Genomic DNA, 223,629 nt, shown 5'->3' with positions numbered 1-223,629 from the left:
TTCGGCGCCGAAGATCGTGGTGAACGTGGTCACGCGCGCCAGCAGCGCAGAGGTGCGGATCTGACGCGAATCGGTGATCGCGTTGCGGCGCTCTTCCACCGTGTTGATGACCAGCGCAATCTCGTTGTTCTTGATCATGTCCACGATGTGCGGGCGTCCTTCGGTCACCTTGTTCACCGTCGCGCATTCGATGCCGGCGGCGCTGATGGCGGCCGCCGTGCCCTTGGTGGCGATCAGCTCGAAGCCCAGCTTGGCCAGCCCGCGCGCCACTTCCACCGCGCGTGCCTTGTCGTTGTTCTTCACCGAGATGAAGACCTTGCCCGACTTCGGCAGGTGCGTACCGGCACCGAGCTGCGACTTCACGAAGGCTTCGCCGAAGGTCTTGCCCACGCCCATCACTTCGCCGGTCGACTTCATCTCGGGGCCGAGGATGGTGTCCACGCCCGGGAACTTGACGAACGGGAACACGGCTTCCTTCACGCTGAAGTACGGCGGCGTCACTTCCTTCGTGATGCCCTGCGATTTCAGCGATTGGCCAGCCATGCAGCGTGCCGCCACCTTGGCGAGCTGGATGCCGGTGGCCTTGCTCACGTAGGGCACGGTGCGCGAGGCGCGCGGGTTCACTTCGAGCACGTAGATGACGTCCTTGCCGTCCTTCTGCTGGATCGCGAATTGCACGTTCATCAGGCCGACCACGTTCAGCGCGGCCGCCATCGCGGCGCTCTGGCGCTTCAGTTCGGCCACCGTGTCTGCGTTCAGGCTGTAGGGCGGCAGCGAGCAGGCGGAGTCGCCCGAGTGCACGCCGGCCTGTTCGATGTGCTCCATCACGCCGCCGATCAGCGTGCCGCCTTCGGCGTCGCGGATGCAGTCGACGTCGCACTCGACGGCGTCGTTCAGGAAGCGGTCGAGCAGCACCGGCGAATCGTTGCTGACCTTGACGGCTTCGCGCATGTAGCGCTCCAGGTCGCGCTGCTCGTGCACGATTTCCATCGCGCGGCCGCCGAGCACGTAGCTCGGGCGCACCACCAGCGGATAGCCCAGTGCCGCCGCCTTTTCGAGGGCTTCGGCTTCGGTGCGCGCGGTGGCGTTCGGCGGCTGCAGCAGCTTGAGTTCATGCAGCAGCTTCTGGAAGCGCTCGCGGTCTTCGGCCGCGTCGATCATGTCGGGCGAGGTGCCGATGATCGGCACGCCGTTGGCTTCGAGGTCGAGCGCGAGCTTCAGCGGCGTCTGGCCGCCGTACTGCACGATCACGCCGAGCGGCTTTTCCTTGTCGACGATCTCGAGCACGTCCTCGAGCGTGAGCGGCTCGAAGTACAGGCGGTCCGAGGTGTCGTAGTCGGTCGACACGGTCTCGGGGTTGCAGTTGACCATGATGGTCTCGTAGCCGTCCTCGCGCATGGCGAGCGCGGCGTGCACGCAGCAGTAGTCGAACTCGATGCCCTGGCCGATGCGGTTGGGACCGCCGCCGAGCACCATGATCTTCTTCCTGTCGGTCGGATCGGCTTCGCACTCGTCTTCATAGGTCGAGTACATGTAGGCCGTGTTGGTGGCGAACTCGGCCGCGCAGGTGTCGACGCGCTTGTAGACCGGGCGCACGCCCAGGGCGCGGCGCTTCTCGCGAATGGCCGTGTCGGTGGTCTTCAGCTGGCGCGCGAGGCGGCGGTCGGAGAAGCCCTTCTTCTTCAGCGCGAGCAGCGTGTCGCGGTCGATGTCGTCGAGCGACTTGGTTTCCAGCTCGAGCTCGATCTTCACGATCTCTTCGATCTGCACCAGGAACCATGGGTCGATCTTGGTCAGCGCGAACACTTCGTCCACGCTCAGCCCCATGGCGAAGGCATCGCCCACGTACCAGATGCGCTCGGGACCGGGCTCGCCCAGTTCCTTTTCCAGCACTTCGCGGTCCTGCGTCTTCTCGTTGAGACCGTCGACACCCACCTCGAGGCCGCGCAGGGCCTTCTGGAACGATTCCTGGAAGGTGCGGCCCATGGCCATCACTTCGCCCACCGACTTCATCTGCGTGGTGAGGCGCGAATCGGCCTGCGGGAACTTCTCGAAGGCGAACCGCGGGATCTTGGTGACCACATAGTCGATCGACGGCTCGAACGACGCGGGCGTGGCACCGCCGGTGATTTCGTTGCGCAGCTCGTCGAGCGTGTAGCCCACGGCCAGCTTGGCCGCGACCTTGGCGATCGGGAAGCCGGTGGCCTTGGAGGCCAGCGCCGACGAACGCGACACGCGCGGGTTCATCTCGATGACGACCATGCGGCCGTCCTTCGGGTTGATCGAGAACTGCACGTTCGAGCCGCCGGTGTCGACGCCGATCTCGCGCAGCACGGCCAGCGAGGCGTTGCGCAGGATCTGGTATTCCTTGTCGCTCAGCGTCTGCGCGGGAGCCACGGTGATCGAGTCGCCGGTGTGCACGCCCATCGGGTCGAGGTTTTCGATCGAGCAGACGATGATGCAGTTGTCGGCCTTGTCGCGCACGACTTCCATCTCGTACTCTTTCCAGCCGAGCAGGGACTCTTCGATCAGCAGCTCGTTGGTGGGCGAGGCTTCGATGCCGCGCTTGCAGATGGTCTCGAATTCTTCCGGGTTGTAGGCGATGCCGCCGCCGGTGCCGCCGAGCGTGAAGCTGGGGCGGATGACCGTCGGGAAGCCGACGCTCTTCTGAACCGCCCAGGCCTCTTCCATCGAGTGCGCGATGCCGGAGCGGGCCGAGCCCAGTCCGATCTTGGTCATCGCGTCCTTGAACTTCAGGCGGTCTTCGGCCTTGTCGATCGCCTCGGGCGTGGCGCCGATCAGCTCGACGGGCTTGTTGGTGGCCGCGCCGGTGTACTTGTCGAGCACGCCGTTGCGCCAGAGGTCGAGCGCGCAGTTCAGCGCGGTCTGGCCGCCCATGGTCGGCAGGATCGCGTCGGGGCGTTCCTTGGCGATGATCTTCTCGACCGTCTGCCAGGTGATGGGCTCGATGTAGGTGACATCGGCCGTGGCCGGGTCGGTCATGATCGTCGCGGGGTTGCTGTTGATCAGGATGACCTTGTAGCCCTCCTCGCGCAGCGCCTTGCAGGCTTGCACGCCGGAATAGTCGAACTCGCAAGCCTGGCCGATGATGATCGGGCCGGCGCCGATGATGAGGATCGATTTGAGGTCTGTGCGCTTAGGCATTCTTGTTCTCCGTCTTGTGCTTTTCCATGAGTGCCGTGAAGCGATCGAACAGATAGCCGATGTCGTGCGGGCCCGGCGAGGCTTCAGGGTGGCCCTGGAAGCAGAACGCGGGCTTGTCGGTGCGCGCCAGGCCCTGCAGCGTGTTGTCGAACAGGCTGATGTGCGTGGGACGCAGGTTGGCCGGCAGCGACTTCTCGTCGACCGCGAAGCCGTGGTTCTGGCTGGTGATGCTCACGCGGCCGTTGTCGAGGTCCTTCACGGGATGGTTCGCGCCGTGGTGGCCGAACTTCATCTTGAAGGTCTTGGCGCCGGAGGCCAGCGCCATGATCTGGTGGCCCAGGCAGATGCCGAAGGTGGGAATGCCGGTCTCGATCAGTTCCTTGACGGCGCTGATGGCGTAGTCGCAAGGCTCCGGGTCGCCGGGGCCGTTGGCCAGGAAGATGCCATCGGGCTTGAGCTTGAGCACGTCGGCCGCGGGTGTCTGAGCCGGCACCACGGTGATGCGCGCGCCGCGCTGGGCGATCATGCGCAGGATGTTCTTCTTGACGCCGTAGTCGAAGGCAACCACGTGGAACTTGGGCGTGATCTGCACGCCGTAGCCCGGCTTGCCGTTCAGGTTGACGAGCTTCCACTCGGTCTCGGTCCACTCGTAGGTCTGGGTGACCGACACCACCTTGGCGAGGTCGAGGCCGGCCATGCTCGGCGCGGCCTTGGCGGCGGCGATGGCCTTGTCGATCAGCGCCTGCGTCACGGTCTCGCCTTCCGCGAGGCCCAGGATGCAGCCGTTCTGCGCGCCGTGGGTGCGCAGGTGGCGCGTGAGCTTGCGGGTGTCGATGTTCGCGATGGCCACCGTGTTGCCGGACACGAGGTACTCGGTCAGCGTGGCGGTCTTGCGGAAATTGGAGGCGACGAGGGGCAGGTCCTTGATGATCAGGCCCGCGGCATGGATCTTGTCGGCTTCGATGTCCTCGCCGTTGACGCCGTAGTTGCCGATGTGCGGATACGTGAGGGTCACGATCTGCTGGCAGTAGCTCGGGTCGGTGAGGATTTCCTGGTAACCGGTCATGGCGGTGTTGAACACCACCTCACCGGTCGTGGAGCCGGCGGCTCCGATCGAATTGCCTTGAAAGACCGTGCCGTCTGCGAGCGCCAGGATGGCGGGCGGGAAACTTCCCTTGAGAGACAAAAGCACTGGGTTCTCCGGATGGTTACGGTCGCCCGGAGCCCCAGGCGCGTTGCCTGCGGACTGCTGCTTAAGGGGATTTTGGCGTTAAAGGCGGCCGGGCGACGCTGATTTGCGAGTAAGCCCCCGATTGTAGCTCGGACTGGATGTGCTATTTGGCCGACAGGGCCGCTCCGCTGGCATGCAGGCAGATTGCAGCCGCCGCAGCCACGTTCAGAGACTCTTCGCCGCCGGGCTGGGCAATGCGGATATGGTGCGTGGCCCGGGCCTCCAGCGCCGCCGAGACGCCCTGCCCTTCATGCCCCATGAGCCAGGCGCAGGGGTGCGGCAGATCGGCCTTGTGCAGCCACTCGCCGCGATGCGAGCTCGTGGCCAGCAGCGGCACTGTCAATGCGTCCAGTGCCTCGGCTTCCACGCCTTCGATCAGCCGCAGCCCGAAATGGGCGCCCATGCCGGCGCGCAGCACCTTCGGCGCCCACAGCGCGGCCGTGCCCTTGAGCGCGATCACCTGGGTAAACCCGAAGGCCGCAGCGCTTCGCAGGATGGAACCAGCATTGCCTGCGTCCTGCAGGCGATCGAGGACCACGCTCGGTGCGTCGGCCAGCAGTTCGGGCCTGGCCGGCAGCTCCAGCACGAAACCCATGGGCGCGGGAGATTCGAGGCCGCTGACGCCGCGCAGCAGGTCGTCGCTGACGACGACCGTCTTGCCCGCATCTCGCGCCCATTCCGCCGGCGCCTGCGGCCAGAAGGACTCGGAAAACACCGCGATCGCCGGCCTGACGCCGCGCGCCAGCGCCGCCCGGCACAAATGGTCGCCCTCGAGCCAGATGCGGCCCAGCTTGCGGTAGGCGCCCGGGTCCTGCGCGAGCTTGCGCAGATCCTTGAGCAATGGGTTGTCGCGCGAGCTGATGTGGCTGGCGCCGGTGTCGGAGGTCATGCGGGCTTCAGGGGGCGGCATGCAGATCGAGGCGCACGGACTCGGTCACGCCGATGACCATTGCCGGCGGCACGGATTCCGCCTCGACGCTCCCGGCAGCCGTGCGGGCCAGCGCCGCCGCCACCGGGCTGAAAGACCTGCGATGGTGCACGCAGGCCCCATGGCGCTTGAGCGCCTCCAGGTGCTCGGGCGTGCCGTAGCCCTTGTGGCCGGCAAAGCCGTAGTGGGGAAATTCGATATGCAGTTGCTCGCACAGCCGGTCGCGGTGCACCTTGGCCAGGATCGACGCCGCCGAGATCGCCTTGACCCGCGCATCGCCCTTGACGATGGCCTCGGCCAGCACGTCGAGCGTCGGCAGGCGGTTGCCGTCGACCAGCACCTTCACCGGCTTCAGCCGCAGGCCTTCGACGGCGCGGCGCATCGCGAGCATGGTGGCCTGCAGGATGTTGTGGGTGTCGATTTCCTCGACCGTGGCATGCGCGATCGAGCAGCACAGCGCCTTGGCCAGGATCTGGTCATGCAGGCGTTCGCGCTGCAGGGCGGTGAGCGTCTTGGAGTCGGCCAGCCCGCGGATCGGCCGCAGGTCGTCGAGGATCACGGCCGCTGCCACCACGGGCCCGGCCAGAGGGCCGCGCCCCGCCTCGTCGACGCCCGCCATCAGGCCCGGTGCGTCCCACACCAGCGGGGCTTGCTCAGCCTTCAAGAACTTTCTGGATCGCATCGGCGCAAAGTGTCGGCGTATCGCGCTGCAATTGCACATGCAGCTCTGAAAATCTTTGTTGCAGCGCCCGGGTCTTCTCCGGAGCATACAACCAGGCCAACGTGGCCTTGGCCAGCGCTTCCGGCGTGGCGGCTTCCTGCAGCAGTTCCGGCACCACGAAGTCGCGGCACAGGATGTTCGGCAGGCCGACCCAGGGCTGCAGCTGCTTGCGCTGCATGAGGCGCCAAGACAGCGCATTCATGTTGTAGGCGATGACCATCGGCCGCTTGAACAGCGCCGCTTCGAGCGTGGCAGTACCGCTGGCGATCAGCGTGGCGTCACAGGCAGCCAGCGCGGCATGCGACTGGCCGTCGAGCAGCTTCACGCGGCCGGTCATGCCGCTGGCCTGCAGCAGCGCCTCGACTTCCGCGCGCAGGCTCGGAATGATGGGCGCCACGAACTGGACGCCCGGCCGCTCCTTCTGCATCAGCGCCGCGGCCGCGAAGAACCGGGCCGCCAGGTAGCGCACTTCCGAACGGCGGCTGCCGGGCAGCAGGGCCACCACTTGTGCGTCGGGCGCGAAGCCCATGGCGGCGCGCGCGCCGGCGCGGTCGGGCGCCATCGGAATCACGTTGGCCAGCGGGTGGCCGACGTAGCTGCCCGCGACGCCATGCTCCGCCAGCAGCTCGGGCTCGAAGGGAAAGATGCACAGCACATGGTCGGCGGCGGCACGGACCTTCTCGATGCGCTCCGGCCGCCAGGCCCAGATCGACGGGCAGATGAAATGCACCGTCTTCATGCCACGGCTGCGCAGGCCCGCTTCGAGGTCGAGATTGAAGTCGGGGGCGTCGACGCCGATGAACAGCTCAGCCCACTCGCGCAGCAGGCGGGCCTTGAGCTGGCGCCGGATGCCGGCGATCTCGGCGTAGTGCCGCAGCACTTCGACGTAACCGCGCACCGCGAGCTTTTCCTGCGGCCACCAGCTCTGGAAGCCGTGGGCCAGCATGCGGGGACCGCCGATGCCCACCGTCTGCAGGTCGGGCCAGCGGGCCTGAAGGCCGTCGAGCAGCAGCCCCGCGAGCAAGTCGCCGGAGGCTTCGCCGGCGACCAGCGCAAAGCGTCGCTGTCCGTCCTTCTGCATCGCGGTCACGTCAGCGAGCGATGCCGCGGGTCGAGTTGGCGAGGAAGGATTCCATCAGCGCGACGTCGCCGGCGGCTTCCGGCATTTCAGCCGCGAGCGCGGCAATGGCCGTGCGCGCCTCCTCGAGCGTCTTGCCCTGGCGGTACAGCAGCCGGTGCATCTGCTTCACCGCGGCGAGCCGCTGCGCGGAGAAGTCGCGCCGGCGCAAGCCGACGATGTTGAAGCCGCGCACGGCCAGCGGATTGCCGTCGACCAGCATGAACGGCGGCACATCCTGGGTGACAGCGCTGGCGAAGCCGAGCATCGCGTGAGCGCCGATCGAAACGAACTGGTGGATGCCCGTGAGCCCGCCGACAGTGACCCAGTCGGCCAGGTGCACGTGTCCCGCCAGCGTGGTGTTGTTGGACAGCGTGGTGTGGTTGTCGACACGGCAGTCGTGCGCGATGTGCGTGTACGCCATGATCCAGTTGTCGCTGCCCACGCGCGTCACGCCGCCCGCCCCCGGCACGCCGAGGTTGAACGTGCAGAACTCGCGGATCACGTTGCGGTCGCCGATGACGAGCTCGGTCGGCTCGCCGGCGTATTTCTTGTCCTGCGGCACCGCTCCGAGGGACGAGAACTGGAAGATCCTGTTGTCACGCCCGATGGTGGTGCGCCCTTCGATCACGCAATGCGCGCCGACGGTGGTGCCCGCGGCGATCCGCACGTGCGGGCCGATCACGGTATAGGGCCCGACCGACACCGAGGCGTCGAGTTCTGCCTGGGGGTCGACGAGTGCTGTCGAATGAACCTGGGTCATGCCTTGTGAAAGCAGCTGGCTGCGGCCGGATCAGTTGATCTGGCGCATCGCGCACATCAGGGTCGCCTCGCAGGCAAGTTCGCTGCCCACCAAGGCGCGACCCTTGAACTTCGAGATGCCGGCCTTCATGCGTTCGATCTCGACTTCGAGCGTGAGCTGATCGCCGGGTTCCACGGGGCGCTTGAAGCGCGCGCCGTCGATGGCGGCGAAGTAATAGACGGTGTTGTCGTCCGGCACGATGTCGAGCGAATGGAACGACAGCAGCGCCGCAGCCTGGGCCATGGCTTCGAGCATCAGCACGCCCGGCATCACCGGGCGGTGCGGGAAGTGGCCGTTGAAGAACGGCTCGTTCATCGTCACGTTCTTGAGCGCCGTGATGCGCTTGCCCTTTTCCATGTCCAGCACGCGGTCCACCAGCAGGAACGGGTAGCGGTGGGGCAGCAGCTTGAGGATTTGATGGATATCGAGCGTCGTCGTCATGATTTTCTGGTCCTGCATCGTCGTCATTTTTTCGAGGGAGCCTTCTCCAGCGCCTTCAATCGTTCGCGCAGGGTGTGCAACTGCTTGAGCGTTGCCGCATTTTTTTCCCAGCTCGCATTGTCATCGATGGGAAACATGCCTGTGTATTGGCCGGCCTTGTGGATCGAACGGGTAACAACGGTCGCAGCTGACACGTGAACACCGTCCGCCACCGTCAGGTGGCCCAGCACGATGGCGCCGCCGCCGAAGGTGCAGTTGGCGCCGATGATCGCGCTGCCGGCCACGCCGACGCAGCCCGCCATTGCGGTGTTCCGGCCGACGCGCACGTTGTGGCCGATCTGGATCAGGTTGTCGAGCTTGACGCCGTCTTCGATCACCGTGTCGTCGAGTGCGCCGCGGTCGATGCAGGTGTTGGCGCCGATCTCGACGTCGTTGCCGATGCGCACCGCGCCCAATTGCTCGATCTTGACCCACTGCCCTTGGTGCAGCGCAAGGCCGAAGCCGTCGGCACCGATGACCACGCCAGGGTGCAGCAGGCAGCGTTCGCCGATCGCGCAATCTTCGCTGACAGTCACGCGCGACTTCAGCACGGTGCCCGCGCCGATGCGCGCGCCCCGCTCCACCACGCACAGCGCGCCGATGCGTGCCGTTGCATCGACATGCGCCTCGGCGTGGATCACCGCGCTGGGATGGATGCGATCGGCCTCCGGACGCGCATGGTGCGCCTTCCAGAGCTGCGTCAGGCGCGCGAAGTAGAAATATGGATCGGGCGTGACGATGAAAGCGCCCCGTGCGGCGGCCGCCTCGCGCATAGCGGGCGACACGATCACACAGGCGGCTTTGGACGCCGCCAGTTCCTGCTGGTATTTGGGATGGCTCAGGAAACTGAGCGCATCGGGCTGTGCATTCTGGAGCGGCGCCAGCCGCTCGATGGACAGCGTCGCATCGCCATGAAGCTCGCCCCCAAGGGCGTCAACGATGGCTCCGAGCTGCAGAGACACGCCGGTTCGCGGCGTTACTTGCCGGCCGCGGGCGCAGAAGAGCCGACCGACGCGTTCAGCGCCTTGATCACCTTGTCGGTGATGTCGTGCTTCGGGTTGATGTAGATCGCTTCCTGCAGGATGGCGTCGTACTTCTCGGCCTCGGCCACCTGCTTCACGACGCGGTTGGCGCGTTCGTAGACCTGCTGCAGCTCTTCGTTCTTGCGCGCGTTCAGGTCTTCCTGGAATTCGCGGCGCTTGCGCTGGAAGTCACGGTCCTGGTCGACCAGCGAACGCTGGCGCGACACGCGCTGGGATTCGGACAGCGTGGGCGCCTCGCGCTCGAACTTCTCGGATGCAGCCTTCAGCGCCTCGCCCTGCGTGGTCAGGTCTTTCTCGCGTTTTAGAAACTCCGCCTCGAGCTTGGCCTGCGCGGCCTTGGCTGGCTGGGCTTCCCGCAGCACGCGGTCCGGATTCACGAAACCGATGCGAAAGGTTTCCTGTGCTTGCGCCTGGGCAGGCGCAGCAGCGAGCACGAAAGCGGGAATCAACAGCGCGCCTGCCGCGGCGCGAATCAAATGCTTCATTTAGAAAGACGTTCCGATCTGGAATTGGAGGCGCTGGATTCTATCCTTCGGGATCGTGACGAGTCCGGTGCTCGGATCCGTGACTTCCTTCTGGGACTTGATGGGGAAGGCATAAGCCAGGCGCAGCGGGCCGAGCGGCGAGATCCAGCTGACGCCGAGACCGACCGAGGCGCGCAGCTTCTTCTGGGCGCTCCACTGTGCATCCGTCAGGCCGGGCGCGCGGGAGCCGAACACGTTGCCGACGTCGAAGAAGGTGTACAGGCGCAGCGTGCGGTCGTTGCCGGCACCCGGGAACGGCGTGCTCAGCTCGGCATTGAAGATGGCCTTCTTGGTACCGCCCAGTGCGGCGCCGTCGGTCTGGCCGAAGAGCGGCACGTCGCGCGGGCCCAGCGAGTTTTGCTCGAAGCCGCGGATCGAACCCAGGCCACCGGCATAGAAGTTCTTGAAGATCGGGTAGGTATTGCCGCCCAGCGCCTTGGCATAGCCGACTTCACCGTTGACCGAGAAGGTGTACTGCTTGTTGATCGCGAAGAACTGCTGGTATTGGTAGTTCGTCTTGATGTACTTCATGTCGCCGCCCACGCCCAGTTCGAGGTTGGCGCGTTGCATGCGGCCCGTGGTCGGGGTCAGCGCGCTGTCGCGGCTGTCGCGGCCCCAGCCGACGGTCAGCGGAACACCCCAGACGCTCTTCTGGTCGCAGCCGAGCACGAAGAATCCGGTCGCATCCTTCTTGCACTGGAAGTAGGAGAGATAGGAATTCGGCGTGTACAGGCCCGCGAAGATTGCCGACCGGTTCGGATCGAACGCGTAGCGCTCCAGGCCAATGCCGAAGAACACCGTGTCGATCTCGCTGAACGGCACACCGAAGCGGATCGAGGCGCCCTGGTTGACGAGCTTGTAGTCGCCGTCTTCCGACGTCGAGTACGGCCGCGTCGTGGTGTGGTACACGCTGATCGTGCGCGAGATGCCGTCCTTGGTGAAGTACGGATCGGTCGTGGTCAGCGACAGCGTACGGTTGTACTTGCTGGTGTTGACCTGCACGCCCAGGAAATTACCCGAGCCGAACACGTTTTCCTGCGAGATGCCGAAGGTCAGCGCGACCTTGTCGGAGCTCGAGTAGCCGGCACCCAGCTGCAAGCTGCCGGTGGGCTTTTCAGCCACGTTGACCGTCAGGTCCACCTGGTCGGGCGAACCCGGCACTTCCTGCGTTTCGACGTTCACTTCGGTGAAGAAGCCCAGGCGGTCGACACGGTCGCGCGACAGCTTGATCTTGTCGCCGTCGTACCACGAGGCTTCGTATTGGCGGAACTCGCGGCGAATGACTTCGTCGCGCGTCTTGTTGTTGCCGCCGACCATCACGCGGCGCACGTACACGCGGCGCGAAGGCTCGGCCTGCAGCGTCAGCGTGACGCGGTTGTTGACGCGGTCGATTTCGGGACGCGCCTGCACACGGGCGAACGCGTAGCCGAAGGTGCCGAAATAGTCGTTGAAGGCCTTGGTGGTCTCCGTGACCTGCTCGCCGTTGTAGGGCTCGCCCGGCTTGATGGTGATGAGCGACTTGAACTCCTCGTCGCGGCCGAGGTAGTTGCCGTCGAGCTTGACGCCTGCCACCACGAACTTCTCGCCTTCGGTGATGTTCACCGTCACCGTCAGGTCCTTGCGGTCCGGCGAAATGGCGACCTGGGTCGAATCGATGCGGAACTCGAGGTAGCCGCGCGTGATGTAGTACGAGCGCAGTGTTTCGAGGTCGGCGTTGAGCTTGGCGCGCGAGTACTGGTTCGACTTCGTGTACCAGCTCATGAAACCGCCGCTGTCCTGGTCGAACAGGCTCAGCAGCGTCGATTCGCTGAAGGCCTTGTTGCCCACCACATGCACTTCGCGGATGCGGGCGGATTCGCCTTCGGTGACGGTGAACGTCAGGTTGACGCGGTTGCGCTCGATGGGCGTGACGGTGGTCACGACCTGCGCGTTGTACAGGCTGCGGCTCACGTACTGGCGCTTGAGCTCCTGCTCGGCGCGATCGGTCAGTGCCTTGTCGTACGGACGGCCGTCGGTCAGGCCCACTTCGCGCAGCGCCTTCGTCAGCGCGGCCTTGTCGAATTCCTTGGTGCCGACGAAGTCGACATCGGCGATGGTGGGCCGCTCCTCGACGATCACCACCAGCACGTTGCCGTTCACGTCGATGCGCACATCCTTGAACAAACCCAGCTCGAACAGCGCGCGGATCGCGGCCGAACCGCGCTCGTCGCTGTAGGTATCGCCTACGCGCAGGGGCAGCGACGCGAAGATCGTGCCGGCTTCGACGCGTTGCAAGCCTTCGACGCGGATGTCACGTACCGTGAAAGGCTCGACGGCCCATGCAGCCGTGGCGGCGAGCGCACTGGCAACCACCGCGACAACGCTACGCAGGCGAAAGCGATTGAAGTTTTTGTTCATCTGTGAATTGAGCCGGCACGGAAAGGGCCGGCAGAAAGTTAACCAAAGAGCCGCGTGACGTCGTTGAAGAGTGCGACCGACATCATGACCAGCAGCAGGGCAACCCCGCCCCGCTGCAGCCGTTCCATCCAGGCGTCAGAGACGCTTTTCCCGGTCAGGCCCTCCCAAAGATAATACATCAGGTGCCCCCCATCGAGGACCGGCAGCGGCATGAGATTGAGCACGCCAAGGCTCACGCTGATGAGCGCAAGGAAGACGAGATACTGCGTGAAACCAAGGCTGGCGGACTTGCCGGCGTAGTCGGCAATGGTGAGCGGACCGCTCAAATTCTTCAGGGAAGCTTCACCAATGACCATCTTGGCCATCATTCGCACGGTCAGCGCCGACACCTCCCAGGTGCGCACCACGCCGCGCCACACGCCGTCGACCGGCCCCTGGCGCACCGTCACCATCTCCGGCGGGGCGCCGACGTAGGCCCCGATGCGGCCGACCTTGGCGGCGCCCTCTTCCCGCACCTCGGGCTTGACGTCGATCGTGAGAGACTGGCCGCCGCGCTCGATCTTCCAGGCCTGCGTGAGCGGCTGGCCTGCGTCCACCGAGGCGCGGATCACCTCGCGCAATTGCTGCCCGTCGACGATGGCGGTATTGCCGATGGAACGCACCACGTCGCCTTTGCGCAGGCCGGCGCGCTCGGCGGCGCTGCCGGCCATGACTTCGCCGATCTCCGGCTTGGTCAGGGGAGCGAGCACGCCGATCTTGCGGAACATCTGCGGATCGGCATCCCGGGTTTCGAGGCTGCTCAGGGGAAGTACCAGCGTGCGCGCGGGCCGGCCGCCCTCGCCCGCCACTTCGAGCGTCAGGTCATGGCCGTCGAGCGCGCCGCGCGTCATGCGCCAGCGCAAGTCCTCGAATGACTGAACCGGCGACAGATCGCCGTCGAAGCCCGCCCGGGTGATGTATTCGCCGCCATGCAGGCCCGCGGCCTCGGCCATCGAGGCCGCCACCGGGCGGCCCAGCTTGGCGACAGGTTCCTGCACGCCGATCCAGTTGACCGCCGTGTAGAGCACCACGGCCAGCAGCAGGTTGGCGACGGGACCCGCGGCGACAATGGCCGCCCGCGAGCGCAGCGGCTGGGTATTGAAGGCGCGATGGCGCTCTTCAGGGGCAACCGGGCCTTCGCGCTCGTCGAGCATCTTGACGTAGCCGCCCAGCGGGAACGCGCCGATGACGAACTCGGTCGATTGCCCTGGATGCTGCCGCTTGGGCTGCCAGCGGAACAGCGCCTTGCCGAACCCGACCGAAAAGCGCTCCACCTTGACGCCGCAGGCCACAGCGACACGGTAGTGGCCGTATTCGTGTACCGCGATCAACACACCGAGCGCGACCACAAAGGCTATGACAGTAAGCATCCGGGTCCTCTGGCTGTAAGAGTGGGGTTGTCGTCAGGCTGCGAAACGCAGCGCCGCGGCATTGGCCGCCGCACGGGCGCTGGCATCGATTGCCAGCAGGTCGGCCAGCGATGCCGGCTTGGAGGGCGAGACTGTCTCCAAAGTTTCCATGTTGACCGCATGAATGCGGTCGAAGCGCAGTCGCCGGTCGAGGAATGCCTCGACTGCGACCTCGTTGGCGGCGTTGAGCACGGCCGTCGTGCCCGGCGCTGCGCGCAATGCGTGCCAGGCCAGGCCCAGGCCCGGAAAGAGCGCCGCATCGGGCGCATTGAACGTGAGCGAAGCCATCTGGCGGAAATCGAGCCGTGCCGCGCCGCTCTCGATGCGCTCGGGCCAGGCCAGGCCGACCGCGATCGGCACCCGCATGTCGGGCGTACCGAGCTGGGCGATGACCGATGCGTCGGTGAACTGGACCATCGAGTGCACCACGCTCTGCGGATGGATGACGACCTCGATCTGCTCGGGCGAGACGCCGAACAGGTGGCGCGCCTCGATCACTTCGAGCGCCTTGTTCATCATCGTGGCCGAGTCGACCGAGATCTTGCGCCCCATCACCCAGTTGGGGTGGGCACAAGCCTGCTCGGGCGTCACTGCGCCCAGCGTCTCGGGCGCACGTGTGCGGAATGGGCCACCCGACGCGGTCAGGATGATCTTGTCGATGCGCCGCGACCAGGTGGACGGGTCTTCGGGCAGCGACTGGAAGATGGCCGAGTGCTCGCTGTCGATGGGCAGCAGCGTGGCGCCACCTTCGCGCACCGTGCGCATGAACAGTTCGCCCCCGACGACCAGCGCCTCCTTGTTGGCCAGCAGCAGGCGCTTGCCAGCACGGGCGGCGGCCAGGCAGGGCCCGAGACCCGCTGCGCCGACGATGGCGGCCATGACGGCGTCGACCTCTTCGTGCGACGCTATCTTTTCAAGAGCATCGATGTCAGTGAGAACAACCGTTTTCAGGTTGTTCTGCTTGATCTTTTCAGCCAGCAGCGCCGCATGCGGTGCACTCGCCATGACGGCGAAACGTGGTGAGAACTGCGCGCACTGGGCCAGCAGTTCGTCCACCTTGGTGGCGGCGGAGAGCGCGAACACCTCGAAACGCTCGGGATGGCGCGAAATGACGTCGAGCGTGCTGACGCCGACCGAACCGGTCGAACCGAGCACAGTGACGCGTTGCTTGGGAGTATTCACAGGAAAGCCAGCATCATGGCAATGGGGAGCGCCGGCAAGAGGGCATCCACGCGGTCGAGAACGCCGCCGTGGCCCGGCAGCAGCTTGCTGCTGTCCTTGGCGCCGGCGCTTCGCTTGATGAGTGATTCGACGAGGTCGCCCACGACGCTCATCGCCGCAAGAAACAGCGCACCGAGCAGCAGAAGCCACCAGCCGCGCTCGTTGAGCCGGGTGTAGAGGCTTGCGACGGTGGCGCCCGTCGCCTTGTCCGCCCAGACCCAGGTAAAAGCCAGCACCACCACGCCGACCATGCCACCCCAGACGCCTTCCCAGCTCTTGCCGGGACTGATCGCGGGAGCGAGCTTGTTGCGGGTGAACTTGAGGCCGAAGGCCCGGCCGGCAAAATAGGCGAACACGTCTGCCACCCAAACCAGCACGAGGATGGACAGCAGGAAATTGATACCGACCATGCGCGCCTGCACCGCCGCCAGCCATGCAACCCACAGTGCCAACAGGCCACCGACCAGCCGCAGCCCGCGCGGAATCCGCGGCCAGCCCGGCACCGCCACGCGAAGCAGCAGCGCCCCGCCCAGCACCCAGGCAGCGCCGGCCAGGGTCCACATCAGCACCAGCGACTGCTCGAGCAGGCCCAGCCACCACGACAGCGCGCAAAGCACTACTGTCTCGATGCCCAGGAACACCGAAAGCCGCTGGCCATAGCCGTTCAGGCGCCCCCATTCCCAGGCTGCGGCGCCGATCAGCACCAGCATCACGCAGGCAAAGGGGATGTAGTTTCGATAGAACAGCGCCGGCAGCAGGATCGCGAGCAGCACGATCGCCGTGAGGATGCGTTGTTTGAGCATGCGAGAAGTTGTCGGGCGGTCAGGCCGTCTGGCTCTGCGGAGCCGAGACCTGTGCCGAGGTTTGGCCGAAGCGACGCTCGCGGCTTCGGAATGCGGCGATGGCCTCGTCCAGCGCAGCCTCGTCGAATTCCGGCCACAGCTTGTCGCTGAAGAAAAGCTCGGCATAGGCACTCTGCCAGAGCAGGAAATTGGACAACCGCTGCTCGCCGCCCGTGCGGATGAACAGGTCGGGGTCGGGCACATGTGCCAGCGCCATCGCCCGGTCGAGGCTCTCCTCGGTGACGGCTTCACCCTGCGCCGCCAGCTTGGCGGCGGCCTGAGCGATGTCCCACCGGCCGCCGTAGTTGAAGCAGACGTTGAGCACCATGCGCGAGTTGTGCGCGGTGGCGGCCTCGGCGTCGACCAGGCCCTTCACCATCTTCGGCGACAGGCCGCCACGCTCGCCGACGAAGTACAGCCGCACGCCGTCGCTGCTGAGCCGGGGCACCTCGCGAGCGAGCGCACCGACCATCAGCTCCATGAGCCCGGAAACCTCCTCGACGGGCCGGTTCCAGTTCTCGGAAGAAAACGCGAACACCGTGAGCACGCCCACGCCGCGGTCGGCGCAGGCCTTGACGCACCGGCGCAGCGATTCGACGCCCTGTTTGTGCCCCGCAACCCGGGGCAGGAAGCGCCGCGTCGCCCAACGGCCGTTGCCGTCCATGACGATGGCAACGTGATGCGGGTTGCGCGGCGTTGACGAGGCCATGGCAGGCCTCAAACGGCCATGATCTCCGCTTCCTTGGCCGCGACCAGGCGGTCGATTTCCGCGATGTGGCGGTCGGTGACCTTCTGGATCTCGGCTTCGGCGCGTTTCTGGTCGTCTTCGGACGCCAGCTTGTCCTTGACCAGCTTCTTGACCGACTCGTTCGCATCGCGGCGCAGGTTGCGCGTGGCGATCTTGGCGCTTTCGCCTTCGTTGCGGACCAGCTTGGTCATTTCCTTGCGGCGCTCTTCGCTCATGGCGGGCAGCGGCACGCGGATCAGGTCGCCCATCGAGGCGGGGTTCAGGCCCAGGTCGCTTTCGCGGATGGCCTTCTCGATCTTGGCGCCCATGCCCTTTTCCCAGGGCTGGACGCTGATGGTGCGCGAATCGAGCACCGACACGTTGGCCACCTGGCTCAGCGGCACTTGCGAGCCGTAGTACTCGACGTGGATCGAGTCGAGCAGCGCCGAGTTGGCGCGGCCCGTGCGGATCTTGGTGAGGTTGTTCTGGAATGCGGCGAGCGACTGATTCATCTTCGCGTCGGTCGCATTGCGGATGTCTGCAATGGTCATCTCAAATACTCCTAGGCATGCACCAGCGTGCCCTCGTCCTCGCCCATCACGACACGCTTGAGCGCGCCGTTCTTGAAGATCGAGAACACCTTGATCGGCAGCTTCTGGTCGCGGCACAGCGCGAAGGCCGTGGCGTCCATGATGCCGAGATTTTGCGCGATCGCCTCGTCGAAAGTCAGCGTGGCGTAGCGTGTTGCATTGGGGTTGGTCTTGGGGTCGGCGGTGTATACACCATCGACCTTGGTCGCCTTGAGCACCAGTTCGGCGCCGATTTCGGCGCCGCGCAGCGCGGCAGCCGTATCGGTGGTGAAGAACGGGTTGCCCGTGCCGGCGGCGAACACCACGACCTTGCCCTCTTCGAGGTACTGCAGGGCCTTGGGGCGCACATAGGGTTCGACCACCTGCTCGATGGCAATGGCGGACATCACCCGGGCCACCAGGTTCTGCTTGTTCATGGTGTCGGCCAGCGCCAGCGCGTTCATCACGGTGGCCAGCATGCCCATGTAGTCGGCAGTGGCGCGGTCCATTCCGACGGAGCCTCCCGCGACGCCGCGGAAGATGTTGCCGCCGCCGATGACCACGGCCACCTCGACACCCATGTTCACCACTTCGGCGATTTCCTCGACCATGCGGACGATGGTGGCGCGGTTGATGCCGAAAGCGTCGTCGCCCATCAACGCCTCTCCCGACAGCTTCAACAAGATTCGCTTGTGGGCTGGGCGGGCATCAGACATGGGCAATTTCCTTGAGTTGGCGGGGGCGAGTGTAAAACGTAGCGGTGAAAAAGCGGCGGCACGCGTTCGCGCACCGCCGCTTGTATGGCGGCTGGATCAGGCAGCGGCCTTGGCAGCAGCAACTTGCGCGGCCACTTCGGCGGCGAAGTCGTCGACCTTCTTCTCGATGCCTTCGCCGACCACGTACAGGGTGAAGCCCTTGATCGTGGTGCTGGCGGCCTTGAGCATCTGCTCGACAGTCTGCTTGTCGTTCTTCACGAACGGCTGGTTGTGCAGCGAGACTTCCTTCAGGAACTTCTGCACGCCGCCTTCGATGCGCTTGGCAACGATGTCGTCCGGCTGCGGCTTCTTGCCTTCGGCTTCGGCCGTCTTGCGGTCTTCGTCGGCCTTGCCCTTGGCAACTGCGCGTTCCTTTTCGATCAGGTCGGCAGGCACGTCGGAAGCCTGGATGGCGACCGGCTTCATGGCGGCGATGTGCATCGCGACGTCCTTGGCCGAGGTGTCGTCGCCTTCGAACTCGACCATCACGCCGATGCGCGTGCCGTGCAGGTACGAAGCCAGCTTGCCGTTGCCCGTGAAGTGCTTGAAGCGGCGGAAGCTCATGTTCTCGCCGATCTTGCCGATCAGGCCCTTGCGCACGTCTTCGAGCGTGGGACCGAAACCGTCCTGCTCATAGGCCAGCGCACCCAGGGCGGCGATGTCCGCGGGGTTGTTCCTGGCGACCAGCATCGCGGCAGCGTTGGCCATGGCCAGGAAGTTGTCGTTCTTGGTGACGAAGTCGGTTTCGCAGTTGATTTCGATCATGCCGCCGGCAGCGCCGTCGACGAAAGCCGTGACCACGCCTTCGGCGGTGATGCGGCCCGATGCCTTGCCAGCCTTGTTGCCGAGCTTGATGCGCAGCAGCTCTTCGGCTTTTTCCATGTTGCCGTCAGCCTCCGTCAGGGCCTTCTTGCATTCCATCATGGGCGCGTCGGTCTTCGCGCGCAGTTCGCCGACCATGCTTGCGGTGATTGCAGCCATTTGTGTATCTCCGTAAATCCAAAAATCAGGTTAAAAAAAAGGGGCACCAAAGCCCCTTCTTCAGGCTCGCGAGCGCGCCGATCAGGCCGAAGCGCCTTCTTCGACTTCGACGAATTCGTCGCTGCCGCCTTCGGCGATGGCCTTGACCACGTCACCGGCGGCGCTGTTGCGGCCTTCGATGATGGCGTCGGCGATGCCGCGTGCGTACAGCGTGACGGCCTTCGACGAGTCGTCGTTGCCGGGGATCACGTAGTCGATGCCTTCGGGCGAGTGGTTGGAGTCGACCACACCGATCAGCGGAATGCCGAGCTTCTTGGCTTCAGCCACGGCGATCTTGTGGAAGCCCACGTCGATCACGAAGATGGCATCGGGCAGAGCGGTCATGTCCTGGATGCCGCCGATGTCCTTTTCGAGCTTTTCGATTTCGCGCGAGAAGGTCAGTTGCTCCTTCTTGCTCAGCGAGTCGAGGCCCGCTTCTTGCTGAGCCTTCATGTCCTTCAGACGCTTGATCGAGGTCTTGACGGTCTTGAAGTTAGTCAGCATGCCGCCGAGCCAGCGGGTGTCGACGAAAGGCACGCCGGCACGGCGGGCTTCGGCAGCCACGATTTCACGGGCTTGGCGCTTCGTGCCGACCATCAGGATGGTGCCGCGGTTGGCCGTGAGTTGCTTGGCGTATTTCATCGCGTCCTGGAACATCGGGAGCGACTTTTCCAGGTTGATGATGTGAATCTTGTTGCGGTGACCGAAGATGAACGGAGCCATCTTGGGGTTCCAGAAGCGGGTTTGGTGACCGAAGTGGACACCGGCTTCCAGCATTTCGCGCATGGTGGTAGACATTGAAATTACTCCAAAGGTTGGGTCTAAAATCCAGCCCGTTTTGTGCTCTCTTGGATGGAGTCACAACACCTTGATTGGGCCGGTTTGCGGATGTGTTTGACTGGATGCAACGGCAGCCGTTGCTCAACCAGCGAAACCCAAAGAGTATAGCACGGCCACTCTCCCCTTCCTGAACCGAGCCGTCCACGCGGCACCGCAGCCCTACCCATGAACGACCTCCACGCCACCCGTCTCTCCCTCCTGGCAGGTGGCTCCGATGCACGCACCGAATTGGAGCGCGCCATCGACGTCTCGCAGTCGGCGGCCTGCGCGCATGTCTTCACCCGCACGATGTTCGACGAGGCTCGACAGGCCGTTGCCGGCGTCGGCACCGAAACCCGGCTTGCCGGGCTTGCCTTCACCAGCAAGGACCTGTTCGACATCGCGGGCCAGCCCACACCTGCCGGCTCGGTGGTGCTGTCGCATGCACCAGCGGCCAGCGCCGACGCCATCGCCGTGGCGCGGCTGCGCGCCGCGGGCGGCGTACTGACCGGACGCACCAACATGACGGAGTTCGCCTTCTCCGGCGTTGGCGTCAATCCGCACCACGGCACGCCCGCCAACGTGAGCGACGCCGCCACGCCCCGCATTCCCGGCGGCTCGTCGTCAGGCGCCGCGGTTTCGGTGGCCAGCGGCGCCGCGTTCATCGGCCTGGGCTCCGACACGGGAGGCTCGATCCGCATTCCGGCGGCGCTGAACGGCATCGTCGGGTTCAAGAACACCGCCCGCCTCACGCCCGCCGATGGCGCGCTGCCGCTTTCGATCACGCTCGACACCGTCTGCGCCATGACGCGGTCGGTGCGCGACGCCATCACCGCACACGAAATCCTTGCCGCGCGGCGCGTCACGGCCGGCAATGCGCCCCTGGCCGCCTACCGGATCGCCGTGGTGAAGAACGTATTCTTCGACGACATCGAACCCGCCGTGGCCGCCGCCTTCGAGCGCTCGTTGAAGAGGCTGCGCGCCGCGGGCGCCCGCATCGAAGAGATCGCGCTCCCCGAGTTGGCCGAACTGGCGACCATCAACGCCACCGGCGGTTTCTCGGCAGCCGAGTCCCACGCCTGGCACCGGCTGCTGCTCGAACGCAGCGGCGCGGGCTACGACCCGCGCGTGGCCCAGCGCATCCTGCGCGGCGCCGGCATGAAGGCGCATGAATACATCGACCTGATCCATGCCCGGCGCGATTGGATCGCCCGAGTCGAAGCCGCACTGGCGCCGTTCGACGCGGTGCTGTCGCCCACGGTGCCGATCACCGCGCCCTCCATCGCCAGCGTGGCCCCGGGCGCCGAGCGCGACGACGAGTTCTTCCGCATCAACGGGCTGCTGCTGCGCAATCCGTCGATCGTCAACATGCTCGACGGCTGCGCCATCTCGTTGCCTTGCCACGTTCCTGGCGAACTGCCGGTCGGCCTCATGCTGTGGCATGCCGCGCTGCACGACGACGCCGTGCTGGCGCAAGCCCTGCAAATCGAGCGCACGCTACAGAATCAATAGCTGGCTTCGCCCATACTACGGGCGTCCGCCGTCTCTCTTATCTAGAACATTCAATGAAAATCGCGATTGTGGGCGCCGGCATCATCGGCGTCACCACCGCCTGGGAACTGGTTTCCGACGGCCATGAAGTGACCGTGTTCGAGCGCCGCGGCGCCGCCGCCGAAGAAGCCAGCTTCGCCAATGCGGGCGTGGTCGCCCCCGGATACGTCACACCCTGGGCCGCGCCCGGCATGCGCGGCAAGGTGCTGCGCTCGCTGCTCTCCTCGCACGGCGCCATCAAGCTGCGCTGGCCCCTGAGTTCGCGCGACATCGGCTGGATGTCGCGCTGGCAGAAGGCCTGCAAGCTCGAGACCTACCTCGCCAACCGTGCCCGCATGCAGCGGCTGGCCTTCTACAGCCGCACCCGGCTGCACGAAGTGACCGAGGCGCGCGAGCTGAGCTACGAGCGCAGCGACGGCTACCTCGTGCTGCTGCGCTCCAAGCGCGAGAAAAAGATGGTCCAGCCCGGGCTCGACGTGCTGCGCGCGGCCGGAAGCGTCTTCAAGGAAATCGATGCCGACGAGACCCGGCTGATCGAGCCCGCGCTCAACCCCGAAACCCCGCTGGTGGGCGCCATCCACCTGCCGGAAGACGAGGTGGCCAACTGCCGCCAGTTCGCGCTGCTGCTCAAGTGGGAGGCCGAGGCGCTGGGCGCGCAGTTTCATTTCAACTGCGACATCGCACCGCTGAGCCGCGCCGCGCCCACTTCGCTCTCGCTGGCCAGCGGGTCGGATCCGGTGCGCTACGACGCCATCGTCGTGTGCGCCGGCCTGGCCTCGGCCGCGCTGCTGCGTCCGCTGGGCCTGCGCATCCCGATGGCGCCAGTCTACGGGCATTCGGTCAGCGCACCGGTGCGCGAGCCGCTCAATGCCCCACGCAGCGCGGTGATGGACGAGCGCTACAAGGTCGCCATCTCCCGCCTGGGCCAGCGCGTGCGCGTGGCCGGCAGCGCCGAGATCGGCGGCTCGCTGGACACGATGAACCCAGCCTCGGTGCAGTTGCTCTACAAGGTGCTGCACGACTGGTTTCCGGGTGCGGCAACCCTGCAGTCAGGCGTGCAGCAATGGAAAGGCGCGCGGCCGATGCTGCCGGACGGACCGCCGGTGCTGGGCGCCAGCGGCATCCCGGGCGTATGGCTCAACCTCGGCCATGGATCGAGCGGCTGGGCACTGTCGTGCGGCAGCGCCCGCGTGCTGGGCGACCTGATCGCGGGCCAGGACCCGGGAATCGACCTCGAAGGGCTCGGCGTCGAGCGGCTCAGTCTTTAGGATCCCAGCGGCGCAGGCGCTCGGGGCTCGCGGGCTGCTCGACGGGAAGCTCGGGCTCCGGCGGCGGCCGCAGGCGCTCCGCGATCCATCCCAGCAAGCCGGGGCCGATCAACGCAAAGAACACCAGGCACATCGCACCGGCACCGAACAGGGCCAACCGCGCCAGCCCCGAAACGCTTCCAGCCGGCAGATCGAACCAGCGGATCACGCTGATGCCGATGCCGACATTGGCGGCCCATGCCACATCCCGCAACGGCACCCAGCGCTTCAGTTGGGCCAGCAGGAAGACGCCCCACACGGCACCCAGCAGTGCCAGCACCCATGCCAATCCGGCGATCCAGGCAACGGTCGCGGCCAGGAAAAAGGCGAGCCCTGCAACAAGCAGGGCGAGCACCCACGCGACGCTCTTGAAGTTCATCCGCCGATGATAGGGAGGCAACGCAGCGGCACAATGGATCGATGCAACGCATCACACCCGCCACCGCCGGAGACCTGTTCGACATCGCCGCCACGCGCCGCATCGAACAGGCCGCAGCAGCCGCCCTGCCCGCTCACGCGCTGATGCAGCGTGCCGGCCTCGCAGCCGCCCGGCTCGCAATGGCCATCGCACCCCATGCGCGAACGATATGGGTGGCGTGCGGACCGGGCAACAACGGCGGCGACGGCTTCGAGGCGGCGGCGCAGTTGCGTCATCGGGGCTTCTTTCCCGTGGTCACGTTCGCTGGGGACGAGAGCCGGCTGCCGCCGGATGCAAAAACATCGCTGCAGCGCGCCCGCGACGCGGGCGTCGCCTTTGCGCAGAACCCGCCGAGCGCCTACGAACTCGCCATGGATGCGCTGCTCGGCATCGGCTCCACGCGGCCACCCCAAGGCACGATGGCCGAATGGCTCCGGCAGATGCATGCGAGCGCGCAGCCGGTGCTCAGCGTCGATGTGCCGTCAGGGCTGAACGCGGACACCGGCGTGCTGCCGAAAGACGCCGCCCGCACGAACGCCTCCACACGCCACTGCATCACCTTTCTCACGCTGAAGCCTGGCCTCTACACCGCACAAGGGCGCGACGCGGCAGGCACCACCTGGTTCGACGATCTCGGCTGCAGCCACATCACGGATCAGCCAGCAGCCGTGCTGACCGGCACGCCGAAGGCACAGCCGCGCGCGCATGCCTCGCACAAGGGCAGCTACGGCGACGTCGCCGTGATCGGCGGAGCGTCCGGCATGGCGGGCGCGGCGCTGCTGGCAGGATCGGCCGCGCTGCATGCCGGCGCGGGCCGGGTGTTCGTCGGCCTGCTCGACCCCGGCGCGGCCGTCGTCGACACCTCGCAGCCAGAACTGATGCTGCGCGACGCCCGCTCGCTCGACCTGTCGGGAATGACCGCCGTCTGCGGTTGCGGCGGCGGTGAAGCCGTGCGCGAACTTCTGCCGCGCGTGCTGGCGACAGCCGCCGCGTTGGTGCTCGATGCGGATGCACTCAACGCCGTCGCGGCCGACAGCGCGCTGCAGGCACGACTCGCATCGCGCGGAAAAGACGGATTGCCCACCGTGATCACGCCACATCCGCTCGAAGCGGCTCGCCTGCTGGGGTGCACGGCCGCCGACATCCAGGCCGACCGGCTCGCGTCGGCGCGGCAGCTTGCGTCGCGCTTCGGCGTGGTCGCGGTGCTCAAGGGGTCCGGGACGGTGGTTTCGGACGCGAGCGGCGCGCCTCCAGCCATCAACCTGACAGGCAATGCCGCGCTGGCCACTGCCGGGACCGGCGACGTGCTGGCCGGCATGATCGGCGCCGCACTGGCGGCTGGGCGCCCTGCCTTCGAGGCGGCCTGCGAAGCCGTCTGGCAACACGGCCACATCGCCGACACCTGGCCGGCCGATGCCGCCCCGGTCACAGCGGGCACGCTGGCCCGCCGCGCGCCCGCCTGACGCGGCTGCGTTCCTAGCCGCGCCCGACGAAGGGCATCTTCGTCGCCATGATGGTGTGGAACAGCACGTTCGCTTCCAGCGGCAGGTTCGCCATGTAGAGCACCGACTGGCCGACGATCTTCACGTCGATCAGCGGCTCGATCGCGAGTTCGCCGTTGGCCTGCGGCACGCCCTTGGCCATGCGCGCGGCCAGTTCGGTCATCGCGTTGCCAACGTCGACCTGCCCCACCGCGATGTCGTACTTGCGGCCGTCCAGCGACGCGGTCTTGGTGAGCCCTTCCACCGCATGCTTGGTCGCCGTGTAGGCCGCCGAATTGGGGCGCGGCGCGGTGGCGGAGATGGAGCCGTTGTTGATGATGCGGCCGCCCATCGGCGTCTGCGCCTTCATCGTGCGGAACGCCTGCTGGATGCAGAAGAACATGCCCGTCAGGTTGATGTCGACCACGCCCTGCCATTGCTCCGGCGTCCAGTCCTCGAAGGGGCCGGGCGGGTTGCCGACGCCCGCGTTGTTGAACAGCAGGTCGACACGCCCGAAGCGCTCGACCGTGGCGGCGAACAAGGCCTGCACCGAATCGGCCTTGGCCACGTCGGTGGGCACGGCGAAGGCGCGCGCACCGGCGCCGGATTCTTCGGCGACCTGCTCCAGCGGCTCCAGCCGGCGCCCGGCCAGCGCCACGCTCCAGCCGTCGCCCAGCAGCGCCAGCGCCGCGGCGCGGCCGATGCCGGAACCCGCCCCCGTGACGATGGCGATGCGGCCCTTGTTGTCTTCAGCGCTCATGCTGTCTGTCTCTTTCTTTCTTGAGTTTGTCGATGGTTCATGCGGCAAGGCATCAGCGGCGCGGCTTGCGCCCCTTCATCTTGTTGGCGGCCTTCTTCACCGCAGACTTGAAAGCCTGCATCGCCGATTGCGGCCCGGCCGGCGCCGAAGCACCTCGCTCCAGGCGTGGCTCGCCGACGCCGCCGGCCTCCGCCGCCTTGTGGCGGCTGCCGCGCTTGGCCGACGCCTTGACCGGTACGCCCGACGATCCCACGCCCTTGTCCTTCATGGCGCGCGCCGTGAGCTCCTCGCCTTCGCGCACGAGGCGGAAGTCGATCTTGCGGCCGTCCAGGTCGACGCGGCTCACCTGCACCCGCACCCGCGTGCCGATGGCATAGCGGATGCCGGTGCGCTCGCCGCGCAGTTCCTGGCGCATCTCGTCGAACTTGAAGTACTCGCCGCCGAGCTCGGTGATGTGCACCAGCCCTTCGACGTACATCGCATCGAGCGTGACGAAGATGCCGAATGTGGTGGCAGCGGTGACCACGCCGCCGTACTCCTCGCCGAGGTGCTCTCGCATGTACTTGCACTTGAGCCAGGCCTCGACGTCGCGGCTGGCCTCGTCGGCACGGCGCTCGTTGGCGCTGCAATGCAGGCCCGCGGCCTCCCATGCCAGCACTTCCTTGCTGGGCGCGACGGTGGCCTTCTGCGGCTTGTTGGTCGGCGCCTTGACGCGCGAAGCGAGCCGCTTCGCCAGCTTGGCATGCGCCTCGCCGGGGGTCGGCAGCATCGGCAGCTGGTAGCGCGTCTTGCCGAGGATGGCCTTGATCACGCGGTGGACCAGCAAGTCAGGGTAGCGCCGGATCGGGCTCGTGAAGTGCGTGTAGGCCTCGTAAGCGAGGCCGAAGTGGCCGCTGTTGATCGGCGTGTAGATCGCCTGCTGCATCGAACGCAGCAGCATGGTGTGGATCTGCTGCGCGTCCGGCCGCTCCTTGGTGGCCTCGGCGATCGCCTGGAATTCACCCGGCCTGGGGTCGTCGGTGATGCTCAGGCCCACACCCATCGCCTTCAGGTAGCCGCGCAGGATTTCCTTCTTCTCGGGCGTCGGGCCTTCGTGCACGCGGAACAGGCCCGGGTGCTTGCCTTCGGCGATGAAATCGGCGCTGCAGACGTTGGCCGCGAGCATCGCTTCTTCGATCAGGCGATGCGCTTCGTTGCGCGTGCGCGGCACGATCTTCTCGATGCGGCCGGCGTCGTCGCAGATGATCTGCGTCTCGGTGGTTTCGAAGTCGACCGCGCCGCGCTTGCCGCGCTGCTTGAGCAGAGCCTTGTAGACGTCGGCGAGGTTCAGCAGGTCCTTGACGCGGTCCTTGCGCTTGGCGGCTTCGGGGCCGCGCGTGTTGCCGAGGATGGCGGCCACTTCGGTGTACGTGAAGCGCGCGTGGCTGAACATCACCGCGGGATAGAACTGGTAGGCGTATATCTCGCCGTCGGCCGCGACCAGCATGTCGCACACCATGCACAGGCGCTCGACCTCGGGGTTGAGCGAACAGAGGCCGTTCGACAGCTTCTCCGGCAGCATCGGTATGACACGGCGCGGAAAGTAGACGCTGGTGGCGCGGTCGTAGGCGTCGATGTCGATGCCCGAACCGGTCTGCACATAGGCGCTGACATCGGCAATCGCGACCAGCAGGCGCCAGCCCTTGCCACGGCCCACCTTCGCGGGCTCGCAGTACACGGCATCGTCGAAGTCGCGCGCGTCTTCGCCGTCGATGGTGACGAGCGGAACGTCGGTGAGGTCGACGCGCCCCTTCTTGTCGGCGGGGCGGACCTTTTCGGGCAGCGCCCTGGCTTCGGCCAGGCACTCCGCGGAGAACTCGTGCGGCACGCCGTACTTGCGCACGGCGATCTCGATCTCCATGCCGGGGTCGTCGATCTCGCCCAGCACTTCTTTCACTCGGCCCACGGGTTGGCCGAACAGCGCCGGCGGCTCCGTGAGCTGCACGACGACGACCTGACCCACCTTCGCGGGGCCGGTCGCACCCTTGGGGATCAGTACGTCCTGGCCGTACCGCTTGTCTTCCGGCGCAACGAGCCAGATGCCGCCTTCATGCAGGAGGCGGCCGATGATCGGCTGCTCGGGGCGCTCGACGATCTCGACCACACGCCCCTCGGGGCGGCCACGCCGGTCTTGCCGCACCACGCGCGCCTTGACGCGGTCCTTGTGCAGCACCGCGCGCATCTCGTTCGGCGGCAAATAAATGTCTGCTTCACCGTCATCACGCTGCACGAAGCCGTGCCCGTCGCGATGTCCTTGAACAGTTCCTTCGAATTCGTCCAGCAAGCCGCTGGAAGTGCCATTATTTTTGATATGATCTCCTTCTTTCCTGAAATTCAAAACGCAGTTGCTTCTGCAACTACGTGGGCCCAGATGGCGGAATTGGTAGACGCACTAGTTTCAGGTACTAGCGAGTAACATCGTGGAGGTTCGAGTCCTCTTCTGGGCACCAAGTTTAAACAGACCTTTACCAGGTCATTCGATTCAAGCCACCGGCCTCCGGTGGCTTTTTTCATGGTCGCTCGCATCTGCGTCTCACGCGACGCGTTCACGAGATTGCACCCACGGACACCGACCTTGCGCGCACGAACACGCTCGCCCGCATTCGGCAACACACCGTCCACATGGGCGGAACCATGAAGACGCAAAAATTTCGACGGGCCAAAAAGGTTGCGCAGAATCTGTGTATATAATCGCAGTCTTTGCTGAAAAGCAGAGAATGCCCAGATGGCGGAATTGGTAGACGCACTAGTTTCAGGTACTAGCGAGTAACATCGTGGAGGTTCGAGTCCTCTTCTGGGCACCAAATTCACACTGACCCCCGCCAGGTCGTGTTCCGAAACAAGCCACCGGTCTCCGGTGGCTTTTTTCTTGTCCGTTCGAATCTGCATCAAATCGGCAGGGCGATCAGGTCGTGACCTTCGGCGCCCACGATGCGCGCGCGCGTGAACTCGCCGACCTTCAGCGTCTTGCTGATCTTCTCGGGCGGCAGCAGGCGCACGGTGCCATCGATCTCCGGCGCATCGGCGTACGTGCGCCCCACTCCACCCTTGCGGCCCAGGCCCGGCGCCGAATCGACCAGCACCTGCATGGTCGAACCGATGCGACGCTGGAGCTTGGCGATCGACACAGCCTCCGCCACTTCCATGAAGCGGGCACGGCGCGCTTCGCGTTCCGGTTCGGGCAGCATGCCCGGAATGTCGTTCGCAGTGGCGCCTTCGACCGGGCTGTAGGCAAAGCAACCGGCACGATCGATCTCGGCTTCGCGGATGAAGTCGAGCAGATGCTCGAATTCCTGTTCGGTTTCGCCAGGAAAGCCGGCGATGAAAGTGCTGCGGACCACGAGCTCCGGGCACACCTCGCGCCAACGCGCAAGACGCTCGAGGTTCTTCTCGCCGCTGGCCGGGCGCTTCATGCGCTTGAGCACATCGGGGTGGCTGTGCTGAAGCGGCACGTCGAGATACGGCAGCACCTGTCCGCTTGCCATCAGCGGAATGACTTCGTCCACGCTCGGGTACGGGTACACGTAGTGCAGGCGAACCCAGGCGCCGTAGGGCTCGGCGATCTCACCGAGCGTGCGCACCAGCTCGAGCATGCGGGTCTTGACCGGCTTGCCGTCCCAGAAACCGGTGCGGTACTTCACGTCGACGCCGTAGGCCGAGGTGTCCTGGCTGATCACGAGCAGCTCTTTCACGCCGCCCTCGAACAGAGCCTTGGCTTCGCTCAGCACATCGCCGACAGGCCGCGACACGAGGTCGCCGCGCATCGACGGGATGATGCAGAAGGTGCACCGGTGGTTGCAGCCTTCGCTGATCTTCAGGTAGGCGTAGTGGCGCGGCGTCAGCTTGAGCCCGGCAACGCCGAAGGTGTTGGGCACCAGGTCGATGAACGGGTCGTGCGGCTTGGGCAGGTTCGCATGCACCGCATCCATCACCTCCTGCGTCGCATGGGGGCCGGTAACGGCCAGCACGCTCGGATGCATCTGGCGCACCAGGTTGCCGCCTTGGTCGCCGGTCTTGGCCCCCAGGCAACCCGTGACGATGACGCGGCCGTTCTCGGCCAGCGCTTCGCCGATGGTGTCCAGGCTCTCCTTCACGGCATCGTCGATGAAGCCGCAGGTGTTGACGATCACGAGATCGGCACCTTCGAAGGTCTTGGCGGTCTGATAACCCTCGGCACTCAGCTGGGTCAGGATCAATTCGGAATCGGTAAGGGCCTTGGGGCAGCCCAGGCTCACGAATCCGACCTTGGGGGCGGTCGGCGTGGCCGTTCGTTCGGGGGAGGCAACTTCGCTCATATGCCTCTATTGTCCCAGCTATCGGCGACGGCCGGGCGCCCTTCGAAAAACCTTCGACTTACGGCGATCGGGCGGTACTCACGGACGCTTGATGCCAAAGGCCCCCAAAACCTGCTCGGTGTTTTTCTGCATCTGCTCCTGCATCTGCAGGAAAACGTTCTTGGACTGCTCGACGTAGTTGCCCATCAGCCCCTGCAGCATCGGCGACTGCATGGTCATGAAGCGCGACCACATCTCGGGCGTCAGGCCCTCGGCCTTGTCGGCCAACTGCGCCTGCACTTCGGTCATGGCCTGGATGTTCTTCTCGAGATACGGCCCCATGTACCCCTGCATCGCCTGTCCGTAGAAGCGAATGATGTTGGCCAGCACCTGCTCGGTGAACATCGGCGCGCCGCCCGCCTCTTCTTCGAGAATGATCTGCAGGAGGATGCTGCGCGTGAGGTCGTCGCCGGTCTTGGCATCGCGCACCACGAACTGCGCATTCTGGATGACCAACTGCTTCACCTCGGTCAAGGTGATGTACGTCGATGTCTCGGTGTCGTAGAGCCTTCGGTTGGGGTATTTCTTGATCACACGCTGTACCGGCTTGACCCCGGACTTCTTGCTCTGCACTGCGGACTCCTTCACATGGACGCCCATGTCATCGGATGATTCTAGGGAGCCGTTTTGCTGCATCGCGACAAGGTTTACCCTGACCGCGCGCCGTACATTGTTCAATCCGGCGATGTTGCGTACTCCGCGCCGCATGCGTGGCAGAGCGCGGTTTCGGGCCGCTCTGCAGCGGTATCACGAAAACGCAGCGGATTCTTCTGCCCGTAGACAACCCAGCAGCGCGGGCAGTGCTCCTGCCCGGCGGTAGGAAGATAGGCGCGCGCACGCTGTTCTGCCCGCTCTTCGGTCACCGGCATACCCTGGCGTTGTGCACGCGCTACCTCGCGTGCGGCCATGGTGTCGGTGCGGCCGCTCGAGTGGTCGTTGATGCCGTAGACAGCGCGTGCAAACTCGAGAGGAGCCTGCCTCATCAGCGCCGCGAGACGCCTCTCGCCATGAGCCGGATCAACCAGCATTGATCGCGTATGTATCGGATCGCTAATCAAGAAAATTGGAATGAAATTTCAGAGCCCTCAAGGTAGCACAACAACAAGGCCGAGGTCTTCCAAAACCAGACTGCATGACGCAAACATCCGAACGCTGATGTCGGATCTGTGCGAGATGAATTGATGGTGCCATCAAGGCGGCAAGAAAGAAAAATTGCAGGCTGCTTTTCTAGGCAGCTGCAGTTTTCAAATTTTCCCTGTGGGCCTGAAGACTGGTCTTCTTCAGAGGGAAAATTGGTAGGCGCGATTGGACTCGAACCAACGACCCCCACCATGTCAAGGTGGTGCTCTAACCAGCTGAGCTACGCGCCTAAGGATGTGTCCGAGAAGCAGCTATTGTAGCAGGAGAAATGGCACTTTTTAGCGACGACGTGCAGATCGCACACCAATTACTGCAGTGACCACGCCGAGCACCTGCGTGAGCCGCGCGGCGTCGGCGATTTCAACAGTGAACGTCATCCACGCCGTGCCCTTGATCGATTGCGTCTGCACGCCGATGACGTTCATCTTCTCGCGCGCAAAGACGTCGGAGATATCGCGCAGCAGACCCTGGCGGTCGGCCGCTTCCACGGCCACGTCCACCGCATATACGGGTACGTCGCCCCCCTTCTTGGGAGCACCCCACTCGACATCGATGACGCGCTCGCCATCCTTGGCCGCCATCGTGCGGAAGTTGCTGCAATCGCTGCGGTGAACGCTGACGCCATGCCCGCGCGTGACGAAGCCGCGAATCGCATCCGGCGGCGCCGGCTTGCAGCACTTGGCCAGTTGCGTCATCAATGAAGACACGCCAACCACCAGCACGCCGCCCTTGCCCGACTTCTCGCTGCCGCGTGCCTTCTTGATGAGCACGCCGTCGTCCGGCCCAGGCGCCGGCTCCGGTGGACGCAACAGCGTCTCTATGTTGCGCAGCGAGAACTCGTCCTTGCCGACGACTTCGAACAGATGGTCCGCCGACTTGAAGCCGAGCTGCGAAGCCAGGTCTTCCAGCCGCACCGCCGTCTTGCCTTCTCGCTGCAGCAGCTTCTCGACCGCCTCGCGCCCACGCGCCACGGTCTCGTGCGTGATCTGCGCGTTGAACCATGCGCGCACCTTCGCGCGCGCACGATGGCTGGCGAGATAACCAAGCTCGGCATTGAGCCAGTCGCGCGACGGCCCGCCTTCCTTGGCGGCGATGATCTCGACCGTCTGCCCGTTCGACAGCGGCGTGTTCAGCGGCACCATCGCGCCGTCGACACGCGCACCGCGGCAGCGATGGCCCAGCGTCGTGTGCACGGTGTACGCAAAGTCGACCGGCGTCGCACCTTGCGGCAGCTCGACGATCGCCGCATCGGGCGTAAGTACATAGATGCGGTCGTCGAACAGGCCTTGCCCCTGCAGCCCGCCGGAAAGATCGCGCTCCCACGCCAGCAGTTGCCGCAGCACCGCGATCTTGGCGTCGTACTCGCCGCTCGCCCACACGCCCGCATAGCCCTTGTGGCCAGCTTCCTTGTAGGCCCAATGCGCGGCCACGCCGTGCTCGGCATGGTCGTGCATTTCCTCGGTGCGGATCTGGATCTCGATGGGCTTGCCCGGCTTGCCGTCGACCAGCTCGCGCACCACGGTGTGCAGGGACTGATAGCCGTTGGGCTTCGGCCGCGCGATGTAGTCGTCGAACTCCTCGTCGATGGGCTGGAAGTGCGAATGCACCCAGGCCAGCGCCGCATAGCAGTCCTTCACGTCGGGTACCACCACGCGCAGCGCGAGGATGTCGAAGACCTGCGCGAAGTCGAGCGACTTGCCGCGCATTTTCTTGACGATGCTGTAGATGTTCTTGGGCCGCCCCTGCACCGTGGCCTTGACGCCCTCGGCCTGCAGTTCGCGCTCCAGTTGCGAGCGCAGTTGCTCGACGTGCCCTTCGCGCTCGATGCGCTTCTCGTCGAGCAGCCGCGCGATCAGCTTGTAGGTTTCGGGCTCGAGGAAGCGGAACGAAAGATCCTCGATCTCCCACTTCACCTGCCATATGCCCAGCCGGTTGGCCAGCGGCGCGAACACCTGCAGCGACTCCCGCGCCACGCCTTCGGGCGCCGGCTGCTTGCTTGCCGCCGCATGCCGCAGCGTCTGCAGGCGCGAAGCCAGCCGCAGCATCACCACGCGCAAGTCGCGCGAGAACGCCAGCAGCATTTTGCGCACGTTTTCCGTTTGCGCGCCCGCGCCTTCGGCATGGTTCCCCTGCGAGGCCGAGCGCGCCTGTTCCTGCACGCGCACCAGCTTGGTCGTCTCGACAGCGAGCGCCGCGAAGTTGTCGCCGAACACCTTGGCGATCACTTCCTGCGGACGGTTCAGGTGCTGGCAGGCATAGACCAGGTAGCTCGCCGCCTGCATCGCCTCGGAACCGCCCATCTTCGCGACGATGGCGGCCACTGCATCGGCATGCGCGAGCGTGTTTTCGCCCGTGTCCAGCTTCTCATCGGCAATCAGCGGCTCGGCGAATGCGCGCGCACGCGCCAGCATGTTCTCCATCACCGGCGAGCGCTCGGCTGTTGCGGCGGACAACGGATAGTCGACCATGGCCGCGTCGGTCACGGGCGCCGTCTGGAGGCTCGAGGAATCGCGCTTCACGCTTCTTCACTCAATCGAAGAGGAAGCGGGTGACGACGGCGATCTGTGCGGGGTCGACGAAGGTCGGCGCATGGCCCACGCCTTCGAACTCGACCAGCGCGGCGTGCGGGCCGCGCTGCGTCATCGCTTGCGCGGTTTCGCGCGACAGCAGATCGGACACGGCGCCGCGCGTGATGAGCGTGCGCGCCTCGATGGCGTCGTACAGGCCCCACATGATCGCGCCGCCCTGCGCCGCGGCCTCGGGAGTGATGGCCCGCAGAGCCACGCCGATGGCGGGGTCGTAGTGCAACAGCCAGCCGCCCTCTTCACTGCCCTCCTCGCCGCTTGCCTCGACCTTGGCCGAGCCGTCGGCCGTGCGCCGGGACGCCGGCACAACCATGTGCCGCGACAACGCCAGCCATTGTTCCGGCGTGTGCGGCCCGAAAGTGGTCGACAGCGCCCACATGGCATCGGCCGCTGCCTGCACGCTTTCGTAGCGGCCGCTCTTGCCCACGTAGGCGCCGATGCGCTGCACAGCAGCAGGCTCGATGGTCGGGCCGACATCATTCAGGACGAACCGGCGGATCGGCCGGGCCAGGGGCAGCTCCTTGTGCCCCGCGAGCACGAAGCCGATCAGCCCGCCCATGCTGGTGCCGATGTAGTCGAGCGTGTCGATGGGCTGTTCGCGATGCAGCTGCGCCACCAGAGCCACCATGTCGGCCGCGTAGACGGGCACCTGGTAGAAGGACGGATCGCGCAGCCAGTCGCTGCGTCCGCGCCCGACCACGTCGGGGCAGACCACGCGCACGTTGCCGCCGGCGCGTGCCACGATGGCCTGTGCCAGCAAGTCGAAATCGCGCCCCTGCCGGGTCAGGCCGTGCACGCAGACGACGACGTGCGCACTGCGTGCGTCGCCCCATTGCCAATAGGCCATGCGATGGCCGCCTTGGGCGTCGTCGCACGCCACGTAATGAAGCGTCGGTTCGGTCATGAAAACGAAGTCGTCCTGGTGCGGATAATTGTCTCGTCGCATCCTAATTCATCCGGAGATTGATCTACATGCTCAAAGGCAAAACCGCGCTTGTCACGGGGTCCACAAGCGGCATCGGCCTGGCTATCGCCAAGTCGCTCGCGCAGCAGGGCGCGAACATCGTGCTCAATGGTTTCGGCGACGCCGAGGCCCCAAGGTCGCAGATCGAGGCGCTGGGCGTTCGCGCCGAATACCACGGGGCCGACATGAGCAAGCCCACGCAGATCGAGGACATGATGAAGTTCGCCGCGTCGAAGTTCGGCCGCGTCGACATCCTCGTGAACAACGCCGGCATCCAGCACGTGGCCAAGGTCGAGGACTTTCCCGCCGAACGTTGGGACGCCATCATCGCGATCAACCTCACCAGCGCATTCCACACGACCCGGCTGGCGATTCCGGCGATGCGCGAGGCCAACTGGGGCCGCGTCATCAACATCGCCTCCGCCCACGGGCTCGTGGCGTCGGCACAGAAGTCGGCCTACGTGGCGGCCAAGCACGGCATCGTCGGCCTGACCAAGTCGGTCGCGCTGGAAACCGCGACCACCGGCGTCACCGTCAATGCCATCTGCCCCGGCTGGGTGCTCACGGCGCTGGTGCAAAAGCAGATCGACGACCGCGCGGCGCGCGAAGGCATCACGCCCGCGCAGGCGCAGAACGAACTGCTGGGCGAAAAGCAGCCTTCGCTGCAGTTCACCACCGTCGAGCAGCTGGGCGGCCTGGCCGTGTTCCTGTGCTCGCCGGCGGCCGACCAGGTCCGGGGCGTTGCCTGGGCCATGGACGGCGGCTGGACTGCCCAGTAGAGGGTAGCCCGGCGGTACGCAGCCTTCTTATTTGAGCTGCACGGAACCCGACACGTTCACGACCACGCTGGTCTTGCCGGCCTCGACCGGCACGGCCGAATCGGAAGAGAACGACGCCTTCGCCTGCATCGCCATCATGCGCGGGCGCGGGCCGTTGTCGCTCGCGTTCACAGACACCTCGCGCAGCGTGTAGCCGCCGAAGCCGAAGCCCTTGGCCAGCTCGGCGGCCTTCTGCTTGAAGTTCTCGATGGCGATGCCCTGCGCCTCGGCCTCGGTCTTGGCGCGCTGCTCGCGGCTCAGGCCGAAACCGACATTGCCCACGCTCAGCGTGCTGATGCGGCCGGCGGTCTGGGTGATGCGCGGGAAATCGCGGCCCTCGAGCACCAGCTCGGTGGAGCCCTGCCAGCCGTTGATCTTGCCGTCCTTGGTGTAGCGCGGCGAGAGGCTGAAATTGCCGGTGTGCACGTCCAGCTGGCCCGACTGGGCGCTCTTCCTGGCCTCGCTCAGGGCGGCATCGAGCGCTGCCTTGAGCTGCGTCTGCACGGTGGCGGCATCGGTGGCGTCGCGGGTGGTGGTGAGCGTCATGCTCAGCATGTCCTGCTGCACCTCGACCGTTCCGGCCGCCGACAGCTGCAGCACGTTCTGCGGCGCGGGCGTGACGACGCTTTGCGCGATGGCGGTGCCGGCCATGGCCAGGGCGGCGCAGGCCGCGAGCAATTTGATGGTTTTCAAGGTGTAGTTCTCCCCAGTTGGTATGAAAGACAAGCCGAAGCCGGCAGGCCATCCGGCTGGCCCGCCGGAACGCCTCAGCGGCGTTGGCTGCTTGGAGACGTCAGCGGACGGGCCGCGGTCGGCGGTGCCGGTGCGATCCGCTCGGCCGGCTGCGATTCTGCCGAATTGACCAATGCACCCGCGGCGGGCGGGGTCCATTGGCCGCGAACCTGCTGGCGCAGCTCGAACAGTTCGGCGGCCGTCAGCCGCCGTCCGGCCATGGCTTCCTCGCGGCGGACCTCTTCGCGCTGCCCGGCCCGATGGGCCGCGACGGCATCGCGAACCTCGCTGCGGCGCACCTCGCCCACCCTCAGGAAATTGCCGGGAACCGCCTGCGCCCACAGCGGCGCACAGGCACAGGCGACAAGAAATGACCGGGCGAAATATGGTTGTCTCATTGAGCGAAAGTCATAAGGCAGGAGTGACTTTGCCACCTCAACGCGTACGGCTGGTGACCAGACCGCGAGCGTCCGCAAGTTTTGTAACTTAGTGTCAAACCATAAGTAAATCTGGCTCAACGGGTGCTCAACGCCTTCAGAATCGGCCCTGTTACAAATTCATCGTTGTAGAAATGACTCAAGTTCCCGCTCGCACCGACAAGATCGTGATCGTCGACGACGACGCCCGCATCCGCGACCTGCTGCGCCGCTACCTGACGCAGGAAGGTTTCGAAGTGATCGTGGCCGAGGACGGCAAGGCGCTCAACCGCATCCTGTTGCGCGACACGGTCGACCTGATCGTGCTCGACCTGATGATGCCCGGCGAAGACGGCCTCTCGGTCTGCCGCCGCCTGCGCGCCGCCAATGACCGCACGCCGATCATCATGCTCACCGCCAAGGGCGAGGACGTGGACCGCATCGTCGGCCTCGAAGTCGGCGCCGACGACTACCTCGGCAAGCCATTCAACCCCCGCGAACTGCTGGCCCGCGTGCACGCCGTGCTGCGCCGCCGTCCGCCGCTCGAGGCGCCCGGCGCCCCTTCCACGGAGAACGAGACCGTCACCTTCGGCCCGTTCGCTTTCGATCTCGGCTCGCGCACCCTGAAGAAGGATGGCGAAGAACTCTCGCTGACCACCGGCGAGTTCGCGATGCTGAAGGCGCTGGTGCGCCATCCGCGTCAACCGCTGTCGCGCGAAAAGCTGGCCCAGCTGGCGCGCGGGCGCGAGTTCGAGCCCTTCGACCGCAGCCTGGACGTGCAGATCTCGCGCCTGCGCAAGCTGGTCGAGTCCGACGCCGCAGCGCCGCGCTACATCCAGACCGTCTGGGGCGTGGGCTACGTGTTCGTGCCGGACGGCACGGCCTGACCGCCCGTTTGAAAGGTGCCCATCGGCCAACCCGCCAGACAGGGCCTGGTCCAGGAGGACGGCGCACAGGTCACGATGCCGAGCCCGCTCGAGGCGAGTTCGCACCGTGACCGTCGCCCCGGCCTCAAGCTGGGTTTCAGCCTTTTCTGGCGCACCTTCTTCCTCCTCGCGCTGCTGCTGATCGGCTGTACGGTCGCCTGGCTGCAGACCTTCCGCTCGCTCGAATACGAGCCTCGTGCCATCCAGACCGCGCACCAGATCGCCTCGCTCGTGAACCTCACGCGCGCGGCGCTGGTGTATTCGGACGCGATCACGCGGGTCTCGCTGATCAAGACGCTGGCCGACCAGGAAGGCGTGCGCATCCTGCCGCGCGAGCCCAACGACCGCTTCGAGCCCTACACCAGCGGTGCACTCGACCTGCGCGTGACCGAGGAACTGATCGACCAGCTCGGCGAAGGCACCACGGTGGCGAGCCGCGTGAACGACGAAGCCGGCCTGTGGATCGGCTTCACCATCGAGAGCGACACCTACTGGCTGCTGCTCGACCCCACGCGCTTCAGCCGCGTGGGCGGACGCACCTGGCTGGTCTGGCTGAGCACGGCGATGGCGCTGTCGCTGGCGGGTGCGGCGCTGATCACGCGGCTCATCAACCTGCCGCTCAAGCAGCTGTCGCGCGCGACCATGCAGGTGCGCGAAGGCGAATACGAGGCCCACCGGCTCGACGAGCGCGCCCGCACCAACGAGATCCGCGCCGTGAACATCGGCTTCAACCGCATGGCCGACCAGCTCGCCAAGATCGAGCAGGACCGCGCCATCATGCTGGCCGGCATCTCGCACGACCTGCGCACGCCGCTGGCACGGCTGCGGCTCGAAACCGAGATGAGCGTGGCCGACGAGGACGCCCGCGACCACATGGCCGCCGACATCGCCCAGCTCGACGCGATCATCGACAAGTTCCTCGACTACGCCCGGCCCGACCATGTCGATCCGCGCCCGGTGCTGCTGCGCGACGTGGTCGACGCCTGCACCTACGCCGTGCAGGACTACGACGAGATGAACATCACCGTCGACGTGCCCGCCGACCTGCGCGTGCTGGGCGACGAGGTCGAACTCACGCGGGTGATCTCCAACCTGGTCGAGAACGCGCGGCGCTACGGCAAGACGCCCTCCACCGGCGTGGCCGACGTGACGATCCAGGCGCAGGCCAACAACGACGCGGTGCTGATCAAGGTGCGAGACCACGGCGCGGGCGTGGAGCCTGCCCTGCTCTCGCAGCTGACCAAGCCCTTCTTCCGCGGCGACACCGCCCGCACCTCGGCGGCCGGCGCGGGCCTGGGCCTGTCGATCGTGGCGAAGAACATCGAACGCATGGGCGGCACCTTCGCGCTGACCAGCACGCCGGGGCGCGGCCTCGCGGCCCACATCCGGATGCCGCGCGCAATGCCGGCGGCGGCCGGCAAGCCCGGAGAGTCGCAGGGCGGCAAGAAGCCGGCCTGAGCGCCTCCGCCTCAGCGGTGAAGCAGAACGGCCGCGCGCGCTTCCATCGCGCGGCCTTCGCCCACCGGGCCCAGCTTCTCGGCCGTCTTGGCCTTCACGTTCACCTGTTCCAGCGCCACGCCCAGCGTGTCGGCGATGCGCTGGCACATGAGCGGAATGTGCGGCGCCAGCTTGGGCGCCTGGGCGATCACGGTGCTGTCGACGTTGCCGATCTCCCAGCCCGCCGCGCGCACCCGGCGTGCCGCCTCGGCCAGCAGCACCGACGAATCGGCACCGCGGAACTGCGGATCGGTGTCCGGAAAATGCCGGCCGATGTCGCCCAGCCCGGCGCCGCCCAGCAGCGCGTCGGTGATGGCATGCAGCAGCACGTCGGCGTCCGAATGGCCCAGCAGGCCGGTGACGTGCGGCACCTCGATGCCGCCCAGGATCAGCTTGCGCCCGGCCACCAGCTGGTGAACGTCCCAGCCCTCGCCGACGCGGATGTTGAAAGCGCCCGTCATGCCATGCCCTTCCTGCGGCCGAGCAGCACGGCCTCTGCGAGTGCGAAGTCTTCGGGATAGGTCACCTTGAAGTTCTGGGCGCTGCCCGGCACCAGCAGCGGCGACAGGCCAATGGCCTCGATGGCGCCGGCCTCGTCGGTCACGGCGTCGCCGATGCGCTCCAGCGCGTCGAGCAGCATGCCGATGCGGAACATCTGCGGCGTCTGCGCCAGCCATTTGTCGGCGCGCGGCAGGGTCTGGGCCACGCGGCTTTCCGTCGTCGATGCTTTCAGCGTATCCGCCAGCCGGTGGGCCAGCAGGCCGCCCACGGCGTCGTGCTCGCAGGCGGCAATCAGCGCCTCGATCTGGCTGGAGCTGACGAGGCAGCGCGCCGCGTCGTGCACCAGCACCCAGTCGTGCGCGCCGGCGCCCTTCTGCCGCAGCGCCGCCAGGCCGTTGCGCACCGTGGCCGCCCGGGTCAGGCCGCCCACGCGCAGCAGGTATTCGTTCTCTGCTGGAAAGCGCGGCAGCGCGGCATCCACATCACGGTCGTCCGGCGACACCACCAGCGCCAGCCCCGCGAAGCGCCCCGCCAGCGCCCGGAAGGCCTCCAGCGTGTGCGCCACCATCGGCAGGCCGGCCAGGCGCTGGTACTGCTTGGGCTGGGTGGACTGCGCATGGCCCGCGCGATGGCCGGAGCCGGCGCAGGGAATCAGCACGAAAAGTCGGGAAGAAGACATGAGGTCCTGTACGGGCGGGCCAATGGCCGACAAGCGGATGAAGGGCCGCCATTCTAGAATTGCCCCTCGCACACCCCTCGCCAGCCGGCGCGGGGTGTTGTGCATTTCCTAAGCGTTACATGGACCTCCCCCACCTCACGGCGGGCAAGCGTTTCACGCTGCCGCGTCCCCCGTTGTCGGCCGATGCACTGCTGCTGGCGCAGCTGGCCATGCGCGAGAAAGCCGCCGGGCGCGCCACGGCGATGTTCACCGCCGATGCCAACGACGCCCAGCGCCTGATCGACGAGATCGCCTTCTTCGCGCCCGACCTGCGCTGCGCCCTGTTCCCCGACTGGGAGACGCTGCCCTACGACAGCTTCTCGCCCCACCAGGACCTGATCAGCGAGCGCCTGGCCACCCTCTGGCGCATCAGCCAGAAGGAAGCCGACGTGGTGCTGGTGCCCGCCACCACCGCGCTCTACCGGCTGGCACCGCCGTCCTTCCTGGCCGGCTACACCTTCCACTTCAAGGCCAAGCAGAAGCTCGAGGAATCGAAGCTCAAGGCCCAGCTCACGCTGGCCGGCTACAGCCACGTGACGCAGGTGGTGAGCCCCGGCGAATATGCGGTGCGCGGCGGGCTGATCGACCTGTTCCCCATGGGCTCGCCGGTGCCCTTCCGCGTCGACCTGTTCGACGACGAGATCGATTCCATCCGCACCTTCGACCCCGACACCCAGCGCAGCCTCTACCCCGTGCCCGAGGTGCGCCTGTTGCCGGGCCGCGAGTTCCCGATGGACGACGACGCGCGCGGGCGCTTCCGGGGCCGCTGGCGCGAGCTGCTGGAAGGCGACCCGACCAAGAGCCGCATCTACAAGGACATGGGCAACGGCGTGGCCACCGCCGGCATCGAGTACTACCTGCCGCTGTTCTTCGACGAGACGGCCACGGTGTTCGACTACCTCGGCCCCGACGCCACCGTGGTGCTGCACGGCGACCTGGAGCCCGCGTTCCAGCACTTCTGGCAGGACACCAACGAGCGCTACCGGCTGGTGCAGGGCGACCCCGAGCGCCCGGCGCTGCCGCCCGAAGCGCTGTTCCTGACCGCCGAGCAGTTCTACCAGCGCGCCAAGCCCCATGCGCAGCTCGCCATCCGCGGCGACGTGCCCACCGAGGCGCCCTACGCCGAGTTCGACAAGCTCCCGCCTTTCGCCGTGGTGCGCGGGGCCGAAGACCCGCTGGTCGGCCTCAAGGCGCACATCGCGAAGACGCCGCACCGCGTGCTGCTGATCGCCGAGAGCGACGGCCGCCGCGAGAGCCTGCTCGACTTCCTGCGCGCCAGCGGCGTGAACCCGCCGGCCTTCGACTCGCTGGCCGAATTCGAAGCCTCCGCCGACGAGAAAGTCGGCATCGCCACCGCCGCGCTGGCTTCGGGCTTCGCGTGGCGCGAGCAAGGCATCGACCTCGTCACCGAAACAGAGCTGTTCGCCACCGCGCCCACCACGCGCCGGCGCAACAAGAAGCAGGAACAGGTCAGCGACGTCGAGGCGCTCATCAAGGATCTGTCGGAGCTGAACGTCGGCGACCCGGTGGTCCACACCGCGCACGGCATCGGCCGCTACCGGGGCCTGATCCACATGGACCTGGGCCAGGGCAACGGCCCCGACGGCAAGCCCCTGCTGCAGGAAATGCTGCACCTGGAGTACGCCGACAAGGCCACGCTCTACGTGCCCGTTTCGCAGCTGCACCAGATCAGCCGCTACACCGGCGTCAGCGCCGACGAGGCACCGCTGCACAAGCTGGGCTCCGGCCAGTGGGACAAAGCCAAGCGCAAGGCTGCCGAGCAGGTGCGCGACTCGGCTGCCGAGCTGCTCAACATCTATGCCCGCCGCGCCGCGCGCGAGGGCCACGCCTTCCGTTATTCGCCGGCCGACTACGAGGTGTTCGCCAACGACTTCGGCTTCCAGGAAACCGCCGACCAGAAGGCCGCGATCCATGCGGTGGTGCAGGACATGATCTCGCCCCAGCCCATGGACCGCCTGGTGTGCGGCGACGTGGGCTTCGGCAAGACCGAAGTTGCGCTGCGCGCCGCCTTCATCGCGGTCACCGGCGGCAAGCAGGTGGCCTTCCTGGCGCCCACCACGCTGCTGGCCGAGCAGCACTACCAGACGCTGGTCGACCGCTTCGCCAAGTGGCCGGTGAAGGTGGCGGAGATGAGCCGCTTCCGCTCCGCCAAGGAAATCACCGCCGCCGCCAAGGGGCTGGCCGAGGGCCAGGTCGACATCGTGGTCGGCACGCACAAGCTGCTTTCGCAGTCGGTCAAGTTCAAGAACCTGGGCCTGCTCATCATCGACGAGGAACACCGCTTCGGCGTGCGCCATAAAGAGGCGATGAAGGCCATGCGCGCCGAGGTCGACGTGCTCACGCTCACCGCCACGCCGATTCCGCGCACGCTGGGCATGGCGCTGGAAGGCCTGCGCGACCTGAGCGTGATCGCCACCGCGCCGCAGCGGCGCCTTGCCATCAAGACCTTCGTGCGCAACGAAGGCACCGGCGTGATCCGCGAAGCCGTGCTGCGGGAGCTCAAGCGCGGCGGCCAGGTCTACTTCCTGCACAACGAGGTCGAGACCATCGAGAACCGCCGCCAGAAGCTCGAGGAAATCCTGCCCGAGGCCCGCATCGCCGTGGCGCACGGCCAGATGCCCGAGCGCGAGCTGGAGCGCGTGATGCGCGACTTCGTGGCGCAGCGCTACAACCTGCTGCTGTGCTCGACCATCATCGAGACCGGCATCGACGTGCCGACCGCCAACACCATCGTGATGAGCCGCGCCGACAAGTTCGGCCTGGCGCAGCTGCACCAGCTGCGCGGCCGCGTCGGCCGTTCGCACCACCAGGCGTATGCCTACCTCATGGTGCCTGACACGGAGGGCCTGACCAAGCAGGCGGCCCAGCGGCTCGACGCCATCCAGCAGATGGAAGAGCTGGGTTCCGGCTTCTACCTGGCCATGCACGACCTGGAGATCCGCGGCACCGGCGAGGTGCTCGGCGAAAGCCAGAGCGGCAACATGATGGAGATCGGCTTCCAGCTCTACAACGAGATGCTCAGCGAGGCCGTGCGCGCGCTCAAGGCCGGCCAGGAGCCCGACCTGCTGTCGCCGCTGTCGGTCACCACCGAGATCAACCTGCACGCCCCCGCCCTGCTGCCCGACGACTACTGCGGCGACGTGCACCTGCGGCTGTCGTTCTACAAGAAGCTGGCCACCGCGAAGACGCCCGACCAGATCGACACGCTGCTCGAGGAAATCGTCGACCGCTTCGGCAAGCTGCCGCCGCAGGCGCAGACGCTGATCGACACGCACCGCCTGCGCGTGCTGGCGCGGCCCTACGGCGTGGTGAAGGTCGATGCCGCGCCGGGCATCATCAACATCACCTTCAGGAAAGACGCGCCGGTCGACGGCATGGCCATCATCCAGCTGATCCAGAAGAACAAGCACATCAAGCTCGCCGGCAACGAGAAGCTGCGCATCGAGCGCGAACTGAAAGAGCCGAAAGACCGGGCCCAGCTGGTGCGCGACGTGCTGCGCAGCCTGGGCCAACCCATCGTCAAGGAAACCGCCACCGCATGAGCGCCATTCAAGAAATCTCCCCCGGCCTGGTCATCCAGCGCGTGAAGCCGCCGCTGAAGCTGGCCGACTTCAAGCTGATCGCGTTCGACATGGACTCGACGCTGATCAACATCGAGTGCATCGACGAGATCGCCGACGCGGTCGGCAAGAAAGACGAAGTGGCGGCCATCACCGAAGCCACGATGCGCGGCGAGATCAAGGACTTCAAGGAGAGCCTGCGCCGCCGCGTGGCGCTGCTCGAGGGCGTGCCGGTCGAGGCGCTGCAGCAGGTGTACGACGAGCGGCTGAAGCTCAACCCGGGCGCGAGCGAGCTGGTCGCGGCCTGCAGGAAGGCCGGCCTCAAGGTGCTGCTGGTGTCGGGCGGCTTCACTTTCTTCGCGAATCGCGTGAAGGAGCGCCTGGGGATCGACTTCGCGCGCTCCAACCTGCTCGACGAAGCCGACGGCAAGCTCACGGGCGAGGTCGTCACGCAAAGCTGGGGCGACATCTGCGACGGTGCCGAAAAACGCCGCACGCTGCTGGAGGTGGCGTCGCTCATGGGCATCTCGCCGCAGGAAACTATCGCCGTCGGAGACGGTGCCAATGACCTGCCGATGATGGGCGAGGCCGGTCTCTCGGTGGCCTACCACGCGAAGCCGAAGGTGCGCGAGCAGGCGATGGTTGCGATCAACGAAGGCGGGCTGGACCGCGTTCTCGAAATACTGCGATGAGATTTTGAGGGCGTGACTCGGGGCGCGCTCCCGCCGACGGGGTACTCTGCTCCGCGAACGTCCCCCGGCCTGCGGCCTCCTCCTTTATTTCGCTGCGCAGAGCACCCCGCCAGCGTGATCGTTCAGCGCACTGGTTGATCGGCCAGCACAACGGAAGCGCCTATGTGCGCAGGGCGCCGGGGGACATTCGCGGAGTGGAGTACCCGATGGCCTGCGCACAAGCCCTGAACAACAGCAAACAACACGACGAGACAACATGACCGACACCACCCCGCTCTACAGCGCCGACGCCCTCAAGGACTACGCCAGCGCCCTCCTCCAGAAAGCCGGGCTCGAAGCATCCAAGGCCGACAGCGTGGCCCGCACCCTGGTCGAAGGCGACCTGCTGGGCCACGACACCCACGGCCTCGCGCTGCTGGCCGGGTATGTGAAGGAACTGGAATCGGGCGGCATGACCCGCGACGGCACACCCGAAGTGCTGTCCGACCGCCCCGCCGCCGTGCTGTGGGACGGCAAGCGACTGCCCGGCCCCTGGCTCATGGACCAGGGCATGGACCTGCTGGTGCCCCGCGCGCGCGAACTGGGCACCGCCTCGCTCGTCATCCGCCGCAGCCACCACATCGCCTGCCTCGCCGTCTACATGCTGCGCGCGCTGCAGGAAGACATGCTCATGCTGCTCGCCTGCTCCGACCCCAACACCGCCAGCGTCGCGCCCTTCGGCGGCACGCAGGCCGTGTTCACGCCCAATCCGCTGGCCATGGGCTTTCCGCTGTCGCAGGGCGGCGTGATGGTCGACATCTCGGCGTCCATCACCACCAACGGCATGAGCAACCGCAAGCGCGCCGCCGGCGAGACCTTCGCCGAGGAATGGCTGATCGATGCCGCCGGCAAGCCGTCGAACGACCCGCAGGTGCTGTTCGACCAGCCGCCCGGCACGCTGCTGCCCGTGGGCGGCCTGAGCCACGGCCACAAGGGCTACGGCATGGCGCTGCTGGTCGAAACGCTCACCGCCGGCCTCGCGGGCCACGGCAGGGCCGACCCGCCCGAAGGCTGGGGCGCCACGGTGCACATCACGCTGCACGACCTGAACGCCTTCGGCGGCAAGGAAGCCTTCCTGCGCCAGATGGACCACGTGGCCGCGCAGTGCCGCGCCAACACGCCCATCGATCCGGCCAAGCCTGTGCGGCTGCCGGGCGAAGGCGGTCTGAAGCGTCGGGATGCGCAATCGAGGAACGGGGTGCGGCTGCACCCGTCGATCGCGCGTGCGCTGCACGATGCCGAGCAGCGCTACGGCCTGCGGCTGGCGCAGGCGCTGGTCTAGACCGGAGGCAGGCTCAGTCTTCTTCGGTTTCTGAAGAGCCGGGAGCGGCTTCGCCCGCGGGCCGCGGCTTGCGCTTGCCGGGCTTGGCCACGACCTCGACATAGAACTGCGTGCCGCCGTCCTTGACCACGCCGTCGATCAGGCCGGTGATGGCCGAGAGGTGGACGACTTCGGCCGATTCCTCGGCCGTGCCGAACTTGCAGTCGAAGTCCCAGAAGTCCGCGCCTTCGGGCAATTCGCGCCGCCGCTCGCGCTTGATGTACTTGCGGATCTCGTGCTTGATGGCTTCGAGGAGACGGTCGGGGTGCTTGCCCTCGACCTGAAGCTGAAAGGTTTTTCTCATGGGTGATCGTAACCAATGTGAAAGCCGCCCAATCCGGCACCGCCCGATGCCCCGGATGGGCACCGATCTTGCTCGCTACCATGGCTGCCAGGCAACAGATACCGCGGCGGCCATGCCGATTCACCCATGCTGACCTTCTTTCATCCGGAGCAACTGCTGCACCACCCGCGCAGCTACCTGTCGCGCGGGCAGATGCGCACCCCACAGGAAATTCCGGACCGCGCGCTGCGGCTCGTCGCCGCCGTGCAGTCGCTCGGCTTCGACCTCCGGACTCCGGGCGATGCCGGCATGGCGCCCTTGACCGCCGTGCACAGCGGCGACTACCTGCGCTTTCTCGAGGAAGCCCATGGCGAATGGAAGCAGATGCCGCCCGACTGGGGCGACGAGGTGATGTCGAACGTCTACGTGCGCGAGCCCAACCGCCTGCGCGGCATCCTGGCCAAGGCGGCGCGCTACCTGGCCGACGGCAGTTGCCCGGTCGGGGCCGAGACCTGGCGTTCGGCGTACTGGTCGGCCCAGAGCGCGGTGGCCGGCGCGGCGGCCATCAACGACGGCGCCCGCGCGGCCTACGCCCTGTGCCGCCCGCCCGGCCACCATGCCCGCGTCGATGCCGCCGGCGGCTTCTGCTACCTCAACAACGCAGCCATTGCCGCGCAGGCATTGCGCGGGCGCTTCGCTCGCGTGGCGGTGCTCGACACCGACATGCATCATGGCCAGGGCATACAGGAGATCTTCTACGGGCGCAGCGACGTGATCTACGTGTCGATCCACGGCGACCCGACCAACTTCTACCCGGCCGTAGCCGGCTACGAGGACGAGCGCGGCGCCGACGAGGGCGAAGGCTTCAATGTCAACTTCCCGATGCCGCACGGCGCACCGGAAGCGGTCTTCTTCGAGCGGCTCGACGACGCAACGCAGGTGCTGCGGCGCTTCGCGCCCGATGCGCTGGTTCTGGCGCTGGGCTTCGACATCTACAAGGACGATCCGCAGTCGCAGGTGGCGGTGACGACCGAGGGCTTCGCCCGGCTGGGCAAGGCTGTTGGCGCGCTGGGCCTGCCGACGCTGATCGTGCAGGAAGGCGGCTATCACCTCGAGAGCCTGGAAGCCAACGCAAGCGCCTTCTTCGGGGGATTCGCGGATATCGCGTGATGGTCTTGGCGGCGGCGGCCGCCGCGCTGTGTACAGTCGGCGCTTCGAATGGAAGCAGGTGAAGACATGGCGCGCGCAAACGACTGGGCAAGCAAGGTGATGGCATTGATCAACGGTGGCAACCCCACCGCAGCCATTGCGCAGATCAAGGTCGCGCCCTCGGTCAAGGACCTGAAGGCGCTGCAGACCATCATGACGCTCTCGAAAATGAAAGGCCGCTATCCGAACGTGGATGCGGCCATTGCGGACAACCTGGAGCTGCTCGCAGCGCCCCGGCTGCACCGCTCGCCGTGATTTACAGCGCCTGACCCAGGCGCTTCACGCCCTCTTCGATCTTGGCCACGTCGGCCGTCGCGAAGCTCAGGCGCAGCGTGGCCACGTCGGGCTTCTCGGCGAAGAACGGCGCGCCGGGCACGAAGGCCACGAGCTTCTCGATGGCGCGCTTGGCCAGTTCGTTCGCATCGGCCAGCTTGCCGTTGGCGCCCGTGAGGCGCGCCCAGAAGAACAGGCCGCCGTTGGGCTGGGTGAAGCTCACCGCGTCGCCCAGTTCGCGCTTGAGCGCATTGCCCATGGCCTGCGCGCGCTGGCCGTACACTTCGCGCACGTGCGCCAGCGTGGCGGGCATGCGGCCGCTCTTGAGGTACTGGGCCGCCGTGGCTTGCGAGAAGGTGCTGGTGTGCGCGTCGCTGAACTGCTTGCACATGGTGGCCTTGGCCAGCAGCTCGGGCGGGGCGATCATCCAGCCGATGCGAAGGCCCGGGCTCAGCACCTTGCTCAGGCTGCCGCAGTGCGCCAGCAGCTCGCGGCTGCCGGGCACGTCCTTGCTCAGGGCCATGATCGACGGCGGCGGGGCTTCGCCGAAGTACAGGTCACCGTAGGGGTCGTCCTCGACGATCAGCGTCTGGTACTTCACGGCGAGCTCGAGCACCTTCTTGCGGCGCTCCAGGCTCAGCATGGCGCCGCTGGGGTTGCCGAAGGTGGGAATCAGGTAGACGAACTTGGGCTTGTGCTCGGCGATGAGCTTCTCGAGCTCGTCGGTCTTCACGCCGTTGGCGTCGATGGGTGCGCTGATGAGCTGCGCGCCGTACAGGCGGAAGCACTGGATGGTGGCCAGGAAGGTCGGCCCCTCGACGATCACCTTGTCGCCGGGCGAGATCATGGTCTTGCCCAGTAGGTCCAGCGCCTGCTGGCTGCCGGTGGTGACGATCAGGCCGGAGGGGTCGACCTCGACGCCCTTGGTCTTCATGAAGGCGCTCAGCTGCGTGCGCAGCGGCTCGTAGCCTTCGGTGGCGCCGTATTGCAGCGCGCCGCCGGGTTCTTCGGTGAGTGCCTTGTTGCTCGCCTCCTTGAGGCCCTCGACGTCGAACATGGCGCTGTCAGGGAAGCCGCCCGCGAAACTGATGATGCCGGGCTTGCCCAGCAGCTTGAAGAGTTCGCGGATGGCGGAGGTCTCGACGTTGTCGAGTCGGGAGGCGAATTGCATGGTTTGGCTCTCTTTCTGGGGTGCCATTGTCGCGAAAGCCGCGGGCAATAAAGCTGCGTAAGGCTTTGGCCTTTCAACGATATATTGCGCTAACGCCGACCTCCGCCCCATGAAAAAAGAAAACATCCCGCTCTTCTTCGCCACGCTGCAGGCGGCCAACCCGGAACCCCAGACCGAACTCGAATACACCACGCCCTTCGAGCTGCTGGCCGCCGTGCTGCTGTCCGCGCAGGCCACCGACGTGGGCGTGAACAAGGCCACGCGCAAGCTGTTCCCGGTGGCGAACACGCCGCAGGCCATCCTCGACCTCGGCGTGGAGGGGCTGGAGGACTACATCAAGACCATCGGCCTGTACCGCAGCAAGGCCAGGCACCTGATCGAGACATGCCGCATGCTGGTGGAGCAGCACGGCGGCGAAGTGCCGCGCACCCGCGCCGAGCTGGAAGCGCTGCCCGGCGTCGGCCGCAAGACCGCCAACGTGGTGCTGAACGTGGCCTTCGGCGAGGCCACCATTGCGGTCGACACGCACATCTTCCGCATGGGCAACCGCACCGGGCTCGCGCCGGGCAAGACGCCGCTGGAGGTGGAACTCAAGCTGGAGAAGCGCGTCCCATTGCAGTACCGGCTGCACGCGCATCACTGGCTCATCCTGCACGGACGCTACGTCTGCGTTGCGCGCAAGCCGCGTTGCTGGGAATGCGCGGTCGCCACCTTCTGCGACTACAAGCCCAAGACACCCGCGCCGAAGACGGCCTGAAGAAACACATCCGACGACACACCGAATGACAATGAAGAAGCCCCCGTCCCGCGCGCTCCTGGCCACCGTCCTGCTCGGCATGGCCGCCTGCTTGCCGGCCGTGTCGTGGTCGCAGGCCGCATCGCCCGGCCTGGGCGCCGATGCGATGGCGCAATACGGCGGGCGCTGGTCGACCGACTGCGCCAACGCCGCCGCACCCACCGTGCAGGTGCACGCCGACATGCTGATCGCCGAAAGCGGCAAGCGCCGCGTGGTCGGCACCGCACCGCAGACGGCCCACAGCTTCTTCGGCAACAGCCCGCCCCCGCCCAACTTCGACGTGGCGCTGATGAGCAGCGTGCCCAAGGCCGGCGCCCTGAACTTCCTGGTCTACCGCGAGGCGCGCGGCCAGTCGATCACGCTGGACGCCGAAAAGCCCGTTGCCGGCCAGCTCGGCCCCGACATGATGAAGCTGCGCTACTGGCGCTGCGACGGCGCCGCGCGCGCCGTGCCGCCGCCGGCCGAAGCCGCCGTGCCAACGAAGCAGCCGGCGCCGCCCACAGGCAGCCCCGCCGCGCTCGCGCAGGGGCCGGCCATGCAGAAGGCCTGGCGCGCCGCACTCGGCACGCGCGAAACCGACCGCTGGCTGGTGCGCCGCGAAGGCCCGGCGCCGGAACCCCAATGGGTGACGGTCGACGGCACGCGCTACCTGCTGCATGCCTTCTGCAAGCCGCACGATTGCTACGACAACAACGCCATCGCCCTGTACGACCAGGGCTCGGGCCGCATCTATGGCCTGGTGCAGCGCGGCGGCAGGAACCGGCTGGTGGGCACGCCGCCCGCCGCGTTGGCGCCCCAGCTCGACAAGCTCTGGCGCGAGCAGTGGCGCAAGAAGAGCTGAGCGACGCCCGCCCCGGGGCCGCTCCAGGCGGCACTCAGGCCAGCTTGAACATGCGCACCGCATGCACCAGGCCCGCGGCCTGATCGTTCATCGACTGCGCGGCGGCCGAGGCCTGCTCGACCAACGCGGCGTTCTGCTGCGTGGTGCGGTCCATCTGCTTGATGGCGTCGTTCACCTGCTCGATGCCGGCCGACTGCTCCTGGCTGGCCGCGGTGATCTCCGCCATGATGTCCGTCACCCGCCGCACGCTGCCCATGATCTCTTCCATGGTCTTGCCGGCTTCATTGACCAGCGTGCTGCCGGCCGCGACCTCGCCCACCGAGTCGCCGATCAGCGTCTTGATTTCCTTCGCGGCCGCGGCCGAGCGCTGCGCCAGGCTGCGCACCTCCGACGCCACCACCGCGAAGCCCCGCCCCTGCTCGCCGGCACGCGCCGCCTCCACCGCCGCGTTCAGCGCGAGGATGTTGGTCTGGAACGAGATGCCGTCGATCACGCCGATGATCTCCACCACCTTGCGCGACGAGGCGTTGATGGACGCCATCTTCTCCACCACCTGGTCCACCACCGCGCCGCCGCGCGAAGCCACCTGCGAGGCCGAGTCGGCCAGCTGGTTGGCCAGCCGCGCGTTGTCGGCGTTCTGCTTGACGGTGGAGGTCAGTTCCTGCATGGAGGCCGCCGTCTGCTCCAGCGAGCTGGCCTGAGCCTCGGTGCGCGAAGACAGGTCGCGGTTGCCCGAGGCGATCTGGCTCGACGCCGTGGCGATGGAATCAGTGCCGTCGCGCACCTGCCCCACCACCTTGGCCAGCTCGTCGTTCATGGAGCGCAATGCGCGCATCAGCATGCCGGATTCCGAGGAGTCGGCCACCTCGATGCGCGCCGTCAGGTCGCCCGACGCCACCTGCTGCGCCACCGTCACCGCCTGCCCGAGCGGCCGCGTGATCGAGCGCGTCATGCGAAAGGCCAGCAGCAGCCCGCCGACCAACGAGGCGCAGCTGATCCACACGATCAGCCACTTGGCGCGCTGGTATGCGGCCTGGGTCGACGCGGTGCTTTCGTCCGCGCTTTTCTTCAGCTGCGCCTGGAAGGCCGCGACATGCGCCAGCACCTGGTTCAGCAGCGGCATGCATTCCTGGGTCAGCACCCTGACTGCCGCCTCGGTCTGGTGCGAAGTGGCAAGCGCGACCACGTTGCCGGCAATGGGCAGGTACTGCGCCTCGAGCGCGCGCAGCTTCTCGAGCATCTGGCGCTCCTCCGGGGTCGAGGCGGCCGGGTCGGCCATCACCGCGGCCATGCCCTGCAGGCCGGCGTCGATCTCGCGCTGCGAACTGCCGACGAGCTCCATGTCTCCTTTCTGCCCGGCCGAGTCTTTCACCAGCGCCAAGTTGCGCGCCGCGATGGCGCGCTTGCCGATGGCGGACTGCACGCTGTTGAGCTCGTCCAGCTTGCGCTGGCCGACCTCGGTCGCGAAGGCGATGCGTTGCGATAGATTGGCCATCTGGTGCAGGCCGATGCCGGTGATGACCAGCTGGAGCAGCAACAACAGCGCAAAACCCAGCCCGAGGCGGGCTCCAATCCTGAGATTCGAAAGATCGAGCATGTGGCTTCCTCAAAAAAAGTTGCGTGGTCTCCCTTTCGTCATCGGCGGCCCCGGCATGCGCCACCCCACCCCTGAAGGGTGGGATTGGCAAACCCGGATACATGTGTTTCAGCGGGCGCCGGATGAATGAAAATTCACACGGATGCAATCCGACCTCTCCCCCGGCGCGACCGCACTGCGCGCCCGCAGCCGCAGCCGCCGGCTGCTGGTCCGCCAGAGCCTGCTCGACCGGCTCGCCGGGCCGGGCACGCGCCGCTGTGTCGTGCTTCGGGCGCCCGCCGGCTTCGGCAAGAGTTCGCTCCTGCTCACATGGCAGCGCGAACTGGTCTCTGCGGAAACCGATATCGCCTGGCTCAGGCTCGCCGACGTTCCCGAGGGCGACCTTCATTTCATGACCGCCCTGATGGCGGCACTGGGCGCCATCGATGCCGCCATCACCCGGCAGGCGGTGGCACACGCGCGCCCCGATGCCTACGCCATCGAGCGGCTGGTCATCGCGCTGGTGCGGGGCATCGCCGCGCACGGCCGCAAGGTGGTGCTGATCGTGGACGACGTGCACTGCGCGCAGAGCGAGAACGTGCTGCACGCGCTGCAACTGCTCGTCGAGTACGCCCCGCCCAACCTGCTGTGCGTCTTCGCGAGCCAGCAAGAGCTGCCGATGACGCTGGCGCACACCCCGGGCTCCAAGACAGTGCTGGAGCTGCGCAGGGACGACCTGCGTTTCAGCCTTGCGGAGTCGATCGACTACCTCGGCATGCGCCTGCCCGACCTGGACGAGCGCGCCGCCACGGCGATCCACCGGCTCACCGAAGGATGGCCGGCCCTGTTGCGGCTGGCCAGCGCCGACGTGCGCCGGCGGCGCGGGGTGCAGTCGTCGCCCCTGGTCCACGGCGTGCCCGACCCCGAGCCCTTTGCCGCGTACTTCCACGCGCACGTGTTCTCCCGCCTTTCGGCCACGCAACTGCGCCTGCTCACCTGCTGCGCCGCCGCCACCCGCTTCAACGCGCTGCTGTGCGCCGACCTGGCGGGTGCCGGCTACACGCCCACTCTGTGCTCGGAGCTGCTGGAACCGCTGGCGCGCGAAGGCCTGCTGTCCTCCCCGCCGGAAGGGCCGGAAACACCCGAACCGCCGGAAGCACAAGACGCCGCACCGCCGCGCGAACGCTGGTGGCACATGCACCCGCTGCTGCGCAGCGTGCTGCTGACGCGCTTCGAGGCCTGGCCCGAGACGGAGCGCCTGCGGGTGCATGCCACGGCCTGCCAGGTGTTCGCGCTGCGCGGCATGCACCACCAGGCCGTGCGGCATGCGCTGGCCGCCGGCCACCGCGAGACGGCCGCCCGGCTGGCCGAGCGCGGCGCGGCGGCCCTGTTCACCCAGGGCCGGATGAACGAGGTGATCGCGCTGGTGCGCCAGCTCGACGCCCGGACCGTCGGCGACAACACCAATCTCGCTCTCTGGATGGCCTGGGTCGAACTGGCCGACTACCGCCTGGACGACTGCGCGCGCAGCATCGAGCGGCTGCGCGGACAGGCGGGCGCCGTAACGCCGGATCGTGCGCCGGATCTTGCGCCGGACATGCGCTACCGGCTCACGCTGCTGAGCTGCCTGCTCGCCATCCGCAACGACGACAACGACGCGCTCTCGCGGCTGCTGCCGGAGCTGCTGGCCCCGCCGCCGGGAGCCGACGACTTCGCGCTGGCCGGACGGCACAACGTGCTCACCTGGCTTTACCTGCACCGCGGCGAGTTCGAGCAGGCGCGGCGCATACAGCGCGACGAGCCCACGCCGCGGGTGGACGGCGAACCGATGGTCGGCACCCTGTTCGGTTCGCTGATGGGACGCTGCCTCGTCGGCCTGTCGTATGCCGTCGAGGGCCAGATGCACCGCGCGGAGCGCATCTACCGCCAGGTGCTGAACGAAGCGCAGGAACGCGGCGCGCGCTGCGCCGAGGCCGAGCGGCTGACCGCGCAGTTGCTTGTCGAGGTGCTCTACGAGCAGCACGGTCCGCTGGTGGCGGCGCGCTTCATCCAGGAACAGCTGGGCGCGCCCGACGGCCTGATTCCGGACACCGCCCTGCGCATGATCATCGTGTCGAACCGCGCGCAGCAGGCCGCCGGCCGCCGGCGCGAGGCGCTGGAGCATCTGGCGCAGGCCGCGAGCTTCCTGGGGCGCTTCGGCATGGACCGCGCACTGGCCTGCGTGCTGCTGGAGCAGTTCAGGATCCAGCTGGCGGGCAAGGACGCCGAAGCGGCACGGGCCTCGTTGCAGGAACTGGAAGTGCTGCAGAGCCGGCACCCGGGCGTCGAGCCCGGCACCCTGCGGCGCATCGCCGACGTCGTGGAGCAGGCGCGCATCTGGCTGGCGATGCACGACGGCGAACTGCTGCCCACGCTGGCGAAGATCGAAACCCTCTCGCACCGCTACGGGCAACGCGGGCAGATCGGCTTCGTCGCCGCGCTCCAGCTCCAGGCGGCCGAGGTCGAGCGCAGGCTCGGGCGCGCCGAAGCGTCGAGGGCGCGCGTGTGCGCGGCCCTGCGCCTGGGCCACAGGCTGGGGCTGCTGGCCACACTGCTCGGCGCGCACGACAACGCCCTGGAGCTGATCCGCACCGCGACCACGATTCCCAATCTCGACCCGGTGCTGTCGTTCTTCATCGAACGCATCGAGGCGCTGGCGCAATCGCAACGCGACGCGAGCGCCGAGCCCGCGCCGACGCCGCGCTTCAGGGACGACCGCCGGCCGAGCAGCCAGCTCACGCTGCGCGAAGCCGAGATCGCCGAGCTGCTGCTGCAGTCGCTGCCCAACAAGAAGATCGCGCTGACCCTCGGCCTGTCGCTGGACACGGTCAAGTGGCACCTGAAGAACATCTACATGAAGCTGGACGCCCACGGGCGCAGCGCCGTCGCGCAGCGCATGCGGCAGGAGGCGGAGCGCGACGACGACGGCAGGTAGCCGCCGACATTTCTCTCTGTCAGGCGGAGGTCGGATGCCCGAAGGTCAGCCAGCCGCCGAACGGCATCTCGCCGCCGGGCCAGTCGCCCGCTGCCGCCGGGCAACGGATGCCGCGCTGCAGCAGCGTCACCGCGCGCAGCACGCCGGAGTGCGTGACCCAGAGCGTGTCGCGCCGCTGCGCCAGCCATTCGTCGTGCGCGGCGGCAATGCGCGCCATGAAGGCGCGCACGCTCTCGCCGTGGGTGCCCACGCGCAGGTCCGCGAAATCGGCGGTCCAGGCGTCGAAGTCTTCGCGCGGAATGGAGGCCCACGCGCTGCCTTCCCAGGCGCCGAAATCCATCTCGGCCAGCCGCGCGTCGCGCCGCACCGGCAGCTCGGGCCGCAGCGCGGCGATGGCGTCGGCCAGCGCGACGCAGCGCCGCAGCGGCGAACTGCACAGCAGCGTGCCGGCCGGCAGCAACGGCGCGATGCGCCGGGCGGCGTCCAGCGTGGCGCCGGCATCGGCTTCGAGGTCCGTGGCGCCGTAGCAGAGGCCCGGTTCGGCCACCACCGGGGCATGGCGCTGGAGCCAGAGCGTGCTCATGCCCGCCAGGCCAGCGCCAGGTAGATCGCGAGCTCGCAGACCTGCTGGGTCGCGCCCAGGCCGTCGCCCGTGAAGCCCTGCAACCGCCGCATGAAGAGCCGCGCCATCCAGCCCGCGGCCAGCAGGGCCATGAGCACCGCCGCCCCGACGTGCACTGCGTCGTGCGCCAGCAGCAGCAAGGCCACGGCCGGCACCGTCCACAGCAAGGCGATGAGCAGCGCGCCGCCGCTGATGGCGTCCGCCAGCGGCTTGGCCTTGCTCGCGCCGCTGTCGCCCACATAAGGCAGCCAGCGGATCAGGAACAGCGGCATCAGCCGCGACAGCACATGCGCACCGACGATGGCGATGGCCACCGGCTGCAGCCCGCGCGCGGCCAGCGTGGCGAGCAGCGCGAACTTCAGGCCCAGCGCCAGCACCAGCGCCACCGCGCCGAAAGCGCCGATGCGCGAGTCCTTCATGATTTCCAGCGCCCTTTCGCGCCGGGCCGATCCGCCCAGGCCGTCCGCCACATCGGCCAGTCCGTCTTCATGGAAGGCACCGGTCAGCATCACCGTGGCGACGGTGCTCAGCACCGCCGCCGCCAGCGCGCCCGCCACGCCGGGCAACCCCGTGCCCACGCCGGTGAAGACCAGGGCGGCCACGCCGCCCACCAGCCAGCCGATGCCCGGCAGGTGCGCGGCGCTCGCACGCAGCATCTGCGGACTGAAGCCGACCCAGTCCGCGAGCGGGCCCGTCACGGGCACCCGCGTGAAGAACTGCAATGCCAGCAGGAAGTGCCTGATGCCGCTCATGCGTCCTTGCGCGACACGCCCGCCGCCTCGAAGCTGGCCATTTCGCGCAGGATGCGGCAGGCCGATTCGAGCAGCGGCCACGCCAGCGCCCCGCCGGAGCCTTCGCCCAGCCGCAGGTCGAGGTTCAGCAGCGGCTCCAGGCCCAGTTGCTCCAGCAGCAGCACGTGGCCCGGCTCGGCCGAGCAATGCGCGGCCACGCAGCGCTGCGCCACATGCGGCTGCAGGGCCTGCGCCACCAGCACGGCAGAACTCGCGATGAAGCCATCGACCACGATCACGCGGCGCTCTTCGGCCGCCTGCAGCACGGCGCCGACCAGCGTGGCCACCTCGAAACCGCCGAAGGCCGCCAGCGCGTCCAGCGGTGCCGTCGCATCCGCGTGCAGCGCGAGCACCTGGCGCAGCACTTCGCGCTTGCGCGCCAGCCCCGCGCCGTCGAGCCCGGTGCCGATGCCGGTGCAGTCGTCGATTCGCAGGCCGCCCAGCCGCGACAGCAGCAGCGCGGCCGACGAGCTGTTGCCGATGCCCATCTCGCCGAGCAGCAAGGCGTTGCCCGGCAGCGCCTGCACCACTTCGCGCCCGTTGGCGATGGCCTGGGCGCATTGCTCCGGGCTCATGGCCGGGCCGGCCGAGGCGTCGGCCGTGCCGGCGGCAATCCGGCGCGAGACAAGGCCGGGCCGGGGCTGGAAGTCGCGCCGCACGCCGCAGTCGACCACCGTCAGCGCCAGACCGTGCTGGCGCGCCAGAACGCTCACCGCCGCGCCGCCGGCCAGGAAGTTCTCGACCATCTGCCAGGTCACGTCGCTCGGATAGGCCGAGACGCCGCGCGCCGCCAGCCCGTGGTCGCCCGCGCAGACCAGCATCTGCGGCGCCTCGAGCAGCGGCAGTTCGGTGCCCAGGATCAGCCCGATGCGCAAGGCCAGCGCCTCCAGCCGGCCGAGCGCGCCGAGCGGCTTGGTCTTGTTGTCGAGCGCGCTCTGCAGGCGCACCGCCAGCGCTGCGTCGGCGAGGTCGGGAATGGTGGGAATGGCGGGAATGAGGTCGTCGTCGTTGTTCATGCAATCAGCCCGGCCAGCACGCCGGCGTCGAAGTGTGTGTCGATGAAATCGGCCAGGCCGTCGAAGGTGGCGTCCAGCGTGGGAGCCGAGGCGCCGAACAAGGCATGAAGCGCGCCGGGGTCTTCGAACAGGCCGTGCATGTAGATACCCAGCACATTGCCGCGCGCGTTCTGCCAGGCCAGCCCTTCGGGCATCACCGGCCGGCCGTCGTGCGCCAGCTGCGGATGGGCGGCCGTCTGGCCGTGGTGGATTTCGTAGCCGGCCACCGGCACGCCGGACAGCGCGGCCCATGCGCCGCCCAGTTCGCCGAAGGTGGCGGCGCGGTGGCGCACCGTCTTCTCGCGCGCGAACACCGTCACCAGCGGCAGCAGGCCCAGCCCCGGCGCGTTGCCGTCGATGCCGTGCGGATCGACCAGCGCCTCGCCCAGCATCTGCAATCCGCCGCAGATGCCCAGCACCGCGCCGCCGCGTTCGGCGTGCGCTGCCACGGCGCTGTCGAGCCCCTGCGCGCGCAGCCAGGCCAGGTCGCCGCTGGTGTGCTTGGAGCCGGGCAGCACGATCCAGTCGGCGCCGGCCACGTCGGCCGGCGTGCGGGCCCAGACCAGCCGCACGCCCGGTACGTTCTTCAGCGCCTGGAATTCGTCGAGGTTGCTGATGCGCGGATACGCCACCACCGCCACCGTGCGGGTGACGGTGCCGCTCGCGCGGCTGCGGTCGTCGAACACGCCGTCTTCCTCGGGCAGGCCGTGCTGCCACCACATGGGAAGCGTGGCCACGGTGGGCACGCCGGTCAGTTCCTGCAGCTGCTGCGGCGCGGGCGCCAGCAGCGCGGCGTCGCCCCGGAACTTGTTGAGCACGAAGCCGTGCAGCAGCGAGCGGTCGGCCTCGGGCAGCAGCGCCCAGGTGCCGTACAGGTGCGCGAAGGCGCCGCCACGGTCGATGTCGGTCGCCAGCAGGCAGCGGGCCTGGGCGTGGCGGGCGATGCGCATGTTGACGATGTCGCTGGCCATGAGGTTGATCTCGGCCGGCGAGCCGGCGCCTTCGATCACCACCACGTCGTTCTCGGCGCGCAGTTCGTCGAGCGCCCGGGCGATCTGCGGCCAGACGCGCTCGCTGCGCCCGCGCCACGGCAGGGCCGAGAGCTCTTCGCTCACCTGCCCCATCAGCACCACCTGGCTGTGGGTGTCGCGCTCGGGCTTGAGCAGCAGCGGGTTCATGCGCACGTCGGGCACGGCGTTGGCGGCCAGGGCCTGGAAATACTGGGCGCTGCCGATTTCTCCGCCGCCCACCACGCGGGCGTTGTTGCTCATGTTCTGCGCCTTGAACGGCGCCACCTTCAGGCCGCGCCGCGCATACCAGCGGCACAGCGCCGTGGCCAGCCAGCTCTTGCCGGCCCCGCTGGTGGTGCCGAGGACCATGACGCACCGCGCCGGCCGGTTTGTTGCCGTTGAACTCATCGGCGAATTGTCGTTGAGCGCCAAAACCGTCCAGGTGGAGCGACGAAATGAGACATCTTTCACACCTGGAGCATTTCAAATGCTGCGCTTGAATCCAAAAGTGGCTCTGATGCGTAGACACGGCTCACACAACGCACAGCATTCATTCAGGGACCATGCCAGTTTTGAACGATTTGGCGCTAGCCGTCGAGGAACACGAGCCGGGCCAGTTTTTCTGGACCCTTCTCGAAGCCCATCACGGCGGCAACGCATCCGAGACCCTCGACTACCGCGTCTACCGCACCGCCGCCAAGCCGCAGGCCACCTACTCCAACGCCCTGGCGATGGGCGTCCTGGAACTGCAAAAAATAAGCGCCGCCGCAGGCACAGCCGGCAATACCGACTGAACCCACGGCGGCGCAAAGACCGCCTTGCAGCGTTCAGGCTTTCACTCTTTCCAAATCTTCTGTCGTTTCCCGGCCGCTCAGCGCGCGGCCACGGCCTGTCCGGTGGCCGACGCTGACGCCACCGGCGCCGGCACGTCCCAGCTCCCGCCGATCGCGCGGATCAGCCCCACGGCCGCCTGGTACTGCGCCGACTTCACCTGCAGTGCCTGACGGCGGTTGCGCAGCTCGCTGCGGCGCGCGTCCAGCAGGTCGAGCTGGCTGATGTAGCCGTTGCGATAGCGCGTGTCCGAAAGACTCGTGGCGCGCTGGGCCGAGGTCACGGCCTGCGCCTGCACCACCGACTGCTCCTGCAGGATGCGGATGGCCGCCAGCTGGTCTTCGACCTCCTGGAACGCCACCAGCGCCTGCGTGCGGTAGCTGGCCAGCGCGCCGTCGAGCTGGGCGTTGGCGCCCTGCACGCCGGCCTCGCGGCGGCCGCCGTCGAAGATGGGCAGCGACAGCAGCGCGCCCACGCCCCACGAGCGGGCCGACCACTTGAACAGGTCGCCGATCTCTGGCGATGCGTAGCCGGCGGCGCCGGTCAGCGAGATGTCGGGGAACCACGCGGTCTGCGCCACGCCCACGCGGGCCTGCGCGGCCAGCACGGCGCTCTGGGCGGCCGACACGTCGGGCCGGCGCATCAGCACGGTGGAGGGCACGCCCGGCGGAATGTTCGGCAGCACCGTCGACCACTCGTCGGTGCGCAGGCCGAAGCTGGAGGCCGAATCGCCCACCAGCACCGCCAGCGCATGCTCGACCTGTGCACGCTGCCGGTCGAGCGCGAGCGCGTCGGACTCGGTGGACGACACCTCGGTCTGCACCCGCGCCACGTCGAGCTCGGCGATGTCGCCGGCCTGCTCGCGACGCTGCGACAGGCGCAGCGTGTCGCGGTAGGCCTCGACCTGCTCGCGCACCAGGGCGCGTTCGGCATCGAGCGCGCGCAGTTGCAGGTAGGTCTGAGCGGTCTGCGCCTGTATCGCGAGCCGGGTGCTCTGCAGCAGCGCCTCGCGGCCCGCGGCGTCGAGCCGGGCCGCGTTGCTGGCGCCCGAGAGGCGGCCGAACAGGTCGAGCTCGTACGAGAACGTGGCGCCGATGTTGGTCATCGTGGCCGGCCGGGTGCTGGCCGTGGCCTTGTCCAGCCCCGCGCCGCGGTTGGCGCCAGCGCCCAGGCCGATCTGCGGCAGGCGGTCGGCGTCGGCGGTGCGCGCCAGCGCGCGGGCCTCGGCCAGCCGCGCGGCGGCGGCCTGGATGTCGTTGTTGTGGATGTCCGCCTTCTCGACCAGCGCATTGAGCGTCGGATCGTTGAACACCAGCCACCAGGCGCCGCGCGACTGTGCCTCGGAAGGCACGGCACGCGTGAAGCCGGCGGGCGGCGTGGCGCCCTGGTCCTTGCCCTGTTCCTTGAACTGGGCCGTGGTCGTGATTTCGGGCAGGCCCGAAGGCACGGTGGCGCAGCCGGCCAGCGCCAGGGCGGCCAGCAGCGGCAGCACGGCGGCGCGAAGGGGCCTCGCCAAAGTCTTTGCTTGGATATTCATGATGAACTTTCTTGATCAGTCGTCATGCGAAGGACGCGGCGACGCAGGCACGGGGTGCAGCCCGCCGCCACCCGAACCACCGTGCGACGAAGGGGCCGGCGCGGCCGGATGCTCGGCCGACACGAAGTCTTCGCCATGCGGCACCTGGCCGTGCAGCTTGAGCGGCCGGTTGCCCGCCAGGCGGCGCAGCAGCACGTAGAACACCGGCGTCAGGAACAGGCCGAAGGCCGTCACGCCGATCATCCCGGCGAACACCGCCACGCCCATGGCCTTGCGCATCTCCGAGCCCGCGCCGGTCGACAGCACGAGGGGCAGCACGCCCATCACGAAGGCCAGCGAGGTCATGAGAATCGGGCGCAGGCGCAGGCGGCTGGCTTCGATGGCGGCCTGCACCGGTGTGCGGCCGGCAAACTCCAGCTCCCGCGCGAACTCCACGATGAGAATCGCGTTCTTCGCACTCAGCCCCACCAGCACGATCAGCCCGATCTGCGTGAAGACGTTGTTGTCACCCCCCGATATCCACACGCCCGTCATCGCGGCCAGGATGCCCATGGGCACGATCAGGATGATCGCGATCGGCAGCGTCAGGCTTTCGTACTGCGCGGCCAGCACCAGGAACACCAGCAGGATGGCCAGCGGGAACACCAGGAAGGCGGAGTTGCCGGCCAGGATTTCCTGGTAGGTCAGCTCGGTCCACTCGAAGCTCACGCCCTTGGGCAGCGTCTCGGCCGCGATCTTGGTGATCGCGTCCTGCGCCTGGCCCGACGAGTAGCCCGGTGCCGGGCCGCCGTTGATGTCGGCGGCCAGGTAGCCGTTGTAGCGCATGGCGCGTTCCGGCCCGAAGGTCGAGTTGACCTTCATCAGGGCCGACAGCGGCACCATTTCGCCCGATGTCGAGCGCACCTTCAGCAGCCCCACGTCTTCGGCACGGGCGCGGTAAGGCGCATCGGCCTGCACCCGCACGCTGTACGTGCGGCCGAACTTGTTGAAGTCGTTCGCATACAGGCTGCCGAGGTAGATCTGCATGGTGTCGAAGATGTCCGTCACCGGCACGCCGAGCTGGCGGGCCTTGGTGCGGTCGATGTCCGCGTACAGCTGCGGCACGTTGACCTGCCAGCTCGTGAACATGCCGGCCAGCTCGGGCGCCTGCTGTGCCTTGGCCATGAAGGCCTTCACCGCGGCGTCCATCTGGTCGTAGCCCACCGAGGCGCGGTCTTCCAGCTGCAGCTTGAAGCCGCCCGTGGTGCCCAGGCCCGCCACCGGCGGCGGCGGGAACATCACGATGAAGGCGTCCTGGATGCCGGCGAAGGCACCGTTGAGCTGGCCGGCCACCGCGCCGCCGCTCTGGTCGGGGCGCTTGCGCTGGTCGAAGGGCTTGAGCGTGGCGAACACGATGCCCGAGTTCGAGCTGTTGGTGAAGCCGTTGATCGACAGGCCCGGGAAGGCGATGGCGTCTTCCACGTTCGGGTTCTTCTTCATGATCTCGCCCATGCGCTGGATCACTTCGTCGGTGCGGTCCAGCGTGGCGCCGTCGGGCAGCTGGGCAAAACCGATCAGGTATTGCTTGTCCTGCGCCGGCACGAAGCCGCCGGGCACGGCCTTGAAGAGGCCGAAGGTCACGGCGATGAGCGCGACGTAGATCGCCAGCATCAGCGCCTTGCGCGAGATGACGTTCTTCACGCCGCCGCTGTAGGCCTCGGAGCCGCGATGGAAAAGCCTGTTGAAGCCGCGGAACAGCCAGCCGAAGGCACGGTCCATGCCGCGCGTCAGCGCGTCCTTGGGCTGGTCGTGGCCGCGCAGCAGCAAGGCGGCGAGCGCGGGCGACAGCGTGAGCGAGTTGATCGCCGAGATCACCGTCGAGATCGCGATCGTCACCGCGAACTGGCGATAGAACTGGCCCGTGAGGCCGCTGATGAAAGCCAGCGGCACGAACACGGCCACCAGCACCAGCGCGATGGCGATGATGGGACCCGACACTTCGCGCATCGCGCGGTATGTGGCTTCACGCGGCGTGAGCCCGGCCTCGATGTTGCGTTCGACGTTCTCCACCACCACGATGGCGTCGTCCACCACGATGCCGATGGCCAGCACCAGCCCGAACAGGCTCAGCGCGTTGATCGAGAAACCCAGCACGTGCAGCACCGCGAAGGTACCGATCACCGACACCGGCACGGCCAGCAGCGGAATGATGGAAGCGCGCCAGGTCTGCAGGAACAGGATCACGACCAGCACCACCAGCATGATGGCTTCGAGCAGCGTGTGGATCACCGATTCGATCGATGCGCGCACGAACTGCGTCGGGTCGTAGGCGATGCGGTATTCCAGGCCCTCGGGCATGTTCTTGTTGAGCTCTTCCATCGTCTTGCGGACGTTGGCCGAGATGTCGAGCGCATTGGAGCCCGGCGCCTGGAACACGCCCATGCCGACGGCCGGGTCGTTGTTCAGCAGCGAACGCAGCGAGTAGTCGGCGGCGCCCATTTCCAGGCGGCCGATGTCGCGCAGGCGGGTCACGGCGCCGTCGGTGCCGCTCTTGACGATGATGTCGCCGAACTCTTCCTCGCTCTGCAGGCGCCCTTGCGCATTGATGGAGAGCTGCATGTCCACGCCCGACAGGCCCGGCGAAGCGCCGACCACGCCGGCCGCGGCCTGCACGTTCTGGCCGCGGATGGCGGCCACCACGTCGCTGGCCGAGAGGCCGCGCTGCGCGACCTTCTGCGGGTCGAGCCACACGCGCATGGAGTAGTCGCCGCCGCCGAAGATCTGCACCTGGCCCACGCCTTCGATGCGCGCCAGCGGGTCCTTCACGTTCAGCACCGCGTAGTTGCGCAGGTAGTTGATGTCGTAGCGGTTGTTGGGCGAGACGAGGTGGACCACCATCGTCAGGTCGGGCGCGCTCTTGACGGTCGTGATGCCGAGCCGGCGCACTTCCTCGGGCAGGCGCGGCTCGGCTTGCGAGACGCGGTTCTGCACCAGTTGCTGCGCCTTGTCGGGGTCGGTGCCCAGGCGGAAGGTGACGGTGAGCGTCAGCACGCCGTCGGTGGTCGCCTGGCTGCCCATGTAGAGCATGCCTTCGACGCCGTTGATCTGCTCTTCGAGCGGGGTGGCGACGGTCTCGGCGATCACCTTCGGGTTGGCGCCGGGGTACTGGGCGCGCACCACCACCGAGGGCGGCGCGACTTCCGGGTACTCCGATATCGGCAGCCCGCGCAGCGCGATCAGGCCGGCTATCAGCATCAATAGCGACAGCACGCCGGCAAAGATCGGCCGGTCGATGAAGAATTTTGAGAGATTCATGTTGGTTCTCCGGCGGGCGCGGGAGCGCCCTCCTCCTAAATCAGGACTTCGCGGCCTCGGCCACGCGTTCCGGTTGTTGTTGCTTGGGGTCGGCCTTGGCGTCCATCGTCACTTGCTGCGGCGCCACCAGCGCGCCCGGGCGGATGTGCTGCAGGCCGTTGACGATGACGCGGTCACCCGCCTTCAGGCCCTTGCTCACCACGCGCAGGCCGTTGATGGAGGCGCCCAGCGTCACTTCGCGGTAGGCGGCCTTGCTGTCGTCGCCCACGACCATCACGAACTTCTTGTTCTGGTCGGTGCCGATGGCGCGCTCGCTCACCAGCAGCGCGCTGTCGCTGCGCGCCTGGCCCATGCGGATGCGGGCGAACTGGCCTGGGATGAGCGCGCCGTCCTTGTTGTCGAACGAGGCACGCACGCGCACCGTGCCGCTCTTGGCGTCGACCTGGTTGTCGATCAGCTGAAGCTTGCCGGTGAAGGGCGTGCCATCGAGGCCGGCGGTGCCCATCTGCACGGGAATGCTCTCGATCTGGCCGCGGGCGCTGGAGCCGGTGGGCAGTTCCTTCAGGGCACGGGTGATGACCTGCTCGTCGGCGTCGAAGCTCGCGTAGATCGGGCTCACCGACACCAGCGTGGTCAGCACCGGGGCGCCCGGACCGGCGGCCACCAGGTTGCCCACCGTCACTTCGATGCGGCCGATGCGGCCCGACACCGGCGCGCGCACCTGGGTGTAGCCCAGGTTCAGGCGCGCCGACTGCAGCGAGGCTTGCGCCGCGCGCAGGTTGGCGTCGGCTTCGCGGCCGGCGTTCACGCGCTCGTCGAATTCACGCTGGGCGATGGCCTTGTCGTCCCACAGGCGCCTGGCGCGCTCCTGCTCGCTGCGGCTGAACGACTGGCGGGCCTGGGCGGAGGCCACCTGCGCCTCGGCGCGCTCGACCTCGGCCGCGTACGGCGCGGGGTCGATGGTCACCAGCAGGTCGCCCTGCTTCACCAGCGCGCCTTCGCGGAAGTGCACCGACTGCACGGCGCCCGCGACGCGGGAGCGCACATCGACGCGCTCGACAGCTTCGAGGCGGCCCGAGAACTCGTCCCAGGCGTTGATCTCGCTCGAAGCCACTGTCGCCACCGACACCGGCGTGGCCTGCGGCGCGGCCGGGGCGTTGTTGGCTTCGGCCTTGAAGCTGTACATGCCCACCACCGCGGCAGCCACTGCCAGCAGTGCGGTCAGGCCGGTCACGGCGGGCCACAGGCCCTTGCGGGTTGCGGAAGACAGCTTTTTCTCGTTGTTCGACATGATGGTTCGTCCTTCTCGATGACTTTTGGGATGCAACAGGCCAGCCCGGCGCTTTTCGGCACCAGGAGGCGGATTTCGGAAAAAAAGAGGCCCTCGCACGCTGCCGCGCTGGCAGCGTGTCGATCAGGCGGACGGGGTCGGCCGGCTACTAACTGGGGTGGTTGGGCGCCGTACCCTTGGGCGCGGCCTTTGGCGTGGTGGCGCTGAAGAAATCACGGAAGTGCTGCTGCACCGTGGCCTCGCAGGCCACGCAAGCCGTGTTCTCGGTGTCGTACAGCGCCTTCGGCCAGTCGGTGGCGCTGGGCAGCACGCTGCTCGTGACCTCGATGCCGGCGGCGCGCAGGCGGCCCGCGAAGGTCAGCGCCTCGTCGCGCATGGCGTCGTCCTGCCCCACCAGCACCAGCGCGGGCGCCAGGGCCGACAGCCGCAGCGAGCCGCTGGGCACGGCATAGGGGTGCGTGGCGTTCGAGGGGCAGCTCAGGTACTTTTCCCAGCCGCTGGCCCAGCGGCATTCGGCCGCGTCGTTGGTGGCCTTGCGCAGCGAGGCGGTGCCGGCGCACGGGTCCAGCATGGGCGACAGCAGGATCTGCCCCGCCACCGGCGGATGCGCCCGATCGCGGGCGATCAGCGCCACGGCCGCGGCCAGGTTGCCACCGGCTTCCTCGCCGGCCAGGTAGACCTGCGCGCCCTTGCCGCCCAGCTTGGTGCGCTGCTTGTAGAGCCATTCGAGGGCGGCATAGCCCACCTCGATCGGCTCCGGGAACGGCGACTGGGGTGCCAGCGGGTAGGCCAGCGAAACCACCACCGCCCCGGCGCCGGCCAGCAGCCGGGCCACGTTGCGGCCGTTGTCCAGGCCGCCGCACACGAAGGTGCCGCCGTGGAAATGCAGCACCAGCGGCACCACGTCGCCCTTGGCGCGCTGGCCATACACCCGCGCGCCGACCGGCTCACGGCCGGGCAGTTCGATCGACAGATCGGCTTCCACGCCTTGTGCCGCGGCGCGCGCTGCGGCTTCGGCTGAACTGGACGATGGAACGGGTGACATGGGCGACCTCGGGGGAATGGGCGATGGTTGAAATATAAGGCGCTACATGGGGCCTTAAACAGGAAACATGGCCCCACTCTGTTTCCAAACCGACAACAATCCCGGGCGCCATGGGGAATGCCCGCATATGTGAGAATCCGCTCCCCCCGGTGTGGGCCGGGTATCCCAGAACAGGCATTCAATGGATCAAATCCAGGCCATGCGGATCTTTGTCCGCGTCGTGGAGGCGGGCACTTTCACCCGGGCCGCCGACTCGCTCGCGCTGCCCAAAGGCACCGTCACCAAGCAGATCCAGGCGCTGGAATCGCGCCTGCGGGTCAAGCTGCTCAACCGCACCACGCGCCGCGTGACGGTCACGCCCGACGGCGCGGCGTACTTCGAGCGGGCCGCGCGCCTGCTGAACGACTTCGACGACATGGAAGCCAGCATGACGAATGCGCAGGCCAACCCCACGGGGCGGCTGCGCATCGACATCGGCACCTCGGTGGCGCGGCTCATCATCCTGCCCGCGCTGGCCAGCTTCTGCGACCGCTACCCCGACATCCAGGTCGACCTGGGCGTGAGCGACCGCACGGTCGACCTGATCAGCGACAACGTCGACTGCGTGATCCGCGCGGGCGAACTCAGCGACCAGTCGCTGGTGGCGCGGCGCATCGGCACGCTGCACTTCGTCACCGTGGCGTCACCGGCGTACATCAAGCGCTACGGCATGCCGCAGCATCCGAACGACATCGAGAAGCGGCACCACGTGGTGAGCTATTTCTCGGGCACCACGCGGCGGGTGTACCCGCACGAGTTCAAGAAGGGCGACGAGCAGATCGAGCTGAACGGGCCCTACCGGGTGTCGGTGAACGAAAGCAACGCGCACATCACGGCGGTGCTGGGGGGCTTCGGCATTTCGCAGTGCATCACCTTCATGGCCGAGCCGCTGCTGGAAAGCGGCGAACTGGTCGAGGTGCTGCCCGACTGGAGCCGCGACCCGCTGCCCATCCACGTGGTCTACCCGCCCAACCGGCACCTGAGCGCGAAGGTGCGGGCCTTCGTGGACTGGGCCGCGGAGCTGTTCGCCAAGAATCCGAGGCTGCAGCGGCGCTGATTGCGCCACATTTGCAGAAGATAATTCGCGCCGGGCCCTAAAACTTGGCCGTCCGATGCCGCTATTAACTGAGGGCCGATTCCGGAAAGCGTCGCGATTTCCGGTTGGAGGCACGTGCCGCGGGCCCACTGGGGGCCGCGCAGCAGCCCCGGCAGGAGCCTTGGTACGCGCCCGCAAGAACATACACACCGGCAAGCTCATGGATACAGACCAGTCGAACGGCCAGGCCGACGCGCCCGACGAAAGCACAGGCAACTTCGGACGCCGCACGCCGGCGGAAATCGGCGTTCAGCTGCGCAATCTCGTCAATCGCAGCAACAACCTCACCGTCCAGTACGCGGGCGGCCAGCTCGTGACGCAGCTGCTGGACGTCGATCTGCGCAGGCGTGTCTTCACCTTCGACTGGGGCTCGCAGCCCGAGCAGAACCGGGGCCTGCTGGCGGCGCGGCGCTGCCTGTTCCAGGCCCAGCCGGAAGGCGTGCGCATCGAGTTCTCCATCACCACGCCGCGCGAGGTGCGCTACGAAGGCATGCCCGCATTCGAGGCCGACTTTCCCGAAGTTCTGGTCTACATGCAGCGCCGCGAATACTTCCGCGTCGACGCGCCCATCCTCGATTCGTACACCTGCTCGGGCCGCCTGCCGCCCAAGGGCGATCCGTTCAGCTTCGAGGTGCAGGACCTGTCGATCGGCGGCGTCGGCCTGCGCACCAAGGACGAGCGCGTGGCCGAACTGCCTGTGGGCACGCGCCTGCTCGACTGCGGACTGTCGCTCGGCACGCTGGGCCAGCTCACGCTCGACATCCAGCTGGTGTCGCGGCGCGACACCACGCTGGAGAACGGCACGATCCGCTACCAGCTGGGATTCCGATTCGTGGCACTGCCGGCCGGCGCCGAAACCGCGCTGCAGCGGCTGATCACCCGGCTCGAGATGAAGAGCCGTTCGCTGGTGGGCTGAAGCCGGTCGGCCGGTCAGTACACCGGCTCGCAGCGCACCTCGGTGCGGACCGAATTCGCGATGAAGCACTCTTCATGCGCGCGGTGGTGCATCTGGTCGATCTGCTCGCGCGTGGGCAGGTGCTCGCCCGAGAAATGCACCTCGGGCCGCAGCGTGACCACCGTCATGGCCATCTTTCCCTCGGCGTTCTTTTCCATCGTGCCGACGGCCGCGTCGAAGTAGCGGTCGACCACGAACTTGCGCTTCACCGCCATCGTGAGGAACCACAGCATGTGGCAGTTCGACAGCGAGGCGACGAACATTTCCTCCGGGTCGACGGCCGAGGCGTCGGACATGGGCAACGGCACCACGTGCGGCGACGACGACGCCGGCACCTCCGCCCCGCCGTCGAAGCGCAGCATGTGCCGCCGGCTGTAGGTGTTGCCCAGGAAATCCTGCTCGCCTCGCTGCCAGAGGACTTCGGCTGTGTAGTGGGCCATGGGTGGCGCTCCTTGCCTGTCGGCGGTTGTCAGAGATGGATGAAGTAGCGGAACTTGGTCAGGCTGCCCTGGCTCGGCAGGGTGAGGAAGGTCTCGGCCTGCACGCCGCCGTTGGCCAGGATCACCTTCTGCGACGCGAAGTTGTCGGGGCTGGTCGTGATCTCGACGCGGCTCAGCCCCTCGCCGGCGGCCAGCGTGAGCATGGCGCCCAGCGCACGCGTCGCGTAGCCCCTGCGCTGCTTCCACGGCACCACGCTGTAGCCGATATGGCCCAGGCAGTAGACCGGCAAGGCGATGGTGCCGGGCTGCCAGCGCAGGTCGATGCTGCCGCAGAACTCGCCGTCCCACATCCAGAGCTTGTAGCCCGGCAGGCGCGGCACCCGCGAGCCGTCGGGCAGCGTGACCGGCGGGCCCTTGGCCTCGCGGTCCACCAGGTTCTCGAGGAACAACGCGGCATCGGCCTCGATGGCCGCGCGCTCCTCGGCGCCCGATTCGGGCCGCGACTCGTCGCGCGCCCAGCCCCGGTTCAGGGCCGACACATAGCTGGCCAGGTACGGCTTCGCGGGCCAGACGAGCTCCATCGGCCGCGGCTCGGTGATGGATCTGGGCCAGTACCGCGGCACGCGCCTCAGGCCCCCATCAGCCTGACGATCAGCGGCACCAGCAACGCCGTCGCGATGCCGTTGAGCCCCATGGCCAGCGCGGAAAAGGCGCCCGCCGTCTCGTTCACCTGGATGGCCCGCGCCGTGCCGATGCCGTGCGCCGCCATGCCGACCGCGAAGCCGCGCACCGCGGGCTCGCGGATGCGCAGCAGGTTCAGGAGCCCGGTGGCCATGATGGCGCCGGAGATGCCCGCAATGGCAGCAGCCACGGCGGCCAGCGACGGCAGGCCGCCGATCTTCTCGGCCACGCCCATCGCGATGGGCATGGTGGCCGACTTGGGCGCCAGCGACATCATCAGCTCGTGCGAGCCGCCCAACGCCCATGCAATGCCGATGGCCGAAACAATGGCAGCGACCGAACCCACGAGCAGCGCCACCCCGATGGGCAGCCACAGCCTGCGCAGCCGGCCGACCTGCCCGTAGAGCGGCACCGCCAGCGCCACCGTGGCCGGGCCGATGAGGAAATGCACGAACTTCGCGCCCTCGAAATACGTGTCGTAGGGCGTGCGGGTGAGCAGCAGCACGGAGACGATGACGATCACCGATATCAGCACCGGGTTGACCACCGGATTGCGCCCGCTGCGCGTGTGCAGCCACAGCGCGCCCAGGTACGCCAGCAGCGTCAGCGACAGCCACAGCAGCGGCGACTGCGCGAGGAAGACCCAGATTTCGGACAGCCTGGCAGGTGCGCTCATTCCGCATCCTTGCCGGTGATGCGGATCATCCAGCGGAAAGTGAGCGCGGTGACCGTCATGGTGAAGGCCGCGCCCACGATGCCTGCCGCGAGGAACGGCAGCCACTCGCGCCCCACCCGCTCGAAGTGCAGCATGACGCCAGCCACTGCAGGGATGAAAAGCAGCATCAGGTTGCGCAGCAGATGGCCCGATGTGTCGCCCAGCGACTGCGGCACACGGCCGCGCACCAGCAGGCCGACGAACAGCAGCACCATGCCGATCAGCGGCCCCGGGATCGGCAGGTTGAGCCACTGCACGAGCAGTTCGCCGGCGAGTTGGCAAAGAAAGAGCGTGGTGATGGCGTAGAGCATGGTTCTTTTCGGGTGTCGGCTCAGCACGGATGTTCGGGGGAGCGTGCAGCGCTTGTCCACCCCTGCTTCAGGGCTTGCTGGCTCGCGGGCGGCAGCACGCCCAGCCGCACGTGGCCCGGCAGGCCGAACGAAGCGCAGTCGCGCAGCTTGATGCCCTGCGCGCGCAGTGCCGTGGCGACACGGGGATATGGCTCGTCGGTGCGGGCGCAGAAGAAGTTCGCGTCGCCGGGCAGGCACTCCCAGCCGAGGGACGCGCACACGGCGCGCTGCCGCGCTTTCCATTCGCGAAGGGTGTCCAGGCTTTGCGCGAGCCAGTGCCGGGCTTCATTGCCGGTCCATGCCTCCAGCAACCCCACACCATGCGTGCCCAGAGGCCACGAGGGCGCCAGCAGGTCGAGGCGCTCCATCAACGGAGAGCCGACGGCGTCGAGGGGCGCGATGGCATAGGCGGCGCGGATGCCGGTGAGGCCCATGGCCTTGTTCGGCGTCCACATCTGCCAGACGCGGTCGCGTTGCGCCGCGCCCAGCGAAGGACGGCCTTCGAGGCGCAGCGGCTCGTAGGCCATGTCGAGCACGCAAGGCCCGCCCTCGCCCTGCGCATGCGCCACCAGATCGGCCTGCGGCTGCCCGAGCGGGCTCGACGGTTCGCAGCACCAGCGCAAGCCGGCGGCGTCGAACGGCGCCGGCGCGCGCAGCACCTGCAGGCCCCAGGCGCGCGCGGCGCGCTCGTAGTCGCCGTAGCTGTGGGCCGGCAGCCAGGCCGTGCGGGCGCCGACCTGCGCGACGGCGGCGCTGATGCGGTGGATGAATTCGCTCGCGCTGGCTGCGATCACGATCCGCTCCGGCGCCACGCCGTGGAAGCCCGCGAGCCGATCGCGCAAGGCGGTGTAGCGAGGATCCGGGTAATGCGCGGCATCTGCTTCGCGCAGCGCGGCCAGAACGGCCGGGCACGCGCCCACCGCATTGCCGTTGGTCGAGAAGTCGTGCGGCGCGGCGCCCGATGCGTCGGGGCCGCCGTGGACGAGGCCGTGCGTCATTTGCGCGTCACCCCATCACCGCGAAGATGACCGCCGAAGCACACACCGCCCAAGCCACCACCGCCCTTGCGCCCAGTTGCGCGGCACGCCGGGTGTCGGCCGCGGCGACCGCTCGCCCTTCGGCATTGAGCGCATACACGCCGGGCTTGGCCAGCCGAACGCCGAGCAGCAAGGCCATCGCCGCCATCGGCCAGCCGCTGTTGGGCGACGGCGTGCGCCGAGCCTCTTCAGGCAACCCGGCCGGCCAGCGCCAGGCGGCCAGTGCGAGCAGCAATGCCGTGATGCGCGCGGGCACCCAGGAGAGCACGTCGTCCGCGCGCGCGGCCCATTTGCCGAACCATGTCCAGTCGCGCCCGCCGCGTTCGCCGCGGTAGCCCCACATTGCGTCCGCCGTGTTGGCGAAACGGTAGACCGCGGCGCCCGGCAGGCCGAACAGCAAGAACCAGAACACCGGGGCCACCAGCGAGTCGTTGAGGTTCTCGGCGAGCGACTCGATGGCGCTCTCGCGCACCTCGCGCTCGCCAAGCCCGGCCACGTCGCGGCTCACCAGCCGCGCTAGTTGCGCGCGGCCGGCGTCGAGCGACACGGCCAGCGCGTCCTCGACGGCCAGCACCTCGTCGCGCAGCATGCGCCATGCGAACAGCGGCTTGAACAGCAGGCCCAGCAGCACGGCCACCGCCCACGCGGGCAGCCACTGCACGATCGCGCCCTGCAAGGCCGAGGCCACGCCCCAGACGGCCATCGCGCCGATGCACCAGGTCAGCGCGCCGATGAGGAAGGCCGGCAGGTCGACCGGCTTCGCCCGGGGATGCAGCGGCGCGACGCTCGATCCGATCCAGCCGAGGTAGTTGCCCATCCACACCACGGGATGCAGGTAGGCGCGCGGCTCGCCGAGCCAGCGGTCGATGGCCAGCGCGATCCACAGCGCGCCGACGAGGGCGAGGGAATAAGACAGGAGCGAATCGTCAGCAGGCATGGGAGCCGCCATTCTCGCGAATCAGGCGGCCGCCCTGCCGCGCCGCCACTGCGCCAACGCGCCGAGCACGACCAGCAATGCGGCGCCGAACACGACCCACAGGCGCAGGACGACGGATTCGGGCTTGGGCGCCGGAGGCGTATCGGGCGTGGGTTCGAGCCTGAGGCCGCTCACGGGCTGCGCACCGTCGGCCACGGGCTCGGCCACTGTGGCCTTGGCGGGTGCAGGCGCCGGCGGGGCCGCGACCACCGGCACGACCGGCACGACCGGCGCGGCCTGCGCGACGGGCGCTGCCGGCGCGGCAAGCTGCTGCCGCACGAACCGCTGCACGCCGTCGTTCCGCTCGCGCAGGCCGGTGGCCCGCGCCGCCTCGGCATACGCGCGCGCAAGTTCCCGGCGCGTGGCGGCATCCGGCTTCCAGTAGTTCAGCCGCACCGCGTCGAGCATGCGCTCCAGCGTCTGCGCGAACGCCGCGCGGTTGTCGCCTTCGAGCCATTCGCGTGTGCCCAGCCTGTATCTGTCGCGCACGTACACGTCGTGCAGCGACTGCCACTGGTCCTGCCGCACGGCGTCGGGCGCGGTGACCTGCCAGCCCCAGAGGAACTGCGCCGTCTTCAGCACCTGCAGCGTGCCGCTGTAGCCCTCGGCCTTCTGCGCGGCGATCCACTGCGGATGCAGGTAGCGCGTCTGCATCTCGCGGGCGATGGCGCCGGCGGCGGTGTCGGTGCGCACCGCCGTGCCGTCGCGCAGGTTCTGCACGTACAGCGCCGGGTCCTTGCCGGTGATCTGCCGCACCGCCTGCGCGATGCCGCCGAGGTACTGGAAGGGATCGTCGTTGGTGAGCACGCCATAGAGATTGGAGCTTCGCGCCATCAGCGCCGCGTCCACTTGCGCCAGGTTTCCTGCATAGGTGCCCGGCCGCGCCGCGCCGTCGAGGCCCTTGCCGTAGGCGTGGCCCATGCGGTCCATGTAGAGCTGTGCCATCTGCGCGTCGCCACCGCCGCGCTGCTGGCGCTTCCACGCATCGCTCGCGAGCGCGGCTTCTTCGAGCCCGGCGCCGTAGCTGCCCTGCTCGTTCGAGAACACGCGCGCGGTGGCCCAGCGCTTCGCCTCCTCCGGCGTCGCGCCCTGCGCGCGCAGCCTGGCGGCCAGCGCCTCGCTGTGCTGCGCCACCGCGTTGCCGGGCTCGTGCAAGGCGGCCACCTGCTGCACCGCTTCATCGAGCCAGCGCATCACGTTCGGAAACTGGTCCCGGTAGGAGCCGGTGACGCTGATCAGCACATCCATGCGCGCACGCCCCAGCACCTGCGCCGGAATCACTTCGACGCCGCTCATGCGGCCCGCGTCGTCCCAGCGCGGCTTCACACCCATCGCATAGAAGGCCTGGCTTTCGAGCACGCCCTGGTGGCGCGAAGCCTCGCCGGCCCACAGCGTGAACGCGATCTTGCCGGGCGTATTGCCGCCGTGGCTCTTCGCATGCTCGGCGATCCAGGCGTCCATGGCGGCCACGCCCGCCTCCCATGCCGCGCGCGTCGGCACGCGGCTCGGGTCGAAGCCGTAGAGGTTGCGGCCGGTTGGCAGGCTGTCGGGGTTGCGCACCGGGTCGCCGCCATAGCTCGACTTGAGGTAGCGGCCGTCCAGTGCGGTCAGCAGGCCGTCGATTTCCTCGTTGTGCGCGAGCACTGCGTCGAGCTTGCGGGCGCGCCCGGCCAGTTCGCCCAGCTTCTGCACGTCGGCCGGCGACTTGCCCATGGCGCTTGCGGCTGCGGCGTCGCTCAGCGCAAGCTCGACCCAGCGCGCGGGCCGCGAGCCGGCCACGTTCTTCGCATCGATGAGAAAGGCCTCGTCGATGTCCTCGCCCAGCGCCTCCACCAGCGGCTTGCCGAGGATCTGCAGGACCGTCATGCGGCGGCGTTCGGCATCGGGCGCCTGGCCGAAGGTGGCCAGGCCCAGCGGCTGCGCGGTCTGCGCGAGTTCGTCGAGGTACGGGTGCAGCACCGCGATGAAGCCCGCGAAGTCGGCGCGGATGCGCGCGGGCGTCCATTGCAGGTCGCGGTCGTAGTGCTGCTCTACGAACTCGGCCGTCAGCTGCCTTTCCATGGCCGTCTTCACCGGCCCGGGCGACAGGGTTTCCCAGTCGTGCATGCGCTCGTGCATGGCCTGCACGCCGGGGCGGAAACCGGCGGGCGCGAACATCGGCGTCGAATGGCTCACCATCGTCGCGCGGCCGCGCCGCTTGGCGGTGGTGGCCTCGCCGAGGTTGTCCATGATGTACGGGTACACGTTCGGCAGGTCGCCCAGCGCGAGCAGCGGATCGTCCTGCACCGACAGCCCGCGCTCCTTGCCTGCCGACCATTCGAGCGTGCCGTGCGTGCCCACATGCACCACCGCGCTCGCGCCGAACTGCGTACGCAGCCACAGGTAGGTGGCCAGGTAGCCGTGGCTCAGCGGCACGGCCGAGCGGTGATAGACCTGCCGGGCCTTGTCGACGACCTGCGTGCCGGGCTCGAAGCGCGGGGGCTGGCGCAACACCACGACATTGCCGAAGCGCACCCGCGGAATCACGAAGGCCGGCTCACCCGCAACGGGGCGCAGCATGGTCGATTTTTCCGGCGGCCCCCAGTAGGCCTCGATGCGCCGCTGCGTCGCGGAGGGCAACTCGCGGAACCACGCGAGGTAGCGCGACAGCGGCATCGCGTCGGCCAGTCCCCTGTCGAGCAGCGGCTGCAGGGCGTCGTCCTGCCCTGTGGGGTAGTAGGCCTTCATCGTCGCCTGCACCTGCGCGATCAGCGCGTCGGCGCCCGGCAGCTCGGTGCTGTAGCCGGCGGACTTCATCGCCGCGAGCATGTTGTTCACGCTGCGCGGCACGTTGAGGAAGGACGCGCCGAAATTGGCCTCGCCCGGCGGGTAGTTGTAGACCAGCATCGCCACGCGCCGCTGCGACGCGGGCGTGCGCTGCAGCCGCAGCAGCGCGGCGGCCTTGGCGGCCACGGCGTCGATCTGCGCAGGCAGCGGCTGCAGCGTGCCCGATGCGGCGTCGCGCGCGCTCACCAGCATCGGGTCGGTCATGCCGGCCAGTTCGCTCGGGCTGTAGTACGAGGCAATGTCGGCCTGCGCGAGACCGTCCTTGCTCTGGGCCCATTGCGTTGCGTCCATCGCCAGCGAAGGCAGCGTCTGCAGCACGGGCACGCCGATGCGTTCGAGCTCGGCCTTGCGCTCGTTGGGGCTGAAGACCAGCGAGGCATTGACGATCAGGTCGGCCACGCGCCGGTCGCCGGCATGCGTCATGCCAACGAACAGGTCCTTCTGCTGGCGCGGGCCGTAGAACGCGTAGGCGCGCAGGCCGCGCTGCTCCAGCGCGGCGATGAGCGCGTCGAGCCAGCCGGTGTCGTCGCCGGTGACGGTGGCGCTGTTGATGGCCACGGCGACGGTGCCGCTTGCGGGATCGCCGGGCAGACGGTCTAGCGCGGCAATGTCGGTTTCGATGCGCGGCCAGCCGGGGTGATAGAGGCCGGCGAGCGGCAGCGGCACCAGCGCCGGCAGCCCCGCCGAATCGCCGGGCCTGGCCAGCGCCTGCATCGATGCGGCAAGGTTGGCCGCTCCGGAAAAACGCCAGTACTCGCGCAGCCGCTGCGCCCAGGCGGCATCGACGCCGCGTTCCGCCGACAGCGGCGCGGGGGCGGAGGCCTGCCCCTTGGCGACGAGCGCGAACTCGCCGACCAGCACATAGGGCACGGCGGCGCGCGAAATCACGTCGCCGAAGCGGGCGGCGGCAGCCTGCGCCACGCTGATGTGCGGCGCATCGATGACGAGCAGCCGCGCACCTTCGAGCGCGGCCGCCAGCGTCTCGGGCGAATCCTTCGAAGCCGACACCACCTGCAGCGGCAGCCCCGCCTCGCGCGCCGCCGCCTCCAGCCGGACCACCCGCGCCGGCGACACCAGCGAGGTGCCCAGCACCACCACGCGCCCGCCCGCCGGCTGTGCATGGGCCGACGCCAGAAGGCCCAGCGTCGCCAGGGCCCCGAACAGCCAGAACAGAACCCGCGTCACTTCCCGCCTTGCGCAGGCACCGCGTCCGCCGGCACGTAGACCATGGTGCCGTCCTTCAGCCGCCAGGCCGTGCCGGCCTTCTCGCCGTCGCCCTGCCCCGTCGCGCCGCTGGCCTTGAAGCGCGTGAGCTTCTGGCCCTCGCGCGTGATGATCTCCATGTCGGGCTTGCCCTCGTTGCGGATGATCGTCACCTTGTCCTGCGCGAAAGGGTTCATCGGGTTGTTGATGACCGCGATCATCAGCATGCCGATCACCACCATGAACACGTCGATCAGGTTGATGGTCGAGAGCACCGGATCGTCGTCGTCGCTGTCCAGGCTGCTCAGGATGGAGAACTGGCGCCGGCTCATGAGAGACGGTCCCGAGCGTCCAGCACCGTCACCAGTTCGCGCATGAGCCAGCGGCGGCGCACGGTGTAGACCACGAAAGTAATGGAGGCCGAAGCCAGCGCCACGATCACGCTGGCGAAAGCCGGCGCCAGGCTCTGCGCCACGCCCTGCGATTCACCGGAAGCCACGGCCACCAGCGCCGGGCCCATCGGGATCATGGTGGCGATCAGCCCCAGCATCGGCGCCACGCGGCTGCACAGCCTCACGCCTTCGAGCTGCTTGAGCACGACCAGCTCCATCTGCTCCTGGCTCGCGGCGGCGTGGCGTTGCAGCACCAGCGCTCGCGAAGGATCGCGGCGGCGCTGCACATACTCGATGCCGAAGGCACCGAGGCAGTACACCGCATAGACGAAAGACAGCAGCACGCCGAGCGTTACCGGCCAGAGGAACAGGCGCGCAAGCTCGAAGAGAACGGTGTCGAAGGCCAGCATCAGGTCGGCTCCGTGGGAGAAGAAGGTTTGTCGAACAGGTCCGAAGCACGGCCCCAGCTTTCATCGAACACCAGCGACGCGAGCGGTTCGCGCGTCGCCCAGCGTTCGCGCTGCAGCATCGGCTCTTCATAGAACTGGTGCACGGGCCCCAGGCACAGCAAGGCGATTGGCTCGGCACCTTCGGGCAGGCCGAGCAGCACCGACACCTCGGCCGGATCGAACAGCGACACCCAGCCCATGCCCAGCCCTTCGGCGCGCGCCGCGAGCCAGAGGTTCTGGATGGCGCAGGAGGCCGAGGCCAGGTCCATCTGCGGCAACGTGCGGCGGCCGAACACGTGCTTCTCGCGTCCGTCCGCCAGGGTCACCACGAGCAGTTCCGCGGCGTCGAGCAGTCCCTGCACCTTGAGCCGCATGAACTCGTCTTCACGCTCGCCGAGCGCGCGGGCCGTGAGCACGCGTTCGTGTTCGACGACGCGGTGCAGCCGCCGCCGCAAGGCTTCGCCGCGAATCCTGATGAAGCGCCAGGGCTGCATGAAACCGACGCTGGGCGCGTGGTGTGCCGCGTCGAGCAGCCGTCGCAGTACATCGGGCTCCACCTGGCCGCCGGCGAAGTGGCGCATGTCGCGGCGCTCGTGGATGGCGCGGTAGACCGCTTCTTTATCGTTTCTGGTGAAAGCCGGGGTGGTCACGCTGCTCTTTCGGGGTGGGTGCACAGGCCACCGGGTACTCCCCTCCGCGAATGTCCCCCGGCTTCGCCTCCTCCTTTATTTCGCTGCGGGGAGCACCCGGCGCCCTGTGCACATCGAGCGCTGCTCTCGTGCTGGCCGATCAACAAGTACCCTGAACGCTCACGCTGGCGGGGTGCCTTGCGCAGCGAAATAAAGGAGGAGGCCGAAGGCCGGGGGACATTCGCGGAGCAAGGTACCCCGTCGGCGTGAGCGCGCCCCACGTCAGTCCTCGATCCCACGCTGCGCAGGAATCCCGGCCTTGAAAGCGTGCTTCACCAGAGTCATCTCGGTCACCGTATCGGCCAACTCGATGATCTCCGGCGGACAACGGCGCCCCGTCAGCGCCACGTGCACATGCCTGGGCCGGTCACGCAAAGTCTCGAGCACGCCCTCGAGCGGCAGCCAGCCGTAGATCAGCGGATACGTGATCTCGTCCAGCACCACGAGAAAAAACTCGCCCGACATGATCGCCGCCTTCGCCTTCTCCCAGCCGTCGCGCGCAAGCTGGCCCGAGCGCTCCAGGTCCTGGCTCTTCCAGCTGAAACCGTCGCCCAGCCCCTCGATCGGAATGCCGATCTGCTCGAACATCCGGTGCTCGCCGAATCGGGCACTCGGCACCTTCATGAACTGGTAGATCTTCACCGCCTTGCCACGGCCATGTGCACGCAACGCGAGGCCGAAGGCCGCCGTGCTCTTGCCCTTGCCGTCGCCGGTGTTGACGATGACGATGCCTCGGCGCTCGCCCTCGGGTTTCTCGTAAGGCTTCTCGCTGGGGGGTGTTTCGATCTGCATGATTCTTCGGTTCGTGTGTGGGTTACTGCGGCAGCGCGATCCACTGGTCCGCGACGCGGTGCACGCGAATGCGTTGGTCGAACACCTTTTCCAGCGCCGCATGGGTGGCCGGGTCGCCGCAGGTGCCGTGGTGCACCACGCGGCCATGGTTCATCACCACCAGTTCGTCGGCGGCCAGCGCCATCGGCAGTTCGTGCAGCACGCTGACCACGGTCTTGCCCTGGGCGACGAGGGCGCGCACGGTCTGCATCCAGTCGGCCTGGTGCGGCGGGTCGAGATTGGCGAGCGGCTCGTCCATCAGCAGCAGATCGGCCTCGACCGCGAGCGCACGCGCCAGCAGCACGCGCTGGCGCTCGCCGCCGGAGAGCTGGCCCAGCGGGCGGTCGCGCCAGTCCCAGGCCTGGGTGGTGCGCAGCGCGCGCTCCACCGCGTCTCGGTCGGCCGCGCTGGGCGCTGCCAGCCAGCGCTGGTGCGGCAGCCGTCCGAGCATGGCGATGTCGTAGACCATCAGGTCGTCGGCGCTGCCCTCGCCCGTGCCGCTCTGGCCGAGCCAAGACAAGCGCTGCGCCCGCAGGCGCGCCGGAATCTTCGCCTGCGGCTCGCCGAACAGCCGCACCTCGCCGCGATGCGCGAGCAGCCCCGCCAGCGCCTTGAGCAAGGTCGACTTGCCCGCGCCGTTCGGCCCGACGATGCTGGTCCAGCGGCCGGACTCGAGCGCCAGGTCGATGCCGTGCAGCACCTCGGCGGCGCCGAGGGTGGCGCTCAGGCGGCGCGCTTCGAGCGCCGGTGCGTTGTTCATGCCACGCCCCCGCGGGCGCTGCGCCGGTGCATCAGCCAGAGCAGGTAGCTGCCGCCCAGCACCGCCGTGAGCACGCCCACCGGCAGTTCCTGCGGCGCGATCAGCCAGCGCGCCAGCAGGTCGGCCGACATCAGCAGCAAGCCGCCCATCAGCGCCGACAACAGGATGAGCCGCGCATGCGTGGTCTTCACCACCGAGCGCACCAGGTGCGGCGCCGCCAGGCCGACGAAGGCGATCAGCCCGGTCTGCGCCACGGCCGCGCCTGTGGCCAGCGCGAGCACCACCACCAGCGCCGCGCGCATTGCGCCCAGCGGCAGTCCCAGGCTGCGCGCCGTGGCCTCGCCCAGCGCCAGCCCGTCGAGCACCGGTGCCAGCGCCCAGCCGAGCAGCAGGCACACCGCGCCGACCATCGCCATCACCGCGCAGGCGCTCCAGCCGACCAGCCCGGTGCTGCCGAGGATGAAGCCCTGGATGGCCTGGAGAATGTCGGCCGAAGCGATGGTGATGAGATCTTTGGCGGCGCCGAGCACCACGCCGACGATCACTCCCGCGAGCAGCAGCCGCAGCGTCTGCTGCACGCCGCGCGCGAGCAGCAGCGTGAGCATCACCGCCACCACCGCGCCAATGAAGGCCGCGCCAGTGAGCCCGAGCCGCATCACCCATTGCGTGCTGGCGGCCGAGCCGCCGAACATCAGCAGCGCCAGTGCCACGCCCAGCGAGGCACCCGAGGCGCTGCCCAGCAGGTACGGGTCGGCCAGCGGATTGCGGAACAGCCCCTGCGCCACCGCGCCCGCCAGCCCGAGCAAGGCGCCGGCCAGCCAGGCGCCGAGCGTGCGCGGCAGGCGGATGTCCCACACGATCTGCAGCGCCACCGGGTCGTGCCGTGCCGACAGCAGGCTCTCGAAGCCGGTGCTGCCGATGCCCAGGCCCAGCAGCATCGCCCCCGCGCCCAGCACCAGCAGGCCGCAGCCCAGCAGCAGAACCCGCCGCAGGTGCGCCGTGTGCCTGTGCGCCGCGCTCACCGCTTGCCGCCCTTGTCGCCCAGGCACTGCGCCATGAGGCGCGCGGCCTCGTCCATGCGCGGGCCGGGCCGCACCAGCACGTCGGACTGCTCGGCGCTGAAGCGGCAGATGCGGCCTTCGCGCACCGCGCGGATGCCCGCCCAGCCCGGGCGCTGCTCCAGCCCCTGCGCGCTGCGCACGCTGACCATGATGAGGTCGGGATTGGCGCGCACCACGTATTCGGGGTTGAGCTTGGGAAACGGGCCGAGCGAAGCCGGCACGATGTTCTTCGCGCCGAGCCGGGTGAGCGTTTCGCCGATGAACGACGACTCGCCCGCCGCGTACGGCGCGCTGTTCACTTCGAAGTACACGCGCAGGCCTTTCGCGCTCGCGGGCAGCGACTGCGCGGCGGCCGACACGCTGGCGTCGATCACGCGCCAGACCCTGGGTGCCTCGTGCGTGCCCAGCACCTGGTCGAGCTTGTCGAGCACGCGCCGCACGTCGGCATGGCTCTTGGGCTCTAGCACAAGCACCTTCACGCCCAGCGCCTCGAGCCGCTGGGTGACGCGCGACGACTTGGCGAGCAGCACCGCGTCGGGCTTGAGCGCGACGATGGCCTCGACGTTCGGGTCGAGCCCGCCGCCGACCTGCGGCAGCGCCTTCACCTGTTCGGGCGAATTGGAATAGCGGTCGATGCCCACCAGCCGGTCGCAGGCGCCGAGCGCGCAGACCGATTCGGTGAGCGAAGGCAGCAGCGTGACGATGCGCCGCGGCGGCTCGCGCAGGCTCACGGTCACGCCGCGCTCGTCGACCACGTCGAGCGCGTGCGCCGCCAGCGCGAACAGCGCCAGGCCGAATGCGGCCAGCGGAATTCGGATCTTTTTCGCGCTCATGCGGCGGGGACCTTCAGGCTCAGCGGCAGGCCGGCCGCCATGAGCGTCACGCGGTGGCAGGCGGCGGCCACGTCCTGGTTCAGGCGGCCCAGCGCATCGACGAATGCGCGCGTCTCGCGGCCCAGCGGAATCACGCCGAGGCCGATCTCGTTGCCCACCAGCACCACCGGGCCGCGCGCCTCGCGCAGCGCGACCATGAGCATGCCCATGTGCGTGGACGGCGTGCGCGTGGGAGGGCGGGCATCTTCGGCGGGCATCGGCATCAGCAGGTTGGTGAGCCAGAGCGTGAGGCAATCGACGACCACCAGCGTGTCGGGCGTGCTCTGCGTGACCACGGCACGCGCGAGCTCGATCGGTTCCTCGATGGTGCGCATGCCGGGCACGCGCTCCGCACGGTCGGCCTGGTGGCGCACGATGCGCTCCTGCATCTCGTCGTCGTACGCCTGCGCGGTGGCGATCATCACGGCACGGCGGGTGCGCGGGTCGGCGGCGAGCCAGTCGGCGGCGCGCTGCTCGGCGCGGCGCGACTTGCCGCTCTTCTGGCCGCCGAGGATGAACTCGTGCTCAACAGTCGCGGGCTTGATCATGGTGGGCATGGCTTTGCAACTCGGTGGGCATGGCGCCGAAAAGTCGCGCGGTGGCTTCGGGGCTGGAAGCGAACCACGCATGGAAATAGCTGGCGCGCACAGGGCCGTGCACGTAGAGCGCCTCGCCGCCCTGCGCGCCCACGGCCTGGGTCGTGCCTGGCCGGGCGGTGCGCGCGACGGGCGCGAGCGGTGTCTCGCAGCGCGAATAGTGGAAAGTGTGGCCGCGCAAGGCGTGGCTGCCGAGCTGCAACTGCTGCGGGCCGAGGCCGGCCAGCCGCTTCTGCATGGTCACCCTGCCCGGCAGCAGGCCCCACAGGCGATGCACGTTGCCGGCCTCCGCGTCTTCATGCGTGGCCAGCTCTTCGAACAGCGCCATCATGCCGCCGCACTCGGCCCATACGGGCTTGCCGGCCGCCACATGGGCAACCAGCGCGGCGCGCATCGGTTCGCAGCGCGACAGCGCCTCGGCGTGCAGCTCCGGGTAGCCGCCGGGCAGCCAGACCGCATCGCAAGCGGGCAAGGCGTCGCCCGCGAGCGGCGAGAAGAAGGAAAGGCGCGCCCCCAGTGCGGTGAGCACGTCGAGGTTCGCGGGGTAGATGAAAGAGAAGGCGGCATCGCGTGCGATGGCGATGGTGCGGCCGGCCAGCAGCGGCTGCATCGGCGCGACATGCGGTGCGGCATCGAAGCGCACCTGCGGCAGCTGCGCGATGTCCATCTGCCCCAGCGGCGTGCCGGCCAGCACGTCGGCCACGGCGTCGAGACGCGCCATCGCGTCGCCCAGTTCGTCCGCCACCACCAGCCCCAGGTGCCGCTCCGGCAGCGTGAAGCCCGCGTCGCGCGGCAAGGCGCCGAGCCATTGCGAGGGCTCGCGCAGTGCGTCTTTCAGCATGCCGGCATGGCGTTCGCTGCCCACGCGGTTGGCCAGCACGCCGGCCCACGGCAGGGCGGGCCGGAAGTTCTGCAGGCCGTAGGCCAGCGCGCCGAAGGTGCCGGCCATGGCATGCGCATCGATCACGGCCAGCACCGGCAGGCCGAAGCGCACGGCCAGGTCGGCCGCGCTCGGCGTGCCGTCGAACAGGCCCATCACGCCCTCGACGATCAGCAGGTCGCAGTCGGCCGCCGCCGCGCGCAGGCGCTCGCGGCAGTCGGCTTCGCCGGTCATCCAGAGGTCGAGCGAATGCACCGGCGCGCCGGTGGCCAGCGCGAGCCAGAGCGGGTCGAGGAAGTCGGGCCCGCACTTGAAGGCCCGCACTCGCCGGCCCTGCCGCGTGTGCAGCCGCGCGAGCGCGGCCGCGACCGTGGTCTTGCCCTGCCCCGAGGCCGGCGCGGCCACCAGCACCGCGGCGCAGGCGGCCGCCGCGGCACCGGCGGTGTCGCTTGCTTGCGAGGGGTTGCTTATTGCGGCGTCCACTTGAGACCGACGTACGCGGTGCGGCCGGCGGTGGCGTACAGGCGCGCGTACTGGTAGTCCTTGTTGCCCACATTGTCGACCCGCGCGATCAGGTTCAGGTCGCGCGTGAGCTGCCTGCTGGCCGACAGGTTCAGCACGGTGTAGCCGCCGAGCTTGACGCTGTTGGCGGCGTCGTCGTAGCGGCGGCTCGAGGTCTGCACCTCGGCGCCCAGCGTCCAGCCGGCGACGCGCCAGTCGGCACCGAAGGTGGCGTGGCGCTGCGCACGGCGAGCCAAAAGGTTGTGCGTGCCGAGGTCGCGCGGGTCCTGGAAGTCGAGCGAGGTGCGCAGCGTGACGTCGCCGATGCGGTGGCCGCCCGACAGCGTGACGCCCTGGTAGCGGGCGCGCGCCGTGTTCCTGTAGCAGCCGAAGGACGAGGCGCAGCCCTTGGCCGTGCCGTCGAAGCTGATCAGGTTGCGCACCTGGTTGTTGTAGACAACGATGCCGGCGTGAGAGGCGCCTTCGGTGTACTGCAGGCCCAGTTCGACGTTGCGGCTGGATTCGGGTTGCAGCGTGGCCAGGCCGTATTCGCTGAAGCGCTGGTAGAGCGTGGGCACGCGGAAGGCGGTGCCGGCCGAGGCCGTAAAGCGCAGCGACGGCGTGATGGCATAGCCGTAGGCGGCACTGCCGGTGGTCTTGCCGCCGAATTCGCTGTCGCGGTCGTGGCGCACATGCAGCTGCAGCGAGTGCGGGCCCTGCACGAAGCCGTAGCCCAGCGACAGCGCGTCCTGCGCGCGGTCGCGCGACAGCAGCTTCGAGCTGGTGGTGGGCGCGTTGTCGAGTGCGTCTTCGCGGCGTTCCAGGGTGGCCGTCACCAGGTGCGGGCCGAAGCGGAATTCGTTCTGGAACAGGTAGCCGCGCAGGTGGGTTTCGGTGCGGTAGAACGAAGGCTGCGTCTTGTAGACCGACTGCGAATCGGTGATCTGCACGCGGGTGCTGTAGACGTCGTTCCACTTGGCCGACCAGGTGAGGCCGGCGGTGCGCAGCGTGTTGCTCGAAATGTCGTTGGCGAACAGGAACGGCAGCTTGGTCCTGTACGACACGGTGGCGTCGTAGCCGGCCTTGATGTCGCTCGCGAGCAGCGTGGCGTCGATGCGCTGGTCGGGCGTGAGCTGGAAGCCCAGCTTCACGTTGCCCGAGGTGCTGTTGTAGCCGTCGCGGTCGGGGCTGGTGAAGCCGTCCTTGACCACGTTGCGCTTGTCGACCGGCTGCACGTTGTAGCCCTTGCTTTCTTCATGCTCGACACCGAAGGAGTAGTCGAACAGGCCCGACTTCCCGCTCACGCCGCCTTCGATCCTGCGCAGGCCGTAGCTGCCGAAGCCGATGCCCGCGTAGGGCGAAACGCCCTCTTCGCCGCGCTTGGTGAAGAGCTGGATCACGCCGCCGATGGCGTCCGAGCCGTACACCGCGGCGGCCGGACCGCGCAGCACTTCGATGCGGTCGATCTGGGACAGCGGAATGCCTTCCCAGCCGGCGCCGCCGGTCGATTGCGAGTCGATGCGCACGCCGTCGAGGTAGACGGCCGTGAAGCGCGTTTCCGCACCTCGGATGTACAGGCTCGTCGTGTTGCCGATGCCGCCGGTGCGCGAGATCTCGATGCCGGGCAGGCGCGCCAGCACGTCGGCCACGCCGGTGGCGCCGCTGCGCTCGATGGTCTGGCGGTCGATGATCGACACGTCGCCCACCAGGTCAGACAGCGCCTGCGGCGTGCGGTTGGCCGTGACCACCGTCTCGCCGAGGGTGGGCGCCTGTTGCGCATGGGCCAGGCCGCCGAAGGCGGATGCCAGCGCCAGCGGCAGGCAGGCGAAGCGGAGACGGCGCGCGGGAGCGCGGCCACGGAAAACGGAAGCGTGGGAAATCATGAAATGTGCCGAACGAACGTCAATGCCCCGTGCCGGCTTCCCCGCCGGCACCTGGGCGCAATGGCTGCCTCGCGCACGGAATCTTTTTTTCCGTGCATGCGGCAGCCGCCTTGTTGGCCGGTATCCGGGCTGGCAGAACACCCCTCGCCGCCTTCCCAGGCACCTGTTTCAGGGTGCCCAGTGGCTGTGTGGAGAGGGGTGACGCCTTGCGGCGTCGTCTGCTTGACCGTTGCGGGGGCAGCGCAGGCGGCTTGGGCCGGGCCCGGTACGCGCTCGAGGGCGTTCGGGGGACCTTCACTCCTGCTTCCCGTTGAACCGCGGCGCGTGAACCACGCCGCAGGCACCAACGGGCGGGATTTTAGGCCCTGTCCGACACGGTTTAAGCCGAAAGTTGCGCACCGCTAACATCGAAGCAATGCGCCCGGCCTCGGTTTTCCTGAATATTCGTTCCGCGCTGCAGCGGCTTTTCGGCGTTTCGGGCTGGCAGTCGATGCTGCTCTGGTCCATTGCCGCGGGCCTGCTCGGCACGCTGGCGACCGAACTGTTCCGCGCGGCGCTCTACGGCTTCGAGCATCTGGTGCTGGGCCCCGGCGAAGGGCTGGTGGCCATGGCCAGGCACCTGCCGTGGTGGGCGCGCGTGGCCTGCCCCACGCTCGGCGGGCTGGTGGCGGGCCTGCTGCTGGTGCTTGCCAAGCGCGTGGCGGAGCGAAGCGCCACCTCCGACTACATGGAAGCGATCGTGCTCGGCGACGGACGCATTCCGGTCGCGCAGACGCTGGTGCGCAGCGCGTCGTCGCTGGTGAGCATCGGCACCGGCGGCTCCATAGGGCGCGAAGGCTCGATGGTGCAGCTTGCGGCGCTGGCGGCCTCGCAACTGGGGCGGCTGCTGCGCTTTCCGGCGGAACGGCTGCGGCTGCTGGTGGCCTGCGGCGCCGCCGCCGGCCTCACGGCCGCCTACAACGCGCCCATCGCGGGCGCCTTCTTCGTCGCCGAAATCGTGCTGGGCTCGATCGCGATGGAAAGCGTGGGGCCGATCATCATCGCGTCGGTGGTGGCGAACGTCGCGATGCGCGCGCTGCCGGGCTATCAGCCGCCTTACAAGATGCCGGCGTTCCCCGAGATCCACGGCGCGGAGGTGGTGCTGTTCTGCGTGCTTGGCGTGCTGCTGGGCTTTGCGGCGGTCGGATTCCTGCGCGCTTTGCAGGGCAGCCGCGCGCTGTTCGCCAGGCTGCCGCTCGCGCTGCCGTGGCGGCTGGCGCTGGGCGGGCTGCTGATGGGCGCCATTTCCGTACCGATGCCCGAGGTCTGGGGCAACGGCTACAGCGTGGTCAACGCGGTGCTGCACACGCCGTGGCCCTGGACGCTGATCGCAATGGTGCTGGTCGCCAAGGCGGCCGCGACCATGGCCACCGCCGGCTCGGGCGCCGTGGGCGGCGTGTTCACGCCGGCGCTGTTCTTCGGCTGCATGATCGGCGCGCTGTTCGGGCTGGCGGTGCAGGCGCTGTGGCCGGCTTCCAGCTCCGCGCCTTTCGCTTATGCCATCGTCGGCATGGGCGCCTTCCTGGCGGGCGCGACGCAGGCGCCGCTGATGGCGATATTGATGATCTTCGAGATGACGCTGAGCTACCAGGTCATGCTGCCGCTGATGGCCGCGAGCGTCATCGCGTACTTCATCGCGCGCTCGGCCAATGCCGGCTCCATGTACGAGGTCACGCTGCGCCGCAACGAGCAGCGCGACGCGCAACTGCGCCTGCGCGGGCTGCACGTGCGCGACCTGGTGCAGCCGGCCGAGACCGTGGTCGGCCCCGACGCGGACCGCGAGGCGATGAGCAGGCTCTTCCTGCAGCACCCGGTGAAGTACCTGTACGTGGTCGACGCCGACGGGCGCTACCTGGGTGTGGTGCCGCTGGCCGCGCTGGGCGCAGCGCCGGCCGAAACCACGGCTGGCGCCCTGCTCTCGCAGGCGATCCTGCCGATCACCGCCGACACCGGCCTGGGCGAAGCGCTGCAGCGCTTCCTGGAGCACCGTGGCGAGCGCCTGCCGGTGATCGAGAGCGCGGCCGACCCGGTGCTGCTGGGCGTGGCGGCCAAGAGCGCGCTGCTCGCCACCTATGTGCGGCTGAGCGAGTAGTTTGAAACGCCGGTGGAAGGCCGCAGAATCCATGCCTGCACGCCCCCTCGCCCAAGCACGGCGAAGGGCCCCTCCCAGGGAAACTACAATCGCCAACCATGCCCGCATCCAGCCCCATCGACCAGATCGCCGAGCGTGTCGAACGCCTGCTCGTGCGTCACGAAGAGGTGCAGCGCACCAATGAGTTGCTGCAGGAACAGGTCGATGCGCTCACGCGCGAACGCGACGCACTGAAGTCGCGGCTCGCCGCGGCCCGCACGCGCCTCGACGCGCTGCTCGAACGGCTGCCGGCTGAACCACCTCCCCAAGACCCCTCCGCATGAAGCAGATTGAAGTACAGATCATGGGCCAGAGCTATCTGCTCGGCTGCCCCGACGGCGGCGAGGCGCAGCTGCGCGAAGCCGTCGAACGCGTGGACGCTGCCATGTGCAAGATCCGCGATGCGGGAAAAGTCAAGGCCCGCGACCGCATCGCAGTGCTGGCCTCGCTTAACCTGGCCTTCGACCTGGCCGCGCAGCAGGCCACTGCCGCCGCCGCGCCCGCGGCAGTACCTCCCGCCGAGGCAGCAGGCACCGCCCCCGATACCGCGGAAACCGACCCGAAGGCCGCGCAGCTCATTCAGAGACTCGATCAAGCCCTTGCCGGCGATGGACATTTGCTCTGAATGAATTCGTCGGACACAGGCAGGGAGGCGTAAAATCCGAACTGTCTGCAGACGTGTCGGGCTTAATATTTCCTTGTTCCAATGCTCTCCGGAGCCGGGCTTGGTACATCGCTAGACGGGCGTGATCATCTCGCGTCAGATGAACCCGAAGTCTTGCTGCCCTCGCCCACCTGAACCCTGGTTCAGGATGCGGGTCCGGCACATCATCTGCAGACACCTTTTCCCGCCGCGGCCCCCTGCACCAGTTGCACGGGGCCGCTGCTTTTTGCAGAAGCACTTTCCCTTTCCTGCGCCACCGTGAACATCACCGCCCTGCTCGACCCCCTGCTCATCGCCGAACTCGCGGCACTCGGCCTCGGTACCGGCTTTCTCGCGGGCCTGCTGGGCATCGGCGGCGGCATGATGATGGTGCCGTTCATCACGATCATCATGGGCCACCGCGGCGTGCCGGCCGACCTGGCGGTGAAGATGGCCATCGCGACCTCCATGGCCACCATCATCTTCACCTCGGTGTCGAGCGTGCGTGCGCACCACAAGCGCGGCGCGGTGCGCTGGGACATCGTGAAGCGGCTCGCGCCCGGCATCGTCATCGGCAGCCTCGTGGGCAGCCTGGGCGTGTTCGCGCTGCTCAAGGGCACGGCGCTCGCCATCGTCTTCGCGCTGTTCGTGGGCTTCTCGGCCACGCAGATGTTCCTCGACAAGAAACCCAAGCCCACGCGGCAGATGCCGGGCACGGGCGGCCAGCTCGCGGCGGGCGGCGCCATCGGCTTCATCTCGGGCCTGGTGGGCGCGGGCGGCGGCTTCATCAGCGTGCCGTTCATGACGTGGTGCAACATCGCCATCCACAACGCCGTGGCCACGAGCGCGGCGCTGGGCTTTCCGATCGCGGTGGCCAACGTGGCGGGCTACGTGGTCAGCGGCCAATCCGTCGATGGCCTGCCGGCGGGCTCCTTCGGCTACATCTGGCTGCCGGCGCTCGCGGTGATCGCGGCGTGCAGCGTGCTCACCGCACCGCTGGGCGCCAAGGCCGCGCACAGCCTGCCGGTGAAGAAGCTCAAGCGCGTGTTCGCGAGCATCCTGTACCTGCTGGCGGCCTACATGCTCTGGAAGGGCCTGCACGGCTGAAGACGGCGAGCTGCCGTCCGGCAGCTCCGGCTACTGCTGCACCCGCTGCCGCCACTCGCGCGGCGAGCACCCGAAGCGCTCCCTGAAGGCACGGCTGAAATGCGCCGCGTCGTTGAAGCCCCGCCCGTAGGCGATATCCCCCACCGGGCGGCCAGCAAGGCGCGGCTCCAGGAGGTCGCGGCTGCAGGCCTCGAGCCGGCGCTCCCAGATGTACTGCGACGGCGTGAGCGGTTCGCTCTTGAACACGCGGTGGATATGGCTCACCGACATGCCCAGCTCCGCCGCCAGCGTACCCACCGACAGCGACGGATCGGCGAGCTGCTCGTCGATGCGCCGCTTCACGCGCGCCAGGTGGTACGCCGTGAGATTGCTGAGCGCCGGCGCGCGCGCCGCCGGCAATGTCTGCAGCCCCGCCACCAGAATGTTCTGCACCCCGTGGGCCACGGCCAGCGCCGAGGCGGGTTGCAGCGTGTCGATGTCTTCCCGCAGCGTGCGGATCATGCCCAGCAGCAGGTGCCCCGCGCCTTCGCGGCCTGACACCGTGGTGGCCGTCAGCGCCTCGGTGTCGCGCAGTTCGCTGCGCAGGCGCTCGCCGGGGAGCTTCAGCACGATCTGCTCGAAGGCCTCGTCGAACAGCAGCTGGTAGGGCCGCGTGCTGTCGTACAGCGCGAAGTCGCCGGCCGACAGCACGGCGTCGCGACCGTCCTGGCGCACCACGCCGTGGCCGCGCGCCTGGATGCTCACGAGGAAGTAGTCGTCGCTCGATCTCGAGATGTGGCCCGGCGTGCGCATCACCTTCTGCGGCGCCGAGGTGACCACCGACACGTCGAGGCCCGGCAGCGTGTGCTGGCGGATGCTGCCCTCGAAATCGCCCGTGTCGCCCTCGTGCACCGGGTCGCAGCCGAGCTGCACGTAGACGTTGCAGATCATGTCGGTCCAGTAGGCGAGCCGCTGGTTGCGCGAGACGGCGTCGGTGCTGATCAACTGGGTCATCGGGGGTTCCTCGGAAAGCCCGCAAACGGCGCGGACTGGTGCATGCAACGCTGGAACAAGAACGCGGCCAATCCTGGTCAAGCCGTTCCAGCGGCGCGAATTTACGCTTCAAGCAACCCGCATGCCACAGCGCAAACCCGGTGCGCGCGGCCTGCGGTTCGTTACTTTCATTGCACCTGGAGATTCACCATGCCGACCACCGTCCACCCCAAGCTGCGCGTCGCCGCCGTTCAGGCAGCGCCCGTGTTCCTCGACCTCGACGCCACCATCGACAAGACCATCGACCTGATGGCGCAGGCCGCGAAACAGGACGTGCAGCTCATCGCCTTTCCCGAGACCTGGATCCCCGGCTACCCATGGTGGATATGGCTCGACTCGCCGGCATGGGGCATGCAGTTCGTGCAGCGCTACCACGACAACTCCCTGGTCATCGGCTCCGCCGAGTTCGAGCGCCTGAACGCCGCGGCGCGCAAGCACAGGATCTGGCTGTCCTTCGGCTTCAGCGAGAAGTCGGCGGGCAGCCTCTACATTGCGCAGGCGCTGATCGACGACCAGGGCAACACCGTGCAGACGCGCCGCAAGCTCAAGCCCACGCACGTGGAGCGCACCGTGTTCGGCGAAGGCGACGGCGCCGACCTGCACGTGGTGGAAACGCCGATCGGCAACATCGGCTCGCTGTGCTGCTGGGAGCATCTGCAGCCGCTCAGCAAGTACGCCATGTATGCGCAGAACGAGCAGATCCACTGCGCTGCCTGGCCCAGCTTCTCGCTCTATCGCGGCGCGGCCTACGCGCTGGGCCAGGAGGTCAACAACGCAGCGAGCCAGGTGTATGCGGTGGAGGGTGGGTGCTTCGTGATCGCGCCCTGCGCGACCGTGTCCAAGGCCATGAGCGAGCTGATGTGCACCGACGCCGGCAAGCAGCAGATGCTGGGCGTGGGCGGCGGCCATGCGCGCATCTACGCGCCCGACGGTTCACCGCTGGGCACGCCGCTGGCGGAGGACGAGGAAGGCCTGGTCGTCGCCGACATCGACCTCGGCATGATCTCGCTCGCCAAGGCCGCGGCGGACCCCAGCGGGCATTACTCGCGCCCCGACGTCACGCAGCTGCTGCTGAACAAGACGCGCCGCGAGCCCATGGTGGTGCAGCTCACGCCCGAGCCCGAGGGCAGCGCGGCCGAGCCGGTCGTGGCCTGACACCGAAGGAGCCGAGCCGTGGAATCCGCCATCGCCGAACACCTGAAGTGCCCCCGCTCGCGCCACCGCCGCGTGGAGGACGACTACGCCCCGCCCTACCCCGTGTGGTCGGCACGCGCGCCCGCCTCGACCACGCAGGTGGTCATGGGGTACTTCGGCGTGCAGTCGCGCGGCGCGGACATGCAGGGCCGCGCCTGCGCCGCGCTGATGAAGATCGCGCGCGACTTCGCCCTGCCCGACGGGCCGGGCCACCACGACCTCACGCACCACGTCGATGCCGACGGCTTCGACAACATGATCGCCATCGCCTACTGGCGTGATCCCGATGCGTTCAGGCGCTGGTGCGCCACGCCCGCAGTCGACGCATGGTGGCGCGCCGACGAGCGGCTCGCGGAAGGCCTCGGCTACTTCCGCGAGATCGCGTCGCCACGCGTGCAGCACTTCGAGACCATGTTCAACACGCCCGACCGCATGGAGGGCGTGGGCGTGGTGATGGGCGGCGTCAGCGGCGAGCTGCAGGAGCACGGCTACTGGGGATCGATGCGCGACCGGATCCCGCTCTCGCAGACCGACGCCATGGCGCCGTCAGGCACGCGCGCGGTGATCGCCGGCGCGCCGGTGCCGGGGCAGCGCGTGCGCATCGCCGGCCACGAGAACATCGCGATGATCCGCTCCGGCCAGGAATGGACCGACACCACCGGCCAGGAACGCACGCTCTACCTGCAGGAAATGGAGCCCGTGCTGCGCGAAGGCATGGACTTCCTGCGCGACCAGGGCCTGGGCATCGGCTGCTACAGCAACCGCTACATGCACCACCTCGACACGCACGGCAAGCCGCTGCAGAAGTTCTTCGGCCTGAGCTACTGGCACTCGCTGGCCGACATGGAGCGCTGGGCCGAGTCGCACCCGACGCACGTCGCGATCTTCGGCAGCTTCATGCGCTACGTGCAGGCGCTGAACTTCCAGCTGCAGCTGCGCGTGTACCACGAGGTGTCGGTGCTGAAGGCCGACGAGCAGAGCTACGAGTACATCAACTGCCACGCGCGCAGCGGGCTGATGAATGGGCTCGCGCCCGCGGCATGAGACGACCTGCGGTCAGCTCGCGAACAGCGCCTTGTGCTCCGCGCGCAGCAGCGCCTTCTGCACCTTGCCCATGGTGTTGCGCGGCAGCTCCGGCACCACGAAGCAGCGCTTGGGGATCTTGAAGTTCGCGAGCTTCGACCTGAGGTCGGCCACGATGGCGTCGGCGTCGAGCGCGGCGCCGGCCTTGGGAATGACGATGGCCACGCCCACCTCGCCGAAGTCGGGGTGCGGCACGCCGACCACCGCGCTCTCGGCCACGCCGGCCATCTCGTTGATGTAGCCCTCGATCTCGGCCGGGTACACGTTGTAGCCGCCGCTGATGATCAGGTCCTTGCTGCGCCCGACGATGGTGATGTAGCCCAGGCCGTCGATCTTGCCCACGTCGCCGGTCTTGAAGAAACCGTCCGCGGTGAACTCTTCCCTCGTCTTCTCGGGCATGCGCCAGTAGCCCGAGAAGACGTTGGGCCCGCTGACTTCGATGTTGCCGATCTCGTCGGTGGTGCAATCACGGCCGCTGTCGTCGCGCACGCGCAGTTGCACGCCAGGCAGCGCAAAGCCGACGGTGCCGCCGCGGCGCTCGCCCTGCTCGGGCCTGTAGGGGTTGGAGGTGAGCATGGCGGTCTCGCTCATGCCGTAGCGCTCCAGGATGGTGTGGCCGGTGCGCTCGCGCCACTCCTCGAAGGTCTCGATGAGGAGCGGCGCGGAGCCGGCGATGAACAGCCGCATGTTGCGCACCGCCTCGCGCGTGAGGCCCGGCTCCGCGAGCAGCCGCACGTACAGCGTGGGCACGCCCATGAACACCGTGGCTTCGGGCAGCTTCTGCACGACGCGCTTGGGGTCGAACCTGGAGAACCACAGCATCTTGCTGCCGTTGAGCAGCGCGCCGTGCAGCGCCACGAACAGGCCGTGCACATGGAAGATGGGCAGCGCGTGGATCAGCACGTCGCCCTCGGTCCAGCCCCAGTAGTCCTTCAGCACCTCGGCGTTCGACAGCAGGTTGCCGTGCGACAGCATCGCGCCCTTGCTGCGGCCGGTGGTGCCGCTGGTGTAGAGGATGGCGGCCATGTCGTCGGCCTTGCGGTGCGCCGGCGTGTGCCGGTCGCTGCATTGCGCCGCCACTTCGAGCAGCGTGCCGGTGCGGTCGTCGTCCAGCGTGAAGACGTGCTTCGTGCCAGCCGCGTTGGCGATGGGGCCGACCCACGGCGCGTTGCGGCTGGTGCACACCACCACGGCGGGCTCGGCGTTGCCGATGAAGTACTCGATCTCGGCGCTCTGGTAGGCGGTGTTCAGCGGCAGGAACACGTAGCCCGCGCGCAAGGTGGCGAGGTACAGCAGCATGGCCTCGACCGACTTCTCGACCTGCACGGCGATGCGCGCGCCCTTCTCGAGCTTCAGTGCATCGAGCAGGTTGGCGATCATGGCGCTGGCGCGATCGAGGTCGCGCCACGAATAGAACAGGCCGTCGTCGGTCTCCACGGCAACGGCGTCGAGGTCAGCGGGAAAGGCCGCGCGCAGGGCGGCGAACAGGTTGGCGTTGGCAGGCTTCTTCATCGGGCAGGTACTTCAGAAATTCGGTTTGCGCTTGGCAAGGAAGGCGTCGATGCCTTCGCGGTGCTCGGCGGAGTCGGCATAGTCGTAGGCGGTGGCCAGCAGGCTGTGGGCCGAGGGCGCACCGGCGCGCAGCGCGGAAAAGGTCTTCTTGTGCAGGCGCGCCGCCTGCGGCGCGAGCGCGGCGATGCGCATGGCATGGTCGCGCGCGGCGGCGGCCACTTCGTTGTCTGGCAGCACGCTCAGCAGAAAGCCCGCGTCGTACAGCCGCCGGGCGCCGTGCACGCCGGCGGCCAGCAGCATGTCGCGCGCAAGCACGTCGCCGATGGCGCCATGCACCAGCGCGGCCTCGCGCGGCGCCATCGGAAAGCCGAGCTTCGCAATGGGCGCGCCGAACTTCGCGGAAGCGCCGGCCAGCCGGATGTCGCAGCAGCTCGCGATCTCGATGCCCGCGCCCATGCAGGCGCCTTCGATCTGTGCGACCAGCGGCAGCGGGCAGTCGAGCATCGCCTGCAGAGCGGCCCAGACCTCGTTCTCGTGGAATTCGCGCAGGCTCGGCTCTTCGAAGCGGAACGACGGGTACTCGGAAATGTCGCCGCCCGCGCAGAAGGCACCGCCCTCCCCTTGCACCACGACGCAGCGCAGGCTGGCGTCGCTTTCGCTGCTGTCGCGCAGGTCGTCGAACACGGCGCGCAGCGTGCGCCACATGGCGCGCGTCATTGCATTGAGCCGCCCCGCGTTCGAGAGCATGACGAAAGCGACTGCGCCGTCGCGGCGCAACGAGACCTGGCTGCCCCGCTGCTCGCCGATGCTCATTCGATCTTCGCGCCCGAGGCCTTCACCACCGTCGCCCATCGCTTGATTTCTGAATTCACGAAGCTGCCGTAGGCGGCGCCGGTGATGGTCGGGATCTCCGAGCCGTTCTGGGCCCAGATGTTCTTGATGTCGTCGCTTGCGAGCACTTTCTTCATTTCATCGATGATCTGCGGCTGCACCTCGGCCGGGGTGCGCCTGGGAGCCCACAGGCCGTACCAGGTGGTGACGGTGTAGTCGGGCAGGCCGACTTCGGCCGCACATGGTACGTCGGGAAATGCCGGGTTGCGCTTGCTGCCGGCCACCATCAGCGCCTTGATGCGACCGCTCTTGATGTACTGGGCCGAGGAGCCGAGGCCGTCGAACATCAGGTCGACGTTGCCGGAGATCAGGTCGGCCAGCGCCGGGCCGGCGCCGCGGTATGGAATGTGGGTGATGAAGGTGCCGGTCTGCAGCTTGAACAGTTCGCCCGCCAGGTGGTGCGAGGTGCCCGCGCCGGCCGAGCCGTAGTTGAGTTGCCCGGGGCTGCGCTTGGCCAGCGCGATGAGCTCCTTGATGCTCGTGGCCTGCACCCGCTTCGGGTTGACCACCACCACCTGCGGCACATTGGCCAGCAGCATCAGCGGAACGAAGTCTTTCTCGATGTCGTAGTCGAGCTTGGGGTAGACGGAAGGCGCGATCGCATGGTGGACCGCGCCCATGAAGAGCGAGTAGCCATCCGCGGTTGCCTTCGACGCGATGCTGGCACCCAGCGTGCCGCCCGCGCCGCCGCGGTTGTCGATGATGAGCGACTGGTTCGTCAGCCGCGAGAACTGGCCCGACAGCGGCCGCGCGAACGCGTCGGTGCCGCCGCCCGCCGGGAACGGCACAACCATCGTCACCGGCTTGCCCGGCCAGTTCTGCTGGGCGCGCGCCGCGCCGCAAAGCATGGCCGCACCGGCGGCGGCCACGCGCAGGACGTCGCGGCGTTGGAAGTTCGAATTCATTTGTCTCGTCTCCTGTCGTTGTGGATTCGCCGCCCCATGCGGCCGCCGGCGTGTCTTGCGCCGGCACTGGCACTTGCTTGCTTGCTCGCTGTTGCGCTCTTTTCGGACTTCAGCCTTTTTTGAAGAACAGGCTTTCGATGTCTCCCGACACTGCCACCTTGCCGTCCGCCAGCCAGGTGCGATGTTTGTCCAGCCGCTTGAGGTCGTACAGGTAATTGACCATCAGGCCGTACGACTGCTTGTGTCCCTTGGGCGAAGGGTCGCCCGCCCAGTTCAGGCGTTCGACGCGCGCGCCATTGCCCAAATGGAAGCGCGCCACCGGATCGGCCGGCGTGCCGTCGACCAGCGCCCGGCCCAGGTATTCGGCGGCGGCCTGCATGAGCCATTGGCGCAGCGGCGACTTGGGCTCCAGGCCGGCGGCCGCATCCACGGCGGCGAGCAGGCGCTCCGCGGTGGGCGGCATCGAACCGACGAGCCGGCCGAGCTCGGCTTCGCGCTTTTCGTCCAGCCGCGGCAGCAGCTCGGCCGCGTTCTTCGCGAGCCAGGTGCGAAAGCCCGGAATCGGCGACAGCGTGGCGAAGGTCTTCAGGCGAGGTAGCTCGTCCTGCAGGGTCTCGACCACGCGCTTGATGAGCGAGTCGCCGAAGCTCACGCCGCGCAGGCCGTTCTGCGTGTTGCTGATCGAATAGAAGATGGCGGTGGTGGCCTTGGCGGGCAAGACAGGCGCCGCGGCTTCGTCGAGCAGCGGCGTGATGCCGTCGCTGATGCGGTCGACCAGCGCGACCTCGACGAAGATCAGCGGCTCGTTGGGCAGGCGCGGATGGAAGAAGCCGTAGCAGCGACGGTCGCTGTCGTCGAGCCGGTTCTTCACGTCGGACCAGCTCTTGATGTCGTGCACCGCCTCGTAGCGGATGAGCTTCTCGATCAGCGAGGCCGGCGAGTCCCAGTCGATGCGGCGCAGCTCGAGGAAGGCCACGTCGAACCAGGTGGAGAACAGGTGCTCCAGCTCCGCGTCGAGCGCGATCAGGCGCTTGTCGGACTTCAGGCACGGCAGCAGGTCGGCGCGCAGGTCGACCAGGAAGCGCATGCCCTCGGGCTCGACCGCGAAGCGCTGCAGCAGGCGCATGCGCGGCGACACCAGCGCGCGGCGCAGGCGCAGTTCGGCCTGGCCCTCGTCGGGGGTGCCGACCGCGGCCTGGTGCTGGTCGCGGGCGGCCTTGAGCTTTTGCGCGTCGGCGGCGAAGTGCTCGCTCATCAGCGCCCAGTAGTCGCGGCGCTCCTCGGCAGTGGCGGCGCGGTAGGCGTCCGCGATGGCGTGCGCGCGGCGCCCGCCCTCGACCTCGCTCACGCGCGGATCGATCACCGCCTGCAGCTCGGCCAGCACGCGGCGCAGGGCACGCGGCGACAGGGCCTCGTCGGCCTTGCGCAGCGTGACCTGCAGACGCTCGGCGGTGGAGCGCGCGCTGGGCTTGGGGGCGCTCCTGGACGCATTCTTTACCGTGCTCTCCGGCGCCACCGGCACCTTCGAGCCTTCACCGGACCGCAGCCGGGCCTGGAACCACTCGGTCGCACTCATCGGGGGACTCCAATGCTCGAGGGGATGCTCATGACATCACCCTGGATTTCTGATGGCGCATCACTTCGCGCAGCGCCTCGCGCTGGCGCAGCATGTGGGTGCGCATGGCGGCGTCGGCGCCTTCGCTGTCGCGTGCCTTCAGGGCCGCGAAGACGGCCAGGTGCTCCGACAGGCTCTGCTCCAGCCGGCCGGGCGCATGCAACTGCTGCAGGCGCGCGAGCTTCAGTATCTTGCGCAGGTCGCCTATCACCTGGGCCAGCCACTTGTTGTCGGCGAGCTTGATGATCGCCTCATGGATGATGTGGTTGGTGGCGTAGTAGTCGTTGATGCGGCGCGCCTTGGCATGGCGCACCAGCCGTTCGTGCAGCGCGTCGAGTTCGTGCAGTTCGGCATCGCTCGCGTTGCGGGCGGCCTCGTAGGCGCAGCGGCCTTCGAGCAGCGCGATGACCGGGAATATCTCGTCGAGGTCGCGCTCGGTCACTTCTCGCACGAAGCAGCCGCGGCGCGGCTCGTGCCGCAGCAGGCCTTCGGCGGTGAGCACCTTGAGCGCTTCGCGCAGCGGCGTGCGCGAGATGGAAAGCCGCTCGCACAGCGCGGCCTCGTCCACGAAGCTGCCGGGCGCCAGCGTGCCGTCGAAGATCTGCTCGCGCAGCGTGGCGGCGACTTCGTCGTGCAGGGAGTTGGGGACCAGGCGCATGGGATCGGGGCCGCGTAATTTCCTGTAATTACGCGTAATTCTGAGCTTGCACGCCAGCCGGCGCAAGGCGGCGAACCCGCTGCGCGGCTGGGACTTACCCTGCGAACTTCCGGATCAAGCGCGTGCGGCAGCCGCGGTCTTGCCGCCGCGGCCGAACCAGAACCACAGCGCGATGCCGGCGATGACCATCGGCACGCTGAGCCATTGGCCCTGGCTCAGGTTGAGCGCCCGCAGGCCCAGGAAGTCGTCGGGCTCGCGGAAATACTCGGCAATGAAACGCAGCGCGCCGTAGCCGATCAGGAACACCGCGGCCACCTGCCCCTGCTTGCGCTCCTTGCGCGCATAGATCCACATGATCGCGAACAGCAGCAGCCCTTCGAGCAGGAACTGGTAGACCTGCGACGGGTGGCGCGGCAGCATCGAGCCGCTCTGCGGAAACACCATGCCCCAGGGCAGGTCGGGGCTGCTGAAGCGGCCCCAGAGTTCGCCGTTGATGAAGTTGCCCACGCGCCCGGCGGCAAGGCCGGTCGGCACGCAGGGCGCAACGAAGTCCATCACCTGCCAGAACGGCCGCGCACGCGAGTGCGAGAACCACACCATCGCGCCAATCACGCCGAGCAGGCCGCCATGGAAGCTCATGCCGCCCTGCCACACGTACAGAACTTCGATCGGATGCGTGAGGTAGAACTCGGGCTTGTAGAACAGGCAGTAGCCGAGCCGCCCGCCGACGATGACGCCCATCACGCCAAGGAAAAGTATGTCCTCGATGTCCTTGCGCTGCCAAGCGCCAGCACCCACCAGCGACCGGTACGGTTCATGGCGCAGCCGGCGCGTGCCGAGAAAATAGAACAGCGCAAAGGCGGCCAGGTAAGTCAGGCCGTACCAGTGGATGGCCACCGGCCCCAGTTGCAGGGCGATGGGATTGATCTGCGGATACATGAGCATCCGCAGATTGTGCCCCGGCCCGATGTCGGGGCCGGGACGGGGATATTCGGCCTTGAGCCACCTTGCGTGCGTCCTTCAGGCCGGCCCCGTGCCGCGCTCCCGCACGAACGCCACGAAGCGCGCAAGCGCCGGGTTGGCGGCCTCCTCGGGCCACACCAGGCTGGTCTCGCAGGCCGGCAGCACCGGCGCATTGCGGTGCCGCGCGGCCGGGGCGAACTCTTCGGCACGCCGGTACACCACGCCCGCCCGGCGAAACTGCATGACGCTCTCCGGCACCCACGCCACGCCGATGCCGCCGGAGACCAGGTTGACGATGGTCTGCATCTGGATTGCCTCCTGCCCCAGCAGCGGCGCGCGGCCGGCCACGTGGTACAGGTCGAAGACGGCGTCGTGCAGCGAAGGCACGATGCGGCGCGGAAAGATCACCAGCGGCTCGGCCAGCACGTCCGCCAGCTGCAACTTCGCCGCGCTTGCCAGCGCGTGCCGCTCGGGCAGCGCGAGCACCAGCGGCTCCTGCGACACCACCAGCCGCGCGAGCCCCGGTGGCGCCGCGCCGGGCGAATGCAGCATCAGCCCGGCATCGATCTCGCCGCGCGCGAAGGCTTCGAGCTGCACGTCGCCGGTGGCCTCGACCAGCTCCAGCGCCACCTCTGGGCACAGCACGCGAAATTCACGCACCCAGGCCGGCAACTGCTCGAAGCCGACGGTCGAGACGAAGGCGATGCGCACGCGCCCCACCTGCCCTGCCGCCGCGGCGCGCGCCCTCGCGGGAAGCGCCTGCGCTCGCGCCAGCAGCTCGCGCACGTCGGGCAGCAGCGCCTCGCCGGCCGGGGTGAGCGCCACGCGCCTGCGGGTGCGGTCGAACAGCACCACGCCCAGCGCCTTCTCGAGCTGGGCGATGGCCTGCGTGACCGGCGGCTGCGTCATGTGCAGGCGCAGCGCGGCGCGGCCGAAATGCAGTTCTTCGGCCACGGCCACGAACTGGCGCCAGGCCCGCAGGTCGATGAGGCTTTCTTTCATATGCCAAGCATATCAATCGACAGCAAAAAACGGATTGGAACCAATCAATCAGAAGTCCGATACTTGGGCTCCCCCGATCTCCCCCACGACAGAAGAGACACCATGGACACCAAACCGATCCAGATCAATCGCCGCAGCGCCAACATCGTCGAAGGCAAGAGCCGCGCGCCCAACCGCTCCATGTTCTATGCCATGGGCTACGAGGAAGGCGACTTCAAGAAGCCGATGGTCGGCGTCGCCAACGGCCACAGCACCATCACGCCCTGCAACTCGGGCCTGCAGAAGCTGGCCGACGCGGCCATCGCGGGCATCGAGGAAGCCGGCGGCAACGCGCAGGTGTTCGGCACGCCCACCATCTCCGACGGCATGGCCATGGGCACCGAAGGCATGAAGTACTCGCTGGTGAGCCGCGAGGTCATCTCCGACTGCATCGAGACCTGCGTGGGCGGCCAGTGGATGGACGGCGTGCTGGTGGTCGGCGGCTGCGACAAGAACATGCCCGGCGGCCTGATGGGCATGCTGCGCGCCAACGTGCCGGCCATCTACGTCTACGGCGGCACCATCCTGCCGGGCCGCTACAAGGGGCAGGACCTGAACATCGTGAGCGTGTTCGAGGCCGTGGGCCAGAACGCCGCCGGCAACATGAGCGACGAAGACCTGCTCGAGATCGAGAAGCGCGCCATTCCCGGCACCGGCTCGTGCGGCGGCATGTACACCGCCAACACCATGTCGAGCGCGTTCGAGGCGCTGGGCATCTCGCTGCCCTACTCGTCGACCATGGCCAACCCGCACGACGAAAAGGCCAACTCGGCCAAGGAATCGGCCAAGGTGCTGATCGAGGCCATCAAGAAAGACCTGAAGCCGCGCGACATCGTGACCAAGAAGGCCATCGAGAACGCGGTGGCCGTGATCATGGCCACCGGCGGCTCGACCAACGCGGTGCTGCACTTCCTGGCCATCGCGCACGCGGCCGGCGTGGAATGGACCATCGACGACTTCGAGCGCATGCGCAAGAAGGTGCCAGTCATCTGCGACCTGAAGCCATCGGGCAAGTACCTGGCGGTCGACCTGCACCAGGCCGGCGGCATTCCGCAAGTGATGAAGGTGCTGCTGAAGGCAGGCCTGCTGCACGGCGACTGCATCACCATCAGCGGCCAGACCATCGAGGAAGTGCTGAAGGACGTGCCGGACGTGCCGCGTGCCGACCAGGACGTGATCCGCCCGATCGACAAGCCGATGTACGCCGAAGGCCACCTGGCCATCCTGAAGGGCAACCTGTCGCCCGAAGGCGCCGTGGCCAAGATCACCGGCCTGAAGAACCCCGTCATCACCGGCCCGGCGCGCGTGTTCGACGACGAGCAGTCGGCGCTGAAGGCCATCCTGGACGGCAAGATCAAGGCCGGCGACGTGATGGTGCTGCGCTACCTCGGCCCCAAGGGCGGCCCGGGCATGCCCGAGATGCTGGCACCCACCGGCGCACTCATCGGCGCGGGCCTCGGCGAAAGCGTGGGCCTGATCACCGACGGCCGCTTCTCCGGCGGTACCTGGGGCATGGTGGTGGGACACGTCGCGCCGGAAGCGGCGGCGGGCGGCACCATCGCCTTCGTGAACGAGGGCGACTCGATCACCATCGACGCGCATGAACTGAAGCTGGAACTGAACGTGCCCGAAGCCGAGATCGCCAAGCGCCGCGAAGGCTGGAAGGCACCGGCACCGCGCTACACGCGCGGCGTGCAGGCGAAGTTCGCGTTCAATGCGTCGAGCGCCAGTTCGGGCGCCGTGCTGGACAAGTTCTGAAGCGGAAGCTCCGGGGCACCGGCTGCGCCGGGCCTCGGATGCGTCATCTGCGCTTGTTGCTGTTGGTGGGCCGCATGCCCATGTTGGTCTTCTGGCGGTCGATGCGCGCCTGCTTGCGCCTGTCTTCCCGCTCCATGATCTTGCGTTTGGTATAGCCCGACGAATCGGCCCATGCCCACCATGCAAGGGCCATGGCAAACGGCGACAGCACGATCCACCAGCTCCAGCCGGCGACCATGCCGACTTCGAGATACTTCAGGGCCAGGCCCAGCAGGCCCAATGCCAGAAACCACATTGCGAATCCCTCGGGGTTGTATTGGCAACGCTGAGGGACGCCGTGCACGGCGGTACCTACAATCGCGTTGAGCCGAATGTAACTCAGCCCTTACGAAATAGATCCCATGACAAGAGTCTTGTTGACGGCAGCCCTGGGCCTCGGCCTGGGCGTACTCGCCGCGCCCGCCTTCGCCGACCTGGCGCTGGCCACCTCGAAGAACTGCATGAGCTGTCACGCGGTCGAGCGCAAGGTGCTCGGGCCGTCGTTCAAGGACGTGGCCGCGAAGTACAAGGACGACAAGGGCGCGGTCGACAAGCTCGCGAGCAAGATCATGAAGGGCGGCTCCGGCGTGTGGGGGCCGGTGCCGATGCCCGCCAACAACCAGGTCAGCGAAGCCGACGCCAAGAAGCTCGCGGCCTGGGTGCTGCAGACGAAGTAACGCTACAGGCGCCGCCGCCTCAGCCCTGAGGATTGATGTCGGCCGGCATCACCACAGGCGACAGCGGCCGGCGCTCGATGCGGTCTTCGAGCTGGCCGATGTGCGCGGCCACGGTGTTGTCGGTCTGGTCGGAGCGCAGCCGCACCGAGGTTTCGAGCTGGTCGAGGCGCGCGAGCAGCGCGCTCTGGCGATCGGCGTTCTGCGCCATGTGCTTGTTCTCCTGTGCCTCCAGGAAATTGCGCAGCTCGGTGAAGCGTGAAGCCTCGGCCTTGTCGGCCAGATCGCGCTGGGCCTGCATTTCCTTGGTGTGGCGCTTGGTGTCGATCAACACCGAGCTGTGCAGGTACAGCACGTAGACGAGGAAGAAGGCCGCCAGCACCACGGTCAGCCCCAGCATGATCAGCCCCAGCGGCGCCGACACGGTCATGAAGCCCAGCCAAACATCGGTGGGCGCGGACAGCGTGCCCCAGTTCAGCGCGGCGAGCGCCGCGATGAGCAGCACGATGACGAAAAGAAAAGCAGATCTCACGCCCATGGGGGCCTCCTTCGGAAAGATCGAACACATCGGAATCAGCCGTGCGCGTCGAGGCGCACGGTCACTCCAATGGTTTTACCTCAGCCGGAGGCCGTCCACAGGCCCATGGGCCCACAGGGGGCCGCGTCCTACAGCAGTCAGAGCTTTTCGGCCAGCTGTTCCAGGATGGCCGGGTTCTCCAGCGTCGAGGTGTCCTGCGTGATGGCCTCGCCCTTGGCAATGCTGCGCAGCAGGCGGCGCATGATCTTGCCGCTGCGCGTCTTGGGCAGGTTGTCGCCGAAGCGGATGTCCTTGGGCTTGGCGATCGGGCCGATTTCCTTGGCGACCCAGTTGCGCAGTTCGTTGGCGATCTGCTTGGCTTCTTCGCCGGTGGGGCGGCCGCGCTTGAGCACGACGAAGGCGCACACTGCCTCGCCCGTCACGTCGTCGGGGCGGCCCACCACGGCGGCCTCGGCCACGAGGTCGGTCTTGGACACCAGCGCCGATTCGATTTCCATCGTGCCCAGGCGGTGGCCCGACACGTTCAGCACGTCGTCGATGCGGCCGGTGATGCGGAAATAGCCGCGGTCTTCGCTGCGCACCGCGCCGTCGCCGGCCAGGTAGATGGTGCCGCCCATTTCCTCGGGGAAATAGCTCTTCTTGAAGCGCTCGGGGTCGTTCCAGATGGTGCGGATCATCGAGGGCCAGGGCCGCTTGATGACCAGCATGCCGCCCGCGCCGTTGGGCAGGTCCTTGCCGGTCTCGTCGACGATGGCGGCCATGATGCCCGGCAGCGGCAGCGTGCACGAGCCCGGCACCAGCGGCGTGGCGCCCGGCAGCGGCGTGATGACGTGGCCGCCTGTTTCGGTCTGCCAGAAGGTGTCGACGATCGGGCAGCGCTCGCCGCCGATATTGCGGTGGTACCACATCCACGCCTCGGGATTGATCGGCTCGCCGACCGAACCGAGGATGCGCAGGCTGGTGAGGTCCCAGTTCTTCGGATGCACTTTTTCGTCGCCCTCGGCTGCCTTGATGAGCGAGCGGATGGCCGTTGGCGCCGTGTAGAACACGCTGACCTTGTGCTTCTCGATCATCTGCCAGAAGCGGCCTGCGTGCGGGAAGGTCGGGATGCCCTCGAACACCACCTGCGTGGCGCCGGCCGCGAGCGGGCCGTAGGCGACGTAGGTGTGGCCGGTGATCCAGCCGATGTCGGCGGTGCACCAGAACACGTCCTGCGGCTTGATGTCGAAGGTCCAGTCCATCGTGAGCTTGGCCCACAGCAGGTAGCCGCCGGTCGCGTGCTGCACGCCCTTGGGCTTGCCGGTGGAGCCCGAGGTGTAGAGGATGAACAGCGGGTGCTCGGCGTTCACCGGCACGGGTGCGCACTCGGTGCTCTGCCCTTTCAGCGCCTCGTCGAAGGTCTTGTCGCGGCCTTCGACACGGGTCCACGCGGTGGGCGTGCGCTCGTACACGAACACCGTCTTGATCGACTCGCAGCCGCCCAGCGCGATGCCGTCGTCCACGATGGCCTTGAGCGGCAGCTCCTTGCCGCCGCGCAGCTGGTAGTTGGCCGTGATGACCGCCACCGCGCCCGCGTCGATGATCCGCTCCTGCAGCGCCTTGGCCGAGAAGCCGCCGAACACCACGCTGTGGGTGGCGCCGATGCGCGCGCAGGCCTGCATGGCGATGACCCCCTCGACCGTCATCGGCATGTAGATGATGACGCGGTCGCCCTTCTGGATGCCCTGCGCCTTCAGCGCGTTGGCGAACTGGCTCACGCGGGCCAGCAGCTCCTTGTAGGTGACGTTGGTGACGGTGCCGTCGTCGGCCTCGAAGACGATGGCTGTCTTGTTCTCGACCGGGGTGCCGATGTGCCGGTCGAGGCAGTTGGCGCTGGCGTTGAGTTCGCCGTCGCCGAACCATTGGTAGAACGGCGCGTTCGACTCGTCGAGCGTTTTGGTGAACGGCTTGGTCCACTGCAGGTTGCCCTTGGCCAGGCGGGTCCAGAAACCGTCGAAGTCCTGTTCGGCCTCCTTGCACAGGGCTTCGTAGGCGGCCATGCCGGAAATGCGGGCGCCTTCGGCGGCGCGGGCGTCGGGCGGGAACACGCGGTTCTCGACAAGGACGGATTCAATGTTCTTCGATGCGCTGCTCATGCTCTATGTCTCCTGGATGGATGCGGCCGTAATGTCGGCGTGCCCACTTACGGGGCACTGACGGGTCGGTGACTGCCCGATGTTAGTTCGCGGGGTTATCACGACTGCGACACGGGGACACCCCTAGAATCCCCCGTCCCAAACAACCGGCCTCCCGATGTCCGCTCCCGATCCCTTCGACCCCCGGAACCCGCCCGTACCGCGCCGCGGTTCGCCGCTTCGGCCGCTGCCCAAGCTGATTTTCGCGAGCCGCTGGCTGCAGTTGCCGCTGTACCTGGGGCTGATCGTGGCGCAGGCGGTGTACGTGGTGCATTTCCTGGTCGAGCTGCTGCATCTGGTGGAAGCCGCCTTCGGCAGCAAGGAAGCGCTGCAGGCGCTGATCACCAGCATCGGCTACAAGACCACCGCCCCGGTGGGCACGCTGAACGAGACGGTGATCATGCTGGTGGTGCTGGCGCTGATCGACGTGGTCATGATCTCCAACCTGCTGATCATGGTGATCGTGGGCGGCTACGAGACCTTCGTGAGCCGCATGGACCTCGAAGGCCACCGCGACCAGCCCGAATGGCTGAGCCACGTGAACGCATCGGTGCTCAAGGTGAAGCTGGCCACCGCCATCATCGGCATCAGCTCCATCCACCTGTTGAAGACTTTCATCAACGCCGACAACTACACCGACCGCGTGCTGATCGCCCAGACGGTAATCCACATCGCGTTCCTGTTCTCGGCCATGGCCATCGCCTACACCGACAAGCTCATGACCTCGTCGGCACCGCACGGCGACGACCGCCACTGAGCCTTTTCCCGCCTACCCCGCGTGCGGCAGGTCCCACGCGGGCACTTCGGTGAAGCGCCCCGCCAGGAAGTCGAGCATGGTGCGCAAGGTGGCCGGCATGTGCTTGCGCGAGGCGTACACCGCGTACATGCCCACCACCTGCGGCTCGAACTCGGGGAACAGCGGCACGAGTTCCCCTGCCTGCACCAGTGCCGAGGTCAGGTAGGTCGGCAGCATCGCGATGCCCGCCCCCGCCCGCGCCAGTTGCATCAGGCTGGCCGCGTCGTTGGTCGACACGTTGCCGCCCACGGCCACCGAAACCGGCTCCCCGTCCGCCTTGCGCGTGAAATTCCACAGGCTGCGCCCGAAATAGGAATGCGTCAGGCAATTGCGCTGAGCCAGTTCTTCCACCCGCAGCGGCCTGCCCTGCTCCTTCAGGTAGCCCGGTGAAGCGCAAACCACCGAGCGGCAATCGGTGAGCCGACGCGCGATGAGGTTGGGGTCGATTTCCGCTGCCACCCGAATCGCGAGGTCGATGCGCTCGTCCACCAGGTTCACCGACCGATCCAGCAGCACCAGGTCGACCGCCACGCCCGGATAGAGCCGCACATAGTCGGCCACGGCCCCGGCCAGCTGCGCCTGCGCGAACGAAGTGCTGGCCGTGATGCGCAGCTGCCCGCGCGGGGCCTCGGCCGGGTGACGCACCGCGGCCTGCATGTCGCCCGTGAGCTCCAGCACCTGGCGGCAGCGCGGGAGCAGTTCTTCGCCTGCCGCGGTAAGGCTCAGGCGGCGTGTCGTGCGATGCAGCAGGCGGGCGCCGGTCCACTGCTCCAGCTCGGCCACGTAACGAGTGACCACCGGGCGCGACAGGTCGAGCTTGTCGGCAGCGGCGGAAAGGCTGCCCGAATCGACCACGTTGACGAACACCCGCATTGCATTCAATCGATCCATTTGCACGATTTTAGGAATAAACAAGCGCGCAAATCGAGGTATTTCTTTCGAAACCAGAAACCTAAGATGCGGTTCATCCCATCCACTTTCTGGAGATCACCATGAGCCACATCGCCATCATCGGCGCCACCGGACGCGCCGGCAGCCAGCTTCTCGAAGAGGCGCTGCGCCGCGGCCACACCGTCACCGCCATCGCCCGCAAAGCCAGCGCCAAGCTGGCCGGCCGCGCGAACGTGAAGGCCGTCGACCTCGACGTGCTTGACGGCGCAGCGCTCGAAAAGGCCCTGGCCGGCCATGACGCCGTGTTCAGCGCCGCGCACTTCGCCACCGTGCCGCCGGCTGCCATCATCGAACCGGTCAAGCGCGCCGGCGTGAAGCGCCTGCTGGTGGTCGGCGGCGCCGGCAGCCTGTTCGCGGCGCCCGGCCTGAAGGTGATCGACACGCCCAATTTCCCAGATGCCTACCGCGCCGAAGCCTCGGCCGGCGGCGTGTTCCTCGATGCGCTGCGCAACGAGAAGGAACTCGACTGGACTTTCCTGTCGCCTTCCGCCGAGTTCGTCGAAGGCGAGCGCACCGGCAAGTTCCGCCTGGGCAAGGACGACCTGCTGGTGAGCGCCGAGGGCCGAAGCTGGATCACCTTCGCGGACTACGCGATCGCGTTCATCGACGAGCTGGAAAAGGCCGCCCACTCGCGCCAGCGCTACACCATCGGATATTGAGGCTCACCCCCAGGCTGCGCGCACTTCGTGTCGTTTCGCCAACCCCCTTCCGGGGGCGGGCCGGCCGCTTCGGGCGGCCGTGCGCGGCGGCCCCCACGAAAGAGCCGGGCCGTAACGGAGTCAGCGGCCGGTCATGTTCTCCGGCACCACCCATTCATCGAACTGCTCGGCCGTCAGGTGGCCCGAGGCGATCGCCGCTTCGCGCAGGCTGGTGCCTTCCTTGTGCGCCTTCTTGGCGATGTAGGCCGACTTGTCGTAGCCGATGTGCGTGTTCAGCGCCGTCACCAGCATCAGCGAGCGCTGCACCAGCTCGGTGATGCGTTCGCGGTTCGGCTCGATGCCCACCGCGCAGTGGTCGTTGAAGCTCACCATGCCGTCGGCCAGCAGGCGCACGCTCTGCAGGAAGTTGTGCGCGACCATGGGGCGGAACACGTTCAGCTCGAAGTTGCCCGATGCGCCACCGATGTTGATGGCCACGTCGTTGCCGAACACCTGCGCGGCCAGCATCGTGACGGCCTCGCTCTGGGTCGGGTTGACCTTGCCCGGCATGATCGACGAGCCCGGCTCGTTTTCCGGGATGCTCAGTTCGCCGATGCCGCTGCGCGGGCCGCTGGCCAGCCAGCGCACGTCGTTGGCGATCTTGTTCATGCTGGCCGCCAGCGTCTTCAGCGCGCCGTGCGCGTGCACCAGCGCATCGACGCTGGCCATGGCTTCGAACTTGTTCGGCGCGGTCACGAACGGCAGGCCGGTGATCTTCGCCAGCTCGGCGGCCACCTGCTCCGCGTAGCCCTTGGGCGCATTGAGCCCGGTGCCGACGGCCGTGCCGCCCAGCGCCAGTTCGCTCAGGTGCGGCAGCGCGGCGCGCACGTGCGCCTCGCCATGCGCCAGTTGCGCCACATAGCCCGAGAACTCCTGGCCCAGCGTGAGGGGCGTGGCGTCCTGCAGGTGGGTGCGGCCGATCTTCACGATGTCCGCGAAGTCCTTCGACTTCTGCTCCAGCGTGCCGCGCAGCTTGGCGATGGCCGGCAGCAGCTTGTGCGTGATGGCCTCCACCGCGGCCACGTGCATGGCGGTCGGGAACACGTCGTTGCTCGACTGGCTGCGGTTCACGTCGTCGTTCGGGTGCACGAGCCGGCCTTCGCCGCGCTCGCCGCCGAGCAACTCGCTCGCGCGGTTGGCCAGCACCTCGTTGACGTTCATGTTGGTCTGGGTGCCCGAGCCGGTCTGCCAGACCACCAGCGGGAACTCGCCCGGGTGCTTGCCGGCGATGACTTCGTCGGCTGCCGCCACGATGGCGTTGGTCTTCTTCTCGTCCTGCAGCCCCAGCGCGTGGTTGACTACGGCCGAAGCCCGCTTCACCTGGGCCAGCGCCTTGATGATTTCGCGCGGCTGCTGCTCGCCGGAAATGTCGAAGTTCTGCAGCGAGCGCTGCGTTTGCGCGCCCCACAGCTTGTCGGCCGGCACGTCGATCGGTCCGAAGGTGTCGCGCTCGGCACGGGTCTTGGGGGAAGTCGTCATGAGAAAAAGCTCCGCATTCAAGAAAATCGCGCCGCTTTCCGGCGCGACGCAGAGTATCGCGCCAATAGGAGTAGCTCTCATCTGACGAGGCCATTGCGCCGCCGCTGACAGCTTGATACCTGCCCGCGCCTTGACCTCATCATGCCGAAAAGTTATGATCTTGGTCTTCTGACGACCGGCAAGTCATGATGATGACAGCGCCGGTCAAGCCTTCACTACTCGCGGATCACCGAATCCCGTCGCGGTGCAAGGTTCCCCCGCCGGGCCCAGCCCGGCGACCCGGGCGGATCTTTCCGTCCCCATTGCCACGCCAAGCTCATCCAGGCGGCGCCCCTCGACCAGGCCCGCCGCTCTGCGAATGAAGCATCCGGCGGGCACTGGTTTCGTCGCCAAGTCGTCTTCAGTGCCTGTCGGCAGCCCATCGATTGGGCTGGGGCGTGGTCGCGTCGTCCTTCCGGGGGCGGCGATCTGTCAACCCTTCACACGAAAGGAGCCCCGACGTATGGCCAAAGGAATTCTCATCGACCATGTCTTCAAGGTGTTCGGCGACGAGCCCGAACAGGCGCTGGAGCTGGTCCGGCAAGGTCTGTCCAAGAAAGAAATCCTGGCCCGCACCGGCCAGTCGATCGGCGTGTTCGACGCCACTTTCGAAATCCAGGCCGGAGAAATCTTCGTCATCATGGGGCTCTCGGGTTCGGGCAAGTCGACGCTGGTGCGCCTGCTGAACCGGCTGATCGAGCCGACCGCGGGCCGCATCGTGATCGACGGCGCCGACATCAACGAACACTCCGATGCCCGCCTGCGCGCGCTGCGCCGCAAGGACATCAGCATGGTGTTCCAGTCGTTCGCGCTGATGCCGCACATGACGGTGCGCGAGAACACCGCCTTCGGCCTCGAGCTCTCGGGCACGGGCAAGAAGGAGCGCCTCGCGCAGGCCGACAAGGCGCTGGCGCAGGTGGGACTGGCCGGCTGGGGCGCCAGCTACCCGGACGAGCTTTCCGGCGGCATGCAGCAGCGCGTGGGCCTGGCGCGCGCGCTGGCCTCCGACCCGTCGATCCTGCTGATGGACGAGGCATTCTCGGCGCTCGACCCGATCATCCGCACCGAAATGCAGTCGGAGCTGCTGCGGCTGCAGCAGGAGCAGCGCCGCACCATCGTCTTCATCTCGCACGACCTCGACGAAGCCATGCGCATCGGCGACCGGATCGCGATCATGAAAGACGGCCAGGTGATCCAGGTCGGCACGCCCGACGAGATCCTGCGCAGCCCCGCCAACGACTACGTGCGCAGCTTCGTGCGCGGCGTGGATGCGGCCGCCGTGTTCAAGGCCGGCGACATCGCGCGCAAGCAGCTCACCGTGGTCAGCGAGCACCCCGAGCGCGGTGCGCGCGCGGCGCTCAAGCAGCTGGAAGACCAGGACCGCGACTTCGCCTACGTGACCAGCCCGAACAAGCGCTATCTGGGCACCGTGTCCGCAGACACCCTGCGCGCGGCGCTCGACGGCCACTCCGGCGCGCTGGGCCTGCGGCACGCGTTCCTCAATGACCTGGGCGTGATCGAAGCCGACGCACCCGTGGCCGGCCTTTTCGGGCAGGTGGGCCAGGCCCCTTGCGCGGTGCCGGTGGTGGCCGCCGACGGCCGCTTCTGCGGCGCGATCAGCAAGACGACGCTGCTGAAGTTCCTCGACCGCGACACACCGCCGATCGACCCCGCACACCAGCCGCAGCAGCAACCCGCCGCCGTGCCCGCAGCGGCAGCCGCCACGGCCTGACCGATTTCGAAGGACCTCCTGATGAACGACACCGCAATGCCCTCCGAACTCGCGCCCCTGAACGACGCTGCTTCCATGCTCGCGACGCCCGCACCGGCGACGACGCCGGTCGACCCCTGGGAAGCCCTGTCCGCCGCGCCCGACCCCGCGTCGACCAGCGCCTGGCTCGACGCACCCGCGCCCGCCAATGCGGCGCACCAGCTGGCCGGCCAGGCCGATGCCGCCAGCGGCGGCTTCCATCTGCACCGCCTGTGGGACGGCTCGCTGCCCGTCGAGGCCTGGATCAACCAGGGCCTGGGCTGGGTGGTCGAGCACTTCCGCCCCTTCTTCCAGACCGTGCGCCTGCCCATCGACAGCACGCTCAACTCGGTGCAGAGCCTGCTGACCGGCCTGCCCACGCTCGCGATGATTGCGCTGATCGGCCTGTTCGCCTGGCAGTTCGCCGGCCGCGCGCTGGCCATCGGCACCACCGTGGCGCTGCTGCTGGTGGCCATGCTGGGCATCTGGCCCGAGGCGATGGTGACGCTGTCGCTGGTGCTGACCTCGCTGGTCTTCTGCATGGTCATCGGCCTGCCGCTGGGCGTGCTGCTGGCCAGCAGCGACCGGGCGCAGCGGATCATGCGGCCGGTGCTCGACGCGATGCAGACCACGCCCGCCTTCGTGTACCTGGTGCCGGTGGTGATGCTGTTCGGCATCGGCAACGTGCCCGGGGTGATCGTCACCATCGTCTTCGCGCTGGCCCCGCTGGTGCGCCTGACCAACCTCGGCTTGCGCCAGGTGCGCCCCGACCTCATCGAGGCGGCGCGCGCCTACGGCGCCTCGCCCTGGCAGATGCTGGTGAAGGTGCAGCTGCCGCTGGCCATGCCGTCGATCATGGCGGGCATCAACCAGGCGCTGATGCTGTCGCTGTCGATGGTGGTGATCGCCTCGATGATCGCCGTGGGCGGCCTGGGCCAGATGGTGCTTCGCGGCATCGGCCGGCTCGACATGGGCCTGGCGACCGTGGGCGGCCTGGGCATCGTGCTGCTGGCGATCTCGCTGGACCGCCTGACGCAGGCCATGGGCAAGTCGCGCCGCGCCGGCGGCCGCCGCTGGTGGCACACCGGGCCGGCGGGCTTCGCGCTGCGCGTGCTGCAACGCGCCGTGGCGCCGGGCCGCAGCGCCGGCGAACCGGCACCCGCCCTGTCGGCCCAGGCGCAATGACCGGACACCAACGCATGACGAAGAAAACCAGTCTCATCGCACGCGGCCTGCTGGCCCTTGCCTTCGTGGCCACCGGCATGGCGGCCCAGGCGGCCAACGACCTGCCCGGCAAGGGCGTGACCGTGCTGCCGCTCAAGAGCTCGCTCGCCGAAGAAGCTTTCCAGACGCTGCTGGTGATGCGCGCGCTCGAGAAGCTCGGCTACACCGTGGAGCCCATGAAAGACCTGGAGCCGGCCACCGAGCACCTGGCCATCGCCAACGGCGACGCCACCTTCATGGCCAACCACTGGAGCCTGCTGCACGCCGACTTCTACAAGAACAGCGGCGGCGACGCCAAGCTTTGGCGCAAGGGCGTGTATTCCGACGGCGCGGTTCAGGGCTACCTGATCGACCGCAAGACGGCCGAGCAGTACGGCATCAGCAACATCGCCCAGCTGAAGGACCCGGCCATCGCCAGGCTGTTCGACGCGGACGGCGACGGCAAGGCCGACCTCACGGGCTGCAACCCCGGCTGGGGCTGCGAACTGGCCATAGAGAGCCACCTGACGGCCTACCGGCTGCGCGACACCGTCACCCACAAGCAAGGCAGCTACGCCGCGCTGATGGCCGACACCATCGCGCGCTTCAAGCAGGACAAGCCGGTGCTCTACTACACGTGGACGCCGTACTGGGTCAGCGCCGTGCTGCGCCCGGGTGCGGACGTGGTGTGGCTGCAGGTGCCGTTTTCCTCGTCGCAGGGCGAAGGCGGGAACGTCGACACCCAGTTGCCGAACGGCAAGAACTACGGCTTCCAGGCCAACCAGGAACAGATCGTCGCGAACCGGGCCTTCGTCGAGAAGAACCCTGCGGCGGGCAAGCTGTTCGAGGTCATGAAGCTGCCGATCAGCGACATCAACGCGCAGAACCTGCGCATGAGCCAGGGCGCCAACACGCAACAGGATGTGGAACGGCACACCGACGGGTGGATCAAGGCGCACCAGCAGCTGTTCGACGGGTGGATTGCCGAGGCTCGGGCCGCTGCGGCTCCCTAGGCGGTGGGCTGAGATAATCGGGGGGCGTTTCCACATTCCTAAAAAGCCCCCCACCATGACGACCACGATCCAGCAGGCCGACCTGATCGAATCGATCAGCGCCGCGCTGCAGTACATCAGCTACTACCACCCCGCCGACTACATCGCCCACCTGGCCCGCGCCTACGAGCGCGAGCAGAGCCCCGCGGCCAAGGACGCCATCGCGCAGATCCTGACCAACAGCAAGATGAGCGCCACGGGCCAGCGCCCGATCTGCCAGGACACCGGCATCGTCAACGTGTTCCTCAAGGTGGGCATGGACGTACGCTGGGGCGGCTTCACCGGCAGCCTCGACGACGCCATCAACGAAGGCGTGCGCCGCGGCTACAACCACCCCGACAACACGCTGCGCGCCTCGGTCGTGGCCGATCCGCAGTTCGACCGCAAGAACACCAAGGACAACACGCCCGCGGTGATCTTCACGGAGATCGTTCCGGGCGACAAGCTCGAGGTCACCGTCGCGGCCAAGGGCGGCGGCAGCGAGAACAAGAGCAAGCTGGTAATGCTGAACCCCGGCGACAGCGTGGTCGACTGGGTGCTCAAGACCGTGCCCACCATGGGCGCCGGCTGGTGCCCGCCGGGCATGCTGGGCATCGGCATCGGTGGCACCGCCGAGAAAGCCGCCCTGATGGCCAAGGAAAGCCTGATGGACGACCTCGACATGCACGAGCTGCTGGCCAAGAAGAACTCCGGCGCCGAGCTCAGCAAGGTCGAGGCGCTGCGCGTCGAGCTCTACGAGAAGGTCAACGCGCTGGGCATCGGCGCGCAGGGCCTGGGCGGCCTTGCCACCGTGCTCGACGTCAAGATCCAGATGTACCCCACGCACGCGGCGAGCAAGCCCGTGGCGATGATCCCCAACTGCGCGGCCACCCGCCACGCGCACTTCACGATGGACGGCAGCGGCCCCGTGTACCTCGAGGCGCCGTCGCTCGACCTGTGGCCCGACGTGAACTGGGCCCCCGACGAGAAGAAGAGCAAGCGCGTCGATCTCGACAAGCTGACGCCCGCCGAAGTGGCGAGCTGGAAGCCGGGCGACACGCTGCTGCTCAACGGCAAGATGCTCACCGGCCGCGACGCCGCGCACAAGCGCATCCAGGGCATGCTGGCCAAGGGCGAGAAGCTGCCGGTGGACTTCACCAACCGCGTCATCTACTACGTCGGCCCGGTCGACCCGGTGGGGGACGAGGCCGTCGGCCCCGCCGGCCCCACCACCGCCACGCGCATGGACGGCTTCACCGAGATGATGCTGGCGCAGACCGGCCTGATCGCCATGATCGGCAAGGCCGAGCGCGGCCCGGTCGCCATCGAGGCCATCAAGAAGCACAAGAGCGCCTACCTCATGGCCGTGGGCGGCGCCGCCTACCTGGTCAGCAAGGCCATCAAGACCGCCAAGGTGGTCGGCTTCGAGGACCTGGGCATGGAAGCCATCTACGAATTCGACGTGGTCGACATGCCCGTGACGGTGGCGGTCGACGCCGGCGGCACCAGCGCGCACATCACCGGCCCGGCCGAGTGGCAGAAGCGCATCGCCAGCGGCGAGTTCAAGACCATCATGATGGAAGAAGCCTGAGTTGAGCCCGATAGGCGTCTTCGACAGCGGGGTCGGCGGCCTCAGCGTGCTGGCCGCGCTGCGGGCCGAGTTGCCGCAAGAGAACTTCGTCTACTTCGCCGACACGGCCTACGCGCCCTACGGCGAACGCGGGGACGCCTACGTGATCGAGCGCTCGCGCGCGGTGGTCGAACAGCTGCGGCGCGAGCACGGCATCAAGGCGCTGGTCGTCGCATGCAACACGGCCACGACCGCCGCCATCCACCTCATGCGCGCCGAGCACGCCGACTTGCCGATCGTCGGGCTGGAGCCCGGCCTCAAGCCCGCCGTGGCGGCAAGCCGAACGGGGCATGTCTCGGTGATGGCCACGCGCGGCACGCTGGCCAGCGCCAAGTACGCGGCCTTGCGCGCATCGTTCGCCGGCTCGGCCGAGGTGCGATCGGTGCCCTGCGACGGGCTGGTGAAGGCCATCGAAGGCTTCGACGCGGCAGGCATCTCCGCACTGTGCGAGCGCTACATGCAAGAGGCCGGGCCTTTCGGCGACGGCCCCGCGCAGGTCGACACGGTGGTGCTGGGCTGCACCCACTATCCGCTCGTGAAGGACGAACTGCGCCGGCATGCGCCGGCCTCGCTGCGTTTCATAGACACCGGGGTGCCGGTCGCGCAACAGACGCGGCGGCTGCTTGCTTCGGCAGGCCGGCTCGCGGACAACGGCCACGGCGGGCTGCGCCTGGAAAGCAGCGGCGATGTCGCCGTGCTCGAAGCCGCCGCGGCGCGCTGGCTCGGGCTTGCCGCCGGCACTTTCACTTCAGCCTGATCGGACTTCATCATCTCCATGCGTTCCCAGATGCGCCGCGCCGCCCTCTTCCTGAGCCTTCTGCTGGCCGCGGGCCTGAGCCACGCGGCCTGCGAGAGCGGTTTGGCCGAACGCATGCACGCCAAGCTGTACCCCAAGCGCCCGCTCGACGAACGGCTGGCGGCTTGCAAGGTCTGGCCAGCCTTTCCGGGGCGCAGCATCGTGGTGCTGCCGCTGCCCCGCGAGACCACCGACAACGGCGCCAAGGTGTTCGACCTCGAGCTGCTGCTGATCCAAAGGCCCGACAACGGCAACACCGAGCGCGACGTGGTGATCGGCCGGCTCCTGCAGCCCGAGGCGCTTGACGAAGACGCCACCACGTCGATCCAGGACATCCGCATCGACACCTCGCGCTACGTGCTGGCGTCAGACGCCCGCGCCTTCGGCGTGCGCGTGCGCTACCGGGGCACCAGCGCGCCCGGCAGCCCGCTGGCCAGCGAGACCGTGCGCCTGTACGTGCAGCACGGCAAGCAATTCCGCCAGGTGCTGCAGGAGGTCGAGCTCGACCACGACAACGGGGGATGGGATTCGACCTGCACCGGTCACTTCGAGAAGCTGCGCACGATGCTGTCGGTCGGCAAGGCGACGAGCAACGGCTTTGCCGACCTGCAGCTGTCGCGCACGCTGGTGCAAAGCCGCGCGCAGCAGGAGGAAGACCAGGGGTGCGTGGAGAAGGCGCTGCCCGCGAAGTTCAGCACCGTGACGCTGCGCTACGACGGCGAGCGCTTCAAGGTACCGAAGTCGCTGCTGCGGCAGGCACCCTGAAGTCTTTCCGGCCTCAGTGCAGGTGACGCGGACGGCGGCCGCCGCCGTGTCCACCGCCGCTGCCCCCGCTGCCGGGGCCACCCGTGCCGCGCGGGCGCTTGCCGATCTCCAAAGAGTTCACCAGGGCGTCGAAACGGTCGCTGAAGAGGCGATCGATCTCGGAGACGACCCCACCCAGCTCGGCACCGTCGAAGTGGCGCTCCATGAGGTTCACGACGTCTTCCACCAGCAGGTCGCGCTGTACCTGCATGATCGCGGCCGGGTTCGGGCCCACGAATAGCATCAGGAAGTCGTCGCGCGACTCTTCTTCAGGGTCGCCCTCTTCCTCGTCGAAGTCGGTGTCGTAGAACGTGACCTCGATGGCCGCGCCGCGCTCCGACAGCTCGTTCAGGCCCATGCACATCTCGTCGAGCGCCTGGCGGAAGTCTTCGTCGCCCGGCACGGTCCAGCAGATCTGGAGCATGTGGTCCTTCTGCTCGAAGCGGATGCCCGGCTCTTCTTCGTAGGTGCTGGTGGCGCCGTCGGCCAGCGACTTGGCGCCGGCGTACTTCCACAGAGGCTTGAGCGCCTCCTGGATCTGGTCGAAGCTCACGTCCGCACGCAACGGCACATCGCCGTGCACATGGATCTCAAATGGAGCGTTGTAGCGAGGCATCGAATGCTCCCTTGTAAATGTGGTACCCGGAACGGGGGTCGAACCCGTATGCCCCGATTAAGGAAGCGGCGGATTTTAAGTCCGATGTGTCTACCAATTTCACCATCCGGGCGTCAGGTTGAACATCGACGATAACCCAAACAAAACAAGCCCCGGCAACGTGGGTTGGCGGGGCTTGGTGGTCGGGGTCGAATCGAGTTGAACGAGAAGGTGGAGGCGCGACCCGGAGTCGAACCGGGCTAGACGGATTTGCAATCCGTTGCATAACCGCTTTGCTATCGCGCCACGCAGAAAAACGAAATCGACCTAGCGAAAAAAAGGGAAGCTGGAGCTTCCCTTTTTCAAAACTGGAGCGGGAAAAGAGTCTCGAACTCTCGACCTCAACCTTGGCAAGGTTGCGCTCTACCAACTGAGCTATTCCCGCGTTTCGAGCCTCGAATTATATACCAATATTTCGGGGCTCCGAAAGTTTTGCGATCAATCGATCGATCAATGTTTGACGGAGCCCTCGGAAGCCGGTGCCGCCGCGCGCTGCTTGGCCAGTTCGGCCACTGCAGCAGCCGATGCGGCCACTTCTTCGTCGGACAGCGGCTCGGGCATCTTCTCCAGCGCGATCTCGAGCACCTTGTCGATCCACTTGACGGGCACGATCTCGAGGCCGTTCTTCACGTTCTCGGGAATGTCCTGCAGGTCCTTGGCGTTCTCTTCCGGGATCAGCACGGTCTTGATGCCGCCGCGCAGCGCGGCCAGCAGCTTTTCCTTCAGGCCGCCGATGGCCGTCACCTCGCCGCGCAGCGTGATCTCGCCGGTCATCGCGACATCGCTGCGCACGGGGATGCCCGTGAGCGCCGACACGAAGGCCGTCGTCATTGCAGCGCCCGCGCTCGGGCCGTCCTTGGGCGTGGCGCCGTCGGGCACGTGGATGTGGATGTCGCGCTTCTCGAACACCTCGTCCTTGATGCCGAGGCGGCGCGAGCGGCTGCGCACCACGGTGCGCGCGGCCTCGACCGATTCCTTCATCACGTCGCCCAGCGAACCCGTGCGGCTGATCACGCCCTTGCCGGGCATGGTCACGGCCTCGATCGTCAGCAGGTCGCCGCCGACTTCGGTCCATGCAAGGCCGACCACCTGGCCGACCTGGTTCTGCTTTTCCGCGAGGCCGAAGCTGTACTTGCGCACGCCCAGGAACTCGTTGAGGTTCGCGCCGTCGACCGTGACCTTCGGCTTGAGCTGCTTGAGCAACAGGCCCTTCACCACCTTGCGGCAGATCTTGGACAGCTCGCGCTCGAGCGAACGCACACCCGCTTCACGCGTGTAGTAGCGCACGATGTCGCGCACGGCCTCTTCGGTGACGAAGAGTTCTTCGTCCTTCACGCCGTTGTTCTTCATCTGCTTGGGCAGCAGGTACTTGATCGCGATGTTGGTCTTCTCGTCTTCGGTGTAGCCCGAGAGGCGGATGACTTCCATCCGGTCCAGCAGCGCCGGCGGAATGTTCATCGAGTTCGAGGTGGCGACGAACATCACGTCGCTCAGGTCGAAGTCGACTTCCACGTAGTGGTCGCCGAAGGTGTGGTTCTGCTCGGGGTCGAGCACCTCGAGCAGCGCGCTCGACGGGTCGCCACGGAAGTCCGTGCCCAGCTTGTCGATCTCGTCGAGCAGGAACAGCGGATTGCGCGTGCCGATCTTGCTCAGCCCCTGCAGCACCTTGCCCGGCAGCGCGCCGATGTAGGTGCGGCGGTGGCCGCGGATCTCGGCTTCGTCGCGCATGCCGCCCAGCGCCATGCGGGTGTACTTGCGGCCGGTCGCCTTGGCGATCGACTGCCCGAGCGAGGTCTTGCCCACGCCCGGCGGGCCTACGAGGCACAGGATCGGCGCCTTGACCTTGTCCACGCGCTGCTGCACCGCGAGATATTCCAGGATGCGGTCCTTGACCTTCTCCAGGCCGTAGTGGTCGGCGTTGAGCACGGCTTCGGCATTGGCCAGGTCGTGCTTGATCTTGGTCTTCTTGCTCCAGGGCAGGCCGATCAGCACGTCGATGTAGTTGCGCACCACGGTGGCCTCGGCCGACATGGGCGACATGAGCTTGAGCTTCTTGAGCTCGCCCTCGGCCTTCTTCAGGCCTTCCTTGGACATCTTGGCGAGCTTGATCTTCTTCTCGATCTCCTCGATGTCCGCGCCCTCTTCGCCTTCGCCGAGCTCCTTCTGGATGGCCTTGACCTGCTCGTTGAGGTAGAAGTCGCGCTGGTTCTTTTCCATCTGGCGCTTCACGCGGCCGCGGATCTTCTTGTCGACGTTCAGGATGTCGACTTCGCGCTCGAGCTGGCCGAACAGGTTTTCCAGGCGGGCCTTGACGTCGTCGAGGTCCAGCACGGCCTGCTTGTTGTCGAGCTTGAGCGGCAGGTGCGCGGCGATGGTGTCCGCCAGGCGGCCCGGATCGTCGATGCTCGAGATCGAGGTCAGGATCTCGGGCGGAATCTTCTTGTTCAGCTTGACGTACTGGTCGAACTGCTGCATCACCGCGCGGCGCAGCGCCTCGACCTCGGTACCCTTCTCGCCGCCTTCGGGCGCCTCGACGGGCGTCACGTTGGCCGAGAAATGGGTTTCGCCGTCATCGATGCGGTTCACGCGGGCGCGCTGCTGGCCTTCGACCAGCACCTTCACCGTGCCGTCGGGCAGCTTGAGCATCTGCAGGATGGTCGAGACGCAACCGACCTCGAACATGTCCTCGACCGAGGGCTCGTCCTTGGCGGCGGCCTTCTGCGCCACCAGCATGATGCGGCGCTCCGCTTCCATGGCCAGTTCGAGCGCCTTGATGCTCTTGGGGCGACCCACGAACAGCGGGATCACCATGTGGGGAAACACCACGACGTCGCGCAGCGGCAGCAGCGGCAGGTCGAGGGCTTCGGGAGGCAGAGGGGTATGGCCAGACATGCAGATCCTTCGCGTCTTTGGCTTTAAGCCTTTTTCGCAGCTTCGCGGTACACGAGCAGCGGGGGCTTGTTTTCGTCGATGGTCGATTCCTCGACCACCACCTTGTCGACATTGGTCGCGTTAGGCAATTCGAACATGGTGTCGATCAGCGACTGTTCAAGGATCGAACGCAGGCCGCGTGCACCGGTCTTGCGGGCCAGGGCCTTGCGCGCGATCGCCTTGAGCGCCGCCGGGCGGATTTCGAGGTCCACGCCTTCCATCTGCAGCAGCTTGGTGAACTGCTTCACCACGGCGTTCTTGGGCTCGGTCAGGATCTGGACCAGCGCATCCTCGCTGAGTTCCGCAAGCGACGCGACCACGGGCATGCGGCCCACGAGTTCGGGGATCAAGCCGAACTTGATCAGGTCTTCGGGCTCGACTTCGCGGAACACCTCGGTGATGCTGCGCTGCTGCTTGCTCTTGACCGACGCGCCGAAGCCGATACCCGAGGCCTCGGTGCGGTTTTCGATGACCTTTTCCAGGCCGGCGAAGGCGCCGCCGCAGATGAACAGGATGTTGGTCGTGTCGATCTGCAGGAAGTCTTGGTTCGGGTGCTTGCGCCCGCCCTGCGGCGGCACGCTGGCCATGGTGCCTTCGATGAGCTTCAGCAGGGCCTGCTGCACGCCCTCGCCCGATACGTCGCGGGTGATCGAGGGGTTGTCGGACTTGCGCGAGATCTTGTCGATTTCGTCGATGTAGACGATGCCGCGCTGGGCGCGCTCGACTTCGTAGTTGCAGCTCTGCAGCAGCTTCTGGATGATGTTCTCGACGTCTTCGCCCACGTAGCCGGCTTCGGTCAGCGTGGTGGCGTCGGCCATCACGAAGGGCACGTCGAGCATGCGAGCCAGCGTTTGCGCCAGCAGCGTCTTGCCCGAGCCCGTGGGACCGATCAGCAGGATATTGCTCTTGTTGAGCTCGACGTCCTCGCCCTTGGCCTTTTCCTTGTGGCGCAGGCGCTTGTAGTGGTTGTAGACCGCCACCGACAGCATGCGCTTGGCCGGCTCCTGGCCGATAACGTAGTTGTCGAGGTTGGTCTTGATCTCGAGCGGCGTCGGCAGGTCGCTGCGTGCCTCGCGCGCTTCTTCACCCGCGGGCAGTTCGTCGCGGATGATCTCGTTGCAAAGGTCGATGCACTCGTCGCAGATGAAGACCGAAGGGCCCGCGATCAGCTTCTTGACCTCATGCTGGCTCTTGCCGCAGAACGAGCAATAAAGCGTTTTTTCGCTGGAGGAGCCTTTTTTTTCGGCCATGGACAGATGCCTCGTTACAGGGTAGGGACAATGATAACTAAACAAAAACGGCGTTTCCCGTAAGGAAAACGCCGTTTCTGCCATTTGTTGGCGCCACCGGCGCCGGACTTCAACCGCGCTTGGCGACGACCTGGTCGACCAGGCCGTAGTCCTTGGCCTCGTCGGCAGTGAGGAAATAGTCGCGCTCGGTATCGGCCTTGACCTTTTCCAGCGGCTGGCCGGTGCGTTCGGCCAGGATGCGGTTCATCTGGTCCTTGGTGCGCAGGATGTCGCGTGCATGGATCTCGATGTCGGTCGCCTGGCCGCGTGCGCCGCCGAGCACCTGGTGGATCATGATCTTGGAGTTGGGCAGCGAGAAGCGCTTGCCCTTCTCGCCGGCCGCCAGCAGGAAGGCGCCCATGCTGGCCGCGAAGCCCAGGCACATGGTCGACACGTCGGGCTTGATGAACTGCATGGTGTCGTAGATCGCCATGCCGGCGCTCACGCTGCCGCCCGGGGAGTTGATGTAGAACGAGATGTCCTTGTCCGGGTTCTCGCTCTCGAGGAACAGCAGCTGCGCCACCACGAGATTGGCCGTCTGGTCGTTGACCTCGCCCACCAGGAAAATGATGCGCTCCTTGAGGAGGCGCGAGTAGATGTCATAAGACCGCTCGCCGCGGCCCGATTGCTCGATGACCATCGGGACCATGCCGAGGCCTTGGATTTCCTGTGCGCTCATGAATTTGCTCTCCGGAAAGTGAAATCGTTCGCTGTTTGTTAACTGTACGCCTGAGTGAAATGGGGCTCGTGCCGCAAAGCACAAGCCCCATTGGCGTAGCGGGCGAAGACGGAAATCAGCCCTGCTGCTGCGCCATCAGTTCGTCGAACGACACCGACTTTTCATTGACCTTGGCCTTGCCCAGGACGAAGTCGGTCACGTTGTTCTCGATGACCACGGCTTCGACTTCGGCCAGGCGGTTGTTGTCGCTGAAGTACCAGCGCACCACGTCGGCCGGCTTCTCGTAGCTGGCGGCCAGCTCGTCGATGTGGGCCTTGATCTGCTCGGGCTTGGCCTGCAGGTTGTTGGCACGCACCAGTTCGGCCACCACCAGGCCCAGGCGCACGCGGCGCTCGGCTTGCGGGCGGAAGACTTCGTCGGGAATCGGTGCCTTGTCGGCGTCCTTGATGCCGCGCTGCTTCAGCTCGGCGCGGGCGCCTTCGACCATGCGGTTCACCTCGGCTTGCACGCTGGCGTTGGGCAGGTCGAGTTCGGCGTTGGCCACCAGGGCGTCCATCACGGCGTTCTTGTTGCGTGCCAGCAGGCGGAACTTCACTTCGCGCTCGAGGTTGCGCTTGATGTCGGCACGCAGGCCTTCCACGGTGGCTTCGGCGATGCCGAGCGACTTGGCCAGCTGTTCGTTGACTTCCGGCAGGTGCGAGGCTTCGATCTTCTTCACGGTGACCAGGAAGTCGGCTTGCTTGCCGGCCACGTCCTTGCCGTGGTAATCGGCCGGGAACGACAGCGGGAAGGTGCGGCTGTCGCCGGACTTCATGCCGCGCACGGCGTCTTCGAATTCCTTGAGCATCTGGCCTTCGCCGACGATGAACTGGAAGTCTTCGGCCTTGCCGCCCTGGAAGGGCTCGCCGTCGATCTTGCCTTCGAAGTCGACCGTCACGCGGTCGCCATCTTGCGCCACGGCGTCTTGGGCGCGCTGGGCGAAGGTACGGCGCTGCTTGCGCAGGATGTCGAGGGTCTTGTCGATGGCGTCGTCGCCCACTTCGGCCGAGAGCTTCTCGACTTCGGCGCCCGACAGGTCGTTGATCTTGACTTCAGGGAAAACTTCGAAGACCGCGTCGAAGGCCAGTTCGCCTTCGGGTGCGTTTTCCTTCTCGGTGATGCGGGGCTGGCCGGCGACGCGCAGCTTGGCTTCGTTCGCGGCTTGCGAGAAGGCTTCGCCGACCTTGTCGTTCATGACTTCGTAGTGCACCGAGTAGCCATAGCGCTGGGCCACGACGTTCATCGGCACCTTGCCGGGACGGAAGCCGTCCATCTTGACGGTGCGCGCGAGCTTCTTGAGGCGCGAATCGACTTCGGACTGGATGGTGCCGACCGGCAGGGTCAGCGTGATCTTGCGTTCGAGCTTCTCGAGAGTTTCAACGGTCACGGTCATGATGTCTTCCTGGTAAGGGGGCTGTGCGCGGGGCCTGCATCTTTTTATCAATACAGATCAAGGACTTACACGCGCTGGCGGGATTTATGCGGAGGCACGCGGGTGCCGCCTGCAAAACTGGGCAACCCGGGATTCTAATCCGGCGGGAAAGCGGGTTTTCACGGGGTTGAAGCGCGGGGCGATCGGCGGTCAGGTTTGGCCAATATTCGAGTCGTACAGTGACTCTCGATTCATCCTCACTCACAGGGATGCACAGGAAAATTCTCATGCTCCAGCGAATGTTTGCCGCCCTCGCCCTCAGCCTTGCCGTGGCATTCGGCATGCCCTCCCTCGCGCAGGCCAGGACCGACGCGCCGGCTCCGAAAGACCCGACCATCCAGCAGATCTACGAGGCCGCCAACGGCGGCCGGATGTCCGACGCCGACGCGATGATCGCGAAGGTGCTGAAAGACCACCCCGACAGCGCCAAGGCGCATTTCGTGCACTCCGAGCTGCTCGCGGCCGAAGGCAGGCTCGACGACGCGAGAAGCGAACTCGCCAAGGCGAAGGCGCTGTCGCCCGCACTCGACTTCGCCAAACCCGAGGCCGTCGAACGGCTCACGAACAAGCTCGACAAGCCGGCTCCGCAGGCCAGGAGCACGCCCTCCCGCGTGAGCGAGCCCGCTGCGCCGGCACCGCGCGCCGCCGAGAGCCGGACAAGTTCCGTGCCGTGGATGCCCATCGCCCTGCTGGGGCTGCTGGTCGTCGGCTACCTCGCCTTCCGGCGCCGGGTCGCGCGGCCCGCCGCGCCGGCCGCGCCATCGTATGGCCCCGGGCCAGGCATGCCCGGCATGCAGCAAGGTGCGCCGGCGGGCTATGGAAACTATGGAAACTACGGCCCGGGCGGCAACTGGACGCCCGCGCCACCGCCCGCCGCCAGCCCCGGCATGGGCCTCGGCTCGGCCCTTGCCACGGGTGCGGCCGTGGGCGTCGGCGCGATGGTCGCGCAAGAGGCGGTGCGCCACTGGATGCATGGCAGCGACAACAACAGCGTGATCGACAACAGGGACAGCGGCACGACCCGCATCGCCGACAACGGCAACACCGAAATGGGCCGCGGCCTCTGGCCCTCGTCGACCACCCCGGAGCCCGACCGCATCGTCGACAACGACTTCGGCATCAAGGACACGAGTTCCTGGGACGACTCGAGCGGCGGCGGCAGTTTCGACAGCGGCAGCGACAGCAGCAGCGACAATGACTGGTAAAAGAGCCCGCCGAAAAGAAAAAGCCCCGTTCCTCACGAAACGGGGCTTTTTCAACTGCTCGATAGAACTGGCTACTTAGCAGAGGGCTGGTGCGCGGGGCCGGACTCGAACCGGCACGTTCTTGCGAACGTCAGGACCTAAACCTGGTGCGTCTACCAATTTCGCCACCCGCGCGATGCCAATCTTTTCAGGTGAATGCAAAAGCGGACGGGCTTTCTGCGCCACGGATTCCCGTGGGCCAAAGACCATCCGCTTGAAATCGGTCAGCTTTCTATTTTAGACGCTAATCGGCACCGCTTTCGGCTCGCGCTTCACACGGAATGCAGCGGCGTACATCGCAGGCAACGCGAGCAGGGTCAACACCGTTGCCACGATCAGCCCGCCCATGATCGCAACCGCCATCGGGCCCCAGAAAACGCTGCGCGACAACGGGATCATCGCCAGCACCGCGGCAGCTGCCGTCAGCACGATAGGCCGCAGCCGCCGCACCGCCGACTCGACGATCGCGTCCCACGCCGGCACGCCCGCCGCGCGGTCGATCTCGATCTGGTCGATCAGGATCACCGCATTGCGCTGGATCATGCCCATCAGCGCGATCACGCCCAGCAGCGCGACGAAGCCGAACGGCCGGTTCAGCACCAGCAGCGCGCCGGCCACGCCGGCAATGCCCATCGGCCCGGTGATGAACACCAGCAGCGAGCGGCTGAAGCTGTGCAGTTGCAGCATCAGCAGCGTGAACACCAGGAACAGCATGATCGGCACGCCCGCCACGATGGACGCCGAGCCCTTGCTGCTTTCCTCGGCGGCACCCGCCACCTCGATGCGATAGCCGCCCTGCCCGGCCGCGGCCCAGCCGGCCTCCAGCTCGCGCAGCTTCGGCAGCAACTGGGTGGTCACGGTCGCGCCCTGCAGGCCCTCTATGACGTCGCCCTGCACGGTGATGGCGTAGTCGCGGTTCTCGCGCCACATCACGCCCGGCTCCCAGGTGAACACCGGCTTGGCGATCTGCGCGAGCGGAATCGAGCGGCCCGAACTCGTCGGGATGTAGGCATTGCCGATGTCCGAGATGGCCTGGCGCTCGTCGGGCGCCTGGCGCAGCACGATGTCGATGAGAAGGTCGTTCTCGCGGTACTGGCCCACGGTGGTGCCGCTGAACATCGTCTTCGATGCCTGCGCGATGGCCTGGCTGGTCACGCCCAGGGCGCGGGCCTTGGCCTGGTCGACCTCGAGGCGGATCACCTTCACCGACTCGTTCCAGTTGTCGTTCACGCCGCGCATGTTGGCGTTGTCGCGCAGCACTGCCTTGACCTCGTCGGCATGGCCGCGAAGCAATGCGGGGTCCGGTCCGATCACGCGGAACTGCACCGGGTACGCCACGGGCGGCCCGTTGGGCAGCAGCTTGACGCGGCCGCGTACCTCGGGAAACTCCTGCGCCAGCAGCTGCGGCAGCTTCAGGCGCAGCGTTTCGCGCACCTTCAGGTCCTTGGCCAGCACGATGAGCTGCGACACGTTGGTCTGCGGGAACACCTGGTCCAGCGGCAGGTAGAAGCGCGGCACGCCCGAGCCGATCCAGGTGCTGACCGTGCTCACGCCGGCCTCTTCCATGAAACGCTTCTCCACGCGCCTGGCCACTTCCTCGTTCGCGGCGAACGAGGTGCCTTCGGGGAACCAGATGTCCACCAGGATCTCCGGCCGGCTCGAGTCCGGGAAGAACTGCTGCTGCACCTTGCCCATGCCGACGATGCCGAGCGCGAAGATCAGCACGGTGGCGCCGATGGTCATCCAGCGGTGCTGCACGCACCAGTTCACCGCACGGCGGAAGGCGTTGTAGAACGGCGTGTCGAACAGCTCGTGCGGGGGCGCATCGGGGTCGTGCGGCTTCACCTTGAGCAGCAGCGTGCCGAGGTACGGCACGAAGTAAACCGAGACGATCCACGACAGCACCAGCGCGATCACCGTCACCGCGAAGATCGCGAAGGTGTATTCGCCCGTCACCGATTTCGCCAACCCGATCGGCAGGAAGCCGGCCGCCGTGATGAGCGTGCCCGTGAGCATCGGCTTGGCCGTGACGTCGTAGGCGTAGGTGGCGGCGCGCGCCTTGTCGTAGCCCTCTTCCATCTTCCGCACCATCATCTCCACCGCGATGATGGCGTCGTCCACCAGCAGGCCGAGCGCGATGATGAGCGAGCCCAGCGATATCTTGTGCAGCCCGATGCCGAAGTAGTTCATTGCCAGGAAGGTCACCGCCAGCACCAGCGGAATGGTGATCGCCACCACCAGCCCGGGACGCATGTCGATGTACCAGCCGAAGCGCCCGCCCCTGTGCAGCCCGAGCGAGATGATGCTCACGGCCAGCACGATGGCCACGGCCTCGATCAGCACGCCGACGAATTCGTTGACCGAGCTGGCCACCGACACCGGCTGGTCCTGCACCTGCGCCAGCTTCACGCCGGCCGGCAGGCGCTTGTCGATGGTGGCGGTGGTGGCCTTCAGCGCCTTGCCCAGCGCGATGATGTCGCCGCCCTTGGCCATCGACACACCCAGCGCAATCACTTCCTTGCCCTGGTGGTGCACCTTGACCGCCGGCGGATCGACGTAGCCGCGATGGATGTCCGCGATGTCGCCCAGCTTGAGCTGGCTGCCCGAGCTGCCGCGGATGGGCATGTCGCGCAGCTGGTCGACGCTGGTGAACTGGCCGGCCACGCGCACCTGCACCACGTCCTGCGGCGACGAGATGGAGCCCGCGCTCTCCACCGCGTTCTGCGAGCCGAGCTGCTGCAGCACCGCGTTGAAGTCGAGCCCGAGCTGTGCCAGGCGCTTCTGGGAGATCTCGATGTAGACCTTCTCGTCCTGCACGCCGAACTGGTCGACCTTGGCCACGTCTTTCACGCGCAGCAACTGCTGGCGCACGTCGTCGGCCATCGTCTTGAGCTCGGCGTAGCTGAAGCCTTCGCTCTCCAGCGCGTAGATCACGCCGTAGACATCGCCGAAGTCGTCATTGAAGAACGGGCCTTGCACGCCGGCCGGCAAGGTGGCGCGCATGTCGCCGATCTTCTTGCGCACCGTGTACCAGACGTTCGCCACCTCGGTGGACTTCGACGAGTCCTTGATGTTGAAGATGATCTGGGACTCGCCCGGCTTCGAATAGCTGCGGATCTTGTCGGCGTAAGGCGCTTCCTGCAGCGTGCGCTCGAGCTTGTCGGTGACCTGCTCGGCCACCTGCTGCGCGGTGGCGCCGGGCCAGTAGGTCTTCACGACCATGGCGCGGAAGGTGAACGGCGGGTCTTCGTCCTGCCCGAGCTGGAAGTACGCGAACACGCCCAGCACCATCAGCACCACCATCAGGTAGCGCGTCAGGGGCGCGTGGTCCAGCGCCCATCTGGAGAGGTTGAAGCCGGCGGGCTTGTCGTTGGGGTTCGCAGGGCTGCCGCTCATTTGGCAGCACCGCCGGTTGCGCCTGCAGCGATCTCCTTGCCGCTCGCGGCGACGGCCGCCACGGGCTGGGCCGATGCCTTCGCGCCGGCATTGGCGGCGGCCGCGGCCGCCTCCTTCGACTGGTAGATGGTGACCTTCTGCCCCGGCGACAGCACGTGCACGCCGGCGGCCACGACCATCATGCCGGGCGTGATGCCGCTGGCGATGACGGCCTCGTTGCCGTCTGCCGTGGCCACCTGCACGGCCTGCGAGCGCACCGTCATGGTCGATTGGTCGAGCACCCACACGGCCGTGCCCTTGCCCTCCTGGCGCAGCGCGCTGGTCGGCAGCTTCATGACAGCGGTGGTCGCGTGCGCCAGCGCCTGCGGCCGTGCATAGACCGTGGCGCCGAGCGGCGGCGAGGCGGCCGCGTCGATCGCGACCTTGACCGAATACGTGCGCGTCACGGCATCGGCGCTGGCCGCCACCTCGCGCACCTGGCCCTGCAGTTCGCTGCCGCCCGACCAGCCGCGCACGGTGACCGGCGAGCCGATCTTGACGAGCGTGGCGCGGTCTTCCGGCACCGCGAACACCACGTCGCGCGCGCCGTCCTGTGCGATGCGCACGACCGGCGTGCCGGCCTGCACCACCTGGCCCGGCTCGGCCTCTATGGCGGTGACGATGCCGGCCACGTCGGCCACCAGCGTCGTGTAGTTGGCCTGGTTGCCCTGCGAGGAAAGCTGTGCCTGCGCCTGTTCGAGCTGGGCCTGCGCGGCCTTCCAGGTGGTTTCGCGGCGTTCCAGTTCGGCGCCGCTGATGAAGTTCTGCTCGCGCAGTTCGCGATAGCGCTTCAGGTCGGCTGCCGCGAGGTCACGGTTGGTCAGCGCGGCGGCCTGCTGGGCGCGGGCGGCTTCGGCGGCGAGCCGGTAGTCCTGCGGATCGAGTTGCGCCAGCACCTGGCCGGCTTGCACGTGCTGGCCCAGTTCCGCCTGGCGCCGGGTGATCTTGCCCGCCACGCGGAAGCCCAGCCGCGACTCGACGCGCGCCCGCACCTCGGCGGAGAACTCGGGCTGGGCGTCGAACTCGCTCGCCCCCACGGTCACGACCTTGACCGCGCGAACGGGGTCCTCGACTGCGGATTTAGGCGAGCAGCCGGCCAGGAAGACGGCGGGAAGCAGCAGCCATGCGGCGCTGCGGGCGCGGGAAAAGACAGTGGCGGAGGCGGTCATGAGACACCCAGGAGAGGACGAACCGGGCCATTAATGACCCACTGGTTAGTAATCTAGGATAAACCCGAACCACTGTCAATGACCCGCTGGTCACTAGAACCCGATGTGGGCTCCGGCCGCCGCCTACGTACGCTGCCCCATCTCCACCAGCCGGTTGTCCGGCAGCTCGAAATAGTCCGATGCCCGGCCCGCATTGCGCTGCAGCCAGCCGAACAGCGCGCGCCGTATCGGGTTCAGGCCCGGCAGGTTCTCCTCGCCGACCGAGGCGCGCGAGACGAAGTACGAGGTCTTCATCGAGTCGATCGCCAGCGTCTTCTGGTAGGCCAGGATGCGGATGAACTCGGGCACGTCGGGCCGCTCCATGAAGCCGTGCCGCGCGGTGACCACCCATATGCCCTCCATCAGCTGCTCGGCCTCGATGCGGTTGCGCGCATCGACACGCGGCGTGTCGCAGGGCAGCACGCGCAGCACGATGACCTGCTCATGCAGCACCTGGTTGTGCTTGAGGTTGTGCAGCAGCGCATGCGGCACCGCCGTGGCGTCGGGGTTCAGGAACACCGCCGTGCCGCTCACCCGGTGCGGCATGTGCAGCGCCAGCGACTCGATGAAGGGCCGCAGCGGCAGGCTCTCGGCTGCGGCGGCCTCCAGGCCCAGCCGGCGGCCCTTGGCCCAGGTGGTGAAGACCACCATCACCACGACCGCCACCGCCAGCGTGAGCCAGCCACCCTCGGCAATCTTGAGACTGTTGGCCACCACGAAGGTCAGGTCGACCACCGCGAAGGCCGCCACGCCGACCACCACCGCCACCTTGTTCCAGCGCCACAGCCCCCAGGCCACGATGCCGGCCAGCAGCGTGGTCGTCACCATGGTGATCGACACGGCGATGCCGTAGGCCGCCGACAGCGCGCCCGAACTGCGGAAGCCCAGCACCAGCAGCAGCACCCCCACCATCAGCAGCCAGTTGACCGTGGGCACGTAGATCTGCCCGATCGCCGTGCCCGAGGTCTGGATCACCCGCATGCGCGGCAGGTAGCCCATGCGCATCGCCTGCGCCGTGAGCGAGAAGGCGCCCGAGATCACGGCCTGCGATGCAATGACCGTGGCCATTGCCGCCAGCACCACCATCGGCAGCACGCCCCACGCGGGGAAAAGGCGGAAGAACGGGTTGTCGATGGCCGCCGGGTTGGCCAGCACCAGCGCGCCCTGCCCGAAGTAGTTCAGCACCAGCCCCGGCAGCGCGATGAACAGCCATGCGAGCCGGATCGGCCGGGCGCCGAAGTGCCCCATGTCGGCATACAGCGCCTCGCCGCCCGTGAAGGCCAGGAACACCGCGCCCAGCACCGCCAGCGACTGCGCCCGGTGTTCGACCAGGAAGCCCAGCGCCCGGCGCGGATCGAGCGCCGCCAGCACCTGCGGCTGCTGCAGCACCTGCCACAGTCCGGCCGCGGCCAATATCAGGAACCACAGCAGCATGACCGGCCCGAACACCTTGCCGACCACGCCCGTGCCCTTCTTCTGCACCGCGAACAGCCCGATGAGAATCACCACCGTGATCGGCAGCACCGCCTTCTGCAGCACCGGCGCCTGCACCTCCAGGCCCTCGACCGCCGACAGCACCGAGATGGCCGGCGTGATCAGGCTGTCGCCGTAGAACATGGCCGCGCCCACCAGCCCGAGCATGCCGATCACGTTCCATACCCAGGGCTTCGTCTTCGGCCCCGACACCGCGTTGCGCGCCAGCGCCTGCAGCGCCAGGATGCCGCCCTCGCCGTCGTGGTCGGCGCGCAGCACGAACACCACGTACTTCAGCGTGACCACGAACATCAGCCCCCAGAAGATCAGCGAGAGCAGGCCCAGCACCGAATCGGGCGAGAACGGCACGCCGTGCTCGGGGTTCATCGTCTCCTTGAAGGCATAGAGCGGCGAAGTGCCGATGTCGCCGAACACCACCCCCAGCGCGGCGATCATGAGCGTCGGCCCCGCCGGGTGCGCCGCCTCGCCGTACGCTGAAACCTGGGACCCGGAAGCCGGTGCGGATGCTTTCATGAGAAGCAGGAAGTTCAAAGTGGCGACGCTGCGAGCATAGTGCCGGGGCGCTGCGTCGTCGCGGACAATCGTGGCGTGTCCGCCACTCCCCACCTTGCCAACCCGCCGGCCCACTACGAGAACTTCCCCGTAGCCTCCTGGCTGTGCCCGCCGCACCTACGCCCGCCCATTGCCGCGATCTACCACTTCGCGCGCACCGCCGACGACATCGCCGACGAAGGCGAGGCCTTGCCGGATCAGCGGCTGGCCGATCTGCGCGCCTACCGAGAGGAACTGGCCGCCGCCGCGCAGGGCGAGGTGCTGCCGTCATCGCGCTGGCCCCATGTGTTCGGCCCGCTGGCCCACAGCATCGCGCAGCACAAACTGCCCGAAGACCTGCTCGCCGACCTGCTCAGCGCCTTCATGCAGGACATCGAGAAAACCCGCGACCACGGCACCTACGCCGACCGCGCCGAGCTGCTCGACTACTGCCGCCGCTCCGCCAACCCGGTCGGCCGGCTGCTGCTGCACCTCTACGGCGTGCACGACGCGCAGGCGCTGGCGCAGAGCGACGCCATCTGCAGCGCGCTGCAGCTCATCAATTTCTGGCAGGACCCGAGCGTCGACCTGCCGCGCGGGCGTTTCTATTTCCCGCTGACCGACTGCGACCGGCGTGGCCTGACGCGCGAGAACTTCAAGGTGTTCGCGCCGCTGTCGCCGGCCCCGCCGCCGCAGGAAGCTATCAATCTGATAGCAGTGGTGTCTTACTGGGCGCGCGAGCTCATGACGGAAGGCGCGCCGCTGGTGCACCGGCTGCCCGGCCGCGCGGGCTGGGAACTGCGGCTCGTGGTGCAGGGCGGGCTGCGCATCCTCGACAAGATCGTCGACCTCGGCTTCGACACCTTCTCGCAGCGCCCCACCGTCGGCAAGGCCGATGCCCCCCTGCTGCTCTGGAAGGCCATGCGGATGCGGAGACAATCACGGCCCATGAAAGCAGCGCCTCCCCGATGAATCCCGAGCAATACGTGCAAGACAAGGCCGCCGCCTCGGGCAGCAGTTTCTATTACGCCTTCCTGTTCCTCCCCAAGCCGCGCCGCGCCGCGATCACGGCTTTCTATGCGTTCTGCCGCGAGGTCGACGACGTGGTCGACGAGGTCAGCGACCCCGGCGTGGCCGCCACCAAGCTCGCCTGGTGGCGCACCGAGGTGGCCCAGTCCTTCGCGGGCACGCCCCGCCACCCGGTGATGCAGGCGCTGATGCCGCATGCCGCGGCCTACGGCATCGAGGCGCGCCAGCTCAACGAGGTGATCGACGGCTGCCAGATGGACCTGGACCAGACCCGCTATCTCGACTTCCAGGGACTCGCGCGCTACTGCCACCTCGTGGCCGGCGTGGTGGGCGAAGTCGCGGCGCGCATCTTCGGCCAGACCGATCCGCAGACCACCGCCTATGCCCACAAGCTGGGCCTGGCGCTGCAGCTCACCAACATCCTGCGCGACGTGGGCGAAGACGCCCTGCGCGGGCGCATCTACCTGCCGGTGAACGAGCTGCAGAAGTTCGACGTGAAGGCGCACGAGATCCTGAACCGCGTGCACTCGGAACGCTTCGTCGCGCTGATGAAGTTCCAGGCCGCGCGCGCCCACGCGGCCTACGACGAAGCGCTCGCCCTGCTCCCGCTGGCCGACCGCCGCGCGCAGAAACCGGGCCTCATGATGGCCAGCATCTACCGCACCCTGCTGCGCGAGATCGAACGCGACGATTTCCAGGTGCTGAACCAGCGCGTAAGCCTGACGCCGGTGCGCAAGTTCTGGCTGGCGTGGAAAGTCCAGGCGCTGGGCAGAATATGACTCGCCCCCAGGCTTCGCGCACTTCGTGTCGCTTCGCCACCCCCCTACCGGGGGCAACACCCGAGGCCCGGCAGAGCCGGCTCCTCGGTGTTCCTGGAAATGGCCCCACGCCAGCGGCACTGCGCGCATGAAAACAGCCGTCATCGGCGCCGGCTGGGCCGGCCTGGCCTGCGCGGTCGAGGCCACGCGGCTCGGGCATGCCGTCACGCTGTTCGAAGCTGCGCATATGCCCGGTGGCCGCGCGCGGCGCGTCGACGACATGCACGGGCTGGCGCTCGACAACGGGCAGCACATCCTGATCGGCGCGTACACCGCCACGCTGAAGCTGATGCGCGATGTCGGCGTGGATGTCGACGGCGTGCTGCTGCGCCTGCCGCTGTCGCTGCGCTTTGCGGATGGTGGCGGGCTCAAGCTGCCGCGGCTGCCCGCGCCGCTCTACCTGCTGGCCGGTATCTTCGGCGCGCGCGGCTGGACGTGGCGCGACAAGTCGTCGCTGCTGCGCACCGCCATCGGCTGGCGCCTTGCGGGCTTTCGCTGCGCCGCCAGCACCACGGTCGCCGACCTGTGCACCGGCCTCACCCCGCGCGTGATGAAGGAGCTGATCGAGCCGCTGTGCGTGTCGGCGCTCAACACACCCGTGGGGCAGTCGAGCGGCGAAGTGTTCCTGCGCGTGCTGAAGGATGCCCTCTTCAGCGGCAGCGGCGGCGCCGACCTGCTGCTGCCCCGTGCCGACCTGGGCGCGCTGCTTCCCGACGCGGCCATCCGGTGGCTGACCGCACAGGGCGCGCAGGTGCGCATCGGCACCCGCGTGCGCGCCATCGCATCCGAGGGCGGCCGGTGGCGCGTCGACGATGAAATCTTCGACCAGGTCGTGCTGGCCTGCGCGCCGTGGGACGCCGCCCGGCTGGTGCGTGCATCCGGCCTGCAGGCGGATGCCTGGTGCGCAACCACCGAGGCCCTGCGCTTCGAGGCCATTGCCACCGTCTATGTGCGCGGCGCCTCGCCGCTGGCCGAACCGATGCTGGCGCTGCGCAGCGACCCGGCCACCGCCCCCGCGCAGTTCGCTTTCGACCGGGGCCAGCTCGGCGGCATGCAAGGCGTGCTCGCGATGGTCGTCAGTGCCAACGAGGCTTCGCGCGAAGTGCTGGAAGAACAGGTGATCGCGCAGGCCGCCAAGCAACTGGGCCAGACGCGGTTGCAGCTCGTGCAGACCGTGGTCGAGAAACGCGCCACCTTCGCCTGCACACCCGCCCTCGCCAGGCCTCCGTCGGCCATCGTGCCCGGCCTGCAGGCCTGCGGCGACTACACCGAAGGCCCCTACCCGGCCACGCTCGAAGGCGCCGTCCTCAGCGGCCTCGCCGCCGCAAAGGCAATGACCCCATGACCACCGAACTGCGCTACCTCGACTTCGACTACAGCGAAGACACCGAAGGCCACGGCACCTTCGACGCGATGGCGTCGACCACGCCCGAGAAGACGCCCGAGGTCAAGCAAGAGATTGCCGTCGTGCTGGCGTGGGCCGAGGCCACGTTCCCGCACGTACGCGGCGCCCTCGACGAAGGCGCCATGTGGGACTACGACCTGCAGGAAACGCGCGAAGAAAACCCGCGCTTCGACACCGTCACCCTCTCGCTCAGCGGCACCGCAGACTTCTGCGCGGCGCTGCGCGAGCAGTTCGCGCTCGACTGACCGCCCGACAGGAAGCTCAGGCGGCTGTCTTGTTGCGCAACCGCAGCAGGCTCAGGCCCAGCAGCACGAAGGCCCCGCCCGACACCTTGTTGAACAGCCGCGTGCGGCGCGGATCCGAGAGCTGCTTGCGCAGAAGTCGCGCCAGCAGCACGTAGAACGCATGCGACAGCACCGAGGCGGTCGCGAAGGTGGTCGTCAGCACCACGAACTGCATGGCCAGCGGCGCGTCCTGCGTCAGGAATTGCGGGAACAGCGCGGAGAAGAAAAGAATGCCCTTCGGGTTGGTCAGCGCCACCGTCAGGCCGTTGCCGAACAGGCGCAGGCCCGAACGCGGCACCGCACCGGCCGGCGCGCCCTGCAGGTCGGCGAACACGCTGCCCTGGCTGCGCCACTGCTTGATGCCCAGGTAGATCAGGTAAGCCGCGCCGGCCAACTTCAGCAGCATGAAGGCATGGGCGGAGGTCGAGAGCACCACGCCCAGCCCGGCCATGGCCGCGGCCGACACCATGAACAGCCCCGTCGCATTGCCGAGCGAGCTGATCATCGCGCGTCGCGGGCCCACGCTCATCGAGTTCGAGACCGCGAGCAACACCGCCGGTCCGGGCGTGAAGGCGACGAGCAGCGTGACGCCGCAGAAGACGAGCCAGTTCGAGAAATGCACTTTGGGGTTCCTGCCCGGCGCGAGGCCGCAAGAAGTTGAGGACGACGGGAAACTATAGTCAGCCCCGCGAATCGGCGCAGACGCCGCGCCAATACCCTCTCACTCCCGGAACCCCACCCATGGTCACCTGCTACCTGCGCTACATCGTCGACGCCTACAAGCTCAAGGAGTTCGAGCACTACGGCAGGCTCTGGATCCCGCTGGTCGAGAAGTTCGGCGGCCAGCACCACGGCTACTTCCTGCCCTCGGAAGGCACGAACAACGTCGCGCTGGCGATGTTCACCTTCCCGAGCCTGGCCGCCTACGAAAAGTACCGCGCCGACTCGATGCAGGACCCGGAATGCCAGGCCGCCTTCAAGTACGCGGAAGAAACCCGCTGCATCCTGAGTTACGAACGCAGCTTCTTCCGCCCGGTATTCAAGTAAGGCCTCAGGCGCCGAGCGCAACGCACAGCGCGTGCAGGTTCGGCACGATCAGCTGCGGCCGGGCGTCGTGCACCCAGGGCCGCTCGTCGCGCACGAGCCAGGCGGCCTGCATGCCGGCATTGAGCGCGCCGACCACGTCGAGCTCGGCGTCGTCGCCCACGTGCAGCACGTCCTTGGGCAGGAAGCCGACCGATGCCGCGGCGGCACGGAAGATGGGCGCATGCGGCTTGCCGCTGCCGAAGGCCCGCGCATTGAAGGCGGTGCGGAACCATCGGCCGACGCCGGTCTTGTGGATGTCGGCGTTGCCGTTCGAGATGGCCACCAGCGGATAGCGTTCGCTGAGCCACTTGAGTGCGGGCAGCGCGTCTTCATACAGCGTCACGCGCTGGCGCTCTTCGAAGAACGCCTCGAAGGCCGGATCGGCCAGCGCCGGGTCTTCGCCCGCGCGCTTGAGCGCGGTGCGGATCGACTCCCGGCGCAGCGCGCTCAGGTCGTGCGCAAGGTCGGAGCGTTCCTTGGCCGTGGCTTCGCGCAGTTCGCGAAGAATGCCGGGCGTCAGCAGCAGCGAGGCCGTCTTGGGCGCCTCGCGCAGCAGCCATTCCTGGAGCACGCCCTCTGCGCGCTCGATGGTCGGCCAGATCGGCCACAGCGTGTCGTCGAGGTCGAGCGAGATCGCGGAAATACGTTGGAGGTCGAGGGGTTCGGCGCCTGCTGGCGCCGTCGAAGCGGAGGTCATGACCGAGAATATCGCATGCCTCCACATCCCGAGAACGCCCCGCCGGGCACCCCGCGCACCGCCGTGCTCTGGTGCAACCTGGGTTCGCCCGATGCACCGACCGCCGCCGCCGTGCGCCCCTACCTCGCAGACTTCCTGGGCGACCCGCGCGTGGTCGAGATTCCCAGGGCGATCTGGGCGCTCATCCTGCACGGCATCATCCTGCGCGTGCGCCCGGCCAAGTCGGCCGCCAAGTACGCGAGCATCTGGATGCCCGAGGGCTCGCCGCTCAAGGTGTTCACCCAGAAGCAGGCCACGCTGCTGGCGGGCTGGCTCGGTGAGCGCGGCCACCGCGTGACGGTGCGCGACGCGATGCGCTACGCCAACCCGTCGATCGCCTCGCGCCTCGACGCGCTGCAGGCCGAGGGCGTCACCCGCGTGCTGGTGCTGCAGGCCTACCCGCAATACTCGGCCACCACAACGGCCAGCGTGATCGACGCGGTGAACGACTGGAGCCGCAAGCAACGCCGCCTGCCGGAGTTCCGCTTCGTGAATGACTTCCACGACGACCCGGCCTACATCGAGGCGCTGGCCCAAGGCATCGAGAAACACTGGAAGACCGAAGGCCGCGGCGAGGTGCTGCTGATGAGCTTCCACGGCATTCCCGCGCGCAACATCGCGCTCGGCGATCCGTACCAGTCTCAATGCCTGGAAACCGCGCGCCTGCTCGCAGAGCGACTGGGCCTTTCGGCGGCGCAGCACCGCGTCACCTTCCAGTCGCGCTTCGGCCGCGCCAAGTGGCTCGAGCCCTACACCGAACCCACGCTGCGCGAACTCGGTGCCTCCGGCATCCAGCGCGTCGACGTGGTGTGCCCCGGCTTCCCGGCCGACTGCCTCGAAACGCTCGAGGAAATCGCCATGGAAGGCCGCGAGGCCTTCATGCACGCGGGCGGCAAGACATTCAGCTATATCCCGTGCCTGAACGACAGCCCGGCATGGATCACCGCGCTCGCGGGCATTGCCGAGCGCAACCTGGCGGGCTGGCCCACGCAGTCGACCGCGCGCTGAAGCGGCTTCAGCCCGCCGATTTGCGCGCCAGCAGCGCCTGGATCGCGGCTTCCATCTCGGCGTATTCGCCCTCGCCGAAGTGCTGCCGCATCACCTGACCCTTGCTGTCGACCAGGTAGAAGGCCGGCCAGTACTGGTTGTCGTAGGCCTTCCAGGTGGCAAAGGCGTTGTCCTGCGCCACCGGATAGCGAATGTTGAAGCGCCGGATCGCATCTTCCACGTTGCGCGTGAGCTTCTCATAGGCGAATTCGGGCGAGTGCACGCCCACCACCACGAAGCCCTGGTCCTTGTACTTCTCGTACCAGCTCACCACGTGCGGCAGCGTGCGGATGCAGTTGATGCACGAGTAGGTCCAGAAGTCGACCAGCACCACCTGCCCGGCCAGCCTCTTCAGCGTGAGCGGCTCCGAGTTGAGCCACTTGTCGATGCCCGCGAACTCGGGGGCCTTGCCGTAGTCGCGCAGGCCCGGCGACGCGGCCAGGGCACTGCGTACCGGCCACCCGCCACCGGCCGCCGCAGCCAGGGCCGACGCCCCCGCGGCGAGCCCCGAGAACGCTCTCCTGGACAGCATGTTCTTCATGATCGCAACCCCGTTCCTTGTGTCAGACCGACAGCGGTCAGGCGCGATTGTTTGCGGCGCATCCCGGGCGTGCGCATGTGTCACGGCAATTTGAACTTTGTCCCGGCGGCGTGAAGGCCGGGAGCGACTCAGAACTTGCCGAGGTAATCCATCTTGCCGATCGGGATGCCCTTGTGGCGCAGCACGTCGTAGGCCGTGGTCACATGGAAGAAGAAGTTGGGCAGCGCGAACTGCAGCAGGTAGCGCTGCGCGGTGAAATGCGCCTCGCCTTCGCGCGCCTTGATGGTCACGGGACGCTCTTCCTGGCCGTCGATCAGCGCGCGGTCCACGCTCGCGAGGAAGTCCTGCGTCTTCGCGATGCGGGCGAGCAGGTCGTCCCAGGTCTTTTCCTCGTCGGGAAAGCTCGGCGCGGTGATGCCGGCGATGCGGGCCGTGCCCAGCTTCGAGGCATCGCTGGCGCGCTGGATCTGGCCGGCCAGGGTGAGCATGTCGGGCGCCAGGCGCGCCTCGACCAGCGTGGCCGGGTCGATGCCGTTGGCCTTGGCGTGCGCCAGGCTCTTGTCGAGCAGATGGGTGAGTTGGCCGAGTCCGCGTGCGAAGACGGGCACCGACAGGTCGTACAGAGAGAGCGCCATGATGGTCGAGGCCTAGTTGTGGATGAAGCGGCGGCGATTGTCCTGCCGCCGGGGCTTCAACGACCGGCCGCGCGGATAAACCCTTCGATCGGCTCCAGTTGTTCCGGCACGTTGAGCGCCGGCGCGTGGCCGCAGGCAGGCACTTCGATCACCTGCAGCCGGCCGGCCGCGCCGGGACCGCGCTGGCGCATCTGCTCGACCACTTCGGGCAGCACCAAGTCGGACTCCACGCCGCGCAGGCACAGCACCGGCACCTCGATGGCGTCGTAGTGCGGCCAGATCAGGTAGTCGTTGTCGTGCGCGCTGAACTGCCGGACCATGGCCGGGTCGTAGTGCGGCGTGACGCGGCCGTCGGACAGCCGGCGCGTGGAGCTTTCGGTCAGCCGGCGCCATTGCGCATCGCTGAGCCAGCCGTAGGGCTTGTAGACGGTGCGAAAGAACGCCTCCAGTTCGGCCACCGTGTCGAACGCAGGCGGCTGGCCTGCGTAGGCGCGGATGCGCTCGATGGCGGGCTGGGCCAGTTCGGGCGCGTTGTCGTTGAGCACCAGGCTCGCGATGCGCGCTTTCATGCGCGGCTCGAAAAGCCCCGACGCGCAGACCGTGCCGATGGCGCCGCCCATCGAGGTGCCGACCCAGTGCACACGCCCCAGCCGCAGTTCGTCGCACAGCGCGTTGGCGATGCGTGCGTAGAACGACAGCTTGTATTCCTCGTCGGGCAGCGGGCTCCATTGGCTCAGGCCGCGGCCGATGGTGTCGGGGCAGATCACGCGGAAGCCGCGCGAGGCGAAGTGCTGCGCCAGTTCGTCCATGTCGCGGCCGGTGCGCGCCAGTCCGTGCCAGGCGATGACCACGGGTGCGTCTTCGGCGCCCCACTCAAGCCAATGGATCTCGCGGCCCGCGAGCTGCGCATAGCGCGAGAGTGGAATCTGATTGTTGTTGTCGCTCATCGCGCAGCCCTTGCTCGCAGTTTGCCGACGATGCCGGTGGGAAAGTAATAGACGGACAGCACGAAAAGCACGCCGAGCCACAGCAGCCAGCGGTCGGGCGACAGCAGCGCGGCCAGCCAAGGCAGGCCGCTCGCGGCCTCGTTGCCGATGCGCAGCAGGTCCTGCAGGTAGCTCTGCGCAATGACGAACAGCACGGCGCCGATGGCCGCGCCGTAGATGGTGCCCATGCCGCCGATCACCACGATGAGCAGCACGTCGATCATGATCTCGAAGCTCAGCGAGGTGTCGGGCCCGTTGTAGCGCAGCCAGATCGCCAGCATCGCGCCGGCCAGCGTGGCGAAGAGCGCCGACAGCACGGCGGCCGTGGTGCGGTACACCACCACGCGGTAGCCGATGGCCTCGGCGCGGAACTCGTTCTCGCGGATCGCCTGCAGCACGCGGCCGAACGGCGAATTCACGATGCGCAGCAGCGCCAGCACCAGCACCACCGCCGCCACGAAAAGCAGGTAGTAGCACAGCAGCCGGCCGTCGAGCGACACGCCGAGGAAAGGCTCCTCGGAGAACTCGAAGCTCGGCGAGATCAGCTCCGGCAGCTTGAAGGTCAGGCCGTCTTCGCCGCCGGTGAAGTCCGACAGCTGCGAGGCCAGCGTCTGGAACGCCGAGGCCACGGCCAGCGTGATCATCGCGAAGAAGATCGCGCGCACCCGCAGCGAGAACAGGCCGATGGCGAACGACAGCACCAGCGAGACCGCCAGCGAGGCGCCCAGCCCCACCAGCACCGCGCCCCAATTGGGCCCGAGCCGCGAGGCCGAGATGGCGATGCCGTAGGCACCGATGCCGAAGAACATCGTGTGCGCGAAGCTCACGATGCCGGTGTAGCCCAGCAGCAGATCGAAGCTGGCCACCAGCACCACGAACACCAGGATCTTGGCCGCGACGCTGAGCGCCTTGACGCCCGGGAAGATGAAAGGCGCGAACGCCAGCGCAAGGAACAGCACCACCAGCAGCAGCGCCAGAAGGCGGCTGCGCGGCATGTCGTTGGAGAGAAGTCGTTTCAGGAACACGGCGGCTTTCTCCTTCTCAGCGGTTCGCCACGGGGTACACACCCTGCGGACGCCACAGCAGCACGGCGACCATCAGGAAGATGCTCGCGAACTGCGTGAGCGTGGGCAGCAGGAAGCCGATGTAGTTGGTCATCAGCCCCACCAGCAGCGCGCCGATGAGCGCACCGCCCGTCGAGCCCAGCCCGCCGATGATGATGACGATGAAGATCAGCACGTTGACCTGCGCGCCCATCTGCGGCACCAGGTTCTGCTGGAACAGCCCCCACATCACGCCGCCCAAGCCGGCCAGCGCGCTGCCCACCACGAACACCCCGACGAACAGCCGGCCGATGCGGTAGCCCAGCGACTCGACCATCTCGCGGTCCTGCACGCCGGCGCGGATGAGCAGGCCGATCTTGGTGCGGCCCAGCGTCCAAGCGAGCACGCCGAACACCACCACGCCCACGGCCACCGCAAGCAGGCGGTACTTGCTGATGGCCGCATCGCCCACCAGCAGCGAGCCGCGCAGGGCCTCGGGCAGCGGCAGCGGAACCTGCGCCGGGCCCCAGATCACCTTGATGAGCTCCTCGCCGATGATCATGCCGCCCATCGTGATGAGGATCTGCTTCAGATGCTGGCCGTACACAGGCCGCACGATGAAGCGCTCGAAGGCCAGCCCCACCGCGCCGGCCACGAGCATCGCGACCAGCATGGCGGGGAACACCGCCACGAGGTTGCGCCACAGCTCGCCCGAACCGGTCCAGTCGCCCATCAGGCCGAGCACGCTGCTCGCCACGAAGGCGCCCAGCGCAATGAACACGCCGTGGCCGAAGTTCAGCACGTCCATCAGGCCGAACACGAGCGTGAGGCCCGAGGCGATGATGAAGATGATCATGCCCATGGCCAGGCCCGCCACGGTGAGCGTGAGCCAGGTGGAGAAGGAGCCGGTCAGCGGCAGCGCGGCGAGCGCCAGCACCGGGGCCAGCAGCAGCGGCTTCCAGTCGAAGTCGAGTTTCATAGAGCCAGTCCGAGCAGCGATTGCTGCAGTTGCGCGTCGGCGGAGAACTCCGCCATGGAGCCCGCGTGCACCACGCGGCCGTTGTCCATCACCGCGACGGTGTCGCCCAGGCGCTGGGCGAAGTTGATGTTTTGCTCGACCAGCAGGATGGTCACGCCGCTGCGCTTGAGCTCGGCGAAGGCATCGATCATGTTGTTGATCATCACGGGCGCCAGGCCCTTGCTGGGTTCGTCGATGATGAGCAGCTCGCGCGGCTCCACGATGGCGCGAGACACGGCCAGCATCTGCTTCTGCCCGCCCGACAGCTTGCCCGCCGGGTGGTTCCAGAATTTCTCGACCGCGGGGAAGAGCTTGAAGATCCACTTCAGGCGCGTGTCGTCGATCTGCTGCGCGTTCTTGGCGCCACGCGCGGCCAGCAGCATGTTCTCCTTCACCGTGAGGTCGGAGAAGATGCCCATGTTCTCGGGCACGTAGGCAATGCCCAGGCCGGCGATCTGCGGCGTGTGCTGGGCGGTGATTTCCTTGTCACCGAAGCGCACCCTGCCCTGCGACGCATGCCACAGGCCCATGATGGTTCGCAGCGTGGTCGTCTTGCCCGCGCCGTTGCGGCCCAGCAGCATCGTGAGCTGACCACGCGGCACGGCCAGGTCCACGCCGTGCAGGATGTGATACGCCCCGATGTGCGTGTGCACGCCTTCGAGACTCAACAGGTTCTGAGTTGTCATCGGTCTTGCTCCTTCCCCTTCCGGGGGAAGGTCGGGATGGGGGCAAGCGGCGCCTGCAAGGCTGCGGTGGTGTGGAGGCCGCGAGCCCCCACCCCGGCCCTCCCCCGGGAGGGGAGGGAGAAACTCGAATTCATCGGCACGCGCGTCATGCAGCCACCTCCTTCGCCACGCCCAGGTAGGCCTCCTGCACCACCGGCGAGGCGATCACCTCGGCCGGTTCGCCGTCGGCCACCAGCGTGCCGTTGTGCAGCACGATGATGCGGTCGGCCAGTTCGCGCACCACGTCCATCTTGTGTTCGACCAGCAGGATGGTCTTGGTCTTGTCCTGCTTGAGCTTGCGGATCAGGTCGAGGATGACGGGCGCCTCGGCCGCGTTCATGCCGGCCGTGGGCTCGTCGAACATGAAGACCTTGGGCTCCAGCGCCATCAGCAATGCCACTTCCAGCTTGCGCTGGTCGCCGTGCGGCAGGCTGGCCACCGTCGCGTGTTCGCGCGATTCCAGCGCCACGTCGGCCAGGATCTGGTCGGCGCGCTCGGTCAGCGCCTGGTGGTCGCTCCAGATGCTCCAAAGATTGAGCCCCCGCCGGTGCGCGCCCTCGCGCGTGGCCTGCACCGCCAGGCGCACGTTCTCCAGCACGGTGAGGTTCGGGAACAGGTTGGTGAGCTGGAAGGCCCGCCCCAGCCCCGCGTGCGTGCGCGCGGACGGCGACAGGCCCGACAGCGGCTGCCCGTCGAGCGACACCGTGCCGGCGCTCGCCTTGAGCTGGCCCGAGATCAGGTTGAAGTAGGTGGTCTTGCCCGCGCCGTTGGGGCCCACGATGGCCGTCAGCGTGCCCGGCGCGAAAGCGCAGCTCACATTGTTGACGGCCACGTGCCCACCGAAGCGGATGGTCAGATCTCGGGTCTCAAGCATCTTTGGTCATTGCGAATCAGGAGTCGAAAGATTGCACGGCGGCCTCAGCAGCTGCCGATCACGTAGTAGTTGGGGCCGGTCTGCTTCAGCGTGGTGGTCGCGTAGATGTTCCACAGCCCCATTGACTGGTTCGAGCCGTAGGCATAGGTCAGCCCGTACAGGGCATAGGCGCGTCCGGCGATGGTATGGGTGTAGTTGCTCGCGGTGTAGCAGGTGCCGGTGCCGCCGCCGCCGCTGCCCGCCGTGGTGGCGCCGGTGGCCGCCGTCGACATGGCGCCTTCGGCGTTGCTCGCGTTCAGCGCGGCCACGGTCCAGCTGTAGCTGGTCGACGCGGCCAGGCCGCTGTCGGTGTAGCTGGTGGCGGTGACCGGCGAGGCGTTGACCTTGCTGCCGCCGCGGTACACGTTGTAGCCGCTGGCGCCGCTCACGGCGTTCCAGCCGATCACCATGCTGGTGCTGGTCGCGCCCGAGGTACCCACGCCGGTGGGCGCGGGCAGGCCGCTGCCGCCGCCGCCGACGCTGGTCACGCGGTCGATCATGGCCTTGAACGCCGCCATCTGCGGGCCCGACTTCTTCGCATAGTTGGCGCTGTCGTAGCCCCACCAGTCCCAGCAGCTGTTGGTGGCCGCGGTGCTGGTCTGCGGATAGATCAGCACGATGTTGTTGGTGTCGGCCCAGCGGTTGTAGCCGGTCTTGCGCACGTACTGGTCGCTCACGTCCGAGTAGTTCTGCTTGCAGCCGTGCAGCACCAGGTGCACGCGGCACGAGGTGGTGGTGCAGGCCTGCGGCACGTAGATCCAGCCGGTCGCGGCCATGCCGTGGCCAGTGACGAATTCCGACTGGTTGAACTCGGTGAAGGTGCCGCCCAGCGTGCCGTTGTTGCGCGGATTCAGCGGGCCGTAGATCTGCGTGAGGATCTCGCCCGCCAGGTCGAAGCCGCAGTTGTTGATGTACGGCGCCGCGGTGGTGCTGCAGGCGCCGCCGTAGTCGTCGGTGACCATCGCGTGGCCGGCGCCGATGTTGTTCTTGTAGACGATGTTGGCCGCCGGCACGAAGCTCTGGTAGTAGGTCTTCAGGTCGTCCATCACCGCCTGCTTGACGGTGTTGTCGGAGGTGCCCGAGAACATGTACACCTTGGAGGCGCTCAGGTTGGACACCGGGTCGATCGCGCCGCTGGCGGCCCAGCTGTTGGTGGTGCTCACGAGCGACGACACCGGGATGCTGCTGCCGTGCGTCATGCACCGGCCGGTGGCGTTGAGCACCGAACCCTCGGCGCAATAGAACGGCCCGCCGGCCACCACGCCGGCGCCGCGCTTGAAGGTGGCCGAATAGGCCACGTGCAACTGCACCGCCGCGAAACCGCCGGCCGACAGGCCGGACACGCTCACCTCCGCCGGGTTGGCGCCGAGCGACGGCAGCGGCACCGCCGCCATCGCGGCCTGCGCCGCCACCGCCATCGCCGCAGCGGCGGCAAGTCCCTTCCAGTTCAATCGCATCGCTGGCATCGCTGTCTCCTTCTGTTGTGGTTTGTCGAACGCTTGCTTGCTCAAGAATCGAATCGGCCGTGGATCGCGCGGGCACTCGCCCCGTCAGGAAAAACGGGCGCAGGCTACCGCTTCGCCCGGCGGCCATCCGGGGCGAAAAGGGAGCGGCGCCTTTCTTGCGCCGCGGGGTTCAGGTAACGATCGGCGCCGTGGTCAGCGCTTGTTCTTGATGGGAATGTCCATCTCTTCCGGCTTGATCTCGTGCACCAGCTCCGGCACGCCCCAGGCGAACGCCGGGTCGACCTTGATCTTGAAGTGGTACATCGACTGCATCGCCTGATGGTCTTCCTTGCGGAAAGTCATCTTGCCCTTGGGCGTGTCGAAGCTCATGCCTTCCATGGTGCTGATGAGCTTGTTGGTGTTGGTGTCGCCGCCCGTCTTCTTGAGCGCCGTCACCACCGCCATCGCGGCCGAGAAGCCGCCGGCCGTGAAGAAGTCCGGCGGTGTCTTGAATTCCTTGTAGTGGGCCGACACCATCGCGTCGTTCACCGGGTTCTTCGGGATGCCGAAGTAGTAGTACGCCGCGCCTTCCATGCCCGGCAGTGCCTTGTAGGCGGCCATGGCCGGCAGGATGTTGCCGCCGGTGGCGATCTCGATGCCGTAGCGCTTCAGGTCGAGGTCGACGATCTTGAACGGGTTGCCCGCGCCGGCCCAGACGATCCAGATGATCTTGCGGCCCGGCTGGTCCTTCAGCTTGTCGATCAGGCGCTGCGCGCCGGCGGTGAAGTCGGTGGTGGCGGGCGGCAGGTACTCTTCATGGACCAGCTTGGCCTTCTTGAGCGCGGAGCCGAAGGCCTTCACGCCGTCGCGGCCGAACGCGTTGTCCTGTGCCAGCGTGGCCACGGTCACGCCGGGCTTGTCGACCGCCACGGCATTGGAGATCGCGTCCTGGCTCGAATTGCGGCCGGTGCGGAAGATGTACTTGTTCCACTTGTCGCCGGTGATCGAGTCGGCCACGGCGGGCTCGACCAGCAGGATCTTCTTGTATTCCTCAGCCACCGGCAGCATGGCCAGCGCCACGCCCGAGGCGGTCGGGCCGATGGCCAGCGCGGCCTTGTCGTCCGAGTAGGCGGCCGCCAGCAGCGACTTGCCGAGGTCGGGCTTGCCCTGGTCGTCCTTCTCGATGACGACGATCTTCTTGCCGTTGACCATCATCGTGCCTTCGGTGGCGTAGTTCAGGCCCATCATCAGGCCGGTCTGCGTCTGCTTGCCGTAGGCTTCCAGCGCGCCCGTCTTGCTGTAGATGTGGGCGATGCGGATTTCGTTGGACTGGGCCCAGGCGGGAGCGGCAACTGCGCAGGTGGCGAGCGCGGCAAGGGCGACGAGGTGGCGACGGTTCATTCTTTGTCTCCTGGAAAAGGTGACTGAATATTGCACAGTTCGTGCCACCTGCCTAAGCCATTGATAACTAACGCTTCTTCATTCGGAAGCAGCGTCGTTCGACTGAATTCAGAACATTGCGCGTGTTCGATTTTCAGTCAACTGTCTATTTTTCGTTCAGGGTTTTCGCGGAGGCCTGGCGCTCGGCGATCCACTGCCTGAACTGGCGCTCCGCCTGCATGCGGAACTCGTTGCGCGCATGGTTGCAGGCCGCATGCGCGAGCCGCCGGTGCTTTGGCGAACGCATGCCGCCGAAGGTCGAGTCGACGAGGTGTTCGATGGTGGCGGATTCAGGCCGGCCGAAGGGCTCGCTGAAGTCCATCGCGAGGCCGCACCAATGGCAATTGGGGCCGAAGGTGGAACGCAGGGCCTGGACGCTCACAGGCTTGCGTACTCCAGGATTTCCTGCCCCATCAAGTTGCAGTCCTTGCCCGACACGTAGTAGATGAGCCGCATGCGGTAGCTGCCCTTGTAGATCGAGCCCCACACCTCCAGCACCTTGAACTGCTGCTTTTTGTTGGCGGGGTTGCGGATGGGCGCCACTTCCTTCACGGCGGGGTCGATCTGGATGCGGTCGTCCTCGCCGAAGTGGAAGGTCAGCAGCTTCCTGGCGCGGGATACGGCTTCGCTCGCGCACTGGGGCGCGGGCGCCGCGCTGGCAAAGCTGGCGGTGGCGCATGCCGCAACGAGCACGAGGGAGCGGATCGATGTCTTCATGAATGCAGGAACAGGAGGATGGCAGGAGGAAGCGCAATTGTCGGGCGTCATGTGGGCGTGTCGACGTCGTCCCAGTCGTGGTCTTCGAAGCGCACCAGCCAGTTCAGAGCGCGATGCCGCTCCAGCACGACACCGGCGTCGACGCCCGCGGGAGCCGCCTCTTCCTTCAGGCGCGCCTGGCGCACGAGCCAGTGCAGGCGGTAGTGCAGATCCAGCGCATCGAGCAGTTCGCTGTCCGTGCGCACCTTGGCAACCCGCATCACGCCGTCGACGTCGCCGGCATCCAGCATCAGGCGCGTGGCCAGCGGCACATCGCAGATGGCCCCGGGAAACGGCAGCGCATCGACCAGGCCCAAGGCCCATTCAAGCACGAAGAGGCACTCGAAGCGCCAGCCGAACTGCGCCACCGCCGACTCGCCGGGAGCCTCATCGGCAATGAAGGCCTGCTCGTCGGGCGACAGGTTCGCCTGCGCGGACGGCAGCCGCGCGAACAGGTCGGCCAAAGGCAGCGGCTCGCCGCTCGCGACCGACTCGGCGCGGGCCGATACGGCCAGCAGCGCGAACGCCCTGCCCGCCAGTTCCTGCGGGGTGCGCGGGCGCAACTCGGGCTCCGAAACAAGAGGCGGCAGGTGCTGCGGCACCGGCATGCCGCGCGACGCGAGCAGCGCCTCGGTGCGCGCCTTTCGCTGCCACGCCTCGGCGGGATAGGGAACCGCGGCTTCCCGGTCGGGCTCCTCGCCGGCCGCCGACAGCAACACCCGCCCGTTGGGGTCGCGGATGCCGCCATCGGGCAGGAACACGATGGCGTTCGCACGCTCCGCCCATTCGGAAAACGCGTCGAGCTGCGACTCGTCGATGGAGAGAATCAGGTGCTGGCGTACCCGCTGGATGTGCCGCATCGCGTGATAGCGGTTGCGCGACATCTCGCCGTTGCCCCTGCTCAGCACATAGCCCACGAAGCCCGAAAGATGGGCCGCGAGTTCCGGATCGGAAAGATCGCGGCGGGCATGCAGCGTGTGCGGAAAGCCGAGCGCGGGCACGTCGGCGCGCGTGCAGTAGGCATTGACCAGCACGCCTTCGCCCTGCTCTGCTGCAGGCGATGCCGTGGATGTGGCCGGTGCGGCCGGTGCAGCCGGTGCAGCGCCCGAGCCGGCCAGCGCCTTCAGTCGTGTCAACAGACCCTTCATGGAAATCCTCTCCCTTGTCGATCGAAATCCGGCCGCCGTCGGCGGCCGCTACTTACTGGTTCGTCATGCGCTCATACAGCGTGGCGCGCGAAATCCCGAGCAGCCGCGCCGTTGCCAGCTTGTTGCCGCCGGTGGATGCCAGCGCGGCCGCAATCGCCTTGCGCTCCAACTCGGCCACCTGCTGCGCCAGCGGCCGCAGCAGTGCCGCTTCTTCATCGCCGTCGTGCGCGCTCTGCAGGGTGGCCGGCAGCTCGATCTGCTCCAGCCCCGCCTCGCGCAGGATGCGTTCGAGCTGCACGGCGTCGATGCGCTGCGAGTCGCTGCGCATCGTCACCTGTTCCAGCACGTTGCGCAGCTCGCGGATGTTGCCGCGCCAGTGCTGGCCGGCCAGCAGCGCGAGCGCGTCGGGCGTGAGTTCGGGCGGCGCCTCGCCGCTGCGCAGCGCCATGTCCTCGCCCAGCGCCTCGACCAGCGCGGGAATGTCGGCGCGCCGCTCTCGCAGCGGCGGCACGCGCAGCGGCAGCACGTTGAGGCGGTAGTACAGGTCTTCGCGGAACTGGCCGCGGCGCACCAGCTCCGGCAGGTCGCGCGAGGTGGCGGCGATCACGCGGGCGTCGAAGGGCACGAGCTTGTTGGAACCCAGCGGCTCGATCTCGCCTTCCTGCAGCGCGCGCAGCAGCTTGGCCTGCAGACCCAGCGGCATGTCGCCTATTTCGTCGAGGAAGAGGCTGCCGCCGTCGGCCAGCTTGAACTTGCCCTCGCGGCCCTTGCGGTCGGCGCCGGTGAAGGCGCCGGGCGCAAAACCGAAGAACTCGGCTTCGAGCAGGGTGTCGGGCACGGCCGCGATGTTGACGCTGACGAACTGCCCCTTCGCACGCGCGGACGACGCATGGATGGCATGCGCCAGCAGCTCCTTGCCTGTGCCGGTTTCGCCCAGCAGCAGCACCGGGCTGGCCGACTGCGCGGCGCGGCGCGCGTGGCGCTTGACCTCCACCGCCGCCGGGCTGCTGCCGATGAAGCTGGCAAAGGTGTACTTGGAGCGCCGCTGGCCGTCCGCATGGTGGTAGAGCGGGTTGTTGCGCTGGCTGGCCAGTTCGCGCCGCGCGTCGTCGAGGTCGCGCTGCAGCAGCGCGAACTTGCTGATGAGCGGCTGCAGCGTGGTCTCCGGCTGGTCGAACAGCACGATGCCGATGGCGCCGATCACCTCGCCCATGCCGCCGTCCGCACCCTCGCGTTCTTCGCGCAGCGGAATGCGGCTGACGACGAAGGTGCCTGCCTTGTTGGTGAGCAGGTCGATCAGTATCGGCTCGCCTGTTTCAAGCACGCGGCGCATCTGCGTGTTCGGGATCACGTCTTCCACCATGTGCCCCATGAACTGGTCGATGGACGAGAAACCCAGCGCCGGCAGGAAGCGCCGGTAGCCCTCGTTCACCCACACGATGCGCCCGCCGCGGTCGACCAGGAACATGCCCTGGCTGATGCTTGAAAACAAATGAAACATCGAGCGCGCGGCCAGCGCGAGAATTCCCTGGGCGTCGAGCGGCAGGGCGGGCGGCAGAGAAGGAGAAACTGGCATGGCGGCATCGTAGCGTGCCTCAATCGGCAGCAGGTCGGGCGCCGTTTCCCTTCACCAGGTACTCGTGTTCGCGTGCAACCCAGTCTCTTCATGAAACCTTAAGTTAATCAATCGTTTGATTTTTTGCGTGGTGTAATGCCGGGCATGAACGCGAAAGCCACCACCACCCAGGCCGCGCGCCGCGCACCGCGCAGCGACGGCGCGGAGGCACGCCACCGGCTGCTTCACACGGCGCTGCGGCTGTTCGCGCAGAAGGGCTTCGCCAAGACCTCCACGCGCGAGATCGCCAAGGAGGCCGGCGCCAACATCTCGGCCATCAGCTACTACTTCGGCGACAAGGAAGGCCTCTACGCGGCCACCTTCAACGAGCCGATGGGCGGCGACTCCAGCGACCTCGTGGCGGCCTGCAAGGTGCCGGGGCGCCCGCTGGAGGAAACGCTGCGCATCTGCATGGTGTCGATGATCGATCCGCTCAAGCAGGGCGAGATCGTGCGCCAATGCATCCAGCTGCACATGCGCGAGATGCTCGAGCGCACCAGCCGCTGGGCCAAGGAGCTCGAGCACGACATCAAGGGCCCGCACCGCGCCATCGCCGAGCTGCTTTGCCGCCACCTGGGCGTGGCGCGGCCCGACGACGACATCCACCGCCTCACCTTCGCGATCACCGGGCTGTCGATGCAGCTCTACGTGAGCCAGGACTTCATCGAGGCCATCCGTCCGTCGCTGCTGCGCACGCCGCGCGGCATCGACACCTGGGCCGACCGCCTGACCGGCTACGCAATGGCGCTGGTCGCGGCCGAGGCGGCACGCCGCCGCGCCGACAGAAAGCCAACCCAATGAGAAAACTCCGACTGATCGCCTCCCTGTGCCTGCCGCTGGGCTTCGGCCTCGGCCTGTCGGGCTGCGCGCTGACTCGCCCGCCGGCGCAGGTCGAGGCGCCAACGCCCGCGCAATGGCGCGCTCCCCTGCCCCACGGCGGCTCGCTCGCGTCGCTGGCCGACTGGTGGCGCCAGCTCGACGATCCGCTGCTGGTCGAGCTGATCGCCGCCGCCGAGGCCGCCAGCCCCAACGTCGCGAGCGCCGCGGCGCGCGTGGCGGAGGCCCGCTTCACGCGGGTGCAGACCGGCGCTGCGCTGCTGCCGAGCCTGGACGGCACGGCATCGGCGAGCCGGGGCACTTCGGGCTTCGCGTCCGGCGCGCCTTCAGGTGGATCGGCCTCCAGCGCCGGCAGTGGCAGCAGCAGCAGCCTCGGGGCAACCACACCCATCACCACGCTGCAGGCCGGCCTACAGTCGAAGTGGGAGGTCGACCTGTTCGGCCGCCTGCGCGCCGACCGCGACGCCGCCCAGGCCAAGCTGGGCAGCGCCGACGCCAAGTGGCACGACGCCCGGGTGTCGGTGGCGGCCGAAACCGCCAACGCCTACTTCGCCGAGCGCGCCTGCCAGCAGCAACTGCGCGTGGCCGAGTCCGACACCCGCTCGCGCGCCGAGACCGCGCGCCTGACCGACCTGTCGATGCGCGCCGGCTTCACCGCGCCCGCCGACGCCGCACTGGCCCGCGCCAGCGCGGCCGACGCCTCCGGCCGCCTGACCCAGCAGCGCGCCCAGTGCGCGGTGCAGCGCAAGGCGCTGGTCGCGCTCAGCGGCATCGACGAGGGCACGCTCGAGCAGAAGCTCGCGGCCGCCCCCGCGCAGCGCGCGCTGCCCGAGGTGGGCAGCATCGCCAGCGTGCCGGCGCAAGCCATTTCGCAGCGGCCCGATGTGTATTCGGCGGAACTCGGCGTGGCATCGGCCAGCGCCGACGTCGGCTCGGCCGAGGCCGAGCGCTATCCCAAGCTCAGCATCTCGGGCTCCATCGGCCGCACGCAGTACCGCGTCGGCGGCCTGCAGCAGTCGCTCGAGAACTGGACCGTGGGCCCCGTGTCGCTGAGCGTGCCGCTGCTGGACGGCGGCTCGCGCAAGGCCAACGCCGACGCGGCCAAGGCGCGCTACGCCGAGGCGGTGTCGATCTACCGCGCCAACGTGCGGCAGGCCGTGCGCGAGGTGGAAGAAGCGCTGGTCAACCTCGACGCCACCAACGGCCGCGCGACCGACGCCGACACCGCGGTGAAGAACTACCAGGCCTCCTTCGACGCCACCCAGGCGCGCTACAGCAGCGGCCTGGCCAGCCTGTTCGAACTGGAAGACTCGCGCCGCACGCTGTTCGCGGCGCAGACCGCGCGCGTGTCGCTGCAGCGCGAGCGCACCGAGGCCTGGGTCGCGCTGTACCGCTCGATGGGCGGCGGCTGGAGCCGGCCCGGTCAGCCTTCCGAGTCGTCCGAAACATCCTCAATGAACACCACCCCGGCCGCCAAGGTCGCGACGTCGCCATGAAAACAATGAAGCGTTCCACCCTCGTCACCGTGCTGATCGTGCTGGCCGTCGTCATCGCGGCGGCCGTGTTCATGACGCGCAAGCCGGCCGACAAGGCCGCCGCCGCCGGCCCCGCCCCCAAGCCCGCGCTGACCGTCACCGTCGCCGCGCCCGAGGCCACCGAACTCACGCTCACGCTTCCGGCCAACGGCAACGTGGCGGCCTGGCAGGAGGCCGTGGTCGGCTCCGAGTCGAACGGGCTCAAGCTCGCCGAAGTGCGGGTGAACGTGGGCGACGTGGTCAAGAAGGGCCAGGTGCTGGCCGTGTTCTCGCCCGAGACGGTGCGCGCCGACATCGCGCAGTCGCGCGCCTCGCTGGCCGAAGCCCGCGCCACCGCCGCCGACGCCGCCGGCAACGCAGCCCGCGCCCGCACGCTGCAGGCCACCGGCGCGCTGAGCCAGCAGCAGATCAACCAATACCAGACCACCGAGCAGACGGCCAAGGCGCGAGTCGAAGCGGCCGAAGCCGTGCTGGCCGCGCAGGAAGTGCGCGGGCGCAACACGCAGGTGCTGGCGCCCGACGACGGCGTGATCTCGTCGCGCACCGCCACGGTCGGCAGCGTGGTGGCGGCCGGCACCGAGCTCTTCAAGCTGATCCGCCAGGGCCGGCTCGAATGGCGCGCCGAAGTCACCTCGGCCGAGCTGAGCCGCATCTCGGTGGGCACCACCGCCTTCGTGGTCAGTGCCAGCGGCGCGCAGGTGCGCGGCAAGGTGCGCAGCATCGCGCCCACGGTCGATCCGCAGACGCGCGCGGCGCTGGTGTACGTCGACCTGCCCAATGTGCAGCAGAACACCGGCATCAAGGCCGGCATGTTCGCGCGCGGCGACTTCGAACTCGGCCGCAGCTCGGCGCCCACGGTGCCGCAGAGCGCCATCGTGCCGCGCGACGGCTTCAACAACGTCTTCCTTCTCAAGCCCGACAACCACGTGGCGCAGCTGAAGGTGCAGATCGCCCGCCGCCTGAACGACCGCATCGAGATCACCAGCGCACTGCCCGAAGGCGCGAAGGTGGTGGTGCAGGGCGCCGGCTTCCTCAACGACGGCGACCTGGTGCGCGTGGTCGACGCGCCCGCGCCAGCCGCCCCTGCCGCAGCCGCCCCCGCCGCAGCCAAGTAAGCAGAAACAAAGGATTCGCCCATGAATGTTTCCGCCTGGTCCATACGCAACCCGATTCCGGCGGTGATGCTGTTCGTGCTGCTCACCTTCGGTGGGTTGCTGTCGTTCAACGCGATGAAGGTGCAGAACTTTCCGGACATCGACCTGCCGACCGTGACGGTCTCGGCATCGCTGCCCGGCGCCGCGCCTTCGCAGCTGGAAACCGACGTCGCGCGCAAGCTCGAGAACTCCATCGCCACGGTGCAGGGCCTGAAGCACATCACCACCAAGGTGCAGGACGGCGCCGCCACGCTGATCGTCGAGTTCCGCCTCGAAAAGCCCGTGCAGGAAGCCGTGGACGACGTGCGCTCCGCCGTGCAGCGCGTGCGCGCCGACCTGCCGGCCGACGTGCGCGACCCGGTCGTCACCAAACTCGACCTGGCGGGCCAGCCGGTGCTGGCCTTCACCATCGCGTCCTCGCAAATGGACAACGAGGCGCTGAGCTGGTACGTGGACAACGACGTCACCAAGCGTCTGCTGGCGCTGCCGGGCGTGGGCGCGGTGAACCGCGTGGGCGGCGCCACGCGCCAGGTGCACGTGGACCTCGACCCGGTCAAGCTGCAGGCGCTCGGCGCCTCGGCGGGCGACATCTCGCGCCAGTTGCGCCAGGTGCAGACCGAGAGCGCGGGCGGCCGCTTCGACCTGGGCGGCAGCGAACAGCCGGTGCGCACCCTGGCCACCGTGAAGTCGGCCGACCAGCTCGCCGACATGCAGATCGTGCTGACCGACGGCCGCCGCATCCGGCTCGACCAGGTGGCGCGCATCAGCGACACCATCGCCGAGCCGCGCGCGGCCGCGCTGCTCAACGGCAAGCCGGTGGTGGGCTTCGAAGTGGCTCGCAGCCGCGGTGCCAGTGAAGTGGAAGTGGGCCGCGCGGTGCAGAAGGCGCTGGCCGACATGCGCGCGCAGCGCCCCGACATCGAGCTGACCGAGGCCTTCAACTTCGTCGACCCGGTGGAAGAGGAATACAACGGTTCGCTGCACCTGCTGTACGAAGGCGCGATCCTGGCGGTGGTCGTGGTGTGGCTGTTCCTGCGCGACTGGCGCGCCACTTTCGTGTCGGCCGTGGCGCTGCCGATGTCGGTGATCCCGGCGTTCATCGGCATGCACCTGCTGGGCTTCTCCGTCAACGTGATCTCGTTGCTGGCGCTGTCGCTGGTGGTGGGCATATTGGTGGACGACGCCATCGTGGAAGTCGAGAACATCGTGCGCCACCTGCGCATGGGCAAGACGCCCTACCAGGCGGCCATGGAGGCTGCCGACGAGATCGGCCTGGCGGTGATCGCCACCACCTTCACGCTGATCGCGGTGTTCCTGCCCACGGCCTTCATGAGCGGTGTTGCGGGCAAGTTCTTCAAGCAGTTCGGCTGGACCGCGGCGCTCGCGGTGTTCGCTTCGCTGGTGGTGGCGCGGGTGCTCACGCCGATGATGGCGGCCTACATGCTCAAGCCCGTGGTCACGGCCGAGAAGGAACCGGGCTGGCTGCGCTGGTACATGCGCGCCGTGGAGTGGAGCACGCACAACCGCTTCAAGACGATGGTGCTGGCCACCCTCTTCTTCTTCGGTTCGCTGGCGATGATCCCGCTGCTGAAGACCGGCTTCATTCCGCCGGACGACAACTCGCAGACGCAGGTCTACCTGTCGCTCGCGCCGGGCTCCACGCTGGCGCAGACCACCGCCGCGGCGGAGGAAACCCGCCGCCGCGTGATGCAGATCGCGCACGTGAAGAGCGTCTACACCACGGTGGCCGGCGGCAGCGCGGGCGGCGACCCGTTCGCCAGCTTCGGCACGCCCGAGACGCGCAAGGCCACGCTCACCATCAAGCTCGACCCGCGCGGCGACCGGCCGCGCAAGCAGGTCATCGAGAACCAGATACGCACCGCGCTCGAAACGCTGCCCGGCGTGCGCAGCACGGTGGGCCTGGGCGGCTCGGGCGAGAAATACATCCTGGCACTGACCGGCGAAGACCCGGTGGCCCTGGCCAGCGCGGCGAGCGCGGTCGAGAAAGACCTGCGCACCGTTCCCGGCCTGGGCAACATCACCTCCACCGCGAGCCTGGTGCGCCCCGAGATCGCGGTGCGCCCCGATTTCGCGCGCGCCGCCGACCTGGGCGTGACCAGTTCCGCCATCGCCGAGACCCTGCGCGTGGCCACGCTGGGCGACTACGACCAGTCGCTCGCCAAGCTCAACCTCGCGCAGCGGCAGGTGCCGATCGTGGTGAAGCTGGAAGACTCCGCGCGGCAGGACATCGACCTGCTCGGCCGCCTCTCGGTGCCCGGCACGCGCGGCCCGGTCATGCTCAACCAGGTGGCCTCGCTCACCATGGAAGGCGGCCCGGCCGTCATCGACCGCTACGACCGCTCGCGCAACGTGAACTTCGAGATCGAACTGTCGGGCGTGGGCCTGGGCGACGCGAAGGCCGCGGTGCAGAAGCTGCCGTCGATCCAGAAGCTGCCGCCGGGCGTGCGCATTGCAGAAGTCGGCGACGCCGAGGTCATGACCGAGCTGTTCGCGAGCTTCGGCCTGGCGATGCTGACGGGGGTGCTGTGCATCTACATAGTGCTGGTGCTTCTGTTCAAGGACTTCCTGCACCCGGTGACCATCCTGTGCGCGCTGCCGCTGGCGCTGGGCGGGGCCTTCGTGGGGCTGCTGATCGGGCAGAAGGCGCTGTCGATGCCTTCGCTGATCGGTCTCATCATGCTGATGGGCATCGCGACCAAGAACTCGATCCTGCTGGTCGAATACGCCATCGTGGCGCGCCGCGACCACGGCATGAGCCGCTGGGACGCGCTGCGCGACGCCTGCCACAAGCGCGCGCGGCCCATCATCATGACCACGCTCGCCATGGGCGCCGGCATGCTGCCGATCGCGGTCGGCTTCGGCGCGGCGGACTCGAGCTTCCGCTCGCCGATGGCGATGGCGGTGATCGGCGGGCTGATCACCTCGACCGTGCTGAGCCTGCTGGTGGTGCCGGCGGTGTTCACCTACGTGGACGACATCGAGCACTGGATCCGCCGCACGGTGCGCAGGCTGCGCGGGCAGCCCGCGGATCCGCATATCGACGACGACCTGGTCGAGACGCCCGCAGCGGGACGGTAGAACGCACAGGCAGAAATGAAAGAAGCCGCGGCAAATGCCGCGGCTTCTTTATTTGGCTGGCCCGCCCTGAAGCGGGCTCCGAAGAGCGTCAGGCGTCCAATTGCGCCAGCCGCTTCAGCTTGCGTTCGCTCATGCGCTTGGCAAGCCGCGGCAGCACCAGCACGGCCAGCACGATGACGATCAGCGTCAGCGACATCGGGCGCTGCAGGAACACCATCGCGCTGCCCTCGCCCATCGACATCGCGTTGCGTAGCTGCGCTTCGGCGAGCGGGCCGAGGATCATGCCGACCACCACCGGCGCGGTCGGGAAGTCGAAGCGCCGCATCAGCACGCCCAAGAGGCCGATGCCGTAGAGCAGGAACAGGTCGAACGCGCTCTGGCGCATGCCGTAGGCACCCACGGTGGCGAAGATCAGGATGCCGGCGTAGAGCTGGGGCTTCGGAATCTTCAGCAGCTTGACCCACAGGCCGACCATCGGCAGGTTCAGCACCAGCAGCATCACGTTGCCGATGTACAGCGACGCGATCAGCGCCCACACCAGCGCGGCCGAGGTGGTGAACAGCTGCGGGCCCGGCTGGATGCCGTAGTTCTGGAACGCGCCCAGCAGGATGGCGGTGGTGTTGGAGGTGGGAATGCCCAGCGTGAGCAGCGGAATCAGCGCGGCGGTCACCGTGGCGTTGTTGGCGGCCTCGGGGCCGGCCACGCCTTCGATGGCGCCCTTGGTGCCGAACTCGGCCTTGGCGTCCGCGTCCTTGGCCAGCTTCTTTTCGGTCGCGTAGCTCAGGAAGGTCGGGATCTCGGTGCCGCCGGCGGGAATGCAGCCGAAAGGCGTGCCGATGGCGGTGCCGCGCAGCCACGCGGGAATCGAGCGCTTCCAGTCGCGCTTGCTCATGTGCACCCGGCTCAGCTTGTTCTGGCCCTCGACCACCTTGCCTTCGTACAGCACGGCGTAGAGCACCTCGGCCACGGCGAACAGGCCGACGGCCACCAGCACGATCTCGATGCCGTCGAGCAGTTCGGGCACGCCGCCGGTGTAGCGGCCCTGGCCCGAGATCTGGTCGAGCCCGACGCAGCCCGCGGCCAGGCCGACGAACAGCGCCGTCATGCCGCGCAGCGTGCTCTTGCCGAGCACCGCGCTCACCGTGGTGAAGGCCAGCAGCATCAGCATGAAGTATTCGGGCGGGCCGAGCTTGACCGCGAATTCGGCCACGAACGGCGCGAACAGCGTGACGATCACCGTGGCGATGGTGCCGGCCACGAAGGAGCCGATGGCGGCGGTGGCGAGCGCCGCGCCCGCCCTGCCGCTCTTGGCCATCTTGTTGCCCTCCATCGCGGTCACCATGCTGGCGGTTTCGCCGGGCGTGTTGAGCAGGATGGACGTGGTCGAGCCGCCGTACATGGCGCCGTAGTAGATGCCCGAGAAGAAGATCATCGAGGCCGTGACGTCGACCTTGCCGGTGATGGGCAGCAGCATGGCCACCGCCACCGCCGGGCCGATGCCGGGAAGCACGCCCACGGCCGTGCCAAGGGCGCAGCCGACCAGGCACCAGAGCAGATTGACGGGAGTGATCGCCGCGGCGAAGCCCGCCATGAGTGCGTTGAAGATGTCCATGTCAGAGCCAGCCAGTCGAAGTGAGGCCGGGCAGGTTGATGGCCAGGAATTGCGTGAAGGTCCAGAACACCGGCGCCGAGATGAGCACGCCGGCCAGCAGGTCGGTCGCCCAGGTGCGCGGCGAATTCACGCCGCCCTGCCCGCTCGCGCGGCGCAGACCCTGCACCGCCAGCACGTAGCACAGCGTGCAGCTGATGATGAAGCCGAGCGTGGTGATGAGCGCGGCGTTGAGCAGCAGCCCCGCCGACACCCAGATGAAGCCCGGCCAGTAGGCGTGCTCGGCACCCGAGGGCGCATCGAGTTCGCGGAAGCCGCCGGTGCGCGCCTCCCACACGATCCAGGCGCCGCAAAGCACCAGCACCACCGACACCAGCCAGGGCAGGAAGTTGGGGCCGACGCCGCCGTAGCCGGCTTCGGAGGAAATGCCGATCGCGCCGAACGCCAGCGCGAGGCCGGTCAGCAGCACGCCGGCGCCGACCAGGGTTTGCGGCCACGTGGCCGCGGATTGCGGCGGGGCCGAGGAGTCTGGAGTTGTCATTTTTTCTCCCGGGGTGGAGCTGGATTTGAAAACGGCACGCTGTCGACTCTTTCGAGGACAGCGCGCCGTGGGGCGGGCCAGTGGTGCGCGCCGGGGGTCAGACCATGCCGGACTTGGTCATGATCGCGCGCAGGCTCGCGAAGTCGTCGTCGACGAACTTCGTGAAGGCTTCGCCCGACAGCACGGCGGGCGTCCAGTCGTTCTTCTTGAGCGATTCGGCCCAGGACGCGCTCTTCATGGCGGCCAGCACCATGTCGGTCAGCGCCTTGCGCTGCTCGGCGGAGATGCCGGGCGCGCCGTACACGCCGCGCCAGTTGCCGATTTCCACGTCGATGCCCTGTTCTTTCAGCGTGGGCACGTCGATGCCCGGCAGGCGCTGGGCCGAGGTGACGGCAATGGCCTTCATCTTGCCGGCCGCGATGTATTCGGCGAACTCGCTGTAGCCGCTGCCGCCGATGGTGACGTTGCCGCCCAGCACGGCCGCGGTGGCCTCGCCGCCTCCGCGGAAGGCCACGTAGTTGATCTTCGAGGGGTCGGCACCGACCTTCTGCGCGATCATGGCGGCGGCGATGTGCTCGGTGGAGCCGCGCGAACCGCCGCCCCACTTGACGCTGCCCGGGTCCTTCTTGAGCTGCTCGACCACGTCCTTCATGGTCTTGAACGGCGAGTTCGACGGCAGCACGAACACGTTGTATTCGGTGGTCAGGCGCGCGATGGGCGTGGCCTGCGACAGGTTGACCGGCGGCTTGCCGGTGATGATGCCGCCCAGCATGACCGAGCCCATGACCATCAGCGCGTTGGCGTCGCCCTTGGAACCGTTCACGAACTGGGCCAGGCCCAGCGCGCCGGCGGCACCGCCCTTGTTGTCATAGGTGACGGTGTCGGCCACCTTGGCGTCGGTCAGCGCCTTGCCCAGGGCGCGGCCGGTGGTGTCCCAGCCGCCGCCGGGGTTGGCCGGGATCATCATCTTGACGTTGGCCGCGGCCCGGGCGGACAGTGGCAGGGCACCGGCGGCGGCCAGCGCGGCCAATGACTTCAGAAAGGTGTCGCGACGCATTGTTGTCTCCTGGTGCTGAAAGTAACTTGAAAGGAAGCTGACTTGAAGCTGAGTATCATGCGCCGCCCCGCTGTCAGTTGGCTGTCCGACAAACTGGGGAAAACACCGAATTCCCACCAATCCGTGCCCGTATGAAGCTGCTGCTGGTCGAAGACGACCCCTCGATGCAAATCACCCTGCAGCGCACCCTCGGGCGCCAGCGGATCGACGTGCGCGTCTGCGGCGACGGCGCCGAGGCCGTCGCCATGTGGCGCGCCCTGGAGCCCGACGTGGTGGCGCTCGACCTGAGCCTGCCCAACCTCGACGGCCTGCAGGTGCTGGCCCAGGCCCGGGCCGAGGGGCTGCGCACGCCGGTCCTGCTGCTGACGGCGCGCGGCACCGTCGGCGACCGCATCATGGGCCTGAATGCCGGCGCGGACGACTACCTGCCCAAGCCCTTCGACCTCGACGAACTGGAAGCGCGCATCCGTGCGCTGCGCCGCCGCAGCCATGGCGTGATGACCGACATGGGGCTGAACCCCCAGCAGATCGGCGGGCTGCGCTTCGAGCCCGCGAACGGCGCCATCTACAACCGCGCGGATCTGCTCGAACTGACCCCGCGCGAACTGGCGCTGCTGAAGGCGCTGATGATGAAACCGGGCCACGCCGTCACCAAGGAGCGCCTGTTCGAGCTGGTGTTCCCCGGCGAGACCGAGGTGCAGTACGAGGCCATCGAGGTGGTGGTCTACCGCCTGCGCAAGAAGCTGGTGGGCACCGGCGCCGTGCTCATGACGATGCGCGGGCTGGGCTACCTCTTGCGACCGGAAGCATGAGGCACATTTCCTCGCTTCGCGCGCGGCTGCTGCTCGGCATCCTCGCGCCGATCGCCGTGTTCATCGTGATCAACAGCGTGAGCCTGTACCGCCAGAGCCTGGCTGCCGCCACCACCGCCTACGACCGCACGCTGCTGGCGTCCGCCAAGACCATCGGCGAGCAGCTCGACGTGGAAGGCTACGACCAGATGGCGCGGCTGCGCGCGATCGTGCCCTACTCCGCGCTCGAGGCCTTCGAGGCCGACAACCGCAGCCGGCTCTTCTACCGCGTGTCGGCGCTCGACGGCGAGATGATCTCGGGCTTTGCCGAGCTGCCGTTCTGGCGCGGGCGCATTCCGGACCGCAGCGCCTACGCGGCGCTGGTCGATTTCTACGACGCCCAGTTCCGCAACCAGCCGGTGCGCGTGGCGGTGCTGCTGCAGCCGGTGGCCAGCGCGCGTGGCCGCGGCATGGCGGTGGTTCAGGTGGCCGAGACGCTGGAGATCCGCGAGACGCTGGCGCGCAAGCTGCTGGTCGACACGCTGTGGCGGCAGTTCCTGCTGATGGGCGTGATCGCGCTGGCGACGCTGTTCGTGGTGCAACGCGCCACGCGCCCGGTGCGCGAGCTGGGCGAAGCCATCGAGAAACGCGCGGCCGACGACCTCTCGCCCATCGACGCGCCCGACGCCCCGCGCGAACTGCGCCCGCTGATCGACGCCACCACCGAAGTCATGGGCCGCCTGCAGCGGCTGCTGGACCATCAGAAGCGCTTCGTGCGCGACAGCGCGCACCAGTTGCGCACGCCGCTGGCGGTGCTCAAGGCGCAGGTGCAATCGGCGCGGCGCGGCGACGTGGCACCGGAGCAGGCGCTCGGTGAAATCAGCCAGACCGTGGAGCGCGCCACCACGCTGGCCAACCAGATGCTGTCGCTCGCCAAGGTCGAGCAATTGCGCCAGCAGCCGGAATCGGTGGCGCTCGACCTGGGCGCCATCGTGCGGCAGATCGCGCTCGACCTGTCGCCGCTGGTGGCCGACAAGGCACTCGACTTCGAGCTGGCCATCGACGCGCCGGTGGTGGTGCGGGCCCACCAGTGGATGCTGCAGGAGCTCACGCGCAACCTGCTGCACAACGCCATCAAGCTGAGCCCGGCTGGCGCGGCGCTGCTGGTCTCGGTGCGTGCGCAGGCCGACGAGGCCGTGCTCACCGTGCGCGACGAAGGCCCGGGCATCTCGCCGGAGCTGCGCCAGCGGCTGTTCGCTCCGTTTTCGGCGGGCAGCGCGTCGAGCGGCTCGGGGCTGGGGCTGGCGATCTGCCGCGAGATCGTGCTGGCGCTGGACGGTCGCATCGCGCTCGACAACCGTGTCGCGCCCGCCACGTCGGACGGCGCCGCACGCGTGGTCGGGCTGGATGCGGTCGTGCACCTGCCGCTGTGGCGGCACAATTCCTGATATTCACTCCTGATATCCATGGAACGTCTGCGCATCGACAAATGGCTCTGGGCCGCACGCTTCTTCAAGACGCGCTCGCTGGCCGCGGAGGAAATCGGCAAGAACCGCGTGCAGGTGAACGGCGACGTCGCCAAGGCCTCGCGCGAGGTGAAGGCCGGTGACACGGTCGCCATGCGGCTGGGCACGCTCACGCGAACGGTCACGGTGCGCGGCCTCAGCGGGCAGCGCGGGCCGGCGCCGGTGGCGCAGCAGCTCTACGAGGAAACGCCCGAGAGCATCGCCGCCCAGGCCGCCTTCCGAGAACTGCGCCGCATGGGCAGCGAGCCGGCCCTGGCCATCGAACAGGGCCGCCCCACCAAGCGCGACCGGCGCGAACTCGACGGCGCGGTGCGGCACGCCGAATGGGACAGCCGCTGGAGCGCATCGATCGACGCGGACGACACGGAACGCTGATCGCTTACGCTGTGGGCTTTCTTTCTTCGAGGAGTCCCGTTGCATGGCCAGCTTCAAGAAATACCGCGTCGGCGACAAGTTCAAGCTATCGCACATCGACCCCGACGACACGCCCTTCTGCGAAGGTGACGAAGCCTCGCAGCGCGCGGAAGTCGACGCGCTCGCCGTCGAGCTCGACGAACTGCAGGACCTGCTGCACGCCGAGGGCCGGCGCAAGCTGCTGGTGGTGCTGCAGGGCATGGACACCAGCGGCAAGGACGGCACGGTGCGCTGGGTGTTCTCGCGGACCTCGCCGCTGGGCGTGCGCGTGACGGCCTTCAAGGCGCCCAACGACGAGGAGCGCGCGCACGACTACCTCTGGCGCTGCCATGCAGCAGTGCCGCGCACCGGCGAGATCATGGTGTGGAACCGCAGCCACTACGAAGACGTGCTCGTTCCGGTGGTCGAAGGCTGGATCGACAAGGCGGAAGCCAAGCGCCGCTACGCGCAGATCAACGACTTCGAGCGGCTGCTCACGGAGACCGGCACGGTCGTCATCAAGTGCATGCTGCACATCGACAAGGACGAGCAGCGCGAGCGCCTGCAGGCGCGCATCGACACGCCCGGCAAGCAATGGAAGTTCAGCATGGACGACCTGCGGGTGCGCACCAAGTGGAACGCCTACCAGCAGGCCTACCAGAGCGCCCTGGGCGCCACCTCGACCGAGCATGCCCCCTGGCACGTGATACCCGCCAACAGCAAGCGCCACCGCAACGTGATGGTCGCCCAACTGCTGGTGAAGACGATGCGGCAGATGAAGCTCAAGCCGCCGCCGCCGGACCCGGCGCTCAAGGGCATGATCATCAAATAAGGCGTGCGGCCCTTCCTTGGTGTCCCGCTTGTAAAGTGCGACTTCGCCTACGGAGCCGCGCCGAGCGGCCCACTAAGCTGGGCCGCGTACCAATTCAGGTGCAACCCAAAGAAGGACTCCAACATGAAAAAAATACTCTTCGCACTTGCAGCCTGCATGCTTGCCTCCACCGCCGCCATGGCCCAGCCCATGCCGCCGCGCCACGGGCCTGGCTATGACCGGCCGCATCACCGTCCGCACAAGGTCTGGGTGCCTGCGCACCGCGAGCATGGCCGCTTCGTGCGCGGCCACTACGTCTGGCGCTGAGCGCCGCTGACCCGATGGCTCAGGAGCGGCGAATGAGCGCCTGGGCCAGCACGCGGCACTTGCCGAACTCGCATCGCACCGCCCAGGTGGCACCGTTGTCGCACGGCACGTTGTAGGTTTCATAGCCCGGGCCCTTGGCAGTGAGTTCGGCGCGCGGCTGCAGGTTGCAGCGCCCGGCCTTGGCCAGCTTCTCGACGTTGTAGGTGTCGACACCGGTACGGCGCGGCTTGTAGACGATGGCCGGGTCGAAGGTGTTGCCGTAGAAAGAGTCGCGTACGTTGGGATCGAGATTGCGATAGCCGCGCTTGGCCATGCAGTGCACGATCGCGATCTGCTGGTGCTCGGCGATCAGCGTGGCCGAGGGCTGCCCCGCGTAGTCGACGGCCGAGGTGCCGATGCCGGCCACCGCGAAGCCTGTCGCCATGCCCTGGCTGTACCAGGTGACCAGCCCCACACCCACGGCGGCCCACATCAGATCGGTGTTGGCGTCGCTGCGCGCGATGATGCGCGTGGCTGCCTCGCGACAGGCGCTGACGTCGCTCGCGTAGCGCGCCTTGTCCACGCCTTCCATGGCGACCATCGGCACATAAGAGAGACCGGTCCCCGTTCCGGGTTCGGTCGGCGTCATCGGCTGGCTGGCACAACCAGCCAGTGCGACAGCGGCGGCCGCAATGCTCAGCAGGAACTTCATGGGAATCCCTCGTCTTCTAACGATTGTTCGCAGGATTTAACCATACATATAGTTACTCCTGAATCGCCTTGTCGCGAATGAACGACGCCCGGCATTTGCGACGATGCAGCGATTCCTCCAGCCGGCAGACCCATGAAGTTCGAGACATTCGCCAAGTACCTTTTCGCGCTCATCGGCGTCGCCCTGCTCGGGCTGTGCGGCTACCTGGCCTTCGGCAAGCTGAGCTTCATTGCCTCCGCCGACCGCGTCCAGGGCCAGGTGGTGGAACTCCAGCACGTGCGCAGCAGCAACAAGAACAATACCGACGGCACCTGGCGGCCGCTGGTGCGTTTCAGGGCACCGTCGGGCGCGCTGATCGACTTCACCACCTCGAGCAGTAGCGGAACGCCGCGCTACGAGGCCGGCGAGAGCGTGCAGGTCTATGCCCAGCCCTCGAACCCGGCCAACGTGATGCTCGACGACGCATTCGAACTGTGGGGCGGACCGGCCATGGCAGGCATCATCGGGGGAGTCTTTCTGCTGTTCGCGGAAATCCTGCGGCGCATCCAGCGCGACCAGGAACCGGGAACCTGATCTGTCCATTCCGCCGAGCTTTTCCATCCATGCATCTCCTTCCCGCCTGGCTCATGCTTGCGGCGATCACCGCCACGGCCCAGACGCCGCCCGCCGACCTGGCCCGCAAGAACGGCTGCCTGTCGTGCCACGGGCTGGTCCACAAGCAGGTGGGCCCGGGTTTCGCACAGATTGCCGAGCGCTACCGCAACGATGCCGACGCACCCGCCCGGCTGGCCGGCAAGATCCGCGATGGCAGCGTCGGCACCTGGGGCCGCGTCATCATGCCGCGGCAGGCCCACGTGACGGAAAACGATGCACGGGCGCTGGCCCAATGGGTGCTGTCCCAGCCTGCGCCTCGCTGAAACCGCCGGGCCTTTCTCAAGATTGGTAACAAAGAGCGAGAATGGGTTACATACGCGGCGCGTCGGATTTGGACGCCCCACCTGAACGCCCTGCCTTGAACTCCCGTCCCGCGCCTTTCTTCGCCAACGTGGTACTCGTGCTGTCGATGACGCTGCTGGCCGTCATCGGCGCCTTCTTCGGCGGGATGTCCGGCCTGCAGCAGTCCAGGGCCGCGCTTCACCTGGAGCGCGCCGACTGGCAGGTCGAGGACACCTCGGGCTTCAGCACGCCGCCCCCGCGGCAGCAGGCAAGCGACCTGCCGGATGCCTGGAACCCGATCCGGCTGCCGCTGGCCCTGCCCATCGCGCTGCTGCGCCAGGCCGATGGCGACGCCACCGTCGGCACGCCCAGCGCGGCCCGCCCGACGCGCATCACCTGGCTGCGAGTCTCCACGCGCCACCTGCCTTCCTCCAACGGCCCCTTGGCGCTGTACGGCGCCCGCATCAAGACCGACGGCACCATTGCCGTCTACGCCGACGGCCGCCTGGTGCACCGCGCCCAACAACTGGGCCCGCTGTGGAACAGCACGCGCACGCCGCTGTGGGTCGAGCTGGACCGCGGCCCCGCCAGTACGCCGCCGCAGGAGATCCTCATCCGCCTGGAGCACTCGCGCAACACGCAGGTGGCGGTGTCCTCGCTGTGGCTCGGCCCCGTCGAAACGCTGCGGGGCCGCCACGGCCTGCGCCAGTGGCTGCAGCAGGAGCTGCCGGCGATGCTCAGCGCCTCCTTCCTGGCCGTGGGCGTCTTCGCGCTCTTCGTCTGGTTCAGGCGCCCCGGCGAAACCGGCTACCTGCTGTTCTTTAACCTGTCGGCCACCTCCTTCATGCGCGGCCTGCATTTCTACGTGGGCCAGCCGATCGCCAACGACTGGTTCGCGTGGCTGACCGTCAATTCGCTGTTCTGGCTGGTGCTGGTGGTGCATTTCTTCCTGCGGCAGCTGCACCAGCGCCCGCTCAGGTGGCTGACCTGGGCCGTGGTGCTGGCCACCACCGCGGTCGGCGTGCTGACCATGCCGGGGCTGAACCTGGTGCAGAACACCCCGCGCGTGACGCCGCTGATCTATGCCGTGGCGGCCCTCATGGGCGCGGCCGTGTGCCTGGTCGGCGGCGTCAGCGCGTGGCGCCGCTCCACCGAGGGCCGGCTGGTGGCTGCAGGCATCGGCATCTGCGTGCTGCTGGGCATCACCGACTGGCTGCTGCAGAACAATTTCATCAGCCCCGAGGGCTGGTACCTGGGCGCCTACACCAACGCCGTGACCTTCAGCGTGTTCGGCGTGCTGATGTACCGGCGCTACGTGTATGCCATCGGCGCCGTGGAGCAACTGAACGACAGCCTTGCCGAGCGGCTGCGCAAGCGCGAGGCCGACCTGGAGCTGAGCCACCAGCGGCTGCGAGACGTCGAGCGCCTGCGCACCATCAGCGACGAGCGCCAGCGCCTGATGCAGGACATGCACGACGGCCTGGGCTCCTCGTTGATCAGCGCGATCCGCTCGGTCGAGGGTGGCGGCATGAGCGACGAAAAGATCTCGCAGATCCTCAAGAGCTGCCTCGACGACCTGAAGCTCACGCTCGATTCGCTGGAGCCGGTGGAAGCCGACCTGCTGCTGCTGCTCGCCACCCTGCGCTACCGCCTGGAGCCGCGGCTCGAAGGCACCGGCGTGTCGCTGCGCTGGGAAGTGCAGGAGCTGCCCGCCCTTGAATGGCTCGACCCGTCGAGCGCGCTGCACATACTGCGCATCGTGCAGGAGAGCATCTCGAACATCCTTCGCCACACCCGCGCGACCGAAATCCGTGTCGAGACCGCGCTGGACGGTGCCGGCGTTCGCGTGACGATCGAAGACAACGGGCAGGGTTTCGACGTCGACAAGGTGCTGTCCTCGCCTTCCGGCCGGGGTCTGCAGAACCAGCGGCGGCGGGCGCGGTCGATCCAGGGCACCATCAGCTGGGAATCGCGCCCGACGGGCACGCGCTTCATGCTGTGGCTGCCGCTGGCGCGCGAGGCCGTTGCGGCCTGAGGAACTGCAGCGGCCTGCGACGGCCGGGAGCTGATGTCGTCGCCGAAGACCGCGTAAGCCGGCCTTGGCAGGCCCGTCAGAGCCCGAGCAGACTGCGCCCCTCTTCGGCCAGCAGGTCGTGCGTTTCCGGGTGCGACCGCATGTACGCGGCGAACACCGGGCACTGCGCAATCACGCGCAGCCCGCGTTCGCGCGCCGATGCCAACCCTGCCAGCACCAGTTGCTTCGCGATGCCCTGGCCCTGCAGCGCTTCAGGCACCAGCGTGTGGATGAAGGTAATGACGTCGCCCTCGAGCGAGTAGATGGCCACCGCGCGCTCCCCCTGCGATTCGTATTCGAATCGATGCTTCGCGGGGTTGTCGTGAACCGTGCTGGAAAGGGTCATGGGAAATCTCGATGCGGGGCGGAGGGCGCCGGCTCAGCCCTTGACGAACGCCAGCAGGTCGGCGTTCACCTGGTCGGCGTGCGTGTTGCAGGTGGCGTGCGGCGCGCCGGCATAGACCTTGAGCTGGCTGTCCTTGATCATCTCGGCCGCGAGCTTGCCCGTGGCCTCGAAGGGCACGACCTGGTCGTCGTCGCCGTGGATCACCAGCGTGGGCACGTCGATCTTCGCCATGTCGGGGCGGAAGTCGGTTTCCGAGAACGCGGTCACGCAGTCGATGGTGGCCTTGAGCGAGGCTTGCAGCGCGATCTGCAGCGTCTGCTTGAACACGCCCTGCGACACCTTGGCGCCGGGGCGGTTGGTGCCGTAGAAGACCGTGCTGAAGTCGTCGAGGAACTGCGGGCGATCGGCCGCCAGACCGGCGCGGATGCCAGCGAAAAGCGAGGCGTCGGGGCCCACGGGGTGGTCGGCCGTCTTCATGAACAGCGGCGTCACGGCGCTGATGAGCGCCAGCTTGGCGATGCGCGACGAGCCCTTGCGTGCGATGTAGCGCGTGACGTCGCCGCCGCCCATGGAGAAGCCCGCGAGGATCACGTCCTTCAGGTCCAGCTTCTCGATCAGCTCGGCGATGTCGTCGGCGAAGGTGTCGTAGTCGTAGCCCGTCCACGGCTGGCTCGAACGGCCGAAGCCGCGGCGGTCGAACGCGATGGCGCGGTAGCCGCGTTCCGCGAAGAACAGCATCTGGGCGTCCCACATGTCGGCGCTGAGAGGCCAGCCATGGCTGAAGAGAATGGGCTGGCCCGAGCCCCAGTCCTTGTAGTAGAGCTCGGTGCCGTCGCGCAGGGTGAGTGTGGTCATGGTTGTGTCCTTTGGGTCGAGGTGGCGTGAAGGGAAGAAAGAAAAGAACCGATGCCGACAACCGCACAGCCCGTGAATTCGGTTGAACTCATGATGGGTGAGGGATGAAGTTTCTTCGGCATGGAATGAATCTTCGGGCTTCGCGCCTGCGCCGTCGGCGAAACCTTTTGCCGTCTGCCATCGAATTTTTTGAATGTTCGGCCGAGGACTCGCGGACGCAAAAACAAAAAAGCCCAGCAGCTTGAAAGCTACTGGGCTTGATTGGCGGAACCGGAGGGATTCGAACCCTCGATGAGGCTCTACACCCCATACTCCCTTAGCAGGGGAGCACCTTCGGCCACTCGGTCACAGTTCCTGAAAGAAGCCACGATTATGCCATTACTTAGGCGCTCGGTTGATCCAGATCGAACGCTTTATGCAGTGCGCGCACCGCAAGTTCCATGTATTTTTCGTCGATCACGACCGAGGTCTTGATTTCGCTGGTCGAGATCATCTGGATGTTGATGCCCTCTTCGCTCAGCACGCGGAACATCTTGCTGGCGACGCCCACGTGGCTGCGCATGCCGATGCCCACGATGCTGACCTTGCAGATCTTGGTGTCGCCGACGATCTCGGTCGCACCCAGCGAAGGCATGACCTTCGACTGCAGCAGGTCGACCGTCTTCGCGTATTCGTTGCGATGCACGGTGAAGCTGAAGTCGGTCTTGCCGTCCTTGCTCAGGTTCTGGATGATCACGTCGACTTCGATGTTGGCGTCTGCCACGGCACCGAGGATGTGATACGCGATGCCGGGCTTGTCGGGCACGCCGAGCACCGAGATCTTGGCTTCGTCGCGGTTGAATGCGATGCCGGATACGACGGCTTGTTCCATGTTTTCGTCTTCCTCGAAAGTGATCAGCGTGCCGGACTTGGCCTCTTCATTGATGTCGATGTCCCACGGCGTGAAGCTCGAAAGCACACGCAGCGGCACCTTGTACTTGCCGGCGAATTCCACCGAGCGGATTTGCAGGACCTTGGAGCCCAGGCTCGCCATTTCGAGCATTTCCTCGAAGCTCACGGTCGTCAGGCGGCGCGCGTCGGGCTCGACGCGCGGGTCGGTCGTGTAGACGCCGTCGACGTCGGTGTAGATCAGGCATTCGTTCGCCTTCATGGCCGCGGCAATGGCCACGGCAGAGGTGTCGCTGCCGCCACGGCCGAGCGTGGTGATGTTGCCGTCGTCGTCCACGCCCTGGAAGCCGGTGATGACCACCACCCTGCCCGCGTTCAGGTCGGCCATGACGCGCGCATCGTCGATGCTTTCGATGCGGGCCTTGGTGTAGGAGTTGTCGGTGCGCACCGAAACCTGCCAGCCGGCGTAGCTGACCGACTCGACGCCCTCTGCCTGCAGCGCGATGGCCAGCAGCGCCGACGACGCCTGCTCGCCGGTCGAGGCCAGCATGTCGAGCTCGCGGTTGTGCGCCACGCCGGGCTTGCTGGGCGCCAGCTCCTTGGCCAGGCCGAGCAGGCGGTTGGTCTCGCCGCTCATGGCACTCGGAACCACGATCATCTGGTGGCCTGCGCGCGCCCACTTGGCGACGCGCTTGGCGACATTCTTGATGCGCTCGGTCGAGCCCATCGACGTACCGCCGTATTTGTGAACGATCAATGCCATGGGTGAAATCAGAGAAAAGAAAAGGGCCGCTTGAAAGGCGGCGCCCTGCAAGCTGTCAGAGCAAAGTCTTCGGCGAGGGCGGGGCATTGTACCAATGCAGGAAATCGCCCTTCCGCTCGATGAATCCCGCGGCCACCTTGAGGTGGATCCGGTGGCCGCGCGTGGTGCAGGCGCGGACCTGGCTGAGCAGCTGGTCGAGCTGCGCCGCACTGGGGGCGCCGCCGTGGGCCTGCATCAGCCAGTGGCGCAGCACATTGGCCTGCCGGGCATGCGACAAAGTCTGCAGCGTCGCGATGCGCGGCGGGTTGCCCACCGTCTCCATGTCTTGCGCTGCGAGCTCGTCCAGCAGTTCCTGGGCCTGGGCGGCATGGCCGATGCTGCGGGCGAAGGTGGCGCGAAACTGCGGAAAAGCCTGCGCCAGCGCCGGGAGCACCACGGCGCGAATCCGGTTGCGGGTGTAGCGCGCGTCGCCGTTGGTCGGGTCTTCGATCCACGGCAGGCCGCGCCCGGCCAGCCATTCACGGATGTCAGCACCTGCCACGGCCAGCAGAGGGCGATGGATTTCCAGCCCGCCCCGCTGCGCGCGCGCCGGCATCGCGGCCAGCCCCGGAAGACCCGCACCGCGCGAAAGCGCCAGCAGCAGGGTTTCGATCTGGTCATCGGCATGGTGGCCCAGCGCTATCGATTGGATAGCCGGCGAGCTCCCGTCCATGCGCACCATCTCGGCAAACGCGCTGTAGCGGGCACGGCGGGCGGCATCCTCCGGGCTGTCTCCGCGCGCATGCCGCGCATCGACGCGATGCACGCGCAGCGGCACGGCCAGACGCTCGCAGACGTTCCGGCAATGCCGTTCGAAGTCGTCGGCCGCGGCCTGCAGCCCGTGATGCACGTGGAAGGCAACAACCTCGCCCGGCCGGCGCGTCGCGCAGGCGGCCAGCAGGGCCGTGGAGTCGGCACCGCCGCTGAAACCCACCGCCAGCGGCCAATGCGCCGGCTCGAACGCGGCCATGGCGCGTTCGAAAGCGGAGTCCATGGCGGAGGCTGCGTTACCTGCCGTTGTCGGCCTTGGTGTCGTTGAAACGGCCGTAGCTCTGCAGGCGCTCGTAGCGGCGCTCCAGCAGTTCCTTCGGCTTCAGGTCGCTGACCTGGCGGAAGGCGTCGTTGAGCGCGCGCTTGAGGAACGCGGCCATCTGGCGATGGTCGCGGTGCGCACCGCCGACGGGCTCGTTCACGATCTTGTCGACCAGCCCCAGCGCCTTGAGGCGGTGCGCGGTGATGCCCAGTGCATCGGCCGCTTCCTGCGCCTTGTCGCTGGTCTTCCACAGGATGGAAGCGCACCCCTCGGGGCTGATCACCGAGTAGATGGAATACTGCAGCATCACCAGCTGGTCGCCGACCGAAATGGCCAGCGCGCCGCCGGAGCCGCCCTCGCCGATGATGGTGACGATGATCGGCACCTCGAGCTGCGCCATCTCGAAGATGTTGCGGCCGATGGCTTCCGACTGCCCGCGCTCCTCCGCGTCAATGCCGGGGTAGGCGCCGGGCGTGTCCACGAAGGTGAACACGGGCAGCTTGAACTTCTCTGCCGTCTTCATGAGGCGCAGGGCCTTCCGGTAGCCCTCGGGCTTGCTCATGCCGAAGTTGCGCGCGGTGCGCTCCTTGGTGTCTCGGCCCTTCTGGTGGCCGAGCACCATGCACGGCACGCCGTTGAAGCGCGCCAGGCCGCCCACGATCGACAGGTCGTCCGCAAAGTGCCGGTCGCCATGGAGCTCCACGAAATCGGTGAAGATTTCGTTGACGTAGTCGAGCGTATAGGGGCGCTCCGGATGCCGGGCGATCTTGGTGATCTGCCAGGGCGTCAGGTCGCTGTAGATGTCCTTGGTGAGCTGCTGGCTTTTCTTGCCGAGCTGATCGATTTCTTCAGAAATGTCGACCGCCGATTCGGTCTGCACATAGCGCAATTCTTCGATCTTTGTTTCGAGTTCAGCAATGGGCTGCTCGAAGTCGAGGAAGGTTCGTTTCGCCAACGTCTTCTCCTGTGTTCAATATGCGACTGGAACCGGGTCCAGTGATCGCCAAATATACCAAGTCGCCACGCTGCAATACGGGGCCCAGGCCACGGCCACGTCGCGGGCATCGCTGCGGCTGACCGGATCGCCCGAAAAATAATTGACGCTGATGCCGTTGAGCAGCCCCAGGTCGTCCACAGGCAGCACGTTCGGGCGCATCAGGTGGAAGATGAGGAACATCTCGGCGGTCCAGCGGCCGATGCCTCGGATGGCCACGAGCTCCTCGATGATGAGCTCGTCCGACATGTCTTTCCACGAATCGACGTGCACCAGGCCCGAATCGAAGTGCAGGGCCAGGTCGACCAAGTACTCGATCTTGCGTGCCGAGAGGCCCGCACCGCGCATGTCGTCGACCTTGAGCTTGAGCACGTTGGCCGGCGTCAGCTTGCGGGGCAGCGCCGCGAACTTGTCCCAGACCGTCTGCGCCGCCTTCACCGAAATCTGCTGGCCGACCACGCTGCGCGCCAGCGTGGTGAACGCGTCGCCGCGCGACTCCAGGCAGGCGTCGCCGAACTTCGGGATCAACCGCTTCATGACGCGGTCTTTCTTGGAAAGGTGCTTGCACGCCTCCTCCCAATAGTCCGGCGTATAGATCTGTACGCTGGACTTCTTGGTGGCGGGCATGGGGTTCGTCGTACCGTTCACTGCGCGGCCGCCCAGGTGGTTCCCGTGGGCGAGTCCTTGAGCACGATGCCCTGCTCGAGGAGTTCCTGGCGAATGCGATCGGCTTCGGCGAAATTCTTCGCCGCCTTGGCAGCGGCACGCTCGGCGATGCGGGCCTGTATGGCCGCGTCGTCCAGCGTGCTGCCGGCCTGCAGGAACGCCCGCGGATCGCCCTGCAGCAAGCCCAGCGAACCGGCCAGCGCCTTCAGCAGGCCCGCGGTCTCGGCGGACTTGGTGCGGTTGACTTCGCCGGCCAGCTCGAACAGCACGGCAATGGCTTCGGGCGTGCCGAAGTCCTCGTCCATGGCCGCCTTGAAGCGCGCGGCATAGGGCTGGGTCCAGTCGATGGCGACTTCGGCCGGTGCGACGAGATCGAGCGCGGTGTACAGGCGCTTGAGCGAATTGCGGGCGTCGTCCAGGTGCGCGTCGCTGTAGTTGAGCGCGCTGCGGTAATGCGTGCGCACCAGGAAGAAGCGCAGGCTCTCGGCGTCGTACTTCTGCAGCACTTCGCGGATGGTGAAGAAGTTCCCCAGGCTCTTGGACATCTTCTCGTTGTCCACGCGCACGAAGCCGTTGTGCACCCAGAAGCGCGACAGCGGCTTGCCGTTGGCGCCTTCGCTCTGGGCAATCTCGTTCTCGTGATGCGGAAACTGCAGGTCGGCGCCGCCGCCGTGGATGTCGAAGGTCTCGCCCAAGGTCGCGCAGCTCATGGCCGAGCACTCGATGTGCCAGCCCGGCCGGCCGGTGCCATAGGCGCTTTCCCATTTGGCGTCTGCGGGCTCAGTCGGCTTGGCGGCCTTCCAGAGCACGAAGTCGAGCGGGTCCTGCTTGCCGTCGAGCACGGCCACGCGCTCGCCCGCATGCAGTTCGTCGAGCGACTTGCCCGACAGCTTGCCGTAGCCCGGGAACTTGCGCACCGCGTAGTTCACGTCGCCGTTCTCGGAGCGATAGGCCAGGCCCTTCTGCTCCAGCTTCTGGATGATGCCGAGCATCTGCGGCACGTACTCGGTGGCGCGCGGCTCGATGGTGGGCGGCTCGATGCCGAGCGCGCCGATGTCCTCGTGCATGGCCGCGATCACTTCGTCGGTCAGCTGGCGGATGGTGATGCCGCGCTGCACGGAGCGGGCGATGATCTTGTCGTCGATGTCGGTGATGTTGCGCACGTAGGTCACGGCATAGTCGCTGGCGCGCAGCCAGCGCTGCACCACGTCGAACGCCATCATCATGCGGGCGTGGCCGATGTGGCAGAAATCGTAGACCGTCATGCCGCAAACGTACATGCGCACCTGTCCGGGTTGCAGGGGGGAGAATTCCTCCAATTCACGCGACAGCGTGTTGTAGATGCGCAGACTCATGAGATTCGGAAAACGTCGCTTCGCGCACGTGCGGCACGGGCGAACGACGATGTTTTTCAGGGGTGACGGGGGCTGTGGTCGCGAGGGGTTGGACATGGCCCCTCGGCTACAATGCAACCTAGTATAAACGGCTGCTGCCGAGTATCTCCCGGGTGTTCCCCAAGCCCGCACTTCCCACTCCGAGGCTTCATGAAGCACGCCGCTTTCTCCAGACTCTCCCTTGCTTTCGTCCTGCTGTTCAGCCTGTGGGGCGCCGCGCACGCCAATGAGTATGACGACGTGAACACGCTGCTGCGCCAGGGCAAGCCGGCCGAAGCGCTCGCCAAGGCCGACACCTACATTGCCGGCAAGCCGCGCGACCCGCAGATGCGCTTCCTGCGCGGCGTGATCCTCACCGAGCAGAACAAGCAGGACGAGGCCATCGCGGCCTTCACCCAGCTCACACAGGACTTCCCCGAACTGTCCGAGCCCTACAACAACCTCGCCGCGCTCTATGCGTCGCAAAGCAAGTTCGACCAGGCGCGCTCGGCGCTCGAACAGGCCATCAAGCTCAACCCGAACTACGCCACCGCGCACGAGAACCTTGGCGACGTGTACGCCCGCCTCGCGGCCCAGGAATACGTTCGCGCCCAGCAGTTCGCCAGCACCAACCCGAGCGTCGCGCCCAAACTGGCGCTGATCCGCCAGATCTTCACGCCCAAGACCGAAGCCGAGGCCGCCGCGCTGCCTGCGGCGCCGGTGGTCATCCGCAAGCCGGTCGGCCGCACCAGCAAGTAAGCGAGCGAGGTCTCCCGCGCGACGGCGACCGATTCGTCGTGCGCCCCCCGCTCTCCCCCATCCGCACACGGAGCATCACTTGACGATCCACGCACTCTCCCGATTCAGCCGCCGCAGCGCCCTGGTGCTGGCCGCCGCACTCACGTTCGCCGCCGCGGGGCATGCTCAGACCGCCTCCCCGCGCGTCAAGCTCGCCACCTCGGCCGGCGACATCGTGGTCGAACTCGACGCCGCCAAGGCACCGAAGTCGGTGGAGAACTTCCTGCAGTACGTCAAGGACAAGCACTACGACGGCACGGTGTTCCACCGCGTCATCGACGGCTTCATGATCCAGGGCGGCGGCTTCACCGCCGACCTGAAGCAGAAGCCCACCCGTGCGCCCATTCCGCTGGAGGCCGGCAACGGCCTGAAGAACGACAAGTACACCATTGCCATGGCCCGCACCGGCAACCCCGATTCGGCCACCTCGCAGTTCTTCATCAACGTGAAGAACAACGACTCGCTCAACGCACCCAGCCCCGACGGCTACGGCTACACCGTGTTCGGCAAGGTCGTCTCTGGCACCGACGTGGTCGACAAGATCCGCGCCGTCCAGACCGGCAACAAGGGCGGCATGCAGAACGTGCCGGTCGAGCCCGTCACCATCAAGTCCGCCACCGTGGTGGCGAAGTAATCCGTTTTCCGAAGAAGGAGTCCCTCATGAGCAACCCACAAGTCGAACTGCATATCAAGAACTACGGCGTCATCACGCTCGAACTCGACGCCGCCAAGGCGCCCAAGTCGGTCGAGAACTTCGTCTCGTACGTCAAGAAGGGCCACTACGACAACACGGTGTTCCACCGCGTGATCCCCGGCTTCATGGTGCAAGGCGGCGGTTTCGAGCCCGGCATGAAGCAAAAGCCCACCGGCGCCGAGATCGAGAACGAAGCCAACAACGGCCTGAAGAACGACAACTACACCGTCGCCATGGCCCGCACCAGCGCGCCCCACTCGGCCACGGCCCAGTTCTTCATCAACGTGTCGGACAACGGCTTCCTGAACCACACCGCGCCTTCGGCCCAGGGCTGGGGCTATGCCGTGTTCGGCAAGGTCATTGCCGGCACCGAAGTGGTCGACAAGATCAAGGCCGTGAAGACGGGCCGCAAGGGCTTCCATGACGACGTGCCGCTCGAAGACGTCGTGATCGAGAAGGCCGTCGTCACTGCAGAGTGATCGCGAGCCCCCGGTGGCGGCAGCGATGACGGTGTTCAATGAACTGGTGGCGCCCGCCACCTGGCGCACTGTCGACCTGATCTCCGACCTGCACCTGCAGGCCGGCGAGCCCGCCACTTTCGAGGCTTGGCAGGGCTACCTGCAGACCACGCCGGCCGACGCGCTGATCATCCTCGGCGACCTGTTCGAAGTATGGGTCGGCGACGATGCCGCCGCCCAGCCCGGCTTCGAGGCGCAATGCGCCGAACTGCTGCGCCGCACGGCGCAGCGGCTGCCGGTGTACTTCATGCACGGCAACCGCGACTTCCTGATCGGCCCCGCACTCGCGGCACGGTGCGGCTTCACGCTGCTCGACGACCCCACGGTGCTGGTGCTGCATGGCCAGCGATGGCTGCTGAGCCACGGCGACGCCCTCTGCCTCGAAGACACCGACTACCTCAAGTTCCGCGCCCAGGTGCGCACGCCCGCGTGGCAGGCCGCGTTTCTCGCGCGCCCGCTCGAGGAGCGCCGTGCGCTCGCGCGTTCGATGCGGGTGCAGAGCGAAGACCGCAAGCGCGATCCCTCCGTCGTCTGGGCCGACGTCGACACCGCCGCCGCGCGCCAATGGCTGCGGCAGGCCCAGGCCCACACGCTGGTGCACGGCCACACGCACCGCCCCGCCGACCACGACCTGGGCGAAGGCATGCGCCGCATCGTGCTGAGCGACTGGGACGCAGCCGCGCATCCGCCGCGCGCGCAATTGCTCTGTCTTTCCCCCGCCGGCGCCCAGCGCGTCGACCTGCGCTAGCCGCGCCGCCGCCGCCGATGTTCAAGTGGCTGCGCCGGTTGCGCGCCCTGCCCCCGATTCCCGATGCCGCATGGCAGGCGGTGCTCATGCGCTACGCCTTCCTCGCCGATCGCCCCGCCGCCGACCTGCAAAGGCTGCGCGCCCTCACCGCCGAGTTCCTGCGCGACAAGGAATTCCACGGCGCCCGCAACTTCAGCATCACCAATGAGGTGGCGCTGGCCATCGCCGCGCAGGCCGTGCTGCCGGTGCTGCATCTCAAGGGCGGCCTGGCCTGGTACGACGACTTCGTCGGCATCGTGGTGCACCGCTCCGAGGTCGTGGCCCGCCGCAAGGTGGTCGACGACGCGCAGGTCGTGCACGAGTACAACGAAGTCGTGGCCGGCGAGGCCATGGACCGCGGCCCCGTCATGCTGAGCTGGGACGACGTGCTCGCGAGCAGCATCACCTCGGACCGCGGCTACAACGTCGTGATCCACGAGTTCGCCCACAAGATCGACATGCGCAACGGCGACGCCAACGGCTGCCCGCCGCTGCCCGCCGGCTTTGCCGGCAAGCGCAGTGCGCGCGAGGCCCGCGCGGCGTGGATGGCCGTGATGAAGCCCGCCTACGAAGACTTCCGCGAAAAAACCATCCTGGCCGAACGCTTCGGCGCCGAGCCACCCTGGCTCGACGCCTACGGGGCGACATCGATCAGCGAGTTCTTCGCGGTCGCCTGCGAGGCCTATTTCGTGAACCGCCCGAATTTCAGCCGGGACTTCCCCGAAGTGCTCGCGATCTTCGATGAATTCTTTCTGCCTAAAAGGCCCCAATCCCAAGCCTGATCTCGATTGCTTGCTATTTATTTGATAGCGCTCCAGCCTTTACCATTGACGGGTTATCAACTCGCAAAAAAGGTAAACAACATGAGGGATTGGCTCTATCAACTCACTGGCAAGGCATGGCTCGCGCTGGTGATCGGCATCGGGATTCTGGGGTGGGCGGGCTACGCGCAATTCAAGGCCAACGCTGACACGCACGGCACCGCGGTCGAAGACCTGGTGGCCAGGAGCGGCACCATCGTCAGCGGCAGCGAAATCACGGAAACCACCAAGCGCCGGCGCGGCGGCAGCACCACGCGCCATTACTTCGTGCTCGATGCCAAGCTGGCCGACGGCAGCACCGAGAAATGGCGCGTGGACTACGCGGTCGGCCGCAGCAAGCTCGAGCCGCTGATCGACGAAGCAGTCGACGTACGCGTCGATCCCTCGGACAACAACCTCGTCTACGAGGTCAAGCTCAAGGGCCAGCCCGTGGTGTCGCTGGCCGATGTGCAGAAGATCATGGAAAACAAGGACAAGGCAGCCGCATCCAGCGCCACCGACAAGGGCACGCTGATCGTCGGCGCCGTTGCCCTGCTGCTGGGCATTGGCGGACTGCTCCTCCGGCGCCGCATCGCCAGCGGCCATGCGGCCGAACAGGCGGCGGCGGTGCAGACGCCAGTGATCGGCGAGAAAGTCTGACCCTCCCCCTGTCTGGCTCGCAGCCCAATGAAAAAGACGCCCGAGGGCGTCTTTTTTCATGGCCGAAAGAAAAGGCCGGCCTTACTTGCGCAGCAGTGCCTTCAGCGCATTCTGCAGGCGGCGGGCGCTCGCGGCGTCGTGCGCGGCGGCCAGCACCTTGCCGGCATCCTGGCCCCAGGTCTGGGCCGGCGCCGGATCGCCGCGCTTCGTCAGCAGCTTGAGCTGCAGCGCACGGCGTGCGTCGAGCTGCTCGGCGGGCGTCGGCACTTCGGCTGCCATTTCGAGGCGCAACAGCGCTTCGGCGGCATCGCTGGCGGCAGCGGTCGGCGCGGAGCCGATGGCCTGCGACCAGCCGGTGCGCACCGCCGGCGTCACCGCGCGGCCCAGTTCCTGGACGCTCGGCAGACGCGCCGCATCGCGCTGCTCCCAGGCGCCGAGCACCTGCGTCAGGGCTTCGCCGTGCGCCTGGGCGGCAAGCTTGCGCAGCGCCATGTCGGCGCGCTCGAGCGCTTCGCGCTGGGCGCGGAAGGCCGCGTCGCCGAGGCGCGGGCCGCGATCTTCACGCGGCGGACGGTCGCCGAAGCGGCCGCCAGGGGCGCCGCGATCACCGCGGTCACCGGAACGCGGCGCGCCGCGGTCGCCACCGGGGCGACCCGGGCCGCCCGCACCCGGCCGGCCGGCATCGCGCCGGTCACCGAAGCGGCCGCCGGCACCGCGAGCGGCGGGTGCCGCCTCGGCCTTCTTGCTGCTCGGACGGTCGTCGCCGCGCATGGCCACCACCGGCTTGGGAGCGGGCTTCGCCGCGGCGGCAGGGGCTTGCGCAGCGGCGTCGGTGCGTGCCGATGCATCGGCGCCATCGGCGGGCGCCACCAGATCGGCCGAAGCAGCGGGCGCCTCGGTGTGCGTGCCGGGCGAGGCTTCCGCGTCGCTCGGGCTGGGTGCCTGTTCGGCGCTCTCGCCGAATTCGGCGGCGGCCTGGCCCGGAGCCACGACCTCGGTCGCGCCGACCGACGGGCCGTCGCTCGCGGCGGCTGCCTGCTCGGCCTTTGGAGCCGGCGGCGGGGCTTCGCCGCGCAGCGCCGCTTCCAGGCGGGCGATGGCGGCGCGGATCTTCTGCACGTCGCCGCCGGCGTTGGCGGCATCGAGCGCCTTCGAGGCGTCGAGAACATGGCGGTCGTGCTCGCTCATGGCGGCCGACGCCTTTTCGCGCTCGGCCGTCTTGCGGTTGAAAGCCTCGTCGATGGGCGCGCGGAAAGCGTCCCACAGCTTCTGTTCGTGGCGGCGGTCGAGCGGCACGCTCTGCGCCTCGGCCTGCCAGCGCTGCTGCAGCGCCTTGACGGCGTCGATGCGCAGCATCGGCTGGGCGCCGAGCTCGGTCGCCTCGGCGATCATGGCCTGGCGGCGCTCGACGCTCGCCTTCTGCGCGGTCTCGAACGGTGCGCGGGCGGCGCCGAAGGCTTCGTTCCATTGCGGCTGCAGCTCGGCGAACACCTTCTCGCCCACATGGCCGGCATCGCGCCAGCGGTCGGCGAACTGGTGCAGCGCCCGGTTGTGGGCCTTCAGATCGGTGGCGCCGGCGTGTTCCGCCGCCCAGGCCTTGACCTCTTCGATCAGCGCCACGCGATGGGCGCGGTGCTCGGCGGCGTCGGCGCGAACCTTCTCCAGCCAGGCCTCGACCACCTTGTGGGCCTCGTTGCAGGCTTCGTCGAAGCGCTTCCACAGCGCGTGGTTCGGCACGCCGCCCTGGTCGGCCTGCTTCCACTGGTCGCGCAGGGCGCGCAGCGTTTCCTGCATCTTGCGGCCGCCGAGGGCCTGGCCTTCGGGACGCTTGAGCAGGCCTTCGGCCTTGGCGACGAGGTCTTCGCGGACCTTGTCGGCGCTCCAGCGCTGCCAGCCTTCGAGTTCGCCGGCGGCCACGAGCGCGGCATGCACGCGGGCTTCGAGCGGCGCCTCGACCAGCTTTCCGTGTTCCTTGAGCACGGCGCGCAGCGCGGCTGCGGCGCCGGCGCTGGCCTTGCCGTGGCCTTCGGCGGTTTCCTGCTCGAGCTTGGCGAGCGCGGCCTGCACCGCGTCTTGGGCGGCGGCGCGCACGGCCGGATCGACCTTGGGCGCGGCAGGGCGTGCCGGAGCGGCCACCTTGGGAGCCAGGACTTCACCGCGCGCGGCGCGCAGTTCGTCGGCCCACACGGGCACCGGCGGCAGCGGCGCCGCTGCGTCGGCGGAGGCGGCAATGGCCAGGGCCAACGCGCTATGGAAGGAATCGGACACCACCAGCAGCTGCGACTTCGACGATTCGAGTTGCGGCGCGAACTTGGCGTCCAGGCTGGTCCAGTTGGCATCGCCGGTGATTTCGGTCGCCTGCTGCTGCCAGTGGGCCACGTCGGCGCGCAGCGATTCCTCGGCGGCCTGGGCGTCCTGCCAGCCCTTGGTCGACAGCACTTCGAAGCGCTGGGCCAGCAGCACTGCGGCTTCGCGGTGCACCTGCGCGCGGTGCTGCAGGTCTTCGATGCCCTTGACGCGCTCCGCCAGCTTGAGCTTCAGGCCGGCCAGCGGTTCGCGCGACAGCGGTGCGCCGGCCTTGGCGGCGTCACGCTGCCACGCCAGCGCGTCCGCGATGTTGAGCTTGGACTGTGCAAGCAGCGCCTCGGCCTTCTGCGCCCATTCGGCGGCGATGGCCTCCTGGCCCTTGGCGCGCTTGAGTTCGTCGAGTTTTTCGCGCAGCAGGCGTGCAGCGCCCTTGTCGCGTCCGCTCAGCTCCTTGAAGACCTCCTGCATCTGCTCGGGCGCGGGGTTGCCAGCGAGCCAGTCGCGGATGCGCGCGGCGCGCTCGCCGGAAGTCGGCGCGGTGAAGGCGCCGCCGGTCAGCGTGTCGAGGGCCTGAATGTCGTGTGGCTTGGAAGAAGTAGAGGTCACTGCGCGAAATCGTTGTCTTAGTAGAGAAAGCGAAGGCGCCGGCAAAGGCCGGCGCACATCGACATTTTCACCCACTTGCGGCCGGCCGCCGAATTCCGCCCTGGAAACGTGGCGAGCCCGGGGTTGCTGGCTGGGAGATTGACGGACTACATATATAGCAAGCCGTGGAGAAAAACCAAGTCCCGAAGCGCTTGCGCCGCGTCACTTCATGGTGAGGCTGAGCTCGGCGCCCGGCTTCCAGTCGGCGCCGCTGGCGGTGGTGCGCACCGCGCCCAGGAACAGGCGCTCGCTCGGCACGCTCTTCGCAAGCAGGTAGTCGCGCACGGCCGCGCCGCGCTCGACCGCCAGCTGCCGCATCGACTCCTCGTCGACCGGCACGCTCGCGAACAGCAGGTTTTCCATGTCCTTGAGCGGCAGGTCCTTGGCAAGGCCGACGAGATTGCGCGGCTTCGTGATGTCCGCGCGCTTGTAGACGGCGGTCAGCAGCTCGGGGTATTCGGCATCGGTGACGGGCGGCACGTCGGTGCCGGCCTGGCCGCCGCGCACCGCGACGCGGCGCTTCTCCGCCAGGGTCAGCTGGCGCACGCGCTGGCGCTGGTAGGCGTCGCGCTCCTTTTCGAGGCTGGCGGTGCCCGCGACCGTCATCTGCAGCGTGGGCCGGTCGGTCAGGGCCTTCGCGACCTTGTCCAGGCTTTCCTTGGCGGCGGCGCTCAGGTCCGAGCTGCCGGCGTCGAAGGTGATGGCGCTCGACTCGCCGCTGCCGCCGCCCAGGCCACCGGTCAGCAAACTGAACGGCGCGGTCACGGCCTTGACGATCAGGTTGACCACCGCCTTCCAGATGAGCGGGCCGACGCTGAACTGCGGGTCGTTGAGCGAGCCGCTCAGCGGCAGGTCGACGTCGATCACGCCGTTGCGGTCGGCCAGCAGGGCCACCGCCAGCTTCACCGGCAGGCTGGCGGGCGCGCCCGCCACTTCGTCGCCGAACTGCAGCTGGTTGAGCACCAGCTTGTTGGTGGCCGTGAGCTGGCCGTCGGCCGCCACCTTGTAGTTGACGTCCATGCTCATCTTGCCGCGCTCGATGCCGTGGCCGGCGTAGCGCACCGAGTACGGCGACAGCGGCGCGAGGTCGAGGTCGCGCATCTTGGCGGTGATGTCGAGTTCGAGCGGCTTGACCAGCGGATTGAGCTTGCCGGTGATTTCCAGTGCCGCGGTCTGCTGCGCCTTGCCGCGCAGTTCGAGGTCGGCCAGCGCGGGCCGTCCGCCCTCGCCCTTCGGCGGATTGGACGAGAACGAACTGAGCTTGCCGGTCAGCTCGCTGAGGTCGGCCGAGTAGTTGGGCTTGACGAACAGGTCAGTGAAGTCGATCTTGCCGTGCACCAGGCTCATCGGGCCGAAGTTGATGACCGGCGCCAGGCCCGTATCGACCGCTGCCGACGCTGCCGGCGCCGCGGCGATTGCCGCCGGCCTGGCGGGTTCGGGCGCGCCGCCGACCATTTCCTCGGCCGATACCGAGCGACCTGCGGGCTTCTGCGCCGCCGCCCGGGCCGCCGTTGTGGTGGTGGTCGTTCCGCCCGGCCCCTTGCGGGTGCTGGCCTCGCCGGCCGCGGCGGCCGCGGCGTTGGCTTCCGCCTCGCCCTTCTTGGTAAGGCTCAGCAGGTTCAGCCGGCCGGTCGGGTCGACGATCACGCGGGCGAAGAAGTCCGTCAGCGTGGTCTCGCGCACATCGACCGCCGGGGCCGTGTTTGGCGCCATGCTGACTTGCAGGCCGCGCAGGCTCAGCGTCTTCCAGCTCAGCAACTGGTTGTTGTTGCGGTCGAAGCCCGGCGACTGCGTGAGAGAAATGCTGTTGGCCCGGAAGTCGTCGAGCGCGGAATCGCCGGCCAGCTTGATGCTCATGCCGGCAGGCGTGGCCGCGTAGCGCACGGTGCCGCGATAGCTCGCGAAGGCGCGGCGGATGTCGACGTTGAGCGCGTCGGCGTAGTAGGCCTTGAAGGCATGCGCCGGGAACGACGCCACCTCGAGCCGCCCCTCGGCCGCCAGCGGCTTGAGCACGACGTTGCCCCTGTAGTCGAAGCGCCCCGGCTCGGAGCGCCCGGAGCCGATGCGGCCCGACACTTCCAGCGGCGAAGTGGCGTTCGTTTCGGGGGCGAGCTTCTGGGCGAGCAGCTTGAACGCGGTGACTTCGATCGTCACCGGGGTCGCGGAAGCCTTGTCTGAATAAGAGAGCGCCCCGTTGTCGACGGCCAGCTTGCCGATGGTCAGCGCCCAGGGCTTGGTGTTGGCGCCGGGCTGCGGCGCCTCGGCGGCGGCGGGCTTCGGCGCCGCCACCTTGGCTTCGGCTTCCTTGGCGCCGTCGCCGGCCGGCGTCTTGAGCCAGCGCTCGAACATCCAGCGCTTCTCGTTGTCGCGCTCGATGCGCACCTTGGGATTGGTGGCGGTGAACGAAGCCACGTTCAGCGTGTGGTTCGTCATGTCGGCCTCGGCGTCGACCAGCTCGAAGCGCCCGACGCTGGCCAGCGCGGTCTTGGCCTGCGTCAGCGCGAGCCCGTCCGCGGCCAGGCGGCGGGCCTTGAACTTGAGGTTGGGCTGGGCCCAGGCGATGTCGATCTGGCCGCTGAGCTTGCCGTCGAGCGTGGGCTCCAGGCTCTGCGCCAGATAAGGCGCGGCCAGCGACAGCGGCAGCGCATCGACCTCGGTTTCCACGTTGGCCACCTTGTCGGTGGCGCTGCCCTTGAACTTGAGCGAGGCGCCGGCAATGGCGGTGCTGCCGTTGAACTGGGCCGGCTTGTCCATGGGCCAGGTGACGCCGGTGACATCGAATCCGAGTTCGGTCACGTCGATGGCCGCGGCGGGTTTGACTGTTTCGTCGCGCCAGCCGATACGGCCGCCGCTCAGCGCGAACTTGTCGACCTGCACCTTCAGCACCGGCTTCTCGGCCGGCTGGCCGGCTGGCGGGTTCGCGGGCGCCGCCGGAAGGGGCGCGGCCTTTTCGGTCGCGCCGGTGGCGGGGTCGGTGGCCAGCAGGTTGAGCTGGCCGGCGGCGTCGCGCGCCACCGCCAGCTGCGGATTGACCAGCGCGATCTCGCTCAGGTGGAACACCGACTCCAGCGGCCGCACGTCGTCCAGCGCGAGCTTGAGCGACTCGAAGGCCAGCAGGTCGCGCCCGCGAGCGTCGGCCACCTTGGTGGTGTGCGCCTCGACGGTGCCGGTGATCTTCAGTCCGTTGGTGGCGCCGTGCTCGAAGCCGATCTTCAGGTCGGCGTCGAGGCTGCCCGCCTGCAGGCGCACCGGCAGTCCGCCCGGGATGTAGCCGAGGTACGGCACCAGGTCGAGCCCCTTGAACTGCACGTGCGCGTCCGTCTTGCGGCTGTCGGCGAAGGGGGTGGTGAGAGCGGCGGAGTCGAACTTGCTGCCGTTGAGCACGAACGCCAGCTTGGGCTCTGTATTGATGTCGCGCTTCGAATCGAGGTTGCTCAGGAAAGGCACCTTGAGCACGAAGTCGCGCAGCTCATGCTTGCGCTTGACGGTCTGGTCGTCGAAGTCGACCGAGCCGCCATTGATCGCTATGTTGTAGACCGCGAAGCGCGCCGGCTTGGCCTTCGGGTCGGCGGGCGGGCCGGCCGACAGCCTGGCAAGGATGTCGTCGATGTCGTACTTGCCGTCGGCCTGGTGCGTGAGCAGGACGGACGGCGCGTCGATGGCCACGGCGTCGATCACCGGTGCGAGGCGGAAGATGGATTGCAGCTCGGCATCGGCATAGATGCGCTGGACGGCCAACTGCGACCTGCTGCCATCGGCGGTGGCTATGCGCAGATCGTTCAACGTGAGCTCCAGCGTCCAGGGCTTGAAGTCGACCTTGCCGACGGTCACTTGCCGGCCAAGCTTCTCGCTTGCGATCTTCTGGAGCTGGCTCTTGGCGATCGGCGGCACCGCCAGCCAGGCGATGACCCAGAAGGCCAACAACGACAGCAACGCGACGATCCCACGCCGCACCCATTTGTTCTGTTTGATCGAAGCTACGTCCATCGCCGGAGTGTGCCGCAAAGACGCTTCAACTCCCCGTTGGCGCAGCAACCGCAGCCGCGCTTCGGAAGAAATACCGCAAACACCGGAGAAGCTGCTGCGCAGTGCGCAGAAAAAGAAAGCCCGATGGCTCGACGAAGGTCTTGCCACCGGGCTTGATGGCGGGCGCTAGACCCATGCCATCGTTTCGCGCGACCGGAAGTCAATGGTTCCCGCCGTGCTGGCAGCAAGAGATTGCCACCGTGGATCCTCGGTCGTTCGAGCCCTCGACTTACACCTCAGGCTGCCTGACCTCGGAAAAATGCCTGAAAACCTCAGGCCCGTTCAGATTAGGCGCCGCACCCTTGCTTTGCAAATGCAATTTACAAAGGGATTTCACCTAAGACAAAACACCTCGAAACCATGAACTTTTTAAACAACTATTAGCATAAAGATGCAATTCCTTATGCTTGACCAGGTATTAACCCACGCTAGAATCCGGCCTGCCCTGACTGCCTGACGCAGAGGGGCCTCCCTGAATCCGCTGCCGAATCCCAACCGGCTTGATCAGGTCGCCGCGCTCCCAACCCACCTCCACTCCATGCGCGGAGCCTGATTCGTACCAATCCAAGCGCCGCTGCCTTCATCCATCGCCCTCACCGGCTTTGCGTATCAGGTGCCGCACAGAAAGGAAGAGCGATGAACAAGGCGTTCGATGCCACAGCCCGCGGGCTAAGGACCTTCGTGTCCGATGTGGCAGACGGCTTTTTTGAAATCACCCACAACGGGTTTGCACTGGTCGGCCTGGCCATCGTGTTCGCGGCCCTCGCCCTCGTGGCGCGGCCCGACCTGCGCAAGACCGGCGAAGAGCAACTGATGGGCTGGCTGCAGTCGCGCAAGCCCGCGCCTGAAGCCACCGACCTCGAGCCGACCGCCATCGAGCGCACAACCGCCGCGAGCCCCAGCGACCTGCCCAAGCAGCAGGCCGCCGTGGCTTACTGGCTGAGCAAGAAGTACAGCGTGGCGCCCGAGCCGCTGAGCGTGCTCGTCGCCGAGGCCTACAACATCGGCAAGCGCACCAAGCTCGACCCGACGTTGATCCTGGCCATCATGGCCGTGGAATCCAGTTTCAACCCCTTTGCCCAGAGCCACGTCGGCGCCCAGGGCCTGATGCAGGTCATGACCCGCGTGCATGGCGACAAGTATGAAAGCGCGGGCGGCACGCTCACCGCCTTCGACCCCGTGACCAACATGCGCGTCGGGGTCAAAGTGCTGCAGGAATGCATCGCCCGCGCCGGATCGCTCGAAGGCGGCCTGCGCTACTACGTGGGCGCGGCCAACCTCGAAGACGACGGCGGCTACGCCGGCAAGGTGATGGCCGAGCACGAGCGCCTGCTGCAGGTTGCCAGCGGCCGCGCGCCGTCGGTGCTGCCGCCCCGCACGACCGTGCGCGCGCAGCCGATTCCGGTCGTGACGCCCGCACCCGCGCCGGTCAAGGCCGATGAAGGCTCCGAACCCGCCAAGGTCGCCCTGCTTTCCGGCGTTTCCTGAAGCTGTCCTGGCCGGGTGTGAGCTACACTCGGCCTCGTACGCGACTGGCGATAGGCGCAGCACCCGAAAAAGGTGCCCCGCGCTGACGTGGAATACCACTGGGAAGCGTACCGCCTGGCCACAACAGGCGTTCAGCCGTTCGCCTGGGCAGCCCTTGTTTGGTTGAAGAACAAGGACCTCGTCTTCAAAGGACTGCCATGTACCAACGCAATATCCTGGTCGAACAGACCGATCCCGAAATCTGGGCCGCCATTCAAGCCGAAAACGCGCGCCAGGAACACCACATCGAGCTGATCGCCAGCGAGAACTACGCCTCGCCGGCCGTCATGGCCGCCCAGGGCTCGCAGCTCACCAACAAGTACGCCGAAGGTTACCCGGGCAAGCGCTACTACGGCGGCTGCGAGCACGTCGACGTGGCCGAGCAGCTGGCCATCGACCGCGTCAAGCAGATCTTCGGCGCCGACGCCGCCAACGTGCAGCCGCATTGCGGCGCTTCTGCCAACGAAGCCGTGATGCTCGCCTTCCTGAAGCCCGGCGACACCATCATGGGCATGAGCCTGGCCGAAGGCGGCCACCTGACCCACGGCATGCCGCTGAACATGAGCGGCAAGTGGTTCAACGTGGTGAGCTACGGCCTCGACGCCAACGAAGCCATCGACTACGACGCGATGGAACGCAAGGCGCACGAGCACATGCCCAAGCTGATCATCGCGGGCGCTTCGGCCTACTCGCTGCGCATCGACTTCGAACGCTTCGCCAAGGTGGCCAAGGACGTCGGCGCGATCTTCATGGTCGACATCGCCCACTACGCCGGCCTCGTGGCCGCGGGCGTGTACCCCAACCCGGTGCCGCACGCCGACATCGTCACCTCCACCACCCACAAGAGCCTGCGCGGCCCGCGCGGCGGCATCATCCTGATGAAGTCGCAGCACGAGAAAGCCATCAACAGCGCGATCTTCCCCGGCCTGCAAGGCGGCCCGCTGATGCACGTGATCGCCGCCAAGGCCGTCGCGTTCAAGGAAGCCATGTCGCCCGAGTTCAAGGCCTACCAGCAACAGGTGGTCAAGAACGCTCAGATCGTGGCCGACACCCTCACCGAGCGCGGCCTGCGCATCGTGAGCGGCCGCACCGAAAGCCACGTGATGCTGGTCGACCTGCGCGCCAAGGGCATCACCGGCAAGGAAGCCGAAGCCGTGCTGGGCAGCGCCCACATGACGATCAACAAGAACGCGATCCCCAACGACCCGGAAAAGCCGATGGTCACCAGCGGCGTGCGCATCGGCACTCCCGCCATGACCACCCGCGGCTTCAAGGACGAAGAGGCCCGCATCACCGCGAACCTGGTCGCCGACGTGCTCGAGAACCCGCGCGACGCGGCGAACATCGACGCCGTGCGCGCCAAGGTGCATGCGCTGACGAGCCGTTTCCCTGTCTACCGCTGAGCCGGAAGTCCTGACCGCATGAAATGCCCTTTTTGCGGTCATCTTGAAACGCAGGTCGTCGAGACCCGCGTTTCGGAAGACGCCGACTTCGTCCGCAGGCGCCGCCAGTGCAGCGCCTGCGACAAGCGCTTCACCACCTACGAGCGGCCCGACGTCAACTTCCCGGTCGTCGTCAAGAAGGACGGCAGCCGCGCCGACTTCGATTCGTCGAAGGTGCGCGCCTCGATGATGCTGGCGCTGCGCAAGCGCCCGGTGAGCATCGAGCAGATCGACAACGCCCTGCTTCGCATCGAACAGAAGCTGCTGGCCAGCGGCCTGCGCGAAATCGACTCGACCAAGGTGGGCGAGCTCGTGATGCGCGAACTCAAGAAGCTCGACAAGGTCGCCTACGTGCGCTTTGCATCGGTGTACCGCAGCTTCGAGGACGTGGACGAATTCAGGCAGTTGCTGCGCGACATCTGAGCCGCGACGGCAACCGCCGCAGCACTCTCACAGGCACCTCAACGGTTCCAGCAAAGCTGCACCAGCGCACTCGATGCGTCGGTGCTATTGCCGGCCAGCTTGACGCCCTGGTGGTTGACCGTGAGCGTCCCGCACTCGTCGTTGCGCGAAGCCCGCGCAGGAACGGCTTGCAAGGTGTAGCTGGTCTCGTTTCTTGAGACAAAGCTGATGGCATAGTTCGCCGTGCCGGACGGTGGCGACTGCCCCAGTCCTGCCGGCAGCGCGACGGTCGGCGGGGGGTAGCGTCCATTGGCGGTCATGTAGCGCTCGGTCCACTGCGCCGCCTGCAACAGCTGTTGCTTGGCATCGGCGCGCTTGGCCCGCAGCACGTAGCGCGTGTAGCAGGGGTAGGCAATGGCGGCGAGGATGCCGATCACCGCCGTTACGATCATCAGCTCGATCAACGTGAAGCCGCGCGAGCGGATCTGTTTGCGGCGCGGCGGCTTGGAATAGCTGTTCATGGTTTGCCTCGGCTGCGCCATCAGTTCGACGGCGACAGCAGATTGCGCCAGCCGAAACGGCGCACGATGTCAGGCCTTATCGGCGCCTTGCACTCGCCGGCCGCATTGCAGATCACGTCCTTGCCCTTCTCCCGGCCCTGCGGCTCGAAGACGATGTCGTCCTTGCCCGAGCTGTTACGGAAACCGAGATAGCTGGTCGTGGTGGTGGTGGCTGTGCCGTAGTCAATGCCGTCGGGCGCGGAGCCGTCGAAGAAGTCGACCACCATCGACCATCCGTCGTCGTTGGTGCCCGCAGTACAGTCGAGCGCGTTGCTGCCGGAGCCGGGAACGGTGCTCGAGAACAGGCCGGCGCTGCTGCTCAAGGCGTCGCCCGGATAGACGATGCGCTCCTTGGCGGCCGGCAGCTGAAAATACCAGCCACGCTTGGCGCGCGAGCCGCTGTAGCTCACGCTGTTGTTCGAGACGTTGCGGAACTCGCCACCGTCTGTCTCGACAGTGGTGCCACCGACGGTCTGCGCCACCAGGTCGGTCAGCACGGCCGTGCCTGTCGTGCCGTTGGCCCCGTCCCGGATGCCGTAGAGATACTGGTTGGCGGTATTGCTGTCGTCACCGACGGCGAACAGCCTTCCCGTGCCGAACACCACCATGTAGCCGCCGAGCGGATGGCCGGCGACCACCGGCGCCGCGGTGATCGGCTGCGTGGCGCCGGCCGCGAACAGCGGCACGTTGTCGAGGCTCGATGCAGTGGGTGCGGAGCCCAGGGTCGCTTTCCACTTGCTGCCGTCGCGGTCGCTCAGGTCGAAGCGCCACATGTTGCCCAGCAGGTCGCCCGCATAGGCGAGGTCGACCTTGCCGTCGCCGTCACGGTCGATCACCCGCGGAGCCGACAGTCCGTTGCCGGTGCCCGCGCCCTGCGTGACGGGCGCCGGGATCTTGAGGATCGATTGGTCGCCGTCGAGATACTGGATCCACAGCATCGCCTTCTCGCTCGTGCTGTTGTAGCCGTTGCCCAGGATCACGGCCTTGCGGCCGTTGTTCAGCGGGGCCAGTTGCAGTGCGCGCCTCGAGAAGGAGTCGAGCGCGGGTTGCTGAAACTGATGGCCCAGGTCGTCGTCGGAAAGCGCGGTCGTGTCGATGAGTGCCGTTTCGCGGGCCATGGTCTCGTCGATGTCCTGGGGCTTGGTGACGTCGAGCACGAAGTAGCCCTTGCCGCCCGCCCCCAGCGTGCCCACGAGGAAAGACTTCCATGCAGCCACTTTCTCGGCATCGGTGGTCGAGGCGGTGGCGGTCGCACCCATGTAAATGTCAGCCACGAAGGGGCTGCCGTCGACGTAGTACCTGTGCGAATAACTGCCTTCGCTGAGCCGCTTGAGCTTTGGCGCGGCCGCCGTGCCGTAGAGCCCTTCGGGCACATAGGCGAACGCTTCCTGTCCAGAGCCCGCGTCGAAGGCGTGCAGCATGCCGTCGTTGGCGCCCACGTAGACCATCGGCGTGCGGGCGATCGAGGCAAATTTGGCATAGGCATCGCTGGTGAAGCCGCTGTTGGGCTTTCCCGCGTACCAGACGCCGGAGCCCACGATGTCGCCAAGCACATGCCCGCGTTTGCGCAGTTGCAGGCCCGCGCCCTCGTTGCTGCGGTCTCCGCGCAGGAAGTCGAGCACGGCCCGCCCGAGCGCGGTGTCTTTGTCATCGGTGCTGGTGGTTCCCTTGAGCGCGGCTTTTTGCGTGTCGCTCAGGTTGGCCCAGCGGAACGGAATTCCGGTGCCCCTTGTCGCAGCGCTGGTAGCCGTTGCAGCAGCGGTGCCCGAGAAGCTGAGCACCTTGCGGTTGCTGCCGTGCGCGCCCGCCGCCGCCATGCGGGTGTCGAGCAGGTCGCGTGCGGACCATTGGGCCACGCTCGCCAGCCGGCCGTCGGCGCCGAACCTGGTAGCGGTGAGCGTGCCCGACCAGTTGGCCATGTCGTAGCCCGCCCTGTAGACCGCCGTGCCGGTCGAAACCCTGGAGGCGCTGGCCGAAATAGAAACAGCCGTGATCGGGCGATCCACCGAGCCGGGGTAGCTTACGCTGCAGCTTAGCCTCGGCGCCGGTGCCAGCGGGTACTGCGCTGCGTAGCCGACGCCCTGCGCCAGCATCAGGCCGGACACTGCGGCAGCCCTCAAGAAACATTTGATCTTCATGCTTCGCCCTGCCACGCTGTTCAATTCATCCTGGCGGCGACCGGATCAGGATCGAAGGCCATCTGCAATTCGACCTGCGTGCCGCCCGCAGTGCTCGCGCTGCGAGTGCCCGTGGCGACCGCAGTGATCCGATACAAGGGATATTTGCCGTTCTTGCGGTCGATGACCTCGATCCAGTACTTCGCATTGCGCAGCGCCGGATTGCCGGCGTGGGGTGCCCCGGTGAATTGCCCATATGACGCGTGCTCGCTCGCATACGGATTGCGGCTCCAGAACCGGTAGGCCTCGCTCCCGGACGCCGCCGCGACCGAATCGGGCGCGGCGAAGTAGCAGATACCTTGCTCGCAGCTGTTGGCGCCGTCGTTCATGTAGACGGTCACCCAACCGGTGTCGCGGTCGGGAAAGACGCGGCCGTCTTCGGCCCTGCGGCAGGGCGACTTCGGGAGTCCGGCGCAGGCAACGTAGGTCTCGGTCGAGTCGGCATAGGCCAGCTGCCGGATGTCTCGCTCGGCGTCGAGCAGCGCCGCCTCGGCAGCCTCGAAGGCCCGCTGATGCTCGCGCTGGTTGCCCGCCACCGACTCGAGCAACAGGGCGGTCCGCGCACCGGCCAGCGCCAGCAGGGCCGAGAGCAGCAGCATGGTCAGCACGATGAAGAGCGAAAACCCGTGCTGCGCCGCAGGCGTGCGGCGGTCGACGAGGTGCCTCATGGCGCCTCCAGGTTGTTGCGCAGTGCGAAGACAGCCGTGTAGACGCGTCGCAGCTTGCCGTCACGGGTGGTTTTCGCCGCGCCGTCGCAGTCGGTGTAGTCACCGCCCGGATTGCTACTCGAGTTGCCCGCAAGTTGCAGGCAGACCCGTACCGTGCGGACCCGGTTGAAATTCTCGACGCCGGCTGCCGTCACGTAGCGCACCACTGCTTCGTTTCCCGCGCCGGCGCTCACGCCGTACATCACATCGAAGCGCTCCACGCCGTCGATGAGCGGCTGCGGTGCGGCATTGCCGCTGCCCCGACATCTCAGCGTCCCATTCTCGACCGCGAACTCGCTGGTGATCAACCGCACGTTTTCCGGGTCGGCGGGATGGGCCGCGTCGTAGGTGACGCCCGCCGCGCTCTTGGCGCGCTGACCCAGGCAGTCCTTGAAGTAGTCGGGGCTCGGCGCGTAGCCGACCTTCAGCGTGTCGTTCCCCGAACCGCTCTTCGACTCTTCTCCCTTGATGGCGAAGAACGCCGGTTCGTTCTTGAAAAGGGTGTCCTTGTCCGGGTTGACGTTGAAGTAATACAGCGGCTGCGTGGCGTCGAGAGGCGTGTAGCCGGCCTGCCGTATCTGCTGGCCCAACATCCTGAACGCCAACGCAGAGGACTGGTTGAGCACATGCACGTCGTCACCCGCCATGGCTGCGGTGCGGGTGCCGAGCATGCTCGCAACGGCGGCCAGCACCACCACCGAGCCGATGACCAGTGCGACGAGAAACTCGACCAGCGTGAAACCGGCATGCCGCGCGCAAGGGAAGAACGCCTTGCCGTTCATGGCTGCGGCGCCGCTACGACGAGTTCGATACACGCCTTGCGCTCCGGACAGTTCCACTCCGGGTCCGGCGCGATCGGGTTGGCGACGGCAGGCTCGTCCCAGGCGATATGCACGAACAGCAAACCGCCGGCCGTCGCCTTGCTCTGTATGTCGGCCAGTCCACCCGGTAGCGCGTCCGCCGCCGCGCGCTTCCAGCGCCACAGATCGTCGGCCGCGAGCTGGGTGGCGCTGCAATGGGCGCCGGCCCCGACGCATGAAGGCTCGGGACCCGTTGGGTCCGCTGGCGACCAGTCGGTCACGTAGGGGCTGTCCGCTACAGCGCCTGGAAAGCGGTTGGCACGTATCCGGTCGGCGATGTCGCCTGCCAGTCGCACCACGATGCTCCGGTTGCTGGCGCCCGCGCTTTCGGAAAGCACGCGCAACTGGAAGCCGGCCAGCACGAGCAGGCCGAACGAAAGCACGACAACGGCCACCATGACCTCGATCATCGAAAAGCCCGCTTGCCTCAAGCCCTGCCCATGCGGCTTGCGAGTCGGAGCGCTCAGCACTTGTCGCGCCCCTTGGCCACTCGAAGGCGCCCGGCACGCGAAACGCACAACATCACGGCGCGGGACGATCCGGCCTTTCCTGTCGGGTAGAGGCGGAAGCTGTCACCGCCGTCGGAGTCGCCCATGGCGTCGAACGACATGACGCCGGGCGCGGTTTTCCTCACCTCGACCCGCGCATCGGGCTCCTGGCGCCTGAGGGTTTCCACGGCGTCGCCGCTTCCGACCAGGGTGTCCCAGCCACAACTCCAGCCTTTGTCGACGCACCCGGGACGCGCCCGGATAGTCACGGTCTTTCCGCGCCGGGCCGCCTCGAAGCGCGCGTGGCCCACGCTCGCCGTCAGGGCCGAGGCCATGCCCTCGACGCGATACTTTTCAACCAGGCTGACGAAACTTGGCAGCGCCACTGCCAGCAAGATGATCACCAAAGCAATTGCAACCATCATTTCGACGAGGGTGAAGCCCCGTCGCCTACCGCTATGGCGCGCATGCGCCCGCGAGGACGCGCAAAATCCGTTGTTCATGTTGTACGTTCCGCCGCGTCGCATTCCAGTGCTCCGGCGGATAGCTCCCTGACTCTTCGATATTCGGAAAATTCTATTTTTCAATTCCTGCCGACGCGCCAATTCGATGACGGACGGTCAAGAAAAATGGACAAATGGCTTCCCGTTTTCAATTGCCTTGAAAATTCAATACTCAGGCAATTCAAGTTAAAAGAAATGACAAATCAAACCGCGAATTTCATGATTCAGGCGCTGAATCTCGCGCGCCAGGCCGGCCCCGAGACCGATCCCAATCCCCGCGTCGGCTGCGTGCTGGTCGCCGCGAACGGCGACGTGATCGGCCAGGGCCACACCCAGCAGGTCGGCGGCCCGCATGCCGAAGTCATGGCGTTGCGCGATGCTGCGGCGCGGGGCAATTCCGCCGTTGGCGCGACTGCCTGGGTCACGCTGGAGCCCTGCGCCCACCATGGCCGCACCGGCCCTTGCTGCGACGCGCTGATCGCGGCGGGCGTGAGCCGCGTCGTCGCGTCCCTCACCGACCCCAACCCGCTGGTCGCCGGGCAGGGATTCGAGCGGCTGCGCGCCGCGGGCGTCGAGGTCGAAACCGGGCCGGGGGCGCAGGAGGCTAGGGAACTCAACATCGGCTTCCTGAGCCGCATGGTCCGCAAGACCCCGTGGGTAAGGATGAAAGTCGCCGCGTCGCTCGACGGCAAGACCGGTCTCGAGAACGGCGTGAGCCAGTGGATCACCTCGGAAGCCGCCCGCGCCGACGGCCACGCCTGGCGGGCCCGCGCCAGCGCGGTGCTGACCGGCGTCGGAACCGTGCTTGAGGACAACCCGCGCCTGGATGTGCGCCTGGTCCGGACCCCGCGCCAGCCGCATCTGGTCGTGGTGGACAGCCGGCTGCAGACGCCGCCCGACGCGAACATCTTCATCGAAGGCCGCGCCGTCTGGATCTACGCGGCCAGCCACGACGACGAGAAAGCCAAGGCGCTGAAGGCAAGGGGCGCCACCGTCACCTGCCTTCCCGATGCCAATGGCAAGGTCGACCTGGGCGCCATGCTGAAAGACCTGGCGGCGCGCGGCGTGAACGAACTGCACGTCGAATCGGGCCACAAGCTCAACGGCTCGCTGCTGCGCGAAGGCTGTGTAGACGAATTGCTGGTCTACCTGGCGCCCAAGCTGATCGGCAGCGGCCTGGACATCGCGAGCCACCTGCATTCGGACGGTCCGCTGACTTCGCTGGCCGGCGCCCTGCCCCTCGAATTCAAGTCCGTCGACATGCTCGGCCCCGATCTGCGCATCGTGGCCCGGATCGCCGGGAGGGACGCGTTCTAGCCTCCGGCGCACGAGCGGCCGCCGCCGGGCCGCCCCAAGGCGGACCGCGCCTCCCCCTCGGGGGGTGGCGAATTACATGGCGCAAAGCGCCATGAAGAGCCGGGGGGCTCACGATGTCTGCGAAAATGCCGGGATGTTCACCGGAATCATCACCGGCGTGGGGCGCATCGCCGCCATCCACGACCTCGGCACCTCCTCCTCCTACGGCAAAAGACTCAGCATCGAGGCGCCCGACGGCTACCTCGACGACGTCGGGCTGGGCGACAGCATCGCGCTCAACGGCGCCTGCATGACCGTTACCACCCTCGTCCCCGAAAAACGGCAGTTCACCATCGACATTTCGGCCGAGTCGCTCGACAAGACGGCCGGCCTGACCGACGAAGGCAGCCGCATCAATCTCGAGAAGGCCCTGCGCGCCAGCGACCGCCTCGGCGGCCACATCGTGTCGGGCCACGTGGACGGCATCGGCAGCGTGAGCTTCTTCGAGCCGGTCGGCGAAAGCTGGGAGCTGCGCGTGGTCGCGCCGCAGGCGCTGGCCCGCTTCCTGGCCTACAAGGGCTCGATCACCATCAACGGCGTGAGCCTCACCGTCAACAAGGTGGCCGACATCGAAGGCGGCGCCGAGGTCAGCATCAACCTGATCCCGCATACCGTCGACAACACCTCCCTCGGCGGCCTGAAGGCCGGCTCGAAGGTCAACCTAGAAATCGATACCGTGGCGCGCTACGTGGAGCGCATGCTCCAGGCCGGCGTGCTGGTGCCCCCGTCTTCCACGTATTCCAAGGACACAGCCGAATGAACGCCTCCGTCACGCCGATCGGCGTCCCCCGCGCCGCGCGCGCCCCAGCCCCGATTTCGCCGGTAGAGGACATCGTGGCCGACCTCGCCGCCGGCCGCATGGTGATCCTGGTGGACGAGGAAGACCGCGAGAACGAAGGCGACATCGTCATCGCCGCCGACCACATCACGCCCGAAGCCATCAACTTCATGGCCCGCCATGCGCGCGGCCTGATCTGCCTGACGCTCTCGCGCGAGATGTGCGAGCGGCTGCAGCTGCCGCCGATGGTCCAGCGCAACGGCGCCAAGCATTCGACCGCGTTCACCGTGTCCATCGAGGCCGCCGAAGGCGTGACCACCGGCATCTCGGCCGCCGACCGCGCGCGCACCGTGCAGGCCGCCGTGGCGCCCAACGCCGTGGCCGCCGACCTGGTGCAGCCCGGCCACATCTTCCCGCTGCAGGCGGTGGACGGCGGCGTGCTCATGCGCGCCGGCCACACCGAAGCCGGCTGCGACCTGGCCGCGATGGCCGGCTGCTCGCCCGCCTCCGTGATCTGCGAGGTGATGAACGAAGACGGCACCATGGCCCGCCTGCCCGACCTGCAGATCTTCGCGGCCGAGCACAACATGAAGATCGGCACCATCGCCGCGCTGATCGAGCATCGCAGCCGCGTCGAGTCGCTGGTCGAGAAGGTCGGCTGCCGCGAGATCCAGACCAACTGGGGCGCCTTCACCGCCCACGCCTTCATCGACAAGCCCAGCCGCGGCGTGCACCTGGCGCTGGTGCGCGGCAAGTGGGCGCCCGAAGACACGGTGTCGGTGCGCGTGCACGAGCCGCTGTCGGTGCTCGACGCGCTCGAAATCAACCGCTCGCTGCACTCGTGGAGCCTGGACGCCAGCCTCTCGCACATCGCGAACGAGGGCAAGGGCGTGGCCGTGCTGCTGAACTGCGGCGAAACCGCCGGCGAGCTGCTGGCCCAGTTCGACGGCACGGCGCGCCCCGCGCAAGCCCCCGAGCGCGGCCGCATGGACCTGCGCAGCTACGGCATCGGCGCGCAGATCCTGCGCGAATGCGGCGTGCACAAGATGAACCTGCTGGGCACGCCGCGTCGCATGCCGAGCATGGCGGCGGGCTACGGCCTCGAGATTGCCGGCTACCTCACGAAAGACTGACCAGACCATGCAAGGCGCAAATAAAGGCGAGAACACGCCACTCAACGGAAAAGGCCTGCGCATCGGCATCGTGCAGGCGCGCTTCAACGCCGACATCACCGACGCGCTGGCCTCGGCCTGCCTTTCGGAACTCGAGGCGCTGGGCGTGGCCGCCAACGACATCCACCACCTGCAGGTGCCCGGCGCGCTCGAAGTGCCGGTGGCGCTGCAGGCGCTCGCCGAGCGCGGCGGCTACCACGCGCTGGTGGCGCTGGGCTGCATCATCCGCGGCGAGACCTACCACTTCGAACTGGTGGCCAACGAATCGGGCGCCAGCGTGAGCCGCGTCGCGCTCGACTACCGACTTCCCATCGCCAACGCGATCCTCACCACCGAAAACCTCGAGCAAGCCGTTGCCCGGCAGACCGACAAGGGCCGCGACGCGGCCCGCGTGGCGGTCGAGATGGCGCAACTGCTGGCCACCCTTTCATGACCGAAGACACCTCCAAGCCCCTCAAGCCCGCGAAGCCCGCCGATGGCGCCAAGCCGCGCCAGTCGCGCGTCGGCCTCACGAGCACCGGCGCGCGCAAGGCTTCGGCCAAGTCGAACCGCAGCCGCGCACGCGAGTTCGCGCTGCAGGCGCTCTACCAGCACCTGGTGGGCCGCAACGACCCGACCGACATCGACCACTTCACGCGCGACCTCGCCGGCTTCCACAAGGCCGACGCCCTGCACTACGACGCGCTGCTGCACGGCTCGATCGAAGGCGCCGAGCAACTCGACGCGCTGATCCGCCCGCTGCTGGACCGCAAGTTCGAGGAAATCTCGCCCATCGAGCACGCGGTGATGTGGATCGGCGTGTACGAGTTCCAGAACTGCCTCGACGTGCCGTGGCGCGTGGTGCTCAACGAGTGCATCGAGCTGGCCAAGGAATTCGGCGGCACTGACGGGCACAAGTACGTGAACGCGGTGTTGAACGGCCTGGCGCCGCAGCTGCGCCCGCTTGAAGTGGAAGCCGACCGGGCTTCGGGGAAAGCGAAGGCATGAGGAGTGCCGCCCGGCCGCCCGAAGGCGCTCGCCCCCTCGCTTGCGAGGGGGTAGGCGAAGGCGTGCAACGCCGCAGCCTGGGGGTGCGATGAGAATTTCTACGCGCGCGCAGCGCATCGAGCCCTTCTATGTGATGGAAGTGGCGAAAGCCGCCGGCGCGTTGGCGCGCGAAGTCGCCCACACCGACCGGCCGATGATCTTCCTGAACATCGGCGAACCCGACTTCACCGCCCCGCCGCTGGTGCAGGAAGCCGCCGCCCGTGCGGTGCGCGCCGGCGCCACGCAGTACACGCAGGCCACCGGGCTGGACCATCTGCGCGAACGCATCAGCGCGTGGTACCGCCAGCGCTTCAACATCGACGTGCCGGCCCGGCGCATCGTCGTCACCGCCGGCGCATCGGCCGCGCTGCAACTGGCCTGCCTCGCGCTGATCGAGTCGGGCGACGAAATCCTGATGCCCGACCCGAGCTACCCGTGCAACCGCCACTTCGTGAGCGCCGCGGACGGCAAGGCCGTGCTGGTGCCGACCACGGCCGAGGAGCGCTTCCAGCTCACCGCCGCCAAGGTCGAGGCCGCCTGGACCGACAAGACGCGCGGCGTGCTGCTCGCCTCGCCGTCCAACCCGACCGGCACCTCGATCGCGCCCGACGAACTGCGCCGCATACACGAAGTGGTGTCGACGCGCGGCGGCATCACGCTGATCGACGAGATCTACCTCGGCCTGTCCTATGACGACGCCTTCGGCCAGACGGCGCTGGCCATCGACGACAACGTCATCAGCATCAACAGCTTCAGCAAGTACTTCAACATGACCGGCTGGCGCCTGGGCTGGCTGGTGGTGCCCGAAGTGCTGGTGCCGGTCGTCGAGCGCCTGGCGCAGAACCTCTTCATCTGCGCGAGCACGGTGTCGCAGTACGCCGCGCTCGCCTGCTTCGAGGACGCGAGCATCGCCGAGTACGAACGCCGCCGCGCCGAATTTAAGGCCCGCCGCGACTGGTTCATTCCGCAACTGAACGCCCTGGGCCTGAACGTGCCCGTGATGCCCGACGGCGCCTTCTACGCCTGGGCCGACTGCACCGGCTTCGCCGGGAAGCTGGGCATTTCGGGCAGCTGGGACTTCGCCTTCGAAACCATGAAGCGCGCGCACGTGGCCGTGACGCCGGGCCGCGACTTCGGCACGGCCGAGACCGGCAAGTTCATCCGCTTTTCCACCGCCAGCTCGATGGCGCACCTGCAGGAATCCATCGAGCGCCTGCGGCTCATGGCCGAGACCGCGGCCTCATGAGCTACGCGTTCGCGATCCGCGTCTACTGGGAAGACACCGACGCCGGCGGCATCGTCTTCTATGCCAACTACCTGAAGTTCATGGAGCGCGGCCGCACCGAGTGGCTGCGCTCGCTGGGCGTCGAGCAGCGCAAGCTGCGCGAGGAAACCGGCGGCCAGTTCGTGGTGAGCGAAACGCAGCTCAAATATCATCGCCCGTCCCGGCTCGACGACGAACTCCTGGTTACAGCCGATCTTCAACAACTCGGCACCGCGTCGTTGATAATCGGTCAGCGCGTGCTATCAAAAACAGAGCAAGAGCGTACAGGTGCCGCGGCACCCGTCTTGCTGTGCGAAGGCACGATCCGCATCGGCTGGGTGGACGCAGCCACCTTGCGTCCAGCGCGCATACCGAAACAAGTCACGGGAACCCTCGAGCGCTACAGCGGCTCCATGACTCAACCTATCAAGCCATGAACCAAGATCTTTCAATCATCAATCTCCTGCTCCATGCGAGCTTCGTGGTTCAACTGGTCGTGCTGCTGCTGGTGATCGTCTCGATCGCCAGCTGGGCCGCGATCATCCGCAAGTACTTTGCGCTGCGCCGCATGCGTGCGCTCAACGACGACTTCGAGCGCGAGTTCTGGTCGGGCACCAGCCTCAACGAGCTTTTCGCCTCCGCCGCGCAGAACGCCAAGTTCGCCGGCCCCATGGAGCGCATCTTCGCCTCGGGCATGCGCGAGTACCAGAAGCTGCGCGAGCGCCACGTGAGCGACCCCGCCACCCTGCTCGACGGCGCCCGCCGCGCAATGCGCGCGAGCTTCCAGCGCGAACTGGACGCGGCCGAGCAGAACCTCTCGTTCCTGGCCACCGTGGGTTCGGTCTCTCCCTACGTCGGCCTCTTCGGCACGGTCTGGGGGATCATGCATGCCTTCACCGGCCTGGCCGCCCTCACCCAAGTGACGCTGGCCACCGTGGCCCCCGGCATCGCCGAAGCGCTGGTGGCCACCGCCATCGGCCTGTTCGCCGCCATCCCGGCCGTGGTGGGCTACAACCGCTTCGCCCGCGAGATCGACAAGATCGCCATCGCCCTCGAAACCTACATCGAGGAGTTCTCCAACATCCTGCAGCGCAACCTGTCGGCCAACCCGGCCGCCGGCGGCGCTGCATCGTCGGTGGCTCCGGCCAACCGCTGAGCGGAGGCGCGACGCATGCCCGCCGTTTCATCCCGGGGCCGAGGACGCCGCACGATCAACGAGATCAACATGGTCCCGTTCATCGACGTGATGCTGGTGCTGCTGATCATCTTCATGGTCACCGCGCCGCTCATCACGCCGAGCGTGATCAACCTGCCCACGGTCGACCGCGCCAACAAGCAACCCGACAAGCCCATCGAGATCGTCATCAAGAGCGATGACGAAGTGCAGATCAAGAAGGACCCGTCCACCGGCACCGGCGGCACGTCGATCCCCATGACGCAGATCGGCACCGCGGCCAAGCAGGCCCAGGGCGGCGACAACGACCGCCCGGTGGTCATCAGCGCCGACAAGTCGGTGAAATACGAGACCGTGGTGAAGGCCATGAACCAGCTCAAGCGCAGCGGCGTCGAGCGCGTGGGCCTGTCGGTCACCACCACGGGCGGCAAATAAGGCATGTCGCTCGCACTGGATCGCCCCGAGTTCGCGCCGCCGCCGCAGCGCGGCACGCCGCGCGCCGTCGTGCTGGCCCTCATCGCGCACGGCCTGCTGATTGCCGCGCTCACCTGGGGCGTGCGCTGGAAGAGCGAGGCCGACGAAGGCGCCGTCGACGCGGAGCTGTGGTCGTCCACGGTGCAGCAGGCGGCGCCCCGCCTGCAGGCACCGCAGGCGCCGGCCCCCGTTCCCGCGCCGCCGCCGCCCGCCCCGGCGCCGCCTCCGCCGCCGCCCGTGGCCAAGGCACCCGAGCCCGCGCCCGCGCCCAAGGCGCCCGACATTGCCCTGGAGCGCGAGAAGAAGCTCAAGGAGCAGAAGGAACAGAAAGAACGCGAGCTCGAGCAGCAGCAAAAGCAGCTGCAGAAGAAGAAGGAGCTCGAAGCCAAGCAGCGCGCCGAAGACGAGGCCCAGCGCAAGAAGGAACAGCAGCAGAAGCTGGCCGAGCAGAAGAAGCAGCAGGAGGCCGAGGCCAAGCAGGCAGAAGCCAAGAAGGCCGAGGCCGCAGCCAAGCAGGCCGCCGCCGACCGTGCCGCCACGCTCAAGCGCATGCAGGGCCTGGCCGGTGCCAGCGGCAGCGACGACTCCAAGGGCACGGCCATGCGCTCCTCGGGTCCGTCGAGCGGCTATGCGGGCCGCATTGCAGCGGCGGTTCGCCCGAACATCACCTTCCCCGATGCCGACACCGTGAACGGCAACCCGGCGGCGGAGTTCGAGGTGAGCCTGGCACCCGACGGCACCATCGTCGGCGTCAAGCTCAGCAAATCGAGCGGCCTGCCCGGCTGGGACGACGCCGCCGAGCGCGGCCTGCGCAAGACCGACAAGCTGCCGCGCGACACCGACGGGCGCATCTTCCCGTCGCTGATCGTGTCGCTGCGGCCCAAGCGCTGATCCGCGCTCGCGCCTAACGCGCAGCTAAGAAAACGGGCCCCTTCCGGGTGACTTGCACGTCACCCGGAACTCGATAATCAGGGCTCATGAATCCCACCGGCCGCATCCGATACGGCAGCAGTCCACTGCTCGCCAGCCCCACCCCCGTGTGGCGCAGCAAGTTCATCGTGGCCAGCATCGCTTTCGGCTTCATGCTGCTGGCGGCACGCGCGGCCTACGTGCAGATCTTCAACAACGACTTCTTCCAGCACCAGGGCGAAGTGCGCTACCAGCGCACGCTGGAGCTTCCGGCCAACCGGGGCCGCATCCTCGACCGCAACGGACTGATCCTGGCCTCCGACATTCCGGCGCCCAGCATCTGGGCCATTCCCGAGGACATCGAGCGCGACGACCCGGCGGTGCTGGCCAAGCTCCAGCAGGTGGCCAAGCTGCTGGGCATGCCGCAGAAGGAACTCGACAAGAAGCTGGAAGACGAGGACAAGAGCTTCGTCTGGATCAAGCGCCAGGTCGACCAGTCGGTCGCCAAGCAGGTGGCCGCGCTCAACCTCAAGGGCATCTACCTGCGCCGCGACTACCGCCGCCAGTACCCCGAAGGCGAGGCCGCCGCCCACCTGGCCGGCTTCACCAACGTGGAAGACGTGGGGCAGGAAGGCGTCGAGCTGGCCTTCAACCAGGAGCTGGCCGGCAAGTCCGGCTCGCGGCACGTGCTGAAAGACCGGCTGGGCCACATCGTCGAGGACACCGAGGACCAGGTGCCGCCCACCGAGGGCCACGACATCCAGCTGAGCATCGACGACCGCGTGCAGTTCGTCGCCTACGAGAAGATCCGCGACGCCGTGGTCACCAACAAGGCGCGCGCAGGCAGCGTGGTGGTGGTCGATGCCCGCACCGGCGAGCTGCTGGCCATGGCCAACTACCCCAGCTACGACCCCAACGACCGCCGCAACCTCACGGGCGAGCAGTTGCGCAACCGCGCCATGACCGACGTGTTCGAGCCCGGCTCGACCATGAAGCCGATCACCGTCGCCACCGCGCTGCAACTGGGCCGCGTCACGCCCAAGACCATCATCGACACCAATCCGGGGCGCATCACCGTGTCGGGCGCCACCATCCACGACGACGAGAATTTCGGCGTGCTCACGGTCGAGGGTGTGATCCAGAAATCCAGCAACGTGGGCGCCACCAAGATCTCGCAGCGCATGTCGGCGCAGGAAATGTGGAACTCGCTCACCGCGGTGGGCCTGGGCCAGAAGCCGCAGACACCCTTCCCCGGCGCCGTGACCGGGCGGCTGCGCCCGTGGAAGTCGTGGCGCCCGATCGAACAGGCCACCATGTCCTACGGCTACGGCCTGTCGGCTTCGCTGTTCCAGATCGCGCACGCCTACACGGCCTTCGCGCACGATGGCGAGGTGATTCCGGTGAGCCTGCTGAAGAACAACGGCGAGGAGCCGGCCGGCGTGCAGGTGTTCTCGCCGCTGGTGGCGAGCCAGGTGCGGCAGATGATGCATTTGGCCGCGGCGCCCGGCGGCACCGCGCCGCTCGCGCAGACGGAGGGCTACTCGGTCGGCGGCAAGACCGGCACCGCGCACAAGCAGGTCGGCAAGGGCTACGCGAGCAACAAGTACCGCGCCTGGTACACGGGCATGTCGCCCATCGACAAGCCGCGCATCATCGTCGCGGTGATGATCGACGAGCCCGGCGCGGGCAAGTACTTCGGCGGCCTGGTCGCGGCGCCGGTGTTCAGCCAGGTGGTGCAGCAGACGCTGCGCATCATGAACGTGCTGCCGGACCTGGCCGTGACGCCGCAGTCGCACTGAGCCCGTCTTCCGGGCGACGGAAGACGATCAGGGCGCCAGGCTGAGGCGCTTCACGTCGAGCTCGATCTTGTTGCCGAACCGGTCCTTGTCGAGCTCGCCGGTGATCTCGACGCGCACCTTGTCGTCGATCTTCACGCCGGGCGGGAAATGCTTGGCATCGATCTCGACCTTCATGCGGCCGCTGTCGTCCGCGAAGGTGTAGTGCTCCCCGCCGTCGTGCGAGACGATGAAGCCGCGCAAGGTGGCGTGCTGGTCGTCCTTGCCGGTTTCCAGCAGCTGCTTGACGTTCATCGCCGGCACGGTGCTCGGGCCTGCGTACTGGGCCGAGGCGGCGAACGGCAGCGCGAGGGCCAGTGCGAGAACGAGGGCTGGTTTATTCATGGCGAGTTCCTCCTTGAACTTCGGGTTGAAAAGCACGAGGAGGATCGTAACGAGCCGATGAAAAGGCCCACGCGCCGAAGGCGCTTCAAGGCGCCCTTGCTCGCCCGGTCAGTCGTACACGATCTGCGCCTTGCCGGCCTCCGCCTGCGCGGTCCAGCTGGCCAGCGCCGCGTCGGTCGGGAAGAACCTGGCGCGCTCGCCCAGCTGCAGCTCGACCTGCGCACCGCCGCGCGCCATCGACAGCCGCACCGGCAGGCCCTGGACCAGGTCGCCGACCTCGGTCTGCTCGGTGCGCGGCGGAAAGTCCTTGACCAGGCGTGCGATGTCGGGCGCCTTGCCGTTCACCGCCACGCGCAGGAACTTGCCGAAGCGGCAGCGCGCCGTGGCCAGGTCCCACACCTGCTGCACCTGGAAGCGCGCCTCGAAGCCGCCGCGCGCCGGTTGCAGCCGGCCGCTGACGATGACGAGTTCATCGTCCTTCAGCGTGTTGCGGTTGGCGTTGATGGTCGCCTCGTCGGCGGTGGCGTCGATGGCTTCCGACTTGTCGTCGAGCTTGAAGATCGCCAGCCGGCCGCGCTGGCCGTTGATGACGCGGAAGTCGCTCACGATGCCGGCAATGACCTGCTGGTCGCGGCTGTCGAGCAGGTCGCCGATCTCGCGCTTGCAGAAGCGCCGCACCTCGTGCGAGACCTCGTCGAACAGGTGGCCCGACAGGTAGAAGCCGACGGCCGTCTTCTCGAACGTCAGGCGTTCCTTCACGCCCCACGGCGTGGCGTCGACCAGGTCGGGCTCCGCGGTGGCCGAGCCGTGCTCGCAGTCGCCGAAGATGTCGGCCTGCGAGGCGTTGGCCGCGGTCGCGCTGGCGAACTCGAAGGCGCGGTCGACCGAGGCGATCAGCGACGCGCGGTTCTGCTGGATGGAGTCGAAGGCGCCGGCCTTGATGAGCGCTTCCACCGTGCGCTTGTTGATGCGCTGGCGGTCGATGCGCACGCAGAAGTCGAACAGGCTCTTGAACGGGCCGCCCTCTTCGCGCGCACGCACCACGGCCTCGACCGCGAGCTGGCCCGTGCCCTTGACGGCACCCAGCCCGTAGCGGATGACGCGGTCGGTCACGGGCTCGAAGCGGTAGTTGCCGCGGTTCACGTCCGGCGGCTCGAAGGTGATGCCGAAGTTCTTCTGGGCGTCTTCGAACAGCAGCTTGAGCTTGTCCGTGTCGTCCATTTCCACGGTCATGTTGGCGCAGAAGAACTCGGCCGTGTAGTGGACCTTCAGCCAGCCCGTGTGGTACGCCAGCAGCGAGTAGGCGGCGGCGTGCGACTTGTTGAAGCCGTAGCCCGCGAACTTCTCCATCAAGTCGAAGATTTCGTCGGCCTTGTCCTGGACGATGCCGTGCGTGGCGAGCGCACCGGCGCGGAACTTCTCGCGGTGCTCGGCCATTTCCTCGAGCTTCTTCTTGCCCATGGCGCGGCGCAGCAAGTCGGCGCCGCCGAGCGAGTAGCCGCCCAGGATCTGCGCGGTCTGCATCACCTGCTCCTGGTAGACCATGATCCCGTAGGTCTCGGAGAGCATCTCGGCCACGGCCGGGTGCGGATACTCCACTTCTTCGCGGCCGTGCTTGCGCGCCACGAAGCTGGGAATCAGGTCCATCGGGCCCGGGCGGTAAAGGGCGTTCAGCGCGATCAGGTCTTCCAGCCGCGTGGGGCGCGCGTCCTTCAGCATGCCCTGCATGCCGCGCGATTCGAACTGGAACACCGCTTCCGTCTTGCCTTCGGAGAACAGCCTGTACGTGGCCGCGTCGTTCAGCGGGATGTTCTCGAACGCGAAGTTCTCCTGGCCCTTGTGGCGCTTCATGATGAACTCGCGCGCAATCTCCAGGATGGTGAGCGTGGCGAGGCCCAGAAAGTCGAACTTCACGAGGCCGATGGCTTCGACGTCGTCCTTGTCGTACTGGCTCACGGCAGACTCGCTGCCGGGCTGCTGGTAGAGCGGGCAGAAGTCGGTGAGCTTGCCCGGCGCAATCAGCACGCCCCCGGCGTGCATGCCGATGTTGCGCGTCATGCCTTCGAGCTTCTGGGCGAGCTCGACCAGCATGCGCACTTCTTCTTCCTTCTCGATGCGCTCCGCGAGCTGCGGCTCCATCTCGATGGCGTAGTTGTTCTTGTCGCCCTCGATCTTCTTCTCGGGCGGGTACTGCAGGGTGACCGACATGCCGGGCTTGTTCGGGATCAGCTTGCTGATGCCGTCGCAGAACATGTAGCTCATGTCCAGCACGCGGCCCACGTCGCGGATGGCCGCGCGCGCGGCCATGGTGCCGAAGGTGGCGATCTGGCTCACGGCGTTGCGGCCGTACTTGTCCTTGACGTAGTCGATCACGCGGTCGCGGTTGCCCTGGCAGAAGTCGATGTCGAAGTCGGGCATCGAGACGCGCTCGGGGTTCAGGAAACGTTCGAACAGCAGCTTGTATTCGAGCGGGTCGAGGTCGGTGATCTTCAGCGCATAGGCCACCAGCGAGCCGGCACCCGAGCCCCGGCCCGGGCCCACCGGGCAGCCGTTTTCCTTGGCCCACTTGATGAAGTCGCCCACGATCAGGAAGTAGCCCGGGAAGCCCATGTTCAAGATGGTGTTGATCTCGAACTCGAGGCGCTCGACGTAGCGCGGACGCTCGGCATCGCGCCTGGCCTCGTCGGGGTAGAGGTGCTTCAGGCGCGCCTCCAGCCCCTCGAACGACTCCTGGCGGAAGAACTCGCCGATCGGCATGCGCACGCCGTCGCTGATGAACGGCGTGGGAAAGTCCGGCAGCTGCGGCTTGCCCAGCACCAGCGTCAGGTTGCAGCGCTTGGCGATCTCGACCGTGTTGGCCAGCGCGCTCGGCACGTCGGCAAAGAGCGCCTGCATCTCGGCGCTCGACTTGAAGTATTGCTCTTCGGTGAAGCGGCGCACGCGGCGCGGGTTGCCGAGAATCTCGCCTTCGGAAATGCACACGCGCGCCTCGTGCGCCTCGTAGTCTTCGCGGGCCGCGAACTGCACCGGGTGCGTGGCCACCACCGGCAGGCGCAGCCGCGCCGCAAGCTGCACCGCGGCAATGACGTGCGGCTCGTCTTCGGGACGGCCGGCGCGTTGCAGCTCGATGTAGAAGCGGTGCGGAAAAATCCCCGCCAGCTGCAGCGCCAGTTCGGCGGCGCGCTCGCCCTGCCCCTGCAGCAGCGGCTGGCCGAGCGGTCCGGCCTGCGCGCCCGACAGCGCGATCAGCCCGCCCGCCAGCTCCTGCACCCATTCCAGCTTGCAGGCCGCCTGCGACTGGCCGCGCGCCACGTTCTGCGTCCAGGCCCGCGCCAGCAGCTCGGACAGGTTCAGGTAACCCTCCATGTTCTGCACCAGCAGCACGATGCGGGTCAGCGCGCCGGGCTCCTTGCCCAGCCCGTCGATGAAGATTTCGGCGCCAATGACCGGCTTGACGCCCTTGCCCCGCCCCTGCTTGTAGAACTTGACCGCGCCGAACAGGTTGTTCAGGTCGGTGATGGCCAGTGCGGGCTGCTTGTCGGCAGCCGCGGCCTTGATGACTTCATCGATTCGGTTGGTGCCGTCGACGACGGAAAACTCGGTGTGCAGGCGCAGGTGAACAAACATCCGGCCATTGTAGAAAGCACCGCATCCACCATGTGAGTTAGCGATACGAATAGCCCCCCGGCTTGCCACTTCGTGTGCTTCGCCACCCCCCGAGGGGGAGGCTCGGTGCCTTGGGGCGGCCCGGCGGCACCTAGAATCCCGCCCCGTGCAAGAGATTTTGAATTTCGCGGCCTACAAGTTCGTGGCCATCGACGACAGCCCCGCGCTGCGTGAAGACCTGCGCGCCCGCGCCCAGGCCCTGGACCTCATGGGCACCATCCTGCTGGCGCCGGAGGGTATCAACCTGTTTCTGGCGGGTTCGGCCGGCGGCGTCCGGGCTTTCCTGGCCCATCTGCGCGCCGATGCCCGCTTCGCCGACCTCGAGGCCAAGGAGAGCTGGTCCGCATCGCAGCCGTTTCGCCGCATGCTGGTGAAGCTCAAGCGCGAGATCATCCGCATGGACCACCCGGCGATCCAGCCCGCCGCCGGCCGGGCACCCGGCGTGGACGCTCCCACCCTCAAGCGCTGGCTCGACCAGGGCCATGACGACCAGGGCCGCGAAATCGCCTTGCTCGACACCCGCAACGGCTTCGAGGTCGACGAAGGCACCTTCGACGGCGCGATCGACTGGCGCATCACCAAGTTCACCGAGTTCCCGCCCGCCCTGAAGGAGCACCGCGCCGACTTCGCCGGCAAGACCGTGGTGAGCTTCTGCACCGGCGGCATCCGCTGCGAGAAGGCGGCGATCCTGATGCGCGAGGAAGGCATCGAGAACGTGCTGCAGCTCGAAGGCGGCATCCTCAAATACTTCGAGCAGGTCGGCGGCGCGCACTACCACGGCGACTGCTTCGTGTTCGACGGCCGGCGCGCACTGGCGCCCGACCTGAGCGCCCGCGCGGCCGACGCCAGTGCACGCGCGGCGGAAGACACCGACCTGAACCTCGGCCTGAAGAACTGAACCACCGGCAGCTTTCAATGCGCATCCTCCTGGTCGAAGACGAACTGGACATGGCCTCCTGGCTGATCCGCGCATTGACCCAGAGCGGCTTCGTCGCCGACCACGCGCCCGACGCGCGCACCGCCGAAGCCTTCATGGCCGGCACCGAATACGACGCCATCGTGCTGGACCTGCGCCTGCCCGACAAGCACGGCCTGAGCGTGCTGGCCGACATGCGCAACGCCGACGACCGCACGCCGGTGCTGATCCTCACCGCGCAGGGCGCCCTGCAGGACCGCGTGCGCGGCCTGAACCTGGGCGCCGACGACTTCCTCTCCAAGCCCTTCGAGCTGGTCGAGCTGGAGGCCCGCCTGTCGGCGCTGGTGCGGCGCAGCCGCGGCAAGCAGCACCCGCGCCTGCAGTGCGCCTCGCTCTCCTACGACAGCCAGAGCCACGCCTTCACGCTGCGCGGCACGCTGCTGTCGCTCACGCCGCGCGAGCAAGCCGCGCTGACCGCATTGCTGATGCGCAGCGGCTCGCCGGTCGGCAAGTCGCAGCTCTTCGCCAAGGTGTTCACCAACGACAGCACGGCCGGGCCGGACGCCATCGAAGTGGTGCTGCACCGCCTGCGGCGCAAGCTGGCCGACAGCGACGTGCGCATCGTCACCGTGCGCGGCCTGGGCTACATGCTCGAGGGCATTGCCGATGGATCCGCAGCCTCGGCCGCCAACCCCGTCGCCGGCGACTGAGCCGCAGCGCTTCGGCATCCGCACGCGGCTGCTGGCGCTGTTGCTGCCCGGGATGGTCACGCTGCTGGCGCTGGACAGCTGGAACGACTACCGCGCGCTGACCGACTCGCTGGTGGCCGCCTACGACCAGAGCCTGCTCGAGCCCGTGCAGGCGCTGGCCAACGGCATCGTGGTGGCGAGCGACGGCAGCGTGCGCGTGCAGGAGCCGTTCTCGATCCAGGCCATGTTCGAGTCGACGCACCTGCGCTACAAGTACCTGCACGTGGGCGTCCAGCGCATTCCCAAGGGCGGCACGCTCGATGTGAACTCGCCGGAATCCACGCTCATGGGCGTGCCCGGCCTGCCCCGGCCCGCGGCCCGCCCCGCCGACGGCGTGCCGGTGTTCTACGACGCGGTGCACGAGCAGCACCGCGTGCGCGTGGCCGCGCTGCGCCAGACGGTGTACGACCACGTCCACCCCGGCGTGGCCTACAGCGTGCTGATACAGGCGGCCGAAGGCATCGGGCCGCGCACCGAGGCCCAGTCGGAGTCGCTGCGCCAGGAGCTGCTGCGCGACACACGCATGGTGCTGGTGATGGCGCTGCTGGTGTGGCTGGGCGTGGCCTGGACCCTGCGCCCGCTGGAGCGCCTGCGCCGCTCGCTGCGCGAGCGTTCCCGCGACGACCTCAAGCCGCTCGACGCCAACGGCGTGCCCAAGGAAGTGGTGCCGCTGGTCGATGCGGTCAACCACCACATCGCGAGCCACCGGCGCATGGTGGAAGAGCAGTCGCAGTTCCTGGCCGACGCCTCGCACCAGCTGCGCACGCCGCTGAGCATCCTGTCGATCCAGGCCGGCTACGCGGTGCGCGAGACCGATCCGGCGCGCATGCGCGAGTCGCTGCATGCCATCGTGGCGCAACTGGCGCGCACCCGGCGCCTGAGCGAACAGCTGCTCGCGCTGGCCCATGCCACCACCGAAGGCGAAGCCGCCCGGACCGAGCCCGCGGTGGTCGACCTCAACGCCATCGCGCGTGGCGTCGTGCTCGAGTACCTGCCGCTCGCGCGCGAGAACGACCAGGACCTGGGCTGGGTCGATGCGCGCAGCGATGCAGCCGCCGCCGACGATGAAGGCGAAGACGATGAAGGCGAAGACGGCGAGACGCCCGTGCTGCCGGTGCTCGCCAACGCGGCCGAGCTCCATGAAGTGCTCGCGAACCTCGTGCACAACGCGCTCAAGTACACGCCGCGCGGCGGCAACATCACCGTGACCGTGCGGCGCGATGCGTCGTCCGCGCTGGCGGAGGTTTGCGACAACGGCCCCGGCATCGCGCCCGAGCGGCGCGCGAGCGTGTTCGAACGCTTCCACCGCGACCCTGCAGTGGATGCGGGCGCGGCACACGGCGCGGGCCTCGGCCTGACCATCGCGCGCGGCTACGCGCGGCGCAACGGCGGCGAGATCGAGCTCGACAGCGCGGGCATGCCCGAGAGCAACACCGGCGGCGGACTGCGCGCCACGCTGAGGCTGCCGCTGCACCTCGCCTGAGGGCCATTTTTGCTAGGGTTTCACCGGATACGCCGGTACGTGATTACACGTATTTTGAGGCTCCGCAGGCTGCTTGCGCCCCACCCGAAAGGGGATTGAAAGCCTCGATTCCTAGACTGCCCTCCTTCCAAATCGAAGGAGACTTATGCAGCACCAGCTCGGTGAAGATCCGGCCTCGCACGCGCCCCGGCCCGCTTCCAGATTCAAGAAAGACTACTACGGCGGCGCCCTGCTGATCGTCATCGGACTGGCCGCGGTCTACGCCGGCATCGGCTACCGCGTGGGCGAGCTCGCGCACATGGGCCCGGGCTTCTTCCCGGTGGCGCTGGGCGCGCTGCTGGCGCTCACGGGCCTGCTCATCGCGCTGTCCGCGCGCGGCGAAAAGCCCGCATCCGAAGAGGCCGTCTCGCACGGCCATCCGGGCGGCATGCCCGACATCCGCGGCGGCGTCTGCATCATCCTGGGCATCCTCGCGTTCCTGCTGTTCGGCGAGTACGGCGGCCTGCTGCCGGCGACCTTCGCCATCGTGTTCATCTCGGCGCTCGGCGACCGCGACAACACGCTGACCGAAGCAGTGCTGCTCTCGCTCGCGATGTCGTTCATCGCGGTGGTCGTCTTCTGGTGGGCGCTCAAGCTGCAGCTCCCCCTGTTCCAGTGGGGAGGCTGAGATCATGATCGGTCAATCGCTACATGACCTGTGGTTCGGCTTCGGCGTCGCCTTCCAGGGCTCGAACCTGCTGTGGTCCTTCTTCGGCGTGCTGGTGGGCAACCTGATCGGCGTGCTGCCGGGCATGGGCGCGCTGCAGGCCATCTCGATCCTGCTGCCGCTCACCTACGTGATGCACCCGGTGCCCGCCATCCTGATGCTGGCCGGCATCTTCTACGGCTCGCAGTACGGCGGCGCCATCGGCGCCATCCTGATGAACATGCCGTCCCACCCCCCGCATGCGGTGACCTGTCTGGACGGGTACCCCATGACCAAGCAGGGCAAGGGGGGCGTCGCGCTCGGGGTGACGATGATCGCCTCGTTCTTCGCGGCCTCCGTCGGCATCATCGTGATGATCTTCGCCTCGCCGCTGCTGGTGCAGATCGCGTTCAAGTTCGGCCCGACCGAGATCTTCTCGATCATGCTGCTGGGCCTGCTGGCCGGCTCCACCATGTCGCGCGGCTCGCCGCTCAAGGGCGTGGCCATGACGCTGTTCGGCCTGCTGTGCGGCGTGGTCGGCACCGACGTGAACAGCGGCAGCTTCCGCTTCGCGTTCGGCCTGCCTGAGCTCAGCGACGGCTTGGAACTGGTGGCGATCTCGATGGGCCTGTTCGGCGTGGCCGACTTCCTGCTCAACGTGAACCGCATGAAGGCCATCGGCGACACCGGCACGCTCAAGCTCAGCGACATGCGCCCGAGCAAGGAAGAGCTCAAGCGCGCCTTCCCCGCCATGGTCCGCGGCACGCTCGTCGGCACGGTGTTCGGCGCCATGCCCGGCACGGGCCCGACCATCACCACCTTCATCGCCTATGCGCTGGAGCGCAAGGTGTCGAAGACGCCGAACAAGTTCGGCACCGGCATGATCGAAGGCGTGGCCGGGCCCGAAGCCTCCGCGCACTCGAAGACGCAGGTCGACTTCATCCCGACCATGAGCCTGGGCATTCCGGGCGACGCGGTGATGGCGCTGATCCTGGGTGCGCTGCTGATCCAGGGCATCCAGCCCGGCCCGCAGCTCATCACCGAGCATCCGGACATCTTCTGGGGCCTGATCGCCTCCTTCTGGATCGGCAACGTGATCCTCGTCATCCTGAACGTGCCGATGATCGGCGTGTGGGTGAAGCTGCTGAAGGTGCCCTACAAGTACCTGTTCCCTGCCGCGATGTTCTTCATTGCGACGGGCGTGTACAGCACGCAGAACAGCCTGTTCCAGATCTGGGAAGTGCTGGTGTTCGGCATCGTCGGCGCGGTGCTGATGACGCTGGAGTTCTCGGTCGCGCCGATCCTGCTGGGCTTCGTGCTCGGGCCGATGGTGGAAGAGAACTTCCGCCGCGCGCTGCTGCTCTCGCGCGGCGACATGTCGGTGTTCGTGACGCGCCCCATCAGCGGCACCTTCATCGGACTGTGCGCACTGCTGCTGCTGGGCGTGGGCTACTCGGCATGGCGCGGTCGCGGCGGCCGCAAGGCCATGGTGGATCTGCCCAAGCCGCCTGAGGGCGCACCGCCCGCGGAAGCTGCCTCGATGGGCGGCGGCGGCAAGTAAACCGAACCTGCTCTCCGCTCCACGAAGAACAAGGCCCGCTGATGCGGGCCTTTTTCATTTTCAAGCGGGCCTGTCTCAGACAGGTGTGGTGCCGGTGTCTGGCTCGCGCACGCCGAAGGGCTTGCCCGGCAGCGGAATGAACTCGGTTTCTCCGGGCACGTGGCCCATGCGCTGCGCCGCCCAATCGGCACCGGCCTCGAGGATGCGCTCGCGCCGGCTGGAAACGAAGTTCCAGGTGATGTAGCGCGGCCCATCGAGCGGCTCGCCGCCGATCACCATCAGCCGCACGGCGGTGTCGGCCGTCAGCACCGCGCCCTGCCCGGCGGGCAGCACGGCCATGGTGTGCGCGGCCACCGGTTCGCCGTCGACGCTCGCGTCGGCATCGACCGTGTACACGGCAAGTTCCGGCGCCAGCGCGGGCAGTTCGAAGCGGCCGCCGGCCGGCAATGCGATGTCGAGGTACAAGGTCTGCGACAGCGTCTTGACCGGCGAGCGCACGCCGAAGGCTTCGCCCACCAGCACGCGCACGTCGACGCCCTGCACCACCACTTCCGGGATGGCGCCGGCGGGCGTGTGTTCGAAGCTCGGCTCGACCTCTTCATGCGCCTGCGGCAGCGCGGCCCACAGTTGCAGGCCGTGGTTCTCGTAGGTGTCGGCCTTGAGGCGGTCGGGCTTGCGCTCGGAGTGCACGATGCCGCGCCCCGCGGTCATCCAGTTGATGGCGCCGGGCAGGATCTCCTGCACGCTGCCGAGGCTGTCGCGATGCATCATCGCGCCCTTGAAGAGGTAGGTGACCGTGGACAGCCCGATGTGCGGATGGGGCCGCACGTCGTGCTCGCTGCCCGGCACTTCGGTGGCGGGGCCGAAGTGGTCGAAGAACACGAACGGCCCGACCGAACGGCGCTGCGCCGCCGGCAGCAGCCGCCGCACCTTGAAGCCGCCGCCCAGGTCCTTGTCGTGCGGTCGAAGCAGTTGAGTCTCTGGAATGGCGTCGGTCATCGTGTTCTCCGTGATGAGTGAGTGATCGGCTTCGTTCGTCGCGGCCCATTCGCGGCCCATTCGCGAGGCAGCGCGGAACCGGCTTTGCCGGGCCGCCGGTGTCGCCCCCGGTGACGGGGTTGGCGAAGCGACACACGAAGTGCGCGAAGCCTGGGGGTGGTTTCAACCCCGCGGCTTTGCCACCGCTGCGATGCGCTCGCCGAATGCGCGGGCGGTGTCGAAGTCGCCCTTGAGCATTTCGGCGGGGCTGGCGTCGGAGGGCGATTGTGTCAGCAGGCCGCCGTAGCCGCCCACGTAGTTCATCGAGTCGCGCGTGGCGGCCTTGTTGTTGGTCGGCAGGATGCCCATGCTGACCCAGATGCCGCTGTGCTGCATGGCCAGGGTCCAGAGGTAGGTCAGCGTGGTGACCTTGTCGCCGTTCATGGTGGCGCTGTTGGTGAAGCCGGCGAAGAGCTTGTCTTTCCAGCCCTGCGTGTACCAGACCTTGGACGAGGCGTCGGCGAACTTCTTGAACTGCCAGCTCACGCCGCCCATGTAGGTGGGCGAGCCGAAGACGATGGCGTCGGCCGCGGCCAGCGTTTCCCAGCCGCCTTCCGGCAGGTTGCCGTCGGCGTCGATGGCGAGCAGTTGCGCGCCTGCGCCGTCTGCCACGGCTTGCGCCACGCGTTGGGTGTGGCCGTAGCCGGAATGGAAGACGATGACGATGTTTGCCATGAGATTTTTCTCCGAGATCAGATGAATGTTCGTTGTTCGGGGTGCTCTGCGCAGCGAAATAAAGGAGGAGCCCGAAGGGCGGGGGACATTCGCGGAGCAGAGTACCCCGTCGGCGTGATCGCCCCGCCAGACTCAAGCTTACTTTTTATCGATGCTGAAACGACCGGCACCGAAGGCTGCGAAAGCAAGCAGGCCGCCGGCGATCGCGATGTTCTTGTTGAAGTTGATCTGCTGCATCATCTTCATCGCTTCAGGTGCGGACCAGTACTTGTGGAAGAACAGCGCCGTCGCAACGGTGAAGATCGCCATCACGATGGCGGTCCAGCGCGTCTTGAAGCCCAGCAGCAGCGCGATGCCCAGGCCCAGCTCGATGATGATCGCGATCACCGCGGCCACCTCGGGCAGCGGCAGGCCGGCGGAGGTGATGTAGCCGACAGTGCCGCCGAAGCCCATGATCTTGAGGAATCCAGCGGGAATGAACAGGTAGGCGATCAGGATGCGGCCGATCAGCGCCAGCGTGTCTTGTGCCGAATTGGTGGTGTTTGTGGTTGCCATGTTCGAAGAACTCCTCGGTTGTTGAAATTGAAAAAGGAACAGAAAAAAGCCGGGCGACAGGCGCCCGGCGAGGGGGATCAGGCGGCCAGGTCGAACACCAGCACTTCGGCGTCCTTGCCGTCGGCCAGCGTCAGCTGCGATTCGCCCTCGAGCATCGCGGCGTCACCGCCCGCGAGCTTCTGGCCGTTCACTTCGAGCTCGCCGCGCACCAGGTGCACATAGCTCTTGCGCGCCGGGTCGAGCGCCAGGCTGGCTTTTTCCTCACCGTCGAGCAGGCCGGCGTAAAGGCGTGCGTCGGCATGCACCTTCACCGAGCCGTCGCTGCCGTCGGGCGAAGCCACCAGGCGCAGCTTGCCGCGCTTCTCGGCGTCGCTGAACTGCTTCTGCTCGTAGCCGGGCTCGATGCCGCGCACGTTCGGCTGGATCCAGATCTGCAGGAAGTGCGTGGTCTCGTCGGCCTTGTGGTTGAACTCGCTGTGCATCACGCCGCGGCCCGCGCTCATGCGCTGCACGTCGCCGGGCGGAATGCTCTCCACGTTGCCCATGCTGTCCTTGTGCGCCAGCTCGCCCGACAGCACGTAGCTGATGATCTCCATGTCTTTGTGGCCGTGGGTGCCGAAGCCGGCGCCCGCCGCCACGCGGTCTTCGTTGATCACGCGCAGGTTGCCGAAGCCCATGTGGGCCGGGTCGTAGTAGTTGGCGAAGGAAAAGCTGTGGAACGAGCGCAGCCAGCCATGGTCGGCATAACCGCGTTCCTGTGATTTACGGACTTGCAACATCGTCGAACTCCTTTTGGCCCTGCCCCGTGGGGATGAACGGGCCTTCTTCGTATGCCGCGCCGGATGCGCAGCGGATGTAAAGGACTTTAGGTCCGCACCCCGTTCGGAAAGACGCCGCGTTTTGATGGCACCATTCAAATAATTTGATCAATGGATCCACGATGCCCAGCCCCCGAGATGTACTGACCCCCGACGCCCTGGCCATGCTCCAGACCGTGGTCGCCACGGGCAGCTTTGCCGCCGCCGCGCGCACGCTGGACCTGGTGCCCAGCGCCCTGAGCTACCGCGTGCGGCAGATCGAGGACGCGCTCGACGTGCTCCTGTTCGACCGCAGCGCGCGCCAGGCGCGGCTGACCGAGGCCGGCGCCGAACTGCTGCGCGAGGCCGACCGGCTCCTCCATGAAATCGACGCGGTGGCCAACCGGGTGAAGCGGGTGGCCACCGGCTGGGAGCCGATGCTGACCATCGCGGTCGACAGCGTGATCGCGCGCGACCCACTGCTCGACCTGGCCACCGCCTTCTTCGCGCTCGATCCGCCCACGCGGCTCAAGCTGCGCGACGAGACGCTGATGGGCACCATCGAGGCACTGACCAGCGGCGAGGCCGACCTGGCGATCGGCGCGGTGCTCGACGCGGCCAGCCTGGCCTTCACCGCCACCGGCATCCGCAGCCGGTTGATCGGCGAGCTGCGCTTCGTCTATGCCGTGGCGCCGCACCATCCGCTCGCACGCCTGCCCCAGCCTCTGAGCGACGCCGTGATGCGCGAGCACCGCGCGGTGGCCGCCGCCGACTCCACGCGCCACGGCACGCCGATGACGGTCAACCTGATGGGCGGGCAGGACGTGCTGACGGTGCCGAGCATGCAGGCCAAGATCGCGGCGCAACTGCATGGGCTGGGCGGCGGCTTTCTTCCCGAGCCGATGGCGCGGCCGTACATCGAGGCGGGGCACCTGGTCGAACTGAAGACCGAGCGCATGCCGCCGCTGGGCGCCCTGCACTGCGCATGGCGCGTGCGCAGCGCCGGCAAGCCGGGCCGAGCGCTCGAATGGTGGCTCGCGCAGTTCGAGCATGAAGGCACCCGGCGCGCATTGCTCGAACGGCACCGCGGTCGATGAGCATGACCCGGAATCGCGCCGCCGCGCTAAGGGTGTGCCCTCAGGCAAAGCCCCCTGCGGACCGATGTAGAGTGCAGACACATCCAACCGTCTCCCATCCAGAAGAAAAGAGTCCGTCATGACCTCTCGCGCAACTGCAAAACCCGCCGACCGCCACCGAACTCCTGCCACCCCGCGTTCCACGCCCCCGTCACGGCACTACGCCGTCGTCGGCGCCGGCATTGCCGGCGTGGCTTGTGCCCGAACCCTGGTGCAGGCCGGCCACAAGGTCACGGTGTTCGAGCGCGAGGCCACGGCCGGTGGCCGCATGGCCAGCGTCGACACCGCTTTCGGCCGCTTCGACAGCGGCGCCCAGTACTTCACCGTGCGCGACCCGCGCTTCGCGCTGGCCCTCGAGAACACGCCCGGCGTCTGCAAGCGCTGGAGCGCCAACCTCGTGCGCGTGCTCGACGCCCACGGCCGCGTGGCCGAGGCCGCCCTGCCCTCGCTCGAATCGCACTGGGTGGCGCAGCCCGGCATGGACGCGCTGGTGGCCCACTGGGCCAAGCCGCTGGGCGACAGCCTCGTCACCGGCACGCAGGTCACGCAGATCGAGCCCGATGCGCTCGACCCCAAGCGCTGGCAGCTGCGCACCGCGGGCGCCGACGACTCCCTTCACGTCTATTCCGGTTTCGACGCCGTGCTGCTCGCCGTGCCGCCTTCTCCCGCGCGCGCGCTGCTGGATGGCGACAGGCTCTCCGCCCGGCTCGCCGCCAAGGTCGAGCCGGTGCGCATCGCGCCGTGCTGGACGCTGATGATTGCCTACCCCCAGGCCAACCAGCCCAACATGTCGCATCTCGGCCCGCAATGGAACGCGGCGCGAAGCACCCACCACCGCGTGGCCTGGCTGGCGCGCGAATCGTCCAAGCCCGGCCGCGAGCCGGTCGAGCGCTGGACGCTGCAGGCCAGCGCCACCTGGTCGCAGGAACACCTGCGCGACACGCCCGCGCGCGTCGAAGCCAAGCTGCTGCGCGCCTTCGCCGAGATCACCGGCATCCATGCCACGCCCGCGCACGCCCAGGCGCTGCGCTGGAACGAAGCCCAGACGCAAGTGCCGGTGGGCACCACGCACCTCTGGGATGCCAAGGCCCGCATCGGCGTGGCCGGCGACTGGTGCATCGGGCACCGGGTGGAAGACGCCTTCGTCTCGGGCCTGTCGCTCGCACTCGCCGTCATCTGAACGGGAGATGAGGGAGACCGGCCGCTTCGCCCCCTCGCCCACCGGCCCGCTGCACGCGGGCTCGCTGGTGGCCGCGCTTGCAAGCTGGCTCGACGTGCGTGCGCGCGGGCCGCAGGCACGCTGGCTGGTGCGCATCGAAGACGCCGACACCGAGCGCTGCCTGCCCGGCATGGGCGAGCGCATCCTCCGGCAGCTCGCCGACTGCGCCTTGCTGCCCGACGAGCCCCCGGCATGGCAGACGCAGCGCACCGCGCACTACGAGGCCGCGCTGGCCCGGCTGCAGGAACTTGGGCTGGCCTACCCCTGCGGCTGCTCGCGCAAGGACATCGACGAGGCGCTCGCGCGGCTCGGCCAGCGGCATGAGCGGCACGGCGAGCGGGTGTACCCCGGCACCTGCCGCGACGGCCTGCACGGCAAGCCGGCACGCGCCTGGCGCTTTGCCACAGAGAAATTCGCGGGTGGCGAAATCTGCTTCACCGACCGCCGCCTCGGCCGCCAGTGCCAGGACGTCAGCCGCGAGGTCGGCGACTTCGTGCTGCGGCGCGCAGACGGCCCCTGGGCCTATCAGCTCGCCGTGGTGGTCGACGACGCCGACCAGGGCGTGACCGACGTGGTCCGCGGCGAGGACCTCACCGACAACACGGCCCGGCAGATCCTGCTGCAGCGCGCGCTCGGCTTTCCCACGCCGACCTACCTGCACACGCCGCTGGTGCGCGCAGCCGACGGCGACAAGCTTTCCAAGCAGAACGGCGCCACCGCCCTCGACACCGGCACGCCGGCAGCCGCGCTGGCCGCGCTCGACACCGCCGCGCGCGTGCTCGGCCTGCGGCCCGCCACGGCCACCGATTGCGCGGGCGCGCTGGCCGCCTGGGTGCCCGAATGGCGCGATCTCTACAATTCGCGGCCGTAATGAACCTTCCCGACACCGTGCCCAACGACCTCCCGCGCAGCGAAGAAGCGCCTGCCCCCGACGACGCGGACAAGCCGCATCCGCTGCATCGACGCCTCAAGAGCTTCGTGAAGCGCGGCGGCCGCACCACCGAAGGCCAGGCGCGCGCCTTCTCCGAACTGGGCCCGCTGTACCTGGTGCCCTACAAGCCCGAGCCGCTCGACCTGACGGCGGCCTTCGGCGGCCGCGCCGGCCCCACGGTGCTGGAGATCGGCTTCGGCATGGGCGAGGCCACCGCGCACATCGCGACGGTGCTGCCCGAGACCAACTTCTTCTGCTGCGAAGTGCACGAGCCCGGCGTGGGCGCGCTGCTCAAGCGCATCGGCGAGCAGTCGCTGTCGAACATCCGCATCTGCGCGCACGACGCGGTCGACGTGCTCGACCACATGCTGCAGCCCGGCACGCTGGCCGGCGTGCATGTGTTCTTTCCGGACCCATGGCACAAGAAGCGCCACAACAAGCGCCGCCTGATCCAGCCCGAATTCGTGACCAAGCTCGCGCAGCACCTGCGCTCCGGCGGCTACATCCACTGCGCCACTGACTGGCAGCCCTATGCCGAGCAGATGCTCGAGGTGCTGTCGGGCGAGCCTCTGCTGCGCAACACGGCCGAGGGCTACGCGCCCAAGCCCGACTACCGCCCGCTCACCAAGTTCGAGAACCGGGGCATCAAGCTGGGCCACGGCGTGTGGGACCTGGTGTTCGAGCGCAAGGCCTGAAACGCCGGTCCCGGCTCGCTGCCTAGTCGAGCAGGAACGTGAGCGGCACGCGCATCTGCGTGCGCACCGCGTGCCCGCCAGCGTCGCGCGCCGGCTCGAAACGCCATTCAGGCACCACGGCGAGCACCGCCTTGGCGAACAGCGGGTGCGAGGCGTACTCGATGCGCACATTCTCGGGGCGCCCCGACTGGCCGACCACGAAGACCAGCACCACCCGGCCCGGGATTTCCTGCCGAGCCAGTTCAGCCGGATAGGCAGGCGGACGCTTCTTCAGTGCCACCGCCTGGGTCACCGCGCCATCGCTGGCCACGGCTTCGGGCGGGCGGAGCGGCGCAGGCGGCGCAGTCGAAACCGGCGGTTCGGGCGGCGCGGCAATCATGATTTCCGCAGCAGGCGCTTCCGCCACCGTGGGCGGCCCGGGCCGCACCGCCTCCGGCGCTGTCGCCATGCATCCCGCCAACACGAACGACCCGCACAAACCGATCCATCTGACAGCTCTTTTCATCCACGAATTCTGTCGCCGGTTCCTTGCCTTCCGCCATGGTCCTGAAATTGCTACACTTTTTTACTACCGTAAATAAAGGTGTCTCATGAACACGTCACGCAGGGATTGGCTGGGAAAAGCATACGGTGCACTGCTCCTGGGCAACGGCCTGGGCCTGGGCAGCGCAGCAGGACCCGCACTGGCGCAAGCCACACGCTCGTCAGCATCGGCTGCCGGCGCGCCACGGGTGGTGCTGCTGGGCCAATCGGTGCCGCTTACCGGCACCGCCTATGAGATCGGCACCGCATTCGCCGCCGGCAGCCGGCTGGCGGTGAGCGATTTCAATGAACGCAACGCCGCCAGCGGCCTGCAGCTGAAGCTGCTGCAGCTCGACGACGGCTATGACGCCGCGCGCGCCACCGCGAACGCGCGCACCCTGCTGGCCACCCACAAGGCCGACATGCTGTTCGGCTTCGTCGGCACCGCCAGCAGCGAAGCCGGCGCCAATGTGGCCACGCAACAGGGCAGCCTGCTGTTCGCGCCCTTCGCGGCCTCCGACGCGCTGCGCGGCGCCGACCACCCCAACGTGTTCCACGTACGCCCCGGCATGATCGACGAGGCCCTGAAGATCGTGCGCCAGTGCGCCACCGTGGGGCAGACCCGTGTCGCGCTGGTCGGCGACGACGACGCCATGGGCCGCGCCGGCCTGGCGGCCGTGCAGCAGGCCGCGAGCGAACTCAAGCTGCCGCCGCTGGTGGCGACCGCGCTGGTGCCGGCCGACGGCGGCAAGCTCGACGCCGCGCTGAAGGCCGTGCAGCAGCAGTCGCCCCAGGCCATCGTGCTGGTGTCGCTTTCGGGCACCACGGCCAACGCCATCCGCAAGCTGCGCAAGAGCGGCTACACGGGCAACTTCATGGCCTTCTCGATCGTCGGCATCGACCCGCTCTACGCCACGCTGGGCAAGGACATCGGCGGCATCGTCATCTCGCAGGTGGTGCCATCGCCCCGGCCCTCGGCCATCCCGATCGTCAAGGAGTACCTGGCGGCGGTCGACAACTCCGACCAGACCGCGTCTTACGAAGGACTCGAAGGCTTCATCGCCGCCAAGGCCGCCGGCGAAGCGGTGCGCCGCGCGGGCAAGGGCTTCAGCAGCGCGAGCCTGCAGCGCGTGATGACCGGCATGACCGACTACGACGTCGGCGGCTTCCGCATCAACCTGCGCCCGGGCCTGCGCGACAACGTGCGCAGCATCGACCTCATCAGCATTTCATCGGACGGCCGCGTGCTGCGCTGAACCGCGAGCACGCATCGAACGTCACCTCAGCCGGTGCGCACCAGCGCCTGCAGCGCATCGAGCGACAGCAGCTCGATGCGCCCGTAGCCCAGCGCAACCACGCCCTCTGCCGCCAGCGCATTGAGCTCCTTCGACAGCGTCTGGCGCGTCACGCCGAGCATCATCGCCAACGCCTCCTGCGGCAGCGCCACGTTGCTGCGCGTGTGCGGCGACTGCGTGGCGTCGCCGCGCGCCAGCACCAGCAGCCGGTGCGCCACGCGGGCGCGCAGGCTGCGCAGCGTGGCGTCTTCGGCCAGCCCGTAGAGCATGCGCACGCGCGCGGCCAGCATCGCCGCGATGGCGTTGGCGAACACGCCGTCTCGCATCAGCTGCACGAAGGCCTCGGGCGGCACCACCAGCAGGTCGAGCGCTTCGAGCGCGGTGGCGTCGTGCGTGCGCGGCGAGCCGTCGATCAGCGTGATCTCGCCGAACCAGTTGCCGGGCTCCAGCACAGCCAGGATGGCCTCGCGCCCGTCCTGGCGCAGCGATGAAATCTTGATGCTGCCGGCCACCAGCCCGTAGAAGCCGCCGCCCGCCGCGTTGATGGTGTCGCCCTGGCGGAACACCATGGCGCCGCGCCGCACATGCAGCAGTTCGGCCGCGCCCACCAGCGCTTCGCGCTGCGCGCGCGGAATGCTGGTGAACCACGGATTGCCTTCCAGCGCCGCGCGGTGCGGGGGCGAAAGCCGGGTTTTGGGAGCAGCGGCCATGGGCGGGGAGCCGCGCGAGGCGGGGGTTTACCAGAACACCGCATTGTCAAATTCTTGACAGTTCAGCGTCAAGCACGGGCATACAGTGGCCGCTACCCCAAGTACGGAGACTCCCACGATGAACGCACGCGCAAGTTTCAAGAGCATGCAGGAGAGCACGCGCGAAGACTGGCAACTGATCGG

At 67.7% G+C, this 223,629-nt stretch carries 206 protein-coding genes, 8 tRNA genes and 2 riboswitches (2 of these 216 only partly in view); of the genes, 87 read left to right on the top strand and 127 right to left on the bottom strand.

Annotated features, from left to right (window positions below; genetic code table 11):
• From carB to rpsB, 18 genes are all read right to left on the bottom strand, one after another.
• Nucleotides 1-3,165: the 5' portion of a carbamoyl-phosphate synthase large subunit gene (carB, locus tag WIX39_RS16035; RefSeq protein WP_409195374.1), read on the bottom strand. The gene continues 84 nt to the left of window position 1, outside the view; the window shows 3,165 of its 3,249 coding nt (coding positions 1-3,165); the start codon lies at nucleotides 3,163-3,165; its stop codon lies off the left edge, out of view.
• Nucleotides 3,158-4,357, bottom strand: a complete 1,200-nt coding sequence (gene carA, locus WIX39_RS16030; protein ID WP_106934690.1) for a glutamine-hydrolyzing carbamoyl-phosphate synthase small subunit — start codon at nucleotides 4,355-4,357, stop codon at nucleotides 3,158-3,160. The genes carB and carA overlap by 8 nt, the downstream gene beginning before the upstream one ends.
• Before the next feature lie 142 nt (nucleotides 4,358-4,499).
• Nucleotides 4,500-5,285 (bottom strand): TrmH family RNA methyltransferase, encoded by a 786-nt coding sequence (locus WIX39_RS16025; RefSeq protein WP_106937461.1) that lies wholly within the window; start codon nucleotides 5,283-5,285, stop codon nucleotides 4,500-4,502.
• A gap of 7 nt (nucleotides 5,286-5,292) precedes the next feature.
• Complete coding sequence (gene rnhB / locus WIX39_RS16020; protein WP_081267254.1) at nucleotides 5,293-6,006, bottom strand: ribonuclease HII; 714 nt, start codon at nucleotides 6,004-6,006, stop codon at nucleotides 5,293-5,295.
• A complete protein-coding gene (gene lpxB, locus WIX39_RS16015) occupies nucleotides 5,978-7,126 on the bottom strand; it encodes a lipid-A-disaccharide synthase (protein WP_409195373.1) in 1,149 nt (382 codons plus the stop codon). Before lpxB ends, rnhB begins: the two co-directional genes overlap by 29 nt.
• Nucleotides 7,127-7,136: 10 nt before the next feature.
• Nucleotides 7,137-7,925, bottom strand: a complete 789-nt coding sequence (lpxA, locus tag WIX39_RS16010; RefSeq protein WP_081267255.1) for an acyl-ACP--UDP-N-acetylglucosamine O-acyltransferase — start codon at nucleotides 7,923-7,925, stop codon at nucleotides 7,137-7,139.
• Nucleotides 7,926-7,955: 30 nt separating this feature from the next.
• Nucleotides 7,956-8,432 (bottom strand): 3-hydroxyacyl-ACP dehydratase FabZ, encoded by a 477-nt coding sequence (gene fabZ / locus WIX39_RS16005; RefSeq protein ID WP_171022553.1) that lies wholly within the window; start codon nucleotides 8,430-8,432, stop codon nucleotides 7,956-7,958.
• Nucleotides 8,429-9,406, bottom strand: a complete 978-nt coding sequence (lpxD, locus tag WIX39_RS16000; protein WP_081267256.1) for a UDP-3-O-(3-hydroxymyristoyl)glucosamine N-acyltransferase — start codon at nucleotides 9,404-9,406, stop codon at nucleotides 8,429-8,431. Before lpxD ends, fabZ begins: the two co-directional genes overlap by 4 nt.
• A 14-nt stretch (nucleotides 9,407-9,420) precedes the next feature.
• Nucleotides 9,421-9,972 carry an OmpH family outer membrane protein gene (locus tag WIX39_RS15995; RefSeq protein WP_081267257.1) on the bottom strand — a complete coding sequence of 184 codons (552 nt, stop codon included), beginning with the start codon at nucleotides 9,970-9,972 and terminating at the stop codon, nucleotides 9,421-9,423.
• Nucleotides 9,973-12,408, bottom strand: coding sequence for an outer membrane protein assembly factor BamA (bamA, locus tag WIX39_RS15990; RefSeq protein WP_081267258.1), 2,436 nt, complete (start codon nucleotides 12,406-12,408; stop codon nucleotides 9,973-9,975).
• Between the two features lie 38 nt (nucleotides 12,409-12,446).
• The gene (rseP, locus tag WIX39_RS15985) at nucleotides 12,447-13,817 is read right to left on the bottom strand and encodes an RIP metalloprotease RseP (protein ID WP_081267259.1); all 1,371 of its coding nucleotides are present in this window, start codon (nucleotides 13,815-13,817) and stop codon (nucleotides 12,447-12,449) included.
• A 33-nt stretch (nucleotides 13,818-13,850) separates the two neighbouring features.
• On the bottom strand, nucleotides 13,851-15,038 hold the full coding sequence (gene ispC / locus WIX39_RS15980) for a 1-deoxy-D-xylulose-5-phosphate reductoisomerase (protein WP_106934692.1): 1,188 nt from the start codon (nucleotides 15,036-15,038) through the stop codon (nucleotides 13,851-13,853).
• A complete protein-coding gene (locus tag WIX39_RS15975) occupies nucleotides 15,035-15,880 on the bottom strand; it encodes a phosphatidate cytidylyltransferase (RefSeq protein ID WP_106934693.1) in 846 nt (281 codons plus the stop codon). Before WIX39_RS15975 ends, ispC begins: the two co-directional genes overlap by 4 nt.
• 19 nt (nucleotides 15,881-15,899) lie before the next feature.
• On the bottom strand, nucleotides 15,900-16,628 hold the full coding sequence (gene uppS, locus WIX39_RS15970; protein WP_081267262.1) for a polyprenyl diphosphate synthase: 729 nt from the start codon (nucleotides 16,626-16,628) through the stop codon (nucleotides 15,900-15,902).
• Nucleotides 16,629-16,636: 8 nt separating this feature from the next.
• Nucleotides 16,637-17,197, bottom strand: a complete 561-nt coding sequence (frr, locus tag WIX39_RS15965; protein WP_081267263.1) for a ribosome recycling factor — start codon at nucleotides 17,195-17,197, stop codon at nucleotides 16,637-16,639.
• Between the two features lie 11 nt (nucleotides 17,198-17,208).
• Entirely contained in the window at nucleotides 17,209-17,931 is a 723-nt protein-coding gene (gene pyrH, locus WIX39_RS15960) for a UMP kinase (protein WP_081267264.1), read from the bottom strand.
• A gap of 96 nt (nucleotides 17,932-18,027) precedes the next feature.
• The gene (gene tsf, locus WIX39_RS15955; protein WP_409195372.1) at nucleotides 18,028-18,951 is read right to left on the bottom strand and encodes a translation elongation factor Ts; all 924 of its coding nucleotides are present in this window, start codon (nucleotides 18,949-18,951) and stop codon (nucleotides 18,028-18,030) included.
• Between the two features lie 81 nt (nucleotides 18,952-19,032).
• A complete protein-coding gene (rpsB, locus tag WIX39_RS15950) occupies nucleotides 19,033-19,788 on the bottom strand; it encodes a 30S ribosomal protein S2 (protein WP_409195371.1) in 756 nt (251 codons plus the stop codon).
• A 207-nt stretch (nucleotides 19,789-19,995) separates the two neighbouring features.
• Between rpsB and WIX39_RS15945 the strand changes: the two genes are divergently transcribed.
• The gene (locus tag WIX39_RS15945) at nucleotides 19,996-21,321 is read left to right on the top strand and encodes an amidase (protein ID WP_409195370.1); all 1,326 of its coding nucleotides are present in this window, start codon (nucleotides 19,996-19,998) and stop codon (nucleotides 21,319-21,321) included.
• A gap of 53 nt (nucleotides 21,322-21,374) precedes the next feature.
• Nucleotides 21,375-22,628 carry a D-amino acid dehydrogenase gene (locus WIX39_RS15940; protein WP_081267268.1) on the top strand — a complete coding sequence of 418 codons (1,254 nt, stop codon included), beginning with the start codon at nucleotides 21,375-21,377 and terminating at the stop codon, nucleotides 22,626-22,628.
• Here the strand turns inward: WIX39_RS15940 and WIX39_RS15935 are convergent.
• Nucleotides 22,618-23,046, bottom strand: coding sequence for a hypothetical protein (locus WIX39_RS15935; protein WP_409195369.1), 429 nt, complete (start codon nucleotides 23,044-23,046; stop codon nucleotides 22,618-22,620). The two genes, WIX39_RS15940 and WIX39_RS15935, sit on opposite strands and share 11 nt — an antisense overlap.
• A gap of 41 nt (nucleotides 23,047-23,087) precedes the next feature.
• On the opposite strand from WIX39_RS15935, the gene WIX39_RS15930 reads away from it, so the two are divergent.
• On the top strand, nucleotides 23,088-24,548 hold the full coding sequence (locus WIX39_RS15930; RefSeq protein ID WP_409195368.1) for an NAD(P)H-hydrate dehydratase: 1,461 nt from the start codon (nucleotides 23,088-23,090) through the stop codon (nucleotides 24,546-24,548).
• A 13-nt stretch (nucleotides 24,549-24,561) separates the two neighbouring features.
• Here WIX39_RS15930 and WIX39_RS15925 read toward each other — a convergent pair whose 3' ends face one another.
• Nucleotides 24,562-25,326, bottom strand: a complete 765-nt coding sequence (locus WIX39_RS15925; RefSeq protein WP_409195367.1) for an SDR family oxidoreductase — start codon at nucleotides 25,324-25,326, stop codon at nucleotides 24,562-24,564.
• 52 nt (nucleotides 25,327-25,378) lie between these two features.
• The gene (rnr, locus tag WIX39_RS15920; protein ID WP_172839815.1) at nucleotides 25,379-27,649 is read right to left on the bottom strand and encodes a ribonuclease R; all 2,271 of its coding nucleotides are present in this window, start codon (nucleotides 27,647-27,649) and stop codon (nucleotides 25,379-25,381) included.
• Nucleotides 27,650-27,730: 81 nt separating this feature from the next.
• Here rnr and WIX39_RS15915 point away from each other — a divergent pair.
• A tRNA-Leu gene (locus WIX39_RS15915) sits at nucleotides 27,731-27,815 on the top strand.
• A 269-nt stretch (nucleotides 27,816-28,084) separates the two neighbouring features.
• Nucleotides 28,085-28,169: transfer RNA gene (locus WIX39_RS15910), tRNA-Leu, on the top strand.
• Between the two features lie 84 nt (nucleotides 28,170-28,253).
• On the opposite strand, the gene rimO is transcribed toward WIX39_RS15910, so the two are convergent.
• The 6 genes from rimO to WIX39_RS15880 form a co-directional block, all read right to left on the bottom strand.
• Nucleotides 28,254-29,660 carry a 30S ribosomal protein S12 methylthiotransferase RimO gene (rimO, locus tag WIX39_RS15905; RefSeq protein ID WP_081267272.1) on the bottom strand — a complete coding sequence of 469 codons (1,407 nt, stop codon included), beginning with the start codon at nucleotides 29,658-29,660 and terminating at the stop codon, nucleotides 28,254-28,256.
• Nucleotides 29,661-29,738: 78 nt separating this feature from the next.
• Nucleotides 29,739-30,299 carry a polyhydroxyalkanoate synthesis repressor PhaR gene (gene phaR / locus WIX39_RS15900; RefSeq protein ID WP_081267273.1) on the bottom strand — a complete coding sequence of 187 codons (561 nt, stop codon included), beginning with the start codon at nucleotides 30,297-30,299 and terminating at the stop codon, nucleotides 29,739-29,741.
• A 74-nt stretch (nucleotides 30,300-30,373) separates the two neighbouring features.
• Nucleotides 30,374-30,727 (bottom strand): hypothetical protein, encoded by a 354-nt coding sequence (locus WIX39_RS15895; RefSeq protein WP_409195366.1) that lies wholly within the window; start codon nucleotides 30,725-30,727, stop codon nucleotides 30,374-30,376.
• 265 nt (nucleotides 30,728-30,992) lie between these two features.
• A tRNA-Val gene (locus tag WIX39_RS15890) sits at nucleotides 30,993-31,069 on the bottom strand.
• A 48-nt stretch (nucleotides 31,070-31,117) separates the two neighbouring features.
• Nucleotides 31,118-33,307: a RelA/SpoT family protein gene (locus WIX39_RS15885; protein WP_234382854.1), complete on the bottom strand. Its 2,190-nt coding sequence runs from the start codon at nucleotides 33,305-33,307 to the stop codon at nucleotides 31,118-31,120.
• 61 nt (nucleotides 33,308-33,368) lie between these two features.
• Nucleotides 33,369-34,370 carry an alpha/beta fold hydrolase gene (locus tag WIX39_RS15880; RefSeq protein ID WP_409195365.1) on the bottom strand — a complete coding sequence of 334 codons (1,002 nt, stop codon included), beginning with the start codon at nucleotides 34,368-34,370 and terminating at the stop codon, nucleotides 33,369-33,371.
• Nucleotides 34,371-34,396: 26 nt separating this feature from the next.
• Between WIX39_RS15880 and WIX39_RS15875 the strand changes: the two genes are divergently transcribed.
• Complete coding sequence (locus tag WIX39_RS15875) at nucleotides 34,397-35,167, top strand: 3-hydroxybutyrate dehydrogenase (protein ID WP_409195364.1); 771 nt, start codon at nucleotides 34,397-34,399, stop codon at nucleotides 35,165-35,167.
• A gap of 27 nt (nucleotides 35,168-35,194) precedes the next feature.
• Here WIX39_RS15875 and WIX39_RS15870 read toward each other — a convergent pair whose 3' ends face one another.
• Complete coding sequence (locus WIX39_RS15870) at nucleotides 35,195-35,899, bottom strand: SIMPL domain-containing protein (protein ID WP_409195363.1); 705 nt, start codon at nucleotides 35,897-35,899, stop codon at nucleotides 35,195-35,197.
• Between the two features lie 74 nt (nucleotides 35,900-35,973).
• The gene (locus WIX39_RS15865) at nucleotides 35,974-36,336 is read right to left on the bottom strand and encodes a hypothetical protein (protein WP_106934702.1); all 363 of its coding nucleotides are present in this window, start codon (nucleotides 36,334-36,336) and stop codon (nucleotides 35,974-35,976) included.
• Nucleotides 36,337-36,509: 173 nt separating this feature from the next.
• Here WIX39_RS15865 and ompR point away from each other — a divergent pair, with 173 nt between their 5' ends.
• Together ompR and WIX39_RS15855 are read left to right on the top strand one after the other, a co-directional pair.
• Nucleotides 36,510-37,241: an osmolarity response regulator transcription factor OmpR gene (ompR, locus tag WIX39_RS15860; RefSeq protein ID WP_007837017.1), complete on the top strand. Its 732-nt coding sequence runs from the start codon at nucleotides 36,510-36,512 to the stop codon at nucleotides 37,239-37,241.
• A gap of 75 nt (nucleotides 37,242-37,316) precedes the next feature.
• Nucleotides 37,317-38,738, top strand: coding sequence for a sensor histidine kinase (locus WIX39_RS15855; RefSeq protein ID WP_081267293.1), 1,422 nt, complete (start codon nucleotides 37,317-37,319; stop codon nucleotides 38,736-38,738).
• Nucleotides 38,739-38,749: 11 nt separating this feature from the next.
• Here WIX39_RS15855 and ispF read toward each other — a convergent pair whose 3' ends face one another.
• Nucleotides 38,750-39,238 carry a 2-C-methyl-D-erythritol 2,4-cyclodiphosphate synthase gene (ispF, locus tag WIX39_RS15850; protein WP_081267279.1) on the bottom strand — a complete coding sequence of 163 codons (489 nt, stop codon included), beginning with the start codon at nucleotides 39,236-39,238 and terminating at the stop codon, nucleotides 38,750-38,752.
• A complete protein-coding gene (ispD, locus tag WIX39_RS15845) occupies nucleotides 39,235-39,957 on the bottom strand; it encodes a 2-C-methyl-D-erythritol 4-phosphate cytidylyltransferase (RefSeq protein WP_106934703.1) in 723 nt (240 codons plus the stop codon). Before ispD ends, ispF begins: the two co-directional genes overlap by 4 nt.
• A gap of 119 nt (nucleotides 39,958-40,076) precedes the next feature.
• On the opposite strand from ispD, the gene mfd reads away from it, so the two are divergent.
• From mfd to WIX39_RS15830, 3 genes are all read left to right on the top strand, one after another.
• Nucleotides 40,077-43,559, top strand: a complete 3,483-nt coding sequence (gene mfd, locus WIX39_RS15840; RefSeq protein WP_081267281.1) for a transcription-repair coupling factor — start codon at nucleotides 40,077-40,079, stop codon at nucleotides 43,557-43,559.
• Nucleotides 43,556-44,269: a phosphoserine phosphatase SerB gene (gene serB, locus WIX39_RS15835; RefSeq protein WP_409195362.1), complete on the top strand. Its 714-nt coding sequence runs from the start codon at nucleotides 43,556-43,558 to the stop codon at nucleotides 44,267-44,269. Before mfd ends, serB begins: the two co-directional genes overlap by 4 nt.
• 256 nt (nucleotides 44,270-44,525) lie before the next feature.
• A complete protein-coding gene (locus WIX39_RS15830) occupies nucleotides 44,526-45,590 on the top strand; it encodes an Ldh family oxidoreductase (protein ID WP_409195361.1) in 1,065 nt (354 codons plus the stop codon).
• 13 nt (nucleotides 45,591-45,603) lie between these two features.
• Here the strand turns inward: WIX39_RS15830 and WIX39_RS15825 are convergent, their stop codons facing one another.
• Nucleotides 45,604-45,933 (bottom strand): DUF6172 family protein, encoded by a 330-nt coding sequence (locus WIX39_RS15825; protein WP_409195360.1) that lies wholly within the window; start codon nucleotides 45,931-45,933, stop codon nucleotides 45,604-45,606.
• A 126-nt stretch (nucleotides 45,934-46,059) separates the two neighbouring features.
• Between WIX39_RS15825 and WIX39_RS15820 the strand changes: the two genes are divergently transcribed.
• Both WIX39_RS15820 and WIX39_RS15815 read left to right on the top strand, forming a co-directional pair.
• A complete protein-coding gene (locus tag WIX39_RS15820; protein WP_409195359.1) occupies nucleotides 46,060-47,082 on the top strand; it encodes a histone deacetylase family protein in 1,023 nt (340 codons plus the stop codon).
• Nucleotides 47,083-47,148: 66 nt separating this feature from the next.
• Nucleotides 47,149-47,376 carry a hypothetical protein gene (locus WIX39_RS15815; protein ID WP_081267286.1) on the top strand — a complete coding sequence of 76 codons (228 nt, stop codon included), beginning with the start codon at nucleotides 47,149-47,151 and terminating at the stop codon, nucleotides 47,374-47,376.
• A gap of 1 nt (nucleotide 47,377) precedes the next feature.
• Here the strand turns inward: WIX39_RS15815 and WIX39_RS15810 are convergent, their stop codons facing one another.
• Entirely contained in the window at nucleotides 47,378-48,565 is a 1,188-nt protein-coding gene (locus WIX39_RS15810; protein ID WP_106934709.1) for a PLP-dependent aminotransferase family protein, read from the bottom strand.
• Between the two features lie 109 nt (nucleotides 48,566-48,674).
• Here WIX39_RS15810 and nth point away from each other — a divergent pair, with 109 nt between their 5' ends.
• Both nth and WIX39_RS15800 read left to right on the top strand, forming a co-directional pair.
• Complete coding sequence (nth, locus tag WIX39_RS15805) at nucleotides 48,675-49,322, top strand: endonuclease III (RefSeq protein WP_409195358.1); 648 nt, start codon at nucleotides 48,675-48,677, stop codon at nucleotides 49,320-49,322.
• Nucleotides 49,323-49,353: 31 nt separating this feature from the next.
• Nucleotides 49,354-50,202: an Ivy family c-type lysozyme inhibitor gene (locus WIX39_RS15800; protein WP_409195357.1), complete on the top strand. Its 849-nt coding sequence runs from the start codon at nucleotides 49,354-49,356 to the stop codon at nucleotides 50,200-50,202.
• A 34-nt stretch (nucleotides 50,203-50,236) separates the two neighbouring features.
• Here WIX39_RS15800 and WIX39_RS15795 read toward each other — a convergent pair whose 3' ends face one another.
• Nucleotides 50,237-51,799, bottom strand: coding sequence for a methyl-accepting chemotaxis protein (locus WIX39_RS15795; RefSeq protein WP_409195356.1), 1,563 nt, complete (start codon nucleotides 51,797-51,799; stop codon nucleotides 50,237-50,239).
• Nucleotides 51,800-51,941: 142 nt separating this feature from the next.
• On the opposite strand from WIX39_RS15795, the gene WIX39_RS15790 reads away from it, so the two are divergent.
• Nucleotides 51,942-54,752 carry a LuxR C-terminal-related transcriptional regulator gene (locus WIX39_RS15790; protein WP_409195355.1) on the top strand — a complete coding sequence of 937 codons (2,811 nt, stop codon included), beginning with the start codon at nucleotides 51,942-51,944 and terminating at the stop codon, nucleotides 54,750-54,752.
• Nucleotides 54,753-54,771: 19 nt separating this feature from the next.
• On the opposite strand, the gene WIX39_RS15785 is transcribed toward WIX39_RS15790, so the two are convergent.
• From WIX39_RS15785 to WIX39_RS15770, 4 genes are read right to left on the bottom strand one after another with little or no spacing between them, the layout of a single operon-like run.
• Nucleotides 54,772-55,335 carry a histidine phosphatase family protein gene (locus tag WIX39_RS15785; RefSeq protein WP_409195354.1) on the bottom strand — a complete coding sequence of 188 codons (564 nt, stop codon included), beginning with the start codon at nucleotides 55,333-55,335 and terminating at the stop codon, nucleotides 54,772-54,774.
• Nucleotides 55,332-56,126 (bottom strand): adenosylcobinamide-GDP ribazoletransferase, encoded by a 795-nt coding sequence (locus tag WIX39_RS15780; protein ID WP_106934715.1) that lies wholly within the window; start codon nucleotides 56,124-56,126, stop codon nucleotides 55,332-55,334. The genes WIX39_RS15785 and WIX39_RS15780 overlap by 4 nt, the downstream gene beginning before the upstream one ends.
• Nucleotides 56,123-57,181, bottom strand: coding sequence for a nicotinate-nucleotide--dimethylbenzimidazole phosphoribosyltransferase (gene cobT, locus WIX39_RS15775; RefSeq protein ID WP_106934716.1), 1,059 nt, complete (start codon nucleotides 57,179-57,181; stop codon nucleotides 56,123-56,125). The genes WIX39_RS15780 and cobT overlap by 4 nt, the downstream gene beginning before the upstream one ends.
• Nucleotides 57,178-58,638, bottom strand: coding sequence for a cobyric acid synthase (locus tag WIX39_RS15770; protein WP_106937464.1), 1,461 nt, complete (start codon nucleotides 58,636-58,638; stop codon nucleotides 57,178-57,180). Before WIX39_RS15770 ends, cobT begins: the two co-directional genes overlap by 4 nt.
• Nucleotides 58,639-58,793: 155 nt before the next feature.
• Here WIX39_RS15770 and WIX39_RS15765 point away from each other — a divergent pair, with 155 nt between their 5' ends.
• The gene (locus WIX39_RS15765; protein ID WP_081271466.1) at nucleotides 58,794-59,024 is read left to right on the top strand and encodes a hypothetical protein; all 231 of its coding nucleotides are present in this window, start codon (nucleotides 58,794-58,796) and stop codon (nucleotides 59,022-59,024) included.
• A 77-nt stretch (nucleotides 59,025-59,101) separates the two neighbouring features.
• Here the strand turns inward: WIX39_RS15765 and WIX39_RS15760 are convergent, their stop codons facing one another.
• The 4 genes from WIX39_RS15760 to WIX39_RS15745 form a co-directional block, all read right to left on the bottom strand.
• Entirely contained in the window at nucleotides 59,102-60,598 is a 1,497-nt protein-coding gene (locus WIX39_RS15760) for an efflux transporter outer membrane subunit (RefSeq protein WP_199851922.1), read from the bottom strand.
• A 15-nt stretch (nucleotides 60,599-60,613) separates the two neighbouring features.
• Nucleotides 60,614-63,892 carry an efflux RND transporter permease subunit gene (locus WIX39_RS15755; protein WP_106934717.1) on the bottom strand — a complete coding sequence of 1,093 codons (3,279 nt, stop codon included), beginning with the start codon at nucleotides 63,890-63,892 and terminating at the stop codon, nucleotides 60,614-60,616.
• 40 nt (nucleotides 63,893-63,932) lie between these two features.
• Nucleotides 63,933-65,183, bottom strand: a complete 1,251-nt coding sequence (locus tag WIX39_RS15750; RefSeq protein WP_081271224.1) for an efflux RND transporter periplasmic adaptor subunit — start codon at nucleotides 65,181-65,183, stop codon at nucleotides 63,933-63,935.
• A gap of 148 nt (nucleotides 65,184-65,331) precedes the next feature.
• Nucleotides 65,332-66,228 carry an alpha/beta hydrolase gene (locus WIX39_RS15745; protein WP_081271223.1) on the bottom strand — a complete coding sequence of 299 codons (897 nt, stop codon included), beginning with the start codon at nucleotides 66,226-66,228 and terminating at the stop codon, nucleotides 65,332-65,334.
• Between the two features lie 181 nt (nucleotides 66,229-66,409).
• Between WIX39_RS15745 and WIX39_RS15740 the strand changes: the two genes are divergently transcribed.
• Nucleotides 66,410-67,324: a LysR family transcriptional regulator gene (locus WIX39_RS15740; protein ID WP_081271222.1), complete on the top strand. Its 915-nt coding sequence runs from the start codon at nucleotides 66,410-66,412 to the stop codon at nucleotides 67,322-67,324.
• Between the two features lie 199 nt (nucleotides 67,325-67,523).
• A complete protein-coding gene (locus tag WIX39_RS15735; protein WP_409195353.1) occupies nucleotides 67,524-68,279 on the top strand; it encodes a flagellar brake protein in 756 nt (251 codons plus the stop codon).
• Between the two features lie 14 nt (nucleotides 68,280-68,293).
• Here WIX39_RS15735 and WIX39_RS15730 read toward each other — a convergent pair whose 3' ends face one another.
• The 17 genes from WIX39_RS15730 to WIX39_RS15650 form a co-directional block, all read right to left on the bottom strand.
• Nucleotides 68,294-68,758: an OsmC family protein gene (locus tag WIX39_RS15730; RefSeq protein WP_409195352.1), complete on the bottom strand. Its 465-nt coding sequence runs from the start codon at nucleotides 68,756-68,758 to the stop codon at nucleotides 68,294-68,296.
• A 29-nt stretch (nucleotides 68,759-68,787) separates the two neighbouring features.
• Nucleotides 68,788-69,339 carry a GNAT family N-acetyltransferase gene (locus WIX39_RS15725; RefSeq protein ID WP_081271220.1) on the bottom strand — a complete coding sequence of 184 codons (552 nt, stop codon included), beginning with the start codon at nucleotides 69,337-69,339 and terminating at the stop codon, nucleotides 68,788-68,790.
• A 47-nt stretch (nucleotides 69,340-69,386) separates the two neighbouring features.
• Nucleotides 69,387-70,115: an LrgB family protein gene (locus WIX39_RS15720; protein ID WP_106934719.1), complete on the bottom strand. Its 729-nt coding sequence runs from the start codon at nucleotides 70,113-70,115 to the stop codon at nucleotides 69,387-69,389.
• Nucleotides 70,112-70,465, bottom strand: coding sequence for a CidA/LrgA family protein (locus WIX39_RS15715; RefSeq protein WP_081271218.1), 354 nt, complete (start codon nucleotides 70,463-70,465; stop codon nucleotides 70,112-70,114). The genes WIX39_RS15720 and WIX39_RS15715 overlap by 4 nt, the downstream gene beginning before the upstream one ends.
• 20 nt (nucleotides 70,466-70,485) lie before the next feature.
• Nucleotides 70,486-71,502 (bottom strand): aminotransferase class I/II-fold pyridoxal phosphate-dependent enzyme, encoded by a 1,017-nt coding sequence (locus WIX39_RS15710; RefSeq protein WP_409195351.1) that lies wholly within the window; start codon nucleotides 71,500-71,502, stop codon nucleotides 70,486-70,488.
• A gap of 7 nt (nucleotides 71,503-71,509) precedes the next feature.
• Nucleotides 71,510-72,490: an adenosylcobinamide-phosphate synthase CbiB gene (gene cbiB, locus WIX39_RS15705; RefSeq protein ID WP_409195350.1), complete on the bottom strand. Its 981-nt coding sequence runs from the start codon at nucleotides 72,488-72,490 to the stop codon at nucleotides 71,510-71,512.
• A gap of 9 nt (nucleotides 72,491-72,499) precedes the next feature.
• Nucleotides 72,500-76,528 (bottom strand): cobaltochelatase subunit CobN, encoded by a 4,029-nt coding sequence (gene cobN / locus WIX39_RS15700; RefSeq protein ID WP_409195349.1) that lies wholly within the window; start codon nucleotides 76,526-76,528, stop codon nucleotides 72,500-72,502.
• Complete coding sequence (locus WIX39_RS15695; RefSeq protein ID WP_081266948.1) at nucleotides 76,525-76,878, bottom strand: DUF2149 domain-containing protein; 354 nt, start codon at nucleotides 76,876-76,878, stop codon at nucleotides 76,525-76,527. Before WIX39_RS15695 ends, cobN begins: the two co-directional genes overlap by 4 nt.
• On the bottom strand, nucleotides 76,875-77,348 hold the full coding sequence (locus tag WIX39_RS15690) for a MotA/TolQ/ExbB proton channel family protein (protein ID WP_285411731.1): 474 nt from the start codon (nucleotides 77,346-77,348) through the stop codon (nucleotides 76,875-76,877). The genes WIX39_RS15695 and WIX39_RS15690 overlap by 4 nt, the downstream gene beginning before the upstream one ends.
• Nucleotides 77,348-78,037, bottom strand: coding sequence for a 5,6-dimethylbenzimidazole synthase (gene bluB, locus WIX39_RS15685; protein ID WP_409195348.1), 690 nt, complete (start codon nucleotides 78,035-78,037; stop codon nucleotides 77,348-77,350). The genes WIX39_RS15690 and bluB overlap by 1 nt, the downstream gene beginning before the upstream one ends.
• Nucleotides 78,038-78,298: 261 nt before the next feature.
• Nucleotides 78,299-78,868 carry a cob(I)yrinic acid a,c-diamide adenosyltransferase gene (gene cobO, locus WIX39_RS15680; protein ID WP_409195347.1) on the bottom strand — a complete coding sequence of 190 codons (570 nt, stop codon included), beginning with the start codon at nucleotides 78,866-78,868 and terminating at the stop codon, nucleotides 78,299-78,301.
• Between the two features lie 22 nt (nucleotides 78,869-78,890).
• Nucleotides 78,891-79,667, bottom strand: a complete 777-nt coding sequence (locus WIX39_RS15675) for an ABC transporter ATP-binding protein (RefSeq protein WP_409195346.1) — start codon at nucleotides 79,665-79,667, stop codon at nucleotides 78,891-78,893.
• Complete coding sequence (locus WIX39_RS15670; RefSeq protein WP_081266953.1) at nucleotides 79,664-80,689, bottom strand: FecCD family ABC transporter permease; 1,026 nt, start codon at nucleotides 80,687-80,689, stop codon at nucleotides 79,664-79,666. The genes WIX39_RS15675 and WIX39_RS15670 overlap by 4 nt, the downstream gene beginning before the upstream one ends.
• Complete coding sequence (locus WIX39_RS15665; protein WP_081266954.1) at nucleotides 80,686-81,561, bottom strand: ABC transporter substrate-binding protein; 876 nt, start codon at nucleotides 81,559-81,561, stop codon at nucleotides 80,686-80,688. The genes WIX39_RS15670 and WIX39_RS15665 overlap by 4 nt, the downstream gene beginning before the upstream one ends.
• Complete coding sequence (locus WIX39_RS15660; protein ID WP_409195345.1) at nucleotides 81,558-82,157, bottom strand: bifunctional adenosylcobinamide kinase/adenosylcobinamide-phosphate guanylyltransferase; 600 nt, start codon at nucleotides 82,155-82,157, stop codon at nucleotides 81,558-81,560. Before WIX39_RS15660 ends, WIX39_RS15665 begins: the two co-directional genes overlap by 4 nt.
• Nucleotides 82,126-83,559, bottom strand: coding sequence for a cobyrinate a,c-diamide synthase (locus tag WIX39_RS15655; RefSeq protein WP_409195344.1), 1,434 nt, complete (start codon nucleotides 83,557-83,559; stop codon nucleotides 82,126-82,128). Before WIX39_RS15655 ends, WIX39_RS15660 begins: the two co-directional genes overlap by 32 nt.
• Entirely contained in the window at nucleotides 83,544-85,460 is a 1,917-nt protein-coding gene (locus tag WIX39_RS15650) for a TonB-dependent receptor domain-containing protein (RefSeq protein WP_409195343.1), read from the bottom strand. Before WIX39_RS15650 ends, WIX39_RS15655 begins: the two co-directional genes overlap by 16 nt.
• A gap of 98 nt (nucleotides 85,461-85,558) precedes the next feature.
• A riboswitch (cobalamin riboswitch) is annotated at nucleotides 85,559-85,822 on the bottom strand.
• Between the two features lie 53 nt (nucleotides 85,823-85,875).
• On the opposite strand from WIX39_RS15650, the gene WIX39_RS15645 reads away from it, so the two are divergent.
• The 4 genes from WIX39_RS15645 (at nucleotide 85,876) to WIX39_RS15630 (ending at nucleotide 89,380) form a co-directional block, all read left to right on the top strand.
• Nucleotides 85,876-87,591 (top strand): ClcB-like voltage-gated chloride channel protein, encoded by a 1,716-nt coding sequence (locus WIX39_RS15645; protein ID WP_409195342.1) that lies wholly within the window; start codon nucleotides 85,876-85,878, stop codon nucleotides 87,589-87,591.
• A gap of 98 nt (nucleotides 87,592-87,689) precedes the next feature.
• Nucleotides 87,690-87,914 (top strand): DUF904 domain-containing protein, encoded by a 225-nt coding sequence (locus WIX39_RS15640; RefSeq protein ID WP_081270851.1) that lies wholly within the window; start codon nucleotides 87,690-87,692, stop codon nucleotides 87,912-87,914.
• Nucleotides 87,911-88,255 carry a cell division protein ZapA gene (locus tag WIX39_RS15635; RefSeq protein WP_285411741.1) on the top strand — a complete coding sequence of 115 codons (345 nt, stop codon included), beginning with the start codon at nucleotides 87,911-87,913 and terminating at the stop codon, nucleotides 88,253-88,255. Before WIX39_RS15640 ends, WIX39_RS15635 begins: the two co-directional genes overlap by 4 nt.
• A gap of 303 nt (nucleotides 88,256-88,558) precedes the next feature.
• Entirely contained in the window at nucleotides 88,559-89,380 is an 822-nt protein-coding gene (locus tag WIX39_RS15630) for a sulfite exporter TauE/SafE family protein (RefSeq protein ID WP_106937468.1), read from the top strand.
• Nucleotides 89,381-89,410: 30 nt separating this feature from the next.
• On the opposite strand, the gene WIX39_RS15625 is transcribed toward WIX39_RS15630, so the two are convergent.
• Nucleotides 89,411-90,373 (bottom strand): helix-turn-helix domain-containing protein, encoded by a 963-nt coding sequence (locus tag WIX39_RS15625; RefSeq protein ID WP_409195341.1) that lies wholly within the window; start codon nucleotides 90,371-90,373, stop codon nucleotides 89,411-89,413.
• A gap of 189 nt (nucleotides 90,374-90,562) precedes the next feature.
• Here WIX39_RS15625 and WIX39_RS15620 point away from each other — a divergent pair, with 189 nt between their 5' ends.
• Together WIX39_RS15620 and WIX39_RS15615 are read left to right on the top strand one after the other, a co-directional pair.
• Nucleotides 90,563-91,567: a carbon-nitrogen hydrolase family protein gene (locus WIX39_RS15620; RefSeq protein ID WP_285411743.1), complete on the top strand. Its 1,005-nt coding sequence runs from the start codon at nucleotides 90,563-90,565 to the stop codon at nucleotides 91,565-91,567.
• Nucleotides 91,568-91,585: 18 nt separating this feature from the next.
• Entirely contained in the window at nucleotides 91,586-92,650 is a 1,065-nt protein-coding gene (locus WIX39_RS15615) for a phenylacetaldoxime dehydratase family protein (protein ID WP_409195340.1), read from the top strand.
• A gap of 12 nt (nucleotides 92,651-92,662) precedes the next feature.
• On the opposite strand, the gene WIX39_RS15610 is transcribed toward WIX39_RS15615, so the two are convergent.
• The 7 genes from WIX39_RS15610 to WIX39_RS15580 form a co-directional block, all read right to left on the bottom strand.
• The gene (locus WIX39_RS15610) at nucleotides 92,663-94,201 is read right to left on the bottom strand and encodes a malonate--CoA ligase (RefSeq protein WP_409195339.1); all 1,539 of its coding nucleotides are present in this window, start codon (nucleotides 94,199-94,201) and stop codon (nucleotides 92,663-92,665) included.
• Between the two features lie 12 nt (nucleotides 94,202-94,213).
• Entirely contained in the window at nucleotides 94,214-95,014 is an 801-nt protein-coding gene (locus WIX39_RS15605) for an enoyl-CoA hydratase/isomerase family protein (RefSeq protein ID WP_409195338.1), read from the bottom strand.
• Nucleotides 95,011-95,997, bottom strand: coding sequence for a Bug family tripartite tricarboxylate transporter substrate binding protein (locus WIX39_RS15600; RefSeq protein WP_409195337.1), 987 nt, complete (start codon nucleotides 95,995-95,997; stop codon nucleotides 95,011-95,013). The genes WIX39_RS15605 and WIX39_RS15600 overlap by 4 nt, the downstream gene beginning before the upstream one ends.
• A gap of 109 nt (nucleotides 95,998-96,106) precedes the next feature.
• A complete protein-coding gene (locus tag WIX39_RS15595) occupies nucleotides 96,107-97,573 on the bottom strand; it encodes a malonyl-CoA decarboxylase (RefSeq protein WP_409195336.1) in 1,467 nt (488 codons plus the stop codon).
• A 28-nt stretch (nucleotides 97,574-97,601) separates the two neighbouring features.
• A complete protein-coding gene (locus WIX39_RS15590) occupies nucleotides 97,602-98,270 on the bottom strand; it encodes a GntR family transcriptional regulator (protein WP_081270860.1) in 669 nt (222 codons plus the stop codon).
• A 114-nt stretch (nucleotides 98,271-98,384) separates the two neighbouring features.
• Nucleotides 98,385-99,215 (bottom strand): prolipoprotein diacylglyceryl transferase, encoded by an 831-nt coding sequence (lgt, locus tag WIX39_RS15585; RefSeq protein WP_409195335.1) that lies wholly within the window; start codon nucleotides 99,213-99,215, stop codon nucleotides 98,385-98,387.
• 75 nt (nucleotides 99,216-99,290) lie between these two features.
• Nucleotides 99,291-100,235 (bottom strand): LysR family transcriptional regulator, encoded by a 945-nt coding sequence (locus tag WIX39_RS15580; RefSeq protein WP_409195334.1) that lies wholly within the window; start codon nucleotides 100,233-100,235, stop codon nucleotides 99,291-99,293.
• Nucleotides 100,236-100,337: 102 nt separating this feature from the next.
• On the opposite strand from WIX39_RS15580, the gene ilvD reads away from it, so the two are divergent.
• The gene (ilvD, locus tag WIX39_RS15575) at nucleotides 100,338-102,032 is read left to right on the top strand and encodes a dihydroxy-acid dehydratase (protein ID WP_081270863.1); all 1,695 of its coding nucleotides are present in this window, start codon (nucleotides 100,338-100,340) and stop codon (nucleotides 102,030-102,032) included.
• 43 nt (nucleotides 102,033-102,075) lie between these two features.
• On the opposite strand, the gene WIX39_RS15570 is transcribed toward ilvD, so the two are convergent.
• Nucleotides 102,076-102,327, bottom strand: a complete 252-nt coding sequence (locus tag WIX39_RS15570) for a TIGR04438 family Trp-rich protein (protein WP_081270864.1) — start codon at nucleotides 102,325-102,327, stop codon at nucleotides 102,076-102,078.
• A gap of 106 nt (nucleotides 102,328-102,433) precedes the next feature.
• On the opposite strand from WIX39_RS15570, the gene WIX39_RS15565 reads away from it, so the two are divergent.
• Nucleotides 102,434-102,748, top strand: coding sequence for a c-type cytochrome (locus WIX39_RS15565; RefSeq protein WP_081270865.1), 315 nt, complete (start codon nucleotides 102,434-102,436; stop codon nucleotides 102,746-102,748).
• 19 nt (nucleotides 102,749-102,767) lie between these two features.
• On the opposite strand, the gene WIX39_RS15560 is transcribed toward WIX39_RS15565, so the two are convergent.
• Nucleotides 102,768-103,283, bottom strand: coding sequence for a Signal transduction histidine kinase (locus tag WIX39_RS15560; protein ID WP_106934741.1), 516 nt, complete (start codon nucleotides 103,281-103,283; stop codon nucleotides 102,768-102,770).
• Between the two features lie 137 nt (nucleotides 103,284-103,420).
• The gene (gene acs / locus WIX39_RS15555) at nucleotides 103,421-105,418 is read right to left on the bottom strand and encodes an acetate--CoA ligase (RefSeq protein ID WP_106934742.1); all 1,998 of its coding nucleotides are present in this window, start codon (nucleotides 105,416-105,418) and stop codon (nucleotides 103,421-103,423) included.
• A 157-nt stretch (nucleotides 105,419-105,575) separates the two neighbouring features.
• Between acs and WIX39_RS15550 the strand changes: the two genes are divergently transcribed.
• Nucleotides 105,576-106,214, top strand: coding sequence for a YqhA family protein (locus tag WIX39_RS15550; RefSeq protein ID WP_081270868.1), 639 nt, complete (start codon nucleotides 105,576-105,578; stop codon nucleotides 106,212-106,214).
• Between the two features lie 12 nt (nucleotides 106,215-106,226).
• Here WIX39_RS15550 and WIX39_RS15545 read toward each other — a convergent pair whose 3' ends face one another.
• Nucleotides 106,227-107,144, bottom strand: a complete 918-nt coding sequence (locus tag WIX39_RS15545; RefSeq protein ID WP_106934743.1) for a LysR family transcriptional regulator — start codon at nucleotides 107,142-107,144, stop codon at nucleotides 106,227-106,229.
• Nucleotides 107,145-107,245: 101 nt separating this feature from the next.
• Between WIX39_RS15545 and WIX39_RS15540 the strand changes: the two genes are divergently transcribed.
• Nucleotides 107,246-107,863 (top strand): NAD(P)-dependent oxidoreductase, encoded by a 618-nt coding sequence (locus WIX39_RS15540; protein WP_106934744.1) that lies wholly within the window; start codon nucleotides 107,246-107,248, stop codon nucleotides 107,861-107,863.
• Nucleotides 107,864-107,983: 120 nt separating this feature from the next.
• Here the strand turns inward: WIX39_RS15540 and fumC are convergent, their stop codons facing one another.
• Nucleotides 107,984-109,381, bottom strand: a complete 1,398-nt coding sequence (fumC, locus tag WIX39_RS15535) for a class II fumarate hydratase (protein ID WP_106934745.1) — start codon at nucleotides 109,379-109,381, stop codon at nucleotides 107,984-107,986.
• A 502-nt stretch (nucleotides 109,382-109,883) separates the two neighbouring features.
• On the opposite strand from fumC, the gene proV reads away from it, so the two are divergent.
• From proV to WIX39_RS15505, 6 genes are read left to right on the top strand one after another with little or no spacing between them, the layout of a single operon-like run.
• Nucleotides 109,884-111,152: a glycine betaine/L-proline ABC transporter ATP-binding protein ProV gene (proV, locus tag WIX39_RS15530; protein WP_081270872.1), complete on the top strand. Its 1,269-nt coding sequence runs from the start codon at nucleotides 109,884-109,886 to the stop codon at nucleotides 111,150-111,152.
• Nucleotides 111,153-111,173: 21 nt separating this feature from the next.
• On the top strand, nucleotides 111,174-112,355 hold the full coding sequence (proW, locus tag WIX39_RS15525; protein WP_106934746.1) for a glycine betaine/L-proline ABC transporter permease ProW: 1,182 nt from the start codon (nucleotides 111,174-111,176) through the stop codon (nucleotides 112,353-112,355).
• Between the two features lie 14 nt (nucleotides 112,356-112,369).
• A complete protein-coding gene (gene proX / locus WIX39_RS15520; RefSeq protein ID WP_409195333.1) occupies nucleotides 112,370-113,386 on the top strand; it encodes a glycine betaine/L-proline ABC transporter substrate-binding protein ProX in 1,017 nt (338 codons plus the stop codon).
• A 55-nt stretch (nucleotides 113,387-113,441) separates the two neighbouring features.
• Nucleotides 113,442-114,995, top strand: coding sequence for a fumarate hydratase (locus WIX39_RS15515; RefSeq protein ID WP_106934748.1), 1,554 nt, complete (start codon nucleotides 113,442-113,444; stop codon nucleotides 114,993-114,995).
• Nucleotide 114,996: 1 nt separating this feature from the next.
• Nucleotides 114,997-115,791 (top strand): glutamate racemase, encoded by a 795-nt coding sequence (murI, locus tag WIX39_RS15510; protein ID WP_106934749.1) that lies wholly within the window; start codon nucleotides 114,997-114,999, stop codon nucleotides 115,789-115,791.
• A gap of 18 nt (nucleotides 115,792-115,809) precedes the next feature.
• Nucleotides 115,810-116,595 carry a hypothetical protein gene (locus tag WIX39_RS15505; protein ID WP_081270876.1) on the top strand — a complete coding sequence of 262 codons (786 nt, stop codon included), beginning with the start codon at nucleotides 115,810-115,812 and terminating at the stop codon, nucleotides 116,593-116,595.
• A 13-nt stretch (nucleotides 116,596-116,608) separates the two neighbouring features.
• Here the strand turns inward: WIX39_RS15505 and WIX39_RS15500 are convergent, their stop codons facing one another.
• From WIX39_RS15500 to tig, 8 genes are all read right to left on the bottom strand, one after another.
• Nucleotides 116,609-117,250 carry a DUF6806 family protein gene (locus tag WIX39_RS15500; RefSeq protein ID WP_081270877.1) on the bottom strand — a complete coding sequence of 214 codons (642 nt, stop codon included), beginning with the start codon at nucleotides 117,248-117,250 and terminating at the stop codon, nucleotides 116,609-116,611.
• 20 nt (nucleotides 117,251-117,270) lie between these two features.
• Nucleotides 117,271-117,362, bottom strand: a tRNA-Leu gene (locus WIX39_RS15495).
• A gap of 99 nt (nucleotides 117,363-117,461) precedes the next feature.
• Nucleotides 117,462-117,535, bottom strand: a tRNA-Cys gene (locus WIX39_RS15490).
• 63 nt (nucleotides 117,536-117,598) lie between these two features.
• A tRNA-Gly gene (locus WIX39_RS15485) sits at nucleotides 117,599-117,674 on the bottom strand.
• A gap of 65 nt (nucleotides 117,675-117,739) precedes the next feature.
• Nucleotides 117,740-120,181 (bottom strand): endopeptidase La, encoded by a 2,442-nt coding sequence (gene lon / locus WIX39_RS15480; RefSeq protein ID WP_081270878.1) that lies wholly within the window; start codon nucleotides 120,179-120,181, stop codon nucleotides 117,740-117,742.
• Nucleotides 120,182-120,204: 23 nt separating this feature from the next.
• Nucleotides 120,205-121,470, bottom strand: a complete 1,266-nt coding sequence (clpX, locus tag WIX39_RS15475) for an ATP-dependent Clp protease ATP-binding subunit ClpX (protein WP_081270879.1) — start codon at nucleotides 121,468-121,470, stop codon at nucleotides 120,205-120,207.
• Between the two features lie 109 nt (nucleotides 121,471-121,579).
• The gene (gene clpP / locus WIX39_RS15470) at nucleotides 121,580-122,188 is read right to left on the bottom strand and encodes an ATP-dependent Clp endopeptidase proteolytic subunit ClpP (protein WP_081270880.1); all 609 of its coding nucleotides are present in this window, start codon (nucleotides 122,186-122,188) and stop codon (nucleotides 121,580-121,582) included.
• Between the two features lie 115 nt (nucleotides 122,189-122,303).
• Nucleotides 122,304-123,620, bottom strand: coding sequence for a trigger factor (gene tig / locus WIX39_RS15465; protein WP_081270881.1), 1,317 nt, complete (start codon nucleotides 123,618-123,620; stop codon nucleotides 122,304-122,306).
• A 266-nt stretch (nucleotides 123,621-123,886) separates the two neighbouring features.
• Here tig and WIX39_RS15460 point away from each other — a divergent pair, with 266 nt between their 5' ends.
• A complete protein-coding gene (locus WIX39_RS15460; RefSeq protein WP_409195332.1) occupies nucleotides 123,887-124,864 on the top strand; it encodes a tetratricopeptide repeat protein in 978 nt (325 codons plus the stop codon).
• Nucleotides 124,865-124,951: 87 nt separating this feature from the next.
• Here the strand turns inward: WIX39_RS15460 and WIX39_RS15455 are convergent.
• The 4 genes from WIX39_RS15455 to WIX39_RS15440 all read right to left on the bottom strand — a co-directional run bounded on the left by WIX39_RS15455 (nucleotide 124,952) and on the right by WIX39_RS15440 (nucleotide 131,475).
• Nucleotides 124,952-125,038: transfer RNA gene (locus tag WIX39_RS15455), tRNA-Leu, on the bottom strand.
• Nucleotides 125,039-125,140: 102 nt separating this feature from the next.
• Nucleotides 125,141-128,299, bottom strand: coding sequence for an efflux RND transporter permease subunit (locus WIX39_RS15450; protein WP_106934796.1), 3,159 nt, complete (start codon nucleotides 128,297-128,299; stop codon nucleotides 125,141-125,143).
• Nucleotides 128,296-129,507, bottom strand: coding sequence for an efflux RND transporter periplasmic adaptor subunit (locus tag WIX39_RS15445; RefSeq protein ID WP_409195331.1), 1,212 nt, complete (start codon nucleotides 129,505-129,507; stop codon nucleotides 128,296-128,298). The genes WIX39_RS15450 and WIX39_RS15445 overlap by 4 nt, the downstream gene beginning before the upstream one ends.
• Before the next feature lie 123 nt (nucleotides 129,508-129,630).
• Nucleotides 129,631-131,475 (bottom strand): potassium transporter Kup, encoded by a 1,845-nt coding sequence (locus WIX39_RS15440; protein ID WP_081270932.1) that lies wholly within the window; start codon nucleotides 131,473-131,475, stop codon nucleotides 129,631-129,633.
• A 153-nt stretch (nucleotides 131,476-131,628) separates the two neighbouring features.
• On the opposite strand from WIX39_RS15440, the gene hpnC reads away from it, so the two are divergent.
• The 4 genes from hpnC to WIX39_RS15420 all read left to right on the top strand — a co-directional run bounded on the left by hpnC (nucleotide 131,629) and on the right by WIX39_RS15420 (nucleotide 135,068).
• On the top strand, nucleotides 131,629-132,543 hold the full coding sequence (gene hpnC / locus WIX39_RS15435; RefSeq protein WP_285411772.1) for a squalene synthase HpnC: 915 nt from the start codon (nucleotides 131,629-131,631) through the stop codon (nucleotides 132,541-132,543).
• Nucleotides 132,540-133,379 (top strand): presqualene diphosphate synthase HpnD, encoded by an 840-nt coding sequence (hpnD, locus tag WIX39_RS15430; protein WP_106934800.1) that lies wholly within the window; start codon nucleotides 132,540-132,542, stop codon nucleotides 133,377-133,379. Before hpnC ends, hpnD begins: the two co-directional genes overlap by 4 nt.
• Before the next feature lie 127 nt (nucleotides 133,380-133,506).
• Nucleotides 133,507-134,763 (top strand): hydroxysqualene dehydroxylase HpnE, encoded by a 1,257-nt coding sequence (gene hpnE / locus WIX39_RS15425; protein WP_409195330.1) that lies wholly within the window; start codon nucleotides 133,507-133,509, stop codon nucleotides 134,761-134,763.
• Nucleotides 134,760-135,068: a hypothetical protein gene (locus WIX39_RS15420; protein ID WP_106934802.1), complete on the top strand. Its 309-nt coding sequence runs from the start codon at nucleotides 134,760-134,762 to the stop codon at nucleotides 135,066-135,068. Before hpnE ends, WIX39_RS15420 begins: the two co-directional genes overlap by 4 nt.
• A 16-nt stretch (nucleotides 135,069-135,084) precedes the next feature.
• Here WIX39_RS15420 and WIX39_RS15415 read toward each other — a convergent pair whose 3' ends face one another.
• A complete protein-coding gene (locus WIX39_RS15415; protein ID WP_106934803.1) occupies nucleotides 135,085-135,729 on the bottom strand; it encodes a LysE family translocator in 645 nt (214 codons plus the stop codon).
• Nucleotides 135,730-135,848: 119 nt separating this feature from the next.
• On the opposite strand from WIX39_RS15415, the gene WIX39_RS15410 reads away from it, so the two are divergent.
• Nucleotides 135,849-136,154 (top strand): NIPSNAP family protein, encoded by a 306-nt coding sequence (locus WIX39_RS15410; protein WP_081270890.1) that lies wholly within the window; start codon nucleotides 135,849-135,851, stop codon nucleotides 136,152-136,154.
• A 4-nt stretch (nucleotides 136,155-136,158) separates the two neighbouring features.
• Here WIX39_RS15410 and WIX39_RS15405 read toward each other — a convergent pair whose 3' ends face one another.
• Nucleotides 136,159-136,890, bottom strand: a complete 732-nt coding sequence (locus tag WIX39_RS15405) for an HAD family hydrolase (protein ID WP_106934804.1) — start codon at nucleotides 136,888-136,890, stop codon at nucleotides 136,159-136,161.
• 15 nt (nucleotides 136,891-136,905) lie between these two features.
• Here WIX39_RS15405 and hemH point away from each other — a divergent pair, with 15 nt between their 5' ends.
• Nucleotides 136,906-137,937 carry a ferrochelatase gene (gene hemH / locus WIX39_RS15400; RefSeq protein WP_081270892.1) on the top strand — a complete coding sequence of 344 codons (1,032 nt, stop codon included), beginning with the start codon at nucleotides 136,906-136,908 and terminating at the stop codon, nucleotides 137,935-137,937.
• Between the two features lie 7 nt (nucleotides 137,938-137,944).
• On the opposite strand, the gene WIX39_RS15395 is transcribed toward hemH, so the two are convergent.
• The 13 genes from WIX39_RS15395 to WIX39_RS15335 form a co-directional block, all read right to left on the bottom strand.
• Entirely contained in the window at nucleotides 137,945-138,508 is a 564-nt protein-coding gene (locus WIX39_RS15395) for a thioredoxin family protein (RefSeq protein WP_106937472.1), read from the bottom strand.
• Between the two features lie 137 nt (nucleotides 138,509-138,645).
• Nucleotides 138,646-139,152 carry a DUF1993 domain-containing protein gene (locus WIX39_RS15390; protein WP_409195329.1) on the bottom strand — a complete coding sequence of 169 codons (507 nt, stop codon included), beginning with the start codon at nucleotides 139,150-139,152 and terminating at the stop codon, nucleotides 138,646-138,648.
• A gap of 56 nt (nucleotides 139,153-139,208) precedes the next feature.
• Nucleotides 139,209-140,099: an alpha/beta fold hydrolase gene (locus tag WIX39_RS15385; RefSeq protein ID WP_409195328.1), complete on the bottom strand. Its 891-nt coding sequence runs from the start codon at nucleotides 140,097-140,099 to the stop codon at nucleotides 139,209-139,211.
• Nucleotides 140,096-141,163 (bottom strand): branched-chain amino acid ABC transporter permease, encoded by a 1,068-nt coding sequence (locus WIX39_RS15380; RefSeq protein WP_106937474.1) that lies wholly within the window; start codon nucleotides 141,161-141,163, stop codon nucleotides 140,096-140,098. The genes WIX39_RS15385 and WIX39_RS15380 overlap by 4 nt, the downstream gene beginning before the upstream one ends.
• Before the next feature lie 16 nt (nucleotides 141,164-141,179).
• Nucleotides 141,180-142,160, bottom strand: a complete 981-nt coding sequence (locus tag WIX39_RS15375; RefSeq protein WP_081270895.1) for a branched-chain amino acid ABC transporter permease — start codon at nucleotides 142,158-142,160, stop codon at nucleotides 141,180-141,182.
• Entirely contained in the window at nucleotides 142,157-142,885 is a 729-nt protein-coding gene (locus WIX39_RS15370; protein WP_106934806.1) for an ABC transporter ATP-binding protein, read from the bottom strand. Before WIX39_RS15370 ends, WIX39_RS15375 begins: the two co-directional genes overlap by 4 nt.
• A gap of 145 nt (nucleotides 142,886-143,030) precedes the next feature.
• On the bottom strand, nucleotides 143,031-143,798 hold the full coding sequence (locus WIX39_RS15365) for an ABC transporter ATP-binding protein (protein ID WP_106934807.1): 768 nt from the start codon (nucleotides 143,796-143,798) through the stop codon (nucleotides 143,031-143,033).
• A 44-nt stretch (nucleotides 143,799-143,842) separates the two neighbouring features.
• Nucleotides 143,843-145,303 carry an extracellular catalytic domain type 2 short-chain-length polyhydroxyalkanoate depolymerase gene (locus WIX39_RS15360; protein WP_106934808.1) on the bottom strand — a complete coding sequence of 487 codons (1,461 nt, stop codon included), beginning with the start codon at nucleotides 145,301-145,303 and terminating at the stop codon, nucleotides 143,843-143,845.
• Nucleotides 145,304-145,495: 192 nt separating this feature from the next.
• Nucleotides 145,496-146,683, bottom strand: a complete 1,188-nt coding sequence (locus WIX39_RS15355; RefSeq protein WP_081270899.1) for a substrate-binding domain-containing protein — start codon at nucleotides 146,681-146,683, stop codon at nucleotides 145,496-145,498.
• A 145-nt stretch (nucleotides 146,684-146,828) separates the two neighbouring features.
• Nucleotides 146,829-147,104: a hypothetical protein gene (locus tag WIX39_RS15350; protein ID WP_106934809.1), complete on the bottom strand. Its 276-nt coding sequence runs from the start codon at nucleotides 147,102-147,104 to the stop codon at nucleotides 146,829-146,831.
• Entirely contained in the window at nucleotides 147,101-147,439 is a 339-nt protein-coding gene (locus WIX39_RS15345; RefSeq protein ID WP_409195327.1) for a hypothetical protein, read from the bottom strand. Before WIX39_RS15345 ends, WIX39_RS15350 begins: the two co-directional genes overlap by 4 nt.
• Before the next feature lie 47 nt (nucleotides 147,440-147,486).
• Nucleotides 147,487-148,626: a DUF4272 domain-containing protein gene (locus WIX39_RS15340; RefSeq protein ID WP_409195326.1), complete on the bottom strand. Its 1,140-nt coding sequence runs from the start codon at nucleotides 148,624-148,626 to the stop codon at nucleotides 147,487-147,489.
• A 52-nt stretch (nucleotides 148,627-148,678) separates the two neighbouring features.
• Complete coding sequence (locus tag WIX39_RS15335) at nucleotides 148,679-150,202, bottom strand: sigma-54 interaction domain-containing protein (protein WP_081270935.1); 1,524 nt, start codon at nucleotides 150,200-150,202, stop codon at nucleotides 148,679-148,681.
• 144 nt (nucleotides 150,203-150,346) lie between these two features.
• On the opposite strand from WIX39_RS15335, the gene WIX39_RS15330 reads away from it, so the two are divergent.
• From WIX39_RS15330 to WIX39_RS15315, 4 genes are read left to right on the top strand one after another with little or no spacing between them, the layout of a single operon-like run.
• A complete protein-coding gene (locus WIX39_RS15330; RefSeq protein WP_106937475.1) occupies nucleotides 150,347-151,042 on the top strand; it encodes a TetR/AcrR family transcriptional regulator in 696 nt (231 codons plus the stop codon).
• On the top strand, nucleotides 151,039-152,574 hold the full coding sequence (locus WIX39_RS15325; protein ID WP_409195325.1) for an efflux transporter outer membrane subunit: 1,536 nt from the start codon (nucleotides 151,039-151,041) through the stop codon (nucleotides 152,572-152,574). Before WIX39_RS15330 ends, WIX39_RS15325 begins: the two co-directional genes overlap by 4 nt.
• Complete coding sequence (locus WIX39_RS15320) at nucleotides 152,571-153,728, top strand: efflux RND transporter periplasmic adaptor subunit (protein ID WP_409195324.1); 1,158 nt, start codon at nucleotides 152,571-152,573, stop codon at nucleotides 153,726-153,728. Before WIX39_RS15325 ends, WIX39_RS15320 begins: the two co-directional genes overlap by 4 nt.
• A gap of 21 nt (nucleotides 153,729-153,749) precedes the next feature.
• A complete protein-coding gene (locus WIX39_RS15315; RefSeq protein WP_409195323.1) occupies nucleotides 153,750-156,866 on the top strand; it encodes an efflux RND transporter permease subunit in 3,117 nt (1,038 codons plus the stop codon).
• 88 nt (nucleotides 156,867-156,954) lie between these two features.
• On the opposite strand, the gene WIX39_RS15310 is transcribed toward WIX39_RS15315, so the two are convergent.
• The 3 genes from WIX39_RS15310 to WIX39_RS15300 all read right to left on the bottom strand — a co-directional run bounded on the left by WIX39_RS15310 (nucleotide 156,955) and on the right by WIX39_RS15300 (nucleotide 160,073).
• Complete coding sequence (locus WIX39_RS15310) at nucleotides 156,955-158,478, bottom strand: tripartite tricarboxylate transporter permease (RefSeq protein WP_081270908.1); 1,524 nt, start codon at nucleotides 158,476-158,478, stop codon at nucleotides 156,955-156,957.
• Nucleotide 158,479: 1 nt separating this feature from the next.
• Nucleotides 158,480-159,016, bottom strand: coding sequence for a tripartite tricarboxylate transporter TctB family protein (locus WIX39_RS15305; protein WP_081270909.1), 537 nt, complete (start codon nucleotides 159,014-159,016; stop codon nucleotides 158,480-158,482).
• 97 nt (nucleotides 159,017-159,113) lie between these two features.
• A complete protein-coding gene (locus WIX39_RS15300) occupies nucleotides 159,114-160,073 on the bottom strand; it encodes a Bug family tripartite tricarboxylate transporter substrate binding protein (RefSeq protein ID WP_409195322.1) in 960 nt (319 codons plus the stop codon).
• Between the two features lie 131 nt (nucleotides 160,074-160,204).
• On the opposite strand from WIX39_RS15300, the gene WIX39_RS15295 reads away from it, so the two are divergent.
• The 5 genes from WIX39_RS15295 to WIX39_RS15275 all read left to right on the top strand — a co-directional run bounded on the left by WIX39_RS15295 (nucleotide 160,205) and on the right by WIX39_RS15275 (nucleotide 163,921).
• Nucleotides 160,205-160,885 carry a response regulator transcription factor gene (locus WIX39_RS15295; protein ID WP_106934817.1) on the top strand — a complete coding sequence of 227 codons (681 nt, stop codon included), beginning with the start codon at nucleotides 160,205-160,207 and terminating at the stop codon, nucleotides 160,883-160,885.
• On the top strand, nucleotides 160,882-162,312 hold the full coding sequence (locus tag WIX39_RS15290) for a sensor histidine kinase (RefSeq protein ID WP_081270912.1): 1,431 nt from the start codon (nucleotides 160,882-160,884) through the stop codon (nucleotides 162,310-162,312). The genes WIX39_RS15295 and WIX39_RS15290 overlap by 4 nt, the downstream gene beginning before the upstream one ends.
• A gap of 18 nt (nucleotides 162,313-162,330) precedes the next feature.
• Complete coding sequence (locus WIX39_RS15285; RefSeq protein WP_081270913.1) at nucleotides 162,331-162,765, top strand: RNA-binding S4 domain-containing protein; 435 nt, start codon at nucleotides 162,331-162,333, stop codon at nucleotides 162,763-162,765.
• 43 nt (nucleotides 162,766-162,808) lie between these two features.
• Complete coding sequence (locus WIX39_RS15280; RefSeq protein ID WP_081270914.1) at nucleotides 162,809-163,615, top strand: polyphosphate kinase 2 family protein; 807 nt, start codon at nucleotides 162,809-162,811, stop codon at nucleotides 163,613-163,615.
• A 123-nt stretch (nucleotides 163,616-163,738) separates the two neighbouring features.
• Nucleotides 163,739-163,921, top strand: coding sequence for a hypothetical protein (locus WIX39_RS15275; protein ID WP_155742654.1), 183 nt, complete (start codon nucleotides 163,739-163,741; stop codon nucleotides 163,919-163,921).
• A 19-nt stretch (nucleotides 163,922-163,940) separates the two neighbouring features.
• On the opposite strand, the gene WIX39_RS15270 is transcribed toward WIX39_RS15275, so the two are convergent.
• Nucleotides 163,941-164,612 (bottom strand): hypothetical protein, encoded by a 672-nt coding sequence (locus WIX39_RS15270; protein ID WP_106934818.1) that lies wholly within the window; start codon nucleotides 164,610-164,612, stop codon nucleotides 163,941-163,943.
• Between the two features lie 132 nt (nucleotides 164,613-164,744).
• On the opposite strand from WIX39_RS15270, the gene WIX39_RS15265 reads away from it, so the two are divergent.
• The 3 genes from WIX39_RS15265 to WIX39_RS15255 all read left to right on the top strand — a co-directional run bounded on the left by WIX39_RS15265 (nucleotide 164,745) and on the right by WIX39_RS15255 (nucleotide 167,583).
• The gene (locus tag WIX39_RS15265; protein ID WP_106934819.1) at nucleotides 164,745-165,185 is read left to right on the top strand and encodes a DUF3592 domain-containing protein; all 441 of its coding nucleotides are present in this window, start codon (nucleotides 164,745-164,747) and stop codon (nucleotides 165,183-165,185) included.
• A 29-nt stretch (nucleotides 165,186-165,214) separates the two neighbouring features.
• On the top strand, nucleotides 165,215-165,529 hold the full coding sequence (locus WIX39_RS15260; protein ID WP_081270917.1) for a c-type cytochrome: 315 nt from the start codon (nucleotides 165,215-165,217) through the stop codon (nucleotides 165,527-165,529).
• A 146-nt stretch (nucleotides 165,530-165,675) separates the two neighbouring features.
• Complete coding sequence (locus tag WIX39_RS15255) at nucleotides 165,676-167,583, top strand: sensor histidine kinase (protein WP_106937476.1); 1,908 nt, start codon at nucleotides 165,676-165,678, stop codon at nucleotides 167,581-167,583.
• Between the two features lie 76 nt (nucleotides 167,584-167,659).
• Here the strand turns inward: WIX39_RS15255 and WIX39_RS15250 are convergent, their stop codons facing one another.
• From WIX39_RS15250 to cysS, 8 genes are all read right to left on the bottom strand, one after another.
• A complete protein-coding gene (locus tag WIX39_RS15250; protein WP_106934820.1) occupies nucleotides 167,660-167,968 on the bottom strand; it encodes a GNAT family N-acetyltransferase in 309 nt (102 codons plus the stop codon).
• Nucleotides 167,969-168,001: 33 nt separating this feature from the next.
• Entirely contained in the window at nucleotides 168,002-168,823 is an 822-nt protein-coding gene (locus tag WIX39_RS15245; protein ID WP_106934821.1) for an alpha/beta fold hydrolase, read from the bottom strand.
• Between the two features lie 262 nt (nucleotides 168,824-169,085).
• Nucleotides 169,086-169,178 (bottom strand) — tRNA-Ser (locus WIX39_RS15240).
• 27 nt (nucleotides 169,179-169,205) lie between these two features.
• Nucleotides 169,206-170,474: an aspartate kinase gene (locus WIX39_RS15235; RefSeq protein WP_081270920.1), complete on the bottom strand. Its 1,269-nt coding sequence runs from the start codon at nucleotides 170,472-170,474 to the stop codon at nucleotides 169,206-169,208.
• Between the two features lie 55 nt (nucleotides 170,475-170,529).
• Nucleotides 170,530-171,507, bottom strand: coding sequence for a tRNA lysidine(34) synthetase TilS (gene tilS, locus WIX39_RS15230; RefSeq protein WP_106934822.1), 978 nt, complete (start codon nucleotides 171,505-171,507; stop codon nucleotides 170,530-170,532).
• Nucleotides 171,508-171,520: 13 nt separating this feature from the next.
• Nucleotides 171,521-172,501 (bottom strand): acetyl-CoA carboxylase carboxyltransferase subunit alpha, encoded by a 981-nt coding sequence (locus tag WIX39_RS15225; RefSeq protein WP_081270922.1) that lies wholly within the window; start codon nucleotides 172,499-172,501, stop codon nucleotides 171,521-171,523.
• A gap of 15 nt (nucleotides 172,502-172,516) precedes the next feature.
• The gene (locus WIX39_RS15220; protein WP_106934823.1) at nucleotides 172,517-173,167 is read right to left on the bottom strand and encodes a DNA-3-methyladenine glycosylase family protein; all 651 of its coding nucleotides are present in this window, start codon (nucleotides 173,165-173,167) and stop codon (nucleotides 172,517-172,519) included.
• A 17-nt stretch (nucleotides 173,168-173,184) separates the two neighbouring features.
• A complete protein-coding gene (cysS, locus tag WIX39_RS15215) occupies nucleotides 173,185-174,561 on the bottom strand; it encodes a cysteine--tRNA ligase (RefSeq protein WP_081270924.1) in 1,377 nt (458 codons plus the stop codon).
• Between the two features lie 189 nt (nucleotides 174,562-174,750).
• Between cysS and WIX39_RS15210 the strand changes: the two genes are divergently transcribed.
• The 6 genes from WIX39_RS15210 to WIX39_RS15185 all read left to right on the top strand — a co-directional run bounded on the left by WIX39_RS15210 (nucleotide 174,751) and on the right by WIX39_RS15185 (nucleotide 178,836).
• Nucleotides 174,751-175,338 (top strand): tetratricopeptide repeat protein, encoded by a 588-nt coding sequence (locus tag WIX39_RS15210; RefSeq protein WP_081270925.1) that lies wholly within the window; start codon nucleotides 174,751-174,753, stop codon nucleotides 175,336-175,338.
• 79 nt (nucleotides 175,339-175,417) lie between these two features.
• A complete protein-coding gene (locus WIX39_RS15205; RefSeq protein WP_106934824.1) occupies nucleotides 175,418-176,011 on the top strand; it encodes a peptidylprolyl isomerase in 594 nt (197 codons plus the stop codon).
• Between the two features lie 26 nt (nucleotides 176,012-176,037).
• The gene (locus WIX39_RS15200; RefSeq protein ID WP_081270927.1) at nucleotides 176,038-176,550 is read left to right on the top strand and encodes a peptidylprolyl isomerase; all 513 of its coding nucleotides are present in this window, start codon (nucleotides 176,038-176,040) and stop codon (nucleotides 176,548-176,550) included.
• Between the two features lie 25 nt (nucleotides 176,551-176,575).
• Nucleotides 176,576-177,337, top strand: a complete 762-nt coding sequence (locus WIX39_RS15195) for a UDP-2,3-diacylglucosamine diphosphatase (RefSeq protein WP_106934825.1) — start codon at nucleotides 176,576-176,578, stop codon at nucleotides 177,335-177,337.
• A gap of 17 nt (nucleotides 177,338-177,354) precedes the next feature.
• The gene (locus WIX39_RS15190; protein ID WP_106934826.1) at nucleotides 177,355-178,158 is read left to right on the top strand and encodes a zinc-dependent peptidase; all 804 of its coding nucleotides are present in this window, start codon (nucleotides 177,355-177,357) and stop codon (nucleotides 178,156-178,158) included.
• 81 nt (nucleotides 178,159-178,239) lie between these two features.
• Nucleotides 178,240-178,836, top strand: coding sequence for a hypothetical protein (locus WIX39_RS15185; RefSeq protein ID WP_106934827.1), 597 nt, complete (start codon nucleotides 178,240-178,242; stop codon nucleotides 178,834-178,836).
• Nucleotides 178,837-178,917: 81 nt separating this feature from the next.
• Here the strand turns inward: WIX39_RS15185 and WIX39_RS15180 are convergent, their stop codons facing one another.
• Nucleotides 178,918-181,749, bottom strand: a complete 2,832-nt coding sequence (locus WIX39_RS15180) for a DUF349 domain-containing protein (protein ID WP_106934828.1) — start codon at nucleotides 181,747-181,749, stop codon at nucleotides 178,918-178,920.
• Nucleotides 181,750-181,950: 201 nt separating this feature from the next.
• The gene (locus tag WIX39_RS15175) at nucleotides 181,951-185,775 is read right to left on the bottom strand and encodes a DUF748 domain-containing protein (protein WP_106934829.1); all 3,825 of its coding nucleotides are present in this window, start codon (nucleotides 185,773-185,775) and stop codon (nucleotides 181,951-181,953) included.
• Between WIX39_RS15175 and WIX39_RS15170 the strand changes: the two genes are divergently transcribed.
• The 4 genes from WIX39_RS15170 (at nucleotide 185,693) to nrdR (ending at nucleotide 189,206) form a co-directional block, all read left to right on the top strand.
• Entirely contained in the window at nucleotides 185,693-185,944 is a 252-nt protein-coding gene (locus WIX39_RS15170; RefSeq protein WP_199851997.1) for a hypothetical protein, read from the top strand. The two genes, WIX39_RS15175 and WIX39_RS15170, sit on opposite strands and share 83 nt — an antisense overlap.
• 506 nt (nucleotides 185,945-186,450) lie before the next feature.
• Nucleotides 186,451-187,302, top strand: a complete 852-nt coding sequence (locus tag WIX39_RS15165; protein WP_081271168.1) for a lytic transglycosylase domain-containing protein — start codon at nucleotides 186,451-186,453, stop codon at nucleotides 187,300-187,302.
• 30 nt (nucleotides 187,303-187,332) lie between these two features.
• A riboswitch (ZMP/ZTP riboswitch) is annotated at nucleotides 187,333-187,458 on the top strand.
• 41 nt (nucleotides 187,459-187,499) lie between these two features.
• Nucleotides 187,500-188,744, top strand: coding sequence for a serine hydroxymethyltransferase (gene glyA, locus WIX39_RS15160; protein ID WP_081271167.1), 1,245 nt, complete (start codon nucleotides 187,500-187,502; stop codon nucleotides 188,742-188,744).
• Nucleotides 188,745-188,762: 18 nt separating this feature from the next.
• The gene (gene nrdR, locus WIX39_RS15155; RefSeq protein WP_106934830.1) at nucleotides 188,763-189,206 is read left to right on the top strand and encodes a transcriptional regulator NrdR; all 444 of its coding nucleotides are present in this window, start codon (nucleotides 188,763-188,765) and stop codon (nucleotides 189,204-189,206) included.
• A 38-nt stretch (nucleotides 189,207-189,244) separates the two neighbouring features.
• Here the strand turns inward: nrdR and WIX39_RS15150 are convergent, their stop codons facing one another.
• The 6 genes from WIX39_RS15150 to WIX39_RS15125 are packed head-to-tail and all read right to left on the bottom strand — an operon-like array spanning nucleotide 189,245 to nucleotide 194,480.
• Entirely contained in the window at nucleotides 189,245-189,706 is a 462-nt protein-coding gene (locus tag WIX39_RS15150; protein WP_106937477.1) for a type IV pilin protein, read from the bottom strand.
• A 20-nt stretch (nucleotides 189,707-189,726) separates the two neighbouring features.
• On the bottom strand, nucleotides 189,727-191,865 hold the full coding sequence (locus WIX39_RS15145; protein WP_234382647.1) for a pilus assembly protein: 2,139 nt from the start codon (nucleotides 191,863-191,865) through the stop codon (nucleotides 189,727-189,729).
• A gap of 38 nt (nucleotides 191,866-191,903) precedes the next feature.
• Nucleotides 191,904-192,590, bottom strand: a complete 687-nt coding sequence (locus WIX39_RS15140; protein WP_106934832.1) for a PilX N-terminal domain-containing pilus assembly protein — start codon at nucleotides 192,588-192,590, stop codon at nucleotides 191,904-191,906.
• A complete protein-coding gene (locus WIX39_RS15135; RefSeq protein WP_106934833.1) occupies nucleotides 192,587-193,411 on the bottom strand; it encodes a PilW family protein in 825 nt (274 codons plus the stop codon). Before WIX39_RS15135 ends, WIX39_RS15140 begins: the two co-directional genes overlap by 4 nt.
• The gene (gene pilV / locus WIX39_RS15130) at nucleotides 193,408-193,959 is read right to left on the bottom strand and encodes a type IV pilus modification protein PilV (protein WP_267898715.1); all 552 of its coding nucleotides are present in this window, start codon (nucleotides 193,957-193,959) and stop codon (nucleotides 193,408-193,410) included. Before pilV ends, WIX39_RS15135 begins: the two co-directional genes overlap by 4 nt.
• Nucleotides 193,953-194,480: a GspH/FimT family pseudopilin gene (locus tag WIX39_RS15125; RefSeq protein ID WP_106937478.1), complete on the bottom strand. Its 528-nt coding sequence runs from the start codon at nucleotides 194,478-194,480 to the stop codon at nucleotides 193,953-193,955. Before WIX39_RS15125 ends, pilV begins: the two co-directional genes overlap by 7 nt.
• 195 nt (nucleotides 194,481-194,675) lie before the next feature.
• On the opposite strand from WIX39_RS15125, the gene ribD reads away from it, so the two are divergent.
• The 11 genes from ribD to WIX39_RS15070 all read left to right on the top strand — a co-directional run bounded on the left by ribD (nucleotide 194,676) and on the right by WIX39_RS15070 (nucleotide 204,432).
• Nucleotides 194,676-195,797, top strand: a complete 1,122-nt coding sequence (ribD, locus tag WIX39_RS15120; RefSeq protein WP_106934834.1) for a bifunctional diaminohydroxyphosphoribosylaminopyrimidine deaminase/5-amino-6-(5-phosphoribosylamino)uracil reductase RibD — start codon at nucleotides 194,676-194,678, stop codon at nucleotides 195,795-195,797.
• A 133-nt stretch (nucleotides 195,798-195,930) separates the two neighbouring features.
• Complete coding sequence (locus WIX39_RS15115; RefSeq protein WP_106934835.1) at nucleotides 195,931-196,596, top strand: riboflavin synthase; 666 nt, start codon at nucleotides 195,931-195,933, stop codon at nucleotides 196,594-196,596.
• Entirely contained in the window at nucleotides 196,593-197,747 is a 1,155-nt protein-coding gene (ribBA, locus tag WIX39_RS15110) for a bifunctional 3,4-dihydroxy-2-butanone-4-phosphate synthase/GTP cyclohydrolase II (RefSeq protein ID WP_106934836.1), read from the top strand. Before WIX39_RS15115 ends, ribBA begins: the two co-directional genes overlap by 4 nt.
• Nucleotides 197,748-197,754: 7 nt before the next feature.
• Nucleotides 197,755-198,219, top strand: coding sequence for a 6,7-dimethyl-8-ribityllumazine synthase (ribH, locus tag WIX39_RS15105; protein WP_081271157.1), 465 nt, complete (start codon nucleotides 197,755-197,757; stop codon nucleotides 198,217-198,219).
• The gene (gene nusB / locus WIX39_RS15100) at nucleotides 198,216-198,773 is read left to right on the top strand and encodes a transcription antitermination factor NusB (RefSeq protein ID WP_081271156.1); all 558 of its coding nucleotides are present in this window, start codon (nucleotides 198,216-198,218) and stop codon (nucleotides 198,771-198,773) included. Before ribH ends, nusB begins: the two co-directional genes overlap by 4 nt.
• Before the next feature lie 88 nt (nucleotides 198,774-198,861).
• A complete protein-coding gene (locus WIX39_RS15095; protein WP_106934837.1) occupies nucleotides 198,862-200,058 on the top strand; it encodes a pyridoxal phosphate-dependent aminotransferase in 1,197 nt (398 codons plus the stop codon).
• Nucleotides 200,055-200,513, top strand: coding sequence for a YbgC/FadM family acyl-CoA thioesterase (locus tag WIX39_RS15090; protein WP_106934838.1), 459 nt, complete (start codon nucleotides 200,055-200,057; stop codon nucleotides 200,511-200,513). Before WIX39_RS15095 ends, WIX39_RS15090 begins: the two co-directional genes overlap by 4 nt.
• Complete coding sequence (gene tolQ, locus WIX39_RS15085; RefSeq protein ID WP_081271153.1) at nucleotides 200,510-201,232, top strand: protein TolQ; 723 nt, start codon at nucleotides 200,510-200,512, stop codon at nucleotides 201,230-201,232. Before WIX39_RS15090 ends, tolQ begins: the two co-directional genes overlap by 4 nt.
• Nucleotides 201,233-201,247: 15 nt before the next feature.
• On the top strand, nucleotides 201,248-201,685 hold the full coding sequence (locus WIX39_RS15080; protein WP_081271152.1) for an ExbD/TolR family protein: 438 nt from the start codon (nucleotides 201,248-201,250) through the stop codon (nucleotides 201,683-201,685).
• A gap of 3 nt (nucleotides 201,686-201,688) precedes the next feature.
• A complete protein-coding gene (locus tag WIX39_RS15075) occupies nucleotides 201,689-202,615 on the top strand; it encodes a cell envelope integrity protein TolA (RefSeq protein WP_106934839.1) in 927 nt (308 codons plus the stop codon).
• A gap of 86 nt (nucleotides 202,616-202,701) precedes the next feature.
• On the top strand, nucleotides 202,702-204,432 hold the full coding sequence (locus WIX39_RS15070) for a peptidoglycan D,D-transpeptidase FtsI family protein (RefSeq protein WP_106934840.1): 1,731 nt from the start codon (nucleotides 202,702-202,704) through the stop codon (nucleotides 204,430-204,432).
• Nucleotides 204,433-204,459: 27 nt separating this feature from the next.
• Here the strand turns inward: WIX39_RS15070 and WIX39_RS15065 are convergent, their stop codons facing one another.
• Nucleotides 204,460-204,813 (bottom strand): YgiW/YdeI family stress tolerance OB fold protein, encoded by a 354-nt coding sequence (locus WIX39_RS15065; RefSeq protein WP_106937479.1) that lies wholly within the window; start codon nucleotides 204,811-204,813, stop codon nucleotides 204,460-204,462.
• A 108-nt stretch (nucleotides 204,814-204,921) separates the two neighbouring features.
• Nucleotides 204,922-208,440 carry a DNA polymerase III subunit alpha gene (dnaE, locus tag WIX39_RS15060; protein WP_106934841.1) on the bottom strand — a complete coding sequence of 1,173 codons (3,519 nt, stop codon included), beginning with the start codon at nucleotides 208,438-208,440 and terminating at the stop codon, nucleotides 204,922-204,924.
• A 145-nt stretch (nucleotides 208,441-208,585) separates the two neighbouring features.
• On the opposite strand from dnaE, the gene WIX39_RS15055 reads away from it, so the two are divergent.
• The 5 genes from WIX39_RS15055 to WIX39_RS15035 all read left to right on the top strand — a co-directional run bounded on the left by WIX39_RS15055 (nucleotide 208,586) and on the right by WIX39_RS15035 (nucleotide 213,873).
• Nucleotides 208,586-209,377, top strand: a complete 792-nt coding sequence (locus tag WIX39_RS15055) for a sulfurtransferase (RefSeq protein ID WP_409195321.1) — start codon at nucleotides 208,586-208,588, stop codon at nucleotides 209,375-209,377.
• Nucleotides 209,378-209,394: 17 nt separating this feature from the next.
• A complete protein-coding gene (locus WIX39_RS15050) occupies nucleotides 209,395-210,105 on the top strand; it encodes a response regulator (protein ID WP_106934843.1) in 711 nt (236 codons plus the stop codon).
• Entirely contained in the window at nucleotides 210,062-211,627 is a 1,566-nt protein-coding gene (locus WIX39_RS15045) for a sensor histidine kinase (protein ID WP_409195320.1), read from the top strand. Before WIX39_RS15050 ends, WIX39_RS15045 begins: the two co-directional genes overlap by 44 nt.
• 145 nt (nucleotides 211,628-211,772) lie before the next feature.
• Complete coding sequence (locus WIX39_RS15040) at nucleotides 211,773-212,294, top strand: tripartite tricarboxylate transporter TctB family protein (protein ID WP_409195319.1); 522 nt, start codon at nucleotides 211,773-211,775, stop codon at nucleotides 212,292-212,294.
• 4 nt (nucleotides 212,295-212,298) lie between these two features.
• Nucleotides 212,299-213,873, top strand: coding sequence for a tripartite tricarboxylate transporter permease (locus WIX39_RS15035; RefSeq protein WP_409195318.1), 1,575 nt, complete (start codon nucleotides 212,299-212,301; stop codon nucleotides 213,871-213,873).
• Nucleotides 213,874-213,948: 75 nt separating this feature from the next.
• Here the strand turns inward: WIX39_RS15035 and WIX39_RS15030 are convergent, their stop codons facing one another.
• The 4 genes from WIX39_RS15030 to WIX39_RS15015 all read right to left on the bottom strand — a co-directional run bounded on the left by WIX39_RS15030 (nucleotide 213,949) and on the right by WIX39_RS15015 (nucleotide 216,920).
• The gene (locus tag WIX39_RS15030) at nucleotides 213,949-214,872 is read right to left on the bottom strand and encodes a pirin family protein (protein WP_409195317.1); all 924 of its coding nucleotides are present in this window, start codon (nucleotides 214,870-214,872) and stop codon (nucleotides 213,949-213,951) included.
• A gap of 162 nt (nucleotides 214,873-215,034) precedes the next feature.
• Complete coding sequence (locus tag WIX39_RS15025) at nucleotides 215,035-215,586, bottom strand: flavodoxin family protein (RefSeq protein WP_409195316.1); 552 nt, start codon at nucleotides 215,584-215,586, stop codon at nucleotides 215,035-215,037.
• A 138-nt stretch (nucleotides 215,587-215,724) separates the two neighbouring features.
• Nucleotides 215,725-216,141: a DoxX family protein gene (locus WIX39_RS15020; protein ID WP_409195315.1), complete on the bottom strand. Its 417-nt coding sequence runs from the start codon at nucleotides 216,139-216,141 to the stop codon at nucleotides 215,725-215,727.
• Between the two features lie 77 nt (nucleotides 216,142-216,218).
• Nucleotides 216,219-216,920, bottom strand: a complete 702-nt coding sequence (locus WIX39_RS15015) for a pirin family protein (RefSeq protein ID WP_081270110.1) — start codon at nucleotides 216,918-216,920, stop codon at nucleotides 216,219-216,221.
• 161 nt (nucleotides 216,921-217,081) lie between these two features.
• Between WIX39_RS15015 and WIX39_RS15010 the strand changes: the two genes are divergently transcribed.
• The 4 genes from WIX39_RS15010 (at nucleotide 217,082) to trmB (ending at nucleotide 220,919) form a co-directional block, all read left to right on the top strand.
• Nucleotides 217,082-218,035 carry a LysR family transcriptional regulator gene (locus WIX39_RS15010; protein WP_081270111.1) on the top strand — a complete coding sequence of 318 codons (954 nt, stop codon included), beginning with the start codon at nucleotides 217,082-217,084 and terminating at the stop codon, nucleotides 218,033-218,035.
• A gap of 118 nt (nucleotides 218,036-218,153) precedes the next feature.
• Nucleotides 218,154-219,254 (top strand): NAD(P)/FAD-dependent oxidoreductase, encoded by a 1,101-nt coding sequence (locus WIX39_RS15005; protein ID WP_081270112.1) that lies wholly within the window; start codon nucleotides 218,154-218,156, stop codon nucleotides 219,252-219,254.
• A 7-nt stretch (nucleotides 219,255-219,261) separates the two neighbouring features.
• Nucleotides 219,262-220,164 carry a tRNA glutamyl-Q(34) synthetase GluQRS gene (gene gluQRS, locus WIX39_RS15000; RefSeq protein ID WP_106934846.1) on the top strand — a complete coding sequence of 301 codons (903 nt, stop codon included), beginning with the start codon at nucleotides 219,262-219,264 and terminating at the stop codon, nucleotides 220,162-220,164.
• Complete coding sequence (gene trmB, locus WIX39_RS14995; RefSeq protein WP_106934847.1) at nucleotides 220,164-220,919, top strand: tRNA (guanosine(46)-N7)-methyltransferase TrmB; 756 nt, start codon at nucleotides 220,164-220,166, stop codon at nucleotides 220,917-220,919. The genes gluQRS and trmB overlap by 1 nt, the downstream gene beginning before the upstream one ends.
• 22 nt (nucleotides 220,920-220,941) lie before the next feature.
• Here the strand turns inward: trmB and WIX39_RS14990 are convergent, their stop codons facing one another.
• Nucleotides 220,942-221,229 (bottom strand): energy transducer TonB, encoded by a 288-nt coding sequence (locus tag WIX39_RS14990; protein ID WP_409195314.1) that lies wholly within the window; start codon nucleotides 221,227-221,229, stop codon nucleotides 220,942-220,944.
• A gap of 67 nt (nucleotides 221,230-221,296) precedes the next feature.
• Between WIX39_RS14990 and WIX39_RS14985 the strand changes: the two genes are divergently transcribed.
• Together WIX39_RS14985 and WIX39_RS14980 are read left to right on the top strand one after the other, a co-directional pair.
• Nucleotides 221,297-221,500 (top strand): hypothetical protein, encoded by a 204-nt coding sequence (locus WIX39_RS14985; RefSeq protein WP_159053618.1) that lies wholly within the window; start codon nucleotides 221,297-221,299, stop codon nucleotides 221,498-221,500.
• Nucleotides 221,501-221,509: 9 nt separating this feature from the next.
• Nucleotides 221,510-222,697 carry an ABC transporter substrate-binding protein gene (locus WIX39_RS14980; protein ID WP_106934849.1) on the top strand — a complete coding sequence of 396 codons (1,188 nt, stop codon included), beginning with the start codon at nucleotides 221,510-221,512 and terminating at the stop codon, nucleotides 222,695-222,697.
• Nucleotides 222,698-222,723: 26 nt separating this feature from the next.
• On the opposite strand, the gene WIX39_RS14975 is transcribed toward WIX39_RS14980, so the two are convergent.
• Nucleotides 222,724-223,446, bottom strand: a complete 723-nt coding sequence (locus WIX39_RS14975; RefSeq protein ID WP_081270117.1) for a Crp/Fnr family transcriptional regulator — start codon at nucleotides 223,444-223,446, stop codon at nucleotides 222,724-222,726.
• A gap of 118 nt (nucleotides 223,447-223,564) precedes the next feature.
• Here WIX39_RS14975 and WIX39_RS14970 point away from each other — a divergent pair, with 118 nt between their 5' ends.
• Nucleotides 223,565-223,629 carry the 5' end (the start) of an HD domain-containing protein gene (locus tag WIX39_RS14970; protein ID WP_081270118.1) on the top strand. The gene runs 526 nt beyond the window's last position, so only the first 65 of its 591 coding nucleotides appear in the window; it begins with the start codon at nucleotides 223,565-223,567; its stop codon lies off the right edge, out of view.

Origin of the sequence: Variovorax sp. AB1(2024) (assembly GCF_037482385.2) — a bacterium.
Classification (GTDB): Bacteria; Pseudomonadota; Gammaproteobacteria; order Burkholderiales; family Burkholderiaceae_C; genus Variovorax.
The sequence above is the reverse complement of the archived record's forward strand: the minus strand, read 5'-3'. Positions and strand labels throughout refer to the sequence as shown.

Bases quoted from the DNA above. Each gene is read 5' to 3' on its own strand.
- WIX39_RS15210 (WP_081270925.1), top strand. From the start codon at position 174,751: ATGAAGCACGCCGCTTTCTCCAGACTCTCCCTTGCTTTCGTCCTGCTG.
- WIX39_RS15770 (WP_106937464.1), bottom strand. From the start codon at position 58,638: ATGAGTTCAACGGCAACAAACCGGCCGGCGCGGTGCGTCATGGTCCTC.
- WIX39_RS15855 (WP_081267293.1), top strand. From the start codon at position 37,317: ATGCCGAGCCCGCTCGAGGCGAGTTCGCACCGTGACCGTCGCCCCGGC.
- glyA (WP_081271167.1), top strand. From the start codon at position 187,500: ATGTACCAACGCAATATCCTGGTCGAACAGACCGATCCCGAAATCTGG.
- WIX39_RS15255 (WP_106937476.1), top strand. From the start codon at position 165,676: ATGACGCTGCTGGCCGTCATCGGCGCCTTCTTCGGCGGGATGTCCGGC.
- WIX39_RS15335 (WP_081270935.1), bottom strand. From the start codon at position 150,202: ATGCCAGTTTCTCCTTCTCTGCCGCCCGCCCTGCCGCTCGACGCCCAG.
- WIX39_RS15605 (WP_409195338.1), bottom strand. From the start codon at position 95,014: ATGAGCATCGGCGAGCAGCGGGGCAGCCAGGTCTCGTTGCGCCGCGAC.
- nth (WP_409195358.1), top strand. From the start codon at position 48,675: ATGAAAAAAGAAAACATCCCGCTCTTCTTCGCCACGCTGCAGGCGGCC.
- WIX39_RS15640 (WP_081270851.1), top strand. From the start codon at position 87,690: ATGCCCGCATCCAGCCCCATCGACCAGATCGCCGAGCGTGTCGAACGC.
- WIX39_RS15730 (WP_409195352.1), bottom strand. From the start codon at position 68,758: ATGGCCCACTACACAGCCGAAGTCCTCTGGCAGCGAGGCGAGCAGGAT.
- WIX39_RS15330 (WP_106937475.1), top strand. From the start codon at position 150,347: ATGAACGCGAAAGCCACCACCACCCAGGCCGCGCGCCGCGCACCGCGC.
- WIX39_RS15375 (WP_081270895.1), bottom strand. From the start codon at position 142,160: ATGAAACTCGACTTCGACTGGAAGCCGCTGCTGCTGGCCCCGGTGCTG.
- proV (WP_081270872.1), top strand. From the start codon at position 109,884: ATGGCCAAAGGAATTCTCATCGACCATGTCTTCAAGGTGTTCGGCGAC.
- WIX39_RS15580 (WP_409195334.1), bottom strand. From the start codon at position 100,235: ATGAAAGAAAGCCTCATCGACCTGCGGGCCTGGCGCCAGTTCGTGGCC.
- WIX39_RS15645 (WP_409195342.1), top strand. From the start codon at position 85,876: ATGCGCCCGGCCTCGGTTTTCCTGAATATTCGTTCCGCGCTGCAGCGG.
- rnhB (WP_081267254.1), bottom strand. From the start codon at position 6,006: ATGCGATCCAGAAAGTTCTTGAAGGCTGAGCAAGCCCCGCTGGTGTGG.
- WIX39_RS15600 (WP_409195337.1), bottom strand. From the start codon at position 95,997: ATGAATTCGAACTTCCAACGCCGCGACGTCCTGCGCGTGGCCGCCGCC.
- WIX39_RS15515 (WP_106934748.1), top strand. From the start codon at position 113,442: ATGACGACCACGATCCAGCAGGCCGACCTGATCGAATCGATCAGCGCC.
- WIX39_RS15875 (WP_409195364.1), top strand. From the start codon at position 34,397: ATGCTCAAAGGCAAAACCGCGCTTGTCACGGGGTCCACAAGCGGCATC.
- lpxA (WP_081267255.1), bottom strand. From the start codon at position 7,925: ATGACCCAGGTTCATTCGACAGCACTCGTCGACCCCCAGGCAGAACTC.
- gluQRS (WP_106934846.1), top strand. From the start codon at position 219,262: ATGAGGGAGACCGGCCGCTTCGCCCCCTCGCCCACCGGCCCGCTGCAC.
- WIX39_RS15815 (WP_081267286.1), top strand. From the start codon at position 47,149: ATGGCGCGCGCAAACGACTGGGCAAGCAAGGTGATGGCATTGATCAAC.
- WIX39_RS15115 (WP_106934835.1), top strand. From the start codon at position 195,931: ATGTTCACCGGAATCATCACCGGCGTGGGGCGCATCGCCGCCATCCAC.
- WIX39_RS15065 (WP_106937479.1), bottom strand. From the start codon at position 204,813: ATGAATAAACCAGCCCTCGTTCTCGCACTGGCCCTCGCGCTGCCGTTC.
- WIX39_RS15715 (WP_081271218.1), bottom strand. From the start codon at position 70,465: ATGCTCTACGCCATCACCACGCTCTTTCTTTGCCAACTCGCCGGCGAA.
- WIX39_RS15175 (WP_106934829.1), bottom strand. From the start codon at position 185,775: ATGGACGTAGCTTCGATCAAACAGAACAAATGGGTGCGGCGTGGGATC.
- WIX39_RS15440 (WP_081270932.1), bottom strand. From the start codon at position 131,475: ATGATCGCCGCGCTGGGGGTGGTGTTCGGCGACATCGGCACTTCGCCG.
- WIX39_RS15735 (WP_409195353.1), top strand. From the start codon at position 67,524: ATGGATACAGACCAGTCGAACGGCCAGGCCGACGCGCCCGACGAAAGC.
- WIX39_RS14975 (WP_081270117.1), bottom strand. From the start codon at position 223,446: ATGGCCGCTGCTCCCAAAACCCGGCTTTCGCCCCCGCACCGCGCGGCG.
- tilS (WP_106934822.1), bottom strand. From the start codon at position 171,507: ATGGACTCCGCTTTCGAACGCGCCATGGCCGCGTTCGAGCCGGCGCAT.
- WIX39_RS15185 (WP_106934827.1), top strand. From the start codon at position 178,240: ATGAGGGATTGGCTCTATCAACTCACTGGCAAGGCATGGCTCGCGCTG.
- WIX39_RS15940 (WP_081267268.1), top strand. From the start codon at position 21,375: ATGAAAATCGCGATTGTGGGCGCCGGCATCATCGGCGTCACCACCGCC.
- WIX39_RS15385 (WP_409195328.1), bottom strand. From the start codon at position 140,099: ATGAGCGACAACAACAATCAGATTCCACTCTCGCGCTATGCGCAGCTC.
- lgt (WP_409195335.1), bottom strand. From the start codon at position 99,215: ATGCTCATGTATCCGCAGATCAATCCCATCGCCCTGCAACTGGGGCCG.
- WIX39_RS15260 (WP_081270917.1), top strand. From the start codon at position 165,215: ATGCATCTCCTTCCCGCCTGGCTCATGCTTGCGGCGATCACCGCCACG.
- WIX39_RS15500 (WP_081270877.1), bottom strand. From the start codon at position 117,250: ATGCCTCGCTACAACGCTCCATTTGAGATCCATGTGCACGGCGATGTG.
- WIX39_RS15450 (WP_106934796.1), bottom strand. From the start codon at position 128,299: ATGAGCGGCAGCCCTGCGAACCCCAACGACAAGCCCGCCGGCTTCAAC.
- WIX39_RS15545 (WP_106934743.1), bottom strand. From the start codon at position 107,144: ATGGATCGATTGAATGCAATGCGGGTGTTCGTCAACGTGGTCGATTCG.
- nrdR (WP_106934830.1), top strand. From the start codon at position 188,763: ATGAAATGCCCTTTTTGCGGTCATCTTGAAACGCAGGTCGTCGAGACC.
- WIX39_RS15800 (WP_409195357.1), top strand. From the start codon at position 49,354: ATGAAGAAGCCCCCGTCCCGCGCGCTCCTGGCCACCGTCCTGCTCGGC.
- WIX39_RS15005 (WP_081270112.1), top strand. From the start codon at position 218,154: ATGACCTCTCGCGCAACTGCAAAACCCGCCGACCGCCACCGAACTCCT.
- rimO (WP_081267272.1), bottom strand. From the start codon at position 29,660: ATGAGCGAAGTTGCCTCCCCCGAACGAACGGCCACGCCGACCGCCCCC.
- nusB (WP_081271156.1), top strand. From the start codon at position 198,216: ATGACCGAAGACACCTCCAAGCCCCTCAAGCCCGCGAAGCCCGCCGAT.
- hpnE (WP_409195330.1), top strand. From the start codon at position 133,507: ATGAAAACAGCCGTCATCGGCGCCGGCTGGGCCGGCCTGGCCTGCGCG.
- WIX39_RS14980 (WP_106934849.1), top strand. From the start codon at position 221,510: ATGAACACGTCACGCAGGGATTGGCTGGGAAAAGCATACGGTGCACTG.
- WIX39_RS15270 (WP_106934818.1), bottom strand. From the start codon at position 164,612: ATGAAGTTCCTGCTGAGCATTGCGGCCGCCGCTGTCGCACTGGCTGGT.
- WIX39_RS15300 (WP_409195322.1), bottom strand. From the start codon at position 160,073: ATGCGTCGCGACACCTTTCTGAAGTCATTGGCCGCGCTGGCCGCCGCC.
- proW (WP_106934746.1), top strand. From the start codon at position 111,174: ATGAACGACACCGCAATGCCCTCCGAACTCGCGCCCCTGAACGACGCT.
- WIX39_RS15125 (WP_106937478.1), bottom strand. From the start codon at position 194,480: ATGAACAACGGATTTTGCGCGTCCTCGCGGGCGCATGCGCGCCATAGC.
- WIX39_RS15750 (WP_081271224.1), bottom strand. From the start codon at position 65,183: ATGTCGAACAACGAGAAAAAGCTGTCTTCCGCAACCCGCAAGGGCCTG.
- WIX39_RS15250 (WP_106934820.1), bottom strand. From the start codon at position 167,968: ATGACCCTTTCCAGCACGGTTCACGACAACCCCGCGAAGCATCGATTC.
- WIX39_RS15310 (WP_081270908.1), bottom strand. From the start codon at position 158,478: ATGGACATCTTCAACGCACTCATGGCGGGCTTCGCCGCGGCGATCACT.
- lon (WP_081270878.1), bottom strand. From the start codon at position 120,181: ATGTCTGGCCATACCCCTCTGCCTCCCGAAGCCCTCGACCTGCCGCTG.
- WIX39_RS15200 (WP_081270927.1), top strand. From the start codon at position 176,038: ATGAGCAACCCACAAGTCGAACTGCATATCAAGAACTACGGCGTCATC.
- WIX39_RS15325 (WP_409195325.1), top strand. From the start codon at position 151,039: ATGAGAAAACTCCGACTGATCGCCTCCCTGTGCCTGCCGCTGGGCTTC.
- WIX39_RS15650 (WP_409195343.1), bottom strand. From the start codon at position 85,460: ATGATTTCCCACGCTTCCGTTTTCCGTGGCCGCGCTCCCGCGCGCCGT.
- WIX39_RS15290 (WP_081270912.1), top strand. From the start codon at position 160,882: ATGAGGCACATTTCCTCGCTTCGCGCGCGGCTGCTGCTCGGCATCCTC.
- WIX39_RS15780 (WP_106934715.1), bottom strand. From the start codon at position 56,126: ATGAGCGGCATCAGGCACTTCCTGCTGGCATTGCAGTTCTTCACGCGG.
- WIX39_RS15030 (WP_409195317.1), bottom strand. From the start codon at position 214,872: ATGACCGACGCCATTCCAGAGACTCAACTGCTTCGACCGCACGACAAG.
- WIX39_RS15245 (WP_106934821.1), bottom strand. From the start codon at position 168,823: ATGACCACACTCACCCTGCGCGACGGCACCGAGCTCTACTACAAGGAC.
- WIX39_RS15880 (WP_409195365.1), bottom strand. From the start codon at position 34,370: ATGCGACGAGACAATTATCCGCACCAGGACGACTTCGTTTTCATGACC.
- WIX39_RS15865 (WP_106934702.1), bottom strand. From the start codon at position 36,336: ATGAGACAACCATATTTCGCCCGGTCATTTCTTGTCGCCTGTGCCTGT.
- WIX39_RS15050 (WP_106934843.1), top strand. From the start codon at position 209,395: ATGCGCATCCTCCTGGTCGAAGACGAACTGGACATGGCCTCCTGGCTG.
- WIX39_RS15995 (WP_081267257.1), bottom strand. From the start codon at position 9,972: ATGAAGCATTTGATTCGCGCCGCGGCAGGCGCGCTGTTGATTCCCGCT.
- WIX39_RS15830 (WP_409195361.1), top strand. From the start codon at position 44,526: ATGACCGACACCACCCCGCTCTACAGCGCCGACGCCCTCAAGGACTAC.
- WIX39_RS15505 (WP_081270876.1), top strand. From the start codon at position 115,810: ATGCGTTCCCAGATGCGCCGCGCCGCCCTCTTCCTGAGCCTTCTGCTG.
- WIX39_RS15025 (WP_409195316.1), bottom strand. From the start codon at position 215,586: ATGGCAAACATCGTCATCGTCTTCCATTCCGGCTACGGCCACACCCAA.
- cobT (WP_106934716.1), bottom strand. From the start codon at position 57,181: ATGAACAACGACGACGACCTCATTCCCGCCATTCCCACCATTCCCGAC.
- WIX39_RS15935 (WP_409195369.1), bottom strand. From the start codon at position 23,046: ATGAACTTCAAGAGCGTCGCGTGGGTGCTCGCCCTGCTTGTTGCAGGG.
- WIX39_RS15930 (WP_409195368.1), top strand. From the start codon at position 23,088: ATGCAACGCATCACACCCGCCACCGCCGGAGACCTGTTCGACATCGCC.
- WIX39_RS15695 (WP_081266948.1), bottom strand. From the start codon at position 76,878: ATGAGCCGGCGCCAGTTCTCCATCCTGAGCAGCCTGGACAGCGACGAC.
- WIX39_RS15885 (WP_234382854.1), bottom strand. From the start codon at position 33,307: ATGGTCGACTATCCGTTGTCCGCCGCAACAGCCGAGCGCTCGCCGGTG.
- uppS (WP_081267262.1), bottom strand. From the start codon at position 16,628: ATGGCCTCGTCAACGCCGCGCAACCCGCATCACGTTGCCATCGTCATG.
- mfd (WP_081267281.1), top strand. From the start codon at position 40,077: ATGGACCTCCCCCACCTCACGGCGGGCAAGCGTTTCACGCTGCCGCGT.
- WIX39_RS15345 (WP_409195327.1), bottom strand. From the start codon at position 147,439: ATGAAGACATCGATCCGCTCCCTCGTGCTCGTTGCGGCATGCGCCACC.
- WIX39_RS15285 (WP_081270913.1), top strand. From the start codon at position 162,331: ATGGAACGTCTGCGCATCGACAAATGGCTCTGGGCCGCACGCTTCTTC.
- WIX39_RS15295 (WP_106934817.1), top strand. From the start codon at position 160,205: ATGAAGCTGCTGCTGGTCGAAGACGACCCCTCGATGCAAATCACCCTG.
- WIX39_RS15135 (WP_106934833.1), bottom strand. From the start codon at position 193,411: ATGAACGGCAAGGCGTTCTTCCCTTGCGCGCGGCATGCCGGTTTCACG.
- WIX39_RS15710 (WP_409195351.1), bottom strand. From the start codon at position 71,502: ATGACGCACGGCCTCGTCCACGGCGGCCCCGACGCATCGGGCGCCGCG.
- WIX39_RS15340 (WP_409195326.1), bottom strand. From the start codon at position 148,626: ATGAAGGGTCTGTTGACACGACTGAAGGCGCTGGCCGGCTCGGGCGCT.
- WIX39_RS15165 (WP_081271168.1), top strand. From the start codon at position 186,451: ATGAACAAGGCGTTCGATGCCACAGCCCGCGGGCTAAGGACCTTCGTG.
- WIX39_RS15275 (WP_155742654.1), top strand. From the start codon at position 163,739: ATGAAAAAAATACTCTTCGCACTTGCAGCCTGCATGCTTGCCTCCACC.
- ilvD (WP_081270863.1), top strand. From the start codon at position 100,338: ATGGACACCAAACCGATCCAGATCAATCGCCGCAGCGCCAACATCGTC.
- WIX39_RS15080 (WP_081271152.1), top strand. From the start codon at position 201,248: ATGCCCGCCGTTTCATCCCGGGGCCGAGGACGCCGCACGATCAACGAG.
- WIX39_RS15590 (WP_081270860.1), bottom strand. From the start codon at position 98,270: ATGCGCCTGGTCCCCAACTCCCTGCACGACGAAGTCGCCGCCACGCTG.
- WIX39_RS15370 (WP_106934806.1), bottom strand. From the start codon at position 142,885: ATGACAACTCAGAACCTGTTGAGTCTCGAAGGCGTGCACACGCACATC.
- ribBA (WP_106934836.1), top strand. From the start codon at position 196,593: ATGAACGCCTCCGTCACGCCGATCGGCGTCCCCCGCGCCGCGCGCGCC.
- WIX39_RS15360 (WP_106934808.1), bottom strand. From the start codon at position 145,303: ATGCCAGCGATGCGATTGAACTGGAAGGGACTTGCCGCCGCTGCGGCG.
- WIX39_RS15595 (WP_409195336.1), bottom strand. From the start codon at position 97,573: ATGAGTGCGACCGAGTGGTTCCAGGCCCGGCTGCGGTCCGGTGAAGGC.
- WIX39_RS15040 (WP_409195319.1), top strand. From the start codon at position 211,773: ATGCAGCACCAGCTCGGTGAAGATCCGGCCTCGCACGCGCCCCGGCCC.
- frr (WP_081267263.1), bottom strand. From the start codon at position 17,197: ATGACCATTGCAGACATCCGCAATGCGACCGACGCGAAGATGAATCAG.
- WIX39_RS15765 (WP_081271466.1), top strand. From the start codon at position 58,794: ATGCCAGTTTTGAACGATTTGGCGCTAGCCGTCGAGGAACACGAGCCG.
- clpP (WP_081270880.1), bottom strand. From the start codon at position 122,188: ATGAGCGCACAGGAAATCCAAGGCCTCGGCATGGTCCCGATGGTCATC.
- WIX39_RS15020 (WP_409195315.1), bottom strand. From the start codon at position 216,141: ATGGCAACCACAAACACCACCAATTCGGCACAAGACACGCTGGCGCTG.
- WIX39_RS15820 (WP_409195359.1), top strand. From the start codon at position 46,060: ATGCTGACCTTCTTTCATCCGGAGCAACTGCTGCACCACCCGCGCAGC.
- pyrH (WP_081267264.1), bottom strand. From the start codon at position 17,931: ATGTCTGATGCCCGCCCAGCCCACAAGCGAATCTTGTTGAAGCTGTCG.
- tsf (WP_409195372.1), bottom strand. From the start codon at position 18,951: ATGGCTGCAATCACCGCAAGCATGGTCGGCGAACTGCGCGCGAAGACC.
- WIX39_RS15720 (WP_106934719.1), bottom strand. From the start codon at position 70,115: ATGAGCGCACCTGCCAGGCTGTCCGAAATCTGGGTCTTCCTCGCGCAG.
- WIX39_RS15265 (WP_106934819.1), top strand. From the start codon at position 164,745: ATGAAGTTCGAGACATTCGCCAAGTACCTTTTCGCGCTCATCGGCGTC.
- WIX39_RS15795 (WP_409195356.1), bottom strand. From the start codon at position 51,799: ATGCTCGATCTTTCGAATCTCAGGATTGGAGCCCGCCTCGGGCTGGGT.
- hpnD (WP_106934800.1), top strand. From the start codon at position 132,540: ATGAATCCCGAGCAATACGTGCAAGACAAGGCCGCCGCCTCGGGCAGC.
- tolQ (WP_081271153.1), top strand. From the start codon at position 200,510: ATGAACCAAGATCTTTCAATCATCAATCTCCTGCTCCATGCGAGCTTC.
- WIX39_RS15460 (WP_409195332.1), top strand. From the start codon at position 123,887: ATGCTCCAGCGAATGTTTGCCGCCCTCGCCCTCAGCCTTGCCGTGGCA.
- WIX39_RS15170 (WP_199851997.1), top strand. From the start codon at position 185,693: ATGACCCAGAAGGCCAACAACGACAGCAACGCGACGATCCCACGCCGC.
- WIX39_RS15150 (WP_106937477.1), bottom strand. From the start codon at position 189,706: ATGAACAGCTATTCCAAGCCGCCGCGCCGCAAACAGATCCGCTCGCGC.
- WIX39_RS15315 (WP_409195323.1), top strand. From the start codon at position 153,750: ATGAATGTTTCCGCCTGGTCCATACGCAACCCGATTCCGGCGGTGATG.
- WIX39_RS15195 (WP_106934825.1), top strand. From the start codon at position 176,576: ATGACGGTGTTCAATGAACTGGTGGCGCCCGCCACCTGGCGCACTGTC.
- clpX (WP_081270879.1), bottom strand. From the start codon at position 121,470: ATGGCCGAAAAAAAAGGCTCCTCCAGCGAAAAAACGCTTTATTGCTCG.
- WIX39_RS15095 (WP_106934837.1), top strand. From the start codon at position 198,862: ATGAGAATTTCTACGCGCGCGCAGCGCATCGAGCCCTTCTATGTGATG.
- WIX39_RS15045 (WP_409195320.1), top strand. From the start codon at position 210,062: ATGGATCCGCAGCCTCGGCCGCCAACCCCGTCGCCGGCGACTGAGCCG.
- cysS (WP_081270924.1), bottom strand. From the start codon at position 174,561: ATGAGTCTGCGCATCTACAACACGCTGTCGCGTGAATTGGAGGAATTC.
- WIX39_RS15895 (WP_409195366.1), bottom strand. From the start codon at position 30,727: ATGCTGGTTGATCCGGCTCATGGCGAGAGGCGTCTCGCGGCGCTGATG.
- WIX39_RS15420 (WP_106934802.1), top strand. From the start codon at position 134,760: ATGACCACCGAACTGCGCTACCTCGACTTCGACTACAGCGAAGACACC.
- cbiB (WP_409195350.1), bottom strand. From the start codon at position 72,490: ATGGCGGCTCCCATGCCTGCTGACGATTCGCTCCTGTCTTATTCCCTC.
- WIX39_RS15560 (WP_106934741.1), bottom strand. From the start codon at position 103,283: ATGGGCGTGAGATCTGCTTTTCTTTTCGTCATCGTGCTGCTCATCGCG.
- WIX39_RS15825 (WP_409195360.1), bottom strand. From the start codon at position 45,933: ATGAGAAAAACCTTTCAGCTTCAGGTCGAGGGCAAGCACCCCGACCGT.
- WIX39_RS15755 (WP_106934717.1), bottom strand. From the start codon at position 63,892: ATGAATCTCTCAAAATTCTTCATCGACCGGCCGATCTTTGCCGGCGTG.
- WIX39_RS15975 (WP_106934693.1), bottom strand. From the start codon at position 15,880: ATGCTCAAACAACGCATCCTCACGGCGATCGTGCTGCTCGCGATCCTG.
- WIX39_RS15550 (WP_081270868.1), top strand. From the start codon at position 105,576: ATGTCCGCTCCCGATCCCTTCGACCCCCGGAACCCGCCCGTACCGCGC.
- WIX39_RS15410 (WP_081270890.1), top strand. From the start codon at position 135,849: ATGGTCACCTGCTACCTGCGCTACATCGTCGACGCCTACAAGCTCAAG.
- WIX39_RS15355 (WP_081270899.1), bottom strand. From the start codon at position 146,683: ATGAACCGTCGCCACCTCGTCGCCCTTGCCGCGCTCGCCACCTGCGCA.
- acs (WP_106934742.1), bottom strand. From the start codon at position 105,418: ATGAGCAGCGCATCGAAGAACATTGAATCCGTCCTTGTCGAGAACCGC.
- ribD (WP_106934834.1), top strand. From the start codon at position 194,676: ATGACAAATCAAACCGCGAATTTCATGATTCAGGCGCTGAATCTCGCG.
- WIX39_RS15320 (WP_409195324.1), top strand. From the start codon at position 152,571: ATGAAAACAATGAAGCGTTCCACCCTCGTCACCGTGCTGATCGTGCTG.
- WIX39_RS15925 (WP_409195367.1), bottom strand. From the start codon at position 25,326: ATGAGCGCTGAAGACAACAAGGGCCGCATCGCCATCGTCACGGGGGCG.
- WIX39_RS15220 (WP_106934823.1), bottom strand. From the start codon at position 173,167: ATGCCCGCCACCAAGAAGTCCAGCGTACAGATCTATACGCCGGACTAT.
- WIX39_RS15010 (WP_081270111.1), top strand. From the start codon at position 217,082: ATGCCCAGCCCCCGAGATGTACTGACCCCCGACGCCCTGGCCATGCTC.
- WIX39_RS15725 (WP_081271220.1), bottom strand. From the start codon at position 69,339: ATGGAGCTCGTCTGGCCCGCGAAGCCGTACCTGGCCAGCTATGTGTCG.
- WIX39_RS15610 (WP_409195339.1), bottom strand. From the start codon at position 94,201: ATGAAGAAGCCTGCCAACGCCAACCTGTTCGCCGCCCTGCGCGCGGCC.
- WIX39_RS15745 (WP_081271223.1), bottom strand. From the start codon at position 66,228: ATGTCACCCGTTCCATCGTCCAGTTCAGCCGAAGCCGCAGCGCGCGCC.
- ispF (WP_081267279.1), bottom strand. From the start codon at position 39,238: ATGACGGGCGCTTTCAACATCCGCGTCGGCGAGGGCTGGGACGTTCAC.
- WIX39_RS15395 (WP_106937472.1), bottom strand. From the start codon at position 138,508: ATGCTGTCCAGGAGAGCGTTCTCGGGGCTCGCCGCGGGGGCGTCGGCC.
- WIX39_RS15665 (WP_081266954.1), bottom strand. From the start codon at position 81,561: ATGAGCGCGAAAAAGATCCGAATTCCGCTGGCCGCATTCGGCCTGGCG.
- WIX39_RS15565 (WP_081270865.1), top strand. From the start codon at position 102,434: ATGACAAGAGTCTTGTTGACGGCAGCCCTGGGCCTCGGCCTGGGCGTA.
- WIX39_RS15405 (WP_106934804.1), bottom strand. From the start codon at position 136,890: ATGACCTCCGCTTCGACGGCGCCAGCAGGCGCCGAACCCCTCGACCTC.
- WIX39_RS15070 (WP_106934840.1), top strand. From the start codon at position 202,702: ATGAATCCCACCGGCCGCATCCGATACGGCAGCAGTCCACTGCTCGCC.
- WIX39_RS15365 (WP_106934807.1), bottom strand. From the start codon at position 143,798: ATGCTTGAGACCCGAGATCTGACCATCCGCTTCGGTGGGCACGTGGCC.
- WIX39_RS15790 (WP_409195355.1), top strand. From the start codon at position 51,942: ATGCAATCCGACCTCTCCCCCGGCGCGACCGCACTGCGCGCCCGCAGC.
- WIX39_RS15445 (WP_409195331.1), bottom strand. From the start codon at position 129,507: ATGACCGCCTCCGCCACTGTCTTTTCCCGCGCCCGCAGCGCCGCATGG.
- WIX39_RS15190 (WP_106934826.1), top strand. From the start codon at position 177,355: ATGTTCAAGTGGCTGCGCCGGTTGCGCGCCCTGCCCCCGATTCCCGAT.
- WIX39_RS15390 (WP_409195329.1), bottom strand. From the start codon at position 139,152: ATGGCGCTCTCTCTGTACGACCTGTCGGTGCCCGTCTTCGCACGCGGA.
- WIX39_RS15740 (WP_081271222.1), top strand. From the start codon at position 66,410: ATGGATCAAATCCAGGCCATGCGGATCTTTGTCCGCGTCGTGGAGGCG.
- WIX39_RS15570 (WP_081270864.1), bottom strand. From the start codon at position 102,327: ATGTGGTTTCTGGCATTGGGCCTGCTGGGCCTGGCCCTGAAGTATCTC.
- WIX39_RS15075 (WP_106934839.1), top strand. From the start codon at position 201,689: ATGTCGCTCGCACTGGATCGCCCCGAGTTCGCGCCGCCGCCGCAGCGC.
- phaR (WP_081267273.1), bottom strand. From the start codon at position 30,299: ATGGGCGTCCATGTGAAGGAGTCCGCAGTGCAGAGCAAGAAGTCCGGG.
- proX (WP_409195333.1), top strand. From the start codon at position 112,370: ATGACGAAGAAAACCAGTCTCATCGCACGCGGCCTGCTGGCCCTTGCC.
- WIX39_RS15620 (WP_285411743.1), top strand. From the start codon at position 90,563: ATGCCGACCACCGTCCACCCCAAGCTGCGCGTCGCCGCCGTTCAGGCA.
- WIX39_RS15280 (WP_081270914.1), top strand. From the start codon at position 162,809: ATGGCCAGCTTCAAGAAATACCGCGTCGGCGACAAGTTCAAGCTATCG.
- WIX39_RS15690 (WP_285411731.1), bottom strand. From the start codon at position 77,348: ATGCTGGCCTTCGACACCGTTCTCTTCGAGCTTGCGCGCCTGTTCCTC.
- WIX39_RS15760 (WP_199851922.1), bottom strand. From the start codon at position 60,598: ATGAATATCCAAGCAAAGACTTTGGCGAGGCCCCTTCGCGCCGCCGTG.
- dnaE (WP_106934841.1), bottom strand. From the start codon at position 208,440: ATGTTTGTTCACCTGCGCCTGCACACCGAGTTTTCCGTCGTCGACGGC.
- WIX39_RS15540 (WP_106934744.1), top strand. From the start codon at position 107,246: ATGAGCCACATCGCCATCATCGGCGCCACCGGACGCGCCGGCAGCCAG.
- cobO (WP_409195347.1), bottom strand. From the start codon at position 78,868: ATGCAGATCGAAACACCCCCCAGCGAGAAGCCTTACGAGAAACCCGAG.
- rseP (WP_081267259.1), bottom strand. From the start codon at position 13,817: ATGCTTACTGTCATAGCCTTTGTGGTCGCGCTCGGTGTGTTGATCGCG.
- WIX39_RS15305 (WP_081270909.1), bottom strand. From the start codon at position 159,016: ATGACAACTCCAGACTCCTCGGCCCCGCCGCAATCCGCGGCCACGTGG.
- WIX39_RS15810 (WP_106934709.1), bottom strand. From the start codon at position 48,565: ATGCAATTCGCCTCCCGACTCGACAACGTCGAGACCTCCGCCATCCGC.
- WIX39_RS15635 (WP_285411741.1), top strand. From the start codon at position 87,911: ATGAAGCAGATTGAAGTACAGATCATGGGCCAGAGCTATCTGCTCGGC.
- serB (WP_409195362.1), top strand. From the start codon at position 43,556: ATGAGCGCCATTCAAGAAATCTCCCCCGGCCTGGTCATCCAGCGCGTG.
- ompR (WP_007837017.1), top strand. From the start codon at position 36,510: ATGACTCAAGTTCCCGCTCGCACCGACAAGATCGTGATCGTCGACGAC.
- WIX39_RS15675 (WP_409195346.1), bottom strand. From the start codon at position 79,667: ATGAACAACGCACCGGCGCTCGAAGCGCGCCGCCTGAGCGCCACCCTC.
- WIX39_RS15785 (WP_409195354.1), bottom strand. From the start codon at position 55,335: ATGAGCACGCTCTGGCTCCAGCGCCATGCCCCGGTGGTGGCCGAACCG.
- WIX39_RS15035 (WP_409195318.1), top strand. From the start codon at position 212,299: ATGATCGGTCAATCGCTACATGACCTGTGGTTCGGCTTCGGCGTCGCC.
- WIX39_RS16025 (WP_106937461.1), bottom strand. From the start codon at position 5,285: ATGACCTCCGACACCGGCGCCAGCCACATCAGCTCGCGCGACAACCCA.
- WIX39_RS15235 (WP_081270920.1), bottom strand. From the start codon at position 170,474: ATGGCATTGATCGTTCACAAATACGGCGGTACGTCGATGGGCTCGACC.
- ispD (WP_106934703.1), bottom strand. From the start codon at position 39,957: ATGTCTTCTTCCCGACTTTTCGTGCTGATTCCCTGCGCCGGCTCCGGC.
- fabZ (WP_171022553.1), bottom strand. From the start codon at position 8,432: ATGACGACGATGCAGGACCAGAAAATCATGACGACGACGCTCGATATC.
- WIX39_RS15090 (WP_106934838.1), top strand. From the start codon at position 200,055: ATGAGCTACGCGTTCGCGATCCGCGTCTACTGGGAAGACACCGACGCC.
- rpsB (WP_409195371.1), bottom strand. From the start codon at position 19,788: ATGTCTACCACCATGCGCGAAATGCTGGAAGCCGGTGTCCACTTCGGT.
- WIX39_RS14985 (WP_159053618.1), top strand. From the start codon at position 221,297: ATGATTTCCGCAGCAGGCGCTTCCGCCACCGTGGGCGGCCCGGGCCGC.
- lpxB (WP_409195373.1), bottom strand. From the start codon at position 7,126: ATGCAGAAGGACGGACAGCGACGCTTTGCGCTGGTCGCCGGCGAAGCC.
- WIX39_RS15015 (WP_081270110.1), bottom strand. From the start codon at position 216,920: ATGTTGCAAGTCCGTAAATCACAGGAACGCGGTTATGCCGACCATGGC.
- tig (WP_081270881.1), bottom strand. From the start codon at position 123,620: ATGACCGTGACCGTTGAAACTCTCGAGAAGCTCGAACGCAAGATCACG.
- WIX39_RS15660 (WP_409195345.1), bottom strand. From the start codon at position 82,157: ATGCCCACCATGATCAAGCCCGCGACTGTTGAGCACGAGTTCATCCTC.
- WIX39_RS15625 (WP_409195341.1), bottom strand. From the start codon at position 90,373: ATGACCCAGTTGATCAGCACCGACGCCGTCTCGCGCAACCAGCGGCTC.
- WIX39_RS15945 (WP_409195370.1), top strand. From the start codon at position 19,996: ATGAACGACCTCCACGCCACCCGTCTCTCCCTCCTGGCAGGTGGCTCC.
- WIX39_RS15140 (WP_106934832.1), bottom strand. From the start codon at position 192,590: ATGAGGCACCTCGTCGACCGCCGCACGCCTGCGGCGCAGCACGGGTTT.
- trmB (WP_106934847.1), top strand. From the start codon at position 220,164: ATGAACCTTCCCGACACCGTGCCCAACGACCTCCCGCGCAGCGAAGAA.
- fumC (WP_106934745.1), bottom strand. From the start codon at position 109,381: ATGACGACTTCCCCCAAGACCCGTGCCGAGCGCGACACCTTCGGACCG.
- bamA (WP_081267258.1), bottom strand. From the start codon at position 12,408: ATGAACAAAAACTTCAATCGCTTTCGCCTGCGTAGCGTTGTCGCGGTG.
- hemH (WP_081270892.1), top strand. From the start codon at position 136,906: ATGCCTCCACATCCCGAGAACGCCCCGCCGGGCACCCCGCGCACCGCC.
- ribH (WP_081271157.1), top strand. From the start codon at position 197,755: ATGCAAGGCGCAAATAAAGGCGAGAACACGCCACTCAACGGAAAAGGC.